Here is a 229,942-nt window from a genome sequence, read left to right on the forward strand (position 1 = left end):
GGGGACTCGGCCCGCGCCAACGCGACCTGCGCCGCGATCCCGTTCGCCAACACCGGCCGCTTCCGGCCCCTCCCGCCACCACTCGAGCCCTCACTGGCCGGGTTCGCCGGGGAGGGCTCTTCCAGCGAGGCCCGGCGGGCGTTGTCCCGCGCTTGGCGCCACCCGTCGAAGTCACCGGCATCCGAACACGCCCTGCCGTGCTCACGCCACCCATCAGCGATCTGCTCCTGCGAGGCCACGAACCCCACCGTGACCCGCACCTGCGCCGCCGCGACCGCAGACTTCAGCCGTTCTAGCGCCGACAGCTGCTCGACCCTCTCGGCGTCATCGACCTTCTCATCGAGGCGAGCCAGGGCTGCGACCAGGGAGTCAAGCTCCCCGGTCGTCACCCCACTCGCACTATCGATCATGTGTTCGATTCTACCTGATTTGGTCACTCAACACCAGAGAGGAGACCGCGAATACGTCTGCAAATATTCGTGTTTCAATGCCCGATGCCAAAAATCCTCAGCCCACTGTCGCCGGAGCCCACGCCTTGAAGGCAGTCAGCAGCGCCTCCACCCCCAGGCGCAGGGTGGGTTCCATGACGGGCGCGTAGAACGGCGAGTGGTTGCTCGGCAGGTCCCGAACCACCTCGAGCAGTTCGGCCACCCCGTTGGCGTCTGCGAAGAGGGCGGGGTCTGCGCCGCCGAGGAACCAGAACGCGCACGGAACGCCCGCGCTCTCGGCGAGCACACCGACGTCCTCGCTGCCCGTCATGGTGCCCGGGTCGACGACCCGGTCAGCGCCGAGCCACGCCTGAAACGCCGCCCGGGTGCGGTCGACGGCATCGGCGCCGTTCATTCGCGTCGGGAAGTAGTCGGTGTGGTCGACCGTGGCAGGAGGCGCAACAGGGGCAGCCGCTTCGGCCTGAGCAATGCGCGTGATCGCGGCAAGGGTGCGGGCGCGCACGTTCGGGTAGTAGCTGCGCACGTTGAGTCGCAGCTCGGCCTCGTCGGGAATGATGTTGTTGTTCGTTCCGCCCGTGATCATGCCGACGGCTACGACGGCGGTCTCGGTGCCGCCCGTCTCCCGCGAGGCTCGTTGGCGCCGTTACGCGCACGAGAACCCACCATCGCGAGGCTCGGGCCCGCCACAATGAGGCATGTGCAACTACTGCGGATGCCGTGACATCACCGTCGTCGGCCGCTTCATGACCGAGCACGAGCACATCATCAACCACCTCGGTGTGCTCAGAGACTCTCTGCACGACGACGAACGCCGACGCGCGGCGACCGTGACCCTCGGCGAACACCTGCTACCGCATACCGGTTCGGAGGAGGTCGGCCTCTTCACCGTGCTAGCCCGTGACGAGGTGTTCACCGACCACATCGCCCGGCTGTGCGGCGAGCACCAGCTCATCGAGTCGTTGCTCAGGCAGATCTCAGCCGGTCAGCTCGATGTCTATCCCGAGCTGGAGAAGGTGCTGCGCGACCACATGGACCGTGAGGACAACGGCCTGTTCCCCGCGGCGGCCATCCACCTCGGCGGCCCCGAGTGGGACGAGGTCGATGACCTGACCCCCGCCGCCCTCAGCACCCAGCGCGAGGCCCGCTGACCTCTCACCGGGTCAGCCGGTCTCGCTGCGCAGCATCCGTTCGACCGCCGCGGCGGCGACCACCACGTCGCTCCATGCCTCCCCGACGCCCTTGAACAGACGTGGCCTTCCGGATGCCGGGCGCACCGCTCCGCGCACCAGCTCGGCCAGGTCGCCGGTGATGGCGACCGCCTCGGGCACCCCGTCGGCCACTGCGAGCAGGATGTCGCCGGCCTGGCTCAGCGCCGACTGACGGGTCTCCACGACGACCGTCGCGCTGGCCACCAGCGCGCTGTCGACCTCGCGGGCAGCCGGGTCGTGCGAGCCGATGGCAGTGACGCACGCCTCGGGGCGCAACAGACCTGAGTCGAACAGTGGCGCCACCGCGCTGGTGCAGCAGGCGACGACGTCGACGCCGGCCACATCAGCAGGGGTGCCGGCCCGAGCGCGCAGACCCAGCGCCTCGACCTGACCGACCACGTCGGCAACCACCGCTGCCCGACGCCCGACCACCACGACTTCGCGGAGCGGCCGCACCTCGTTGATAGCGCCGACGTGGGCCAGCGCCTGCGGGCCCGTGCCGAAGACGAGCAGTGAGTCGGCGGCATCCGGCGCAAGGTGCTTGACCGCCAGGGCCGACAGCCCGGCCGTGCGACGTAGGGTGAGCGTGGCGGCCTCGAGGAGGGCCCGCGGTCGCAGGGTGTCACCGTCGAACACGATGTGGACCCCCTGGATGCGAGCCAGCCCGCGGGCGGAGTTGCCGGGCGCGACCGACACGACCTTGACGCCGACGTCGGCTCCGACCTCGCCGGGCATGAGGATCAACTGGCCCGAACCGACCGACGTGAACGACCGCGGAGGCGTGTTGCCCGGCGCCGCCCCCGAGGCCAGCGCGGCCTCCAGGGAGTCGATCACCACCGCCCAGCTCAGCATCTGCTCGAGCTGCGGGCCGTCGATGAACGGCAGTTCCATCGCGCACTCCTTCGTCGTCGGGACGGGGCGGTCAACACGCCGCACCGACTTGCTCCCCCAACCTCGTTCGCGATCATGGGGCTGCTAGGTTCGTCACGCGATCTTAAGTGACAGAAGGTGACTCATCGTGGATGACCCGACGGGTCCGACCCTGCAGCTGACGCCCGACGAGCAGTCGATGCTCGACGGCGAACAAGGCGACGGCATCGCCATGGCCATGCGCGTCGTGGTGGGTCTGGCCCGCGTGCACGAGGCGCCCCGGCTCGTCAAGATCGAGTCGGCCCACATCGACGGCTGCCTCTTCCACGGGCAGTCGGGGCTCGACTTCGCTTCTCGGCTGGTCGATCTCGGGGCCACGGTGCGGGTGCCGACCACCCTCAACGTCGGGTCGATCGACCTGCTGCACCCTGGCACCGTGCGCAACCAGACCCCGGCTGAGCAGGAGGTCAGCATCGGTGGCCGAGCACTCATGGAGGCCTACCTGGCCATGGGTGCCCGAGCGACGTGGACCTGCGCGCCCTACCAGCTCGACGCCCGCCCCGGCCTCGGGGTGAACGTCGCATGGGCCGAGTCGAACGCCATCGCCTTCTGCAACTCGGTGCTCGGCGCCCGCACCGACCGCTACGGCGACTTTCTCGACATTTGTGCCGCCATCACCGGGCGGGCCCCCTTTGCCGGGTTGCACACCGACGAGGCGCGGCTGGGCGACGTGCTGGTCGACGTCACCGCCATTCCCGACCGTGTGCTGCGCGGCGACCTCGCCGGCCCCCTGCTCGGGTACCTCGTCGGGTCTCGGGTCGGCACGTCCAACCCCGTTCTCATCGGGATGCCCTCAGAGACCAGTGAGGACACCCTCAAGGCCTTCGGCGCAGCGGCTGCCTCCTCGGGCGGCGTGGCGATGTTCCACGTCGTCGGCGTCACCCCCGAGGCCGCCACCGTCGACATCGCCTTCGGTGGCCGATCACCCACCGAGACGATCACGCTCACAAGTGACGACCTCGTACAGGCGCGGCGCGAGCTGACGACGGCATCCGACGGGCGCCTCGACGTCGTGAGCGTCGGCACGCCGCACGCGTCCATCGATGAGATCGCCCACCTGGCAGCACTACTCGAAGACGGCCCCGAGATGGCGTCGGGCGTCGACTTCTACGTCTCCACCGGGCGCTCGGTCTGGGCGCTGGCCCAGCAGCGCGGCCACCGGGACGTTCTCGAGGCTTACGGTATCCGTGTCGTCACCGACACGTGCACCTACGTCACGTCGATCCTGCGACCTCAGGCCCAGGTCGCGATGACCAACAGCGGCAAGTGGGCCCACTACGCACCCGGCAACCTCGGCGTCGACGTCGTGATGGCCAGCCTGCGTGAGTGCGTCGAATCCGCCCGCGCCGGAAGGGTGGTCATCGATGACGACGAGCTCCGCTGACGCGGCATCCCGGATGCCGCTGAGTGCGGTGCCGCTGCACGCCGGCCACGCGTCGGGCACCGTGCTGCACCTCGACACGCCTTTGTCGTTCTGGGGCGGCACCGACCATCACGGCACGATCATCGACGCGCACCACCCCCAGCGGGGGCAGTCGGTCACGGGCAGGGTGCTCGTCATGCGCGCAGGGCGCGGGTCGAGCTCGAGCTCGTACGTGCTGGCCGAACAGCTACGGCAGCAGTGCGGCCCAGCCGCCATCGTGCTGGCCGAGCGTGACGCCATCGTCGTGCTGGGCGCCATCGTGGCCCGTGAGCTCTACGGGTCGGACATGCCGGTCGCCCTGGTCACCGCCGAAGAGCTCGCCGAACTGCCCACGGGGCTCGCCGTCACCGTCGACTGTTCCACCGACCACGGGTCGGTCACACTGCCTGACTGACCACTCGACCAGAGGGGCAGCGTCGTCAGGCGTTGCGCCCGGCCCAGGTCGAGCGGATGTGGCCGATGTGGCGGCTCATGACCTCACGCATGCCGTCACCGTCGCGGCGCAGCGCAGCGTCGACCATCTCTTCGTGCTCCTGCGACATCTGGGCCAGCACACCCGCCGCGGCGAGCGACTCGAGTCCGAACAGGCGTGACCGCAGCCGCAGGTCGTGCACGACGGACACAACGCGCGGGTTGCCGTGCAGGGCGAGGAACCTGCTGTGAAACTCGTTGTCGACCTCGGTGTAGGTGAGCAGGTCGCCGGAGGCCGCCGCCTTGGTGATCTCGATCGCCAGTGGCCGCAATCGCTCGACCTCGATCGCCAGCGTCTCGTCGCACTCCTCGGCGACCATGCCCATGACCGGCACCTCGATGAGGCCGCGTAGCTCGGCGATGGAGTCGAGCTCCTTGTCGTCGAGCTCGGTGACGCGGAACCCCTTGTTGCGCACCACCGTGACCAAGCCCTCGCTGACGAGGTCGAGCATCGCCTCGCGCACCGGGGTCGCCGAGACGCCGAAGCGGGCCGCGAGCTTGGGGGCCGAATAGACCTGACCGGGTTTCATGGCGCCCGTGATGAGCAGGGCCCGCAACGCGTCGGCCACCTGCTGACGCAGGTTCGCCTGGTTGTCGAAGCTGGGCAGCGTAAGCGCGTCCTCGGCCGCCGTCGGTGTCGTGGTCATGGGCTCCCCTGTCGAATGGACACGGCCATCATCTCAGGACAAACCCGGGCACGAGCACGTCGCGCGGGTCGACGGTGAAGTGACTGCGACCGAAGCGGTGCGCCGTGCCGGTGACCTCGACGACGACGGCGTGGTGGCCATCGGCAGTCGTTGTCACACCCTGGCTCACGGCCCGTGCGTGGAAGCGACTGCCGACGATGGAGTCGTGCACGAGCAGCTCGCCCTCCTTGAGCCGGCCCTGCGACATGAGCTGGGCCACGCGGGCGGCGGTTCCCGAACCGCAGGGTGACCGGTCTACCTCCCCGTCGGAGAAGATGGTGACGTTGCGCTGGTGGAGTGCCCCCTCGCTGCCGAGGCCCTCCACCGGGGCGGCTGCGACGGCATCGCCGGGGTCGACGTCTTCGGTGAAGATGATGCCGTAGACACCAGACAGCCGAGGGTCATTGGGATGCTCGGCGGCCCCGGCTGCGTTGAGATCGTTGCGAATCCGGCGTCCGGTGCGGATCAGGTCGGTCAGGTCGTCGGGGTGCACCCTGAGGCCGACCGCCGAAGCCGGCACGACGGCATACATGGCACCACCGAAGGCGATGTCACACGTCACGGCGCCACGGTCGGTGCCCACGTCGACGCCTGTTGCGTGCACCCAGCTGGGCACGTTGACGAACGACACGCTGGTGATCGCTCCGGCGTCGAAGGCCACGCGAGCCGTGACCCGCCCGGAGGGCACGTCGATACGAACGTCGCGGATGCCGTCGGGCTGGCTGGGCACGAGCCCGGTCTCCACCGCCCACACCCCGAGGGCGATGGTGCCGTGACCGCACGCGGTCGAGAAGCCGTCCTTGTGCCAGAACAGCACCCCGAGGTCGGCACCCTCGTCGTCGGGTTCGGTGACGAAGCCGCCGTACATGTCGGCGTGGCCGCGTGGCTCGCTGCACAGCAGGGCCCGCGCGAACTGCACCGACTCGCTGGCCATGGCCTTGACCCGCTTGTCGGCCACACCATGCCCCTCGAGGGCCACTGCACCGGGCGCGACGATCCGGAACGGCTCGCCGCCGGTGTGGTAGTCGTCGGTCTCGAACAGGATCCGGTCGTCACTTCCCAAGGTAGGCCTCCACCACCCGCGGGTCGGCGCGCAGCTGCTCGGCCGGTGCCTCGATGGTGACCACGCCGGAGTCGATGACGTAACCACGGGTGGCCACCCGCAGGGCAGACCGGGCGTTCTGCTCGATGAGCAGCACCGAGGTGCCCTGCTCTCGGATGTCCCTCACGACGTCCATGACCTGGGCCACCATGAGCGGCGCCAGCCCCATCGACGGCTCGTCGAGCATGAGCAGCTTCGGGCCCGACACCATGGCCCGGCCGATGGCGAGCATCTGCTGCTCGCCGCCCGAGAGGGTGCCGCCCTGCTGCGAGCGCCGTTCGGCGAGCCGTGGCAGCAGCGAGTAGACCTGCTTGATGCGCTGGTTGATCACCGAGGTGTCGCTCACGGCGTAGCCCCCGATCTGCAGGTTCTCGTGAACCGTCAGCCGCGAGAAGATCCGTCGCCCCTCGGGCACGTGGATGATGCCCATCTCGACAAGGTCCCAGGGCTTGGCGTTGGTCACGTCCTTGCCGAACGCGGTGATCGTTCCCGAGGTAACGCGAACGACCCCCGAGATGGCTCCGACCGTGGTCGACTTTCCGGCGCCGTTGTTGCCGAGCAGCGACACCGTCTCACCGTCACCGACCGTCAGCGACAGGCCCCTGAGCGCCTCGACCTTGCCGTAGCTGACGACGAGGTCGCGAACCTCGAGCACGTTGCTCATGCCTGCTCTCCCTCGGTCCGGCCGAAGATCTGGTCGTCGCTCTGGTGGGCGATCTTCTCGGCCTCTTCTTCGACGTCGTCGCCGGCGCCCAGGTAGGCCTCGATGACGGCCGGGTTGCTGCGGATCTGGGTCGGGGTGCCGTCAGCGATCTCCCTGCCGTAGTTGAGCACGACGATGCGCTCGGAGACCTGCATGACCAGGCCCATGTCGTGCTCGATGAGCACGACCGCTGTGCCGAGGTCGCTGATGCGGCGCAGCAGGTCTAGCAGCTGCTCCTTCTCGTTGTGGTTCAGCCCGGCTGCGGGCTCGTCGAGAAGCAGCATCCGCGGCTCGCGGGCGAGTGCGCGAGCGATCTCGACCCGGCGTTGCTCACCGTAGGGCAGGTTGCGAACCTCGTTGTACCGATTGCCCCGGGAGCCCACGAAGTCGAGCCAGCGGTTCGCCTCGTCGGTCGCCTCCTGCTCGCTGCGGTGGTAGCGGGGAGTGTGCAGGATCGCGTCGAAGGCGTTCTGCTTGATGCGCACGTGCATCCCGGCACGTACGTTGTCGAGCACGCTCAGCTCGCCGAACAGCCTGAGGTTCTGGAAGGTCCGGGCCACGCCCATCGCGGCGATCCGGGCCGGGCGCTTGCCGGTGATGTCGACGCCACCGAGCCGCACGTGGCCACCCGAGGGCTTGTAGAAGCCGGTGATGCAGTTGAAGGCGCTCGTCTTGCCCGCCCCGTTGGGGCCGATGACCGACAGCACCTCACCCTCGTTGACGCCGAAGCTCAGACCGTCGACAGCAGTCACCCCGCCGAAGGCGACGGTCATGGCCTCGACCTCGAGCAGCCGTGGCGCGTTCTCACCGGGCGCTTCCCGGATGCCGACCGGTGCGGTCACGGGATCACCTCCGGCTCGTCCTCGACCACACGTTTCCTACGGGCCTTCGCCGGCTTCTCGCCCACCCGGTGCGGCCAGATGCCCTGCGGGCGGAAGATCATCACGACGATGAGCAGCACCCCGAAGACGAGGTAGCGCCAGTTCTCGGCGCCGCGCAGCAGCTCGGGGAGCAGCGCGATGACGATGGCGCCGACCACGACCCCCGGGGTCGAGCCCATGCCACCGAGCACGACCGCCATGAGGATGAGGGCCGAGTAGAGGAAGTTGAAGCTCGGGGGCGAGATGGCGGTCTGGTGCACGGCGAAGAGCACGCCGGCCAGGCCCCCGAAGATCGCACCGGTGACGTAGGCCGCGAACTTCACCTGGTAGGTATGGATGCCCATCGCCTCGGCTGCGTCCTCGTCCTCGCGAACGAAGCGCCAGGCGCGGCCCAGCCGGCCGCGCCCGAGGCGGGCCGAGGCGAGCACCGCCAGGCCGACGACGACCGTCACGACCCAGTACGTCGCGATGTCGGCCCGTAGCCCGAAGTCCCCGAAGTCGGGGATGCCGAACACTCCGTTCGGGCCGCCGGTGAAGTCGAGGTTGTTGGCGGTGATGCGCACGATCTCGCCGAAGCCGAGCGTCACGATCGCGAGGTAGTCACTGCGCAACCGGAGAGTCGGGCCACCGATGAGCACCCCGCCGATGACGGCGGCCACGACCACGAACGGGATCGTCGCGATGACGGGCCAGCCGAACGTGGTCGTCAGCACCCCGGCGGTGTAGGCCCCGATGGCGAAGAAGGCTGCGTAGCCGAGGTCGAGCAGCCCGCAGTAGCCGACCACGATGTTGAGGCCGACGGCCAGCATGACGAAGATGAGGGCATCGGTCGAGATCCGGATGGTGTAGGCCGAGGAGTTGATGAACGGCAGGGCGATGGCCAGCACGACCACCACCAGACCGAACAACGGGTGGCTGATCAGTCGGCTGAGCGGGTTGACCGTCGAGGCCTTGCCCGGTGCCAGTCCCGAGCCGGCGAGGGCCACCTTCGTGTCGCCGCGGTCGTCGACGGCGTTGACGAAACCGGACGCGTCAGCGGCATCCGGCCTGCTGCGGTTGGCTGAGCTGTTGCTGGGCCGCTCTGGGCGGCTGCCGTCATCGATACTCATCAGACACGCTCCGTCACTCGTTCGCCGAGCAGGCCCGTGGGTCTGACCGTGAGGAACAGGATGAGGAAGCCGAAGGCGAACACGTCGCGCCACTCGCTGCCGAGCCAGGCGGTGCCGAACGACTCGAGCAGGCCGAGCACGATCGCGCCGAGCACGGCGCCACGCAGGTTGCCGATGCCCCCGATGACGGCCGCCGTGAAGGCCTTGAGCCCGATGATGAAGCCCATCAAGAAGTCGATCTTGCCGTAGTAGGCCCCCGACATGACGCCGGCGGCTCCGGCCAGCGCCGAGCCGATGAAGAAGGTTCGGGTGATGACGCTGTCGACGTTGATGCCCATCAGCAGGCAGGCCTTGGGGTCTTGCGAGATCGCGCGCATCGCCCGCCCCGACCGGGTGCGCCGCACCGCCTGGTCGAGCCCGATCATCAGTGCGACCGCGATCAGCATCATCGCGAGCTGCGCGTAGGTCAGGCGTGCGCCGAAGATCGTGAACGCCTCGTTGCCGAGCCGAACGGGGTACACCCGCGGGTTGGGGCCGAACGAGACGGCGATGCCGTACTCCAGGGCAAAGCTCGCTCCCACTGCGGTGATGAGCACCGAGAGTCGGGGTGCGCCACGCAGCGGGCGGTAGGCGACCCGTTCGAGGATGAGGCCGACGGTGCCGGTGAGCACCATCGCGATGAGCATGATGACGACCAGCACAGCGATCGAGGCCTGGCCGCCGATGACGCCGGCCCCGATCGTCAGCAGGGTGTAGCCCGAGAAGGCACCCAGCATGTAGATGTCACCGTGGGCGAAGTTGAGCAGCTTGATGATGCCGTAGACCATCGAGTAGCCGAGGGCCACCAGTCCGTAGAACGAACCGACGAACAGTCCGTTGAGGATCAGCTGCAAGAGGTACTCGAAGTCCATCGCACTCCTGATTTCGAACTGGTTTTCAGGCTCGTCCGGGCGGTGTCAGGCTGTTCGAACTGCGTGCAGCAGCACGGATGCCGGTCAGCACGCCGCGGCTCCCGGGGCCGTTCGCCCCGGGAGCCGGTCGGTCAGTTGTTGAGCGCGAAGTCGTCACCCTTGACGACGAGGATGTCGAACCCGCCGTTGGTGAGGGTGTGCTCGGGCGTGAACTTCAGCGATCCGCTGAAGATCTTGAAGCCGTCGATCTTCTCGAGGGCGGCGATGACGTCCTTGCCGTTGGTGTTACCCGCGTTCTTGATGGCCTCGGCGGCCACCCGCACCGCGTCGTACGACTGCGTCGAGTAGGGGCCGGGGTCGGCGTTGAAGGCCTTCTTGTAGCTGGCGATCCACGTCTCGCCGCCCGGAATGGTCTGCGGCGTCTGGGTCATCGTGGCCAGCACGCCCTGGGCGTTGTCCTTGCCGGCGATGGTGACCAGCTGCTTGTCGACCGAGCCGTCGGCGACCATGATCTTGCCCTTGTACCCGGCGGCGCGCAGCTGCTTGATGATCAGGCCGCCCTCCTGGTAGTAGCCGGTCCAGTAGACGATGTCGGGGTTGGCCCGCAGGATCGCGGTGACCGCCGCCGAGTAGTCCTGCTCGCCCGCGGTGACCGACTGCTGGTTGACGACCTTGGTGCTCTGGCCCTCGAGATCCTTCGCCGTTCGGGTGGTGATGTCCTTCGAGTACGACGTGTTGTCATCGACCAGCGCGGCGGCCTTGAGCCCGGCCGACTTCATGAAGTCAGCGGCGGCCTGGGCCTGCTGGGCGCCGGTGCCGTTGAGCAGGAAGACGTTCGGCAGCTTGTCCTTGATCAGGTCGGTCGAGTTGGCCGCCGGAATGATCATCGGGATGTTGGCCTTGCCGAAGATCGACAACGTCGGAAGGGTGGCCGAGGAGCAGTAGCCACCCACCGACACGGAGATCCCGGCCGTCACGAGCTTGGCCGCGGCCGCGGCCGCGGTCTTCGGGTCGCAGCCCTCGTCTTCGGCCACGAGCTTGAGCTGGCGGCCGAGCACTCCACCCGACGCGTTGAGCTCGTTGATGGCGAGCTGGGCCCCGTTCTTCATGTAGGGCCCGATCGCGGCGCTGCTGCCGCTGAGCGGCGTGACCATGCCCAGCAGGATGTCGCCGGTGGTCGCGGCCGCGCCACCTTGCGAGTCACTGGTCAACCCTCCGCCGCCACACGACGCGAGCGCGAGCGCCACCCCGACTGCGGTGACCCCCAAACCGATCCGAGTCTTGCCGATCATGCGATTCTCCGCTCTCGACCGCCGATGGCGTCCGTTGTCGAAATGGGCATTTTGACATGTGACATTGCACTAACCCTAGAACCAACCGCAGCGGCACGACGGCGACACGGCCCGCTGATACCAAACCGTGATCGGCCGGCACCACCCCAAGTCGAGTGGCCAGTTCCATACGGGTCTGCCTGTACGAAAGTGGCCACTCGACGGGAGAAGTCAGTCGAGTGGCCAGTTCCGTACCGAACCCACCGTACGAAAGTGGCCACTCGACGGTGGGGGGTTCGTCGGAGGGGGTGGAGGGTCAGAGCTCGAAGCCGGTGGGGAAGGGGTCGGTCGGGTCGAGCAGGTAGTTCGCGGTGCCGGTGATCCAGGCGCGACCCGTGACGCTGGGCACGATGGCGCGGCGGTCGCCGACCGTGGTCTCGCGCAGGATGCGGGCCGAGAACTGGCTCCCGATGAACGACTCGTTGACGATCTCCTGGCCCACCTCGATCTGGCCGCGGGCGTGCAGCACCGCCAGCCGGGCGCTCGTTCCGGTGCCGCAGGGCGAACGGTCGAACCACCCGGGGTGGATCGCCATCGCGTGCCGACCGTGCTCTGGGGTGGAGTCGGGCGCTTCGAGGTAGACGTGGTGGCAGACGTCGATCTCGGGCTGCTCAGGATGCACCACGGGGTTCTGCTCGTTGATCGCGTCCATGACCGCCAGGCCGGCGTCGAGCAGGCGCGCGCGGGCCTGCCGGTCGAAGGGCAGACCGAGGTCGGCGAGCTTGACGAACGCGTAGAAGTTGCCGCCGTAGGCGATGTCGTAGCGAACCTTGCCAAAGCCGGGAACGACTACCACCTGGTCGAGCCTGTGCGCGTAGCTCGGCACGTTCTCGAGCGTCACCGACGTGGCCTGCCCGTCGGTGACCTGCACGCGGGCGATCACCAGGCCGGCCGGGGTGTCGAGGCGCACCACCGTCTCGGGCTCGGTGACCGGCACCATCCCGGTCTCGACGAGCACCGTTGCCACGCCGATGGTTCCGTGCCCGCACATGGGCAGGCAGCCCGACACCTCGATGTACAGCACGCCCCAGTCGGCGTCGGGCCGGGTCGGCGGCTGGAGGATCGCGCCCGACATCGACGCGTGACCGCGCGGCTCGCACATGAGCAGCGTTCGCAGGTCGTCGCGCTCGGCCATGAAACGTAACCGGCGCTCGGCCATGGTGGCACCCGGCAGCACGCCGACCCCGCCGGTGATGACGCGGGTCGGCATGCCCTCCGTGTGGGAGTCGACGGCTGAGTAGACGACGGAAGAACGCATTGCGGTCAGTCGATGCCCGCGTCGATGAGGTTCTGGGTGGCCGTGCGAACGACCTTCTCGGTCTCGGCCGTCAACGGCTGCCGCGGCGGGCGGCATCCGCCACCGTTGCGACCGATCATGTCTTGACCGAGCTTGATGGCTTGGACGAACTCGGTCTTGGAGTCCCATCGCAGCACCGGGTGCAGCTGGCGGTAGAGCGGTAGCGCCGTCTCGACGTCGCGGGCGACCGACGCGCGGAAGAGCTCGATGCAGGCCTTGGGGAAGACTTGCGGGTAACCCGAGACCCAACCCTTCGCGCCGGCGAGCGCCACCTCCAGCACGGTGTCGTCGGTACCGATCATGAGGTCGAGGTCGGGCGCGAGCTCGGAGATCTCGTAGCAGCGGCGAACGTCGCCCGAGAACTCCTTGACCCCGACGATGAACCCCTCGGCGTGCAGCTTGGCCAGCAGCGGGGGCGTGAGGTCGACCTTGGTGTCGATGGGGTTGTTGTAGGCCGTGACCGGTAGGCCGGCGCCGGCCACCAGCTCGAAGTGCTCGAGCACCGAGCGCTCGTCGGCGCGGTAGGCGTTCGGCGGCAAACCCATGACGGCCTGAGCCCCGAGGTCGCGGGCCACCTCGGCGTGACGCTTCGACTCGCGCCCGCTGTAGGCGCCGACGCCGGGCATGACGACGAAACCGTCGGGAGCGGCCTCGATCGCGGTCTTCACGACCTCGTCGCGCTCCTCCCACGACAGCGACTGGTACTCCCCCAGCGAGCCGTTCGGCGCCACGCCGTCGAGCCCCTGCTCGGCGAGCCAGGCCACGTTCTCTCGGTAGGCGCCGAAGTCGACCTCGCCCTCGCGGTCGAACTGCAGGCTGGTCGCCACCAGGATGCCGTGCCACGGTTTGCGATCGGTGTCTGCCATTGCTGCTCCTGAGGGTTTCGCGCGATGAGTCGCTGAGAATGTGGGGAAGGACACCGGCGGTGGTGCCGGGTGGAATGAGGTCACTCTAGGGCTTCAGCACTCTCAGTGCAATATTACATTGCATCGTGCTGATCGTCGGTCTGGGCCAGAGCACCCAGCGGCATGGGAGCGCCGATCAGCCGTTCGTCTGGCTCGCCCGGCGCACCCGCACTGAGCAGCGCCGCCGCGTAGCCGCAGACGCGCCCCTGGCACCAGCCCATCCCGGTGCGGGTCAGCTGCTTGACCTGACGGGCATCGGTGGCACCAGCCTCGATCGCCGCCCGCACGGCGCCGAAGCGCACCTCCTCGCAGCGGCACACGATGGTCTCGTCGGTCAGCGCGTCGACCCAACCGACCGGCACCGGGTGGGCCGAGATGATGGCGTCGGCGAAGGCGCCCAGCCGCACCGCCGCGACCCCATCCGGGCCGGGTGCAGGGTGGGATGCCGGGTCGGCGCCCGTCAGGTCGTGGGCCACCCCCCGCGCCGCGAGGCGACCCTCGACGAGCGCGAGCGCGGCGCCGCCGACGCCGCAGGTCTCACCGGCCGCGTAGACCCGCGGCCGGCTGCTGCGGTGGAGCCGGTCGACCTCGACGACCGGAGTGCCGCCCCTGTCGCGCGTCAGGCGCAAACCCAGGGTCACGGCGATGTCGAGCTGAGGGGTGAAGCCCCAGCCGACGCCCACGGCGTCGACGGTGTGGCGTTCGGCCGAACCCTCGACCGGGCGACCGTCGCGCCCGACCCGGGCCACCGAGACCGCCTCGACCCGATCGGTGCCGTGGGCGGCCACGATCATCCGCCTGGGGCGTAACGGAACCCGGTGACGCAGCAGGGTCGCGGCGTACCCGGCCCCCTCGCCGAGCTTGCCGACGTTGCGGGCCACGGCCCGCGACTCGCGCAGCCACCTCACGGGGTGGTTGGCCTCGAAGACACCCACGACGGTGCTGCCTCGGGCGGCCAGCGCGGCCGCGACCGGAAGCAGGAACGGGCCGGTGCCCCCGATGGCCACGCGGCGACCGGCGGCCACGTCGCCGGCCTTGAGCAGGGCCTGTAGGCCGCCGACGGTCATGACGCCAGGCAGGTCCCAGCCCGGGAAGGGCAGTGCGCGGTCGAAGGCGCCGGTGGCGATCACGAGGGCCCGACCGGTGATCGTGCTGGTGCTCTCGTCGCCCGGCCGACCGCTGCGGTCGACCACGTGAACGGCGAAGCCACCCTCTGCCACCGGCCCCGGGTCGTTCGCCGTGACCGACCACACGTGGTGCGCGAACCGCGTCGCCAGCCGCCCCGAGGCCGCTCCACGATCGAGCGCATCGCGCAACCGGTGGAAGGTGGCGAGGTCGTGGTGCAGGCCGGCCCGGCGTGGGGCCGGCTCACCGGGGTGGGGTGTTGGAACCGGGGCGGGCTGGCGCCAGTACTGGCCACCCGCCCCGTGCCCGGCGTCGACCAGCCCGACCGTGAGCGACGTCTCGGCGAGCAGCGTGGCCACGCAGGCCATCCCGGCAGGCCCTGCCCCGATGACGACCACGTCGTGGTCGGCACCCGAGGGCGTCAGGTCAGGTGTCGTCATGACCGGTTCCTTCCTGGGTGAGCGCTGTCATGCCGTCTCGGGCCACCACGAGGCACGCTCGCTGGTTGGCGTGGCCGTCGACGGTCAACAGGCAGTCGAAGCACACGCCGATGCCACAGAACAGTCCGCGCGGGCGACCCTCGAGCCGGGTGGTGCGCCAGGCGGTCGTTCCCGCCGCGACGAGAGCCGCGCCGAGCGTCTGGCCGGGGCGGAACGGCACACGTCGGCCATCGAAATCGAAGCTGGTGTCGAACTCGCTCACAGGGCTGGCACCTGCTCGGCCACCGACTCGGACGCCGACTCGGACGCCGACTCGGCGCCGACGAAACGGTCGGGCAGCAGGGCCGCGAACTCGGCGCCCGGCTCTGACTTACGCGCGCCGGTGAGGTAGTCGGTGATGAGTCGCCCGGTGCCCGTGGCGAGCCCGATGCCGGCGCCTTCGTGGCCGCAGGCATGCAGCACCCCCGGTGCGCGGGGGTCAGGTCCGATCACCGGTAGGTGGTCGGGGCAGTAGGGCCGAAACCCGCGGTAGACCCGCAGCAGGTTGACGTCGGCGAGGAAGGGGAAGATCGCGATGGCCTGCCGGGCCAGCGTCTCGACGACGTCCACCCGCAGGCTGGTGTCGAACCCCACACGCTCACGGCTGGCACCGATGAGCACCGTTCCGCCGTGGGTGCCCTCGACGACGCACGAGGTCTCGAGCCCCTCCCCCGACGACTCCACGTTCTCGACGTAGTCGGCCGTGTAGACCTTGTGCCGCACCATCGGGGGCAGCGGCTCGGTGACGAGCACGAACCCGCGACGTGGCAGCACGGGTATCGGCCCGCCGAGACGCTCGCCGACGACGCCGCCCCAGGTGCCGGCGGCGTTCACGACGGCATCCGCCTCGATGACCTCGCCCGACGTGGTGCGGATGCCGCTCACCGCACCGTTCGTGTCGGTCAGCGCCCCGGCCACCTCGAGCCCACAGCGGAACTGCGCTCCTCGCTGCTGCGCCAGCACCAGCATGCGGGAGGCTGCGAGCACCGGCTGCACCTGCATGTCCTCGGGGTAGTGCATGGCTCCGGGCAGGCTCGGTGACAGGTGCGGCTCGAGCACGAGGGGGTCCTCGACCTCCAACGCCATGACACCGGCAGCGCGCTGCCGGTCGGCAAACGAGATCAGCGAACCCAGCCCCTGGTGGGTCGTGGCGACGACGACGCCGCCCTTCTCCTCGAGCTCGATCGACTCGCGCCCGACGAGGTCACCGACCTCGAGCCAGGTGCGCCGGCTGAGCTGGGCGAGCGCCATCTCGGCCCCGGGCGCCTTGTCCGAGAGCAGGATGTTGCCCTCGCCGCGGCTGGTCGTGCCCGCGCCGACGGGCAGCCGGTCGACGACGACGACCTCGATGCCCTCGCGGGTCAGAGCCTCGGCGCAGGCGGTACCGACGATGCCGGCGCCCACGACGATGACCTTCACGAGAGCCTCCTGTGCATAGTGTGTAATGTTACACAGCACCGAACTTCGGTGCGCTCGTACCCAGGGAGAGCCGTCATGCCACTCACCGGACACTCGATCATCGCAGGGCAGCCGACGCCCGGAAGTGACGGCACGTTCCGCGCGGTCGACCCTGCCACCGCCGGCGAGATCGGCCCGGAGGTCACCGCCCTCACCCAGACTCAGCTCACTGACGCGACCAAGGCTGCAGCACAGGCCTTTCCGCAGTTCCGGGCCACCAGCCCCGACGAGCGCGCTACGTTCCTCGAGGCCATCGCCGACGAGATCGAGAGCCTCGGTGACGAGCTGGTCGACACCGCTCACCTCGAGTCGGGTCTGCCCCTCGCCCGCCTGCAGGGCGAGCGTGGGCGCACCTGCGGCCAGCTGCGGATGTTCGCGCAGGTCGTGCGGGCCGGCGACCACCTCGGCGTTCGCATCGACCCTGCCCTGCCCGATCGCACGCCCCTGGCCCGACCCGATCTGCGTCAGCGAATGATCGCGCTGGGGCCGGTTGCCGTCTTCGGGGCCAGCAACTTTCCGCTCGCGTTCTCCACGGCCGGGGGCGACACGGCCTCCGCCCTCGCCGCGGGCTGCCCCGTGGTCGTCAAGGCGCACAACGCCCACCCCGGCACGGCCGAGCTCGTCGGGCGCGCGATCACGGTGGCCGCCGACCGCACCGGGATGCCGGCCGGTGTCTTCTCGCTCGTCTTCGGCCTCGGCAACGAGATCGGCGCCGCCCTCGTAAGTGACCCGGCCATCGCGGCCGTCGGCTTCACCGGTTCGCGGGCCGGCGGTCTCGCCCTCGTGGCGGCTGCCGCCGCCCGGCCCGCCCCCATCCCCGTCTACGCCGAGATGTCGTCGGTCAACCCGGTGGTGGTGCTGCCGGGCTCGATCGAGGGCGACCGTGCCCGTGAGCTGGCGACGGCCTTCGTGGGGTCGTTGACGCTCGGCTCGGGCCAGTTCTGCACCAACCCCGGCCTGCTCTTCCTCCCCGCCGGCGAAGCGGGAGACCGTTTCGTCGACGGGGTCGAGGCCGCCGTGCGCCAGACCACCGGGCAGACCATGTTGACCGGCGGCATCCACGATCATTTCGAGGCCGGCACCGAACGCCTCGGCACCGCCGGCGCCGTGACCACCGTCGCCGTCGGAAGCGAGGGTGAGGGCCAGAACGCCCCCGCTCCGGTGGTGTTCTCTACCGAGATCGCCCAGTTCGTCGGCGACGACAGCCTGGCCGCCGAGGTGTTCGGAGCGGCCGGTCTCATCGTGCGCTACGAGGAGATCGCCTCTCTCGCAGCGGCGCTCGGTCGACTGGAGGGGCAGCTCACGGCCACGCTGCACGGCACCGAGAGCGACCACGACGCCGCCCGGACGCTCTTGGCGGTGCTGGAGACACGGGCCGGGCGGGTGCTCTGGGGTGGCTGGCCCACCGGCGTCGAGGTGTCCCACGCCATGGTGCACGGCGGTCCGTTCCCGGCGACCTCCGACTCGCGCACGACCTCGGTGGGCACGCTCGCCATCGAACGCTTCCAGCGGCCGGTCTGCTACCAGGACCTCCCCGAAGACCTGCTGCCCGAGGCCCTGCGCGACGACAACCCTTGGGGCCTGGTGCGCCGCCTCGACGGCGCCCTCCAGCTACCGGCGTCGAGCTAGCCCGACGGCGGCGGGCCGGGTTCGGATCATGCCGAACCCGGCCCGTCACCCTCAGAGCCGGGCGGCCAGACGGTGGTAGGCGGCGCTCCACCGCAGCTGCTGCCGCAGGATCTGCGGCGTGGTCGACGCACCGATCTCGACCAGCTCGATCTGGGTCATCTCGGCGAAGTCGCGGAACTCCTCAAGCCCCACCGCTGTGCTCAGCACGGTGTGGTGCGGGGCACCCGCCAGCAGCCACGACTCGGCCGACATGCTGAGGCTCGGCTTCGGCTTCCAGACCGCGCACGCGACCGGCAGTAGGGGAAGCTGCTCGTCGGGTTCGACGACATCGATCTCGTTCAGGGTCAGGCGGAACCGGTCACCGAGGTCGCTCATGCCCACCACGACGCCGGCACCCGGTGCCGCAGTGAAGCGCAGCCGCACCGGGTCGTCGCGATCACCGATCGCCAGAGGGTGCACCTCGAGGGAGGGCTGCGCGCCGGCGATGCTCGGGCAGACCTCGAGCATGTGCGCGCCGAGCACCTTCTCCTCCCCCGGCACGAGGTGGTAGGTGTAGTCCTCCATGAAGCTGGTGCCGCCGGCGCGGTCACCGGCCATCACCTTGGTGGCCCGCAACAGCAAGGAGGTCTTCCAGTCGCCCTCACCGCCGAAGCCGTAGCCATCGGCCATGAGTCGCTGGACCGCCAGCCCGGGCAGCTGGCGCAGCCCACCGAGATCCTCGAAGTTGCTCGTGAAGGCCCGGAAGCCGCCCTCCACCAGAAAGGCCCGCAGCCCGGCCTCGATGCGCGCACCATCGCGCAGCGACTCGTGACGGTCGCCGCCGGGTAGCAGCTCAGGCGCGACCCGGTAGGTGTCGGCGTACTCGGAGACCAGCGCGTCGACGTCGGAGTCGGCGACCGCGTCGACGACCGCCACGAGGTCGTTGACCCCGTAGGTGTTGACGGACACACCGAACCGCAGCTGGGCCTCGACCTTGTCGCCCTCGGTGACTGCAACGTCGCGCATGTTGTCGCCGAACCTGGCGAGGCGCAGGGTGCGCAGCGCGTTCACCCCGGCAGCGGCGCGGGCCCAGCAGGCGACCCGCTCCCTCACCTCGGGGTTGCCCACGTGCCCGGCGACCACCTTGCGCGCCACCGACAACCGCGCCCCGAGAAAGCCGAACTCCCGGTCACCGTGGGCGGCCTGGTTGAGATTCATGAAGTCCATGTCGATGCTCGACCACGGCAGGGCCACCCCCGCCTGCGTGTGCAGATGGAGCAGCGGCTTGCGCAGGGCGTCCAGCCCGGTGATCCACATCTTGGCCGGCGAGAAGGTGTGCATCCAGGTGATGACCCCGAGGCAGTTCGGGTCGGCGTTGGCCTCGAGCATGGTCGCGTGGATGGCCGGGGCGTCGGCCAGGACCGGCTTCCACACCACCTGCGCCGGGATGTCACCCTGGCCGCCCAGCAGGTCGGCGATCACCTGCGACTGCTCCGCCACCTGGCGCAGCGTCTCCGCGCCGTACAGCCGCTGGCTTCCGGTCAGGAACCAGATCTGCGGGGTCGGGGTCGTTGTGGGGGTCGTTGGAGGTGTCGGCAAGGTCATCTCTGTGCTCCTCGAGGTTCGGCTCTCATGGTTTCACCGTTGGCCGTAGTGGCCCTGGTAGCGCGCATGGAGTGCGTCGATGTCGGCCGGGTCGATGGGCCGCGGCTCGCCCAGCTGGCGAGCGAGGTGAACCGTGCGAGCGGCGTCTTCGCACAGCACCGCCGCCTTGACCGCCGCCGCCGCCGTGGCCCCGATCGTGAACACGCCGTGGTTGCTCATGAGAACGGCGGGCGACGTGCTGCCCGAAAGCGTCTCGACGATGCCCCGACCGATGGAGTCGTCGCCGATACGGGCGAACGGGCCGACCGGAACCGGCCCACCGAACTCGTCGGCCATCATGGTCAGCACGCACGGGATCGGCTCGCCGCGCGCCGCCCACGCCGTGGCGTACGTCGAATGCGTGTGCACCACCCCGCCCACGTGCGGCAGGTGGCGGAACACGTAGGCCGACGCTTCGGTGTCGGACGACGGCGAGAGATCACCGTCGACGACGCGCCCGTGCAGGTCACAGAGCACCATCGACTCGGGGGTGAGCTCTTCGTAGGCGACGCCCGACGGCTTGATCACCATCAGGTCGTGGCCGGGCACGCGCGCCGAGACGTTTCCCGACGTCCACGCCACGAGCGACCAGCGCATCAGCTCGGCGTGCAGGGCGCACACCTGGGCCCGAAGCTGCGTGACAGCGGCCGCCACGTCGGAGCCGACGGTCATGACGTCTCCCCCTCAGGCGCGACCCCGGCCCGGCCCTTGATAGCGGTGCGCCGGATGGCCTTGAGTCGCTTCATGGCAGCGTTGCCCCCTCTTCCGAAGTAGTCGTGCAGCGTCCGGTACTCGGCGTAGAGCCCGTCGTAGGCCACCGACCGGGCCTGGTCGGGCACGTAGACGTCTGTATCCACCCGGCCCATGGCGTCGGCCGCCGCGGCGATGCTCGGGTAGGCCCCGGCGGCCACGGCGGCGTGCATGGCCGAACCGAGCGCGGGGCCCTGCTGCGACCCGATGACCGACAGTGGCAGCCCCGTGACGTCGGCATAGATCTGCATCAGCAGCGCGTTCCGAGTCAGCCCGCCCGCGACGATGAGCGCGGTGACGGGCACGCCGGATGCCGTGAACGTCTCGAGGATCACCCGGGTGCCGAAGGCCGTCGCCTCGAGCAGCGCCCGGTAGACGTCCTCGGGCCGGGTGGCCAGGGTCTGGCCCAGCACGAGACCCGACAGCTCGTGGTCGACGAGCACCGACCGGTTGCCCGAGTGCCAGTCGAGTGCGACGAGCCCGTGCTCACCGACGGCCTGGCGCGACGCGAGCGCCGTGAGGTGTTCGTGAACCGACCGGTCGGCCTGCTCGGCGGCCCGGACGTACTCGGGGGGCACGGAGGTGCGGGCGAACCATCCGAAGATGTCGCCGACACCCGACTGACCGGCTTCGTAGCCCCACAGGCCGGGCACGATACCGCCGTCGACGACGCCGCACATGCCGGGCACCTCACGCAGCACGTCGCTGCTCATCACATGACACGTCGACGTGCCCATGATCGCCACCATCTGACCGGGCGCGGTGGCCCGGGCGGCGGGGGCGGTGACGTGCGCATCGACGTTGCCGACTGCAACGGTGATGCCAGCCCGCAGACCGGTCCACCCCGCGGCCTCCTCGGTCAGCCCACCGGCCGGCGCGCCGAGCTCACCGATCGGCTGGTCGAGCTTGTCGGTCGCGAAGTCGGCGAAGCCCGGGTTCAGTGCCCCGAGGAAGTCGGCGGAGGGGTAGGCGCCGTCCTGCCGAATCCCCTTGTAGCCGGCGGTGCAGGCGTTGCGCACGTACGTTCCGCAGAGCTGCCAGACGATCCAGTCGGCGGCCTCCACCCACCGTTCCGTGGCGGCGTAGACCTCCGGATCGTCCTCCAACATCTGTAGGGCCTTGGCGAACTCCCACTCCGAGCTGATCAGGCCGCCGTAGCGAGGCAGCCACCACTCCGACCGTTCCGCGGCGAGCGTGTTGATGCGATCGGCCTGCCCCTGGGCGGCGTGGTGGCGCCAGAGCTTGACGTAGGCGTGTGGCCGGTCGGTGAACTGAGCAAGCTCGCTGAGCGGTATCCCCTCGTTCGTCGTGGGGAGCACCGTGCAGGCCGTGAAGTCGGTGGCGATACCGATGACGTCAGCAGGGTCGACGCCCGCCTCGGCGATGGCGCCCGGCACCGCGTGACGCAGCACGTCGCGATAGTCGTCCGGCACCTGCAGAGCCCACTCCGTCGGGAGGTCGGTGCCGCCCGGGAGCCGGCTTACAAGCACCCCGTGCCGGTACTCGTGGACGCTCGAGCCCAGCTCTGCCCCGTCGCTCACTCGCACGACCAGCGCTCGACCCGACAACGTACCGAAGTCGACGCCCACGACGTAGGCGGGCTGCTCACTGGTTGGGGTGGGCTCAGTGGTTCTGGTCGCTTCACGGGCAGTCATGGGCGGACACCTCTCGAGACAGGCCCGCTGCTCGCGCGGACGACGAGCTCGGGGTCGATGAGTCGCGGACGGGGCTCAGGGCCACCGCGGATCGCGGCAGTCAGAGACTCGATGGCTCGTTGCCCGACCGCTCGGAAGTCCTGCCGCACCGTCGACAGTGGGGGGATCAGGAACGCCGCCTCGGGGATATCGTCGAACCCGACGACGCTCACGTCTTCCGGAACGCGAACACCTTCCTGGTGCAGGGCCTGCAGCACACCGACGGCCATCTGGTCGTTGGCCGCGAAGACCGCCGTGGCGCGCCCCCTGACGGTGATCAGCCGGCCGGCTCGATACCCACTGGCGGCGCTCCAGTCTCCTGCGAAGACCTCGCCGTTCGTCACCCCTGCGTGCTCGAGCTCGAGTCGCCAGCCGTCGCGTCGCGCCTTGGCCTCGGCCCACTCGAGCGGGCCAGTCACGTGGGCGATCTCGGTGTGGCCGAGGTCGAGCAGGTGACGCGTCGCGGCTCGCGCGCCGGCGACCTGGTCGACTCCCACCGTGCGCCGCGACCCGCTGAGGTCACCCTCGACGAGCACGACCGGGGGCCCACCCGCGCGCGAACGCACGACGTCGAGGGCATCGTCGTGCACGGCGATGACGACGATTCCCTCCACCGCCAACCGGGCCAGCTGCTCTACGGCAGAGTCGAACTCGACGCGACGTACCGACGACAGCACGAGCGAGCTCGCGAGGTAGCCCGCTTCGCGGGCCGCCATCTCGAGCGCCCGCTGGATGCTCGCCGGCCCGAACTGGCCGGTGTCGGTGGTGATGATCCCGAGCGTGCCCGACCGACCCCTCACCAGGTTGCGGGCCGCTGGGTTCGGGTGGTAGTCGAGTCTCGCGATCGCCTGCTCGACGCGTTCGCGCGTCTCGGGGCGGATGCCGTCGGCCCGGTTTACCACCCGAGAGACCGTCTGGTGCGACACCCCGGCGAGCTCGGCGACATCCTTGAGCCTCGCCGCGCGGCGGCGCTCCACCGTGAGCGCTTCCCTCACGCCCGCCCCGGCGGCTGGCGCCGGCCCTCGCTCAGGCTCCACTGGCGGCGGCGAGGTGTCGCTGGGCCCAGCGCTCGATACCCGCGGCATCGATGGGCAGCGCGTCCGAGAGCACCTCGGCACCCGTGGGCGTGACGAGCAGGTCGTCCTCGAGCCGAACACCGATGCCGCGCAGCTCGGGGGGAACTGTCTCGTCGTGAGCGTGGAAGTAGAGCCCCGGCTCGACCGTCATCACCATGCCGGGTTCGAGCCGGGCCCCTTGGTAGCGGTCGTGGTCGGAGGAGAGGCAGTCGTGCACGTCGAGGCCGAGGTGGTGCCCGATACCGCAGACGAGGTAGCGCCGGTGCTGCTGCCCCTGAGGTGAGAGCGCCTCGTCGACGGACACCCCGAGCAGGCCCATGTCGTTCAGCCCGCTCGCGACCACCTCCATGGAGGCGAAGTGGAAATCGGAGTACTGAACGCCCGGGCGAACCTGGTCCATCCCGGCCCGATGGGCCCGCTCGACGATGTCGTGGACCTCGCGCTGCACCGGCGAGAACGAGCCCGACGGCGGCACGGTGCGGGTGACGTCGGCGGTGTAGAGGCTGGTGGCCTCGACGCCCATGTCGAGCAGCAACGGGGAGTCGGCGAGCACCGGTCCGTCGCACCGCACCCAGTGCAGGGTCGGGGCGTGGGGGCCCGAACCGACGATGCTCGCGTAGCCCGGCCCGTTGCCGAACGTGCGGGCGTGCCGGTCGAAGGTGCCCTGCAGCCAGCGCTCCCCGAGCCCGTCGACCGCGGCAGGCACCTCGGCCATGACGGCCGCGAACCCGGTCACCGTGTGGTCGACCGCCTGGCGCAGCTGCCCGATCTCCCAGTCGTCCTTGACCATCCGCAGGTCTGACAGTCGGCTCGACAGGCTGCCGTCGACCTCGAGCCCGTGGGTGGCGACCCAGGCGCTCGGCGTGGTGGGCGTGGTCAGCGCCCCCCGGCAGCCGTCGAGCGTGGCGGGAAGCTCGGTGACGTTCTTCACCCCGACCGAGAGGGCCTCGGCCCAGTCACGCAGGCCCGGAGAGGCTCCCACCCACAGCTCGCCGTGCAGCGCGCTTCCGAAGAAGTCGGGCTCGCCCGGCCCCGCCGGTGCGGGCAGGAACAGGGTGGCGTCGTGGCGCGACCCGGAGGCGCGCAGCACGAGCACCGCGCCCTCGACCTGGCAGCCGGTGAGCCAGACGAAGTCGCTGTCGGCCCGGAAACCGTAGGCGGCATCCCCGTTGCGTCTCGGCGCCTCGCCGGAGCAGACGACGAGGTCGTGGCCCGTGAGCCGCTCGCTGAGCCGGCTACGGTGCTGTTCGGCTGCGGCCGCGGCACCCAAAGGCAGCGACGGCTCGATGCGCCTGCTCCCCCACCCGTGGGCGATCGCGTCGGTGAAGCCCCTGGCCTCGCCCGGTCGCACCGGCTTGGTGTCGGCGTAGGGAGGGCGAACCCGTTGTGGCTCAACGACACCCGTCTCGCGCGCTGGGGTGTCAGCAGCGACCTGCGGGACTGCGGCGGGGTCGGTCGCGGTGTTCAGCATGGGCTGCTCCTCAGTCGTCGTCGTCACTCCACTGGTCTTCATCGGCGTTCGCCCCCGCGATCGCGCACCATCTCGCGCAGCCGGGTGAGCACGCGGCCACTGGCGATGCCGTCATGCTCGAACTCGTTGGTGACCCAGGCCTGCGACGAACCCAGCCGCCCCAGCGTGTCGAGCTGGAGGTGGGCGTCGACGAACATGTCGTCAAAGTACACGGCGGCGGCAAGCGGGACCTCGCTCGAGGCCAGCCGCTCGAGGTCGTACAGCGGGCTCCATTCGGGCCGCCGGGCCAGCTCGTTCACAGCAGCGGCGAAGGGGCGCAGCAGCCGCACCTCGTCGAACATCCACGGGAAGGCCATCTCGCCGGTGAACAGCAACGGCCTTCGCCCCGGGTCGAACTCGGCTCGCCGGTCGCGCTCGCGTTGGGCCGCCCACCCTGTCGGGCCGTTGGCGCCGTCGCCGTAGATCGACTCCTGGAGCGACCAGAAGAGCGGGTTCGACGCCGACGACGAACGCGCCAGACAGTCGGCGAGGAAAGCCTCCGACAGCCGGCCGGGCCGGGTGAACGCCTTCTCCAGCAACCAGTGCAGCCGCTCGATACCGGGCTTCATGCCGAGGTCGATGCCGAGCGACTGGAACCGGTGCACGGTCAGCAGGTCGCCGTCGGGCAGGCGCACGTCGCCGTCGGCGAGGCGGTCGGCGACCGCCGACACCAGCGCGACGTCCTGGGGGTACCGGCGGTAGAGCTCGGCCGTCTTGGTCGCCACCCGGTCGAAGGTGCGGCGGTACACCTCGTCGGCGCTCGCGGGGGTTCCCGGGATGCCGCCCGCGACGTAGCACGCCGAGAGTCCCTCGGGGGCGTGCGAGAGGTAGGTGAGCGTGATCCAGCCGCCGAAGCTCTGCGCGAAGGTCGCCCAGCGACGCCCGCCGTAGATCTCGTGCCGCACCAGCTCGAGGTCGCGCACGATCGAGTCGGCTCGGAAGTTCGCGAGGTGGTCGGCCTCCTCCTGCGCCGTGGTGAACGCCCCCAGGTCAGCGCCCTCGAGGGGGGTGCTCCGGCCCGTTCCACGCTGGTCGACGAGCACGACCCGGTAGGTCTGCAGTGCCTCGTCGACCCACCCGCTGCGGTCGACCGGGCGGGGCCCGGACCCGCCGGGGCCGCCCTGCAGAAAGGTCAGCAGCGGCAGGTCATCGTCTCGCTTGTCGGGGTCGACGAGCTCGCGCACGAAGAGCTCGAGCTGTTCGCCGTCGGGCGAGTCCCACCGCAGCGGTGCGCCGATCACCTGTTCACGCACGCGGATGCCGGGAAGGTTGTACTCGATCGTCGTGGACACTGGCGTCACCTCTCGATGCTCTGGGCGGCCAGGGCCGCTCGTTCGGCGGCCCGCTCGCGTCGCGCCGTCTCCCACTCCGGTCGGATGCGGGGAACCGCGCTGAGCAGCGCGCGGGTGTACTCGTGCTGAGGGTTGTCGAAGACGGCGTCGCGATCGCCTTCCTCGACAATGCGGCCAGCACTCATGACGGCCACCCGCGTCGCGATCTGGCGGACCACCGCCAGGTCGTGGGCGATGAAGAGATAGCTGAAGCCCTCTTCCGCCTGCAGCCGACGCAGCAGGTTGATCACCTGCGCCTGCACCGAGACGTCGAGCGCCGAGACCGCCTCGTCACAGATGACGAGCCGCGGGGCCACGGCCAACGCGCGGGCGATCCCGATGCGTTGGGCCTGACCGCCCGAGAACTGCGCCGGGAACCGCTCCCACTGCATCGGGTCGAGGCCGACCCGCTCCATCAGGTTCTGGGTGAAGGCGCGGGAGCCGCCCGGTGGCTTTCGGCCCTGGTAGCGCAGCGGCGCCGTGATGATGCGCTCGACGGTGTGCCGCGGGTTCAGCGACGAGAAGGGGTCTTGGAAGACGACCTGCACCTCGCTGCGGAAGTCGTGCAGGTCTCGGCCGTTCAACGTGGTCACGTCGTGGCCGTCGAAGCGCACCGAGCCCGACGTCGCGTCGATGAGGCGAGCCACCAGCCGGGCGGTCGTCGACTTGCCCGACCCCGACTCACCGACCAGGGCCACGGTCTCGCCCGCCTCGACCCGCAGGCTCACGTCGTCGACCGCCCGGAAGGTCTCGGGCCTCGCGATGAGCCCGCCCGTGCCGGCGACCGCGAACTCCTTCACGAGGTGGTCGGCTTCGAGCAGGGCCGAAGAGCTCGGGGCGCTCATGTCGCTTCTCCTGCCCGGCCCGGCGTGCGCAGGGCCGCGATGTCGTCGTCGATCCGGGGAACCGCATCGAGCAGGTCCCGGGTGTACGCGTGCTGGGGGTCGCTGAAGACCGCCTCGACCGGCCCTCGCTCGACGCACTCGCCGTAGCGCATGACGACGATGTGGTCGGTGATCTCGCTGACCACGGCGAGGTCGTGGGTGATCAGGATCAGCCCGCTGCCCGTCTCGCGGCGGATCTCTTCGAGCAGCTCGAGAATCTGCGCCTGCACCGTGACGTCGAGGGCGGTGGTCGGCTCGTCGGCGATGAGCAGCTCCGGCTCGGTCGAGAGGGCCATCGCGATCATCACCCGTTGGCGCATCCCGCCCGAGAACTGGTGCGGGTAGTCGTCGACCCGCCTAGCGGCATCCTTGATGTGCACCCGCTCCATCGCCTCGATCGACACCTGACGGGCCTGGCGGCGCGAGACCCCCTTGCGGTGCGAGCGGTAGGCCTCCTGGATCTGGGCGCCGACCGTGTAGTAGGGGTTGAGCGATGACAGTGGGTCTTGGAAGATCATCGCGATGCGATCGCCTCGCACCCTGCGCAGCGCCGACTCCGACATGGTCGTCAGCTCGTCACCGGCGAAGCGGATGCTGCCGGAGCGGCGGGCCTTTCCCGGCAGCAGGCCCATGATCGCGAGGCTGGTCAACGACTTGCCGGAGCCCGACTCACCGACGATGCCGAGCGCTCCCCCCTTCTCGAGGGTGAGGTCGAGGTGCGAGACGACGTCGGTGTGCCCGGTCGCGGTGGGGAACGAGACGGTGAGGTCGCTGACCTCCAGCAGGTTCTGCGCCGGCCCGTTCATGTTCCCACCCGCACTCTCGGGTCGATGACGGTATAGACGAGGTCGACGACCACGTTGCCGATGACCACGAAGAACGCGGCCAACAGGGTGACCCCCATGATGACGGGTTGGTCGTTCTTCGCGATGGAGTCGGCCGCCAGCTTGCCGACCCCGTTGAGGCCGAAGACGGTCTCGGTGATGAGCGCCCCACCGAGCAGGCCGGCGAAGTCCATACCGAACACGGTCACCACGGGGGTGAGCGCCGGGCGCAGGGCGTGGCGACGCCAGACCAGCCGGGGGGCCAGACCCTTGGCTCTCGCGGTGCGCAGGAAGTTCTCCTGCAGGGTGTCGATGACGTTGGCGCGGGTCAGCCGGGTGTATGCGGCCGCATAGCCGACCGCGAGCACGATCCACGGCATGACGAAGTTGAGGAACCACTGGACGGGGTCGTCGCTGAAGGGGACGGCCTGCGGAAAGGGCAGCCACTGCAGCCGCACCACCAGCACGTACTGCAGCACGAGCGCCAGCACGTAGTTGGGAATCGACATGCCACCGAGCGTCAGGCCGGTGAGTGTCTTGTCGACCCAGGTGCCTTCGCGCACCGCGCTCAGCAGGCCCGCCGACACCCCACCGAGCAGCCACAGCACGGCAGCACCGATGGCGACGGTCGCCGAGACGGGGAGGCGCTGCAGCATCATGTCGGTGACCGGCTGGCTGGACTGGAAGGAGTAGCCGAGGCACGGGGCCGAGCACTGCACAGCCGAGACTCCGTCACCGTAGGAGCGCCCGACGAAGATCCCCTTGAGAAAGGTCAAGAACTGTGACCAGAACGGCTGGTCGAGGCCGAGGTTGTCGCGGATCTGGTCGATGCGCTCGGGCGTGCACGTCTTGCCGCAGATCTGTACGGCCGGGTCGGGAGAGAACAGGAAGAACACGGCGTAGGTGAACAGGCAGACGAGCAGAAGGATGCCGGCCATGGCGGCGACGCGGTTGACGAGATACCTGGCCATCAGCGCGCCTCTCCGGAGTCGATGACCGCACGCACCCGGTCGCCCAACACGGTGAACGACATGACGAGCAGGAACAGGAACAGGCCAGGGATCGCGAAGTACATCGGGTCGACCGAGTACCAGGTGACCGAGCTTGCGATCATCTGCCCCCACGAGGGCTGCGGCGGGATCACGCCGACACCGAGGAAGGAGAGCCCCGCCTCGGTGCCGATGTACCCAGGCACGGCCAGCGTGACCATGACGATGATCGTCGACCGCAGGTTGGGCAGGATCTCGCGGAAGACGATGGCGGTTCCCGAGGCACCCGAGGCCCGGGCGGCCTCGACGAACTCGCGCTGGGCGGTCGACATGGCCTGACCTCGCACGATCCGGGCGAGGTAAGGCCAGCCGAACACCGAGATGACGACGACCAGGAGGGTGGAGCGGTTGCCGGCCGGGAGGGCCGAGAGCACGGCGATCATGAAGATCAGCGCCGGAAAGGCCATCAGGAAGTCCATCACCCGGGAGATCAGCTGGTCGGTGCGGCCGCCGAAGTAGCCGGCGAGCAGACCAAATGTGACACCGAGAAGCGTGGTCAGGGTGGTGGCCGCGAGGGCTATCGTCATCGACACCCGCGCGCCGTAGACGATGCGGGCGAAGACATCACGGCCGCTGCCCGGCTCGACCCCGAACCAGTGCGTGCTGCTGATGCCACCCCACGGCCCGAGCGGCACCCCGCCGAGGTTGGGGTCGATGGCCGACTGGTCGAACTCGAGCGGGCCCCACCCGCTCACCGAGACGATGAGGGGGGCGAAGACGGCCATCAGGATGATCAGAACGATGTAGCTCAGGGCGAGCATCGCCCCGACATCGCGGCGGAGCACCCGAAGGACGCGCCCCCTGGAGGGCGTCCCCGACCCGAGAGCCGCTGCCTGCGCAGACTCGGCTCCCGAGCCCCCGGCTCGCTCGAGCTCGGTGAACGGCGAGGTCATGGTGACCTACTTCTTGTTCGGGTCCCGAAGGCCCACCAGCACGTAGTCGATGCCTCCAGCCGCGGCGCCGGGTGAGGCGAAGAGGCCGGTGACGTTGCTACCGGGCAGGTAGACGTACTGCGCCACGTTGAGGGGCACCACCGGCGCCAGCTTCATGATCTGCTCGTCGAGGTCGCCCCACGCCGTGTTGGCGGCGTCGATGTCGGTCATGGCACCGATCTCGTCGATGCGCTTGTTGACCGCGGGGTCATCGAGCTGTGAGAGGTTGCTGTTGCCCTTCGGGAGGATGTTGCGCCCGTCGAAGAGCGGCGGGATGAAGGTGGCCGCCGACGACGACCAGTCGGGGCACCAACCGGTGATGGCCGCGTCGTGCTGCTGGGTCGGCGTGCCGATCGTCTCGTAGTACTTGGAGGCGTCGATCGGGTTGAGGTTGACCGTGATACCGATCTTCTTCAGCGACTCCTGCACGGCCTCCGACTGCTTCTGGGCCACGGGCAGCGTGCGCTGGTCGAGCTCCATCGAGAAGCCGTTCGCCTGACCCGCGTCGGCCAGCAGCTTCTTGGCAGCAGCGACGTCACCGGTGTTGCCGGTGCTGGGGTAGAGGTCGAAGTCCTTGTGGCCGGCCACGGTCGTCGGAACGATCGTGGAGGTGAGCGTGGCCAGCTGGGTGCCGCCGGTGGCGTTCTGGACGGCCGTCTTGTCGATGGCGAGGTTGATGGCCTGGCGAACCCTGACGTCGTCGAGCGGTTTCTTCGTCGTGTTCAGCCCCATGTAGGTGGTGCAGATACCAGGCATGGTCAGCGTGCGGCCCTTCAGCTGCGGGGTCTGCAGCCGCGGCAGGGTGGAGGCCTGGATCGTTCCGGAGATGGCGTCGACGTCGCTGCCCTGCCCGGCGAGGAGTCGTTCGTCGATGGTGGCTGGGTCGATGCCGATGTTGAACTGCCAGCCGTCGGGCATGGCGGTGCGCACGTCGTCGGTGCTCTGGTCCCAGTTCGGGTTTCGCTCGAGCTTGACGATGCTGCCCGGTGTGAAGGTCGCCAGCTTGTAGGGGCCCGACGCGACCACCTTGTTGATGAACTCGTCACCGGCGCCGCTGCCCTGCGGGAACGGCACCATGTTCACCTGAGCGACGACGGCGTCGAACTCCGGGAAGGGCTTCTTCAGGTGGAAGACGATCGTCGACTCGTCGGGGGTCTCGATCGTGGAGAGCTCACCCGACTTGTACGGCCCCTGGTAGCTCTTGGGCGCGTCGATGACCTGCTTCGCGTACGGCGAGCCGATGCCGATCTGGGGGTCCCAGCTGCGTTCGATGCCGAACTTGACCGTGGCCGCGGTGATCGCGGAGCCGTCGTCGAACTTCAGCCCCTTCTTGAGGGTGTACGTCCAGGTCAGACCATCGGCGGATGGCTTCCCGAGCGAGGTGGCGAGGTCGGGAACGATGGCGTTGGGGTCTTTGGCGTTGCCCGGCGCCGACGTGGTGAGTGTGCGGTAGATGAGCCGGTAGAAGTTGTTGACGCCACCGTCGAAGCCGCGGGCCGGGTCGAGGTAGGAGAAGTCGGTGTTCTGCAGCACCTGGACCGTTCCCCCCTTGGTCGGGGTGGCGGTGAACGACGTACCGCTCTGGCCGCCGGTGGCGTTCGTCGGAGTGTTGGACGAGCCGCCCGAACACGCGCTGAGGCCGAGGGCCGTTGCGGCGCTGAGAGCCACGGTGAGTGCGAAGCGTCGGTTCATGATGACCTTTCGAGGGGGTGGTGGATCGACAGGTTCTGAGTTCACTTCTGGCGCAGCCAGACCCGCATCGGGCCGGGTTCACGGTTGCCCCACTGGAAGTAGGGCACGAGCGGCATCCGCTGCACCGCTGCGGCAGCGTCGCTCGCGTCGATACTGACGGCCACCGCGTCGAGGTCGGGGTAGAGCGCACTCGACGCCGGTGCGCGGGTCTCGACGAGCGCGTCGACGCCACCGGTCAGGCCGGGCCGACCCGTGAAGACGCCGTCATCGGCCCGCTCGTGCGACTCCACGCCGACCAGAACGAGGTCATCGACCGCGCCGGGGGCGTCCTGCTGCTCGGCGCAGTAGACGAGCGGTCCGCGCAGAACGGCGGCCGCGCCCCGGGTCGCATCGACGTAGGGGTGCGAAGTGACCATCCGCGCCTCCAGCGGCAACCGCAGGCTCAGCGCCTCGCCGACGCTCCACTGCCGCGTGACCAGCACCCAGCCCTTTTCGAACCTGGCCTTGGCCGGTTCACCCTCGACCGTGAGATCGAGGCCGGCGGCAGCGCCGGCCCAGCCCGGAACCCGCAGGCGCAGCGTGACGGGTCGGTCGACGGTTCGCGTCACGGTCACGGCAACAAGGCCGTCGAAGGGGTAACCCGTGGCGACGTCGACGTCAAGGGCCTGCGACGCGATCCGGCAGGACGCGTAGAGGGCGAGGGTGAGTGAGCTTTCGTCGGCGACCGCCACGTGGTCCTGCAGCTGCGCCATCCACCGCACGAGGTTCGGCGGGCAGCAGGCACAGCCGAACCACCCGCGCCGCAGCTCCGCTCCACCGGTCTCGGCCCCCGACCGTTGCTCGTGGTCGGGTCGGCGCTGAAGCGGGTTGTCGTAGAAGAAGGCCTTGCCGTTGTTGGCGAGACCCACGGCGTAGGCGTTGTAGAGGATGCGCTCGTACGCGTCGAGAACGTCGGCGCGCCCCGTCGTGACGAAGAGCCGCCAGCCCCACTGCATGGCGCCGATGGCGGCGCAGGTCTCGGCGTAGGCGCGCTCGGACGGCAGCTCGTAGCGGTCGCCGAACGCCTCGTCGGAGTGACGGGCTCCGAGACCGCCCGTGAGGTAGGACTTCGTCGCGACCATGTCGTCCCACAGGTACTCGAGGTGCTCGAGCAGCTCTGCGTCTTCGGTCTCTCGGGCGACGTCGGTGGCCCCCGCAGCGAGGTAGACCATCCGCACCGCATGCCCCGTGACGGAGTCGAGCTCGCGCAGCGGGACGGCATCCTGGAAGTACTCGGGAGGAAAGACGGAATGGGTCAGCGCGCCCGTCCCCCGCCGGTCGATGAACAGCTGGGCCTGCCGAAGGTAGACCGGGTCGCCGGTCTCGCGGTGCAGCTCGACCAGCGCCATCTCCACCTCGGGGTGCCCACCGTAGAGCGCCTCGCCGTCGTCGCCGTAGCGGCACACCACGAGGTCGGCGAACCGGCACGCCACCCCCAGCAGACGGGCGTCACCGAGCTGCCGCGAGGCCGCCACTGCGGCCTGCACGAGGTGGCCGAGGTTGTACATCTCGTGGCTCCACGCGAGATCGGCCCATTGTTCTCGGAGGGGCGGAATGCCCTGGAACGCCGTGCCGAGGTAGCCGTCGGGGGCCTGTGCGCGGCTGATGAGGTCGACCGCCTCCTCGTAGAAGTCGACGAGGGATGCCGCAACCGGCTCGCTTTCGGTGTCGGGCCGCGCGAGCTCGTAGACCAGTCCCTCGAGCGTCTTGTAGACGTCGGTGTCGAGGAAGGGGTAGGCGCCGGCGTACGGAACCTCGGGGTTCTCAACGATACGGCGGAAGTTCGCGAGGTTGCCCGCGTGGCGCAACTGCTCCACGACGTGCGGGAGGGTGGATCGGAGGTTGCGGTGCTGCCAGTGCGCCAGCAACCCGTCGCGAAGGTGGACGTCCGGCGCTCCGAGCGCGCCCCCGAGCGGGCCGGTGATGGCCGTCGCCGACGACCTGGGGGCGCATGGACGCTCGACGGAGGTGGGGCTCGAGACGTTGCCCCAGGCCGAGTCCTTGGCTGCTTGGCCGCTCATCGTCCCCCACTCTGTGTTACGTAACATGTCACATGACTTCGATCGCCACAGTGAACCACATCGGCTACGGCAGGGGAAGGGCGAATGTTAACGCTCACATAACGGTCCGTGGGTTGCCCGGTGCGGACGAGCAGTCATCGTGCGACGTCTGATCGGCTGCGTTCCGAAAGCCGCCACCGGAGCCCCCGAGGCGCACAGACCCCCTGAGAACCCGCGACCTACGAACCACTGGTGCACTGCTGTCTGCACGGTCTGCGCCCGCTCTGTGTCGGCGTAGACACAGGGTCTTGTCCCTGGCCTGAAGGGGCAGTTGTGATCAGCCTCTGGAGTCGCCGATACCGCTCAGCATCGGCAACACCGTCAGGCCCATCGAGATCCCCGTCATCGTCCTGCTGCTGCGATCTAGCGCCGGCCGGTCGACGGCCACGGCAGCCGACTCCGCCTCGCCGCCCACCGCCCCAGGTGGCTGACGATGACGCAGAGTGTCGGCCTCAGCCGAGGTGACCGCGCACCGACGCGTGCCCCTTGAGCAGGTTGCGGGCGATCGTGCGACGCTGGATCTCGTCGGTGCCCTCGTAGATGCGTAGCAGCCGCAGCTCGCGGTACCACCGCTCGATCGGCAGCTCACGGGTGTAGCCCATTCCGCCGTGCATCTGCAGCACGCGGTCGACGATCTCGTTGGCCTTGACGCCGCCGTACAGCTTGGCCATCGACTGCGACTGACGCGAGTCGATGCCGTTGTCGACCTGCCACGCGGCGGCCAGCACCAGCCAGCGCAGCGCCTCGATCTCGGTCGCCGAGTCGGCCACCATCCACTGGATCGCCTGTCGCTCGGCGATGGGCAGCCCGAAGGTCTTGCGGTTGCGGGCCCACTCCATGCCCATCTCGACGAGCCGCTCACAGGCGCCGAGCGCGTTGGCCGGCAGCATGTAACGGCCCTTGCCGATCCACTGCATGGCGAGGTCGAAGCCGTGCCCCTCCTCGCCGAGGATCGCCGAGTGCGGCACCCGCACGTCCTCGAACGAGAGGGCGGCCGGGCCCCACTCCCCCATGGTGTCGATGGGGCTGCTGGTCCAGCCCATGTCGCGGTCGACGAGGAAGCAGGTGACGCCGCCGTCGGCGCCCTTCTCCCGATCGGTCACCGCAAAGACCATGACGAAGTCGGCCTCGTTGCCGCCGGTGATGAACGTCTTCTCGCCGTTGATGACCCACTCGTCGCCCTCGCGGCGAGCAGTGTTGCGGATCGCGCGCGCGTCCGACCCGGCACCCGGCTCGGTGATGGCGAAGCACGAACGCTTCTCGCCGCTGATCGTCGGCAGGAGGTAGCGCTCCTGCTGCTCCTCGGTGGCGCTGAAGAGGATGTTGTCGGCGTCGCCCGCGAAGCGGAACGGCACGAAGGTGCGGCCGAGCTCGGCCTGGATGAGCGAGGTCATCACGGCGCCGAGCCCCATGCCGCCGTGGCTCTCGGGCGTCTGGATGCCGAAGAAGCCGGCCGCCTTCGCCTTGTTCTGCAGGGCCTTGAGCTCGTCGTGGGTGATGCCGGGCTCGTGGTTGCGTTCGCGGGTCAGCACCTGCTGCTCGAGCGGCATCAGCTCTTTGGTGACGAAGGTGCGCACCCAGTCTCGGATGTCCTTCTCTTCAGGGCTCAGGTTGAGGTCCATGTCAGTTCTTCTCTCTCTCAGCGTGTTTCAACGTTTGGTGACGTCAGCGATGTCAACTGGCCGACGTGTGACGGCGGATCTCGGCCTTGGCGAGGGCGTTCTTGTGCACCTCGTCGGGTCCGTCGGCGAAGCGAAGGGTGCGGATGCCGGCAAAGGCGAGGGCCAGCTCGTGGTCCTGGCTCAGGCCTGCCGCTCCGTGGGTCTGGATCGCCTTGTCGAGGATCCACTCGACCGTCTTCGGGGTGACGATCTTGATCGCCTGGATCTCGCTGTGCGCGCCCTTGTTGCCGACCGTGTCCATCAGCCAGGCCGTTTTGAGCACCAGCAGCCGCAGCTGCTCGATGCGCACCCGTGACTCGGCGATCCAGTCACGCACGACCCCCTGCTCGGCGATCGGCCGACCGAAGGCCACCCGCTCGGAGGCTCGGCGACACATCGCCTCGATGGCCACCTCGGCCAACCCGATCGAGCGCATGCAGTGGTGAATCCGGCCGGGGCCGAGGCGCGCCTGGGCAATGGCGAAGCCGCCACCCTCCTCGCCGATGAGGTTGCTCGCGGGCACCCGTACGTCGGTGAACCGCAGCTCGGCGTGGCCACCGTGGTCGTGGTCGTCGTAGCCGAAGACCTCCATGCCGCGCACCATCTCGACTCCGGGGGTGTCGCGGGGCACGAGCACCATCGACTGCTGGCGGTGCCGATCGGCCTGCGGGTCGGTCTTGCCCATCACAATGAAGATGGCGCACTCGGGGTTCATCGCCCCGGTGATCCACCACTTGCGACCGTTGATGACGTAGTCGTCGCCGTCCCGCTCGATGCGCAGGGCGATGTTCGTCGCGTCGCTGCTCGCGACGTCAGGCTCGGTCATGGCGAACGCCGAGCGGATCTCGCCGCGCAGCAGCGGCGCAAGCCACTGCTGCTGCTGCTCTTCGGTGCCGAACTGGGCCAGCACCTCCATGTTGCCGGTGTCGGGCGCAGAGCAGTTGAGGGCGGCCGGCGCGAGCCGGATCGAACGGCCGGTGATCTCGGCGAGCGGCGCGTACTGCAGGTTCGAGAGACCAGCGCCGTGCTCACCGGGCAGGAAGGCGTTCCAGAGGCCGAGCTCCCTTGCCTCTGAACGCAGCTCGTGCAGCACCGGCACAGTGCTCCACGCCCATCGGTCGTCGAGCGCTGTCACCTGCTCGTCGAAGGCCGGTAGCGCTGGGTCGACCCGGTCGTTGAGGAACCCGGTCAGGGTGTCGATGCGACCCTGTGTCTCGGGGTCGAAGGCGAAGTCCATTCAGCTCTCCTTGACTGCTCGCAGGCCAGCCGTGACGAGCGGAACGGTGGCCTCGCCGATGGTGGCGAAGCCCGACCCGACCGTCTGGCCCTGGGTGTAGCGGTAGTGGATGCCCTCGAGGATGACCGCCAGCTTGAAGTAAGCCAGCCCGAGGTGGAACGAGAGATGGCTGAGGTCGCGACCGCTGGCGGCGGCGTACCGCTTGCGAAGCTCGGGGCCGCTGATGAAGCCGGGGCTGCGTGCGACGTCACTCACCGCGACGCTGTCCATCATCAACGGGAGCGTCTGGTAGGCCTCGAGCAGCGCGACGTCCGTGAGCGGGTCGCCCAGCGTGGCCATCTCCCAGTCGAGCACGGCGGCGATCTGGTCGTCGTCGCTGACGAGCAGATTGTCGAGCCGGAAGTCGCCGTGCACGATCGTCGGGGCCCCTTGCGCCGGTACGGCGCCCGCGAGCCGCTCGTGCAGCTCGTCGATACCGGGCAGGTCGCGGCTGCGGGAGGCGTCGAGCTGGCTCTTCCACCGCCGCACCTGCCGCTCGAGAAAGCCGTCTGGCCGCCCGAAGTCGGAGAGTCCGACGGATGCCGGGTCGACCGAGTGCAGTGCCACCAGGGTGTCGACCATGCGTTCGCTGATCGCACGCACCCGTTCGGCTCCGACGGGCGCCAGCTGTGCCGCGAACCGGTAAGGCGTGCCGGCCACGAGCTCCATGACGTAGAACGGAGCCCCGATGACCTCGTCGGTCGGGCACACGGCGTACGTCTCGGGAACGGGCACCGCGGTGTCGTGCAGCGCCGTGATGACCCGATGCTCGCGCACCATGTCGTGCGCGGTCGCGAGCACATGACCGAGCGGAGGGCGTCGCACGATGACCGAGCCCGTCCCGTCGCCCACCTCGTAGGTGAGGTTCGACTTTCCACCCGCGATGACACGCCCGCTCAGCGACTCACCCAGCAGGCCCGGCGCCTCGTGGCTTAGAAAGGCAGAAAGACTGCCGAGGTCGAGGCCGGGAGGGTTGCCGGATGCCGCATCGTCAGCTCGTCCGACATCGGCAGTGTCACCGTCGGGATCGTCTGTCACGTCAGTCCTTCGGCCCACCGGCGACGTAGATGACCTGCCCCGAGACGAAGCTCGCGTCTTCACGCACGAGGAAGGCCACGGTGGCGGCGATGTCGTCGGGCTGACCGGCGCGACCGACCGGGATGTCCTTGGCGACAGCTTCGATGAACGTCTCGAAGCTGACCCCCATCCGCTCGGCGGTGGACCGTGTCATGTCGGTGGCGATGAATCCCGGCGCGATGGCGTTCGCGGTGACGCCGAACTTTCCGAGCTCGATGGCGAGAGTCTTGGTGAAGCCCTGCATCCCGGCCTTGGCGGCGGAGTAGTTGGCCTGGCCGCGGTTGCCGAGCGCCGAGGTCGAGCTGAGGTTGACGATGCGCCCCCACTTGGCGTCGATCATGTGCTTCTGGGCCGCGCGGGTCATCAGGAACGAGCCGCGAAGGTGCACGTTCATCACGGCATCCCAGTCGTCGACGCTCATCTTGAACAGCATGTTGTCGCGGATGATGCCGGCGTTGTTGATGAGCACCGTCGGCGCGCCCAGCTCGGCGGCCACCCGCTCGACGGCAGCCTGAACGGCGGCCTCGTCAGAGACGTCGACGCCGACCGCGAGACCCGTGCCGCCGGCATCCTCGATCTCGGACACGATGGTGGCGCAGGCTGACTCGTCGAGGTCGAGCACGGCCACCGCGAACCCGTCGGCCGACAGTCGCCTCGCCACGGCGGCACCGATACCGCGGGCGCCTCCGGTGACGATGGCGGTGCGGGGAGTGGTCGGCTGCTCGGTCATTCGGTCTCCTGTGGTGTCGGGGTGGGCGTGCTGCTGTTGGTGGTGATGATGGCGGTCTGTCGTTCCATTCGTTGCTGGAGCTTGTTCATGCCGATCACCCAGTCGTCGGGGCGACTGGCACGGAAGGCGTGATACTCGCGCACCTGGGGGTGCGGCAGGATCAGCAGCTCCTCGCCGGCGAGGGCCTGCCACACCGCGTCCGCCACCGTCTCGGCCGAGAGGGCGCCGTCGCGAACGAGCATCTCCTGCAGCGGGCCGGCCTGCTCGAGCATCCGGGTGTCGACGCCCTGAGGGCAGAGAGCCTGCACGACGATGCCGCGGTGGCGGTAGGTCGCGCTCAGCCACTCGGCGAAGGCGACCGCGGCGTGCTTGCTGACGGCATACGGTGCGTCGCCGAGCATGGTCAGCAGCCCGGCGGCCGAGGCGGTGACGACGAGCCGGCCGCCGCCACGCTCCAGCCACTGTGGCACGAGCACACGGGCAGCCCGCACGTGCGCCATCACGTTCACGTCGATGACGCGTGCCCACTCGTCGTCGCTCGTCTCGAGGCCCTTCAGCACTCCGATGCCGGCGTTGGCGAAGAAGACGTCGACGGGGCCGTAGTGCTCGCCGGCGGCATCGACGAGGGCCCGGATGCCGGCCTCGTTCGAGGTGTCACCCGGCACGGCCACCGCTCCGATCTCGGTAGCCACGGCGGTGAGCAGGTCGGCGTCGAGATCGCCGATCACGACGTGCCACCCCTCCACAGCGAGCCGCGTGGCGATGGCGCGTCCGATACCCCGGGCGGCCCCGGTGACGACGGCGACGTCGGCCATGACACTCCTCGAAGATCGGTGACTAAGCGCTTGCTTACCTTCTCGCCCCAGCCTGCCGTAGTCAAGCGACTGGCCACGCGGCGGGGGTCGTTCCCGCCGGTACCGCGCGCCCCCCAGCTCGGATCCGCAAATGTGCGGCTGTCGGCCCCAGCGGCAAGGATCGAGGTATGCGCCTCACCGATCTCGTCGACACCGCCCACACGGTCGCCGCCACCTCGTCGCGCACCGCCAAGGTCGAGGCCTTGGCGCAGTGCCTGCGGCGAGCGGCCGACGACGGCCCAGCGACCGTCGAGGTTGTGGCCTCGCACCTGTCGGGCGTGCTGCCTCAGCGGCGCATCGGCGTCAGCTGGCGCGGGCTGCAGAACCTGCCCGAGCCCTCGCCTGAGCCGAGCCTCACCGTCGAGCAGGTCGACGCCGCGGCCACCACCATCGCCGCGATCGCCGGTTCGGGCTCGAGCGCCACCCGGTCGGATGCCGTTCGCGACCTCTTCGCCGCCGCCACCGCCGACGAGCAGACCTGGCTGCGCGGCCTCATCACCGGCGAGACCCGGCAGGGCGCCGGCGACGGCGTCATGCTCCAGGCCATCGCCAAGGCGGCCGACGTGCCCGACGCCGCGGTGCGCCGCGCGGTGATGCTGGCCGGCTTCACCGGGCCGGTGGCCCGGGCCGCGCTCGAGGGTGGTGCCGAGGCCCTGGCCGCCGTCACCCTCGAGGTCGGGCGACCGCTGCGACCCATGCTCGCCGGTTCGGCGCCCGACGTGGCCGCGGCGTTGGCCACCCTCGAGGGTGAGGTGGTGCTCGAGGCCAAGCTCGACGGCATCCGGCTGCAGGCACACGTCGACCACGGGTCGGTGCGCCTGTTCACCCGCTCGCTCGATGAGGTGACCGACCGGCTGCCCGAGATCGTCGAGGTGCTGGCCGACCTCGACGTCGAGACCGTGGTGCTCGACGGCGAGGTGATCGCGCTGCGCCCCGACGGGCGACCCGAGCCGTTCCAGGTCACCGGCGCCCGCACCGCGAGCAGCCAGAGCCCCGAAAGCCTGCGCGAGAAGGTGCCGCTGACGCCCTTCTTCTTCGACCTGCTCCACCTCAACGGCGACGACCTGCTCGACGAGCCCGCCGAGAACCATTGGCAGCGGCTCGCTGAGACCGTCCCGCCCGCGTGGCTGGTGCCGCGGCTGCGCACCGACGACCCGACCCTGGCCCAGCAGTTCTTCGACGACCTCGTCGGGGCTGGGCACGAGGGCGTCGTCGTGAAGGCCCCCGCCCTGCCGTATGCCGCCGGCCGGCGCGGGCCGGGATGGGTCAAGGTCAAGCCGCGGCACACCCTCGACCTCGTCGTGCTCGCCGTTGAATGGGGCAGCGGGCGCCGCAAGGGCTGGCTGTCGAACATCCACCTCGGCGCACGCGATGCCGATACTGGCGAGCTCGTCATGCTCGGCAAGACCTTCAAGGGGATGACCGACGAGATGCTGGCCTGGCAGACCGAGCGGTTCCAGGCCCTGCGGGCCGGTGACGACGCCGGCTGGGTCGTGCCGCTGCGGCCCGAGCAGGTCGTCGAGATCGCCTTCGACGGGGTGCAGAAGTCGACCCGCTACCCCGGCGGAATGGCCCTACGGTTTGCCCGCGTGCTGCGCTACCGAGACGACAAGCCGGTGGCCGAGATCGACACGGTGCAGACCGTGCGCGACCTGGCCGGGTGGTGACCGAGCAGCCCACCACCCTGACCAGGTGCTGTGCCCGACCCCCGCGACCCGACCCGTGATCCCAGAACCGCGAGCCCGCTACTTGAGATGTTCGGCGCCAGGGGCGTTTGTGGGAACGGTGGAGTGGACGGCGTATGGATTCGTCTCGATGGTCACCGTGAAGCTCTTTTCGTTGACAGTTATCAGATAGCTCACTCGGGACAGAACGTCGAAGACCAGCACCCCGCCCGCCGCCAAAGGCAGCCTGACGCGTGCACCGAGGGCCGTGGCAACGAGATCAACCGGACAACCGGTCGCAGCGGACCGCCGAATGAAATGCTCCACTCCCTTGTTCTGGGTATTAAGGTTCACTCGGCTGGGAGCCAGCATGATTCCCATTTTCAACTCCCCACCGAACCCCGGCCCAATCAGGTGCGCGCGGTGGAATCCTTGGACCTTGCTCGACCAATCCGCCGCGAGTTGGAGCGGCATGGTCTTCGCCTTGAGGATCTTGCCGGGGGTCGGCAGGCTGCGCTCTTTACCAGCCCCCGGGAGGCCTCGCCAGAAGCCATCTTTCACACTGCCCGTCGCCACGACCTGGATGGTGTCGATGGTCACGCCCGTGGAATCGGTAACCGTTTTGCCGTAGGTCAGTTTCGCAGTGAAGTTACTGCTGTGCACCCGCAGCACCTCGCTGACCCTTGCGATCTCGGCTCGCATCTTCTCCAAGCGGAACAGCCCTTCGATAGGGTCTTTGCCCATCTTCGCCGACAGGCTCTGATAGGCCGATTCCATCCTCTTGACGGCGGCGGTGATCTTGGGCGCCTTGGTATTCTCGATGGCCTGGCCGTCGATGGTCACACCGCGTTCGAGCTCGCCCAGCACCGCGAGCTTCATCGTGGAGAGGGAGTTCAGCTGCTTCTTTCTTCCATCCGAAGTACCTAGGTCGGGCCTCTCGGTGATGAGCTCAGCCGCCTGGACCACTCGCTTCACAGCAGGCCCGAAACCGCTCGCTTGGGTGGAGTCTCGCCTCCTCTTGAACACCCCTTCCACGGCGGCCCGACCCGCTGGGCCCATGCCGGCCCGTTCCAGGGTGGCCAGGGCGGCCGCCAGCTCGGCATGCATCGCCGCCGGACTGAGGGCAGAGGCCCCACGCCACGGCTTGCTCTTGGCCAGACCAACCAGCTCGAGAAGCAGTTCGTCGGCTTTGCTCTTGGAGGCCTCTGCCTCCTTGACGCGAGCCGGGTCCGCCTTATCACCCGCAAGTCGCTTGACGGCCGCGAGATAGGCGTTCACGTTGGCCGCGAACTGGGCATCCAGCGCTGCAGCGGCGGGAACCTTCTTGCTGAGCTTCCCGGGCTCCGAAGAGGCAACGTACAGCTGGGCCGGTTTGGAGCGGGTGCTGTACATGCTGTGCGACTCGCCATCCACCTCGAAGGTGCGGCGAAAGGTGACCCCTAACATTCTGTCGCGCAGGGCCTGCGCTTTCCCCTTCCCCCACGCAACACCCTTGGCCACCACGGCGCCCGCCTTGGCCTTGCCCTTCGCCCATGCACCCGTGACCTTGTTGGCCACACCCGTGAACTTCTTCCCGAAGGCGACAGCCTTGCCGACGACCCAGTCGATGACCTTAGTGATGGGTTTCTGGATGGTCTCGATGATCTTCTTGATCTTGTCTGCGATGCCGCCGAGCCCCAGCAACGAGGCGAGGAAACCGATGAGCAGCGGCACCATCTTGCCGAGGGTGGCCTCGATCTTGGCCGCCACCGCTCCCACCCCACCGGTCGCGACCGACGCGACCGAGTCAATCACCGCGTCAACGAACTCCCCGAGCTGCGAAGCCTTTTCGACGAAGAACATGACAACGTCGTAGATGACCTTGCAGGCCTTGATGAACGCCCCGGCGGGGTTGAGCATCGAGATCAGCCACGTGATGCCGGCCTTGATGATCTGGCTGGAGACCATCTCCTCGACCTGCTCCATCACCATCGTCTTGACGTCGCCGACCTTTTCCAGCACCCACCTCCACACGCCGCCCAAACCCTCGGAGACGATGACCTTGACGATGTCGAGCCCTCTCTCGACGAAGTCCATGGCCGGGGCGCCGATCTTGGCGACGATCCGCGCCCGCACCCGCCCCCAGGTGGCCCCGACGACTGACAGCACGAGCTTGACGACGCCCTTGAGGTCAAAGGCCTCCGGTAGCTCGACCCCGCCTTCGGACAGCGCCCCGAACAGCCACTCCTGCAGGCCCTTCTTGAGGTGGTCGAGAACGTTGGTGCCGAAGTTGACGATGCCGGTCTTGACCGCGTTGACGAAGTTGTGAAGAAAGCCGATCGGGTCCTTGATGATCTGGCCGACCGCCGCAGCGGCACGGGCCAGCACGCCGAGCAGCATGTCCTTGAGCTTGAGGATCGTCTGAACGACGTCGGTGATCGCCCCGATCGCCTTGTCGACCAGGCCCTTGTTCTCGGCCTGCAGGGCCTCGATGCGGTCGTCCAGGCCGTGGCGCGAGTCGACGTACTTCGTCGCGAGCGTGTCCACGACGGCGTCCTGCTTGGCGGCTACGTCCGACTCGAGATTGCCGAACTGCGCAGCTACCGTGTCTGCTGCCTCGGCCCCGACCTTCTTGAGGTCGTTGGGCAGCGCCTTCACATACGCCCCGATCTCGGCCTGCCCGGCCGCGATCCGCTGCTTCGCCGCACCGAGTTCGGCCCCCACGATGTCGGCGGCTTGCGAGATCACCCGGTCCATCTCCTTGAGGTAGACCTCCCGGCCCGCCTCGAAGAACTCGTTGACCGCAGACGGCATCCCGGTGAGCTTGTCCTTGAGCCACCGGTAGCCGCCCAGACAGCCGCCGTACCGGTCACGCTTGTAGGCCGACATCTTCGTCTCGACGAAGGCCTCGAACATCGCCTTGGCCCGGGCCTCGCCCGCTTCGAACGCCTGGTCGACCTTGGGGTCGATGCCATCGAGGGTCTTTCTCACCGCGGTCTCGGTGGCGGTGTAGATCGACTGCACCCTGGCCGACACCTCAGCCCGCTTGGCCTCATCCTGCGCCTTCGTCGCAGCCTTGCTCCCCGTCACCTGGGCCAGGGTCGACGTCTTGCTCGTCTGGATGCCGTGGACTGCGGCTTTCGACGTGCCATCAGCGTCGGTACGGGCCGCCGCCAGCGTCGCCGCCTCAGCCTGGCGGAACTGTGCCGGCCCGGTGTCGGCGTGGGCCGCCGCCTCGTGCTTGGCGGCCAAGGCACCCGTGAACTCAGCCTCGTTCGACGTGGCCAGCTGGGCCTCGGACACGTCGGCGCCGGCGAGCACGTTCACGGCCTGGTGCTTGCCCGCTTCGAAGTTGAGCTGGTCGGGCGGAGCCGGTTTCGGCGCGGCGCCAGCGGCGGGGATGGCGGCGGGCCGACCAGGGTCCTCCGCCTGGAGGGCCCCCACCGGTCTCGCGACCGCCTTCGAGGTGTCTGGCGTGGCCGCGGTCGCGGTCTCGATGGCCTCGGCCGACTGCTGCTTGTTGCCGGCGACCAGGCCTTTGACCTCACCCTTGACCTGCCCTGCCTTGCCCGATGCCCTGTACTCGTCCGCCTCCTCGAGGTTCTTCGGCGCCTTGGCCTCGATGGCCGCCTTCACGGCCGCGATGAAGGCCCTCTTGTCGAAGGTGCCGGCCGGTTGGCCCTCCATGGTGTCGACCTTGGCCGCCTTGGCCTGACTGTCGATGTCATCACTCGGCGCCAGAGCGGCAGACTGAGCCTCCTGCGCCTTGCTGGCGGCGGTGGGGTGTGACCGCTTGACCGCCGCGAACGAACGGACGCCACCGGTGACTGCGGCGAAGGCGGAATCCTGCTCGGGACGCAGGGGCTGTGGTGGGGTGGGCGGGGCCAGCACGTCGACGGTGCCGGTGGACGCCGTCGGGGTGCCTGCAGTCGCCGACGATGCCGACCCCCCGACCCCATGGGCGCCGCCCTCCTTGCCACCCTTGACAGGGTGCTTCAGCAGGGCGCCCTTGGCCAGGGGCGAGCTCGGGCGGGCCGGCTTGGGTGGGGGCACCGGTTTCTTCGCGGCAACGGTCGAGGGGCCGAACCCGGTCTTGGTCACCGTGAGCGCCGACGCGGGCGGCTTGCGGTCTGCACCGTCGATGTCGACGGCAACGCCGACCTCCTTGGCGGCCGTAAGCCCCCGTTCCAGGGTGTCGAGGTCAGGTTGACCGCTACGGGCCTGCAGCAGGGCAGCGTCGATCTCGGAGACCCGCTCGCCTCCGCCGGGCCGAGCTCTCGCAGCCAGCAGCGCGGTCACTGCGGCGTTGCCGACACTTCTCTGCAGGGCGATGAGCGACAGCGGCGCCGACCCAGCACCCGAAGTCGCGCGCCGAGACGTCAGCGGCTCCTCCGCGGCGTAGGCACGTCGACGGGCCTCGCGAAGGTCAGCCGTCAGTGTGGCGCCCATGGTCCTCCTCCCGCTGCCCATCGCCTTCTCCACTATCCCGGGTGGAGCCGCTTCGCGGACCGGCCAGGAGGCTGCCCGTTGGGGCATGTCGTGCTGCCCGTTCGTACAGGCGTGGGCAAGCGACGGCGGCTCCTGTTGCCGACTCGGGGACATGTAGGTAAGTTCCGACCACACGGTGGAATGCGTTACTTCTTCACAAAATGCCTGGAGGCGCCATGTCCATGTCCGATCTCTCACGCCGTACTGTGCTCGCCGGAGGTACGGCGGCCCTGGCCGCCGGTGCCGCGACCGGCACGGCTCACGCCGACCCGGTCGATGCTGCCAGCGTTGGCACGCAGGCACGCGATAGGGCACGTGGCGAACACAGCTGGGTGATGTCGACACTTCGCCAGATGACGTTGAAGGAGAAGGTCGGTCAACTCTTCATCCAGAACGTGTACGGATCCGACGCCACGACGCCCGATGACCGCAACCTCCCGCTCTACGGCGTGGCCAGCCCGGCCGAGGTCGTGCGCAAGTACCACCTCGGCGGCGTCATCTACTTCGCCTGGACCGACAGCGTGCAGAACCCGGCGCAGATCGTCGACCTCTCGAACGGCCTGCAGCGGGCGGCCCTCACCCAGCGCGGCACGGTGCGAGTCCCTCTGCAGATCGCCACCGACCAGGAGCAGGGCGTGGTCACCCGCATCGGCCCGCCCGCCACGCAGTTCCCCGGGTCGATGGCACTCGGTGCCGGCGGCAGCAGTGCCGACGCCCGCACCGCGGCCGCCATCACCGGTCGTGAGCTGCTCGCGATGGGCGTCAACACCGACTTCGCACCGGTCTGCGACGTCAACGTCAACGCGCTCAACCCGGTCATCGGAACGCGCTCGTTCTCATCGCACCCCGACCTCGCGGCACGCCTCGTGGCCGCGCAGGTCGCCGGCTATCAGCGTGACGGCGGCATCTCCTCCTCCGCCAAGCACTTTCCAGGCCACGGCGACACCGCGACCGACAGCCACGTGGCCTTCCCGGTCATCACGCACACCCGTGAGCAGTGGGAGCAGATCGACGCTCCCCCGTTCCGGGCGGCGATCCGCGAGCAGATCGACATGATCATGACGGCGCATCTCTCGTTCCCGGCCCTCGACGACTCCGGCGACCCTGCCACCCTGAGCCACGCCATCCTGACCGGTGTGCTCCGCGAGGAGCTGGGCTTCACGGGCGTCATCGTCACCGACTCGCTCGCCATGCAGGGCGTCCGCGACCTCTACGGCGACGCCGAGGTGGCCGTGCGCGCGCTGCTGGCTGGAGCCGACCAGCTGCTGATGACGCCGGCGATGGACGACGCGTATGCCGCCGTGCTCGCGGCCGTTCGCAGCGGGCGCCTCAAACGACGCGATCTCGACGCGAAGGTCGGGCGGGTGCTGCGCCTGAAGTACCGCCGCGGCGTGGTGAAGCACCCCTACGCCAACCCGAAGCGCCTCGACCGGGTGGTCGGTACCGACCGGCACCTCGCAGCGGCCGGATCCATCACCGACCGCACCACGACCCTCGTCAAGAACGACGCGTCGGTGCTGCCCCTCGCGGTCGACGGCGCGAAGGTGCTCGTCACAGGCTACGGCGCGACCACCACGGCCACTCTCGCCGCCGCCCTCGGCACGAAGGGCGCCACCGTGCAGACCCTCGTGACCGGCACGTCACCGACCGACGCCCAGGTGGCGGATGCCGTGGCAGCGAGCGCAGCGAGCGACAGCGTGGTCGTGACCACGATGAAGGCGTGGGACACCAGCGTCACCGACCCCACAGGTGGGCAGCAGAAGCTCGTGAACGCCCTGCTCGCCACCGGGCGCCCCGTCGTCGTGGTGGCCGTTCGAGACCCGTACGACATCGCCTACTTCACCGACGCCCCCACCTATCTCGCGACCTACTCCTACAGCCCGGTGGCCATCGAGGCCGTGGCCCGGGTGATCACCGGCGAGGTGGCACCGACGGCGAAGCTGCCGGTCGACATCCCGGTGGCGGGAGCGCCCACCGAGGTGCTCTACCCGTTCGGACACGGCCTCACCTACTGACCCGGCCCGAGCCGACCTGAACCACCTCGACTCAGCCCGCCACGATCGGAGACCCAGCCATGACCTCTCTCAACCGCCGTCAGCTGCTCACGGCCGGAGCCGCCGGTGCGGTAACGGTCGGGGTGGCCACTACGACGACCGGTTCGGCCATGGCCGACGAGCGCCCTCACGGGCCGCCCGCCGGTCGAGTCACCACCGGGGCCGAGCGCGCAGCGGCATCCGGCTGGTCGGTGCTGCGCGGCCAGAAGGTCGGTGTCATCACGAACCCGACCGGCATCCTGACCAACCTGCGAACCATCGTCGACGAGATGCACGAGGCGAACGCGGTCGACATCGTCGGCGTCTTCGGCCCCGAGCACGGCTTCCGCGGCACGGCGCAGGCAGGCAGCTCAGAGGGCACGCACACCGACCCGCGCACGGGCATCACGGTCTACGACGCGTACGGCGCCGATGCCACCAGGATGACCGAGCTGTTCCGCACGGCCGGAGTCGAGACGGTCGTCTTCGACATCCAGGATGTCGGTGCGCGCTTCTACACCTACGTCTGGACGATGTACACGGCGATGCGTGCCGCCGTTGCGGTCGGTGCCCGCTTCGTCGTGCTCGACCGCCCCAACCCGACCGGCGGATCGGCCCGCGGGCCGATGATGACGACGCCCTACACCTCCGGAGTGGGGGCCAAGGAGATCGTGCAGGCGCACGGCATGACCGTCGGCGAGCTGGCTCGCTACTTCGCCGGCGAGTTTCTGCTCGCCGACGCGGGAGCCCGGTTGCGGCAGCTGTCTGTCGTCGAGGTGAAGGGGTGGTCACGCGAGACGACGTATGCCGCCACCGGGCTGCCGTGGGTGATGCCCAGCCCGAACATGCCCACTCCCGACACCGCCCTCGTCTACCCGGGCACGGGCATGTTCGAGGGCACCAACCTCTCGGAGGGGCGGGGCACCACGAGACCCTTCGAGCTGATCGGAGCGCCCTTCGTCGACTACCGATGGGCCGAACGCCTGGCGGCCCTCGACCTGCCCGGTGTCGCCTTTCGCGAGACCTACTTCACCCCGACCTTCAGCAAACACGTGGGACTCGTCTGTGGCGGCGTGCAGCTGCACGTGACGAAGCCGAGCCGGTTCGACCCGATGCGCGCCGCGGTCGAGATGCTGGTGGCCGCGAAGGCGCTCTACCCCGACTTCGACTGGCGCTATGACACCTACGACCCCCAGCGGCCCTACTGGATCGACAAGCTGACCGGCTCGACCCGCCTGCGCACCCAGATCTCGGCGGGCGCCCCGGCCGACGAGGTCATCGGGGCATGGCGACGCGAGCTGGCCGCCTTCAACGCTCGCCGCCGCCCGTACCTGCTCTACCGCGGCCGTGGCGCCTGAGCCCCGGGTGAGCGACCTCTGTGACGGGCCCGACGGTCGTGAGGTCTCAGACGCCCTCGCCGGTTCGCCCCAGCCACCAGGTGGGCCACGTAGGCGACCGCCAGCCGGGTTTGCCTCGCCGCGAACCGTGCTCACTGACGTGCACCCATCGCAGGTCGGCCTCGACCCGGTGCCCATCGCGGCCGCGGTGGCGCAGGTGCACTCAGCCGAGGAGGCAACCGTTGACGCGCCTGCGCTGTTCGCGGGAGCCGTGGGGGTGCTGGGCCACGACGGCCACATCGTTGCCCGCGACGCCAGCGGTTGGGCGCTGCGTTGGAGTGACGCGACCACCGAGCTGACGCGCGACCAGTGGGTGCCCGTGCGCACTGACACCCTCTTCGACCTCGCCTCGGTGTCGAAGCTGTTCACCTCGATCGCGGTCGTGCAGCTCGTCGAGGAGGGCACGGTGGGGCTGGACCAGCCGGCCGCCACCTATCTGCCCGAGTTCGCCGCCTCGGGCAAGCAGTCGGTGACCGTGCGCGAGCTGCTGACCCACACGTCCGGCCTCACCTCGTGGCTGCCACTGTGGAGCAGCCACCCCGACCAGGTCGCTCGCATCCAGGCCGTCATGGAACAACCGCTGTCGAACTCCCCGGGCTCCACCTACCTCTACAGCGATCTCAACCTGATCACCCTCGGGGTCATGGTCGAACGGCTCCGAGATGCACCGCTCGACGTCGTGGTGCACGACCACATCACGGCCCCTCTCGGCATGGTCGACACCGGGTACAACCCCACCGAGCGGCACCACGCTGCCGCCACCGAGTTCCAGACCGCTCCCCCTCGCGGCATGGTTCGCGGGGAGGTGCACGACGAGAACGCCTGGGCGCTCGGCGGTGTGGCCGGTCACGCCGGAGTGTTCTCGACGACCGACGACCTCGCCGTGCTGGCCCAGAGCCTGCTCAACGGCGGAACGTACGGCGGACACCGCATTCTGCGCCGAGACACTGTCGCATCGCTCGTCAGCGACGCCAACTCCCGGTTTCCTGATGATGCCCACGGCCTCGGGCTCGAGCTCGACCAACCGTGGTACATGGGCGCCCTGTCGGGCCCGCGCACCGCAGGGCACACCGGCTACACCGGCACCTCGATCGTCATCGACTTCGCGTCTCACTCCTTCGCCATCCTACTGACGAACCGCGTGCACCCCTCTCGTTCATGGGGGTCGACGAATGGGGTCCGTCGCGACTGGGCGAACGGCCTGGCCGCGGCGCTGCCCCACAGCCACATCCCGGGCTCCGGCGACCTGCTCGACGACGAACGGCAGCCGGGTTCGCCGACGGCACGGGGACGGGCCGCCATCGAAGCGAAGCCGTAGCGTGGGGCCATGCTCGAGTCCTCCGACGGTGCCCTCGTGGTGACTGCCGCACCGGCGATCCCGCTGCTCGTGCGGCTGCGCGGCATCCGGCCCTCGCTGTCGCCCGCGGAAGACCGGGTTGCCGAGGTCGTGCTTGCCGATGCGAGGCGGGCCGCCGGGTTCACGATCAGCGAGCTGGCTGCGGCCGCCGACACGTCCGAGACCACCGTGCTGCGTTTCTGCCGACGCCTCGACCTGCCCGGCTACCCCCGGCTGCGGCTCGCCCTGGCTGAGGAGTCGGCCCATCCCCGCAGTGCGGCGCGTGACGGCAGCGACATCAGCGCCACCGACACCATCGGCGACATCATCGCCAAGGTGGCCTTCACCAACGCGAGCGCGGTCGAGGAGACAGCCCAACAGCTTGACCGAACGTCGCTGGCCGACGCCGCCTCGGCTGTGGCCAGGGCCGGCCGTGTCGACATCTACGGCATCGGGGCCAGCGCCGTCGTCGGCACCGACCTGCAACAGAAGCTGCACCGCATCGGGGTGGTCGCCTTTGCCTGGAACGACCCCCACCTGTCCCTGACGAGCGCGACCCTGCTCGGGCGCGGTGACGTCGCGCTCGGCATCTCGCATTCGGGCACGACCGCCGAGACGATCGAGTCGCTGGCCGTCGCTCGCTCGACGGGGGCCACGACCGTTGCGATCACGAACTTCCCGCTGTCTCGGCTCGCGGTCGAGGCCAACCTGCTGCTCACCACCGCGGCGCGAGAGACCAGCCTGCGGTCGGGCGCCACGGCCAGCCGCATCGCCGCCCTCACCGTCGTCGACTGTCTCTACATCGCGGTGGCCCAACGCAACCTGAAGCGGGCCCGCAAAGCCGTGTCCGACACCCGCGAGGCCGTCGCCGGCCACCACCTGGGCGGCTGACGTGTCTGCGGGTGCCGGCGCGGGTGAGAACGTGACAGCGCGACCAACGCGACGACCGAAGGAGCAGCCCTGGTGACCACCGAGAGCGGTACCGGTATCAGCATCGAGGTGAACGTCGAGGCCCCCACCGAGGAGCGACACCCGGGCACGACGTCGATCGACACCTACAGCTCGCTCGATGTGCTGTTGGCCCTCAACGACGAGGACGCGACCGTGGCCGGCGCCGTGCGAGAGGTTCTGCCCGAGCTGAGCCGCCTCGTCGACCGGGCCGTCGACTCGCTGCGGGCAGGGGGCGCAGTGCACTACTTCGGGGCCGGCACCTCGGGCCGGCTCGCCGTGCTGGATGCGGCTGAGCTGCGACCCACGTTCAATGTTCCCGCCGGCCTGTTCGTGGCCCACCATGCCGGCGGTGCCGAAGCGCTGGTCAACGCCGTCGAGAACGTGGAGGACGACGCCGGCCAGGGGGCTGCAGAGGCGAGCAGCCTTCAGCCGGGCGACATCGCGATCGGGCTCACGGCATCCGGTCGCACTCCCTTCGTGGCGGGTGCGTTGCAGCGGGCTCGCGAGCGCGGGGCCGTCACCGCCCTCGTCACGGCGAACCCGGGAGCCACTCTGGCTGGGCTCGCCGACCACCTGCTCGCGGTGCGCACCGGCCCGGAGGCACTGACCGGCTCCACCCGGCTCAAGGCGGGCACGGCACAGAAGCTGGTGCTCAACGCCTTCTCGACCGCCGTGATGATCCGGCTCGGTCGCACCTGGAGCAACCTCATGGTCGACGTCGTCTCGACGAACGCCAAGCTGAGGGGGCGCGTGCTGCGCATCCTGCGCGAGGCCACCGGCGCGGGTGAGGTTGAGGCGAGGCGTGCTCTCGATGCCGCGAACGGTGAGCTCAAGCCGGCGCTGCTGTCGATGCTCGCCGGGGTCGAGGTCGCCGCGGCCCGCCTGGCCATCGACGAGCACCACGGGTCGGTCGCAGCGGCATTGTCGGGGCTGTCGGGGCTGTCAGGGCTGGGTGGGGCCCAGTGGCCATCAGCTCACAAGGCGCCCGGCGGGCGAGGCGTCAGCGCAGGGGGTTGAACGGGGCCAGCTGCGACGGCGCGGTGCCCGTGACCATCTGCTCGGCGAGCAGGCGGCCGGTGACCGGGCCGAGGGTGATGCCCCACATGCCGTGGCCACCCGCGACGAAGACCCGCGAGCTGCGGGTGGCGCCGATGAGCGGCAGGCCGTCGACGGTGCAGGGGCGAGAACCGACCCACTCGTCTTGCCGGTGGTCGAGGTCGGCGCCCTGCAGCAGCGGGCGGGCCGAGTCGACGATGGCCTCGATGCGGCGCTGGTCGAGCTTGGCACCCGGCTTGCGAAACTCCATCATGCCGGCCACGCGAAGCCGGTCGCCGACGGGCGTGCAGGCCACCCGGGCGGCCGGGAAGTAGACCGGGCCGTTGGGGAGGTCGTCGACGGCGACGCTGAAGCTGTAGCCGCGACCGGCCTGGACGACGCGCTTGACGCCGAACTCACGGGCGAGCTTGCCGAGCCAGGCGCCGGTGGCGACGACGACCTGGTCGTAGGTCTCGTCGGCGCCGGTGTCGGTCGACACGACCACGCCGGAGCCGATGTCGCGCAGACCGGTGACGGCGCCGCCGGTGACGATCTTCCCGCCCCGCGCGATGACGGAGTCGGCGAGCGCGTTGACGTAGACGCCGGGGTTGATGAACCGCTGGCCGTGCAGCACGATCGCCGCGCCGATGCTCTCGGAGAGCGCCGGCTCGATGGCGCGAGCCTCGTCGCCGGTGAGCACGTCGAAGGCGATGTCGCCACCGGAGGCGTGGATGTGCTCGATCTCCTCGAGCAGCGTCTGACGCTCGGCGGCGGTGCGGTAGGCGGCGGTGAACGACTTCGCCTCATAGGTCTCGGCGTCGACGCCACCGTCGCGCAGCAGGTCGAAGCTGGCCAGCGACAGGTCGTTGACGGGCACGAGCGAACCCATCGCGCGCTTCCACGCCTTCATCGTGCTGTGCCGGGTGAAGCCGGTCACGAACTTGAGGAAGTCGGGGTTGGCGCTCGGTGGCACGTAGACGGGCGAGCTCGGGCTCAGCACCGCGCGCAGGCCGTACTTGAGCACGGCGGGCTCGGGCAGCGGAGTGGCGATGCCCGGTGTCAGCCAGCCCGCGTTGCCCCACGACGCCCCGGCGGCCACGCCGTCACGGTCGATGACGGTCACCTCGACACCGCGCTCCTGCAGGAACCAGGCCGTCGCGAGCCCGACCATGCCCGCGCCGACGACGGCGACGCGCTGGGGGGCCGGGTGACCGGAGGGGGTGACAGCTGACATGGGTGGCTCGACCTTCTTCTGCGACGGGGGCATGCTCTGTTACCTCCATGGTGGCCCAGCTCAGACCCTCACCCCTGTTGCTGCTCAGACAAAGAATTCTCTGTGTCTTGTTCTCTGAGCACAAGCAGGCGCATCATGGTCTGATGCCGTCGACCCGTGCCACAGCGAGCCCCCCTACCCAAGCCGCGGTCCCCCGCGGGCTCGCCGTGACCGACGTCGTCGGCGCCCTCGGGGGTGGTCTGCTGCGCATCGTCGTGGCGGGGGTGGGCCCCGAGGTCGACGACCTCACCCTGGCCGAACCGGGCGCCGGGGTGTTCGGTCAGGCGGGCGACCTCCTGCTCGGGGTCGGCATCGAGTCGCCCGAGGCCGCGAGCGCACTCCTCGAGGCGGCCGCCAGGGTCGGTAGCGGTGCCGTCGTGCTGCGCCGGGCGACTGCTCGCCAGCGCCCGGTCCGGGCGACGGCCAGGCGGCTTCGGATCACTCTCGTCGAGCTCGCCGACCATGCGTCGTGGGCTCACATGGTGTGGCTGCTCCGGGGCGTGTTCGACCAGGCTGCGACCGGCTCTGCCCTGGTGTCGGATGGACCGGTCCACGACGAGCTCTTCTCGCTCGCCGACGCGTGCGCGGCTCTCGTCGACGCTCCGGTCACCATCGAAGACACCGCGTCTCGGGTGCTGGCCCACTCGACGCGTCAGGACGTCGCCGACCCGATCCGGCTCTCGACGATCGTCGGGCGCAAGGTGCCGGATGCCGTGCTCACCAGCCTTCGCGGTCGCGGCGTCTTCCGTCGGTTGGCCCGCTCCGACGAGCCGGTCTACGTGCCCGCAGACGGTGACCTCAAGCCACGACTCGTGATCCCGGTGCGGGCCGGCAACGAGTGGCTCGGGTCGATCTGGATCGTCGTCGAGGCCCGACCCGACCCCGCCGTGGTGCGGTCGCTTCGCCAGACGGCATCCGTCGTGGCCCTGCACCTGCTGCGTCTGCGGTCGCAGACCGAGCTCTCTCGGCGGGTGGCGGCCGACCGGCTGCGCGCCGCCCTCACCGGTCAGGTCGAAGGGGTCGAGGCGTGGCTGCCGGCCGGCCCCTGGCGGGTCGTCGTGCTGGATGGTGGACCGGCCGCAGCCTCGATGACCACGCCGGCCGACTCACCGGGCGACGGGGTCGAGACGCGCGTCGACCTGTGGGAGTCGGCCGCCCGGCGTCGCTCGTGGCGTCAGCCGCTGCTCGCCGTGCACGACGGCCTGGTGCTGGCTCTCGTCACCGACTCCACCAGCGCGACGACGACGCCCGGAACGTGGGGGTGGCTGCAGGCCGTCGTCGAGGAGGTGACCGCGGCAACCACCGCAGGGCAGGCTCCAGCCACGGCCAGCGCCGGCGCCCCCGCCGGGCGCCCTGTCGAGCTGGACCGGTCACGTCGAGAAGCCCTCGAGGTGCACCACCTGCGCGAGTCGGGGCGGGTGACGGGAACGGCGCGCACTCTCGAGCAGGCCTGGGCCCCGATCACCGCAGCCCGCTGCGTGGCGGCCTTGCGGGTCGATGAGCTCATCGGGCCGGTGCGGCAGATCGCTGCCCACGACACGGCCCACGACACCGCCTACGCCCAGACCATCGCGGCCTGGCTCGACCATCCGGGCGACCCGCGCTCGGCGGCGGCCGGCATCCATGTGCACCCCAACACTCTGCGGTACCGACTGCAACGGTTGGGCGAGATCGTCGAGCTCGACCTGCACGATCCGGAGACTCGGCTGGCCGTGCGCCTACAGCTGCGCGCGCTGGGGCACTAGAAGGGGCACGAAAGGGCACGAGCCGACAACACAACATGCGAGAAGGGCGCCCCCAAGCGCCCTTCTCGCAGATACTGCTGCGCCGAGGTAGGTTCTACTGCCCCCCGGCAAGGAGAGCACGAACCTCGTTCTCTCGGTATCGCCGGTGTCCGCCGAGGGTTCTGATCGAAGTCAGCTTCCCTGCCTTGGCCCACCGGGTCACCGTCTTCGGGTCGACACGGAAGAGCGCCGCCACCTCGGCAGGAGTCAGCAACTTCTCCGTCTCGGGTCGATCCTGAGTCATTGTCAATTTCCCCACCGCCCTGTCACATGTGCTGCGACACGCAAGGCCTCCGGAAGGGGAGACCAGTAAACAAATAGTAAAGTCCGGCGCTCGTTCCTGAGGGCAAACCGTTGAAAACTCTCATACGGACGGCGTGTCGCACCCCGTTGTGGGCCTCGGATCCGCCACCACCGCAAGATCTGGACATCATCCGCGTGCACAACTGCCGCCCGGCTCATGTAGCGTGAGGCCCACGAGATCACACACATTCCCGGGGCCGCTACGCGGAAATCGAAGAGCCTATGGTTCTTCGAAGAGCGATGCCGCGCCGGCACGACGCACGAGGGGGTCACGCCATGGGGCGCGGCCGAGCCAAAGCCAAGCAGACCAAGGTCGCACGGCAGCTCAAGTACTACACACCTGATACGGACTTGAGCGCGTTGGAGCGAGAGCTTCACAACCCGTCGAACGGTCCGTTGATCACGCCGCCACCGCGTGACCGTGACAGCAGCACGTCGCGGTCGGTCGATGACGACGAGTACGACGAATACGGAAAGTGGGCCTCGGGCGAGCGGTGAGCTCGCCCTGACCCACACCGCTCTCCCCGTGCGCCGAGTGCTCCCACTCGGTCGGTGGTACCCGTTGCGCTGATCAGCGTTCGGGATGCTCGCCGACGACCTGCACCGAACCGCCCGCGACGCCCTTGGCGCCCTGGACGATCTCGGTGTCGGTCGCCACGAGGCGTTCGTCGTGAGCGCGCTGCACGGTGGTGACCTCGCCCAGCAGCCAGGCCGGGATGCCGTGCGCCCCCGCGAGCTCGACGGCACGCTCGGCCTGTTCGGCCGGCAGCACGACGACGAAGCCGATGCCCTGGTTCAACGTGCGCTCGAGGTCGCTGCGGGGCACCCGCCCGAGTTCGGCCACCGCGGCAAAGACCGCGGGCGGTGACCAGGTCGAGCGGTCGAGCCGCGCGAAGGTTCCCGACGGGAGCACGCGAGCCAGGTTGGCCGCCAGCCCTCCCCCGGTCACGTGGCTGAGAGCGTGCACCTCAACGCCCGGGGTGGCGATCAAGTCGAGCAGCGGCCGGGTGTAGAGACGGGTCGGTTCAAGCAGCTCCTCACCGAGGCTGCGTCCGAAGTCGTCGACGTGGCGGTCGAGCGACCAGCCCGCGCTGGCGACCACCCGCCGCACCAGGCTGTAGCCGTTGCTGTGCAGCCCGCTGCTGGCGAGGGCGACCACGACGTCACCGTCGGCCACTCGCTGCGGACCGAGCATGGCGGCATACTCGACGACACCGGTGGCGGCACCGGCCACGTCGTACTCGTCGGGCTCGAGCAGCCCGGGATGCTCGGCCGTCTCACCGCCCACGAGCGCCACCCCGACCTCCTCGCACGCTCTGGCGATGCCTCCGACGATGGCGGCGATGCGCTCTGGCACGACCTTGCCGGTGGCGATGTAGTCGGTCATGAAGAGCGGTTCGGCCCCACAGACGACGATGTCGTCGACGACCATGCCGACCAGGTCGAAGCCGATCGTGTCGTGTTTGTCGAGGGCCTGCGCGATGGCGACCTTGGTGCCGACGCCGTCGGTGGAGGTGGCCAGCACGGGGCGGGTCATCCGGGCGAGCGCACTGGCGTCGAAGAGACCGGCGAAGCCGCCCAGGCCCCCGATGACCTCCGGACGGGTGGCCCGGCGCACCGACGCCTTCATCAGCTCGACCGCCTTGTCACCGGCCTCGACGTCGACCCCGGCAGTGGCATAGGTGATCGGCTGGTTCGTCACGTCACAACCCTACCGGCGCCCCACCCTCACCCCCGATTCGAGGTATTCCGCGACCGCATCTGCTCGCTGAATACCTCGAACCGTTTATGCACACCCCCAGGAGCGAAATGCCCCTGTCCACACTCGCCACTCTGACACTGCCCCAGGCAGCGGCATCCGTCCGAGGCTGGCTCGATGACTGGACCTGAACGGCGTCAACTCGCCGGCACGGCAGCCTCGACGACGGACGGTGTGCTCTCGAGAGAGTCACTGGCCCGGTTGGGCCTGTCGTACGTCGACGTCCGCACCGAGATCCGAGCCGGTCGCTGGCGCTGCCACGGCCTGCAGACGGTGGCGGTCCACAACGGCCCCCTGGGAGTCGAGGCCAACCGATGGCGGGCCATCTGGGAAACCGGCATCGGAGTCGCCGTCATCGACGGGGTCACCGCTCTCCAGGTGGCCGGCCTGCGACACTACGACGACGAGGTCATCCACGTTTCCGTCGTGCACACGGCATCCGTGAAGAAGCTGTCAGGCACCCACCTGCACAAGGTGATCCGACGCCTGCCCGACGAGCTTTATCTCAGCGGTATCCCGCGCACGCGGCCAGCCGTTGCCGCGCTCCGAGCGGCGTTCTGGGCCCGAACCGATCGGCAGGCGGCCCTCATTCTGCTCATGGTCGTTCAGCAGCGGCTCGCCACCCCGCTGCAGCTGCTCGAGGTCTCAGGACAGCTGCGCGGCCGAAAGCGGCGACGTTTCGTCAGGACGGTCATCGCTGATGCCATCGACGGGGTTCAGTCGCTGGGTGAACTCAACTTCGCCCGACTGTGTCGAGCACGCAGGCTACCCGAGCCCGTGCGGCAGAAGGTTCGACGTGGCCCCCGAGGGCGCGTCTACCTCGACGTGCGCTGGAGCGAGTCGCGGTTGGTGGTGGAGATCGACGGCTCCCAGCATCGTGAGGCGCTGAACGTCAGCGCTGACAACCTGAGTCGCAACGAGGTGACCCTCCGGAACGACCGGGTGCTTCGCATCGACCTCATCGGGCTCCGCCTGCACGAGAACGAGTTCATGGACCAGGTAGAGCGCGGCATCCGCACTCATTCGAGGTGACCGACGACCACATGCGGTCGCCGAATACCTCGAACCGAAGGGAAGGGTCGGGACTTAGGGGTGGTCGAGGGCTCCCGCGCCGCCGGTACCGACGCCGGTCGTGACGCCGTCGACGTCGACCGACCGGTCGTGGCCGGTGCGCACGGTCAGGGGCAGGGTCTCGAGCAGGTGCTTGCCCATCTGACCGTCCTCGGGAAGCTCGATCGGGTAGCTGCCGGTGAAGCACGCCGAGCAGAGCCGGTCGGCGCCCTGGTTCGTGGCCTCGATCATGCCGGCCTCGGAGATGTAGCCGAGCGAGTCGGCGCCGATCGAGGCCCGGATCTCCTCGACCCCCAGGCCGTTCGCGACGAGCTCGGCCCGGGTCGCGAAGTCGATGCCGTAGAAGCACGGCCACTTCACGGGCGGGCTGCTGATGCGCACGTGGATCTCGGCGGCCCCGGCCTCGCGCAGCATCCGGATCTGCGCGCGCTGCGTGTTGCCTCGCACGATCGAGTCGTCGACCACCACGAGCCGCTTGCCGCGGATCGTGTGCTCGAGCGCGTTGAGCTTGAGCCGGATGCCGAGCTGCCGCAGCGTCTGGGAGGGCTGGATGAAGGTGCGCCCGACGTAGGCGTTCTTGACGAAACCCTGCCCGAACGGGATGCCGGACTCCTGCGAGTAGCCCACCGCCGCGGGCACGCCCGACTCGGGGACCCCGATGACGAGGTCGGCATCGACGGGGTGCTCACGGGCCAGCACCGCCCCCATCTCGACGCGCGCCTCGTGCACGACACGGCCACCGATGACGGCGTCCGGGCGGGCCAGGTAGACGTACTCGAAGACGCAGCCCTTGGGCTGGGGCTCGGCGAACTGGTGGGTGCGCAACCCGTTCTCGTCGATGACGATGAGCTCGCCCGGCTCGACCTCGCGGATCACCGCGGCGCCGATCGTCTGTAGCGCGGCCGTCTCGGAGGCGACGACCCAGCCGCGTTCGAGGCGCCCGAGGGCCAGTGGTCGCACGCCCCACGGGTCGCGGGCGGCGTACAGGGTGTTCTCGTCCATGAAGACGAAGGAGAAGGCGCCACGCAGCTTCGGGAACAGCTCGAGCGCGGCCTGCTCGGGCGTCTTGTCGGGGTCGGCGGAGAGCAGCGTCGTGACCAGCGCCGTGTCGGAGGTGTTGCCGCGGGCCAGCTCGCCGGTGACCCGGGTGCCGCCGAAGTGCTCGTCGACGAGGGCCTTGAGCTCGGCCGTGTTGGTCAGGTTGCCGTTGTGGGCGAGCGCCAGGGTGCCGTGCTCGCTGCCGCCGAGGGTGGGCTGCGCGTTCTCCCACGTCGAGCCGCCGGTGGTGGAGTAGCGCGTGTGCCCGATCGCCAGGTGCCCCCGCAGCGAGCTCAGCGCCCGCTCGTTGAACACCTGCGACACCAGGCCCATGTCCTTGTAGACGAGGATCTTCTCGCCGTCTCCGGTGGCGATGCCCGCCGACTCCTGACCGCGGTGCTGCAACGCGTACAGCCCGAAGTAGGTCAGCTTCGCGACCTCCTCACCGGGGGCCCAGACACCGAAGACACCGCAGGCGTCCTGGGGGCCCTTCTCGCCGGGAAGGAGGTCATGGTTCAGTCGGCCGTCGCCAGGTAGCACGCTGTGAGTCTCCCACACGAACCCGTGGGGGGCCGACGTGTGCACGGCCGCTCACGGCATCCGAGCCCGGCATCCGAGCGCTCGCGGCTCACCCGAGCGGAAACTCGGCCAGCACCTCGTAGCGGGGTCGCCGCCCACGACTCTCACCCAGGTGCGACTCGATGAGGCTGACGTGCTCGGCGCGCCACTGCGGCCCCCGGTAGGGATCGAGGGCACGGATCCACCGGGTCGCCTCGGTCAGGTGACCGAACCGGGCCAGGGTCAGGTGGGGCCGGAAGCGGGTGCCGTCAGGGGTGGCCCCCACCGAGCTGCACGCCGTGCGGATGCCGCTCGCCACCGTGTCGAGGTCGCCCTCGACGGTCTCGACACCGGCCCAGAGCACGCGCGCTGCGTACGGGTTGGGGAAGGCGCCGGCGCCGGCCACCCGCAGCAGCTGCGGCTCGCGGCGACCGGCCGAGGCAGCGATAGCCTCGGTGAGCTCGTCAAAGCGACGATCGTTCACCGCCCCGAGAAAAGCGAGCGTGACGTGCCACTGGTCGCGGCCGGCCCACCGCAGGTCGGGGCCCGCCTCGACGCGTGGCTCGAGGTGCTCGGCGAGGTGTTCGACGACATCGTCGGGAGGCACGACGGCTACGAAGAGGCGCATCAGGTCTGCACCGCTCCTCCCGACGCGAGCAACGCGTCGACGTCGGTGATGCCCCACGCCTCGAGGGCGGCCCGGGTGTCGGCTCCGGCCCGCAGCGGTGGCGGGGAGCTCAGGGCGCCCGGTGTGCGCGAGAACCGCGGCGCGGGGGCGGGTTGCACGACGCCGTGGTGCTCGACATAGGTGCCACGGGCCGCGAGGTGCGAGTGCTCGGGGGCCTCGGCGTACGACAGCACGGGTGACACGCACGCGTCGGTGCCTTCGAAAAGAGCGGTCCAGTCGTCACGCGTGCGTCCACTGAAGGCCTCGGCCAACAGCCGGCGAAGCAGCGGCCACTGCCGCGGGTCGAGGTGGTCGGCCGGGGCGCGGTCGGCGATCTCGAGCCGGTCGACCATCTCGGCATAGAACATCGTCTCGAGGGGGCCGACGGCCATCCAGCCCCCGTCGGCCGTCTCGTAGACGTCGTAGAAGGGGGCGCCGGTGTCGAACAGGTTCGTACCGCGGGCCTGCGACCAGAGCCCGGCCGAGACGAGGCCGGTGAGCATCGTGGAGAGGTGGGCCGTGCCGTCGACGATCGCGGCGTCGACGACCTGCCCCTCGCCGCTTGAGCGCGCCTCGAGCAGGGCGGCGAGCACCCCGGCGACCAGGTAGAGCGCCCCACCCCCGAAGTCGCCGACCAGGTTGAGTGGCACCTGCGGCGGGCCACCCGCGCGCCCGATGGCGCTCAGCGCACCGGTGATGGCGAGATAGGTGATGTCGTGACCGGCCGACTGCGACAGCGGCCCGTGCTGGCCCCATCCAGTCATCCGCCCGTACACAAGTCGCGGATTGGCGGTTAGGCACTCGTCGGGACCGAGCCCCAGCCGTTCGGCCACCCCGGGCCGAAAGCCCTCGATGAGCACGTCGGCTCGGGCGATGAGCGCCTGGGCCGTGGCGATTCCCTCAGGGTGCTTGAGGTCGAGCGCCACCGACGGCCGACCTCGACGCAGGAGGTCGACCTCGGGCGGCATCGGCACGGGAAGGCCGGTCGTGCCCGGTCGGTCGATGCGCACGACGTCGGCGCCCAGGTCGGCCAACAGCATCGCGGCGAAGGGGCCCGGCCCGAGACCGGCGAGCTCGACCACCCGAACCCCACGCAGTGGGCCCTGCCGGAGGGCCTCGGTACCTGGTGACGTCACCAGCTCAGCGTATCGACGCCCATCCATCGTCGGTCAGCGGCGAGGGCCCTGGTATCGGTTCAGCGAGACCACGATTTAGCGAGACCACGGTTCAGCGAGACCACTGAGGGCACGAGCTCAGCGACGTGACTCGCTCCGGCGCCCCGACCAGTCGAGCGTGATGCCGAGCAGGGCGGCGAGCGCCAGCCCGAACATGGCCCCGAGGGCCCCGAGGTAGAGGGCTGCGCTCGTCTCGGAGTATCCCTGCGCCTCGTCGCCGAGAACGCTGACGATCACCCCGATGACGATGCCGATGATGGCTCCGCCGATCAGAAGACGCTTGAAGTTGGGGACTCGGGGCAGGTCACGACTCACATACCCATCGTAAGCGATGTGAGCGGAATGAGTCCGTCGAGGTGGGCGCGCTGCCCACTGGCCCGCACCCGGGCGTCGGCCACCGCCTGCTCCCACGCGAGCTGGCCGGTGACCAGCTCGAGCCACGTAACGGCATCCGTCTCGATGACGTTGGGCGGTGTGCCACGGGTGTGCACCGGCCCCTCGATGCACTGCACGGCCCCGTACGGCGGCACCCGCACCTCGACGGTTCGCCCCGGCGCCGTGGTGGCCAGCTCCTCGAGGGTGAAGCGGACCGCGGTGCCGGTGGTGGACCGGTCGGCCGCCCAGGCGGCGGCCCGGCACGCCTCGAGGGCGGCGAGCCCGTCGGCGACCGGCGTGCGTCTGCGAGGCGGCATCCCGCCAGGTTAGCCGGGCAGGTGGCACGCAGAGCGCACTCGTCGGCCCGCACGGTTCGGTCAGCGGCTGCGCCACCTCGGCAGCACATCGCTGACCACGCTGTCGAGCACCGCCCGACTGCCCGCGAACGGACCGTCGGGTCGCGGCCAGGGGACGATCACGTCGGTGAAGCCGAGCCCGGCGGCCCGCCCGACGGCATCCTCGAAGGCCCCCACACTGCTGAGCGCGTAGGTGGGGGCCGAGTCGAGGTTGAGGTAGCGGGCGAAGACGTGGTCCGGCTGCCGCTCGGCGCCGGCAGCTTGAAGCGCATCGGTCATCGCGTCGCCGAGGCCGCCGATGAGCTGCCACCAGTCGGCGTCGGTTTCGGCTCGGCCGCCGACGGTCAGCCAGGCGTCGCCCCGCTCAGCGGCGAGCCGGATCGACTTCGGGCCGTTGGCGGCGATGATGAGCGGCACTCGTGGGGCGCCCGTAGTGCCGCGAACCGGGCCAGGAAGGGTACGCACGTCTCGGGCGGCGTAGAAGCGTCCGTCGTGGTCGACGTGGTCGCTCGAGAGCAGCCGGTCGAGCAGGTCGGTGAACTCGTGAAACCGGGCGACGCGGTCTTTGAGCGAGAGGTCATCGCCCATGACCCGCGCGTCGAGGTCGCCCCCGGTGCCGATGCCGAGCAGGAAGCGGCCATCCGAGATGTCGTCCAGTGCGAGCACCTCGCGCATGAACTGCACGGGGTGGTGGTTGTTCGGTGACGACACGAAGGTTCCGAGCTGCATCCGATCGGTGACCGCAGCCGCCGCCACCAGGGTCGGGACAGCCGCGAACCAAGGAGATTCAGGAAGCCCACCCCACGTGATGTGATCGAAGGTCCAGCCGTGGTCGAACCCCATGGCCTCGGCCTCACGCCAGATCGGGCCAGCCACCGACCACGTGTGCTCGGGCAGGATCGTCACTCCGAATCGCATGGTGTCGACCGTAGCCTGTTCCTGTGACACGCAACTGGGACGCAGGGGCCGTGCTCGCCGCCTCCAACGAATGGGTGTGGGTGCCCGAGGCAGCGCCGGTCGTTCGCACCGACGAGTACCTCGTCGTGGCCTACCCGGAGTGGTTCCTGCAGACGGCCGTGGCCCGGGTGTTCGGCTCTGAGCGGGATGCCGCCGAGCTCGTCGACGAGATCGGCCGGGCCGCGCTGAGCCTGGGTCGCGAGCAGCTGTGGTGGCGCCTGTCGGACCAGACCCGACCGGGCGGCCTCGAGGCCGAGCTGGTCGCTCGGGGGGCGGTGCTGACCGAACGCACGGACGTGCTGGCCCTCCCGCTCGAGCACCGCTGGCCCGACATCCGGGTCCCTGACGACGTCTCGGTGCGCCGGGTGCTGGATGAGCAGACCTTGCGTGACGTCTACGTCGTCGAACACGACGCCTTCGGCAGCCACGAGCCGACGACGGACCAGATCGCCGACGGCCTGAGCGAGCTGGCGGTCGGCCGCGTCGACGACTCGGTCGGGCGGTTCGTGGCGTACATCGAGGGCGCGCCCGCCGGAGCGGGCGGGGGGGGAGTCGTCGACGGGGTGTGCCGCCTCTGGGGCGGGTGCACGCACACGTCGTGGCGAGGTCGAGGCGCCTACCGCGCGGTGCTCGAGGCGCGTCTGACCACGGCCGCAGCGGCGGGGGCGACCCTCGGGCTCACCCACGGGCTCGTCGAAACGTCGTCACCGATCCTGCGCCTGCTCGGCTTCCAGCGCTACGGCGAGGAACGGGTGCTCCGCACCGACACCGCAGGGCAGGGGCTCGCGTGACCGACCGCATCCGGTTCGACCGCGACGACCGAGGCGGTGTCACCGTCGTCATGGATGGCTCGCCGCAGTCGCACGTGCAGCAGAGCGACCCCACCCTGCTCGTCTTCGAGTACGTGCAGCACCTTGCCCTCGCCCTCGACGCACTACCCGCCGGGCCGCTCGGCGTCACCCACGTCGGTGGGGCCGGGCTCACCCTGCCGCGCTACGTCGAGGCGACGAGGCCGGGCTCGACCCAGATCGTGCTCGAACCCGACGCCGAGCTGACCGCATTGGTGCGCAAGGAGATTCCCCTCCCTCGTCGTCACCGCATCAGGGTTCGAGAGGTTGACGGCCGGTCCGGCGTGGCCGCCCTCGCCGGTTCGTCCGCCGACGTCGTCGTCACCGACGCCTACGCCGATGGGCGGGTTCCGGCGGAACTGAGCTCAGCGGCCTACGTGCTCGATGTCGCTCGGGTACTGCGCAACGATGGCCTCGCGCTCTGGAACCTTGCCGACGAACCCGGGATGCATTACGTATCAAGGGTGCTCGCGACCGTGCGGCTCAGCCTGCCGCACGTGGCGCTGATCGCCACCCACGAGGTGCTCAAGAGCAAGCGGTTCGGCAACTCCGTCGTGGTCGCCAGCCGGCAGCCCCTCCCGCTGGAGCGGCTGCGTCGCGATGTGGCCCGGGCTCACCTCCCGACCGGGATCCGAGAGGGAACGGCGCTCGAGCGGCTCGCCGCCGGGGCGAAGCCCTTCGTCGACGACGCGGCCCGAAGCCCCGTGCCACCGGATGCCGGCCGCTGGCGGGTGCGCTGAGGGGCGTGGCCACCGGTCACGCCGTTCAGACCTGACTCAGACCCAGGAGCTGCGGCCGCCGGACCAGTCTCGGGGGCTGGAACCGTAGCCGCCTCTCGAGCTGGGGCCGCGTGAGCCGAGGTAGCTGCCGACGACGGCCGCACCGAGATCGTCGAGCTCGGGGGCCACGACGCGCCCGTCGACCCGGTGCGCGAGCTGGTCGATGAAACGGGCCAGCCCGGGGTCGTCGCCGAGGCGGAAGAACGAGACCTTGGCCCCGAGGCGGTGCGACGCGTCGAGCTCACGGATCGTGTGGGCGATGGTCAGCGGGTGCGGCGGGTAGTCGAACCAGGTCTCGCCGTCGGGCTCGAGGTGGGAGGTCGGCTCGCCGTCGGTGACGATGAGCAGCACGGGCTGGGCGTTGGGATGCTTGCGGAAGTGCCGGTTGGCGAGCAGCAGGGCGTGGTGAAGGTTGGTGCCCTTCTCGTACTGCGCGTCGAGAGCGGTCAGCTCCTCGATGTCCATGACCTGGGCGTTGCGCCCGAAGCCGATCAGCTGCAGGTGGTCGCCGCGGAAGCGCGATCGGATCAGGTGGTGAAGAGCCAAAGCGGTGCGTTTCATCGGCACCCACCGGCCGTCCATCGCCATCGAGAACGAGGTGTCGGCCAGCAGCGCGACAGCGGCCTGGGTGCGCGCCTCGGTCTCGGTGACCTCGACGTCGCGGATGTTCAGCCGCACCCCACGGGCGGCGCTCCCCCCTTCACCCACGGTGCGCAGCACGGCATTGGTCACGGTGCGCGTGACGTCCCACGGTTCGGTGTCGCCGAACGCCCACTCCCGGGTGACTCCGCTGAGCTCGCCGGCAGCACCGGCCTGGCGCTGGTCGCGCTGGCCGGCTCGACCCGACAGCCGCTCGGCCACGTCTTTGAGCAGCGCCTTGCCGAGCTGACGCATGGCCTTCGGCGAGAGCTTGAGCTGGCCGTCGGAGCTGCGCTTCAGCAGCCCGCTCTGACGCAGAGCCTTCTCGAGCGCGGCCAGGGTGCGGGCGTCGACGGCCGCCTCGTCGCCGAGCTGACGCGCCAGCTTGTCGAGGTCGACATCGTCCATCCGAGCCCCGTCGTAGCTCTGCGAGAGCTGGTCGGCGAGCTGGTCGAGATCGGCGAGGTCTTGCAGCACACCCGTGCCGTCGCCCAGGCCGAGGCCCTGTTCACCTTCGAACGACTCGCCCGACCCCCAGTCCTCACCGGGCCGCAGTGCCTGCAGGTTGTCGTCGAGCTGGCCCAGCGACTGCATCAGGTCGGGCGAGCCGAAGGCCTGCTGCGCCAAGGCGTCGAGCTCGTCGCGTTGCTCCTGCGTCATCGAGTTGCGCATCCGTTGGGCGGCAGCGGCTCGGGCCGCCAGCGAGTCGAGCAGCTCGTCGATGTTCTGGGGCTGGTCCGGAAAGAAGTCCCCATGCTTGTTCATGAAGTCAGCGAACTGCTCGTCGGTGGGCTCACCGAGCCGGTGCGCCTCCAGCAGTGCGTTGAGGTCTTTCAGCATCTCGTTGACGGCGGCTCGGTCGGCGTCAGTGGCGTTCTCGAGCGCCTGCTTCATGCCGGCGAACCTCTGGTCGAGCATCTCGCGCCCGAGCAGGTCCTTGATCTGCTCGTAGTCGGCGCGGGCCTGCGACGAGCGCCACGGGTAGTCGCCGAGCTCGCTCACGGCCGCGGCCGTCGAGGCTGGCAGGTTCTCGATGCGCATCTCGGCGAAACGCGCGTCGTCGTCGAGGTCGCGGGCCAGCTGCTTGCGCTCCTCGAGCACCGCGCGGTCGAGCAGCTCACGCACCTGCTGCATCGTGCCGTCGAGGTTGTGCTTCTGCAGCAGCTCGCGTCGCCGTTCGGCCACCCGTCGGGCCAGGTCGTCGAGACCCTGCTGGTTCATCGCGCCCCGGCGCAGGAACTCGCGCATGGCGCGCTCGGGTGAGCTGCCCGCCATCACGTCCTCGCCGATGGCATCGAGAGCCTCGGCGAGATCGACCGGTGGCGCCAGTGGGTCGGGGCCGCCGTCGTACCGGCCGTAGCGGGTGTTCACGCGACTCGTCATCCGTAGACCGTCTCGCCGCCGCTACTCTCCTTGCTCACCTTTCGAGCGAGGTAGAGACCTTCGAGGGCCAGCTCGATGGCGTTGGCGCGCTCTCCGTCGTTCTCGGCGCCGAGTCGCTCGCAGACGTCGTCGTAGAGCTCGGACTCTCCCAGCACCGGCAGGCCGGTGAGGAAGTCGATGGCCCCCACCTGGGCGCCGGTCGAGACCATGGCGCCACCCTCGATCGCTTGGACGAGCAGGGCGAAGTCGATACCGCGGAAGTGCTGACGCACCGTCTCGGCCGTCGCCGTGCGCAGCAGGTGGGTGAGCACCTCCTTCTCGCGGCCTTCCTCGCCGGTCTCGAACTCGACCTTGCCGCCGAGCACCTCGATGACGGTCTCGAGGTCGACGACCCGCGCCACCGCCTGCTCCTCGCCCTGAACCGTGGCCCGGTGGAGAGCGGCGGCCGCAACGGTCTCGGCGGCGGCGATCGAGAAGCGGGCGCTGACTCCCGAGCGCTGGTCGACGGCACTGGCCCCGCGCAGGTTTCGGGTGAACCGCGCGATGATCTCGACGAGCGAGTCGGGCACCTGCGCCACCAGCGCCGCCTCCTGCCGGATCACGGCGACCTCGTCTTCGAGGGCCACGGGGTAGTGCGTACGGATCTCGGCGCCGAACCGGTCCTTGAGGGGCGTGATGATGCGGCCGCGGTTGGTGTAGTCCTCCGGGTTGGCACTCGCGACGACGAGCACGTCGAGCGGCAGCCGCAGCACGTACCCACGGATCTGGATGTCGCGCTCCTCCATCACGTTGAGCATCGCGACCTGGATGCGTTCGGCGAGGTCGGGCAGCTCGTTGATGGCGACGATGCCACGGTGCGAGCGCGGGATGAGACCGAAGTGGATCGTCTCGGGGTCACCGAGTGAACGGCCCTCGGCCACCTTCATCGGGTCGACGTCACCGATGAGGTCGGCCACGCTGGTGTCGGGGGTGGCGAGCTTCTCGGCGTACCGCTCGTCGCGGTGGCGCCACTCGACGGGGAGGGTGTCGCCCAGCTCGAAGGCTCGACGGCGGGATGCCGCCGTGATCGGCTCGTAGGGGTGCTCGCCGAGCTCACTGCCCGCGATCACGGGCGTCCATTCGTCGAGCAGCCCGACGAGAGTGCGCAGCAGCCGGGTCTTGCCCTGACCGCGCTCACCGAGCAGCACGACGTCGTGCCCGGCGATGACGGCCCGCTCGAGCTGCGGCACGACGTCGTCGGCGAACCCGTGCAGGCCCGGCCACGGGTCGCGCCCGGCGCGTAGGGCGTCGAGAAGGTTGTCGCGTAGCTCTTGCTTGAGGGTCTTCTGCTGGTGGCCGGACGCGCGAAGCGCTCCGACCGTGGTCATCATCGGGGCGTCGGTCACCCCTTCACGCTACGTCGCGCTCCCCACCCCGTCGAGGGGACCACCCAGCTGGCCACTCGACCAGCCAACCCACGTCGAGTGGTCACTTTCGTACACACCCACCCGTACGGAAGTGGCCACTCGACTGGGCTCCACGTCGAGTGGTCACCTTCGTACACACCCACCAGTACGAAAGTGGCCACTCGACTGGGGTCAGGCGTCGAAGACGGCTGGCAACGTGAAGCGATGCGCGGTCTGCAGCTCGGCGACCGATACCGCGAAGTGGGGGGCGATCGTGAGGGCGCGACCACCCGTCGCGCCGATGCGCACACACGGCACCTCGCCCACCAGGGCCTGGAACGCGGCCGCCTGGCCGGCCGGAACGGAGACCAGCACGCGAGCCACTGACTCGGAGAAGAGCGCTGCGAAGGCGTCGAGCCCCTCGCCCACCTGATCGAGCCCGTCGACGGTCACTCCGACGCCGTGGCGCATCACCGCTTCGGCCAGGGCAATGGCCAGGCCGCCGTCGGAGAGGTCGTGAGCCGACTCGAGCACGCCCGCGTTCGCTGCCGCGACCAGCACGGCGCCGAGCGCCTGCTCGGCGGCGAGATCGACCTTCGGCGGCTGCCCGCCCAGGTGTTTATGGATGACGTGCGCCCACTCCGAGCCGCCGAGCTCGTCGCGGGTCGTCCCGAGCAGGAAGACGTGCGAGCCCTCCGTACGAAAGCCCGAGCCGGTGCGACGTGACACGTCGGCCATCACGCCGAGCACCCCGATGACCGGAGTCGGGTGGATCGCGGCGGCGCCGGTCTGGTTGTAGAAGCTGACGTTGCCGCCGGTGACAGGAATACCGAGCACCTTGCAGCCCTCGGCGATTCCGCGGATCGCCTCGCGGAACTGCCACATCACGCCGGGGTCCTCTGGCGACCCGAAGTTGAGGCAGTCGGTGACCGCGAGGGGGGCGGCGCCAGACGTCGCGACGTTGCGGTAGGCCTCGGAGAGGGCCAGCTGCGCGCCGGCGTAGGGGTCGAGCTTGGCGAAGCGGCTGTTGCAGTCGGTCGCGATGGCGACGCCCAGCCCGGTCTCCTCGTCGACCCGGACCACCCCGGCATCGTCGGGCTGCGACAGCGCGGTGTTGCCCATCACGTAGCGGTCGTACTGGTCGGTGACCCACGAGCGGTCGCACAGGTTCGGCGAGCCGAGCATCGTCAGCAGCTGCGCCCGGATCTCGTCGCCCGAGGCCGGCCGAGCCAGGGTGTCGGGGGCATCGGCCGCCAGCGCGTCGAGATAGCCAGGGCGCTCGAGCGGGCGGTGGTAGGTGGGGCCGTCGTGAGCGACCGAGCGAGGGGGCACGTCGACGATGACGTCTCCGTGCCAGGTGATGACGAGGTTGTCTCCTTCGGTGACCTCGCCGACGACGGTCGCCTCGACGTCCCACCGGTCGGTGATCGCCATGAACTCGTCGAGCTTGGCCGGCTCGACAACCGCCATCATCCGTTCCTGCGACTCAGACATCAGGATCTCGTGCGGCTGCAGGCTCGCGTCACGCAGCGGCACGAGGTCGAGCTCGACCTTCATGCCGCCATCGCCGTTGGAGGCGAGCTCGCTGGTGGCACAGGAGAGCCCGGCACCGCCGAGGTCCTGGATGCCGTCGACGACGTGAGCGGCATACAGGTCGAGGCAGCACTCGATGAGCACCTTCTCGGCGAACGGGTCGCCCACCTGCACCGCTGGTCGTTTGGTCGGCCCGCCGGCACTGAACGTCTCGGACGCGAGCACGGAGACGCCGCCGATACCGTCGCCACCCGTCTTCGCACCGAAGAGGATCACCTTGTTGCCGGCCCCCGACGCCTTGGCGAGGTGGATGTCCTCGATGCGCATCGCACCGACGCACAGGGCGTTGACGAGCGGATTGCCTTGGTAGCAGTTGTCGAACACGACCTCACCGCCGATGTTGGGCAGGCCGAGGCAGTTACCGTAGCCGCCGACGCCGGCGACCACGCCGGGCAGCACACGCTGGGTGTCGGGGTGGTAGAGGTTGCCGAACCGCAGGGAGTCCATGACCGCGATGGGTCGAGCCCCCATCGACATGATGTCGCGCACGATGCCGCCCACGCCGGTGGCGGCGCCCTGGTAGGGCTCGACGTAGCTGGGGTGGTTGTGCGACTCGACCTTGAAGGTGACGGCCCAACCGTCACCGATGTCAACGACGCCGGCGTTCTCGCCGATGCCGACCAACAGCTTCTCGCGCATCTCGTCGGTGGTGTTCTCGGCCCACAGCGCGAAGTGCACCTTGCTCGACTTGTACGAGCAGTGCTCGCTCCACATCACGGAGTACATGGCAAGCTCGGCGATGGTCGGCCGACGCCCGATGATCTCGCGGATGGTCGCGTACTCGTCGCTCTTCAGGCCGAGCTCGGCCCACGGCTGGTCGACGTCGGGGGTGGCGACGGCGTTTTCGACGGTGTCGAGGCCGGCCGGCACTTCGGCCCCGGCTTCACTGACAACCCCCTCGATCGCGTCGCTCTGAGTGTGCGTCTGGGTGTCGCTCATGCGTTCGCTGCGCTCTCGAGGGTCGTCGTGAGGATCGAGGTGAAGAAGCCCCGCCCGTCGAGGCTCGGGCCGTAGCCCGTCTCGACCGCGTGCTCGGGGTGCGGCATCAGGCCGACGACGTTGCCTCGCTCGTTGGTGATGCCGGCGATGTTGCGGTACGACCCGTTGGGCCCGCGCCCATCGGCGTCGGTGACGTAACGGAAGGCCACTCGGCCCTCGCCCTCCAGACGGTCAAGGGTGTTCTCGTCGGCCACGAAAGCACCCTCGCCGTTCTTGAGCACGATGGTGATCTGCTGCCCGGGGGCGAAGTCGGAGGTCCAGGCCGTGGCGGCGTTCTCGACGACGAGACGCTGGTCGACACAGTTGAACTTGCGGTGGTCGTTGCGCACCAGGGCTCCCGGCAGCAGCTGGCTCTCGGCGAGCACCTGGAACCCGTTGCAGATACCGAGCACCGGCAGCCCGCCCCGGGCCGCGGGAACAAGCACGTCCATGACTGGGGCGAAGCGGGCAATCGCTCCGGCCCGCAGGTAGTCGCCGTACGAGAAGCCCCCGGGGAGGATGACGGCATCGACGCCGTGCAGGTCGGCATCGCCGTGCCACAACGAGACCGCCTCGCCGCCGCACTGACGAACCGCGCGCAGGGCGTCTCGGTCATCGAGCGAGCCGGGGAAGGTGACAACCCCGACCTTCACTGCGCGTCGCCCTGGCCGTCTGCGCGCTCGGTGCCTTCGGTGTCGTGGGCGGCATCCAGGGTGTGCACCGATACGACGTCCTCGATGACCGGGTTGCTGAGCAGGGTCTCGGCCGCCTCACGGGCGGCGGACAGGTGTGCGTCGGTGACCTCGCCATCAACTGTCAGCACGAAGCGTTTGCCTTGCCGAACGTCGGTGAACCCGTGCAGGCCGAGCCTGGGCAGTGCCCCTCCGACGGCCTGGCCCTGCGGGTCGAGGATCTCTGGCTTGAGCATGACGTCGACGACGATGCTTCCCATCAGTGCTGTGCTCCTGGCTGCCGCGTGGTGCTCGTTTATCGGTCAGATGCCCTGGCCTATGCCCTGGTCAAGACGGTCGCAGTCTATCCGGCCTCATCAGCCTGCTGGTCAACTTCGCCCGGATGCCGGTGGGCTCAGAACGGCTCTACCGACCGTTCGAGCCGTGCAGGAGCTCTTCGATGGAGAGCACGAACACCAGGGGTCACCGCCCGAGCCGGTTGAGGGCTTCGCGATACCGCCGGCCACGATGCCGACGCGTCGGGATCGATTCCACCGTCGCTGCGTAAGGTGGTGGCACAAGAACGTACCGCCACCAGGAGGTGCCAGATGTCCTTCGAGATCGCGTCGTTGTCTGCCTTGGAGATCCTTGACTCGAGGTCGAGGCCGACGCTGTCGGTCACGGTCGAGCTGGCGGGCGGCCCTAAGGTGAGCGCGGGAGTCCCGTCTGGGGCCTCGACCGGCACCCGGGAGGCGGTCGAGCTGCGAGACGGCGACCCGGCCCGGTTCAGTGGCGCCGGGGTGTCCAAAGCCGTGGGCAACGTCAACGGTGAGATCGCCCAGCACCTGCTCGGTCGGTCCTTGGACTCACTCGTCGAGGCCGACGAAGCGATGCAGGCGCTCGACGGCACCCCGAACAAGGCGCGCCTCGGCGCGAACGCGATCGTCGGCGTCTCGATGGCCCTGGCCCGCGCGCTCGCCGCGGCCGACGGCCAACCGTTGCACGCCTGGCTCCCGGGGTTCGGGCAGCCGGCCCGGTTGCCGGTGCCGTGTTTCAACGTCCTCAACGGCGGCGTCCACGCCCCGAACCCGCTGGACTTCCAGGAGTTCATGGTCTGCCCGCTCGGGGCACCCTCGATGGCCGAGGCGGTGCGCTCGGGCGCCGAGGTCTACGCCGCGCTGCGGAAACGGCTCGTCGCCGGCGGCCACGCCACCGGCCTGGGCGACGAAGGTGGCTTCGCCCCCGACCTCACCGAGCCCGAGGACGTGCTGGCCATGATCGTGGCCGCCATCGAAGACGCCGGGTACACGCCCGGCACCACCGGCGTGGCCATCGCCCTGGACCCGGCCGCGTCGGAGTTCCGCCAGCACGACGGCACCTACCGGGTGGCCGGCCAGTCTTTGTCCAGCACCGACCTGGTCGAGCGGTACGCCGCCATGGTGGCCGCCTACCCGATCTGGAGCATCGAGGACGGTCTCGGCGAGAGCGACCACTCCGGCTGGCAGCAGCTGACCGCTCGCCTCGGCGACCAGATCCAGCTCGTGGGCGACGACAACTTCTGCACCAACCCGGCGATCATCGCCGAGGCCATCTCCGACGGGATAGCCAACGCCGCCCTGATCAAGCTCAACCAGATCGGCACCGTCAGCGAAACCCTGGAGGCGATGGCCGTCTGCCATCGCGCCGGGTACGCCCAGATGGTCTCCCACCGGTCGGGCGAGACTCCCGACACCTTCATTGCCGACCTTGCGGTCGCCACCGGATGCGGGCAGATCAAGACCGGGGCCCCGGCGCGCGGCGAGCGGGTCGCCAAGTACAACCGGCTCATCGAGATCGCAGTGGCCCGGCCCGACCTCCCCTTCGGCCGACCCTGACCGACGTCGTGCCCGGGCAGTGCTGCATGGGGGCGACGTGTGACCACCATCGCGGATTCGGCGGACCGGTGAGATGAGACCCGCTGTCGTGTTGGTGTCCGGCGCACCAGGGTCCGGAAAGACCACCCTGGCAGGGCCGCTCAGCCGACAGCTCGGCCTGCCGCTGATCGCCAAGGACGTCATCAAGGAGCGTCTGACCGCGGCCCTCCCCCAACCCTCGCCGGGTGGTCCTGACCCGCTCACCTGGTCACGAACTGTCGGAAGGGCCGCCATGGAGGTCATGTGGGCGCTCGCCGGCCAGCCCGTGCCGGTGATGCTCGAGGCCAACTTCCGCCCGCGCAGCAACATCGAGCGTGAGCAGCTGCTCGCATTGGACCGGCCCATCATCGAGGTCTACTGCCAGTGCCCGCCCGGTCTGGCCGCCGAGCGGTACGCCCTGCGGGCGACGACCGGCAGGCGCGACTCACGGACGCACGTGGTCACCGCGCTCACTGGCGAGATACTCGCCGAGTTCGACACGCCGATGGGCGTGGGTGAGCTCGTGACCGTCGACACCTCCGGCCCCGTCGACGTCGGCCGGGTGGCCAGCCAGGTGCGCGCCCTGCTGGCCCCTGTCGCCGGCTGACCCGTTACGACAGCGGCCTGCCGCGCGTACGAAAGTGGCCACTCGACTGGGTGGCCCGGTCGAGTGGCCAGTTGCGTACGCGATGTTGGTGGGTACGGGGCCCATCGCCGTGGGGCAAACGGGTCAGAAGGTCTCACCGGTGAACAGCTCGAAGACCTCGACATACTTCGCCCGGGTCTCGGCCACGACCTGCTCCGGCAACGGCGGTGGCGCCTCCCCGCTCGAGCGCGACCAGCCCGACTCAGGCGAGGTCAACCAGTTGCGCACGAACTGCTTGTCGTACGAGGGCTGCACGCGACCCGGCCGCCAGGCCGCAGCCGGCCAGAAGCGTGACGAGTCGGGCGTCAACACCTCGTCGGCGAGCACCAGCCCACCACGGGCGTCGCGGTCGCCCGGGCCCAGGCCGAACTCCACCTTGGTGTCGGCGATGAGGATGCCGCGCTCGGCCGCGAGCTCGTTGCCGCGCGCGAGAATGGCGCAGGTGAGCTCGGACACCTCGGCGGCGAGGTCAGCACCGATCTCGGCGTCGACCTGCTCAGGCGTCATCGGCTGGTCGTGCTCGCCGAGGGGGGCCTTCGTCGACGGCGTGAAGATCGGCTCCGCCAGGCGAGACCCGTCGGTCAGACCCTCGGGCAGGGGGATGCCGCTCACGGTGCCCTTCTCGACGTACTCCTCGAGACCTCCCCCGGTCAGGTAGGCCCGGGCAACCGCCTCGACCTTGAGCATCTCGAGACGCCGCACCAGCACCGCCCGCCCCGACACGGCATCCGGCACGTCGGTCGACACGACGTGGTTGGGCACCAGGTCGGCAAGCTGGTCGAACCACCACAGCGACAGCCGCGTGAGCACGACGCCCTTGTCGGGGATGGGGGTGTCGAGCACCCAGTCGTAGGCCGAGATGCGGTCGGAGGCCACGAGCAGGAGGCGATCGTCGACGGGTCGACCCGTGGGGCCGAGGGGCGCGTACAGGTCGCGCACCTTGCCCGAGTAGAGGTGCTCGTAGCCCGGCAGCTGTGCGGCGGTCATGACAGTCCTTCCACGACGATCTCGCCCCGCTCGGCGCGGCTGGCGATGTCACTGCGATGGTGCGAGCCCGGCAGGTCGATCAGCGCGACCGCCCGATAGGCCGTCTTCCGCGCCTTGGCGAGCGTGCTGCCGACGGCGACCACGTCGAGCACGCGCCCGCCCGACGAGACGAGTGAGCCGCCGTCGTCACGCCTCGTGCCGGCGTGCAGCACGACGACGTTCGGCACCTCAGCCGCCGCGTCGAGCCCGGTGACGGGGTCGCCCGTTCGGGGTGCGTCGGGATAGCCCTGCGAGGCGACGACCACCACGACGGCTCGGTCTGCAGACCAGCGCAGCGGCCCGAAGGCCGCCAAGCCGGCCGTCGCGGTGGCCAGCAGCAGCTGGCCGAACGGCGACTCGAGCCGCGCGAGACAGGCCTGCCCGTCGGGGTCACCGAACCGCACGTTGAACTCGATGACCCTCGGGCCGCGTCGCGTCAGAGCGAGCCCGACGTAGAGCACCCCCACGAAGGGGATGCCGCGTCGGCGCATCTCATCGACCGTCGGCTGGGCGATGCGGGCCACCACCTCGTCGGCGAGGCCGGCGGGGGCCCACTCGAGAGGTGAGTAGGCACCCATGCCGCCGGTGTTGGGTCCGCGGTCGTCATCGCCGACCCGTTTGAAGTCCTGAGCCGGCGAGAGTGCGACCACGGTCTCGCCGTCGGAGAGGCAGAAGACCGACACCTCCGGCCCGTCGAGAAACTCCTCGACCACCAGCCGCCCTCCCGGCTTGGCCAGACAACGGTCGGCGTGGGCGAGCGCCTCGTCGCGGGAGTCGGTGACCACGACCCCCTTGCCGGCGGCGAGGCCGTCGTCCTTGACGACGTGGGGGGCGCCCAGCGCGTCGAGCGCTGCTTCGACCTCATCGAGGCTCGTGCAGACGTGAGCGAGGGCGGTCGGCACGTCGGCCGAGGCCATGACCTCCTTGGCGAACGACTTGCTGCCCTCGAGCTGCGCCGCAGCAGCCGATGGGCCGAGCACGGCCACCCCCGCCGCGCGGCAGGCGTCGGCGACCCCGGCGACGAGCGGCGCCTCAGGGCCGACGACCACGAGGTCGACCTGGTGGTGGCGGGCCAGGAGCACCACGGCCTCACCGTCGAGAATGTCGATCGGCACACAGAGCGCCGTCGCGTCGATGCCGGGGTTGCCGGGAGCCGCGACCACGGCGTCGACCTCGGGGTCGGCTGCCAAGGCCATCACGATCGCGTGCTCACGCGCGCCGGAACCGAGGACGAGAACCTTCACGGCGCCCACCCTATGGGCTGACCGGGCCAGCCGGGCCGCCCAAACCAGCCTTCTGCAGTTCAGCAGCGTCGGTGGCGCTCAGCGGTCGGGCCAGGGGTGACCGGCGCTGCAGCGCTGCGGCGCCGGTGAGCCCACCGAGCGTCACTGACCCCGGTCGGCGTCGCCGGCATCCGACAGCCGGGCCAGCAGGCGGGAGCGCACCATCGGCCACTCGTCGACCAGGATCGAGTGCACGGCCGAGTCACGCCACGACCCGTCGGCGCGACGGCTGTCGCGGCGGGTCACGCCCTCGAGGCTGGCCCCCAGCTTGAGGATGGCCGCCCGCGACCGGGCGTTGACCACGTCGGTCTGGATCTTGACGCGCCCGAACCCGCACGACCCGAAGGCGTGGGCGAGCAGCAGCAGCTTCGTCTCCGGGTTGACCGCGGTGCCCCACCAGCGTGAGCCGTACATCGTCCAGCCGAGATGCACGTGCTGACGAACCACATCGACGTCACCGAGCGAGGTCGACCCGACGACGGTGCCGGCCGCCCCGAGCGCGGAGTCGGCGACCAGACGAACCGTGTAGGCCGTGCGGCCGGAACTCGCGGCCGCGACAGAGCTCGCCACGAACGCTTCGGTGTCGGCTATCGACCGGTGCGGCTCCGACATCCGGTACCCCTCCGCGTAGCAGCGCGGGTCGGCGTAGACGGCAAGCAGCCCAGCGGCATCCGAATGGCTCATCCGGTCGAGGCGAACGGTGCGTCCGATGAGTGGCGCTCCAGTCGGCGGGACGCAGTCAGGAACAGGCATGAAGTGAGACTAGACTCGATGGTTCCCGCGCCACCCCTCGATCGTTTTGGATGTCAGTGAGCTCTTCGAACGCCGTGACCCGTCCGCTGGGCTCCGAGATCCCCGCACCGGGTGGCCAGCCTGACGTCGTCGCAGACCAGATCGCCCTCGAGCAGGAGCACGTCGACCGGGTGCACCGTGAGCTCGAGAAGGCCGGCCTGCGGGCCGACGTGGTGCAGGCGGAGGGTCTCGCCCGCGGTCGCATCGTCAAGTCGGGCGAGGTGGGCTACGAGGAGGCGGCTGGGCTCTTCGAGCGAGACGCCTTGATGTTCCATGCCGCCAAGCGGCGCAGCGCGCTCGACACGCAGTACGAGGGGCTCGTGTTCGGTCGCCTCGACATCGACCACAGGATGCCGGCGCACCCGCACGCACCCGGCGCCGCCGAGTCGACGGCCTCGGCCCACGGCCGCGCCAACGACAGCGTCCACGGTGGTCACAGCCCCTCCGAGGCCGGCGCTGCCGAGGCAGACGAGCCCAGCACCGACGCCCGAGAGGTGCGCTACATCGGCCGCCTCGGGGTGCGCGACGACGACTACGAGCCGCTCGTCATCGACTGGCGGGCCCCCGCGGCCGCCCCGTTCTACCAGGCCACCCCCACGCAGCCGATGGGCGTGCTGCGCCGACGCGTGCTGCGTAGCAAGGGCGCCGTCGTGATCGGTGTCGAGGACGACCTGATGGTGCCCGAGGCCCCCGACGACCTCGTGATCGTCGGCGACGGCGCCCTCATGGCGGCCCTCACCCGCAGCCGCGGGGCCCGCATGCGCGACATCGTCGCCACCATCCAGGCGCATCAGGACCAGGCGATCCGGGCCAGCGCCCGCGGCATCACCGAGATCACCGGCGGCCCCGGCACCGGCAAGACCGTCGTGGCCCTGCACCGGGCCGCCTTCCTGCTGTACTCCGACCGGCGCCGTTTCGAGTCGGGCGGGATCCTCGTGCTCGGCCCGTCGGGGGCCTACACCGCCTACATCGAGCGGGTGCTGCCCTCGCTCGGCGAGGAGAGCGTGACCCTGCGCGCACTCGGCGACGTGGTGGACGCCATGCACGCCGAACGCTTCGACCCACCCGCGGTCGCGCGGCTCAAGGGCTCGACCCGCGTTCGCGACCTGCTCAGCGCGGCCTCACGCGGACGCGTGCCCGACGGCCCGAGCGAGTTCCGGGCCATGGTCACCGGGCGGGCGGTGCGTCTCGACTCCCGGGCGCTCGACCGGGTGCGCGCCCAGGTGCTGCGTCAGCACCAGCGCAACCAGGCCATGCCGGCCGCACGAGCGGCCCTCGGCGAGGCGGCCTGGGCTGCGGTCAGCAGTTTCGGCTCGGCCGGAGACCGCGACGCCAAGGTCGAGTTCATCGACAAGTGGGAGGACCACCGCGACGTCGAGGCCTTCATGCGGGCGTGGTGGCCGCAGGTCGACCCCCGCGAGGTGCTGCTGTGGCTGGCCGACCCCGAGGTGGTGCACCGACACGCCCGAGGGCGGATGTCACCCGAAGACGTGCGAGCCATGGCGGCCTCCTTCGCGGTGGCTCTCGACACCGGAACCTGGTCGGTCGCCGACGTCGCCCTGGTCGACGACCTGGCGGCCCGCGTCGGGCCGGTCCAGGATGCGGAACAGGAGGAGCGTGGCTTCTATGAGATCGAGGAGCTCGACGACCTCACCTCCTACGGTGTCACCGAGGTGCAGCCCGTGTCGGGGCCACAACGGTCCGAGCGTGCTGCGGCTGGGCCGCTCGACCCCCGCGAGCGGCTGCTGGCCGGACGCATCGGCCGACCCGACGACTACGCGCACGTGCTGGTCGACGAGGCCCAGGACCTCTCCCCCATGCAGTGGCGCATGGTAGGGCGCCGAGGCCGCCATGCGTCGTGGACGGTCGTGGGCGATGCCGCCCAAGCCTCCTGGCCCGATGTGGTCGAGGCGGGCGCGGCCCGTGACGAGGCCTTCGGCACCCAGGCACGCCAGGCCTTCCACATGCAGACCAACTATCGCAACGCCCGCGAGATCTTCGACTACGCGGCGTCGGTCGTGCGCCGTGAGGTGCCCGACGCCGACATCCCCGACGCAGTGCGAGAGACCGGGATCGACCCCGTCGAGGGGCCGCTGGGGCCGGATCCGCTGTCGTCGGTTCGCGCGGCCGTCGGCGCTCTGCTGGGCCAGGTCGACGGTTCGATCGCGGTCGTCACCCCCCACCTGTACGCCGGCCGGCTCGCCAGTCTCGACGGTTCGGAGGGCGGCCGGGTGCACGTCGTCGACCCGATGTCGACCAAGGGTCTGGAGTACGACGCGACCGTGGTCATCGACCCCGCAGAGATCACTCGGGAGTCTCCCGGAGGCATTCGCGTGCTTTATGTGGTTTTGACCCGAGCCGCTCACAGAATGACGATACTTTCCTGATTCGCGGCCACCTGACCGGAGTTTCTCCGCCGCTGCCTGACCGACGACGCTGTCTGTGAGGCACTTCGGGGGCTTGAACTGACCTGTGGCTGAACTTTGAGAGCGCCGAAGGTAAAGAGTTGTTCAAGTAATCTGCGAACGGTCGACGCGACAGAGACCTCGGTGGATGATGTATACAACGTCGATGGTGAGCGTATGAACACCCTCCCCGCCGGTCTCTCCCCCCGAGACCACGTCGACGTTCGGCGCAGTCCCGCCCCCCCGCAGTGGACTCGCTCCGGGCGGGGGACGAGGTGCATCCCCCCTACACCTCGCCCCCCGCCCGCCCATCACCGCAGCACGACGGCTCGGCCTCCGGTAGTCGCCCCGGGCGGCCCCCGTCGGCAGCGCGTCGCTCAGCCGCCGAGCAGCGAGCGCACCCGCTCGGCCCCCACGGCCAGCAGCAGAGTCGGCAGCCGTGGCCCGGTGTCGGTACCGATGAGCAGGCGGTAGACGAGCACGAAGAAGGCCCGCTGGGCCGCCGACAGCTCGGGATCACGCACTTTGGCGTCGGGGTCGATCCCCCGCTGGATCTTGGGAACGGCATACGCCAGGTGCGTCAGACCGTCGAGCGACCAGTGCTCGTCGAGCATGTCGACGAGCAGCCGCAGTGCCTCGCGCTGGGCATCGTCGAGCGAGCCGAGCAGAACGGCATCCGGCTCCGTGCGCACGATCGTGCGCTCATCGGCCGGCACGTACCCGAGCACCCACCGTTCGGCGCAGTCGAGGCGCGGCCGCAGGTCATCGGTCGAAGCGACCGGGTTGGCCGGATCGAGCTCGCCGAGGATGCGCACGGTCTGAGCCTCGTCGCCCTGGGTCACGTCGATCACCGACGCGATGGTGCGAAACGGCAGGGGCCTCGGTGTGGTCGGCAGCAGCGCGGATGCCGTTGACGTGGCCCTCAGGTGGGCCGCCCGGTCGGCGGCCTGCGCCGAGCCGTCAGCCACCTTGCGGCTCAGCGCGTCCCACTCGTCGTAGAGCCGCTGCAGCTCGGGGCCGAACGCGATGTCGAAGCTCTGGTTCGGTCGGCGGCGGGCGTAGAGCCACCGCAGCACGGTCGGCTCCATCACCTCGAGCGCATCGGTCGGGATCGGGACCCCACCCTTGCTCGAGCTCATCTTGGCCATGCCCGCGATGCCCACGAAGGCGTACATCGGCCCGACCGGTCGCTCCCAGCCGAAGATCGGGGCGAGGTCCTTGCCGACGACGAAGCTGCTGCCCGGGCTCTGGTGGTCAACGCCCGACGGCTCGAACAGGACGTGTTCGTGCGCCCAGCGCATCGGCCAGTCGACCTTCCACACCAGCTTGCCGTTGGTGAAGGTGTCGAGGTTGACCTGCTCGGTGTGGCCGCACTTCGTGCAGGTGTAGGTGAGGTCGTGGGTGTCGTCGTCGTAGGCCGTGACCGTCGTGTTGTCGGTGCCGCACACCGTGCAGAACGGCTTGAAGGGGTAGTAGCCGCCTCCACCCGCGCCGCTGCCGCCGCTGCCGCTGCTGCCGCCGCTGCCGTCGTCGTCGGTGGCAGCGCCGGAGCCGCGTTCGGCCTCGGTCTGCGCCTGCGCCTGCTCCTCGGTGAGGGCCTTGCCCTGCTTGGCGCTCGCATTGACCCGCCGGCCCTTGCCGGTCGACTTCTGTCGAGCCGCCTCGACGGCTTCCAAGGTGCGGTACTGGTCAAGAACCTTGTCGATGGCGAACCGGTCGCGCATCGCCTGCAGCACCTGCTCGCGGTAGACGCCGGCGCGGTACTGCTCGGTCTGGCTGATCTCGCGCACCTCGATGCCGGTGGCAGCCATCGCCTCGAGCAGCGGGGCCTTGAAGTGCTCGGACCAGCTGGCGTGCGGGGAGCCCGCGGGCGCGGGCACCGAGGTCAGCGGCATCCCGATGTAGGCCTCCCACGACTCGTCGACCCCGTCGATCCCCTTCGGCACCTTGCGGAAGCGGTCGAAGTCGTCCCAGCTGAGCAGGTGCTCGCAGTCGATGCCGCGACGCTTGATCTCGTCGGCGACGAGGTGCGGGGTGATCAGCTCACGGAAGTTGCCCAGGTGGATGGGGCCCGAGGGGCTGATGCCCGAGGCGCAGACAATCGTCTCGTCGAGGCCGCGGTGGCTCGCCTCGGCGAGCACCTCGTCGGCCAGACGCGACACCCAGTCGAGAGGCGCTTCGGGCTGGGCCCGTTCGGTCTGCTCAGGCTGCTCGATCTGCTCAGGCTGCTCAGTCATCGGTCGGTGTTCCGTCCCAGCGGGAACCGCTCGATGATCTCGTCACGGCCGGGGCCGACTCCGATGGCCGAGACTCGGGCACCGATGAGCTCCTCGACACGCAGCACGTACGCCTGTGCGTTGGCGGGCAGCTCGTCGAAGCGGCGGCAGGTGCTGATGTCCTCCCACCAGCCCGGCATGTCCTCGTAGATCGGCTGGGCGTGGTGGAAGTCGCTCTGGCCGAGCGGCATCTCGTCGTGACGGACCCCGTCGACGTCGTAGGCGACACAGATCGGCACGGTATCGAGGCCGGTGAGCACGTCGAGCTTGGTGATGACGAAGTCGGTGACCCCGTTGATGCGGGTGGCGTAGCGGCCGATCACGACATCGAGCCAGCCGCAGCGGCGCGGGCGGCCGGTGGTGGTGCCGAACTCGGCCCCGGTCTTGCGCAGGAACTCGCCGCTGTCGTCGTGCAGCTCGGTCGGGAACGGGCCCTCGCCGACGCGGGTCGTGTACGCCTTGAGGATCGCGATTACCGAGTCGATGCGGGTCGGGGGCACGCCCGAACCGGTGCAGGCACCGGCCGAGACCGCGTTGCTCGAGGTGACGAACGGGTAGGTGCCGTGGTCGACGTCGAGCAGGGTGGCCTGGCCCGCCTCGAACAGCACGGTGTCGCCGCGGTCGAGGGCCCGGCTCAGCTCGAGCGAGGTGTCGCGCATCATCGGCCGCAGCCGCTCGGCGTACTGCAGCAGCTCGCCCACGACCTCGTCGACCTCGATGGCCCGCCGGTTGTAGATCTTGACCAGCACCTGGTTCTTGAAGTCGAGCGTGGCCTCGACCTTCTGGCGCAGGATGCCCTCGTCGTAGAGGTCCTGCACCCGGATGCCGACGCGGTTCATCTTGTCGGCATAGGTCGGGCCGATGCCGCGGCCGGTGGTGCCGATGCGGCGCTTGCCGAGAAACCGCTCGGTCACCTTGTCGAGGGTGCGGTGGTAGTCGGCGATGAGGTGCGCGTTCGAGCTGACGATCAGCTTGCTGGTGTCGACCCCGCGCGCCTCGAGGCCGTCGATCTCCTCGAACAGCACCCCGAGGTCGATGACAACCCCGTTGCCGATGACGGGCACGCAGTTCGGGCTGAGGATGCCGGAGGGCAGCAGGTGCAGCGCGTACTTCTCGCGCTTGCCGTTCTTCTCGATGACGACGGTGTGGCCGGCGTTGTTGCCGCCGTTGAACTTCACGACGTAGTCGACACCGCTGCCGAGCAGGTCGGTCGCCTTGCCCTTGCCCTCGTCGCCCCACTGCGCTCCCACGAGCACGATTGCCGGCATCAGTTCGCCTTCCGGTTGCCTGGTCTGACCATCGGCAAGGTTAACGGTTCCCCGGCCGGGCACCCGACGCTGTCCGCGTGCTCAGCTGCCCTCGGCCGGCCGATCACGCTTGAGATCAGGGCCCCAGGTTCGAGCCCTCGACATTTCAAGGGGACGAACCGCGAACGACAGTCTGACCAACTTTCCGTCGGTGGGTCACCGCGCTCGCCCCAGGGCCTCGTCGATGAGGGTGCCGACCCGGGCCGGGTCGTGCAGATCGGCCCAGGTGAGCCGCACGACCTCCCAGCCCAGGGACCGGATGCGGTCTTCGCGCCGCTTCTCGTCCCACAGGTGCTGCTGCGACGCGTACTTGACCCAACCGTCGAACTCGACGAACACGCGGGTCCCAACGATGCCGAAGTCTGCTCGGAAGCCGCGGCCGACCGGAGTCCAGGGCGCGGTGCCGGGCACGACGAACTGCGGAACGATCTGGTGGCCGAGCAGTCGCAGCACGTACGCCGTGAACGTCTCGCCCGGGGACTCATGACGAGCGTCCATGAGAGTCAGCGCCGCCCGAGCCCGACCGAGACCAGGGCGCTGGCCGATCACCGTGACCGCGAGCTGCAGTTCTTGAGCGGTCACGAGCCGACGCGCGAGCGCGGCGTCGGCCGGAACCAGAAAGGAGCAGGGCGTCGTCAGCCCCGCGAGAGCGATGGCCACTGCCGGGTGGACCGTGCGCTGGTCTGTCGGGGGGAACCGAGCTGCCTCGGGGCGCCACAGGGCTCGGCCGACGACGAGATCAGCCTTGGTGTGCTCCTTCCGCCCGGGCGCCAGCAGCATGAGGTGCGCCACCGACCAGTCAGGTTCTAAGCACGGCAGACCCAGCGTCGACAGCGCCGAGATGCCACTCGCGACGGCCCGACCGTCGTACTGCTCGAGCAACGCCGAGACCCGGAGCCGGTGCCGGTCGGCCACGTCGACCGTCTGACGCACCGAGAACCAGCCGTGATGCAGACGATGGCAGGCCCCGTCGCGCAGGAGCCTACGTAGCTCGGCCTGGTCGACACCGGCATCCCGGGCCCCGACAGTGGGAAGACGTCAGCACGGGCGATCAGGGCAAGGTCCATGAGCCGACTCTTGACCCGGGCCGGCTCGGCCACGGCATTCCGCGCGGCGCCTGTGGACGGTCGGCCCGGCATCCGGCGGGTGTGGAAAAGGGCTCAGGCGCATGACCGTGGTTCGCTACCCCGACATTTCAGGGGAACGAACCACGGTCGGTGGGTCCAGCACCAGCCGGTACGCGTTCAGGGGCTCAGAGGCCGAGCTCGCGGGCCGCCTCGATGCTCGAGTCGCGCAGGAACGCGGCGCAGCGCGCTTCCTCGTCGCTCTCGCCGATGGCGCGGGCCGCCCGGGCCAGCGCCGCCAGCGAGCGTAGAAAACCACGGTTGGGCTCGTGCGACCACGGCACCGGCCCCTGACCCCGCCAGCCCGCCTTGCGCAGCGAGTCGAGGGAGCGGTGGTAGCCGGTGCGGGCGTAGGCGTAGGCCTCGACGTCACGGCCACCATCAGCGAGCGCGTCCTCGGCCAGCACCGCCCACGCGAGCGAGCTCGACGGGAAGGCCGCTGCGACCTGCGCGGGGTCGATACCGGCATCCAGCTTCTCGGCGGCCGGGTCAGCAGGAAGCCGCGTCTCGGGAATGCCCAGCAGGTTGTCGGTCACTGGTGGGTGCCCGACGAACGCAAGGCGGTGCAGGCCTCGACCACGCGCTGGGCCATGGCCTCCTCGGCGGCCTTGCCCCACGCGCGGGGGTCGTACAGCTTCTTGTTGCCGACCTCGCCGTCGACCTTGAGCACGCCCTCGTAGTTCGAGATCATCCAACCGGCCACCGAACGGGTGAAGGCGTACTGGGTGTCGGTGTCGACGTTCATCTTGATGACGCCGTTGTCGACCGCCTCGGAGATCTCCTCGGGCAGCGAGCCTGAGCCGCCGTGGAAGACGAGGTCGAAAGGCCGCGCGTCGTCAGACAGACCGAGCTGCTTGGCCGCGGCCTGCTGGGCCTTGAGCAGGATCTCGGGGCGCAGCTTGACGTTGCCCGGCTTATAGACGCCGTGCACGTTGCCGAAGGTCAGGGCGGTGAGGTAGCGGCCGTTCTCGCCGGAGCCGAGGGCCTTGATCGTGGCGATCGCGTCGTCGGGGGTCGAGTAGAGCTGGTCGCCACCACCACCCTCAACACCGTCCTCCTCGCCGCCGACGACGCCCACCTCGATCTCGAGGATGATGTGGGCGGCCTTGGCCTGAGCGAGCAGCTCTTCGGCGATCTGCAGGTTCTCATCGAGCGGCACGGCCGAGCCGTCCCACATGTGCGACTGGAACCAGGGGTTGCCGCCGGCCTTGACCCGTTCGAGCGAGGCGGCCAGCAACGGGCGAACGAAGCCGTCGAGCTTGTTCTTCGGGCAGTGGTCGGTGTGGAGCGCGATGTTGACCGGGTAGTTCTTGGCCACCTGCTCGGCGAAGGCAGCGAAGGCCAGCGAGCCGCTCACCATGTTCTTGATGCTGTGGCCCGAGAAGTAGTCGGCGCCGCCGGTCGAGACCTGGATGATGCCGTCGGAGCCCGCGTCGGCGAAGCCCTTGATGGCCGCGTTGAGGGTCTGGCTCGAGCTGACGTTGATGGCCGGGTACGCGAACGAGTCCTTCTTCGCGCGGTCGAGCATCTCGGCGTAGACCTCGGGTGTGGCGATGGGCATTGCGTCTCTCCTGAACGTCGGACCAGCGGTTCTCGGTTGCCCAGAATCCTGCCACGGATGCCGCAGGGCCGGCATCGAGCGTCCGCGCACCGGAGCCCTCCCCGGCGGCCGTCATCTCCCCTTCCGACGTTGCGCGACGCGTCGAAAAGAATCTGCGGCCGCGATGACAACCCTTTGCGGGCCCCCAGGGTCTTGATCTGCAATGACGGCAAACCGGCCGACAGAGCAGCATCCGGTAGCGAATCCGCTTCCGGCACAGGGGCCCTCATCGCCACTACGTGACCTAGGCCCGTACTCACCAGGGGAGACGATCATGTTCAAGAACCTTCGCCGAATCGCCACCGTCGCCGCGCTCGGCGTCACGCCGGTCATCGTCAGCACGTCTGCCGCTGACGCCGGCGGCGCCTCCGAGAACTACTACGTGAAGCGGGCCGATACCACGTGGGTCGACCGCGGCCCGGTCACCGCACTGTTCGCCGGGAACGTGCACCGAGGCGTGATCTCGACCGCCGACGATGTGTCGACCCCCGGGTTCGACTACCTCGACGGCCGCATCGAGGCCTGGTCGTGCCCCTCCGGCGCGACCGTGCCTCAGCTCTACAGCCACGGCGAGCCGGAGGCCCCAGCGACTGAGTGCCTCTATCGGGGCGCCCGCGAGCTCTCCTTCCGCGGCGCCAAGGTCACCTACGCGAAGAACCTGACGTCGGCCCACATCACGGGAACCGCCACCGCGCAGGACGTCACGGGGGTTCGACCCTCGGTTCGTCTGCCCGTGAACATCACCCTCACGGCCGTGGGTCGGGCCGACACCGATGTGTCGCTCGACCGTTTCGTCGACGAGGACGGCACCAAGGTCACTCACCGTTCCACGATGGTCATGCGCACCGCCACGGTCTCGGGAAGCGTCGGCCCCATCCTCCTCGGCGACGAGCCCAGCGACGTCACCGAGTCCGGCCTCTCATCGCAGCAGGACTTGTTCCGACGCTCCTGAGCCACCTAGGGACTGAACGCGGTGTTCGTTCTCGAACTCACTGTTGCACCGGTGAGTTCGAGAACGAACGCTGCGTTCAGCGACTGGGGTCGAAGACGTAGGGGGTCGTGGTGGCGACCCGATGCAGTCCGAGGCGACGCAGGATCGGTTCGGAGTCGGGCGAGGCGTCGATCCGCACAAAGTCGTTGCCGCGCTCCAGCCCCAGCGCGGCTCGGTGGGCGAGCGTGGCCCGGTAGAGACCGCGACCGCGCCAGGCCTCGAGGGTGGAGCCGCCCCACAGCCCGGTGAAGGGGCTGTCGTCGTACTCCCCCCGCGCGGCGCAGAGCACCGGCCCCTCCCGCGACTGCTCCACCACCACGACATCCATCGTGTCGCGTCGGGTCAGCCACTCGGGCATGAGTGACTCGGTCACCCAGCTCTGCTGCTGACCCCACACCGACTCCTGCAGGGTTCTGATGCGCACGAAGTCGCTGGGATCGTCGGCCGGTCTCACCACGACGCCGTCGGGCAGCGCGACCTGCAGCTCGGCCAGCGGGCCCGCTTCTCCGATGATCAGCGCCTCGTCTTCCTCGGCGACGAAGCCCGCCCTGAGGAGACGCTCGCCCAGGTCGTTCGGCTCGTCGTAGTCGTAGGTCTTCCATTCGACGCGCTGCCCACGGGCCGCGAAGAAGTCGCGCTGGTTCGCGATCACGGCGTCGAAGGATGCCGGGTCGTCGCCGAGCCCGTCGGGGCTCTCGATCATCGCGAAGTGACCGGGCGCTTCGAGGTCGTAGTGGCGCCGGATGCGACCGTCGAGCTCGACCGGACGGTCGCTCGTGCCCGTGACGACCGGAGCACGGGTGCGGTCATGGTAGATCTGAAGCAGCTCGTCGGGGGTCGCCACGAGACGACTCAGACGACGACGAGGTCGTGGGGGCGCAGGTTGAACGACTCCACTCCCCCGGCCGTGACCGCGACGATGTCTTCGATGCGGGCGCCCCAGCGCCCCGGCAGGTAGACACCCGGCTCGATGCTGAAGGTCATCCCCTCCTCGAGGGGCAGGTCGTTGCCCGACACGATGTAGGGCTCTTCGTGCACGTCCAGCCCGATGCCGTGACCGGTGCGGTGGATGAAGTAGTCGGCGAGACCCGCCTGTTCGAGCACCGAGCGCGCGGCGGCGTCGACCGCCTCGCACGTCACGCCGGGCATCACTGCGTCGAACGCGGCCTGCTGCGCCGCCTTCAGCGCGGCGTAGGTCAGCTTGATCTCGGAGCTCGGCTCGCCGATGGCGTAGGTGCGCGTGCTGTCGGAGTTGTACCCCGAGGCAAGGGGCCCACCGATGTCGACGACCACGACGTCTCCAGGTTGGATGACCCGGTCGCTGACGGAGTGATGCGGGCTCGCGCCGTTGGGCCCCGACCCGACGATGACGAACTCCGCCAGCTCGTGGCCCTCCTCGACGATGGCCCGGGCGATGTCGACGGCCAGCTCGGCCTCGGTGCGGCTGGGCCGCAGCATCTCGGTGACGCGTTCGTGAACCCGGTCGATGGCCTGCCCGGCCCGTCGCAGCTGGTCGAGCTCGACGGCATCCTTGCGCATGCGCAGCTCGCGAATGATCGGCCCGGCGAGCACCGGCTCGGTGGCACCGGAGTCGCGCAGCGCCAGCAGGTGCATCGCGGGTGTCATGTCAGAGACCGCCACGCGCTCAAGGGGCAGTCCAGCGAGCGAGAGCCGGTAGGGGTCTTCGCCGTCGACCCAGGTGCGCACCTCGATGCCGATCTCGGCGAACGGCACCTGCTCCAGACCGGCGAACTCGAGCGCCGGCGAGACGAACACGATCGGCGTGTCGGACGCCGAGGGCACCACGAGCGCCGTCAGCCGCTCGAAGGAGGTACCGCCGACCCCGATCAGGTACCGCAGGTCCGAACCGGTGGTGACCACGACGGCGCCGACGTCGGCCGCCTCGGCCGCAGCTCGAAGCCGGCCCAGCCGTGAGCTGATCGTGGTGACGTCGAGGCCTGGCACGTTGACTCCCATGGGCGTCAGCGTAGGGGTCAGCGTGAGAGTCAGCGTAGGCGCCAGCACCGACCCAGCCGTCGAGCGCTCGGACAGAGGGTCCACCAGCGGGGCTCGCCGGCCCAGCGGCATCTCCCCCGCGCGGTGGAGCCGGATGCTCATCCGCCCGCCTAGGCTCTGGCCATGAGCACCGGATCGCGCCAGCGCTTCGAGCGCGTGCAGTCCTGGTTCGGGGCCGACACCGACTGGGAACGCCGGCCGAGCGACTCCGCGCGCACGCTTCGGGTCGACCTGCTCATCGCCGGCGTCCTGCTCGTGTCGGGGCTGCTGGGGATCGAGGTGCTGCGCAGCCTCGACAACCTGGGGAAGCTGCCAGGCCCGGTGTGGCTGCCGCACCTGGCCGTCGTCGTCGGCACGGTCCCGCTCGTCTGGCGGCGCCGCTACCCGATCGCCGTGATGGCGGGGCTGTCTTTGCACTTCCTCGTCGTCGGCCTCACGCTGCCCATCGTCGCGTCGTCGTTCGCGATGCAGGTCGTCTACTTCTTCGCGATCTTCACGGGAGTCGCCTGGGCGCGGAACCGGCAGGCGATGCTGCTCGTCGCCGGCGGCGTCGTCGTCGTCATGTTCGCCTGGCTCACCTGGCAGTACGCGGTCGGCTCGGGCCTCGAGAGCGTGCTGAGCGACAACGGCAAACCTCTTCCCGTGCAGGGGCTCTTCAGCCCCCTCACGGCCTATGTCGTCTACTCCCTGATCATCAACGTCTTCTATTTCGGGGGTGCGGTCGTCGGCGGACAGGCCGCGTGGAGGGCCGCCCTACACCGGGCCCACCTCGCCGAGCAGGCGGCCACCATCGAGGCCCAGACCCTCGACCTTCAGCGCCAGGCCGTCGTCGAGGAGCGCCTGCGCATCGCCCGCGAGCTGCACGACGTCGTGGCCCACCACGTGTCGGTCATCGGCATCCAGGCGGCCGCCGCCCGACGCGTCATGGGTCGCGACGTCGCCACCGCCGAGAAGTCGCTGCGCTCGATCGAGTCGTCGTCACGCGACGCGGTGACCCAGATGCGGGGTCTGCTCGGCACGCTGCGTTCCGGCGACGCCGCCGAGAGGGAGCCGCGGGCGCCCGAACCGACCCTCTCCGACGTGCCGACGCTCGTGGGAGAGACGGAGTCACCCGGGTTGCACGCGCAGATCCGTGTGGTCGAGGACCGCCCGGGCGCCGTGGAGTCGGTGCCCTCCCCCATCGGGCTCTCGCTCTACCGCACTGTGCAGGAGGCCCTGGCCAACGTGCGACGCCACTCCACGGCGAGCAGCGCCACGGTCTTCGTGCGGGTCGACCGCCGCGGTGAGAGCGGGTTTCGGCACGGGTACGCCGAGGTCGAGGTGATCGACACGGGCCGTCCACGAGCAGGTACGTCGGGAACCGGCTTGGGCTTGCTGGGTGTTCGCGAACGCCTCGCGACCCACGGCGGGGTCAGCGAGATCGGGCCCCGCGCCACCGGTGGCTACCGGGTCAGGGTGCGGATGCCGCTGCCGGAGGAGCCGTCGTGAAGCGCGGGCGAGTCTCGAACGCCGGGTTCATGAGCGAACACGTCGGTGTACCACCGCGTTCGACCTCGAACGAGTCGTTCGCGGGGGAAGGGTGAGGCCGATCAGGGTGCTGCTCGCCGACGACCAGCAGCTCGTGCGGTCGGGCTTCTCGCTCATCCTGTCGGTCGAGACCGACCTCGAGGTGGTGGGCGAGGCCGCCAACGGTGCCGAGGCAGTGCAGCTGGCCCGCGACCTGCGACCTGACATCGTGCTGATGGACGTGCAGATGCCGGTCATGGACGGCATCGAGGCGACCACGCACATCGTGCAGGCCGGCCTTTCGAAGGTCATCATCCTCACCACGTTCGAGCGTGACGACTACGTCTTCGCCGGGCTCTCGGCCGGGGCGAGCGGCTTCCTGCTGAAGAACGCCGACGCAGACCACCTCATCGAGGCCGTGCGCACGGTGGCCGGCGGCTACGCCCTGCTCGCGCCCGAGGTCACCCGGCGGGTCATCGCCCAGATGACCGGTGGGGCCCGAGCCACAGCGGTGCCGGACGGCCCGAGCGGCCACCAGCTCACCGGCATCCCGGATGCCGCTGAGGCCGTGGGCGACGACGGCCGCCTCGACTCGCTGACGCCACGCGAGCGGGAGGTGCTCGGGCTGGTCGGCCGCGGGATGTCGAACGCCGAGATCGCCAAGGCGCTGTTTCTCGGCGAGGCCACCGTCAAGACCCACCTGTCGAACGTGTTCAGCAAGCTGCACCTGCGCGACCGGGTGCAGGCGGTGGTGCTCGCCTACGAGTCGGGGCTCATCCTCGCGGGGGAGAACGGATCTCCCCCCGGCGACTGATCCTCACCGCCGCGGCCGTTCCTATCGTGGAGACATGAGCCAAGACACCAGCACGGCAACGGGCGCCGGCCCACGATCCGGGGCCAGTCACCGACACGACAGTCAGACCGACGACATCGAGGTGCGCGCACTGTCGCGGCAGTTCGGCGAGATCCGCGCCGTCGACGACGTGAGCTTCACCGTCAAGGGCGGCGAGCTTACCGGGTTCGTCGGAGGCAACGGCGCCGGCAAGACGACGACGATGCGCATGATCATGGGTGTGCTGTCGATCTCGGCCGGCGACGTGCTCTGGCGGGGCCGGCCGATCACTGCGCTCGACCGTCGTGGCTTCGGCTACATGCCCGAGGAACGTGGCCTCTACCCCGACCAGGCCGTGCTCGACCAGCTCGTCTACCTCGGCCGGCTCCGCGGCATCGGCACGGCCGCCGCGAAGGCGTCGGTGACCGACCACCTCGAGCGGCTGGGTCTCGCCGAGCGGGCCAAGGACAAGGTGCAGACCCTCTCGCTGGGCAACCAGCAGCGCGTGCAGATCATCGCGGCGCTGATGGGCCGGCCCCAGGCCCTCGTGCTCGACGAGCCGTTCAGCGGGCTCGACCCGCAGGCCGTCGACAGCATGGCCGACCTGCTGCGCGAGCACACCTCACGCGGGGTGCCCGTGCTGTTCAGCTCGCACCAGCTCGACCTCGTCGAGCGGCTGTGCGAGCGGCTCGTGGTGCTGTCCAGGGGCACGGTGGTGGCGGCCGGTACGGCTGACGAGCTGCGCACCCAGACCGTGGTGCGTCACCGGCTCGTGCTCTCGGGCGACGCCGGCTGGGTGCGCGATGCCCCCGGCATCCACACCGTCGACGTCGACGGCGGGGCCGTGCTGCTCGAGGTGCTCGACCAGGGCGCCGACCACCGGCTGCTCTCCGAGGCCCTGCGCCGCGGAGACGTGCTCGAGTTCGCCCCCCAGCGCCCGTCGCTGTCCGAGATCTACCGTGAGGTGACCAAATGACCACCACCGTGAACCGCCCAGACCAGCCAGGCCACGCCTCTCGGAGCAACGATGCGGGCCGGCCCTGGCTGATCGTGGCCGGCCGCGAGATCGTCGTGCGCCTGACCAACAAGTCGTTCATCGTCTCGACCCTCGTCACGCTCGTGTTCATCGCCGGCTTCGGGGGCTTCTCGGCCTGGCAGAGCGGTCGCTCGTCGACGACGACGGTGGCGGTGACGGGGGCCGCCGCCACCCAGCTCGTCGAGCAGGGGTCGGCCGCCGCCACGAAGGCCGACGACAAGGTCTCGATCAAGCCTCAGGCCGTGGCCGACGACGCGGCGGCGAAGGCGGCCCTCACCTCGGGCAGCGCCGACGCCTGGCTGCACCAGCAGAACGACGGTTGGGTGCTGACGGCCAAGGACGCTCCCGACAGCGCGGTCGAGGCCGCCATCGGCGCGGCGGTGCGAACCCAAGCCCTGTCGACGAACGCCGCGGCCGCCGGAACCACCACGGCCGCCATCGAGAAGGGAACGGTGCTCACGACCGACCGCCTCGACGGGCAGCAGGACGACTCGCTGTTCATCAAGCTCGCGAGTCTGGCGTTCTCGCTGCTCTTCTTCATGGCGGCCATCCTCTTCGGCCAGCAGATCGCGGCGAGCGTCGTCGAGGAGAAGCAGTCGAGGCTCGTCGAGATCATCGCCACGGCGATCCCCCTGCGGGCCCTGCTGGCCGGCAAGGTGCTCGGCAACTCGGTGATCGCCTTCGGCCAGGTGGTGCTCTATGGCGCCGTCGGCCTTGTGGCCGTGGCGTTCACCGACTACTCGCGGCTGCTGCCGAGCCTGTCGGCGGCGGTGATCTGGTTCGTGGTGTTCTTCGCGGTCGGCTTCTTCGCCCTGGCCTGCCTGTACGCCGTCGCCGGGGCCCTCGCCTCGCGCACCGAAGACCTGCAGAGCACCACCGCACCGATGACCATGGTGCTCGGAGTCGTCTACGTCGTCGGCTTCACCGTGACGGGAACCGCCCTCAAGGTGGTCTCGTTCATCCCGATCGTGTCGGTCGTGGCGATGCCGGGCCGCATCCTCTCGGGTGATGCCGCCTGGTGGGAGCCGGTCTTGGCGCTGCTGGTGATGGCCGGGTTCGCCGCCGTGACCGTGCTGGTCGGCGAGAAGATCTACCGCCGGTCGCTCATGCAGACCCGCGGCAAGATGTCGTGGCGCGAGGGCCTGAAGTCGGCCGACGCCTGACCCGACCTCAGCGGTCTGATCCGCAACACACCGACCAATCGACAACTCACCGGGTAACTACTCGGTGAGTTGTCGATTGCTCGGTGTGTTGCGTGGTGTTGGGCGGAGGTCAGGCGAGTCGGGCTGCGAGGGATGGGACCGGCTGGGGCGGCGGGGGGCCGACGTAGCGCGCACTCGGACGAATCATCTTCGGGTCGCGACTCTGTTCGACGATGTTCGCCGTCCAGCCCGCCACCCGGGCCACGCAGAAGGTCGGGGTGAACATGCTCGGGTCGATGCCGGCCAGCTTCATCACGACGCCGGCGTAGTACTCCACGTTGGCGAACAGCTCGCGGCCCGGCTTCAGCTCGGCGAGGGTGCGTTCGAAGACCGCCTCGACCCCGACGGCCAGGTCGACGAGGGGGTCGTCGTAACCCAGGGCAGTGCGCCGCAGCATCTCCGATCGCGGGTCCTTGGTGCGGTAGACCGCATGGCCGAAGCCCATCACCCGGTCGCCCCGCTCGATCTTGTCGCGCACGTACGCCTCGGCCCGGTCGAGCGACCCGATCTCGTCAAGGGCCTGCAGGGCCCGGCTGGGCGCGCCGCCGTGCTTGGGCCCCGAGAAGCTGCCGATGGCGCCGACGAGGCAGGCGGCCAGGTCAGCGCCGGTCGAGGCGATGACCCGGGCCGTGAAGGTCGAGGCGTTGAAGCCGTGGTCCATCGTCGACACGAGGTACTGCTCGACGGCGCGGAGGTCGTGCGCGTTCGGGCGTGCGCCGGTCAGCATGCGCAGGTAGTCGTCGACGTGGCCGAGAGTGGGGTCGGCCTCAATGGGCTCCTGGCCCTGCCGGATGCGGTGGGCGGCCGCGAGGATCGTCGGCGTCACCGCAGCGGAGGCCATCGCCGCCTCCGCGATCTCGTCGGGGTCGGCGTCGAACAGCGGGCGCAGCCGCCGGATACCGCCCCAGAGCGAGAGGGCGGTGCGCACGATGGTCAACGCGTCGTCGGTGGTCGCACAGATCGCCGGAAGCAGGGCAGCGAGGCCGTCGGGCATCGGCCGCAGTGACCCGACCTTTTCGCGGAAGCGCACGAGCTGCTCGGCATCTGGCAGGTTGCCGTGCAGCAACAGGTGCCACGCCTCCTCGAAGCCGACCGCCTCGGCCAGGTCGATCGCCGAGTACTGCCGGTAGTGGTAGAAACCCTCACTTCCGCGCACGTCGCCGAGCTCGGTCTCGGTGACGACGACGCCGGCGAGCCCGGCGGGGACCATGACGGCCAGCTGGTCGGTGCTTCTCATGACTTGCTCCTTCTGCTCGGTCAGGCCACTCTGAGACCAGTTGATCAACATCGTCAATGTTGATCAGATCAACGGTTGACCCGATCAACCCGGGCGAAGAGGAGTGCGATGAGCAACGACGCCGGCCGGTGGATCACGACGACGGAGGCGGCCCAGCGTCTCGGGGTGAAGCGCGCCACGCTCTACGCCTACGTCAGCCGGGGCCAGCTGCGCAGCGAGCGCCGGCCGGGCCAGCAGGAGAGCCTTTTCGACCGGGGTGAGATCGACGCTCTCGCCTCGTCTGCGCGGCCGGCCGGCGCCCCCCAGCCCGTGCTGCGTTTTCGCAGTATCGCCACCGCGGTCAGCGCCCAACGCGACGGCGACCTGCTCTACCGCGGTGTGCCGCTCACCCAGGTGGCCACCCTCGGCCTCGAACGCGCTGCCGCGCTCGTCATGGGCGACGAGGATGCCGCCCCCAGCGACCTACCTGGGGTGAACCCGGCTGTGGCGCAGGCCATTGCGAGCCTCAACCTCGAACGTCGAATGCCGGTTGCCGTGCAGGCCCTCGCCTCGGCCGACCCGTTCGGCCCTGACACCGACCCGGAGCGCATCCGCTCGACAGCGCTCGCCCTGGTGCCCCGAGCCGTCGCGCTGCTCGGTGGTTCGGGCGCTGACGGGCCGGGCGACCCGACCTCGCCCCCCACCAGCTCGCTGACCCGAGTCACCATGCAGGCGTTGGGCGGTCGCGCGGGGACACCCGCCGAGCTGGAGGTGCTGCGGGTCACGCTCATCGCGCTGCTCGACCACGGTTTGACGGCTTCGACCGTGGCGGCCAGAGTCGCCGCCTCGACCCGCGCTGGTGTGCACGACTGCCTCTGCGCGGCCTACGCCGCCATGGCCGGCCCGCTGCACGGGGCCGCGCCGGTCGCGGCGCACGGCCTGCTCGGCTCCGAGGGGTCAGCGAAGGAGTCGGTGGCGGAGGCGTTCCGACGACACGGCGACGTGCCCGGGTTCGGGCACTTCCTCTACCCCGAGGGCGATCCCCGGTCCGACCTCGTGCTCGACGCGCTCGCCGACCTGCCTGGTACGGCGCGGTTGCGACGTCGGGTGGCGCGGGTGGCCGCCGTCGTGCTCGACCGCACGGGGCGGCATCCGAACATCGACCTGGCCGGGGCGGCGGTGCTGCACGCCCTGGGGCTGCCGCCCGCCGCCGGCGAGGTCTTCTTCCAGATCGCCCGCAGCTTCGGTGTGGCCGCACACGTCATCGAGGAGTACGCCGAGCAACCGCTGCGTTGGCGTGGGCGAGAAGCCGTCGGCTGACCGTCGCTACGGGCGCTGGTCGAACACGTGCCGGCGCACCCAGGCGTGCATGGCGATGGCGGCCGCGGCGCCGGCGTTGATCGAGCGGGTCGAGCCGAACTGCTCGATGTGCAGCACCGCCTCGCAGTGCGCCCGCATCGGCTCCGAGAGGCCCGGCCCTTCCTGCCCGAAGACGAGCACGCACGCCCGGGGCAGGTCGAACGTCTCGAGCGCCACCGAGCCCGGCAGGTTGTCGACCCCGAAGACGGCCAGGCCCTCGGCGTGCGCCCACGTGGCGAGTGCGGCGGCATCCGCGTGATGGTGCTCGTGCTGGTAACGGTCGGTCACCATCGCGCCGCGGCGGTTCCACCGGCGCTTGCCGACGATGTGGAACGCAGCGGCGTTGAAGGCGTTGGCCGTTCGGATCACCGACCCGATGTTGAAGTCGTGACCCCAGTTCTCGACGGCCACATGGAACTCGTGCCGCCGGGCGTCGAGGTCGGCCACGATCGCGTCGTGGAGCCAGTAGCGATAGCCGTCGACGACGTTGCGCCGGTCGCCCTCACGCAGCAGTTCGGGGTCGAGCCGGTCGTCGGTGGGCCACTCCCCCGCCCAGGGCCCCACCCCGACGTCAGGGGGCCGCTTGTCCGGCGGCGCGGTCACGAGGCGAGCCGCGACAGGAACTGCCTCGTGCGCTCCTGCTGGGGGTCGCCCAGCACCTCGGCGGGTGGGCCGGCCTCGAGGATGCGGCCGGCGTCGAGAAAGCACACCGTGTCGGCGACGTTGCGCGCGAACCCCATCTCGTGGGTCGAGAGAATCATCGTCATGCCCTCGGCGCGCAGGTCGCGCAGCAGGTCGAGCACCTCGCCGACGAGCTCTGGGTCAAGGGCGCTGGTCACCTCGTCGAGCAACAACAGCTCGGGCGAGTTGACCATGGCGCGCGCGATCGCGACGCGTTGCTGCTGCCCGCCCGAAAGGTCGTCGGGTCGGGCCCTGGCCTTGTCGGCCAGGCCGACCCGGTCGAGCATCGTCATCGACCGGCTCTCGGCCTCGGCGCGGGCGACCTTGTGCACCCGGCGCGGGGCGAGCGTCACGTTGTCGAGCACGCTGAGGTGCGGGAAGAGGTTGTAGGCCTGGAAGACGATGCCCATGCGAGACCGCACCTGGTCGGCGTCGACCCGCGGGTCGGCGATGTCGCGCCCGGCCAGCTCGATGACACCGTCGTCGACCTGCTCGAGCAGGTTGATGCAGCGCAGCAGGGTCGACTTGCCCGAGCCGGAGGCGCCGATGAGGGCCACACACTGCCCCGGTTCGATGTCGAGGCTCACGTCGTCGAGCACGACGTTGGCACCGAACGACTTGCGCAGGCCGCGCACCGACAGCAGCGCGGTGGGGGTGGTGGGCAGGCTCACAGGGTGCCCCCTGCGCCGTGCCAGCCCTGCTTCTTGGCGATGTGGTCGGTCAGGCGCGCAGTCGGGATGGTGAGACAGATGAACAGCACCCCCGCCACGACGTAGGGCGTGTAGTTGAAGTCGGATGCCGTCTCGATGCGGGCCGCCTGGATGGCGTCGGTCACGCCGAGCACCGAGATCAGGCCGGAGTCCTTCTGCAGCGAGACGAAGTCGTTCATCAGCGGCGGCATGACCCGCCGCACCGCTTGGGGCAGCACGACATGGCGCAGCGTCTGGCCGTGCGAGAGGCCCAGGGCCCGCGAGGCCGCCCGCTGCGACGGGTGCACCGACTCGATGCCGGCCCGGAACACCTCCGCCACGTAGGCCGAGTACGAGAGCACGATCGCGACACCGCCCCAGAAGGCCAGGCTGATGGTCACTCCGGGAAGCCGCAGGGCCGGCACCCCCAGACCGAGCAACAGCAGGAGCAGCAGCAGGGGCAGCCCACGGAAGAGGTCGACGTAGGCCGTGGCCAGCAGACGCAGAGGGAAGAAGATCGGGCCGCGCAACGTGCGCATGATCGCCAGGGTCAGACCCAGCACCACGATCGCCACACCACAGATGAGCATGATGCGGATGTTGAGCCAGAGGCCCTTCAGCACCACCGGGAAGGAGTCGACCGCCTTGTCCCAGCTGAAGAAGGTGGTCTGCACCCGCGGCCACCCGGCCGAGCGGGTCACCAGCCAGATGACGAGGCCGCCGACGACGAGGGTGCTGATCGCCGAGATGAAGGCCGACCGCTTGGTGCGGGACTGGCGGAAGGCCCGGCGGTCGAGCTCGGTCTGCGACGGCGACCAGGGCGGCTCCGACGGCTCGGCGCGATGACTGGACGGGCCCAGCGGCATCCCGGATGGTGAGGTCACCGATGGCTCACTTCAGCTCGGGGGCGCCCGCGTTGGCGAGGTACTCCTGCTGCAGCTTGTCGAGGGTTCCGTCGCTGCGCAGGGCGTCGATCGCCTTGCTGACGCAGGGGGTCAGGGCCGAGCCCTTGTCGAGCACGGCACCGAACTGCTCGGGCGTGCCGGTCGCGGGAAGCTGACCGACGATCACGCCGTCGTCGAGCTGGGCGGCGACCATGTAGAACGCGGTCGGCACGTCGACGACGATGCCGTCGATCTGCTTGTTCTTCAGGGCCTGCACGGCGAGGTCGTTGGTGTCGAAGACCTTGGGGTCGTTGCTCGGCTGGATCTGGTTCTTGATGGCGTCGTAGGAGGTGGTGCCGACCTGGGCGGCCAGGTTGGCCTCCTTGAGCTCTGCGACCGTCGTCTTGCCGTCGAGGGGGCTGCCCTTGTAGGTGACGACCGCCTGGCGCACGTCGTAGTAGCCCGAGCTGAAGTCGACGGCGTTCTTACGCTCGGGGCTGATCGAGATCTGGTTGATGTCGAAGTCGAAGGTCTTGGCCGCCGGAGAGATGGCCGTGTTGAAGGGCACGACCACCCAGGTCACGTCGGCCTTGGCGAAGCCCATCTTCTCGGCGGCGGCGAAGGCGACGGCCGACTCGTAGCCCTTGCCGTTGCTGGGGTCGTCCTTGCTGAACCAGGGCTCGTAGGCCGGCTTGTCGGTGCCGACGGTCAGCTTGCCGCTCGTCACGAGCGGCAGGGAGGCCTTGGCACACGCGTCGGCCGGGGCTCCGGAGCCGGTCCCGGCGCCGTTCTCGGTGGCCGCGAGCGTCGGCCCGGCCGGCGTGGTGGACCCGCAGGCGCCCAAGGTGGCGAACGCGGCGACAGACACTGCCGCGAGCGCGAGACGGGGTCGGTTCATGACAGGCTCCTGCGGTTTCGGATGGTCGGTCTGTTGGCAGGGCGACGAGCAGGCGCGAACCACCTGGGCGCCTCCCTGTCACCCTGGCGACCGGGACGACGAGCCGAGTCTACGAGCGAACCGGCTGCCGTCGGCACGGGTCCGGGATGCGAACGACGCGGCATCCGAAACGGAGCCGGCGCTGGTGGGCGCCGGGGAGGAGGGCCACGCTTGGCCGCCGCAACGTCACCGTCGCTACCCCTAAACCACGGCTCAGCGTCGCGCTCCTTCCCGACTCCCTACGACATACTGGGGTGAATGGGGCGAAGAGCCAAGGCCCCACGCCGTTTCGAGACCCAACCGATGCACGAGGCCCCTCCACGGGCCACGGGCAGCACGGCTCTCAGCCAGGATTCAGGTGATCTCCACGCGAGCACCTACCCTTGCTGCATGCACGCACTCGGAGCTGTCGCCACCCTCGGCCCTGACTGGATGGACCCCACCTACCTGCTGGCACAGTACGGCGACGCCTTCTTCTGGCTCGCCATCGTCATCGTGTTCATCGAGTGCGGGCTGCTCTTCCCGATCCTGCCGGGTGACTCGCTGCTGTTCGCGGTCGGGCTGTTCATCGCCACCGGTCAGGTGCACGTCAACCTCGGGGTGGCCATCCTCGCTCTGTGCGCAGCCGCCCTTCTCGGCAACGTCGTGGGCTACGAGATCGGCCGAGCGGTCGGCACTCCGCTCTACCGACGCGACGGGCGCATCCTCAAGAAGAAGTACTTCGACGAGACGACCGTCTTCTTCGACAAGCACGGCAACAAGGCGCTGGTCATCGGGCGCTTCGTGCCGATCGTGCGCACCTTCATCACCGTCGTCGCCGGGGTCAGCCGCATGGAACGCCGGCGCTTCTTCACCTGGAGCGCCGTGGGCGCCGTGCTGTGGGCGGCCGGACTGACGCTGGTGGGCTACTTCCTCGGGAAGTCCTTCCCCGGGCTGCAGGACAAGCTCGAGGTCGTGATCCTGCTCATCGTGGCCGTGTCGGTGCTGCCGATGCTGTTCGAGTACCTGAAGCACCGCCGAGCCGCGCAGAAGATCGCCGTCGAGGTGGGCGACGCAGCGGGCGACATCGCCGAGCGCCCGACCGGCGCCGACACCACCTCGCACTGACGCCCAGCGGCATCCAGGATGCCGCTGGGCGCAGGTGCGGGCGGGAGTCAGGGGTTCGGGGTGGTGCGGTCTGAGGTCGGGTCGGGCGCGCCGGCGCCAGGAGCCTGGGCCTGCGGCAACGCTTCGGGAGCGCCTCCCGGGGCCGTCGAAGCACCACCCACGGCGCCCGGCTGCGTCGAGGGTGCGACCTGCGGCGCGCCGCCGGCCGGGCCGTTGCCACCGAAGGAGATGTTCGGCACCACGGCCTCGACCGCCGACGTCTCGAAGTACTCGGCCTTGTGCACCCCGGCGATGCCGGCCACGAGGTTGGAGGGCACCGACTCGACCTTGGTGTTGAGCTCGCGCACGAGCGCGTTGTAGTAGCGCCGTGAGCTGGCGATGCGGTCTTCGGTGCTGGTCAGCTCGTTCTGCAGGGCGAGGAAGCCCTGGTTCGCCTTGAGGTCGGGGTAGGCCTCGGCCACGGCCATGAGGCGCCCGAGGGCCTGGCTCAGCTGGCCCTCGGCCTGCGCTGCCGCCGCCGGTGTGCCGCCACCGTTCATGGCTGCCGACCGGGCCTGCATGACCTCTTCGAGAGTGCCGCGCTCGTGAGAGGCGTAGCCCTTGACGGTCTCGACGAGGTTCGGGATGAGGTCGTGGCGACGCTTCAGCTCGACGTCGATCTGCCGCCAGCCCTCCTCGACCCGGTTCTTCAGGCCGATGAGGCCGTTGTACATGACGACGCCACCGATGCCGAGCAGCACCACGAGGCCAAGCAGGATCCAGACGATGATCACAGGTTCTCCCCTGTACGAGCGGTCAAGTGCCTTGATCGTAGACCCAGGCACCACTGACGAAGGTCGGCTACCGACCGCACCTGCGACGCCCGCCGACACCGTCGCGTTCCGTGCGGATGCGGCTCACCTGGCCGGGGGCAGGGCGATGTGACCGGCGCTCGGCGCGGTCCACCCGCGGGCCGTTCGGACCACCTCAGCCCAGACCCAGCTCGTCGAGCGAGTAGACGTAGCGGTACTCCACCCCTTCCGCCTCGATCCGGGCCCCCGCTCCGGTGGCTCGGTCGGCCATCGTGGCCACCGCGACCGGTGTCGCGCCGTCGTCGCGCACGGCGGCCACGGCATCGAGCGGCGAGGCCCCTGTCGTCGTGGTGTCCTCGACCACGAGCACCCGCCGGCCCGTGATCGACGGGCCCTCGATGCGCTGCTGGAGGCCGTGCGCCTTGCCGGCCTTGCGAACGACGAACGCGTCGAGCCGCTCGCCGGCGGCGGCGGCGGCGTGCAGCATGGCGGTCGCGACCGGGTCGGCCCCGAGGGTGAGACCGCCGACGGCGGAGTAGGTGAGGTCCTTGGTGAGCTCGCGCATGACGATGCCGACCAGCGGCGCGGCCTCGCCGTCGAGGGAGATGCGGCGCAGATCGACGTAGTAGTCGGCCTCGCGGCCCGAGCTGAGGGTGACAAGCCCGTGCACGATCGCCTTCTCCCTGATGATCTCGAGCAGGCGGGCACGAGCGGCGGCGACCTCGGGGGCCGGGTTCGGTGCGTTCACGCCCCAGATCGTATATTCCGATCCATGGGCAACCTGGTGCTGGCGCTCGCCGTCACGTTGCTCTACCGGTCGTCGGTGCGACGCGAGCCGCGCCGGCTGCGACTGGGTGTGTACCTCGTGGCCGTGGTCTGGCTGCTCTTCGGCGCCACCACGAACCTCATCGACGCGCTGCTGCCGCAGGGCGCCCTGGGGCCACTCGTCGTGCTGGCGCCACTGCCGCTGTCGGTGCTGGTGCTGGCCGCCTTTGTCGTCGCCGACGGCCTCACGTTGATGCGCCACAGGGGCCGGAACGGCAGAGAACTGCTCGCGTTGCTCATCGGCCTCGTGCTGGTGGCCCTGCCCGTGGGCGGGGTGCTGCTTGCCCGGTCGCACGTCGGCGTGCAGACCGGTCTCGCCGCACTCGCTTTCCTCGTCTCGTTCTACCTCGGACTCGCGTTCCTGTCGTTCCTCGCGTACGTCGTGAGCTACGGCCGCAGTCGGCCGCGGGCCGACCCTGCCGCTGTCGTCGTGCTGGGCACCAAACTGGTGCGCGGTCGTATCACTCGACTGCTCGAGGGCCGGCTCGACAAGGGCATCGACGAGTGGCACCGCCAGGTCGTTCTGGGCCACCGCCCGCTGCTCGTGCCCTCAGGTGGCCCGGGCCCCGACGAGGCCCGGTCGGAGGGTGCCGCGATGGCCGACTATCTCGTGGAGCGTGGCGTACCGGCCGCCGACGTCATTGCTGAGACGGCGGCCCGCACGACGGAGGAGAACCTCTCACTCTCGCGTCAGGTGGCCGTCGCGAGCGGCCGCGAGGGACACCTGACGCTCGTGACGAGCGGCTACCACGTGGCCCGCACCTCGCTGTTGGCGCGCCGGGCCGGCCTGGATGCCGACGTCATCGGGTCGAGCACCGGCGGCCGCTTTCCCCCTCGCGCCGTCCTTCGCGAGTTCGTCACGGTGCTGACCTTTCACCCGTGGCTGCACGTCGTGCTGCTGGGGCCCGCCGTCGCGCTCTCGGTGCTGCTGGCTCGTTCGATCTAGTGGAACCGGTGTTCGCGACGACCGATACGGGCGGGCGTCATCGCGAGCGGCGCGGGCCCGGTCTGCGCACCGAGCGCAGCTGACGCCGCAGCAGCGAGCGAGGCACCACCCGCAGCAGCCCGACCGCGGCCTTGTACTGCAGGCTCGGCACCGAGACCACCCTGCCCCGCTCGACGTCGGCGAGGCAGTCGGCCACGAGCCGCTGGGTATCGAGCCAGAGGAAGCCCGGGCCGGGGGTCGACAGACCGGCGCGCTGTTGGAACTCGGTCGTCACGTAGCCCGGGCAGAGCGCGGTGACCTGCACCCCGGTGCCCGCGAGCTCGGCCGACAGACCCTCGCTGAACACCGTGACGTACGACTTCGCGGCCGAGTAGGTTCCCATCGCCAGGAAGCCCGCGACCGACGAGACGTTGACGATCGTGCCCTGACCCCGGGGGCTCATGGCCCGCGCCGCCGCGTGAGAGAGCACCAGCACCGCCCGGGCCAGCACGTCGAACAACGCTTCCTCGACCGCCACGTCGTTGTCGACGAAGCGGCCTTTGAGCCCGTACCCGGCGTTGTTGACGATCAGGTCGACCGGGCGCGCGTGGTCGGCGACCCGGTCGGCCACGGTCTGCAGCTGGTCCCGGTTCGACAGGTCGGCCCGCAGCACCTCGACCTCGACGCGGTGGTCGGCCCGCAGCTGCTGCGCCACCGACGCGAGACGCGCCTCGTCACGAGCGACGATCACGAGATCGTGCCCCCGAGAGGCGAGCTGGACGGCGAACTCGTGCCCGATGCCCGAGGTGGCGCCGGTGATCAGGGAGGTTGGCATCTGCCCACCCTAGGCAGGGGTGGATGCCGTCCCGTCGCCGCCCGTCGCCGCGCGGTCCGCACCCGTCGCCACCCGTCGCCGCCCGTCGGCGCGCGCGTCTAGGGTGGCGTGCGTGAGTGAGCCAGCCCAGTCCACCCGTATCGCCACGTGGAACGTCAACAGCATCCGATCTCGCATCGACCGGGTGACGGCCTGGCTCGAACGGGCCGACGTCGACGTGCTCGCGATCCAGGAGACCAAGGCCCGCGACACGCAGTTCCCCTTCGACCGCTTCCGCGACCTCGGCTACGAGGTGGCCCACCACGGCCTCAACCAGTGGAACGGGGTCGCCGTGGTCTCCAGGGTCGGCCTCGACGACGTGCAGGTCGGTTTCGAGGGGATGCCGGGCTGGGGCGACCCCGTCGCGGCCGAGGCCCGGGCGATCAGCGCGGTCTGTCGCGGCATCCGCATCTGGTCGCTCTACGTGCCCAACGGGCGCTCCCTCGACGACCCGCACCTGCAGTACAAGCTGTCGTGGCTGGCCGCCCTGGCCACCGCGGGTCGCGGCTGGCTCGCGGCCGACCCCGGCGCCGAGGTCGCACTGCTCGGCGACTGGAACGTGGCGCCGACCGACGCCGATGTGTGGAGCGTGCCGTTCTTCGAGGGAAGAACACACGTCTCCCCCGATGAGCGGGCCGCCTTCGAGGCCGTCGTGGATGCCGGCTTCGTCGACGTCGTGCGGCCGCACGCCTCCGAGCCCGGCACCTTCACCTACTGGGACTACACCCAGCTGCGGTTCCAGAAGCGGCAGGGCATGCGTATCGACTTCGCGCTCTGCTCCCCCGCCCTGGCGGGCCGGGTCGTCGGCGCCGCCATCGACCGCGAGGAGCGCAAGGGCAAGGGCGCGTCTGACCACGCACCGGTCGTGTTCGAGGTCGGCTGACCCACGGTCTCCGGTGGGCGCACAGCCGACACCGGGGTAGCCACCAGCGCGGTCCCAGCCGCGCGCTCTAGCGTCGCCGGGTGAGAGCCCGTCAGCCCAGCATCACCCACGCCTTCACGCTGCTCGCTGCCTTTCTGGCGACTGCCCTCGTGCTGGGAGTGCTGGCCGCCGGCCTCTTCCTCCCCGGAGCGGCAGCCGTGGGCGCTCTGACCCAGTCGGGCGACAGCACCTTCGACTCGTTGCCCAACAGCTTCACCGTCAACCCGCTCTCGGAGGGATCGCGCATCCTGGCCGCCGACGGGTCGCTCATCGCCATGCCTCAGGACCAGAACCGTCGCATCGTCTCGCTGAGCCAGGTCGCACCCGTCATGCGCCAGGCCCAGGTCGCGATCGAGGACGACCGCTTCTACCAGCACGGCCCGATCGACCCCCAGGGTCTGGCCCGGGCCGCGCTCGAGGACCTTCGCACCGGATCCGCGACGCAGGGCGGGTCGACCCTGACCCAGCAGTTCGTCAAGATGAGCCTGCAGGAGCAGGCGCTGGCCAGCGGTGACACCACTGCCGCCCAGGCGGCCACCACCAAGTCTGTGCTGCGCAAGATCGTCGAGCTGCGGTACGCCGTGGCGCTCGGTCGTGAGTGGACCAAGGACCAGATTCTGCAGGGCTACCTCAACCTCGCCTACTACGGAGACCAGGCCTACGGCGTCGAAGCGGCGTCGCTGCACTACTTCGGCGTGCACGCCGCCGCCCTCAACCTCACGGAGGCCGCCACCCTCGCCGGACTCGTTCAGAGCCCGAGCCTCACCGACCCGGTTCACTACCCCGCCGCAGCGACCGCGCGACGCAACGTCGTTCTCGACCGGATGCACCAGCTGGGAATCATCACCAACGCCGCGCTGAAGACCGCCAAGGCCCGCCCCATGGCCGCCGACCTGCACGTCACCAACCCCACGAACACGTGCGCCGCGTCGAAATACCCCTACTTCTGCACCTTCGTCATTCGGTGGCTCGAGGAACAACCGGCCCTCGGAGCGACCGTGGCGACCCGGAAGGCCCGCATCTACTCGGGCGGACTCACGATCCACACCACTCTGGACCCACAGGTGCAGCAGAACGTGGACCGGTCGATCCGCGACGTCGCCCCCGACCACAACCACCTGGGCGTTGCCGCGGCGGCCTACGTGACCGAGCCAGGCACCGGCAAGGTGCTCGCCTTCGGCCAGAACACCAGCTTCGGGCTGACGGCCGGCTCGGGCGGCACCGCCGTCGACTACGCCCTCGACCAGCGCTACGGCGGGTCCGGAGGGTTTCAGTTCGGCTCGACCGCCAAGGCCTTCTCCCTCGTGACCGCGATGGACCAGGGGCTCGGCACCGACGCCACCGTCACCGGCATCGGGGCCACCCCGCAGCACGCGGCCACCTACACCCCGAGCGACTTCCCGCAGCCCTGCGGGCTCTCCCGCAACTGGGACGTGCTCAACGACGAGGCCTGGGGCGGCGGGACGATCTCGTTGAAGACGGCCACCGCGAAGTCGACCAACACGGCCTTTGTGGCGCTGGCCAAGCAGATCGGGGTCTGCGCCATCCGCGACACCATGGTGGCCTTCGGCATCCACGCCTCCAACGGCGCTCCACTGGGCACCTACCCGCCTCAGATCATCCTCGGCGCGCAGGAGGTCTCACCCCAGACGATGGCCAACGCCTACGCCGGCCTGGCCGCTGACGGCACCCTGTGCCAGACCTACCCCGTGACCGACATCAGCGCCCACGGCAAGAGCATCTGGGCCCCGAAGCCGTCCTGCAAACAGGTGGCCGACCCCTCCGCCGTGTCCCAGGCGACCCAGTACCTCGAGTACAACATGACGCACGGTTCCGGCCAGCTCAACCAGCTGCCCGGCCGGGAGTCGGCCGGCAAGACGGGCACGTCGAACGGCAACTCGCAGTCGTGGTTCGTGGGCTACACCCCGGGGCTGACCACTGCGGTCTGGGTCGGCAACCCCACCGATGCGACGAGGCCGATGTTCAACGTCTCGATGCAGGGCAAGTCATGCACGGCGATGACCGGTGCCTGCTTCGCGGCTCCGATCTGGCGAAAGATCATGGAGCGCACCCTGTCGGGAACCCCGGCCCAAGCGATGCCCTGACGCGACACGGGCACATCAGGGGGTGGACGGCCCCGTCTTGGCGTCAGAGCGACACGACGACCGGCTCGGACCCCGGGGCGTCCCGCCTGGAACCGAGAGTGAGTGCGACCAGGCCGCCGAGCAGGGCCGCGACGGCGCCCCCGAGAAACACCGTCTGCACCTGCACGACGCCCGCGCCGAGCAGTGCGTCGGTGTCGAGCGGGTTGGGCAGTCGGCGCACGGCGTCGAAGTAGCGGTTCAGCCCCACGGCCGTGAGCAGCGCCAGACCGACGACCATGCCGACCATCCGGGCCACCACCACCAGCGAGCTCGCCACTCCGTGCGCGTGCGAGGGTGAGTCTGCGAGCACGGCGTTGTTGACCGGCGCCAGGGCCAGACCCACGCCGAGCCCGACCGCGACGAGCACGACGGTCGTCGACACGGCGTCGTCGAAGGAGGTCAGACCCCACCGCGACATGGCGACCATTCCCACCCCGGCGATGACCAACCCGCCTCCGGCCACGAGACCGTCGCCCAGGTGCCGAAGGGCCCAGCCGCCCACGACCGCCCCGACGGGCACCGCGAGCAGAAAGCGCACCAGCACGAGCGCCGCGCCGGTCTCGTCGTAGTCGTCGGTGAGGCGCGCGAGCAGCGGCACGTCGACGATGACGGCGACGAGCGCGGCTCCGACGAGAAGGCTCACGACCAGGGCCCGGATGCCGCGTCCGTGCAGCACGCCCCGGGGCACCAGCGGGTCGGCCGCCTTCGCGTGCCACCACACCGCCGCCACCAGGGCGACCAGGCCCAGCGGCAGCAGGGCGTAGCCGAGGGGCCCCACGACCTCCTTCTCGGGGTCGGACGACGCGAACGTGAGCACGAGGGCGCCGAGCACCACGGCGATGAGCCCAGCGCCTACGAGGTCGAGGCGCCGCAGCAGGGCCCACCAGCGCGAAGCGGTGACCACGGCCAGCAGGGCGAGCGCCACCAGTGCGGTCACCCCGATCGGGGTGAGCACCCTCGACGCACCGACGAAGGGCACGAACGGCTCACCCAGGGTCACGTCGGTGACAAGCCGGGTGGGGGCGGCGAGGGCCAGCCCACCAAGGGCGAGGCCCGCCACGGCCAGCACCCAGGCGATGGCGGTCGCGGACCGTGATCGTGGGCGCCCGGTCGGGGCCACGGTAGGGACGGCTCGGCTGCCGAGCACGCGGATGACGGCGTACAGCACGATGCCCGCAGCGACGTTGGCCCAGAAGATCGCCCGCCAGCCCGACCACGCGAGGATGACGGCGCCCAGCACCGGGCCGAGCACCGAGCCGAGCTCTTGCACCGCCCCGACCACACCGAGGGGCGTGCCGCGTCGCTCCGGTGGCCAGCGGTCGGCCACGAGGGCGAGGGTGGCCGGCACGAGTCCACCGCCGCCGACGCCCTGCAGCACCCGTCCGGTGACCAGCACCGGCATCTCGACGGCGAGGGCTGTGATGCCCGACCCGATCACGAACACCACGAGACAGCCCAGCAGCACCCGGTGCCGCGGCAGCAGGTCGGCGAGCCGGCCGATGAGGGGCAGTACGGCGATGTAGCCGAGCAGGAAACCCGAGATGATCGGCGTGGCCTCCTGCAGCGCGTCGATGCCGATGCCGACCCCCGACATCATGTCGGTGAGCGCGAGCACGACCACGTAGGTGTCGGCGGCCGCCAACGCGACGGCCGCGGAGGCGGCCGCGAGCAGGGCCAGACGATCCCCTCCCCCGGTCGTCAGCCCGCCGGCCGGCGCCTGGACGGCGGGCTGCGGAGAGCTCACGCTCAGGGCTTCTCGATGGTGACCGGCTCGCCGTACTTGTCGAGCACCAGCGTGTAGGTCGCGGCGGTGCCCGCCCCGAAGAACGGGCCCTTGAGCACGACCTGGCGCAGCTGGCCGTCGTCGGTGAGGCCGTAGGTGGCCGCGAACGTGCCGTTGCGGTCGCCGATGCCGAGCAGGTCGACGACGTTCGCTCCGGGAACGGTGCCGCTGATCGTCGAGAGCACCTCGCTGCCGAGGCGCACCGGCTGGCCCTTGGTCGGGTTCGAGGTGGCGGTGAGCAGGGTGGTCAGACCCTTGTCGGTGGAGAAGAGCATGGCCGGGTCGGGTAGGCCGAACGTCTTGGGGTCGATCTTGTTCATCCCGGGAATGAGGGGCAGCTTGGCGTAGACCTCGCCGTTCAGCGAGATCACCTCGGCATCGGCTTCGATGCCGCGAAGCCGCACCTTGAAGGTGCCCTTGAAGGCCGGCGGGTGCTGGCCGACCCCCTCCGCCGAGACGATGCCGTCGGCCCCGTCGGGCACGTCGGCACTCGTGAGTGTCAGGTGGAAAGAGGTCGCCGCGTCGGCCTTCGCCTTGGCCCCCGCCAGGCGCTGGGCGGGGCTGATCTCGGTCGACTGGCTCGGCGAGGGGGTGTCCGCCTCGCTCGAGCAGGCGCTGACGCCGACGAGGCACAGGGCCGCCAGGGTGGTCGAGACGATGCTCTTCGGCAGACGCATGGTCGTCAGGCTAACCGAGGTCGACACCGACATCGCTATGCTCGCCGAACGCTCACCCCGTCGGACGGGGGCCTCAGACGAGGGGGCTCTGTCCGTTCGTACACGAAGGAGGCCGGCCATGATCCTGCTCGGTATCGTCGTTCTGCTGGTCGGCGTCGGCGCCGGAGCGGTCACCTATCTGGCCACCGCGGGTCGCGACGGCACCATCGCCGTCGAGGCCCTCGGGTTCACTCGCACGGCCAGCGCGATCGAGCTGGCCGCCTACGGCCTCGCCGCCGCGCTCGTCTTCTGTATCGGCTGGGCGCTGATCTCCGCGGGGTTGCGCCGGCGTGGCCGCGTCAAGCGCGACGAGCGTGAACGCGCGCGCATCGACGAGCTCGAGCGCCGGGCCAGTGCTGATCGCGCCGAGAGCGAGCGTCGCTTCGAGGAGGCAGGGCGCCGAGACGAGGACCTGCGCCGCCGCGACGACGACCTCGGTCGCCGTGAGAAGGAGGTGTCGCTGCGCCACGACCGCCTCGACGTCCGTGAGCAGCAGGTCGCCAGCGCAGAACAAGCCCTGGCGCACCGCCGGCAGGAGTTCGAGGAGCAGCTGAGGCCCTCGGTGGCCGACGTCGTCGCGGGTCGGGCCCAGGGCAGCGTGCACGACGGCACCGCAGAGTGGGTCGGCCCCGCCCCGGTGCCCACCGTGTCAGCCGAGACCCGTGAGATCAGCACCACGGCCTCGCCGGATGCCGTCACCGAGGAGATGCCCCGCACGAGCGGTGAACACCGCTCGTGACGGCCCACGCGGCCTACGTGTTCGACCTCGACGGCGTGGTTCGCGACTTCGGAGCAGGCAGCGTTGACGGCGGCATAGAGACGGAGCTCGGCCTCCCGGCGGGCAGCGTCGCCGCGACCGCGTTCCGCGATGACCTGGTCGGGCCCACCATCACCGGTCTCCAGAGCTTCGAGCAGTGGTTTGCGGCCATCTGTTCCGAGCTCGAGCAGGTCGCGGCGGATCCCGGTCGGGTGCGCTCAGCGATGCAGCGGTGGCGCGCGCACCGCGGCACACCGATCCCCCAGACGGTCGCGCGGCTGACGTCGTTGCGCGCCGAAGGGCGGCGGACCTACGCGTTCACCAACGGCACCGACCACGTGCCGGCCGAGCTCGACCTGCTCGGTGTCAGCGAGCTGTTCGACGCCGTGCTCAACAGTGCAGACTTCGGGGTGGCCAAACCCGACCCCAGGGCGTACGCGGCCGCGCACCGCACGATCGAGCGGGGCCTCGGGCGGATCATGGCCGCTCATGAGGTGTGGTTCACCGACGACCAGGTGGCCAACGTCGAAGCCGCTCGCGACTTCGGTTGGCACGCAGAGCTCTTCGTTCGACCGACGAGCATCCGGCGAAACCCTAGCTGACCCTGCTGGCCTGGGCGGTGCCGAGCGTCGGCACGACCTCTCCGGAGGAGAGCGCCCCCACGACTGCGACGGCGGGGTATCGACCGGCGTCGGCCGCGATCTGCGGCACCTCGGCGGCGGTCAGCACCGCGATGGGCCCCTTGCGCTCCACGGTGGCGGCGCCGATTCGCACCGTCAGCGCGATCTCGCCTCCGCTGTTGTCACGGGCCGTGGCCCCGGCGACCACGAACACCCGGTCGGCCGCAGACTTCGGCGGGCCCACCGTCTTGAGGAAGGTGCCCCCGGCCCAGCCCCCGTTCGCCACCCCCGGTGGGATGGCCCCCAGGCTCTGCCGGGCGCCTCGTTGCCCGGGTGGGCCGAACACGGCCAGCACCGTCGAGCCGGGCTGCGGTCCGCCGTAGGTGGCCTCGCGCAGCACCATGACGTTGCCGCGGTCGCCCGCCGATGCCTGGCCGATGATGTCGAGCAGGGTCGAGGTGCTGCCTGGCTCTGGCTGGCCAGAGTCACGGGCGACCGCGCCGGCCAGCAGACCCACGGCTCCCGGCGTGTCGAGCTGCTCCTCGAGCTCGCGCTCCTCCTCGGCGATGACGACGGTTCGCGCGGCAGGGCTGCCGCCTCCCGGCTCGCGAGAGTCGGTCCAGGCGTACGTCGACCGCGATCGCGACCCCGTCATGACGAACGGCAGCTTCTCGGTTGTCTCGCCGCCGATCTTCGCCTTGATGAGACCGGCCGGGTCGAACACCGGGGTGCTCACCGGGATCTTCACGTGCCGACCAGCATCATCGACGTGCAGCACCGTGCCGAAGAAGCCATCCGCCATCAACCAATGGCCGGCCCCGGCCGGCACCGCCATCGACTGTCTGGGGATGTCTCCGCTCAGCACGACGCGGGGGCCGGAACGTCCTCTGTCGCGGATGACGGCGTACCGGCCACTCGTGAGCAGGGTGACGTAGGGGTCACCGTCGAACGACGCGGCGTACGCGGCACAGACCTCGGAGGGCAGCTCTTCCTCGGCCTTGCGGACGTCCACGTCCTCGTCGTCGCGGACGTCGCTGATGTGCTCACGCCAGGCGTCGAGCGACCGCTGGAGCAGGTCGCTGTCACCCGCGAGGCTGCCGCCGCGCGGGCCGAAGTCGGAACACGCCCTTGATGAGCTGCTCGTGGTGAGCTTCGGGTCGTCGTCGCCCGCACGCACCTTCCACGTGATGCCGCCGGCGGCCAACACCACGACAAGCCCACCGATGATCCACCAACGCCGTGACATGCGGCCCCCTGACCGGTTGTGCGATTGGGCCACATCGTAAGTGCTGGGCTGGGCCGCATCGGTCCCCCATCTCCGGCCACGGCTTACGCTGGGGCCGTGAGTGCCGAACCCGCCCGGCGAAAGCCGCGCCACGACAGCGTGACCCGTGAGATCGCCGCGACCCCTGAAGCGATCTTCGACGTGCTGTCCGACCCCAGCCGGCACCCCCGGCTCGACGACTCGGGCATGGTGCTGGCCAGCGTCGACGCCGAGGTGGTCACGGCATCCGGCCAGGTGTTTCGCATGGAGATGACGATGGGTGGGGTCAACCGCTACCAGACCGACAACCGCGTGTTCGTCTTCGAGCCCGGGCGCGCGATCGGTTGGAGCGTGGCCGAAGCAGGCGCCGAACCACTGGGCTGGACCTGGCGCTTCGACCTCGAGCCTTCTGCCACCGGGACACTCGTCACGCAGACCTACGACTGGTCACAGGTGACCGACACCGAGACTCTGCAGATGATCCCCTTCCCCGCTGTCCCTCGCGAGGCCCGGCTCGAGACCCTCGCCCTGCTCGCCGAGCTGGTCGAGACCCCCTGACCCGGCTGGGTCAGGCCAGAGTGAGGGTCTGACCGGTCTCGTCGAGGTCGACGGCAACCGTGCTGCCGTCGCGCACCTCGCCGGCGAGCAGCGCCCGGGCCAGCCGGTCGCCGATCTCGCGCTGCACCAGTCGCCGTAGCGGACGCGCACCGTAGGCGGGGTCGTAGCCGGTGGCCGCGAGCCAGCCGCGAGCGGCATCCGACACCTCGAGGCTGATGCGCCGGTCGCCGAGACGGGTCGCGAACTGGCGCACCTGCAGGTCGACGATGTGCGCGAGCTCGTCGCGAGTCAGGGCGTCGAAGACGACGACCTCGTCGAGCCGGTTGAGGAACTCGGGCTTGAACGTCGCGCGCACCAGCCCCAGAACCGACTCGTGGGCGGCCTCCGGCGTCAGGGTCGGGTCGGTGAGGAACTGCGAGCCGAGGTTGGAGGTGAGCACGAGGATGACGTTGCGGAAGTCGACGGTGCGACCCTGCCCGTCGGTGAGACGGCCGTCGTCGAGCACCTGAAGCAGGATGTCGAACGTCTCGGGGTGGGCCTTCTCGACCTCGTCGAGCAGCACCACCGAGTAGGGCCGGCGCCGCACGGCCTCGGTGAGCTGCCCGCCCTCCTCGTAGCCGACGTAGCCGGGAGGGGCGCCGATCAGGCGCGCCACCGAGTGCCGCTCGCTGTACTCCGACATGTCGATGCGCACCATGGCGCGCTCGTCGTCGAACAGGAAGTCGGCCAGGGCCTTGGCCAGCTCGGTCTTGCCGACACCGGTCGGGCCGAGGAAGAGGAACGACCCGGTCGGGCGGTCGGGGTCGCTGACGCCCGCGCGGGTGCGGCGAACGGCATCCGACACGGCTCGCACCGCGGCGGTCTGGCCGATGAGGCGCGCGCCGATGTGCTGCTCCATGTGCAGCAGCTTCTCGGTCTCGCCCTCGAGCAGGCGACCCGCGGGGATGCCGGTCCAGGCCGAGATGACGTCGGCGATGTCGTCGCTGCCGACCTCCTCCTTGACCATCGGCTCATCGTCGTTCGAGGGGGATGCCGCTTCGCTCTCCTGGGCGGCCGCGAGCTGCTTCTCCAGCGCAGGGATGTCGCCGTACTTGATCTTCGAGGCGCCTGCCAGGTCGCCGTCACGCTGCAGTCGGTCGGCCTGGGCGCGGAGATCGTCGATCTGGGCCTTGAGGTCACCGACGGCGTTGAGGCCGGCCTTCTCGGCCTCCCATCGCGCGTTGAGCGCGGCCAGCTCTTCGGAGCGGTCGGCGAGGTCCTTGCGCAGCCGTTCAAGACGGTCGCGCGAGGCCGCATCGGTCTCGTTCTCGAGCGCGAACTCCTCCATCTTGAGGCGGTCTACTGCGCGGCGCAGCTCGTCGATCTCGACCGGGCTGGAGTCGATCTCCATGCGCAGCCGGGAGGCGGCCTCGTCGATGAGGTCGATGGCCTTGTCGGGCAGCTGGCGCCCGGAGATGAACCGGTCGCTGAGCGTGGCCGCAGCCACCAGGGCCGCGTCGGAGATCGTCACCTTGTGGTGGGCCTCGTAGCGCTCCTTGAGCCCGCGCAGGATGGCGATGGTGTCTTCGACGGAGGGCTCACCGACGAAGACCTGCTGGAAGCGCCGTTCGAGAGCGGCATCCTTCTCGATGTGCTTGCGGTACTCATCGAGCGTGGTGGCGCCGACGAGGCGCAGCTCACCGCGGGCGAGCATGGGCTTGAGCATGTTGCCGGCGTCCATGGCACCCTCGCTGGCGCCCGCTCCGACGACGGTGTGGATCTCGTCGATGAAGGTGACGACCTGGCCGTCGCTGTTCTTGATCTCCTCGAGCACGGCCTTGAGGCGCTCCTCGAACTCGCCGCGGTACTTGGCGCCGGCGATCATCGCGCCGAGGTCGAGGCTGATCAGGGTCTTGCCGCGCAGGCTCTCGGGCACGTCGCCTTCGACCATGCGCTGGGCGAGCCCCTCGACGACGGCGGTCTTGCCGACTCCGGGGTCACCGATGAGCACGGGGTTGTTCTTGGTGCGGCGGCTGAGCACCTGCACGACCCGGCGGATCTCGGCGTCGCGACCGATGACGGGGTCGAGGCGGCCCTCGCGGGCCTGCTCGGTGAGGTCGGTGCCGTACTTCGCGAGCGCCTCGAAGGTGCCTTCGGGGTTGGCGGAGGTGACCGGGCGACCGCCACGCAGGCCCGGTATCGCCGCCTCGATGGCGTCGGCGTCGAGACCGAAACGGCCGGTGCGCGCCATCGCGAGCAGCAGGTGGTCGGTCGAGACGTACGAGTCGCCCATGGCGGTCATGTACTGCTGCGCCTGGGTCACCGCCGCCAGGCCGGCGCGTGACAGCGCCGGCTGCTCGGCCCCGGTCACCTGGGGCAGGCTGGCCATGGCTGACTCGGCGGCCTTGGTGGCCGCCTCGACCGAGGACCCGGCGGCGGTGAGCAGCGCCGGGGTGGTCGTGCCGCTCTGGGCGGCGAGCGCCAGCAACAGGTGGGCGGGCTCGATGTTGGGGTGGTGCTTGCCGGCGGCGGTCGTCGCGGCCTGGGCAAAGGCCTCCTGGGCCCGGGTGGTCAGCTGCAGGTCCATGAGCGCCTGATGCCTTTCTGTCGGCGTAACGGGGTCATTAGCGGCAACCCGATCAAGGTTGAGTCTATTCCGCTCAAGTCTGTGATGGCCAGCGCCCGAACCCCCACCACGCGCACTACCTGCCATGGCCGCTTGTGTCACCCCCGAAGACCTCGTCGCGCGCCTGCACGCCAGCCACGATGGGCACGTCCGGAGCACGACGCCTCGGACAGCGGGCGGCTCACCCAGCGCCCACAGACAGGAACAACCCACCAGCACCAACCGAAGGAGAACACCCATGAGCACCACAGCTATCGCCCCGGCGACGCGCCAGCGCGCCACCGCCGGGGCCACCCTCATGTCCGTCCTGCTGGTCGCCGTCGTCGCGGGTCAGGCCGTGGGTCCGATGCTGGTGCGCACGCTGCGCATCGACGGGGGCACCGCCGAGAAGATCGCGCGCGCCGTCGACTTCCTCGGCTCGGTCCCGTGGTGGGCCCTGCTCATCATCGGTGGCGGCGTCGCCGGTACCCTGCTTCGCCTCGTCATCCGTTACGGGTGGCGCTACGCGGCGGCGTGGTGACCACCAGCCACCGCGCTTCGCCAAGACGAGACTGACGTGAAGAAGGGGTGCCGCAGATGGCGTCAATGACCTACCTGGCTGAGAACCACCTCTTGCGGACGGTGCGCCGATACGGAATCGACGTCCCTCTGCGGCACCGCTTCTTCACCCTATCCGCGGCCGGCGTCTTCGTCGTCGCCGCCGTCATCGGTACCTGCGCCGGCCTGCTGTCGGGGCTACCCGAGGACGGGCAGGTCGCCCGAGACACACTCCTGCTGACCGCCCCGGTCGCCTGGGCGCTGGTCGTCGCCCTCAGCTCACCGGGACGCACCCTGCGCACCGCCCTGGACTCCTCGCGCGGCTGGGCGCTGATCGCCACCACCTCGGCCACCCCGCGCGAGTTCGCCTACGGTCGCTACGTCCTGCCCGAGCTGGCCAAGACCCTGATCGCCAGCGGCGCAGTGGCCGGCGGCCTGTGGGGCATGGTCGTGGTCAACAGCACCAGCCTTCCGGATGCCGTTGGGCTGGCCGCCGTGGCCAGCGTCGGGATCGCTCTCGGCGTAGGTGTGCGAGCCGCCCTCGTCGTCGCCGGCCCGGCGCGACGCCTCGCCAGGATGTCGCCTCGGTTCACGCGCGCACTGCTGGCCACGGTCGCAGGCATCACGGTCGCCGCCTACGTGCTGGTCGATGTCTCACTTCTGCTGGCCGGTCTGACCCTCGGGGTCGGCGTCGTGCTGTCCGCCGCCGTCGCCGCCCATGGCCACCGTCGGCTGGCCGGCGTCGAGTGGACCGACGTATCGGAGGTCTCGTTGCGCAACAAGACGGTGCGACACGAGGCACCAGCCCTGCCGAACCGTCGCTCTCGGGCGATCCTCGCCGTCGACCTGCGCCGCCTGCTTCGATCGGGAGACACCCGGCTGAGACCGGTCGTCAACTACATCGGGCTGCTCGTCGTGCTCGCCATCGGTGCCGTGGCCTACGCCCTCTTCGGCGGCACGGTGGTGCTTCCGCCCGACCTGCCTCGTGGCGAGCTGACGGCAGGGGTCTGCGCCTTCGCGGGCTACGCCGCGAGCCTGGCCGCCGCCAGCGTGCTGGCCATGGACGCCGACCGCCATGCGTACACGCTCTGGTCACTCATCCCCGGCGCCACGCGCGCCGTGGCCATGATGCGCGCGGCTGTCGGGTCCCTCATCGTGGCAGGCTGCGGGCTCGCCGCGATCGCGGCCGCGTCCGCCGCCCTCAGCCTGGGGCGCCGCGACCTCGGGCTCGCGCTCGTCGCCGTCTTCGCGATGGCCGCGCTGTCCCCGGTCATCGAGCTGGCCGGCTCGCTGCGTTGGCCCGAGCTCGACTGGGTCGACGCGACCGAGATCGGCACGTCTTCAGGGCCCCGTTACGTGCTCGGTTTCACCGTCGGCATCCCCGTCGCCGGAGCGCTCGCCATCGCCCGGACCACCGACTTCGTCCCGACGAGCGCCCAGCTGGCCCTGGCCTTCCTGGCGTTGCCGCTCCTGGCTCCCATCGTTGCCGCCACCATCATGTCCCCGGTCACCCGGGCCGTCACGAGGAGATCGCATGCTTGAGATCCGCGCCGACATCGGCTTTCCCGGGCACGTCGTGCTCACGGGGGTCGACACCGTCGTCTCGCCCGGTGAGGGAGTACTCCTCGTCGGCCGAAACGGGTCAGGCAAGACCACCTTGTTGCGCACCGTCGCCGGCGTGCTCGCTCCCTCTCGGGGTGCGGTGCTGGTCAACTCCGAGCCGGCGAGCCGTCAGAGCACGAGACGACACCTCGGGCTGGTTCCCGACCCCCCGCCCCTCTACGAGGAGCTGACTCCCTGGGAGCACCTCGAGCTGGTGCGACGGCTGTGGCGAGGCGACGTCGTCACCACCTCTCGGGTCGAGCAGGTCATTGGGCTGCTCGACCTCGACTCCCACCTGCACCAACGCTGTGACACGCTCTCGCTCGGCTGGCGCAAGAGGGTCGCCGTGGCCATCGCGCTGCTGCACGAACCGCACCTGCTCCTGCTCGACGAGCCCTTCAACGGGCTCGACCGGCGCGCGACCCGCCAGGTGCGCCGTGTGCTGCGGCAACACCTGGCGGCGGGCGGCAGCTTCATCGCCTCGATCCACCAGCCCGAGCTGCTCGACGATGTCGCGACCAGGGTGCTTGCCGTGCAGAACGGCACCGTGCTCTACGACGGTGACATCTCGGGCTGGGACCCGGAGTGGCTCGACGCCGAGCTCGACGACGAGGACGGCTGGGATGACGACGAGGACGACGAGGACGAGGACGAGGACGAGCTGGAAGGCGAGGGCCCCGACGTTCAGCCGATGCTGGCCAGCAGCGCCGGGCGGGAACGGCGCCGATGACCACCCCGTCAGTGGTGCTCGCCGCCGCGACCCAGCGGCCGCGACGTCGCGACGTGCTGGCAGTGGCGGCCTGCGTCCTGGTGCAGATCGCCGTCATGACGACGTTCGCGCTCCTCCCGCGCGAGCGAGCCGGCGTTCCGCTCGACCTCGCCCCGATCGGCTTTGCCGAGATGTTCGTCCACAACGGCTCGGTCTTCCTCCTGTGGCTCGCCGGCGGCCTGACCCTGGGCCTCGTCTCGCTCGGCCTCGCAGGTCTCTCGTCGGCCGCCTCGGGCCTGAGCATCGGAGCGGCGTTCGAGCGCAACGGCGCCGAGACCTTCACCCACCTCGGCCACGCCGTCTTCGAGCTGCCGGCGCTGGCCATCGCTCTCTGGCTCAGCCTTCGCCCTCTCGCCTGGGCCGCCCAGTCCCTCCGGTCCGGTACCGACCACGGTGGCCGAGACCGGCCGCCGCTGGTGGGCTTCCTCAGGGGCCTCGCCTGGTGGCTGCCGATCGCCGCAATTCTGCTGGCTGCGGCTGCTGTCTGGGAGACCGCGACACCCTTCCTGCCAGAGCCCACCCCATGACCGCCGGCCAGGACAGCACCACCCCGAAACGGCCACCGACGCCACCGCCACCGCCGCACGATCCCAGCCGCAAGGAGCCAACCATGACCCAGCCCACACGCCCACTCGCAGCCGGCGCCGGGGACGGCCGAGTCCGGTCGGTGCGACCGCCTCGGAACTGGACCGCCGGGTCTCGCACTGCCGAGACCCGACCAGCTCGCGGCGCGTTGAACCGGCGACCCCGTGTCGCCTATGTGCTCGCCGTCGCACTGTTCGCCGCAGCGTTCACACCCAGTGCCGTCACCTCGGTCACCGGCGGTTCCGGCTCGGTGCCGTTGACCGTGCTCTGTGGGCTGGGGCTCGCCTTCTTCGGCGTCGTGTCCGGGGTCATCGGCTCCCTCATCCTCGACGTGCTGCTTATGCTCGCGGTGCGGGTCGCCGGGGCTGACGCAACGCTGCGGCAGGCATCAGGGCGGGTCGACGCGGCGCTCCTCCCCCTCGCCGTCGGGGTCGTCGCGGCAGCAGCCTTCGTGCTCGTCCAGGGAGCTGCTGTCGCCTTCGCCTCGCCGGTGGTGTCGGTGATCATGGCCGCGGCGGTGGCTGCGCATGGCATCGCCCTGTACCTCGGCCTGCCGCCGGTGCTCGGCCGGTCCGTCGGTCGGCGCGTGGTGGCGGTGGCCTGCTACGCGGTGGTTCCGGCCGGAGTCATCAGCGCCGCCCAGGCCCTGGGCGGGGGCTCGTGAACCGGCCGGCCGCCACGATCGTCAGCAGTCACGGGATGCCGTCGCCGGCCGCCACCGACCACCCGGCGTTCGGGGCGCCCTCGATGCTCAGCCTTCGTGACGTCACGGTCGAGGTGCTGGGCCGCACCGTGCTCACCTCGGTATCGCTGGACGCCCGGGCGGGCGAGCTGCTCCTGCTGGCGGGTCGCAACGGCGCAGGCAAGACGACCTTGCTGCACGCGGCCCTCGACCTGCTGCGACCGACGTCGGGGCAGGCCTACCGAGCACAACCGCATCCGCCGCAGGACCCGGGGCGCCAAAAAGAAGGCCGACCCGACAGCCGGCTGAGCATCGGGGTCAGCTTCGACACTCCGGCCATGCTCCCGCGCAGCACCGCTCGCGAGGTCATCGACCTCATGGCCGAGTACCGAGGGCTGCCAGGTGCCGAGCCCACGAGCGATCCGGCGCTGCGCCTGCTGGTCGGCGACATCCTCGATGTCCGCTGCAACCGAATGTCGCACGGCATGCGTCAACGGGTGTCGCTCGCTGCGGCCCTTCAAGGCGACCCCGACCTCGTGGTGCTCGACGAGCCCTACAACGGCCTCGACCCCTCGTCCATGGCTGTGCTGAGCAGGCTGCTCCGTCGGGCGGCCGACCGTGGCGCGGCAGTGGTGGTGTCGTCTCACTACCTGGCCGAGCTGGCGCCGGTCGCAGACCACCACGTGGTTCTCGAGGCAGGCCGGGTCGTGCTCGACTCCGACCTCATGGCGCCTGACGCCAGACAGCGGCACACCCTCGTCGTCGGCGACCGGGGGGTCGCGGTCACCGTGCTTCGCCAGCGCGGCGTCGAGGTCGACACGGCCGACGGTCGCCTCGACGTGTGGGTGAGCGACCGGGGCGAGCTAGCCACGGCCCTACGTCACCTCGTCGCCGCCGGAGTCGACCTGTACGCCGTGATGCCCGGCCGCCCCGCCACCGAGGAGCTGGTCAGCCGTCTGCTCACGCCCGACCTCGACGAGGTGACGTCATGACCAACGTCATCGCTCTCGAGCTGCGTCGTCTCACTTCACGCCGCTCGACGGGTCTCGTGGCGCTCGCCACCGTCGTCGGGGTGGTGCTGTTCGGCTTCGTGCTGCTCGGGGCGATCGCTTCGCTGGTCGAGACCGATGCCGGAATGGACGCCTCCACCCGTAGCGAGATCAGCACCCGGGTGGCCCAGCTCGCGCCGCAGCATCTTCCGACGATCCTCGCCGACGTCACGGTTCAGCTCGCCCCCTCGCTGGGCCTCCTCGCCGGCACCATCGTGGCCTCGGCCGACCTGAGGCTGGGGCTCATCCGGCTGTTCGTCGCCGGGGGCATCTCCCGCACGTCCCTCCTGGCGGGTAAGCACGTCGTCGCCGGCTGCCTCGCTTGCGGCCTGGCTCTGGTCTCGCTCGTCACGGCCGGCGCGTGCTCGCTCGTCGCGGCTGCCGGGTCGCCGTGGACAGCACCGGCGACCGCAAGCGTGCTGGCGGTTCTCGGTGTGGTGGTCGTGGTCTGGTGCACCTTCGCGGCCGCGGGCCTCGCCCTCACGGTGGCGGCTCGGTCAGGGGTGGCCGGATTCGTCGCGGCAGTGGCGGTCTTCGTGACCGGCGGCGGTCTGGCAGCGGCAGCGAGCGCAGACGGCTGGGTCGGCACGGCGTTCGCCCTGCTGCCGACCGGGCTCGCCGAGACGGCGGTGCGCGCAGCCGCCGCAGGCACGGGTGCCTGGCTTCCGGTGCTGGGGCTGTGTGTCTGGATGGCCGGGGCGGTGGCGGCGAGCCTGGCGCTCGGCCGCCGCATGTCACTGCGTTGAGCCGACCCCGAAACCTAGGATGACCAGATGAACAGTGAGCAGATCGCTGTCGAGATCACCAACGTGGTGTTCGGCGAGCGGCCGTTCGTCTCCGGTTACGACCGTGCGCACGTCGATGACTTTCTTGATGCGCTGCGCGCGGCCGTGGTCGGGAACGCGTCGGTCGACGACGTGCGCGCGATGGTCGACGAGGCGCGCTTCTCGACCCGCCGGGGAGCCTACGACCAGTCGGAGGTCGACGCCTTCCTCGATCGGGTGGTGGGGCTGTACGCCGGCGTCGCCCCCACCCCGTCGCCGCCCGTGCGACCTGGCGACCCCGGCGTGGGCACCCCTCGCGCCCGGCTCGACGCGCCTTCAGGCTCCGCCCTGATCGCGCCTCGCCCGGGTCTGTTGACCCGTCTCGGCAACAAGCTGCGAGGTTGAGGCCCTCAGGGCTACAGGGTCATAAGTCACCGGGTCACCAGCGTCGATGATCACCGGAGGACTGGCTCATCTCGACCCGCTCGGGTCGGGGTCGTACCACCCACCGTGAGCGGCAGCGGTTTCGCGGAAGCGATCGGCGAGGGTGTCGTCGTCACGGGTGATGACGTGCACCGCCCACTCGTGGTCGTCGGCGTCGTCTTCACCCGCGAGCGCCTCACGCAGCACCCGAACCTCGGTGAAGCCGTCGCGCATCAGCTCGTCGGCCACGTCGTCTGCGGCGTCCCGGTCGGGCAGTACCAGCAGGTGTTCTTGGTGCACACGACCGACCTTAGAAGGAGGCTGCGGCCATGGCATCTTGGGCAGGTACGCTCCAGACGTGCCTGCGCCCGCTGACCTGCTCACTCTCGGTGACGCACCCTTCATCCGGCTGACGACCTTTCGCAGGTCGGGTGAGCCGGTGGGAACCACCGTGTGGGTGGCTCGCGACGGCGACTCGCTCGTCGTCTTCACGCCGGTCGGTGCGGGCAAGCTCAAGCGGCTGCGGCACACGAAACGGGTGCAGCTGGTGCCGAGCTCACGTCGCGGCGTGGTTGCCGACGACGCGCAGTCGGTGGAGGCGATGGCCGAGATCGACTCCAGCGAGAGCACGCTGCGGCACGTCAGCGCCCTGCTCAACAAGAAGTACGGCGTTGAGTACAAGCTCGTGATGCTCGTGGAGAAGGTGTTCTCGCGTGGCTCGCGCGAGCGCGACGTCATCCGCATCACGACGGGCTGAGCAGCCCCCGCCCCGGCCCACGATGCTTCAGCTGGTCGTGGTGGCCATCGCCGGCACGATGACGCCCGCCACGATGGCCGACTGCACGTCGCTGATGGCCTTGGCCACCGCATCGCCGCCCCAACCGCCGTCGGCGATCTGCCGTGCTCGTTCCTTGCGCTGCCTCTTGTTCATCTCGGGAACCAGCTTGGGCAGCAGGCCGGTTGCCGCGATGACCGCGACGAGACCCGACGTACGCGGGTCGGGCTGGTTCGAGCCGGTGAGCGCCCCGCGGATGGCCTCGACACGTCCCGAGCGCGCGCTCGTGAGCTGGACACGACGCGTGGTCGGGAACACCCCCATCAGCCTGTCCTCGTGCGAGCGCACCAGGCCGTCACTCTCGAGTCGGTTCCAGGTGGCATCGCGCAGGTCTCCGGCCCGGTCCTTGAAGCTCTCGGCGCCACCGATGCGCGCGACCGCCTTCTTCGGGGTGAACCCATCGGCGCGGGCCAGCAGTGGTACGAGCTCGGGGGCCACATCGGCCCCGCTCGAGCGCAGCCGCGCCTCCTTGCCGTCGCACTCGAGGGCCAGCGCCTCCTGCAGGTTCAGCTCGAGCAGGGCCGCCCCTGCAAGGCCGGCCTTGAGGTGTCCTTCGGGGATCAGCCTCTTGCCGGATGCCGGGTCGTGGGCCAGCAGCAACAGCTCGGCGTGAAGCGGGAGCGAGGACGTGCTGAACATGGCGGTGCCTCCGGGTCTTCGTCTCTGCGTTGGGTGGGCGGACGAGCTGTCTGCTCACTGACGACGCTACGAACGAACGGCCGCGGTCGGATCCCCCACCGGAGTGAGTTTCGCCAATCAACGGTGTCCCCCGCGAGGTGGAGGTCTGACGCTGCCGGCGGCAAGGGCCTGCGCCCGTCTGCGCAGGTAGACCACAGCTCCGCGGGAGACCGTTCTAGGAGCGGGTTCCGGGGCGCCAGACCACGAGCGACTGCGAGGAGAGCGGTCTCGGCGGGCGCTCGCCCGGTCGCACCGTGACCACCTCGCCCCGACGGCCCACCGCGAAGACGCGAGTGCCAGAAGCGAGGGCGGCGTGAGCGGCATCCAGCTCGGCGCCGAGCTCGTCGACGCGTGAACGCAACGCCAACACATGGTTCTCGAGGTCGAGGATGCGCTGAATGCCGGCGAGCGACACGCCTTCCTGCGACAGCCGTTGCACCTCGCGCAGCAACGCCACGTCACGACCGCTGTAGCGCCGGCCGCCGCCGCGGGTGCGCGACGGCGAGACCAGCCCCAGGCGGTCGTACTGTCGCAGCGTCTGGGCGTGCATGCCGGCCAGCTCGGCCGCCACGGAGATGACGAAGACCGGGGTGTCGTCGTCGTGGGCCATCGTCATCACCTTCCTCGCGGTTGCGCTGCTGGTTCCACAGGTCTTCGGATTCCGCTCAGGTGCGGGCGCGCTCGAACAGGTCGGCCCGCGGATCGTGGCCGTCTTCGGCCGCGGCCATCTTCTCGACGGCCTCGCGAGCCTCGTCGGTGAGGCGCTGCGGCACCACGACCTGAACGCGGGCCAGCAGGTCGCCGGTCGACTCTCCACGCTTCACGCCACGGCCCTTGACCCGAAGCACGCGCCCACTCGGGGTGCCGGGGGCGATCTTGACCTTGACCGAGGACCCGTCGAGGGTGGGGACCGCGACGGTGGCACCGAGGGCAGCCTCGGCGAAGGTCACCGGCAGGTCGACGGTGAGGTTGTCACGATCGCGGCCGAAGACCGGGTGCTTGTCGACCGACACCGTGAGGATGAGGTCGCCCGGCTTGCTGCCCGGGTCGCCCTGCCGACCCTTGCCGCGCAGTCGGATCTTCTGACCGTCCTTGACCCCAGCGGGGATTCGCGCCGTGATCCGCCCGAGGTCGGGTGAGCTCAGGGTGACGGTCGAGCCCTCGACCGCGTCACGGAACGGGATGCTGGTGCTCGCCGACACGTCGGCGCCGGCGCGGGGCCCGGCCGTGGAGCCGAAACCACCGAAGCCACCGCCGCCCCTGCCGCCGTAGCCCTGGGCGCCGCCGCCGAACATCTGGCTGAGCAGGTCGTCGATGTCGGGCTGGCCACCGCCGCCGCCTGCGCCGAACGGTGCGTGTTGGCCGCCCGCGCCACTCTGCCCGAAGGCGGAGAAGATGTCTTCGAAGCCGGCACCGCCACCACCGGGGCCGCCTGCGGTGAACCGGGCGCCGCCGCCGGACATGGCGCGGATGGCGTCGTACTCCTTGCGCTGCTCGGGGTCAGAGAGCACGGCATACGCCTCGCCGACCTCCTTGAAACGCTCCTCGGCCTTGGCGTCACCGACGTTGTGGTCAGGGTGCATCGTGCGGGCGCGCTTGCGGTAGGTCTTCTTGATGGTCGCGGCGTCGGCGTCGTGCGCGACACCGAGAATCGCGTAGAAGTCCTTCTCGAACCAGTCCTGGCTAGCCAACTCGTCGCACCTCCTGGGCCGTCATCGTGTGGTCGGTCTCATCATGCTGGATGCCGCCGGGCTGCGTGTGCAGCCCGGCGGCCGGTCGTTCAGCTGGGGTCGGCAACCGATACCCGCGCCGCACGAACGAGGCGTTCGCCGATGCGGTAACCCGGCTGGAGCACCTGCACGACCGTGGTGCTGGTCGCGCCGTCGGGCAGCTCGGCCTCGATGTGCATGAGGGCCTCGTGCACGTTGGGGTCGAACTCCTGACCTGCCTCGCCGAGTCGTTCCACGCCGTAACGGCCCAGGATCGACTCGAGCTTGTCGGCGATCGCGGCGAAGGGGCCACTCGCGAGGTCACCGGCCTGACGGGCCATGTGGATGTCGTCGAGCACCGGCAGCAGCGACTCCACGACACCGCCGACAGCAGTGGCCCGGATGACGTCGCGGTCGCGGTCGACCCGCTTCTTGTAGTTGACGTACTCGGCCTGGAGGCGCTGCAGGTCGGCCAGCAGTGAGGCCGCCATCGTGTCCTCCTGGGCGAGGGCGTCAGCCTCGGCCGGCTTGCGCGCAGAGTCGGCCTCGTGGTCGAACTCGTCGCTGCCACCGGGCTCCGCCGAGGCACCGGCGCCACCCTCGTAGTAGCTGTGTCGCCCGGCCTTCTGATCGCTTCCCTGACCGGTGGCCCCGGCCGGGGTGCCGGCAGCGTGGCTGCCGGCACCCTCGGTCGGCGATGGTGGCCCACCCGCCTGGTCGGCGCCCACGTCAGGCATCGAGCCAGTCGTCACGGGAACCTCCCAGGTGGCGTCGTCGTGCGTGCCTTCGGCGGGCGTCACTTGGCGTCCTTGCCCTCGTCGTCGTCGATGACCTCGGCGTCGACGACATCGTCGTCGGCGTTGTCTGAGCCGGCGGAGTCGGCGGGGCCGTCAGACTGCTGCCCCTCGAAGCCGCTCGCTCCGTCACCGGCAGCCGCGGAAGCCTGGTCAGAGGCGTACACGGCCTGACCCATGGCCTGCGACTTCGTGTTGAGGTCTTCGATCTTGGCCTTGAGGTCGTCGGCGCTGGTCTCGACTCCGTCGGCGATCGCGGCCTTGAGGTCGGCGAGCGACTCCTCGACCGGCGTCTTGACGTCGGCCGGGATCTTCTCGCCCGACTCGCTGAGGAAGCTCTCGGTCGAGAAGACGAGCTGCTCGGCCTGGTTCTTCAGCTCGGCCTCCTCGCGGCGCTTCGCGTCCTCCTCGGCGTGGGCCTCGGCGTCCTTGACCATCTTGTCGATCTCGTCCTTGCTCAGGGCCGAGCCGCCGGTGATCGTCATCTTCTGCTCCTTGCCAGTTCCCTGGTCCTTGGCGGAGACGTTGACGATGCCGTTGGCGTCGATGTCGAAGGTGACCTCGATCTTCGGCACTCCGCGGCGGGCCGGCGCGATGCCGGTCAGCTCGAAGGTGCCGAGCGACTTGTTGTGCTGGGCGATCTCGCGCTCACCCTGGAAGACCTGGATGAGAACAGACGGCTGGTTGTCGTCGGCGGTCGAGAAGATCTCGGAGCGCTTCGTGGGGATCGCGGTGTTGCGTTCGATGAGCTTGGTCATCAGCCCACCCTTGGTCTCGATGCCGAGCGACAGAGGGGTGACGTCGATGAGCAGCACGTCCTTGCGCTCACCCTTCAGCACGCCGGCCTGCAGGCTCGCGCCCATGGCGACGACCTCGTCGGGGTTGACGCCCTTGTTGGGCTCCTGCCCGCCGGTCAGCTCCTTGACGAGGCTGGTCACGGCCGGCATCCGGGTGGAGCCGCCGACGAGCACGACGTGGTCGATCTCGGCGACCTTGATGCCCGCGTCGGCGATGACCTTGTTGAAGGGGGCCTTGCACCGGTCGAGCAGCGCCTTGGTCATCTGTTCGAACTGCGCCCGGGTGAGGTTCTCATCGAGGTGGATCGGGCCGTCTGGGGTCATCGAGATGTACTGCGCCGAGATGTTCGTGGAGGTCGCGGTCGACAGCTCCTTCTTGGCGCGCTCAGCCTCGTCGCGCAGGCGCTGCATCGCGATCTTGTCCTTCGACAGGTCCTGACCGGTCTTGTTCTTGACCTGGGTGATGAGGTGCTTCATCACGAGGTCGTCCCAGTCGTCGCCGCCGAGGGCGTTGTCACCGTTGGTGGCCCGCACCTGGATCGTGGCGAAACCGTCGTCGGGGTCTTTGCCCACCTCGAGCAGTGACACGTCGAACGTGCCGCCACCAAGGTCGAAGACGAGGATGAGCTCGTCCTCCTTGCCCTTGTCGAGGCCGTAGGCGAGCGCGGCCGCGGTGGGCTCGTTGACGATGCGCAGCACGTTGAGTCCGGCGATCTCACCGGCCTCCTTGGTGGCCTGGCGCTCGGCGTCGTCGAAGTACGCGGGAACGGTGATGACGGCATCCGTCACGGCCTCGCCCAGGTAGCTCTCGGCGTCACGCTTCAGCTTCTGCAGGATGCGCGCGCTGATCTCCTGTGCGGTGTAGGTCTTTCCGTCGATCTCCGGCGACTTCCAGCTCGTGCCCATGTGGCGCTTGACCGAGCGGATGGTGCGGTCGACGTTGGTGACGGCCTGGCGCTTGGCGACCTCGCCGACCAGCACCTCACCGCTCTTGCTGAACGCGACGACGGACGGCGTGGTGCGGCCGCCCTCGGCGTTCGAGATGATCGTCGGCTCGCCGCCCTCGAGGACGGAGACAGCCGAGTTGGTGGTTCCGAGGTCGATTCCGACCGCACGTGCCATGGGTGACTCCTTGTGATTGATGGTGGCCGGATGCCGCTGGGCCGCCTCCGTGGAGGCCGCCCGGTGGGTTGCCGACCGGGTTCTCTGGTGAAGATCTGGTTTCCCGCTCAATCTGCCTCGTGGCTTCACACTTGTCAAAGCCACGCTCCCAAATCTTGCGTTCACTAGGCTCAACTCTGGGTCGGTGTGGGTTTGTTCCCACCTTCCAGGACCTTCCGAGAAACAGCGTCGTTGTGGGTTCTCGTGCAAGTTGTCATTGTCTCGCTTTATCTAGAGCCATTGCCGTGGTGTCTGTGATGTAGGGGACGTACGGGGTGGAGCCGGACCTGCTCCGGTCGACGGAGCTGCGGTACTGCAGGGCTGAAGACGACGAGGTAGTGCCCCCGTCGCCGAGGCCGACACTGCCTTGGCCCAGAGGTGGCCGGTGCGGGAGTTTGCTTGGCATCCTCATCAGGGCAACTACCCGGGCTGGTTGTGGACGGCGACGACGGGCTCCTTCGTGGGGTACGAGAGCCTGCTGGAGCGTGACAGGGTTCTGCTGGCGGACTTCGACCCGGCGGTGGTCGGGATCGTGAGCCAACCGTTTTGGATCAGCGGCCGGGACGAGGCGTGCGGTGAGGTGCGGCGCCGCCACGCGCCGGACTACCTGCTCAGCCTGCGCGACGGGTGCCACGTGGTGGTCGGCGTGAAGCCGGCCGCGGACGACGAAGCAAGGCCTCCGTTCATTCCCGCTCGACGGCAAGACAGCGCGGATCGCGGCAGATCCGTAAACGCTTCGCGCTGATGATCGGGCGTCCGCCTTCAAGGCGGTTGATAGCCGGACGTTGTGGCGAGGTCATTGGGTGCTCTGCACGGTCGCTTCGCCGCCGCAGGAGGGCGATATGTCGAGCAGCCGACGGCCTGGCATCGCCGCCGCGGCCCCATCATCCGCAGCAAGGTCCCCGGTCGTCATGGTCATCCTGGTCAACCAATCCCGTCCGTGCGGGAGGAAAGAACTACATCATCGCTGTCTCATCCGATCGTGGCGCACAGCGCCGTGCCGAGCACCTGCCAGATCGGCCATCATGAGTCATGACGTCTGGCTCTAGGGATCGCTGGATTGGAGCGATCCCTTACTTCCCGAGTAACTCGCGCCTGTGGATCCGCGGACCTGCGGGAGCGTTAAAGCCTAATGCTGCCCGACCGCTCGGCGTCGTGCTGTGGGTCGCCATCGGCCTGCTGATCGGCGCGCTATTGACGCTCACCTGCTGGTCCATCCTCCGGTTGGCTGGGGTCGTGTGACGGATGAATCACGCGCGGATCGCGGCATGATCGGTAGACGTCTCACTCTTGTGAGCGCTGTGTCGCCTGACCCCCCGGCACGCCGGGCTCCAGAGGAGGCCGGCGAGAGCGGTGTCACGGAGAGGCGTTGCCTGGGGCTCGAACGATGGTCTGGGTTCCGCCGCTGCCGTTCACCTTCACGGGGCCGGTGAACCGGCCCGCTTTCGAGGTGATCAGGAACGGACGCCGCCCCGCTTGTGCGGGTCCGTAGGTGGTCACGGCCGCGTCGGGTGGCGTGGTGATCGCGGTGACGGTGGTCGTGTCGTCGCCGGTCACCCATCCGAAGATCTTGTCGTGCTGAGCCAGCTCTGGGTCGTACACCGCGGGTCGGCCCAGCAGCCGCACCACGCCAGTGACGTCGGTTGGTCGGCCTTCACCGTTCGTGACGGCCAGGCCGATCTGGGTGTCGCTGGACCAGCTGATCCACTGGTCTCCGCCGGGTTCGGTCAAAACGACGGTCACCAGATCGGTGCGCGTGGTGTTGAGCAGGATGGCCCGTATCCCCTCCTTCTGAGGGGGCGCGCCCTCGAGCCACGTGAGTCCGACGATCTGCGAGGGGTCGAACGCGTCGATGGTCTGGACGAAGACGTAGTCCTGTCGCTGAGGCCCGTAGACAAGGGTCTTCAGCGACTCGCTGCTCGCAGCGCCGCGCACCAGATCTGGAGCCGTGGCGACCCCAGTGATGGAGGAGTGGTCACTGCCGGTGTTGACGTAGCCGAGCACGAGTCCCGGGATGCCGCTCTCGGCAGGGAACAGAAGGCTGGCCTGGCCGACTCCGAGCCGGTCGGACTCTCGGGTCAGGGTCTTCACGGTCTTGCCGGCCTTCTTCACCGTCCAGGTCTCGACCACCCTGCTGCTGCCCGCGCCACCCTTGACCAGCAACCGGGTGCCGTACCCCGATGCTGTGCCGTCCCCCGTTTCTTGCGTCACCTCGGCGGCCTCGTCGATCGGCCCGGCCAGACTGATCACCGTCGAGGTGGGGTTGGGGGACGCGGGCAGGGCGCGGTTGAAGCCCTGGCCGCTGACCTGTACCGCCACGACGGCGGCGAGGGCGAGCGCGACGACTCCGGCGCCGGCAGTGGCCACGCGGCGGCGGCGCACCAGGCGATGCCCCTGGGAGAGCACGGCGGCCTCGTCGAAGCCCAGGCCACTCATGGTCGCCGCCTCGGTCAAAGCGGCGCGAACGTCGGTTTCGGCTGTGTTGGTCATCGGTGGCTCCCTTCTCGTGGTTCGGTCTTCTCGGCGGCGCCATCTCGGCTAACGGTCGGTAGGTCATCATCTGGCGGGGTGGGCAGAGCCCGTCGTACGGCGGCGAGCCCTCTCGAGGCGGCGCTCTTGACGGCGCCGACCGAGATACCGAGGGCGTCGGCGGTCGCCTGTTCCGTCAGGTCGGTGTAGTAGCGCAGCACGACGATCTTGCGTTGCTGCTCGGGCAGGTCCTTCAACAGGCGAACGACGAGGTCGCGGTTGTCGACCGTGACCGTGGCGTCGCGGGCCACACCCGGCCCGGCTTCGGGCAGGTTGTCGGTCGTGACTTCCTTGCGGGTCGAGCGCCAGGTGTCGGTGCGCTGGTTGACCAGCACCTTCCGGGCGTAGGCCAGGGCCTCGCCGGGATGGACCCTCGGCCAGGCCACGTAGGTCTTGACCAGGGCGGCCTGGGTCAGCTCCTGCGCCCGGTTGTGGTCACCGGTCAGCAGCCACGCCGTGCGCAAGAGCGCCGGCCCGGCTTCATTCATGAAGGTGGCGAACTGGGCATCGCGCTGCTTCGTGCGGCTGCTCACCGTGGCCCCCTGGTGGATGCGGTCATACTTGGTCTACGGAGCAGGTTGCCGAAAGGTTGCCTCGGCCACCGGCACGCTGCGCAACACGCCCAAAGAGCCAACCACTGGGCAACCACACTGTGGCGTCAGCGCGAGTTCATGGACGGCCTGCGCGAACCTGTGTTGGTGAACGGTCCAAACGAGGCTCATGACAAACTGCCGCCTGCCGCCGACGATGTCTAGTCAACGTAACAGTTGAAAACCACGTGCCCACGGCGCAGCATCCTCCGGCTCGTTGGCTGCACGCGGGCCGTGGACATCGAAAGCCCAGCTCTCCCCTCGCCGGGGCCACAGACTCAGGGTCATCCTTCTACTCGATACGTATCGAGAGCACTCCGGCTCGGTGGCCTCCGAGCGAGACGACAAGACGCACCCCACCAGCAAGAGCACGACGGGTTCAGTCGCACGGACGTCCGCTCATCAAGCATGTCCGGAAACACGTGCCTGCTGAGGATCCGGACAAGTTAGTGGGACGACAGCCGTCCCGGCATCTTGTCGCGTTGCAGGTCAGGGGCTCGCTCCTGTGACAGGTCGGGCGGGAACCTACAGTCGTGATGGCGACCCCCGGGTCGGGCCGGAGCGATCTCGGTGACCCTTCGGGCCAGATCGAGGTCCTGCTGGGTCACCCATTCGACGACGTGTTCGGTACCACTGGTTTGGTGAAGAGTCCGCCGGCCGGCCGTCACGTCATCCACCTGACCCGTACGACCCAGAAGGAAACCTGACATGCCCCGTGTTCGCATCGACCTGTTCTGCTCGCTCGACGGCTACACCTCGACCGGCCAGACCCCGGAGAGCCCGATGGGCGCGGACTGGGGGCGTCTGACCTCGGCCTACGCCGCGACCCGCACGTTTCACCAGCGCGTCTTCGGCGACACCAGCGGCGCCGGTACGACCGGCATCGACGACTCCTACGCCGCCGCGCACTTCGAAGGCATCGGCGCCGAGATCATGGGCGCGGCCATGTTCGGCCTGCACACGTTTCCTGATGATCCGCAGTGGAAGGGCTGGTGGGGTGACCAGCCGCCGTATGGCACCCCGGTGTACGTCCTGACCCACACCGCCCCGCGTCCGTCGATCCCGATGCAGGGCGGAACGACGTTCCACTTCCGCAGCGCCGCGATCAAGGACGTGCTCGCCGAGGCGACCGAGGCTGCCGGCGGCCTGGACGTGCGCGTCGGCGGTGGGGTCAGCACCGCGCGTGACTTCTTGCGCGCCGGCCTGGTCGACCACCTGCACGTCATGATCGCGCCGATCCTGCTCGGCCGGGGCAACCGGCTGTGGGACGACCTGCGCGGACTCGAGCTCACCCATCGGGTAACGACGGAAGTGGGCGAGAGCGGCACGACCCACGTCGCCTTCACGCGCCAGGGCCTACCACGCTGTGCGTGTGGCACCTCTCAACGTCTGAAGGTGCCAACCGCACAACCCGCTGTGCGGTCGACACCTGTGGCGGTCAGCAGGTGTCAGACGCACCAGGACGTCGGGCTACCATCCGCGGGTGAGTGATCAGCCAGGTGAGACCGAGAAGGGTCCTGGCCAGCGACGCCGTCGTGAGGTGCTTTCCTTGTCCTGGCTGGCCGACGAGGCCGCCGCTCTCGACGCAGCCCTCAGCGACGCAGCGAAGTGATCTCGGCGGCAAGCCGTAACTCGTTGTCGTCAGGAACCGTCGATCGCCTTGCCCTTGGCCGTTGGCCGTTGGCCGTTGGCCGTTGGCCGTTGTTGCGCCTTCGCACTACTGTCGAAGAACGGCCAGTGGCAACCCAGCTGCCTGACCCCATGCCCACCCATTTCCGGCCCGTCGAGGGGACAGGTGAGATCCCACGTGGTCAGGCGTCAGCTGCCCAAGCCCAACGAGGTCTTCGAGCTCGTGCAGTTCAAGAGACCTGAGCTCAACCTCAAGAAGCGCCGCCTCGATGCCGCCTTGACGACCTACGACCTGCGCCGGGTGGCGAAGCGTCGCACCCCGCGGGCCGCCTTCGACTACACCGACGGTGCCGCCGAGGCCGAGCTGTCGATGCGCCGCTCCCGACAGGCCTTCGAAGACATCGAGTGGCACCCCGACATCCTCACGCCTGCCCCCCACGTCGACGCCTCCACCACCATCCTCGGCGCCCCCAGCGCCCTGCCCTTCGGCATCGCCCCCACCGGTTTCACCCGCCTGATGCACACCGAGGGCGAGGTCGCCGGCGCAGGAGCCGCAGGCCGGGCCGGCATCCCCTTCACCTTGTCCACCCTGGGCACGACGTCGATCGAAGACGTCAAAGCCGCCAACCCGCACGGCCGCAACTGGTTCCAGCTCTACGTCATGCGCGATCGCCAGATCTCCTACGACCTCGTCAACCGCGCCGCCGCCGCCGGCTTCGACACCCTCATGTTCACCGTCGACGCTCCTGTGGCCGGCTACCGCATCCGCGACGTGCGAAACGGTTTCTCCATCCCGCCTTCGCTCACCCTGCGCACCGTCGTAGACGCCCTTCCCCGCCCCTGGTGGTGGATCGACTTCCTCACCACTCCCAAGCTGGAGTTCGCCTCACTCTCGGCCACCGGCGGCACCGTGGGCGAGCTGCTCAACTCCGCGATGGACCCCACCATCTCGTACGACGACCTGCGCATCGTGCGGGAGATGTGGCCCGGCAAGATCGTCGTCAAGGGCGTGCAGACCGTCGCGGATGCCGTCAAGCTCATCGACCAGGGCGTCGACGGCATCGTGCTGTCCAACCACGGCGGACGCCAGCTCGACCGCGCGCCCGTCCCCTTCCAGCTGCTCCCCCAGGTGGTGCGCGAGGTCGGCCACCACGCCACGGTCATGGTCGACACCGGCATCATGAACGGCGCCGACATCGTCGCCGCCGTCGCCCTGGGGGCCAAGTTCACTCTCGTCGGACGCGCCTACCTCTACGGCCTCATGGCCGGCGGCCAAGAGGGCGTCGAACGCATGATCGCCATCCTGCGCACCGAGATCCACCGCACCATGGCCCTGCTCGGCGTCTCCACCCTCGACGAGCTCCAACCCCGCCACGTCACGCAGCTCAGCCGAACCACACCGCTGTCACCCGCCACCGCCATGCACCGCGACAGCAGCTGACCGGCCGGTTCGCGCCCTACCCTTGGTGGCGTGACGAACGAGGGCGACGAGGTTCTCGACGGCGGCAACATGGGGCCGGTTCTGCGCCGCGGAGACACGGTGGTGCGCCAGGCAGGCGAGTGGACCCCCGCTGTTCACCGGCTGCTGAGGCACCTCGACGCAGCCGGCATCCGCGGTGTGCCAGGCGTGCTCACGAGCACGAACCCGAAGCAGGAAGTGCTCACCTTTCTCGACGGCGACGTGCCCGGCTACCCGATGCCGGCCTGGGTCTGGAACGAGGCGTCCCTCCGGTCGGCCGGGAGCCTGCTGCGTCAGATGCACGATGCCACGACCGAGTGCCCGCCGCAGGGACCGTGGCGTTCCCCGGTGCACGAGCCCGCGGAGGTGATCTGCCACAACGACTTTGCGCCCTACAACCTGGTCTTCCGGGGCTCTGAGGTCGTCGGCGTGATCGACTGGGACTACGCCTCCCCCGGGCCCAGGGTCTGGGACCTCGCCTACCTCGCCTACCGCCTGGTGCCCCTCAGCTCGGGCGACCACGCCGACGGTTTCACCGAACGGGAGAGACAGCTGCGGCTGGACCTGCTGATGGACGCCTACGGCACGCGGTTCGAACCGGCACCGTTCCGGCGCGTGGTGCGCAACCGACTGACCGAGCTCGCCGAGCTCAGCGACGAGATGGCAGCTGCGCTGTCGAAGCCGGAGCTGGCCGAACACGCGATGTTCTACCGCGCCGACGCCCGCGAGCTCTGAGGCGGCCAGGCCCGCCCGACCGAGCCAGCCAGCCAGCCAGCCAGCCCAGCCCCTGGCGACGTCAAGCGAACCGACGCGTCAGGAGCCGCCCGCGAGCGTGCCCGCGAAGATCTGCCACGCCAGGGCCGACTTGGCCACGAAGCTGAGAATGATGTAGAGCCGTTCGCCCACCAGGTAGTCACGGAACCTGCCGACCGGCTTGTACTGCAGCACCTGCACCACGGCGAAGACGTTGAACAGCAGAAAGAGCGAGACGATGATCGCGTAGACGAACCCGGGCGCCGACACGTCGGAGGTCGAACCGGGAGCCAGGACGTAGATCAGCACCGCGACCCAGGGCACGGCCCCGGCCAGGCAACCGAAGACGAACGGCAGCCAGCCACCGTCACCCGGCTGGTGAAACTTCTCCTGCAGCCAGCCGAAGAGGATCATCGAGGCGTTCACCCCGAAGAGGGCGACGAGGGCGGCGATGTCGCTGATGCCAAGGAGCAGCGCGATGATCACGATCATCAGCGAGCTCGACAACGAGTACTCCACCCACCGGAACGTGTTGTGGTGCTGCGCGAGCCCTCTCCGGTAGCGCTCGAACGTCTGAGGTGCGCTGACGATCAGGTGAAACAGCGACGACAAGAACAGGAACAGCGCGATGGCCGTCGCGACCGGAAGGTCGAACACCGTCACCTGTTCGCCGGGCGTTCCCGGCGGGCCGGCGAGGTAGGTGCCGGTCACCGGCAACGTGAACCCGTTGGACAGCACGAGTACCGCCACGCCGCTCACGAAGTGCAGCAGAGCCGCGCCCAGGTTGAGCCGTCGCAGCGACGTCGCACGGTCATCGGGGATGTCGGTCTGTTGGGCTGATGTGCTGCTGGCGTTCGCCGGAGACATGTCGGGCCTTTCGTTCGCAATGGTGCGCCGTCGACAGCGACCAGCGGCATTCTCTGATGGGGCTGCGCGCTTTCTGCCAGCCTACGTTCGGGGCGTCCGCCGTGCAGCCGACCCCGCCACGCTGGGTCGAACGCACGGTGGCAGCATGGGTGCTCCGACTGGGTGGGCGTGACCAGAGGCGACCGACGAACGGGTACGAGGCGAACATGTGGCAGAAGCGTGAAGACACGATCGTGCACGAGGCAGAGCCCTACAACGCCGAGCCGTCGCGGGCCGCGCTTGCCGTGGCGATGATCACCCCCATCGACACCTTCTACAGTCGTAACCACGGCTCGGTACCGACCGTCGACCCAGACGGGTGGCGACTGCGCGTCGATGGGCTCGTCGAGCGCCCACTCCAGATCGACCTCGCCCGCCTCAAGGCGGAGTTCGAGCCGCGCGAGGTGGTGGCGACGCTTCAGTGCGCCGGTGCTCGACGCGCTGACCTCGTCGCGATCCGGGACATTCCCGGTGAGGCGCCCTGGGGGCCGTGTGCCACCTCGACCGCCCGCTGGACCGGGGTCTCCCTGGGTGACGTGCTCGCCGCGGCAGGACTGCAGGATGCCGCTGAGCACCTTGCGTTCGAGGCACCCGACCTCTCACGCCACGCCGATGCCGCGCAGCCCTACGGCAGCTCGATCACGCGCCGCAAGGCCACCAGCCCGGAGGTGCTGCTCGCCTGGGGCATGAACGGCGAGTCGTTGCCGGCGGTGCACGGGGGCCCGGTCAGGGTGGTGGTCCCTGGCTGGATCGGCGCCCGCAGCGTCAAGTGGGTCGAACGGGTCACCGCTCGCCGTGACCCGTCGCCGAACTACTTCCAGCAGACGGCCTACCGGTTGCTGCCGGCCGACGCCGACCCCGAGAGCGCCGACCTCCACGCGATGCCCATGCTCAGCTCGGTGGCCCTCAACTCCGACGTGCTCGTGCCGTCGCCGGGCAGCACAGTGTCCGCAGGCCGCGTCGACGTCAGCGGTTACGCCTACGCCGGCGACGACCGGGCGGTCGTTCGGGTCGACGTCTCCCTCGACCACGGGCAGACCTGGCGGCAGGCCGAGCTCGAGCAGGATGCCGGAGACTGGGCCTGGTGCCGTTGGCACACCACGGTCGATGCCGAGCCGGGAGCCCTGACCATCACGGTTCGCGCCTGGGACTCCACCGGAGCGGCGCAACCGGACTCTGCTGCAGGCCTGTGGAACCCGAAGGGCTACATCAACAACGCCTGGAGCCACACCACCATCGACGTCGCCGCCCGCTGAGGCGAGGGGGGCCGCATCCCCGTCAGGGATCGACGGTCATCGACACTGCGAGGGCCTCGCGCACCTCGTCGAGGTGGTAGCGCATGGCGTCCTCGGCCTCAACGGCCGAACCTCGCGCGATCGCGGCCGCGATGGTGCGGTGCTCCGCCGCCGACGCCGTGCGGCGGTTGCGCTGCACGTTGAGCATCCCCGACTGGCCGCCGAGGGCCGAGGCGATCGTCGCCAGCACGTCGGCAAAGACCGGGTTGCCGGAGGCCTGGGCGATGGTCACGTGGAAGGAGGCGTCGAGGCGGGTCCAGATGATCTCGTCGGCCTCCTCGGCCATCCGCTCGACGAGACCCTGGAGGGTCTCGAGCTGGCTCTTGGTACGCCGCAGCGCCGCCAGCCCGGCGGCCGGGACCTCGATGCCGGGCCGGGCCTCCATCAGGTGAGCCGACGAATACCCTTCGAACATCAGGTCGGACGCGTGGGTACCCACGACGAACGTGCCCTTCCCGCCGCGGGTGACGGTCAGACCGAGGGCTTCGCAGGAGCGCAGCACCTCGCGCACGACGCTGCGGCTCACGGAGTACCTGGTGGCCAGGGCCGCCTCTGACGGCAACCGCTCTCCGACGTGGATGACGCCGGAGTCGATGGCGTCGCGCAAGTCGCTCAACATGTAGTCGACAGCACTCATCCGCCGGCCCAGCACCGGGCCAGAAGCCCATCCGTCTGTCGGTTTCATGGGAGCTCACGCTCTGATCTCTCGGTGGCCACTCGCCCAGGAGGGGGGTACTCGGCCTCTCGGCAGTATCACCGACGGGGCGCCCCAGCGCCAGAACCTGGGCCTCCCTCTTGCCAAAGGGTGCTTCGACCGCAATCATTCGTTGTTGACCTAATCCGACATGTCTGACAACCCGACAGGCTTCAACGCAGCCGGCTCGCCGAGGCCCCCCGCGTGGAGGTTCATGAGGTTCCCCATCCATTCGCCGACGCGAGGGTAGACCGATGACCGACACCACCACCACAGAGACACCGCACCACAACCTCGACGCCGAGCAGGTCGGCTACCAGCAGACCCTCAGCCGCCGGCACGTGCAGATGATCGCCATCGGCGGTGCCATCGGCACCGGCCTCTTCCTCGGTTCGGCGTCGCGCCTCAACAGCACCGGCCCCGCTCTGCTGCTCAGCTACGCCTTCGTCGGCGTCATCGCCTACCTGCTGATGCGGGCCCTCGGCGAGCTCGTGCTCCACCGGCCGACCTCCGGCGCCTTCGTGTCGTACATGCGAGAGTTCTTCGGCGAACGGGCCGCCTACATCACGGGCTGGATGTACTGGCTCAACTGGGCGTTGACCGGTATCGCAGAGCTGTCTGCCGTGGGCCTCTACGTGCAGTTCTGGTATCCGCTCATGCCGACCTGGGCCACCGTGCTCATCGCGCTGGCCGTCGTGCTCGTCATCAACCTCCTGTCGGCGCGTGCCTTCGGTGAGTTCGAGTTCTGGGCCGCCATCGCCAAGGTCGGGGCCATCATCGTGTTCCTCTGCGTGGGCATCGTCGTCGTGGTCTTCGGGATCAGCATCGGCACGCACCAGGCAGGCTTCAGCAACCTCTGGAGCAACCCGGGCGGATTCTGGCCGGCGAGTGGCGACTACAACTGGTACGGCCCGATCCTGGTGATGTCTGGTGTCGTCTTCGCCTACGCCGCCATCGAGATGGTCGGCGTCGCGGCCGGTGAGATGCAGGACTCCGAGACCGAGGTGCCCAAGGCCGTCAACGCCGTCATCTTCCGCATCGCCGTCTTCTACTGCGGCTCGATCCTGCTGCTCGTCTGCATGCTGCCGACGACGGAGTACAAGGGCGGCATCAGCCCCTTCGTCACCGTCTTCGAGCGCATGGGGCTGAACTGGATGGGCAACATCATCCAGGTGGTGCTCATCATCGCCGCCATGTCGAGCCTCAACTCGGGGCTCTACTCCACCGGGCGGGTGCTGCGCAGCCTCGGAGTCTCCAAGCAGGCGCCGGCGTTCACCCTCAAGATGAGCAAGTCCGGCGTGCCGTGGGCCGGCATCGTCATGACCTCCGTGATCTACGTGTTGGGCGCCCTGCTGAACGCCCTCGACCCGGGAGCGTTCGAGACCGCTCTGGAGGCGGCCGCGATCGGCGTCGTCTTCACCTGGGCGACGATCTTCCTGTGCCAGCTGCGTCTGCGATCGCTGGTCAACCGGGGGGTCATCCGCCAGAGCAAGTTCCAGATGCCCGGGCACCCGTACACCAGCATCGCCGGTCTCGTCTTTCTGTTGCTCGTGCTCGTCGGCATGACCATCTCGGGCTGGCAGTCGTCGCCGTACTTCTGGCACAAGACGAACTTCCTCGTCGTCGTCATCGGCATCCCCATCATCGCCGTCTTTCTGGCCATCGGCTGGTTCGTGGTCAAGCCGAAGGTCGTGGCCAACACCGGCAACCGGCTGAAGGCGGTCTGGTCGAACGACGGCCCCACGACCTACGGCGAACCCGGCGCCGGTGGGCGAGACGACCGGGGCGACCGTGACACCGACCCGAGTGTCGTCTAGGCCCCGGGCACGACTCGAGAGGATGACCATGCGCACACTACGTCCGACGGCCCTCTGCGTCTCAGCAGCCCTCGCCACCGCCTTGCTCGCCGCCTGCTCGTCGGGCACCCCGGCGACGTCGGTCACGGCCGGTGACGCGGCCAACGCCAAGCTCACGATCGGCATCTCCTTCGACCAGCCCGGTCTGGGCCTGAAGACCGGCAACACCTACAGCGGTTTCGACGTCGACACTGCCATCTTCGTCGCCAAGGAGCTGGGCGTGGACTCGGACGCCATAGCGTGGCGCGAGGCCGACCCTGCCGACCGTGAGAACCTACTGATCAACGGTGACGTCGACCTGGTGTTCTCGACCTACTCGATCACCCCCGAGCGCGAGAAGAAGGTGTCGTTCGCCGGCCCGTACTTCACGGCGCAACAGGACCTGCTGATCCGCCGCAACGACGTGTCGATCACCGGGCCCGACACGCTCGACGGCAAGAAGCTCTGTTCGGTCACCGGAACGACATCGGCCGAGCTGATCACCAAGAAGTACCTCGGCAAGATCAATCTCCTGCCGCTCAGCAAGTTCTCCGACTGTGTGACTGCGCTGGCGAACGGCAACGTCGACGCCGTGACCACCGACGACGTGATCCTCGCCGGCTTCGCCGCCCAGCCCCAGTACAAGGGCCTGCTCAAGGTGGTCGGCCAGGGGTTCTCCACCGAGAACTACGGTGTCGGGATCAAGAAGGGCGACACGGCGATGGTCAGCAAGGTCAACGCCGCCCTCAAGAAGTACATCGACGACGGGTCGTGGAAGGCGGCGCTGGAGTCGACCGTCGGGCCCTCCGGCTACCGGATCCCGGCCCCGCCCACACCCGGCAGCTGAGCGGGCCCCACGTGATCGGAACGGCGTGGGGCCGCATGACACGATGACGGGCGTGGACACCCGCGAGCTCGAGGGCTTCCTTGCCCAGCACGCCCCCTTCGACTCTCTCGACGCCAAGATGCTCAGATCGGTGGCGACGGCAGCGACCGTGATCACGTTTCCGCGCGGTGAACAGATCCTCGATGCCTTCACCGACCCCACCAACGCGGTCTTCATCATCCTCAGCGGTCGGGTCGACATCTGGAACGACGCCGACCGCCTCCGGGAGGCCGCCGACGAGTCGCTCAGCGCGGGAGAGCTGTTCGGCTTCTCGGCCATGCTGACCGAGCGATCGGTGGGTCCGCGGGCCGTCGCCGCCACCCCCGTCACCATCGCCCGGGTGCCAGCCGCAGCCGTGGCTCCCGTCTTCGCCTCGCGACCGGGGGCACGGTTCCTCGCGGAGACCCTCCTGTCGACCAGGCATCAGGCGCTGGCCGCCCCGGCCTACAGCTCCGTGGAGGAGCTCATCACCACGGCGCCCCTCACGGTCGAGCCGACCACGCCCGTGTCGGAGGTGGCTCGGCTGATGACCGAGCGAGACTCGCGCTACGCCGTGGTTCCCGGGCCCGATCACACCTTCGGGATGGTCACCGACTCGATCCTGCGGCGGCGGGTGCTCGTCGAAGGCCTGCCGCCGGCCACCCCCGCCCGAGAGATCATGCAGCCGGCAACCGCCACCGCCGTGGTGGGCGAGTCCGCCCAAGAGGCCCAGATCACCCTGCTCGACCACGGCAGCGACTTCCTCGTCGTGACCGACCGCGCGGGCGAGCTGCGCGGCGTCGTCGCTCCGCGCGACTTCGCCGTCTCACCCTCCACCGCCGGGGTGGCCCTCAACGAGCAGCTGCGTCGGGCGGGCACCGCCGAGGAGCTCGACACCCTGGCGCGGCAGGCGCCCAAGATGCTGGCCGACGTGCTCGGTCGGGGGCTGCCCTCCGGACGGGTCATCGCGGTGTACTCGTCCATCGTCGACACCATCGTGCGCCGGGCGATCCAGCTGACCTTCCAGCGGCATCCCGACCTGTCGACCGAGGCCTTCACCTGGCTCGCTCTCGGCAGCAACGGACGCCGCGAGGCCGTGCTCAGCTCGGACGTCGACTCTGCAGTGGCGTTCGTCGACGGCACTCCCCCTGACGAGATCACCCGCTACCGCGCCGTGTTCGCCGAGGTCGACGAGATGCTCGTCGGCGCGGGGCTGATGAGCGACGACCACGGGGCATCCGCGCGGCGCACGTTGTTCGCCCGCACCAACGCCGACTGGCGTGCTCAGGCCACCCGGTGGCTGGCCGCACCGACCGATGGCAACGGGGCCATGATGACCTCGCTGCTCGTCGACGGACGCCCGGTTCACGGCGACACCGGCCTGCCGGAGGTGGCCAGGGTCTTCAGCGACCTGCGCCGGCATCCGGGCACGATGCGGTTGCTGCTGCAGGAGTCGTTGTCGAGCCGGGCTCGGCTGCACTCCATGCGGCAGGTGCTCTCGAGGCGCAACGACACCTTCGACGTCAAGACCTACGCCCTCGTGCCCGTCGTCAACATCGGTCGCTGGGCCGCCCTCAGCGTGGGGTCCGCGGCGCTGCCCACGACGGAGCGGCTGAGGGTCGCGGCCGGGTCGGCGATGCTGCCGCGCTCGCAGGCGAGCACCCTCATCGAGGTTTTCGAGACACTTCAACGTCTGCGGCTGCGCTACCAGCTGCTGCAGATCCGTGAAGGCATCCGGCCCTCGGACGTACTGGTGCTCGACCGCCTCTCCGCCATCGACCGCACGGTCATCGCCCAGGCGGTGCGGGAGGTCTCGAGCATCCAGCGCCGCATGGCCAACGTCTCGAACTACGTGCCGACCGCCGACTGGTCGTCCACCGACGGCCTCTGACCACCGCCCGTCGCACGAGACTGCAGACAGGTCGAGCAGAGCGTTGCGGCGCACCGGGATGCCGTTGACCCGCTGACGCCGTTCCCGCTGCGGATGCGTAGGGTCGGCTCATGACTCAGCCCCACGTGACGACCGTCGACGCCGGACCACGGGCCGTCTCCCGCCGGGTGACGGTGCACGCCCCAGCCGCCGAGCTCTTTGCCGTGGCTGCGAACCCGCACCGCCACCCTGAGCTCGACGGCTCGGGCACGGTGCGCGACACGCCGGTGAAGGGGCCGGAGGTGCTGAGCGAAGGCGCCCGTTTCAGTGTCGGCATGAAGCAGTACGGGGTGCCGTACTCGATCACCTCGACCGTCACCGAGTTCGACGACGGTCGGGTGGTGGCTTGGCGTCACCCGATGGGCCACACCTGGCGGTGGGAGTTCCAGGAGGTCTCTCCCGGCCTGACCGAGGTCACCGAGACGTTCGACTACTCCGGCTCCCGCTCGCCGAGGCTGCTCGAGATCTTCAAACAGCCCCAGGCCAACGCGGAGGGCATCACCTCGACCCTGCAGAAGCTGGCCGAGCGCCACGCCTGACGCGCCTCGTCAGCGCAGCAGCGAACGAACCCAGGCGGCATCCGGGTTGGTGCGCGTCTGCTCACCGAAGATGACCGTGGGGGTCGTGTGGTCGCCCCCGTTGACCGAGCGCACCACGACGCGGGCCTGCTCGTCGAGCGAGCTGTCGACCCACGACGCCCGTCGACCGGCCACACCGAGCTTCAGCCTCAGCAGGATGCAGTAGGTGCACCCCGGCTTCCAGAAGATGACCGGCGACTCCCCCTGCGCGGCCCGGCGCCGGGCCTCCCCCAGGTCGGCGCTGCTCGGGAAGAACGTCGGGCTGAGCGCCCACGCGTACGTGAGCAGCAGCCCACCGGCGGCCACGCCGACGAGCGGGTTCGAAGCGACCAGCTGACCGACGAGAAACACCACGCCGGCCAGGGCCACGAGCACAGACGGCCACCAGCGACCGATCATCCGTGTCATTGACCCCATGCTAGGCCGCCCGTCGGACTGCTCGCCCAGGGGCCGACCAACCGACGCCACAGACAGGGCTCAGCGCGGGTGGGTAGGTTCAGACCATGGCTGGAACTCAGGACCGCACCCAAGACCAGGAGCAGGCTGACGCCTTCGTCTCCTTCGGAGTCACCGGCGACCTCGCTCGCAAGATGACGTTCGTGGCGCTCTATCGGCTCGAACGCGCCGGCCGGCTCGACTGCCCCATCGTCGGGGTGGCGGCCAACGACTGGTCCGACGACGACCTGCGGCAACACGCCCGTGACGCCGTGACCGCAGCCGTCGGCGACGAGCCCGTCGACTCCGATGCTCTCGAACGGCTCGCGGCCCGGATGTGTTACGTCGGAGGGGACTTCGCCGACCCCGGCACGTACCAGCGGCTTTCGGACGCCCTGGGTCAGGCCAAGAACCCGGTTTTCTACCTCGAGATCCCACCCTCGCTCTTCGAGATGGCGATCAAGGGCCTCTCGGATGCCGGCCTCACCGCCAACGCGCGGGTCGTCGTCGAGAAGCCGTTCGGGCACGACCTCGAGTCAGCCCAAGCGCTCAACAGCTCACTTCGGGCCATGCTGCGCGAGTCGCAGCTCTACCGCATCGACCACTTCCTGGGGAAGCTGTCGGTGCAGCAGATCCTCCGTCTACGGTTCGCCAACACCATGCTGGAACCAGTGTGGAACCGCGACCACATCGAGTCGGTACAGATCACGATGGCCGAAGACTTCGACGTGGCCGACCGAGGGTCGTTCTACGACAAGGTCGGTGCCCTGCGCGACGTCGTGCAGAACCACCTGTTGCAGGTGCTGTCGATGGTCGTCATGGAGCCGCCTGCCCGTGGCGGGCTCGACGCCCTTTCCGACCGCAAGCGTGACGTGTTCGCGGCCATGCCCACCGCCCGGCCGGGTGACTACGTGCGAGGACAGTACGACGGATACCAGTCCACCGACGGGGTGGCCGACGACTCGACCACCGAGACCTACATCGCCCTGCGCCTCAGCATCGAGAACTGGCGCTGGTCGGGAGTGCCCATTCTCATCCGCGCCGGCAAGTCGCTGCCGGTCGATGTGACCGAGGTTCGGCTCGTGCTCAAGCCGCCGCCACCGCTCGGTTTCACCGACGACGACGGGGTGCTCGACCCGAACCAGATCGTGCTGCGGATCGACCCGAGCGCCGGGGTGCGCTTCATGCTGCAGACTCAGGAACCCACGAGCGACTCGCTGCGCACGGTCGACCTCGACGTCGACCTCGGCGGAGACGACGTGCCGACCCCGTACGAAGAGCTGCTGCACGCCGCGATCATGGGTGACGCGACCCTGTTCACCCGCGAGGACGTCGTCGAGGAGACCTGGCGCGTGCTGGAGCCGTTGCTCGACCTGGCCTCGGCCCCCGAGACGTACGCCCCCGGTTCGTGGGGCCCGTCTGCTGCCGACGCCCTGGCGAAGGACGTCGGTGGCTGGCACGACCCCTGGCTCGCGTAGCCCTTGCGGTTCAGCCGCGGCCTCCGACGATGCGCGCCGTGCCCACGGTCGTGAGGGTGGGGCGGGCCTCGTCGGCGCTGCTGCTGCTGCTGGTCGTGGTGGTGGTGGTGGTGGTCGTGGTGGTGGTGCTGGTGTCGCCGGCGCTCGAGCCGTCGCGCACCTCACCGCCTCGCCAGACGATCGACAGGTCGGCCCCGTCGACGCTCAGCTCGGCAAAGCAGTTGTCGAACCAGGGGCCGCCCGTGACCGCCCAGGGGTAGGCCGGATCGGGGACGCGCTTGGACCGGCGCGCCCATGCGTTCATCGGTCGCACCAGGCCTTTGGCCAGGCCCGACACCATGACCCGCAACGCGATCGGCATCGGGTTGCGGATCGGTGAACACACCGCCTGGGCGATCATCGACACCGCGCCGTGGCGGGCCGCGGCGTCGATGACCTGCGCGACGTAGGAGTTGTGCACGTCACCGGAGAGGAACACGACCGTCTGCGGCGGGGCGCCCCGGTTGCCCCGGGCGACGTCCATGACGATGTCGAACACCGACTCGAAGCCGTCGTCGAAGGCTGCCCAGTGCTCGAGGTCGAGCACCTGCCGCGACTTCTCAGCGACCTTGGCGACGACGCCCGCCGTAGGCTCCCTCGGCCGCCGCCTCGTCGATGGCCCCGAGGTCGTGCAGTCCCGGCGGCAGCAGGAACGGCAGCGACGTGCCGATGAGCAGGTGGTCGAGCTCGCCGGTGAGCTGGTCGTCGAGCCAGGCCGTCTCGTCGGGGTCGAGCATCGACCGGCGGTCGGGCTCGAGCACGCGGGCGGCACGAGAGTCGACCACCACCAGGCGGCTGTCGCCGAGGTCGCGGCGGTAGCTCCAGCGGTACACCTCGGGATGCCGGTCGACCCGCTCGACGAGGCCGAACACGGCATCGGTCAGGTCGAGCTCTTCGTCGCCGTCGTGGGTCAGCACGGCGGCGTAGACGAGGTCTCGGGCCAGCTCGGACGGCGAGAGGTTGCCGATGTGCTGATACACCCAGTACGACGCGAGGCCCCCCATGAGCCGCTCGTGCCACCACTGCGTTCGGTTGATCTCCTCGTGCCAGCTCCACGAGGTGTTCCAGTCGTCGCGGATGTCGTGGTCGTCGAAGATCATGCAGCTGGGCAGGGTCGAGAGCAGCCACCGGTTGGCGGGGTCGTTCCAGGCGAGCTGGTAGAGGTGCGCGTACTCCTCGTAGTCCCTGATCTCGACCCCGGGCGGCTCGTCGATGTCACGGCGGCTCGCGATGAACTCACGCATCGCGTCGGGGGTCAGGTCGGCGTACACCTGGTCACCGAGGAGGGCCATCAGGTCAGGCCACTGCTCCTGCTGGTCGGCCAGGGCCAGGGCCAGGGTTCGCAGCGCGTCGACCCCGTTGGTCTTGTTGGCGGCGGCGTCATGGGGTTCGGCCACTCGGCAGGAGCCGAACGCCAGCCGCAGCGGGCGCGACCGGTCGAGCGTGCGGATGGCCGGCGCCGGAAACGGGCTGTCGGACGGTGGCCATACCGAGGTGTCGTCGATGCGCACCCCGTAGTCGTGGACCGCGCCCGCCTCGAGGCCGTCGACGACCACGAGGGCGAAGTGGTGCCCCTTGACGACAAAGGTGGGCGAGCTCCACTCGCGACCGTCGGCCTCCACGGTGACCGTGGCCGCAGCGGCCGTCTCGACCCACACCGTTGCGTCGGTCTCACCGATGTAGCGCAACATCGGGCCCAGTACGAGTGGGTCCAGGGAGGATGCGGGCATCGGCGACACGCCCCTGTCATCACCGATCGGGTCGGAGACGTCGCCGAAGGCCCTCTCGTGCTAGCCCACTCAGTCGGACAGCTGCTGCTCGAGGAAGTCGATCGTGCGCTGCCAGGCGTCGGCGGCCACCTCAGGGTGGTGGGTCTGCGCGTTGGTGTCGTTGAAGAAGGCGTGGCCCACGCCGTCGTAGACGTGCGAGGTGAAGTCGGCGCCGGCACTCGTCATCCGGGCCTCGAGCTCGGGCCGTGCGTCGGTGATGCCGTGGTCATCGGCTCCGTACAGCGCCAGCACCGGGCAGGCCAGGTCGGCCGGGTCGCCGGTGTCGGGGAAGCCACCGTAGAAGACCACGGCGGCTTTGAGACGGGGCTCGGCCAGCGCGAGGGCGAAGCTGTAGGAGCCCCCGAAGCAGAAGCCCACGACGGCCACGTCGTCATCGACTCCCTCCTGCTCGAGCAACAGGTCAACCACTGAGCGCAGGGCCGGCACAGCCCACGCGGCGAAGTCTGGAGCGCGGGCGGCGTTCATGGTGTCGCGCAGCCGCGGCTGGGCCGCCGACCGCTGTGCCTCGTCGCCGGCGAACATCAGCTGCTGCAGCTCACTGCCGACCTCCGGGGTCAGGCCGATGTGTCCGAGCAGGTCGGGGGCGATGGCGATGTAGCCCAACGCCGCGAAGCGGTCGGTCACGTCGATGATGTGATCGGTGAGGCCCCAGATCTCCTGCATGACGACGACTGCACCCCGCACCTCGCCGAGCGGGTCGGCGCGGTAGGCGGTCAGCTCGTGCTGCGGAAGCTCGATCAGGGTGCCCATCCCCCAGTCCTACCAGCCGGACCTCGAACCGTGACCACGGGGCCGGGCATACCGACGTCCCAGCCGGGTCGTAGTCTCGCCGGCTCGAACTGCGACAGCGCTGGCCTCACCGGCCGACAGGGGCGCCCGTCGGCTCGCGTTCGACCGTGACGCTCGGCTGGCCCGGTGTCGGCGTACCCGCGTGCGATCGGTCGGGCGGCGGCAGCTGGGCGGCCAGCAGCACGAGCACCGGCACCAGCAGCATCGCCCCACCGGGGGGCACCGCCGTGCCCGAGTCGTTGAGCAGGAAGCCGAGCAGCCAGACGAGCGCGACGGCCCGCAGCGCGGGTGCGAGCAGGGGGATGGCCTGGATGCTCGGACGCAGCTGCCGCGGCCATCGCGACCGCGGTCGCAACGCCACCCACAGGAGCAGCAGCAGGGGCAGAGGTGCGAGCAGGGTGAGGGGCGAGGAGGTCAGGAAGGTCACGTTGGCCTGCCAGATGCGGTTCAGGCTGGCAAGCACCTTGCCGTCGTCGAGACGGGCTACGAAGTCACCCAGGTGGGTGCGACTCTCGGGGCCGCGGAGGTAGTCGAGCACCGCCAGGGCTATCACGACGACGCTGGTGCCGAACACGACGGCGACGGCCCGTACCACCGTCACGCGCCGCCCCACGGCGCTGAGGGCAAGGTAGGCGAAGGCGGGCACCAGCGCGGCCGGGCCTCCACCATCCGCGCCCCAGCGCGGGAAGCCGTCGATGAGCACGGCCACACCGCCGATCACCACGACGGTGGCGGCCGCCAGTTTGGAGACCTGGCCCCTCCCGCGCGAAAGCGGGCTGCTGACCAGCGCCGCGAGGGCGAGGGAGGCCGTGGCGAACAGCCCGAAGGCCACGTTGCCCATGCCCGAGTAGCGACTGCCGTAGAGCGGTTGCAGGCCCAGCATCGACAGAAACTGCAGATCACTGCCGTGCGAGACGTCGAGGCCGATCACGACGGCGGTGAGCAGACAGAGCACGGCCGCAGACCCGCCCGTCAGGCGTCGCCAGGGGCCGACGAGGGCGACCACTGCGAACAGGAGCGAGATGGCGACCACCCCGACGGCCAGCTGCAGCCGGGGGTGCCCGCCGCGCCACCAGGGCAGGACGTTGACGACGAAGGTCGACATGGGCATGGCGACGGCGGTGGCGCTGACGAGCGCGACCCAGCGGCGAACCCACCTACGGGCCGGGCTCGCGGGTTCGAGGTCGCGAACCCGCAGCCAGATCAGTGCACCGATGGCCCAGCCGGCGACGACCAGGGCGAAGAAGGCGGGCAGGAACACGGGTACGAGCTGGTGCTGCTGGCCGAGTGCGTCGGTGATCTCGGTCGTTCGAACCACCGGCGCGGTCGGGCTGCCCGAGGGTTGGACGAGGGGAAGGCGACCCTCCGGGAGCCGCGGCGCCTTGGAACCGGCGCGCTGAAACACGAGGGCGGAGAGGTCGGTCAGCGTGATGACCCCCCGCTGACCCGTCGAGACCGACGAGAGCAGACCGTGGGAGACCCCGGGCCCCGCGATGACCACGGCGTGCAGCTGCTCGGGACCACCCTCGTCGGAAAGGCCCGCAACCACGAGCGTGGTGCGAGCGGGCAGCCGAGGGGTCAGCCACCGTAGGTAGGCGTCGTCGGGGCCGGCCAGGCTGATGAAGGTGACCGGACAGACGGTGACGTCGACGCGTCGAGGGTCGGAGACGTAGTGGCTGACGACCCCGTCGGTGTTCGCTGCGCCGAGCGCCGCGTCGGGGCCGGCAGCGGCGATGCACTGCCCTGCTGAGGCCAGAACGGTTCCGAGACGACCGATGTCGGCCGGTTGCGCGCGTCCGAGCGTCGTTCGCCGCCACGTGGCCCAGGGCGCGATGGTCGCAGTGGTGGCGACCGTCGCCACGGTCGTGGTCTCGCTGGCCACGACCGGGGTCGGAGCAGGAGGACACGGGGCCGGCGACTGCCCCGGAGGTGTCTCCCCGACGATGGTGCCGATGGACGTGCGGACGCCGGCCGAGAGGGTGAGCCACGACTGCAGGGAGCAGGAGTGCTGAGTCAGGCTGCGTGTGGCGAGTGCACCGACGGCGCCCTTGCGAGCCAGCTTCCAGAGGGTCGACCCGCGGGTGTCGGGAGTGTCGGCGTAGGTCAGGGACGGCATCGACACGACCACGAGTGGGCCGGGCTGGGAGATGTCGACCAGGGCCGGCCGGGTCTGCACGGCCGACCAGGCCAGCGCGGATCCGACGCAAGCCAGCACCGTGACCACGGCGAGGAGGAGCCAGCGTCGGAGCATCACATCAGCCTAGGTGTCGACGGGCCGACGCCTCGACAGGCGCCACGAAGACGACACGACAGACACCACGGACACCACGACGGCCCGGCCCGAGATGGGGGCGTGGTCCGCGCTGATCCGGCCGCGTCCCCTCGTCCCAGATCCGGGCAGCTGCCCGGATCGACCGGCGTGTCAGTCGCGTTCGATGACGGTGGTGAGCACGTCGGTCACGCCCGGACGGCGAGGCGTCGACGAGAAGCCGAACCCGCAGGGAGGGTCGACGGGGGCGAGCGATCCGAGGTCGAGGTCGTCGAAGCGTCCGACGAGCCCCGTGACGGCGTGCAGGTCGGTGGCGCCGTAGAACTCCTGCCGTCCGGTCAGGGCCGTGCCGCGAGTGCGTACTCCGCGCATCACGACGCGGGCGACGGGGTCGATGGCGGTAGCCCCTGCGGGACTGGCCGCGACGCGGGTGGGAACGAGCCGCAGCAGTCGGCCGAGCGGCATCCGCCCCCCGACTCCGATGTGCAGGTCGAGTGACGTCGACGCCACCTGCCACTCCCCCGGCGGACCCCCGACCACGATCGGCTCGATGCGCACCTCGTCGAACTCGTACGTGGCGCAGATGAACTCGGCCACCCCTTCGGTGGGCGCGATCAGCACCCGGTGACCGTGAGCCGTCTCGACCATCGCGTCGGCGAACGACCCGAGGTGGCTGTCGGCCCAACGGCCGACGACGACGCGCACCCCGCTCGTCGACCCGACCCCGGCGATCTGGCCCCGGAAGCACCACCGCTGCGTCACCGGCATCCCCTCATGGTCCGAGCGTAGGCGAGCGATGCGGGAAGGCGAGTCGTGTGCAACTCTGGAGACCATGACGAAACCCCTCCTTCAGGTGATCATCGGCAGCACCCGGCCGGGCCGGGTCGGCATCCACGTCGCCGACTGGTTCGTCGAGGCGGCTCGGGCCAACGGATCCTTCGAGGTCGAGGTGCTCGACCTCGCCGAGATCGACCTCCCCCTGTTCGACGAGCCGTACCACCCCGCGATGCACCAGTACACACAGCCACACACCCACGCCTGGAGCGAGGCGGTCTCTCGCGGAGATGCGGTCGTCTTCGTCATGCCCGAGTACAACTGGGGGTCAACCCGGCCCTCAAGAACGCCATCGACTACCTGAACCGCGAGTGGGCCTACAAGGCCGTCGCCACGGTGAGCTACGGCGGGGTGGCCGCCGGCCTGCGGGCCGCCACCGCCCTGAAGTCGAACGTGCTGCCCCTGCGGATGATCCCGATCCTGGAGGCGATCAGCATCCCGTTCGTCAGCAGCTTCGTCGTCGACGGAGCCTTCGTGCCCAACGACGTGCTGCGCGAGTCGGTCGACCCGTTGCTGGCCGAGCTGCTCAAGGTGACGGAGGCGACCGCGGTGCTGCGCGCCTAGCCGACGTCGTCTGAGTGCGGCTCCCGTTGGGCCGTCGGATGCCGCTCCGCTCGTGACGACGCAAGGTCACTGCACGCGGTTCACCGACTTCTCGAGCCCGGCGATGATCTTGGAGTAGTCGGCCGTGGGGCTGCCGCCCAGCACCGCACCCCAGGCGGGCACCAGCTCGACACCGTAACGATGCCCGAAGCCGTCCGGCGTGTCGTGGGCCACGGGCATGTCGCTGGTCAGCTGCCAGAACGTGGCGAACGGAATCCACGTCACGTCGGGGTTGACGTCGTGGCCACGCGGCTCGCGCAGCCAGTCGGGCTGGGCCCCGAGCAGGTCGGGGTTCCACCAGACGACGGGGTCGGACGGGTGCTGGGCGTAGACGAACCTCGGGAAGTCCCAGACGCCGTAAGGGCGCCCGTAGTAGTCGGTCGTCAGCTGCGTGCCACTCGTGGCGAACCGGATGTGCCTCCCGTCGTCGACGACCGGCGCGATCTCGGGCGATCCGGGGTTTCGCCTCGACGTGAGGCTCGTCCAGAGCGGGGTGAAGCTCGGGGTGCCGGCCCACACGCCGCCTTGCGCGCGGGCCATCATGTCGTCGGCGTCGGTGAACGCCGCCTGACCTCCGTATGACCCCAGCGACTCTCCCCCCACGACCAACAGCGGCCGCTCCCCGGCCGGTTGCCGGCTCCATGCCACGTACACAGCGTCGAAGAGCGCTTTGCCCGCCTCGCTCGGTGTCTCGCGGTCGGTGAGAAACTGAGCCGCACTCGGGAGGTAGGAGTACTGCATCGCCGCGATCGCGCTGTCGCCGTTGCTGAGGTACTCGAGCGCCTGGGCCTGGTAGTCGTCGACCCAGCCGGTGCCGGTCGTGGTGAACACGGCCAGCACCCGACGCTGGAACGCCCCGGTGCGTTCGAGCTCGGCGACCACCGACGCAGAGACCTCGCCCAGGCTGCGCTCGTCGGGACGCCCGGCATAGACCCGGATCGGGTCGCTGGCCCGCCGGCCGGTCGCCGCGCCGATCTCGGCCGACGTGGGTGCGCTCGTGACGAACATCTGCCCCTCGTAGCCGAGGCTGGCGTAGGGCACGACCGAGCCGGGGCCACCCGAAAGCAACGGCGAGGTCGGCGCGGCGCGGCCCGAGGGGTTGTCGGCGTTGACGCGGGCAGCCGAGGCCGCGAAGGCCTGCATGGCGCGGCGGAAGATGACGCTGTCGGAGACCCAGGCCGCTCCGGTGATGACCACCACGACAGCGACTGCGGTCGCCACCGTCTTCGGGAGCACGTGGCCCACCACATCGGCCAGACCCCTGCGCAGCGCCCGCAGCCCGCGGGCGACGCCGAGCAGCGCAACCGCGATCACGGTGGCGAGGGCCAGGGCGCCGGCCCAGCCGACCGGGCTGAGCGGCTCGAGGTGCACCACGGCGGCGGTGCGGGCCTGCGAGCGCACGTTGGAGACCGTCACCGCGAGCACCGCGAGCGCGACGACGACGGGCACGGCGACCCGCAGCCAGCGCGCCGCCTGCTCGCTGAGAAACACCTTCAGGCCGACGAACCGGGCGAGGTGGTGGGCCGCCCAGAAGACCAGGAGCCCCAGGGCGTAGCCGGCTGCGGCGCAGAGCCCACTGACCATGCCCTGGTAGTACCAGGTTCGGGGCAGCAGGCTCGGTGACATCGAGATCACGAAGTAGCCGGCCGCGAAGAACAGGCCGGTGCGCGACAGGTGCCACCACGGGCGCCGACTCGGCAGCAGCGACGACATCTCCGGCATCCCTCGAGACTAGGTGCCGGGCCGCCTCGCCCGCCTCGGGGTTCTCACGGGTCGGCCTCGGGGATCACCCTGAACGGCGCCCGACCCGGTGACCGGGGAGGATGGCCCCATGACGAGCGACGAGCGGATCACCGACTACGAGCGGGTCGGCCTCACCTTCGAGGTGACCGACTCCGGCCCCGTGAGCGGCAGGCCGGTCGTGCTGCTGCACGGCTTCCCGACCGACCGCACGAGCTGGCGACACATCGAACCGCTCCTGCACGAGGCGGGCTGTCGAACCTTCGCGCCCGACCAGCGGGGGTACAGCCCGCGGGCGAGCCCGCGGGGGCGGGCTGAGTACCGCCTGGAAGAGCTGGTCGCGGACGCCCTGACCCTCGTCGACCTGGCCGGAACCGCGGGCAGTGACGGTACGGGCGTCATGGGCGGCACTGGCGGCACGGGCCACGCCGAGCCGGTGCACCTGGTCGGGCATGACTGGGGAGGCGCCGTGGCCTGGCTGGTGGCCGGCAACCACCCCGAACGGATCGCGTCGGTCACCGTGCTCTCGACCCCGCATCCGGCCGCCCTGTCGCGAGCCCTCAAGACCCGCGACCAGCTGCGACGGTCGTGGTACATGGGCGCCTTCCAGCTGCCGTGGCTGCCCGAGCGGGCGGTGGCCGCCCGGTTCAGACAGCTGATGGTGGGCGGGGGCCTGCCGGCCGAGGACGTCGAGCGGTATGCCGCTCACCTGGCCCGCCCCGAAGCCCTCACCGGGCCGATCAACTGGTACCGCGCGGCTAGGTCGTCTCACGTTCGAGCCCATCGGGTGACCGTGCCGAGCACCTACGTCTGGGGCAACCGCGACTTCGCCCTTGGGCCGCTCGCAGCGCAGCTGACCCGTGAGCACGTCACGGGGCCCTACGAGTTCGTCGAGCTCACGGCCGGCCACTGGTTGCCCGAGAAGCGGCCCGAGGAGTGCGCCGCCGCGATCGTGTCCCGCGTGCGCTCGGCCGACTGACCGGCATCCGGCAGGATCCGCCCCCCACCCCACCCCGTCGAGTGGCCACTTCCGTACGCACGAACCGGTACGGAAGTGGCCTCTCGAGCTGGTCGGGCTGGTCGTGCTGGTCGTGCTGGTCGTGCTGGTCGGTCAGTTGTAGCGGGTGTAGTTGTAGAGCGACCAGGCGTCGTCGTCGAAGTACGGCGAGAGCATGATCGTCGGACCGGCGATGCGGTCGATGCGGCTGTTCACCCCGTTGAGGTAGCCCCAGTCACCGTTGTACGAGTTCAGCCAGCCGCCACCGCTGCTCCCCCGCGTCATGTCGCAAGGGATCTTGACGGTCTGGCTCCAGAAGAAGACCGCATCCCACTCGGGTGAGGTCCAACCCTGACAGCGCATCAGGTTGCCGCCGTCGAAGGGTGTCTCGGCCGGGTAGCCGAACGCGTAGTCGTAGGTGCTCTTCCCGCGGTTGACCGTGATGCCCTGCCCACCGAAGTAGTCGGCGATGTGCCAACCGAAGTTGGTGTTCATCGTGGCCACCCCGATGTCCTGGCTGAAGTCGGAGCTCCCGGTCCAGGCGCTACGCGACGAGAGGTAGGCCGCGCCCCACGTGCCGTACGGGCTGGGGTTGCTCAGGTCGTCGTCGTACGCCGGCACGAAGGCCCAGTTGCTGTGCCAGCTACCGCCCGAGCCCTCGTTGACGCAGTGCCCGGCCGTCCAGACCGAGTCCTTGCCCTCGGAGTTGACGATGGTGCCCGAGCACACGTAGTTGCGACCGTCAGACTTGGTGAAGAACACCTTGCCCGCCGTGTATGCCGTCGGTGAGTAGTACGGAAGGTTCGGGTTGTAGGCCGCCGTGACCCCCTTGCCGGATGCCGTGAAGACCTTGCTCTTCGCTCCGGCGACCTTGCGCAGCGGTCCGTCGTTGGTGACGGGCCGCATGCCCTTCTGACGCGCGAGCTGCTGCGACGTGCTCCAGGCGCCCGCCTTCGCACTGAGGTCGCCCGAGCTCGCCACGGGCACCGCGGCCCGCATCCGGGCCGGCGTCCAGTAGGCCTCGAGGGCCTGGTTGTCGGTCGCGGCTACGCCGAACCTCGCCGTTCCAGCGGTCTTGGCGGCCGGCGTGACCGTCGGCCGGCTGGAGGAGTTCGTCGCCCCCTTGGCCGTCTTCGCGCCGCCCGCGGATGCGGCCGCGTCACCGGAGGTCGGAGCGGCGGCCGCCGCTCCGATCGAGAGACTGGCCGCAGCCAGCATGCCGACCCCGACGGTCAACGACTTTGCGCTCAACTTCGTGAGTGTGCCCATGACAGGCCGTTCCTTCCCCTGACTCGGGTGCAGGCTGCACCCGATCCTGACCAAGCAGAGGGCCGCCCGTGACGGGTGATACCCGGTCGCCGGGAAGAGAGCCGGCCCCGAGGGAGTTGCACCGACGTGAAGATCGACATCTGGACCGACATCGTGTGCCCGTTCTGCTACCTGGGACGGGGCTATCTCGAGACCGCCATCGCGGGCTTCGAGCACCGCGACGAGGTCGAGCTCACGTGGCACAGCTTCGAGCTCGACCGCAACGCAGAGGCCGTCTCCCAGCAGGGCCTCATCGACATGGTGGCCACGAAGTACGGCGCCAGCCGCGAGCAGACGGTAGCCCAGCACGAGTCGATGGCCACCGCCGCCCGTGAGATCGGCCTCGAGTTCAACTGGGAGGCCGCCCGGCCCGGCAACACCTTCGACGCTCACCGGCTGGTGCACCTCGCCGCCGAGCGGGGCCTCGACGGGGCCGCCCACGAGCGTCTGATGCAGGCCTACTTCGCCGAAGGCCGCCCGATCGGCGACCGCGAGACGCTCGCTGACCTGGCCGCCGAGATCGGGCTCGACCGCGACGAGGTAGTGGCCATGCTGGAGTCAGACGACTACGGCAACCACGTGCGCAGCGACCAGGCCACGGCCACCATGCTGGGCATCACCGGCGTGCCCTTCTTCGTGTTCGACCGCAAGTACGGCGTGTCGGGGGCGCAACCGGTCGACGTGCTGACCCAGGCGTTGGAGACGGCCTGGTCTACTCGTCACGAGCGGCCCGAGCCGGTCGCGGCCTCCGCCGGCTGCGGTGGCGGCTGTGGGTCGAACGGCTGCGGCGGCGCCTGCTCCAGCTGACAAGCGGCTTCGACCCGTGCTCGACAGCACCCGCACGCGGCTCGGGACCCCTACGGTGAGGTGGCATGGCCCACCCGATCATGTTCGACGTCGACGACCCGTACCTGGCCCGGCTGCGGGCGATCTGTCTCGCCCTCCCCGAGGCGGACGAGAAGGTGGCCCACGGGCGCCCGACCTTCTTCACCAAGAAGGTGTTCGCCTACTACGGCGGCACGGTCAAAGGCGACCACGACCCCGAGCCCTACGGGCGGTCGCTGCTCTTCTGCCCCGACCCTGACGACCGCCCCGCCCTGGTCGAGGACGACCGGTTCTTCGAACCGGCCTACCTCGGGCCGTACGGCTGGCTCGGCCTGAACTTCCGCCCGGCGGGGAGCGTCGCCCAGGTCGACTGGACCGAGGTGGCCGAGCTCGTCGACGCCTCGTATCGGCGCACCGCCCCCGCCCGCCTGGTCCGGGCCCTCGATGGCTGAGGCCCCAGCATCCGGCCCACCAGAAGACTCCTTCGGGTGGCGGTCGTCACACAGTCAGGATCGCCACCCGGTTCGCCTCGACTGGGGACCCGACGCCGCCCTCGCCCTGGCACGCTACGCCGTCGAGAGGGGTGGCAGCGTCTACGCGGTGGTGGTCGACGTGCTGAGCTTCACCACGAGTGTCTCCGTCGCTGCAGATGCCGGCCTTCCCGTGCTGCCCTTCCGATGGGGCCACGACCGAGCGCGTGAGTTCGCCGACGAGCGTTCAGCAGTGTTGGCCCAGCCTCGTTCGCACACGAGTGCCGGACGGGTCAGCCTGTCTCCGAGGTCGATTCGAGACACGAAGGCCCGAAGCGCGATCGTGCTGCCCTCCCCCAACGGATCGACCATTGCCGAGAAGCTGGGCGAATGCGGGGCAGTCGTCGTCGCCGGCGCGTTGCGCAACCGGGCGGCAGTGGCGCAGTGGCTCAGCCGGCGACTCATTGCGCATGTCGCCGAGTCGGGGGGCCATCAGACCGTGGTGCTGCTCGTACCGGCCGGCGAGCGGTGGCCCGACGGCTCGTTGCGACCCGCCGTCGAGGACCTCTGGGGTGCCGGCGGCGTGGCGGCGGCGATCCTCGAACGCCTCGAGGTCGCGCTCGGGGACGACCCGGCATCCGGCCTGCTGAGCCCGGAGGCGCACGCGGCCCGGCTCGCCTACGACGGGGTGCGGGATCGACTGCCGGCGTCGCTGGCGGAGTGCGCGAGCGGGCGCGAGCTCGTCGAGTCGGGCTGGTCCGACGACGTGGCCATCGCGGGCGAGCTCGACTCCAGCCTCAGCGTTCCGGTGCTGGTCGACGGCGCCTTTCGGTCCGGGACGTCACTGTCCGATCGCCGACCAGAAGGCTGACGCCACCTTCGAGGGTCGGCCGGTGCGCTGCTCCGACCAGTCGGCCGACGACATCAGTGCGGTGACCGCGTTGACGCCCAGCCAACGCAGGGGCTCGGGCTCCCACAGTGGTGACGAACGCCCCGCCCAGGGCAGCCCGGCCAGGTCGTCGGGGTCGTCGTCGCGGATCATCGCGGCGAGGGTGCGACCGGCCAGGGCCGAGGTGGCGACGCCGTCGCCCACGTAGCCTCCGGCGAAGCCGAGCCCAGTGCGCCGGTCGTGCCGCACGGAGGGGAACCAGTCGCGTGGCACCCCGAGGTTGCCACCCCACGCGTGGGTGAAGCGAACCCCGGCGAGTGCCGGAAAGAGCTCGACGAGGATCTGGCGCAGCTTCGCGTGCACCTTGGGGTCGCGGTCGAAGTCAGACGAGACCCGGGATGCGAAGTGATACGGAGCGCCTCTGCCGCCAAAGGCGATTCGCCCATCACGGGTGCGCTGACCGTAGATCGTCAGATGTCGGTTGTCGGCGAACGTCGTGCGCTTGTCGAGCCCGACGGCGGCGAGCAGCTCGGGGCCGAGGGGCTCGGTGGCCGTCATGAGCGAGTAGACCGGAGCGATGGCGCGCCGACGCCCGGCGACCAACGGGGTGTAGCCCTCGGTCGCCAGCACCACGTGCTCAGCTCGGGCAGTGCCCTCTGGGGTGGTGACCCGGCCGGGGCTGACGTCGAGCGCATGCGATCGTTCGTAGATCACCCCGCCGCGGCGCTCCACGGCACGCGCCAGGCCGCGCACGAGGCGAGCCGGGTGGATGGCCGCACAGTGAGGAGTGAACGCCCCGCCGACCGCCCCCGCCACCGAGGCGATCTCGGCCACCTCGGCCGGGCCGAGCAACCGATGGTGTTCGTCGCCGAAGCCCCAGGCGGCGTACTCGGCGACCTCCTCGCGCTCGCGCTCGAGCTGGGCGGTGTTGCGCGCGACCGAGAGATACCCACCCTGGTCGAAGTGGCAGTCGATGCCCTCGCGCTCGGCGATGCGGCCCACCTCGGAGACGGTGTCGTGCAGCTGCTGTTGCAGCCGCACGGCGCCGCCGCGCCCTCCCTCGGCCGCCAACCGGCGCAGGGAGGTCGGAAAAAGTGCCGAGCACCACCCGCCGTTACGACCCGAGGCCCCGAAACCGGCGATCTCCGCCTCGATCACCGCGACGCGGATGGCGGGATCGGCGGCGAGCAGGTGGTAGGCGGTCCACAGCCCGGTGTAGCCGGCCCCGACGATGGCGACGTCTACATCGAGGTCGCCCGACAGGCGAGGTCGAGGCGTGAGGTCGTCGTCGACGGTCTCGTGCCACAGGCTGAGGCCGCGGTATCCGGTGTTGGGCATGGGCTGAGTATGCCGCTACTGGAGTCGTGGCGCGAAGACGGTTCTGGCCACTGATCCTCACCAAAACCAGCACTCCACCTACTGGATCCGAAGGTCGGCGCCACGAACGCCCTCTTCCGGTCACCGCAAAAAGGGGGCAGGATGCCGGTCATGACCACCGTCGACCGTGCCCGTCTCACCCGGCTGCTGGAACGCGAGCGCACCACGTTCGCCGCCGCCCGGCCACGGTCGGAGGAGCTGGCCCACCGCGCTCGTCAGCACATGCCCGCCGGCGTGCCGATGAGCTGGATGGCCAAGTGGCCGGGGCCCTTCCCCGTCTTCGTCGACCGGGCGGCCGGCGCCCACTTCACCTGCGTCGACGGCATCGACCACATCGACTTCTGTCTCGGAGACACCGGCGCGATGATGGGCCACAGCCCGGCAGCGACGGTGGCCGCCGTCGAGCGTCAGCTGACGCGCGGCATCACGACGATGTTGCCCACCGAGGACGCCATCGCGGTCTCCGCGGGGTTGGCCGAGCGCTTCGGCCTGCCCTACTGGCAGTTCACCCTGACCGCCACCGACGCGAACCGCCACGTGATCCGCTACGCCCGCCACCTCACCGGCCGCCCGAAGATCGTCGTGCACGACTACTGCTACCACGGGTCGGTCGACGAGGCCTTCGCGACGATGTCCGACGACGGCCGCACCATCGACCGCAGGGGCAACATCGGCGCGCCGGTCGACACCTCCGAGACGACGCGCGTCGTGCCCTTCAACGATCTCGAGGCGCTCGAGGCCGCCCTGGCGCACGGCGACGTCGCGGCGGTGCTGGTCGAGCCGGCCCTGACCAACATCGGCATCGTGCTGCCCGAGCCGGGGTACAACGAGGCGGTTCGCGAGCTGGCGACCCGCCACGGCGCTCTGCTCATCAACGACGAGACGCACACCATCTGCGCCGGCCCATCGGGCTACACCGGGCAGCTCGGGCTCGAACCCGACTTTCTCGTGATCGGCAAGTCGATCGGGGGCGGCGTGCCCTGCGGCACGTTCGGGTTCAGTCACGAGGTGGCCGAGCGCATCGCCCGTTCAGTCGAGCTGGAGGACATCGACGTGGGCGGCATCGGCGGCACCCTGGCCGGCAACGGCCTCTCGATGGCGGCCATGAGGGCCACCCTCGACGGCGTGCTGACACCCTCGGCCTACGAGCACATGGTGCCGCTGGCCGACGCGTGGGCCGACGGGGTTCAGGCCGGCATCGACGCGGCCGGCGCCGACTGGTGCGTGACCCGGCTGGGCGCCCGGGCCGAGTACACCTTCTCGAAGCAGCCGCCGCGCACCGGTCGCGAGGCGGCCGATTCAGACGACTTCGAGCTGCAGCAGCTGCTCCACCTCTACGCCCTGGGCCGGGGCATCCTGCTGACCCCGTTCCACAACATGGCGCTGATGTGCCCCGACACCACCCGAGCCGATGTCGACGCGCACACTGCGATGTTCGCCGAGTGCGTCGCCGAGCTCTTTGCCGACTCCTGACCAGTCACGTCACCGGTCACGTCACCGGTCACGTCACGAGCGAGGGTCGCCCGAAGCGGGTCGCCACCCCCTCCGAGAAGAGGGCACGCAACGGTTCACCCGTCGGTTGGGCCCCACTCGCACCCAGCAGGTCGTCGCGCAGGTCGAGCACCTCCGCCGCGCGCAGCGGCCACGGCCCGTGCTCGTTCGGCACCCACACCGTGCGGCCGGCCACTTTCGTGTGCGCGCCCCATCGTGCGGTCAGCCACGTCTCGAGCGGTGTGGGCGTGACAGGGCCACCGACGCGTACCGACAGCACGCTGCGAAGGCCACGGTCCGGCATCCGACGTCGGCTCGTATAGGTCACCACGTCGCCTTCGCGGCGCACCGACAGCCGCGCCCACGTGTACGGGATTCCCAGCCCGATGCGGGCCGCCGGAACGACGAGCAGCCGCTGCGTCTCGAGCGAGCGGAACAGCACCCCGTGCCGGCCCGCGTCGTCGACGGAGTAGAGGCGGATGTTCGTCTCGAGAAAGCTGCCGAGCCACGGGATGCGCGGCGACGGCGCTCGCCCGAGCCGGATGCCGTCCATGACGAAGGGCACGAGCGCGACGTAGGTGCGGCCGTCGGCGAAGACGTCGGGCCGTGTGCCGGTCGGGAACAGGTGCGCCACCGAGCTCGGTTCCACCGGCCAGTGCACGAACGTGACGTCTCGCCACATCTGGTCGAAGACGACCGGCCGACGCAGCGGTGGCGGCAGCACCGGGTAGCCGGTGAGGAACGACTCGGCCTCCGACGCAGAACCCACCCGCCCATCGTCACACGGCCACGCGAACGGCGGCCAGGGGGGTGAGCCGCCCGACGTTAACCTGTCGGTCGTCAGGTTCCACCCAGGCGAGGACCCATCCGGAGGACCCACCGTGAGCGACGAAGCCCCCACCACCGCCCCGTCTGCGACCGTGGTGCCGCGGCGCAAGAGCATCAAGCTCGGCATCGTCGGTGCCGGTGCGGTCGGCTCGACGCTGGCCTACGCAGCCCTGATGCGTGGTGCCGCCCAGACCGTGGCCCTCTACGACGTCAACCGGGCCAAGGTCGAGGCGGAGGCGCTCGATCTCGGGCACGGCATCCAGTTCGTGCCCATGGCGCGCGTGCAGGGGTCCGACGACATCGCCGTGCTGGCCGACTCCGACGTCGTCGTCTTCACCGCCGGCGCCAAGCAGAAGCCGGGCCAGACGCGACTCGACCTCGCCGAGTCGACCATCGGCATCGTGCGTCAGCTCATGCCACGGCTGGTCGAGACCGCACCGGATGCCGTGCACGTGATGGTCACCAACCCGGTCGACGTCGTGACCTTCGCCGCGCTGTCGATCTCCGGCCTGCCACCCGAGCGGCTCTTCGGCTCGGGCACGGTGCTCGACTCGTCGAGGCTGCGCTTCGTGCTGGCCCAGCGAACCGCGGTGGCCGCCCAGAACATTCATGCGTACGTCGTGGGTGAGCACGGCGACTCCGAGATCGCCGTCTGGTCGTCGGCGATGATCGGCTCGGTTCCGCTGCTGGAGTGGAAGGGCCCCGACGGCAGCCCCCTCTTCGACGCCCCGGCCCTGGCCGAGATCGCCACTGACGTGGTTCAGTCCGCCTACCGCGTCATCGCCGGCAAGGGCGCCACCAACTACGCCATCGGGCTGGCGGCCGTGCGAGTGCTCGAAGCCATCGTCAACGACGAGCGGCGCATCCTGCCCGTGTCCTCCCTTCTCGAGGGCTATCGCGACCTCCGAGACGTCTGCCTCTCGGTGCCGGCCGTGGTGCACGCCGGTGGCGTCGGCGACCGCATCGAGGTGCCGATGACCGAGCTCGAGCTGGACGGTCTGCGAGCCTCGGCCCAGGCCGTGCGGGCGACCGCTCGACGTTTCGGCTTCTGAGCCCACCCGGCCCTCGTCGTAGAGTCAGACCGACGACAGGAGACTGATGCAGCACGTTCGACCAGGCGAGACCCGACCGAACCAGCCAAGGCGACGCCCCCACATCCTGGTCGCCGCGTTCGCCGGCGCCGTCGTCGGTTCGGCCGCGCTGGCGGCCTGCGGCTCCCCTTCCCCCGACAGCCCGACGGGCAGCCCAGCGCCCGCCGCCGCCCCGACCCGGCTGCGCGCAGCGTTCGACCTGGAGGCGCACCGGGGTGGAGCAGCCCTCACGACGGAGAACAGCCTGGCGGCCTACAGCCGAGCCCTCGACATCGGCGTCTCCACCCTCGAGCTCGACGTGCAGGTGACGAAGGACCTGCACGTCATCGTCTCGCACGACACCCGCGTGAACGAGGCCAACTGCCGTGACACGTCACCGGCCTTCGCGGGCGACCCGCTCTACCCCTACGCGGGAAAGCCGTGGCGCCTGCTGACCCTCGCCGAGGTCAAGACCCTGCAGTGCGGCTACCAGGTCGACAAGGCCTTCCCGAAGCAGAACGCCGTCGTGGCTCCGATACCCGAGCTCGCCGATGTGTTCGCCCTGCTGAAGAAGCGCGGGGCCGATAACGTGTCGGCCAACGTCGAGATCAAGAGCCGGGCCGACGACCTCGAGGTCACCGTGCCACGAGACGTCTACGCTCAACGCACCTGGGCGGTCGTCACTGCGGCGGGGATGAGTGACCGCGTCACGATCCAGTCGTTCGACTGGGAGAGCCTGAAGCAGGTACACGCCATCGCCCCCCGGGCCCGGCTCGTCGCCCTCAGCGCACCCGACTATCTGCAGGTCGGGTCACCGGGCGCCTCGCCCTGGCTCGGCGGGGTCGATGTCGACGATGTCGGAGGCAGCCTCGTGCGGGCGGCGAAGACCATCGACGGGGTGGTCGCCGTGTCCCCCGATTTCACCTTCCCGGTCGACGCCGCCATGGTGGCCCAGGCGCACGCAGCTGGTCTCACGGTCATTCCCTGGACCGTCGACGACGCGGGCGACATGTCACGCCTGATCGACCTCGGCGTCGACGGCATCATCACGAACCACCCCGACGACCTGCGAAAGGTTCTGCAGCAGAAGGGCATCGCCGTACCGAAGCCCCACCCCGCGGGCTGACCGGCCGAGGGGGATGATGAGGGGGTGACACCGTCGACCGCTTCCCAGGCCGGGTCGGCCGCTGTGAGCGGGCGGTCCACCTACCACCACGGTGACCTGCGCCGCGCGCTGCTCGACGCGGGTCTCGACCTCGCCCGCGAGGGTGGGCCGGATGCCGTGGTGCTGCGTGAGGCGACACGGCGGGTCGGGGTCTCGGCCAACGCGGCCTACCGCCACTTCGCCGACCGCGGTGCGCTGCTCGACGAGGTCGTCTCGCGGGCCCAGTCGCTCGCGGCCGACGTCATCGCCGCCGAGATCGAGGCTGCTGGAGGCGGTACAGACGTGGGGCCGCGCGCCCGGGCCCGCTTCCGTGCGGTCGGCATCGGCTACCTGAGGTTCGCGATGAGCGAGCCGGGCCTGTTCCGCACCGCCTTCGCCGTGCCCACCGACCTGAGCAGGTCGGCATCATCAGAGGCCGCCGGGGCCTGTGGTCGCACGCCGTTCCAGCTGCTGGGCGACATGCTCGACGAGATGCTCGAGGCGGGCGTGCTCCCGCCCGACGAACGACCCGGCGCCGAGATCCTGGCGTGGTCGGCCGTGCACGGTCTGGCCATGCTGGCCCTCGAAGGGCCGCTGCGCGACCTGCCGGCCGGCTTCGTCGAGGAGATGGCACCACGTCTGGTGCGCATGGTCGACCTGGGCCTGGGGGTGAGGCTCACCGACGCGACCGGCTCCTAGGCTGGCCCGGTGACCTCCGAGCCCTTGCCCTTCGCCCTCGACCCGTCGACCCCGGCCTTCTACCGCCGCGTCGGGGCCGACCTGTTCGAGCCCACCCTGCAGGCCCAGGGCGCCTGGCGGGTCGACGAGCAGCACATGGCTCCCGTGAGCGGCATCCTCGTGCACGCCATCGACGCCCACGAACGGCGCGACGGCCTCCAGCTGGCACGGGTCAACTTCGATATTCTCGGCTTCATCCCCGCCCGGCCGACCCGGGTGGCGGTGCGCACGTCGAGGCCCGGCCGCACCATCGAGCTGGTCGAGGCCACGCTGTCGGTCGACGACCGGGCCGTGGTGCGAGCCCAGGCCTGGCGGCTGGCGGCGCACGACAGCTCGCCCGTGGCCGGCGTCGAGCTCGACCCCATGCCCGGTCCGGACGCCTTCGAGCCATGGGCTGGCAGCGCCACGTGGGCCGGTGGCTACATCGCCGGCCTCGAGATCCGCTCCGACCCCGCCGCGCGGCCAGGTCGCGCGCGGGCGTGGATCCGCACCGACAACGCCCTCGTCGACGATGAGCCCTGCTCGCCCACCGCTGACCTCGTTCGGCTCGTCGACACGGCCAACGGCATCGCCGTGCGGGCCTCTCCGCTGGAGTGGATGTTCCCGAACGTCGACCTCGCCATCCACCTGTTCCGGGAGCCGGTGCCAGGGCCGCACGGCTGGGTCGGCTTCGACACCCGCGTGACCATGGGCGCCACCGGCCTCGGGCTCACGTCGACCACGCTCCACGACGAGCAGGGCCCGGTCGGCCGGGCCGAACAGATCCTGACCGTGCGCCGCCTCGGCTGACATGACGCCACCCTGCGCAAGCGCGATCAAGCGACCGCGAGGCCGGGGCTACAGGCTGAGCTCGTGAGCATCGCCACCGACACCTTCGCGGCCTGGCTTGGCGTGCTCGTCGAGACCATCGACGAGCCCGGTCTGACCGGTGACGAGGTCGCGGCGCGGCTCCACCTGTCGCGGTTCCATCTCGACCGGGTCGTCAGCGGAGTGGCCGGCGAGGCGCCGAGCACCCTGCGCCGCCGGGTGCTGCTCGAACGAGCTGCCTTCCGGCTGGCGACCGGCCGGCGCACCGTGCTCGACGTCGCCGTCGAGGCCGGCTACGGCTCCAACGAGGCCTTCACCCGGGCCTTCCGCCGCGCCTACGGCGTCTCGCCCAGCCAGTGGCGCTCCCGCCCGGGAACGCTGCGGATCGAGTCGGTCAACGACATCCACTTCCACCCGCCGAGCAGCATCCGCCTGCCGGCCCAGCGAAAGGTTTCTGTCATGGATCTCATCCAGCGCATGGTCGAGCACCACATCTGGCTCACCGGCGAGCTCATCGAGTGCGCCACACCGCTCACCGAAGCCCAGCTCGACGAGCCGATCGTCATCAACGTCGACGACGACCCCGACCCGTCGACGCTGCGTCGCATCATCAGCCGCCTCGTCGGTCAGATGGCGATGTGGAACGCCTCGATGGCGAGCGAGGGATACGACTTCGCGGTCGAACAGGGCGAGTCGCTGACCTCGGCCCGCCGCCGCCTGGCCGAGGCCGCCCCGGTGTTTCTCGGGCACGTGCGTGAGGCCATCGAGCAGGGCCGGCTCGACGACGTGTTCGTCGACGCGTCGTGCGACCCGCCGTACACGTGCAGCTACGGCGCCATGATCGCCCACGTGCTGACCTTCGCGGCCCACCGTCGCACCCTGGCCGTGCTCGCCCTCGACAAGCACCGCATCACCCGGCTCGGGTGGGGCGACCCGATCAGCTACCTCGACGCCGCCCCCACCCCCCACTAGCCTCCCCCAACCCAGGCAGGGGAGAGACCGGGTCGGGGCTACTCGATGGTGGCGGAGACGTCGGCGCTCAGCATGATGGTGCGGCTCACGGTGCAGAACTCCTCGTGGCTGCGACGCACCAGGCTGGGCAGGATCTTTCGGGCTGCGTCGCCACTCTCGCCCTCCGGGAAACGCACCCGGAAGGTGATCTCGATGTCGTTCAGGTGGTTGCCGTTCTCGTCCTTGACCTTGTCGGCGCTCACCTCGATCTCGAAGCTCTCGGGCTCGGCCCGACGGCTCGTCACCGTGTCGACGTCGACCGCGGTGCAGCCGGCGACCCCGGCGAGCAGCAGCTCGACCGGCGACAGCTCGTCGGTGCCCGAGCTCGTCGTGATGGAGCCGCCACGCCCGTTGCGCACGGTGTAGCGCCCCACGCTGTCGCGGGTCAGGGTCACGCTTCGCTCGTCTCTGACGTGCTGCTGCTCTTCGCTCATGCCGCCAGCCTCGCAGATCACCGGCATCCGGCATCCGGCATCGTGGCGAGACCGTCACTGCCAGGCGTCGGCCAGCAGCTCGAAGGTGCGCAGCCGCGCGTCGTGGTCGTAGGCGCCACAGGTCACGACGACCTCGTCGACGCCGGTGGCGGCGGTGAACTCCTCGAGCCGGTCACGCACCTGGTCGGGGGTGCCCACGAACGAGACCCTGATCATGTCTGACACCATCGCCCGCTCGTTCGGCGTCCAGGTGGCCATCAGGCTGGCCACGTCGCCGTCGGGCTTCGCCAGGCCTGTGCGCCGGCCGGTGATGATGCCGTGGAAGCGGCTGAGCACGCTGGTGAAGAGTCGCTCGGCCTCCTCGGCGGTGTCGGCGACCATGACGTTGGCCGCGGCCATCGTGCGCGGGGCATCGAGGCCGCTCGTCGAGGTGGAGGGCTGGAAGCGGGTGCGGTACACCTCGAGAGCGCTCATCAGGGCCGCGGGGGCGAAGTGCGAGGCGAACGAGTAGGGCAGGCCCAGGGCGGCCGCCACCTGGGCGCCACCGTGGCTCGAGCCGAGGATCCAGACCGGCACGTTGGTGCCCTCACCCGGGAACGCCCGCACCTTGGCCTCGGGGTCAGGTTCGCCCAGGAAGCCGATCAGCTCCTCCACCTCGCCGGCGAAGTTCATCGCGGCGGCGTCGTTGCGACGCAGGGCGCGGGAGGTGAGCGGGTCGGTTCCCGGCGCCCGCCCCAGCCCGAGGTCGATGCGGTCGCCATGGATGGTCGCCAGGGTGCCGAACTGCTCGGCCACGACGTAGGGCGCGTGGTTGGGCAGCATGATGCCGCCGGCTCCCACCCGGATCGTCTGGGTCTGGTCGGCGACGTGCCCGATCAGAACCGCCGTCGAGCTCGAGGCCACGCCCCGCATGTTGTGGTGCTCTGCCATCCAGTACCGCTGGTAGCCCCACTGCTCGGCGTGCCGGGCGATGTCGACCGTCGACTCGATGGCCTCGGCCGCGGTGCCGTGCTCCACCACGGGAACGAGGTCGAGGATGTTCAGGCGGGCGCGCGTTGATGGAGTCACGACTCCGACAACCCGCCGCCCCGGTCGAGGTATTCCGCCGCGCTCGGGCGCGGCCGCATACCTCGACCGGGGCTGACATCGGTGGTCAGGGCAGCTTCAGCTGGGCGATCTGGTCGGTGTAGTCAGGGCAGAACGCTCGGATGCCGGCCGCCATCAGGGCCTTGGTGCGCAGGGCGTCGCCGGAGTTGCCGAGCAGTCGGTTCTGGTCGTCGACCGCGAGCTGGCGCAGCTGGATGCCACCGTTCTTCAGCGCCCAGCACGTCGTGGTGCCCGACTCGAGGTCGTCGTCGAGGCTGGCCGCTGTGATCGACGCCCCTTGCCGGTTGGCGTCGAGCACGAAGTCGGCCTGTTCGGCCGTGATGTCGGGCTTGGCCGCTGCGATGTCGGGGGGCAGGTCGTGCAGGTTCACTGCGCTGCTGCACCCCGACAGCCCTACGAGCGCCAAGGCGGTGAGGGCCGCCGCCGCGAAACCGGAAAAGCCAAGGCGCCGCACGACGACCGGGCCGTCGCGATGCTGCGCCGTGCTGGGCCACGGCGGACCACCTCGACTGCGGCGGGCAGTGACTGGCAGCGACACGGGGATCTCCATCGCTACTCTGAACGCGTGACGGAGCCCGATCATCCCCCGGCGTCGCCCGAGGTCGCCGACAGGCTGCCCGGTGAGCGGTTCTCCCTCGCCACCGAGGCGCCCCTGGCGCGCGGGGCGCTGGCCGTGTCGATGGTCGGCGTCGTGTTCGGGTTCGTCTTCCTGCCCCAGCTGCTGGCGCTGGCGCTCGCGGGCCTGTCGCTGGCCCGGGGCGAGCGAGCCGGTCGGCGCTACGCCGTGCTCGCCATCGTGCTCAGCCTCGTCTTCACCATCGTCTGGGGCATCGCCCTCGGGCTGCTGGTCAACTGGTGGGCCAGGAACCACATTGGCTAGTCGCACGAGCAGTCGCGCCGGCCTGCCCCTCGTCGGCCCTCAGGATCATCTCGCGGATGGCGCTGCCGCCACCAGGTGGGCTCGGTCACGGCCGCCGGTCTTCTGGTACCGGCTCCTCCACAGCCCCGTGGCCAACAGCAGGCCCCACACCAGGAACAGCGGGTCCCACAGAAAGGCGTGACCCACCAGGGCAGCAGTGTCCATGGTCGGACCTGCCGCGACCACCCCGGTGAGGGCGGCGAGCGCCGCGACGACGTTGACCGCTCCGTACGCCACCAACACTCCGGCGCCGGCCCACGACAGTCCGCGCCAGAGGCGAGGCGCCGGGAGCCGACCTCGCTCGTTCGCCAAGGGCACGAACGCGCCGGCCAGCTTGACCGCGAAGATCACCAGGAGCAGCACCAGCACCTGCATCGGGGCCTTCCGCTGCCAGTCGGCCGCCCACCCACCGAGCGTCGAGACGAGCGCGGTTCCGCCCAGGGCCCAGTAGAGGCTGGGTAGAGCGTGCGCGACGCCGGCCACAGCGGCCGCGACGAACCAGCGGTGAGCATCTTGGTTGGGAGCCATGCCCCTACCGTGGTCGCCCATCAGGCCGGCAGCCATCGGGGATGTCCCTGTCTCAACCCTGAGCGTGCCCCATCTCACCCCGACCCTCATCAGGCAGGCGCTCGGGCCAAGCTACTGCGAGTAGGTCGAGAGGAACTTCTCGAGCCTTCCCACGGCGTCCTCGAGCTCGCCGACGCGGGGCAGGAACACGAGCCTCAGGTGGTCGGGGGTGGGCCAGTTGAAGCCGGTGCCCTGCACGACGAGCAGCTTCTGGTCACGGAGCAGGTCGAGCGCGAACCGTTCGTCGTCGTGGATGGCGTGCACCTTGGGGTCGAGGCGCGGGAAGAGGTAGAGGGCCCCCTCGGGCTTGGTGCACGACACGCCGGGAATCTGGTTCAGCAGCTCCCACGCGACGTTGCGCTGCTCGAGCAGCCGGCCGCCGGGCAGGATGAGCTCGTTGATCGACTGGTACCCGCCGAGTGCGACCTGGATGGCGTGCTGCGCCGGTACGTTCGCGCACAGCCGCATGTTGGCGAGCACGTCGAGACCCTCGATGTAGTTGCGCGCATGCTCCTTCGGACCCGACAGCACCAGCCAGCCGGAGCGGAACCCGGCCACCCGATAGGCCTTCGACAGGCCGTTGAAGGTCAGGCAGAGCAGGTCGGGAGCGAGCGCCGCGACCGAGGTGTGAACGGCATCCTCGTACAGGATCTTGTCGTAGATCTCGTCGGCCATCAGGATCAGCTCATGCCGGCGGGCCAGCTCGGCGATCGCCGCGAGCACCTCGCGGGGGTAGACGGCACCGGTCGGGTTGTTGGGGTTGATCACCACGATCGCCTTCGTGCGCTCGGTGATCTTGCTCTCGAGGTCGGCGAGATCAGGGGCCCATCCGGCCTGCTCGTCACACACGTAGTGAACCGGCCGGCCACCGGCCAGGCTCGTCGCCGCTGTCCACAACGGGTAGTCGGGCGCCGGCAGCAGCACCTCGTCACCGTCGTTGAGCAACCCCTGCATGGCCATGACGATCAGCTCGCTGACGCCGTTGCCGAGGTAGATGTCTTCGACGTTCACGGGCGGGAAGTCGCGAACCTCGTAGTGCTGCTTGATCGCTCGTCTCGCCGAGAGGATGCCCTTGCTGTCGCTGTAGCCCTGCGCCGTCGGCAGCTCCTGGATGACGTCGACGAGGATGTCCTCCGGCGCCTCGAAGCCGAACGGCGCCGGGTTGCCGATGTTGAGCTTGATGATGCGATGACCCTCGTCCTCGAGGCGGCGGGCCTCGGCCATGACAGGCCCACGGATCTCGTAACAGACATCCTGCAGCTTGCGTGACTGGGTGACCGGGCGCATACCGACCAGAGTGTCACCCGCGGATGCCGATCGCCGCGCCGTTCTCGCCATGTGGCCAGCGGCGTGGCCCGACCTCAGTGGCCCGACCTCAGTGACCCGATCTCAGTGACCCGCCGTCCCGATCCGCTGTGCCCCGGCCGTTCGCTGGGCGTGGCGGCCGACCGTGACGGACAGAGACAGCGCCACGACCAGCGCAACGATCGGCAGGATCTGGTCCCAGCCGTACGCCGTCGCGAAGCTCGTGGACGCGATGATCAGAGCCATCACCACGGCCTGGACCAGGAAGACCACCGCCCAGACGATGGTGACGTGGAACATGCTGCGGCGAAAGCCCGGGTAGACGACCCACATCCGGTCGAACACGGCCATCCCCTCGCGAGTGCCGTCGCTCCCGTAGCGCTGGACGAAGTAGAACATCACCGGACGCGCCATCAGCACGCACGACGCTGCGCACACCACACCGACCGCCGCCGTGGTCGCACAGTCCTTGTAGAGCAGCACTCGGGGATCGGTGCTGCCCACGAGGGCCACCACCACCGACAATGCCGTGAAGGCGAAGATCGCCGCAGACGCCCCGCTGAACTTTCGAGACCGCACCCACACCACCGCGGCCCCCAGCACGGGCGCGACGCTGCCGGCCAGGTAGGCCTGGACGTCGTCGCCACCGCCTGCCTTGGCCAGCTGGAAGAGCCCGATGGCCCCGCCCACCTCCAGAGCGGTGAGAGCGACGTTGAAGACGACCCCCTTCCTCGCTGGGTGCACGGCCAACGTGCGTGCGATCTCGTCGTGATCGGACTGGTCGATGTCACTGCGCCTCGTCTCGGTTGCGCGGCCGGCTCGTCTGCGCAGGCTGCCGACACTCACGACAGAGGGCTCGGCGTCGGTCGTACTGAGCGGACCGTGACCGCGAGGTGGCAGGTGAGCTCGTCGGGGCCGGCGGTGCGCCAGTCCGCGATCATGATCTGTCGTGGCGGCGAGGTCACGGTCGCGCCCTTGGAGACGACGAACTCCTCGAGAACGTCGAGGGCGTCCATCGTCGCGCTCCCTCTGGTCTGGGCCATGGTCAACGCGACGAAGGCCTCCTCATGGGCTGGTTCGACGCGAGCCTGAACATCGTCCAGCAGGGCAGACTGCCGTTGCGCCATGGCCAGGTCTCCCATCGGACGCACCATCTCGACCGGGCCGTCGCTGTCGTGGCTGACCTCGGCGTAGTACACGACGTAGGGACAGCCATCCACCCCGGTCAGACCGGGGCCCGCGCTACTCATGGCGCCGAGCAGGGCGCCGAGGGTGGGCCCCAGCTCGTCGATATGGGCCCGCCGCACCGCGCTGAGCACCGCTCGCTCCGGAACGGCCCGCTGCTGCACCTCGAAAGTCTGGTTGGTCATGGAGACGCTCTCCTTCTGGTCGTCGATGAGGAGGCAGAGGTAGCGGGCCAGCTCGGCCCGCTCACTGGCAGCGCGGGCATCTGTTACGGCGTGTGACCGGATGCTGGCCACGGCCTGCCGGGGCGTCTGGTCGATGACCTCGGCGATCAGCGCCAAGGGCATCTCCAGCCTCCGCAGCAGGCCTACCGTGCGGGCCCGGGCGACCTGCGTCGGTGCGTACCAGCGGTACCCCGTCGCAGCGTCCACCTGGGCGGGCCGCAGCAGACCGAGGCGGTCGTAGAGCCTCAGCGCCTTCGGCGAGAGCCGGCAGGCGGCCGAGAACTCCCCGATCGTGAGCAACCTCGCAGCCACGTCTGCACCCCTTCTCAACCCTCCTCAGCGGGCTCACTGTCCGCCGATGACGAGTCTCCCCCCTCCCCCAGGGTCAGGGTCAAAGGTCAACTCGATATCACGAGGACGGGCGCCATCGTCAGCGCAGGAAGCAACCAACGGTGCTCGCCGCGCTGGAGGCGGTGAGCGAGAGCGGCAGAGCCGAGCGGCTCGTCGCGATGATCGAGACCGACAGCTCGTGGCCGGCCACGGTCTTGGTCAGGGCGCCCAGCGCAGGCGGGGTCGGGTCGACCTCCTGCCACCCATGCTGCAGGAGGTAGCCGACGATCTCGGCGGCGGCGGGGCCGTCGGTGTCGGGGTAGGTGCGTGTGACCAGGCCGGCTTCGCGGTCTCGGCACGGCGGGATCTCGCTGTGCCGCTGCGGCGTCAGGCTGCGGTCCATGATGTCGATCCCGGCGCTCAGGGCCTCGAAGGCGACCAGGTCGTCGGCGTGCGCCCGGGAGGTCCAGGCCCAGCCGCCGAAGACGAGCAGAGCCAGCAGCACCGTCACGAAGAACCCGCCGAGCCGCCACGCGCGACGGCGGCCCCCCTGGCCGACCCCTCGGTTCGGGTCGGGCCCCGGAGCCTCGTCGACGAAGCCGGAACTGCTCACCGGCACAGTGTGGACCAGTGCGGTCGTCGTTGTCAGCGAGCGGCTCGCGCCATCAGCGCGCTGACCGGCATCCGCCCTCCGATCAGGTGAGCCCCGGTCAGCCGACCGTGACGGGTTCGTCGCCCCAGGCCAGCAGTCTCCAGTCGCCCTCGAGCCCACCCTCGAGAGTCACCACCAGGGTGTTGTCGAGGGCCCGACCGGTGAACCAGTCGGGGGGCATCCCCAGGGCGGCCGCGCACCACACGCGCATGGCGGCTCCATGGCTGACCGCGAGCGCGGAGGCGTTGACGTCACGGGCGTGCACATCGGCCACGATGCGGTGCAGCGCTTCGGTATAGCGAGTCATGAACTCCACCCCGCTCTCGCCACCGGGGATGCGCTCGTCGGGGTTGCCCCCCCACCGACCCACCGCCTCGACGAACGGCATCCAGTCGGTCGTCATCTCCCAGTCGCCCGCCTGGATCTCGCGCAGACCGCCGAGGGTGACGACCTCCTGGCCCAGATGGTCGGCGAGCGGGGCTGCGGTCTGCTGCGCGCGCACCAGATCAGAGCTGTAGACGGCGGTGAGGTCTTCGCGTCGCATCTTCTCGGCCAGTGCCGTCGCCTGCTGTCGGCCCAGGTCGGTGAGGTCTCGGCCGGGCACGGCGGTGTCGAGAAGCCGCCCGACGTTGGCCGAGGTCTGGCCGTGACGCGTCAGGTAGAGCCGCACGTCAGTCGTCCGCCTTGACCGTGACGCCCGTGAGGCACTCGACACCCTTGGTGCGGCCGGTGAAGAAGTTCTTGGCCGCCACCGGGGCAGAACCACCGGCCGGCACCGTCACCACGATCTCCTTGCCGCCGACCTCGCTGCCGTCGGCCGTGGCCGTGATGAAGACCCCGACGGTGAAGGCATGCTCGGTCGTGTCGGTGTTCTCGACCCGGCCCGTGAAGCTCCAGGCCTCACCCGTTGCGGTACAGGCCTGGCTGACCAGGGCCTGGGAGGCGTCGAAGAGGCCACCGCTGCTCGGCGCCGAGGGGTCGACGATGTCGGGGGTGCTCGTGTCGGGCCGAAGCGTGGGTTGCAGCGCGACGCTCACGGTCGCGTCCACTCCGTCGCCGGAGTCGGAGGGCGACGGCTGGCCGCAGCCGGAGAGGGTGGCGACGGTGACCGTCGACAACGTCAGGGCGGCGAGTCGCAACCCGTACCGGGCGACGGATCGTCGGTGAGGCGTCTGGCGCAAGCGAATGGCCCCCTTGGGCGGCATGGTCGGTGGACGGTGTGAACGGCACCGGCGGTCGTTCGCCCATTGTGCCCCCGCGCACCATCACGTCCGAGCCGGGACACGCTGGTCGCCCACCAGCGCGACTGCCCTCCGTCAGCCGACGAGGAGTCGAGCGCCGACCCCGGCCACCACGATGAGCAGACCGGCGAGCAGGACGAGGGTGTCGGGCAGTCGCCACGGAGCCGGGCCGGCCCAGGTGCGACGACGGGCCTCAGCGAAGCCGCGCGCGTCCATCGCCAACGACAGCACCGCGGCCTGCCCCAGGGCCCCTACGAGCAACCCGCCCGTGACCACGACGGCTTCGCGGCCTCGGGCGAGTACGCCCCGATCGGCCCGGATGCCGCGAACGCGACGGGTCGTCATGAGCTCGCCCCAGAGCGTGTCGAACGACTGGAGCCGCTGCAGGGCGGCGGTGGCGGCCACGACCGGGCGCGCCGGCATCCGTAACCGTTGGGCCAGGTGGTCACCCAGCGGTTCGGGGTCGATGAAGCCGACGACGAAGGCCGACGGCACCACCAGGCACAGCACTCGCAGTGCGGCGCTCGAGGCGATCTCCAGGTCGCGACCCCCCAGCAGCCAGGACGACCAGGCCACCCCGAAGACGGCCAGGCCCGCCGGAGCAAGGCGTCGGGCCAGCGAGCGCGCCCGTCCCCGTGGCCGACGGCCGGTGCCCACGGCGAGGAGCCCGACCAGACCCAGCAGCACCTCGACCGACAGCACGACCAGCCCCTGGCGCCAGGTGTCGAGCAGGGCCGGCAGGGGTAGCACGCACAGCGCCGCCGCCAGCAGGGCGAGGGGCCCGGCCCGCGCGACGAGCGACCGACGCTCGGGCTCGGGCTGCTGCTCGGAGCAGGCCGGCCGGGTGAGAGCCACCGTGCGGTCGGCTCGTTCGACCACGCCCTCGTCGTGGGTCGTCACGACGACTCCGGCCCCCTCGCGTCGAGCAGCGTCGATGAGACCGGACACCGCCGACCACGTGAGCCGGTCCTGACCTACGGTGGGTTCGTCGGCAAGCAGGAGTGCGGGCGAGTGCACCACGGCCGACGCCAGCGCGAGCCGTCGTTGTTCACCTCCGGAGAGCTGACGGGGGTCGACACCAGCGAGGTGGGCGAGCCCCAGCGCGCCGAGCAGCTCGTCAGCCCGTCGGCCGGATGCCGTCTCGTCCTGCCCCAACGCGCGCGGGGTCAGCAGGATGTCGTCGCGGACGGTCGGCCCGACCAGGGAGGTGGCAGCTCGTTGCGGCACCCAGGCCACGACCCGGGCGATCTCGCGGGAGCGCCACTGGGCAGGGGGCTCGGCTGAGGCAGCGGCTGCCGGCTTCGAAGGCAGCAGTGGCTCGGCGAAGCCGACCGAGCCCGACGCCGGTGCCACGAGCCCACCCACTGCGGCCATCAACGACGACTTACCGGCGCCACTGGGCCCGACCAGCGCCACCACCTCCCCCGCACGAACGTCGAGGTCTGCGTCGCGCACCGCCACGGTCGCCCGTACCGTCGAGCCGAGGCGGCTGCCCGAATGTTCGACGGTGACCGCCCGTGCCCGTGCCACCACACCCCCAGGTGCGACGCGTCCGGAGGTTGTTCCGGTCACCGGGGTCAGCTCGACGGCGAGGGGCTCCGGCTCCGGCAGCCCGGGAACCCAGATCCCCTGCGCCGCAAGGTCACTGCCGTGCTCGGCCAGAATCGCAGCGGGCGGCCCGTCGGCGACGATCACGCCGGAGGCGTCGAGCACCACGAGGCGGTCGACGTGCTCGACCCAGCCCGCCAGCCGATGCTCGACCACGACAAGGGTCAGTCCCCGCCGGTCGCACACGTCGGCCACGACCTCGCGCACAGAGCGAGCGTTGACGGCATCCAGCATCGCCGTGGGTTCGTCGAGCAACAGCACGCGCGGCTCCATCACCAGCGCACCGGCGAGGGCCAACCGCTGTGACTCGCCGCCGCTGAGGGTCTCGGGTGAGCTGTCGCTCGTCATCGTCAGCCCGACCTCGGCGAGCGCGGACCGCACGGCCGGGCCCATCTCGGCGCGTGGCACCGACGTGTTCTCGAGGCCGAAGGCCACGTCACGCCCGATGGTGGAGGCGACGACGCCTGCGCCGGGGTCCTGGAGCACGAGCCCGACCGAGCCGGGTGAGCGTTGCGGTGGCTCCCCATCGACCGTCACCTCACCCGAGAGCTCGCCGGAGTCGGCGGTGAGCAGCAGCCCGGCGATCCCCCGCAGCAGAGTCGACTTGCCCGACCCGCTCGGCCCGGCGAGCAGCACGCGCTCACCGGGCTCGATGGTGAGGCTCAGACGGTCGAGCACCGGCTGGCTGCGCCCGTAGGGGCGCCAGCGCAGCTCGTCGACGCGCACGCGCGCCCCACAGGCGAGGCTCCTGCGGGCCGGGTTCACCTCGGGCCGGGGGTGGTTCGCCACTGCGTGCTCTGTCGCCTGCTCGAGGGCCCGGTCACACGGCCTGTCGTTCACGCACCTCCTGGCCAGGCGGGAACGGGTTCAGGGCTCCGGCCGAGGCCAGCAACCGCGTGAGGCCGACGGCGAGCAGGGAACCGAAGATCGCGACACTGCCACCGAGCAGGAACAGGTAGGCGATGCGGTAGCCGAAGCCCCAGTCCTGCCAGTACGAGTACCACTCGTAGACGGCCTCGAACGCGCCGCCGAGAAAGCCTCCCACGAACAGGGGCACCCAGCGAAAGGAGAGGTAGCCGAACAGCGCGAACCCGAGCTCGACTCCCAGGCCCTGAACGATGCCCGAGACCAAGGTCGTCAGGCCCCACTGGGTGCCCACGAGGGCAGAGACCATGGCGGCGAGCAGCTCGGTGAACAGGGCCGCTCCGGGGCGGCGGATGACGAGCATTCCCACGATGCCGGCCACGAGCCAGGGCCAGGCGAACAGGGCGCCCAACGGCGGGAAGCCCGCCGAGACAACACCCGAGGGGGCTGCGTAGATCAGCCCCCAGGCCCAGTAGGCGATGCCGAACGCGACGCCGAGAAAAGCACAGGTCAGCAGGTCGATGGTGCGCCAGCGCGTCAGGGGTCCTGACGCGGTGATGTTCTTCATGAGTGGTCTCCCGGGTCCGATGGCTGGATTCCGGGGGAAGGCTGCCGTGATCGGCAGGCGCGTTCGCGCCGCCGAGTGGCTGCCTCGAGAAATACCGACTTCCTTCGCCGGTGCTAACCGGAGCAGGTTCGAGGGTCTGCGGCTCGCCGATGTTCGGCGGTGCACTCTCAGCGCTGTAGGGCGCTCCCCTGTCGTGATGGGTCGTTCTTGTGAAGTTGTGTCTTGCCGTTGTGGAGGTGACTTTACCCCGTGGCCGTGAAAGATTCACTGCATGGGTTCGAAGGATGAGAAGGCCGACCAGCAGACACCGGCCGACGAGGTGCGTCATTCACCGATGGGCGGTCTCATCTGGAAGGCCCTCAGCATCGCCGCGACGGTAGGGGCCACCAAGCTCGCCACCGACGCCGCCCAGAGAGGGTGGAAGTTCGCGACCGGCAAGCCGGTGCCGGTGGCGGGTGACTACGAGCAGGAACGCACCCGCGACGTCATCGCGTTCACCGCGCTCTCCGCCATGCTGGTGACCGGCGCGCGCATCGCCGCCGAGCGCAAGGCCGCGGAGTACTACCGCCACTCGACGGGGCATCTGCCGAAGGCCCTCACCGACGTCAAACCCAGCAAGGCCGAGAAGAAGGCTGCGAAGAAGCTCAAGAAGGCGCAGGCCAAGCTCTCCTGACCTTCCGAGACGGGGCGCTCCTACGGCGCTGAACGTGACGAGGCCCTTTTCGGATACCGGTCAGCGCTCGCCGATGGTCACCAGGCCGGTCTCGTAGGCCAGCACGACCATCTGCACCCGGTCGCGCAGGCCGAGCTTGGCCAGGATGCGCCCGATGTGCGTCTTGACTGTCGCCTCGGCCACGAAGAAGCTCGCAGCGATCTCGCGGTTGTTCAGCCCCTGGCCCACGGCCTCGAGCACCTCGAGCTCGCGCTCGGTGAGCACGTCGAGGCGGGATCGGTCAGCCGTTCTCCCGGATGCCGTCAGCACCGGGAGGAAGCGGTCGAGCAACCGTCGCGTCGGGCCGGGCGCGACCACGGCGTCGCCCGTGTGCACTGCCCGGATCGCCGCCAGCAGCTCACTGGGCCCGGCATCCTTCAGCAGGAAGCCGGCGGCTCCGGCCTGTAGTGCTGCGAAGACGTACTCGTCGAGGTCGAACGTGGTCAGCACCAGCACCTTCGGCGTCGGTGGACCGCCCGACAGAATGCGGCGCGTGGCCTCGATGCCGTCGAGGCGCGGCATCCGGATGTCCATCAGCACCACGTCGACCGCCCGGCCACGCAGGGCGTCGATTGCAGCCTGACCGTCGGCGCACTCGGCCACGACGTCGATGCCGGGCTCGGCGTCGAGCACCATGCGGAAGCCGGCGCGTACCAGCGCCTGGTCGTCGACGAGCAGCACCCGAACCGGGCTCGAGGTTCGGCTCGTGTCGCTGACGGTGTCGGTCATCTCTGCTTCTCCTCGCTCAAGGGCAGGGTGGCCAGCACCTCGAAGCCACCCGCGGGCCCCGGGCCCGCAGTCAGCTGCCCCGAGTGCACGGCGACCCGTTCGCGCATTCCGTGCAGCCCGTGGCCACGGTGGTCATCGACGGATACCGCGCCGAACCCATTGTCACGCACTGTGATTCGCAACACCTCCGGTGTGACCTCGACCTCGACCGCTGCTCGGGCGCCAGGGCCGGCGTGCTTGATCACGTTCGTCAATGACTCCTGCACGACTCGGTAGGCGGCGACATCGACACCGACCGGCAGCGCCTGAGGGGCGCCGCTCATCGCCAGCGTGACGGGCACCCCCGCGGCACGAACCCGGCCGACGAGCTCGTCGAGGTGCTCGAGGCCACCCGTCGGCGCCAGTTCGGCGCCCGATGTTGGGTCACGCAGCACGCCGACGAGCCGCCGCGTCTCGCCCAGGGCGTCGCGGGCGGTAGCACCGATGGTCTTGAGTGCGCCCACGGTCAAGGCCCGGGTGTCGTCAGTGCGATGCTCAGCGGCGTAGGCCGCCCCGTCAGCCTGCACGACAATCACCGACAACGCATGGGCCACGACATCGTGCATCTCGCGGGCAATCGACGCCCGCTCGTTCTGCACCGCGATCTGCAGCTCGTTCTCCTGCTCCCGTTCGATGCGCTCCGCCCGCTCCTGCAGGTCGGCCAGACGTTGCAGGCGGTTGCGCTTGAGGTCGCCGAGGGTCCAGGCCGACAGGGCGAGCCCCGCGCAGGCCACGAACACGAACGCGAGGTCGGCAGCCTGAGAGCCGAAGCCGTAGGCGCCGGTGGCAGTGCCGGGGAACGCGCCGGTGAAGCGGAACGCGCCGACGAGCGCACCGATCCCCGCCACGACCAGGCCGGCCATGCGGGCCCCCCGGCGGCGCTCGTAGGTGGCCAGCGAGTAGAGCGCCACCAAGAACGCCAGATCGGTGGCCAGCACGGTGTCGGCTGGAATCACTCGCAGCGCCATTGCCACGGTGACGGCCCCGAAAGCCACCGCGGGTCGCGTGCGGCGAACCACCAGCGCCAGGTACAGCAGTCCGAGCAGCGCCCAGGCTCCGTCCGCCCCGGGTCGGAACTCGAGCAGGTGCATCAGCGCGAAGCCCACCGCGATAGGAACATCGAGCAACAGCGGCCGGCGCTGCCACCAGTCGTAGACGGTCCCCTCGCTCACTCGGCGAGCCTACGGCGCACGGTCGCGTTCGGCGTCATACCGCGGTCGCAGGCGACGCTCATCCCTCCGCTCCCGATCCCACGGCTCGGGGCGGCCAGATCGAGTGGTGATGGTCACGGCCCGGGTTCGGGGGGCCCGGTGGCGAAGGTGGTGCGCCAGTGTTGCCAGGTGTGCCACGTGACGCCGGTGTCGGTGATGGTCGCGGTGAGGTGCTTGTCGTGGACGTAGATGTGGTGTCGCCGGCACAACAGCGCCAGGTTGCCGAGACAGGTGGTTCCGCCGTCGATCCAATGCCGCACGTGGTGGGCGTCGGTCCATTGAGCGGGGGTGGAGCACCCCGGGAACGAGCAGCCACCGTCGCGGAGCCAGAGCGCGGTGCGCATGGCCCGGGTGACGAGGCGTTCCTCCCGACCGACGTCCAACGGTTGGGAGTCGGAGCCGAGCACGACGGGGATGATCGTCGCGTCGCACGCCAGCCGGCGCACGATGGCCGCGCTGAGCACGTCACCACTCAGACACGACCCGCTCCCGCCCTTGCCGGTCGCACCGCTCTGGCCCGCCGCACCGCTTTGGCGATCCGCGCCGTTCTGGCCGCCGCGGTTGGCCCAGTCGGGTGGGCAGCCGGAGGCTACGTATTCGCGTAGGGCCTCGAAGTTGATGGTGACCACGATCTTCGCCTTGTCCATGCTCGGGGCCTGACCGGGCGCGGTGACGCCGCGGGCGACGAGGTCGAGCAGGGCGTCCATCCGGCGCTGGTGCGGTGGTCTGGGGTCGTCCTCGATCCGCACCCCGTCACTGTCGGTGAGGGGGCGGGGTGCACTGAGGGGGTCGATGGCGGCTTTGAGGGTCGCGGCGCCTTCGGGGTCGAGGGTGCCGCTCATCCCGACCATCCCGGCCGCGTTCGGGCCGGTGAACCACAAACCCCGGCCGTCGCGGCGTTTCTGGTCGTGCTCCTCAGCATCCTTCGGGGGCCGGACCTGGTCAGACAGCTCACGGGCGAGCTTCGCGAGCTGTTCCCACCGCAACCCGGGTGCTTCCTCGGTCAGGTGGGTGACGGCCTGGCCGAGGTCGTCGGGGTCAGCGATGGGCTTGAGGCGGGTGTGGAAGTCGATGACCTGCGCCGCCTTACCCACCGTCACCCGCCCGCCCGTGCTGGTGGTGTCGCCGGAGGTTCCGCCGATGACCGCCTCATGCAACTGGGTCCAGCGGGGTTCGTTGAACGCGTCCCCACACGTGACGACCGCCTTCGCAGCGCTGGCGGTCAGAGTGGGGTCGACCGTGCGCAACCAGTCGACCCGACACAACCCGCCCGGGGAAGCCACCCCACGGGCCTCGAGCTGAGTGACCAAGCGCACGAGGTTGACCTCTTTGTGGTGCTGGATCGCGCCGAGCTGGGTCACCGACTCGAGCAGGTCGGCCTCGCTCATCCGGGCCGGTTCCATCTGAGGCCGGTCCAGGCTCGCGGCCGCGAACGCGAACCCCGACGCGTACGCGCCGGACACGTTTGACCAGTTCGCCCAGTGCACCGTCAACGGCGCCGGGAACTCCCGTACCGGCCGCTCCTCCCCGGGCGAACCCGACGTGGCGGCAGCTGGCGAGGTCGCGTCGGCGGCACCAGGTGCGGGCCCTGCGGCATCCGGGATGGGGGTGGACCAGAACCCGGCGCCCGCGGTTCCGCCAGTTCGACGCTGGCTCGACTCGAGGTCGGCCAGCTGCTGCCGGAGTCTCTCGAGAAGCGAACCCTTGGTGTTCATAACTCAAACCCTAGAGGCCACCACCGACACTGCCCCGCCACCGAAACCGATTGACTATGAACGAAACTGGCCACTCGACGGGGTGAGTCTCGCTCGGCTGGTGCGCGGTCGGCACCTGCCCAGCTCCAGAGGTGCCAACCGCACGCTGGGCTGTGCGTCTGGCACCTCTGAGCCCTCGAAGGTGCCAACCGCGCAGTACGAAAGTGGCCACTCGACTGAGAGAGTCCGAGGGTGGGGGTCAGAGGTCGAGGGCGCGCGCGATCGGCACGCCGGCGCGGTAGGCCAGGTGCAGATGGCTCGGTGCATCGAGAACCGTCAGCTCGGCCGGCTGCCCATGAGCAACGCGTCGGTCGAGTCCGAGCGACCGGGCCGACCCGGCGGTCGCGGCGTAGAGCGCTTCGGCCGGGGTCATGCCCATCTCACGGACCGCGAGCGCGATGGCGAACGGCATCGACGACGAGTAGCAGGTGCCCGGGTTGCAGTCGGAGGCGATCGCGACGTCGACGCCCGCATCGATGAGGCGACGGGCGTCGGGGTAGGGCGAGCGGGTCGAGAACTCGACGCCGGGCAGCAGCGTGGCCACCGTGGTGCCGCGCGCGGCCACGAGCGCCTCGATGTCGTCATCGCTGAGGTAGGTGCAGTGGTCAACACTGCGAGCCCCCAGCTCACACGCAAGAGCCACCCCCGGCCCCGGTGCAAGCTGGTTGCCGTGCACCCGCAGAGCGAGGCCGGCGCGGCGACCGGCCTCCAGCACCGTGCGCGCCTCATCTCCGTCGAACGCGTGGGCCGAAGCCGGCTCGCAGAACACGTCGATGCTCTCAGCCAGAGCCGGGCCGCCGCCGGCAATCACGGCATCGAGCATCGGCCCGACGACGAGGTCGACATAGGCCCCCCGGTCGGCGGCATACTCGCGGGGCACGACGTGAGCCCCCAGAAACGTGGTGTGCGAGGTGAACTCGCGGGCGATACGCAGGGCCCGCAGCTCGTCGTCGACCGTCAGGCCGTAGCCGGTCTTGATCTCGAGGGTGGTGGTGCCCTGCGCCCGCATCTCGGCGACCCGTGCAGCAACGAGTGCACGCAGGTCGTCGTCGGAGGCCGCCCGGGTGGCGCCCACCGAGACCGCGATACCCCCACCGTCGTAGGGCGTTCCCGTCATGCGGGCGGCGAACTCGGCCGAGCGGTCGCCGGCGAAGACGAGGTGGGTGTGGCTGTCGACGAAGCCGGGAATGACGGCCCGACCACCCAGGTCGCGCCGCCTGTCAGCCGGCGGTGCCTGCGTGCTGGGGCCAACCCACACGACGGTCCCTTCGAGCACGACCACCGCCGCGTCGCGGATGATGCCCACCAACCGGTCGCCGGGGTCAGCGCAACCATCGCCCCGGGCCGGGTCGTTCGTCGTGAGCTCGCTGATGCCGGTGAGGAGCAGGCTCGTCGACGTCACGATGACCCGCCGATCACGCGGCTGATCGAGTGGCCGAGCAGCCGGCCCACGTCGCCGATGCGGTGCTGTCCGCCCATGACGACCACCTCGCCCCCGACCACCACGGTCGACACGTCGGAGGCGACGCCCGAGTAGATGATCTGCTCGGGTAGTGAGCCGGCGGTGTTCACCGTGTCGGTACGCACGGTGATGAAGTCGGCCAGCGCCCCCTTGGAGAGGTGCCCGCCGTCGGCCCAGCCCAGTGCCCGGTAGCCGTTGAACGATGCCGCCATCAGCAGGTCGTTGGCTGCGAAGCGGTCCCGCTCGTTCGTCACCAGCCGCTCGTGCATCTCGAGCCCGCGCAGCTCTTCGAAAGGGTCGATGATGACGTGCTGGTCAGAGCCGAGCGAGAGGGGTGTGCCCGCGTCGAACAGGGCTCGGGCAGGGCCGATCCCGTCGGCGAGGTCACGCTCGGTGGTCGGGCAGAAGCAGGCTCCGGTACCGCTGCTCCCGAGGCGTTCGATGTCGCTGTCGGTCAGGTGGGTCGCGTGCACGGCGGTCAGCCGATTCGCGAGCGCACCAGCCTCGTCGAGCAGCTCAGTAGGTGTGCGGCCGTAGAACATCTGGCAGGCGAGGTTCTCACCGTGTTGTTCAGACAGATGCACGTGCAGGGGCAGGCCGGCTGACGCCTCGACGACGCGCGGGAGGTCGTCGCGTCGAACCGCCCGAACGGAGTGGATGGCGGCACCCAGGCGCACCGTCGAGGTCTCGGCACGCTGAGCGGCCATCCGCTGGGCCCAGGCGTCGACACTGCCGTCACTGAACCGGCGCTGCCCCGGGTGCAGGGGCACGTGGCCGCTGCCGTTGAGCCCGCCTTCGAGGTAGCACGTGTCGAGCAGCGTCAGCCGGATGCCGGCCTCGTCGGCGGCGTGCCGCAGGGCAAGGCTCATGGCGTTGGGGTCACCGTACGGTTTGCCTCCGGGCCGATGGTGCACGTAGTGGAACTCACCGACGACGGTCATACCGGCCAGCACCATCTCGGCGAAGACGGCTCGGGCCAGGTCGAAGTAGGTGTCGGGGTTCAGCTCTGCCGCAACGGCATACATCTCCTCGCGCCAGCTCCAGAAGTTTCCGCCGCCACCGTTGGCCCTGCCTCGCAAGGCCCGATGGAAGGCGTGACTGTGCGTATTGGCCATGCCGGGCAGGGTCACCCCGGCCAGACGTACGTCGTCGGGTTCGGCGTCGACCCCCGACTGCACTTCGCGCAGCACACCGTCAGAGGTCACCAGACGAACTCTCCGCGCGAAGCCGCCTGTCAACCAGGCGGACTCGCACCAGAACGTGGTCACTGACCGCTGCCGTTCGTGCGATCGGTAGGGCGTGAGACCAGTTCGGCGACAACCGAGGTGAGTGCCATGACCCCATCGTGGCAGTCACGCCGCTCGGCGTGCTCGGCGGGAGAGTGCGAGATGCCGGTGGGGTTTCGCACGTAAAGCATGGCGGAGGGCACCCCGTGCGTGGCGAGCACTCCGGCGTCGTGTCCGGCTCCGGTGCCGAGCAGCGGGGCACCGGGCAGGATGCCGCGCAGCCGGCTCACCAGCGCCGCGTCGAAAGCGGTGGTGGGGGTCCACGACTCCTCGGTCGCCTCGACTCCCAGCGAATCGGAATCGGCGAGAACCCCGCTGACCGTCGCACGCACGGCATCCTCGTCGGCGCCTCGGGCATCGAGCCAGGCCGTGACGTGGCTGGAGATGGCGTTGACCCCACCCGGCTCCACCCGCACCTTCCCGACCGTCGCGACGCACCCGAGAACGGTGGCCTGCTGCCGCGCTGACTGCACCACGGTGGCGAGCCCGAGCATCGCGTCGCGGCGGTCGTCGAGGCGGGTCGTACCGGCGTGGTTGGCCTCCCCCGGAATGTCGAGGCGCCACCTGCCGTGGGGCCAGATGTCGGTGCCGATGGCGACGGCGCGGGCCGGGTCGTCGAGGTCGTCGACCCCATCGGCAGCAAGGGCCAGGGCTTTGCCCTGCTCGACGTGCAGCTCGACGAAGCAGGCGATCCGGTTCACGGCCTCGTCGTCGGGCCCCATCGACTCAGGGTCACGGCCCGCTGCGGTCCAGGCCTGCGCCATAGAGATGCCGTCGGCGTCGGTCAGCGAACGCGCCCGGTCAGCCGTGAGGGCGCCCGTGATGATACGAGAGCCCGCGCAGGCGACCCCGAAGCGAGCCCCCTCCTCGTCGACGAAGTTGACCACTCCCAGCGGCACCGCCGGGGTGATCCCGCGTTGGCGAAGGGTGTCGATCGTGGCGAGGGCACTGACGACGCCGAGCGGCCCGTCGAAGGCACCCCCGTCGGGTACCGAGTCGAGGTGCGAGCCGATCACCACGCCCGGCTGGGCATCGGGGTCACCCCACCAGGCCCACTGGTTGCCGGCTCGGTCTTCGGTCAGGGCGAGCCCGCGCGCCGCGCACTCGCCCGCGAACCACTCGCGAAGGTCGTGGTCGGTGCGGGTCCAGGCGAAACGTCGGTAGCCGCCCGTCGCCGGCTCACGGCCCACCGACGCGAGGTCAGACCACATCCGGTCGAAGCTGACCGACATGTCGCTCACCACCCCTCCAGAACTAGTCTCGTGTCATGTCTGACGATGTCACCGACCGGCCGGAGCGGCACGACAAACCGTCGACACCGGCCATCGAGGCGGCCCGGGCCGCCGGAGTCGACTTCGAGGTGACCCGGCACGGCCGCGTGTCGAGCCTCGCCGAGGCGGCGGCCGCTCGGGGCATCGAGCCTCGCGACCTGGTCAAGACCCTCGTCGTGCGCCGCGCCGAGCACGACCACGTGTTCGTGCTCGTTCCCGGCGACCGCACCTTCTCGTGGCCAAAAGTGCGGTCGTTGCTCGGCTCGAACCGCATCTCGATGCCCGACGCCCAAGTCGCCCTGGCGGTCACGGGCTACGAGCGGGGCACCATCACGCCGTTCGGGTCGCGGCAGGCTCTGCCGATGATCGCCGACCAGCAGCTGGTCGGCCGGCGCATCTCCATCGGGGGTGGTGGTCACGGCGTCGGCCTCACGGTGAACGGCGACGACGTGATCAGGCTCTTCGGTGCCACGGTGGCCGACATCTCCGACGAACAGGTGCGGCGCCCCTGAACGACCACCGCCCGACACCACAACTCACCTCCGGGGCAGACTGGGCCCATGGCCCGACCCGACCTGCCCACCAAGCCGTGCGCCCGCTGCGGACGCACCATCACCTGGCGCAAGGCGTGGGAGCGCGACTGGCCCTCGGTGCGCTGGTGCTCGGCCGGATGCCGCAGCCGCGGGGTCACCGACGTCGACCGGCAGCTCGAGGCCAGCCTCGAGTCGCTGCTCGACGCCCGGGCCCGTAGCTCGTCGGTCTGCCCCTCCGAGGCCGCCCGGGCCGTCAGCAAGGCGGTCGGAGCCGACGACTGGAACGAGCTGATGGAGCCGGCCCGAAACGCCGCCCGACGCCTCGTGGCCGCCGGGCGGGCCGAGATCACCCAGGGCGGGCAGGTCATCGAACCCAGTAAGTTCAAGGGGCCGATCCGAGTGCGACGCCCGCGCTGAACCGCACGGCCGGCCGAGAGCCGGCACCGCGGCATCCGTCTGGCCAGGGCTCTCACCCCTCCTGCATCGGCACACGCACCCCGCGCTCGTGAGCGACCCGGTCGGCGATGTCGTAGCCGGCGTCGACGTGCCGGATGACGCCCATGCCGGGGTCGTTGGTCAGCACTCGGGCGAGCTTCTGCGCCGCGAGGTCGGTGCCGTCGGCGAGAGAGACCTGCCCGGCGTGCAGGCTGCGGCCGATGCCGACCCCGCCCCCGTGGTGGATCGAGACCCAGGTGGCGCCCGAGCTGGTGTTGACGAGGGCGTTGAGCAGCGGCCAGTCGGCGATGGCGTCGGAGCCGTCGGCCATCGACTCGGTCTCGCGGTAGGGGCTCGCGACCGAGCCGCTGTCGAGGTGGTCACGACCGATCACGACAGGCGCCGAGAGCTCGCCCGTGCGCACCATCTCGTTGAACTTCAGGCCGGCCTTGTCGCGCTCGCCGTAACCGAGCCAGCAGATGCGAGCAGGCAAGCCCTGGAAGGCGACCCGCTCTTGAGCACCCCGAATCCACTTGTGCAGACGGTCGTTGTCAGGGAACAGCTCGAGCACGGCCTTGTCGGTGGCGGCGATGTCCTTCGGGTCACCCGAGAGGGCCGCCCAGCGGAACGGGCCCTTGCCTTCACAGAACAGCGGGCGGATGTAGGCGGGCACGAACCCCGGGAACTCGAACGCTCGCCCGTAGCCGCCCTGGCGGGCCTCGTCGCGGATGGAGTTGCCGTAGTCGAACACCTCGGCGCCGGCGTCCTGGAACTCGACCATGGCCTTGACCTGCTTGGCCATCGAGGCGCGGGCCCGGTCGGTGAACTCCTCGGGCTTCTTCTCGGCGAGCTCGGACCAGTCGGCCAGGTCGACGCCCTCGGGCAGGTAGCTGAGCGGGTCGTGGGCCGAGGTCTGGTCGGTCACGATGTCGATCTCGACGCCGCGGCGCAGCAGCTCGGGGAAGACCTCAGCGGCGTTGCCGACGACACCCACCGACCAGCCACGGCGCTCCCGCTTGGCGGCGAGGGCCTTGTCGATCGCGTCGTCGAGGTCGTCGGCCACCTCGTCGAGGTAGCGGTGCTCGACGCGGCGGTGCAGGCGGGCCGGATCGACGTCGACGACGAGGCAGGCACCCTCGTTCATGGTGACAGCCAACGGCTGGGCCCCGCCCATCCCGCCGCAGCCCCCGGTGAGGGTGAGGGTGCCGGCCAGGGTGCCACCGAACTTCTTCTCGGCCACCGCGGCGAAGGTCTCGTAGGTGCCCTGCAGGATGCCTTGGGTGCCGATGTAGATCCATGACCCGGCCGTCATCTGGCCGTACATGGTCAGGCCCATGTGCTCGAGCCGGCGGAACTCGGGCCAGGTGGCCCAGTCGCCGACGAGGTTGCTGTTGGCGATGAGCACGCGGGGGGCCCACTCGTGCGTCTGCATGACGCCGACCGGGCGCCCCGACTGCACGAGCATCGTCTCGTCCTGCTTCAAGGTGGTGAGCGTGCGCACCATGGCGTCGAAGCTCTTCCAGTCACGCGCCGCGCGACCGGTACCCCCGTAGACCACGAGGTCGTCGGGTCGCTCGGCGTTCTCGGGGTCGAGGTTGTTCATCAACATCCGCAGCGGGGCCTCGGTAGACCACGACTGTGCAGTCAGCGTCGTGCCCCGTGGGGCGCGAACCGGTCGTGCACCTTCCATGTCAGTTCCCTTCTCGTGCGTTGCAAATCGTGAGGATGCCGTTCAGTCGTGGCCACTCGAACGGAACAGCGTGGCGACCGTGGCCGGCGGGAGTCATCGCAGGGGGCCGGTGACGGTCTCGACAGCGGCGAGCGCTCGGCCCGACGCCACCAGCTCGACGGCGGCCTCGATCTCGGGGGCGAGAAAGCGGTCGGTGCCGACCCCGTCGACCTCGCGCCGCAGCTCGGCGATGACCGCAGCGCTGGCGGCCGCAGGCTGCAGCGGTGCCCGCATCTCGATGCCCCGAGCGGCGGTCAAGAGCTCGACGGCCAGCACCCGGGTCAGTCCGTCGACCGAGCGGCGCAGCTTGCGAGCGCCCGACCACCCCATCGAGACGTGGTCCTCCTGCATCGCCGAGCTCGGGATCGAGTCGACGGATGCGGGCACCGCCAGGCGCTTCATCTCGGAGACGATCGCCGCCTGGGTGTACTGGGCGATCATGTGACCGCTGTCGACCCCCGGGTCGTCGGCGAGAAAGGCGTTGAGGCCGTGGTTGCGTGCCTTGTCGAGAAAGCGGTCGGTGCGACGCTCGCTCATCGACGCGAGGTCGGCGGCGACGATGGCGAGGAAGTCCAGCACGTAGGCGACCGGTGCACCGTGGAAGTTACCGTTCGACTCGACCCGGCCGTCCTTCGTGACAACGGGGTTGTCGACGGCCGAGGCCAGCTCGTACCCCGCGACCCGGGCCGCGTGCTCAACGGTGTCGCGGGCGCCGCCGGCGACCTGGGGCGCGCACCGCAGCGAGTAGGCGTCCTGCACCCGGGTGCAGCCTTCGTCGCGGTGTGAGGCCCGGATCGGGCTGCCCTTCATGACCGCCCGAATGTTGGCGGCCGAGAGGGCTTGTCCCTGCTGGGGCCTCAGCTCGTGCAGGTCGGCCGCGAACACGGCATCGGTGCCCATCAGCCCCTCGACGCTCATGGCGGCGGTGATGTCGGCCACCTTGAGCAGCATCCGCAGGTCGGTGATCGCCAGCGCGAGCATGCCGAGCATGCCGTCGGTGCCGTTGATGAGCGCCAGCCCCTCCTTCTCGGCGAGCACGACCGGCTCGATCCCCTGGTCGCGCAGTGCGCTCGCCGCATCGGTCAGGGTGCCGTCTGCGAGCCGCACCGGGCCCTCCCCCATGACCGCGAGGGCGCAGTGCGCCAGCGGGGCGAGGTCGCCCGAGCAGCCGAGCGAGCCGTACTCGTGCACGACCGGGGTGATGCCGGCGCTGAGCACCGCCGCGTAGGCCCGGGCCGTCTCGAGGCGGATGCCGGTGCGCCCGGTGGCCAAGGTCGACAGGCGCAGCAGCATCAACGCCCGAACCACCTCTCGCTCGACCTCCGGGCCGCTTCCGGCCGCATGCGAGCGCACCAGGGATCTCTGCAGCTGGGCCCGGAGGGCGACGGGGATGTGCCGGGTGGCCAGAGCGCCGAAGCCGGTGGAGACGCCGTAGTGCGGGGCTGGGTCAGACGCGAGCGACTCGATGATGTCGCGACTTCGGGTGATCTCGGCTTCGGACTCGGGGCTGAGAACGACGGTCGCGCCGTGTCGCGCGACGGAGACGACGTCCTCGATGGACAGCGGTCCGAGCCCGACGGTGACGGTGTGTGCGGTCATGAACTCATCGAACCCCTTCCCCGGTGGCGCGTCACCGGGGGAAGGGGCATAGTTGTCTCAGATGTGAGACGTTGGACTCGGCGGGAGGAACCAGCATGTCGAACGCACCCGCGGCCGGGCAGGCCCTAGACGTGCTCGAGCACCTCTCTCGCCACGCCGAACCCGTGCCGGCTGCCTCCATCGCCCGCGACCTCGGCCTACCCCGTTCGACGGCCTACCACCTGCTCTCGGTGCTCCAGGCCCGCGGTTACGTCACCCACTACGTCGACGAGCGTCGCTTCGGTCTCGGCCAAGCCGCTTACGAGCTGGGGTCGGCCTACCAGCGTCAAGCACCCCTTGCGCGCCTCGCCCGGGGCACGATGCGCCGTCTGGTCGACCAGTGCGGCCGCAACGCCCACTTCGCCACCCTCGACGGGCGCGACGTCATCTACCTCCTGGAGGAGCGCGCCCCGGGGCAGCCGATGCTCGTCACCGACGTCGGGGTGCGCCTGCCCGCACACCTGACCGCCAGCGGTCTGGCCATGCTCGCCGGCCTGCCGGCCAGCCAGGTGCGAGCCCTCTACCCCGACCGGGCCTCGTTCACCCAGCGTCACGAGCGCGGGCCGCAGTCTCTCAGCGAGCTACGCGGCGTGCTGACCCGCACCCGCGCCGACGGCTACGCCCGTGAGGACGGCACGGTGACGCCCGAGCTCTCGTCGATCGCGGTGGCCGTCACCGACCGAACCGGGCGGTCACCGGCCGCCATCGCGGTGACCTTCCGTTCGCGCGAGGACACCGACGAGCACGTCGCCGCCCTGGTGGCGCACACCAGGGCGGCTGCCCACGACGTCGCGCGACGGCTCCGGCCCAGCCCGGTGAAAAAGACCGCACCCTGAGTTGGGCCGTTCTTCTAGGGTCTCTGCATGGACCTTCATCTCGTCGGGGGCGGCTGGGACGACGACCTCGCGCGAACGCTCTACGGCGGGTTCGTCGAGGCGGCCGCCCGTCGTGCCGGTGGGCGGCCCCGCCTGCTGCTGGTGCTCATGGGGACCGATGACGAGTCGCTCGCCTACCACGAGAAGTTCGTCGCGACCCTGGGCCTCGTCGGCGGGCACGACCTGGTCGTGGAGCGCGTGGCCGAGGGCTCACCCTTCGACCTCACGACCCTCGCCGGTGTCGACGGGCTCTTCGTCGGCGGCGGGCCGACCCCCGAGTACCACGCGTCGCTGGCTCCGGCCTACCCGCGCATCCGTGAGCTTGTCGAAGCCGGGATGCCGTACGCAGGCTTCTCGGCCGGAGCGGCCATCGCGGCCACGCACGCCATCGTCGGGGGCTGGCGCATCGACGGGGTGCCCGTGTGTCCGGAAGACAGCAACGAAGAGCTGGAGCCGGTCACGGTGGTGCCGGGTATCGGCCTCGTCGACGGCGCCGTCGACGTGCATGCCGCCCAGTGGGGCAACCTTTCGCGTCTGGTCGCGGCCGTCGAGGCCGGCCTCGCTCCGGGAGGGTTCGCGATCGACGAGTGCACCGCCCTGGTGCCCGGTGACGCGGTAGTCGGCCGGGGTTGCGTCTGGCGCGTCGACCGGAGCGAGCCCGACCGGGCCAGCAGCGGGGTCGAGGTTCACCGGGTCAGGGCCGGTCAATAGGCTCGTCGCATGCGAGCCATCACCCTTCCGCAGTTCGGCGATGCCGACTCCCTCGTGCCGGACGACGTTCCCGCCCCCACCCCCGGCGCCGGTGAGGTGCTCATCGACGTCGTGGCCGCGGGCGTCAACCGGGCCGACATCAACCAGCGGCAGGGCTCCTACCCCCCACCTCCCGGCGCATCCGAGCTGCTCGGGCTCGAGGTGAGCGGCCGGATCGCCGCCCTGGGCGACGGAGTGGAGGGCTGGAGCGTCGGCGACGAGGTGTGCGCGCTGCTCGACGGAGGTGGCTACGCCGCCCAGGCCGTGGCTCCTGCGAACCAGCTCCTCCCCGTGCCGACGGGCGTGCCGCTGGTCGATGCCGCGGCGCTGCCGGAGGTCGTCTGCACCGTGTGGTCGAACGTGTTCCTCGTGGCCAACATCCAGCCCGGGCAGGTGCTGCTCGTGCACGGGGGCAGCTCGGGCATCGGCACGATGGCGATCCAGCTCGCGAAGGCGGTCGGGGCCCACGTCGCGGTGACGGCCGGCAGCCAGGAGAAGCTCGACTTCTGCCGCGAGCTCGGCGCCGACCACCTCGTCAACTACCGCGAGGAAGACTTCGTCGAGCGGGTGCGCGAGCTGACGAACGGCCATGGCGCCGACGTCATCCTCGACAACATGGGCGCCAAGTACCTCGCCCGCAACGTCGACCTGCTCGCCACGAACGGCCGGCTGGTGACGATCGGGCTGATGGGTGGCCGCAAGGGCGAGCTCGATCTCGGCACGTTGCTGGCCAAGCGGGGCGCCGTGATCGCCACCGGGCTGCGTTCCCGGCCGTCCACCGAGAAGGCCGCCATCGTGGCCGCCGTGCGCGAACACGTCTGGCCACTCATCGAGGCCGGTCAGGTGCGCCCGATCGTGCACTCACGGCATCCCCTGGAGGATGCCGCTGCCGCCCATCGCGAGATGGAGGCCTCGGGCCACATCGGCAAGATCCTGCTCACGATCTGACGAGCAGGGCGTAGCCACGTAGGTGCTCGTCGGCAGGTTCGACCAGCACGACTGCGGCCGCTCCCTTCAGGGCCGCCCCCAGGTCGAGGCGGTGGGGTCTACCGTCACACGACACCCCTCGCCTCGCCAGCACCTGGCTCTGGTCGGGTGCGCCGAGAACCGAGTAGGTGCTCGTAGTGACGAGCAGTGTCGCGTTGGTGACGCCGTCCACCCCCACACACCTGACCTCAGCGACGAGGCGAACCGGGGCGCTGGAGGCTCCGGAGTCGACCTCACTCTCGGACGCGGTGGAGTGCTGGCTCAACACCGTTCGGGCCACCTCCTTCGGCCGGCGCGTCGGAGCCGCCAGCCGGGCGTCGTCGGGCCCTCCCACAGACGTGATGGTCGCGTCATCGGTCGCGGCAGCCGTGACCCCAACGGTGGTCATCGACGGGCTGGGGGTCGACGGCTGGATGCGGCTGGGGGCCAGAACCGTGCTCGACGCACCGGTCGTGCAGGCAGCGAGCAGTGTGGAACCGGCCGCGATGGCGGCGGCCGCGAGGCAGCTCGTCACCATGGGTGGGTGAGCCCGCGTCGTCATTCTGGCGATCGTAGTGACGTCTTTCGTCGCCGGGTGGGCAGAGCACCGGGGCCCGCGACCGTGAGGCAGGATGGAACGCATGACCCCGGACGCGAACCAGCCAGCCGAAGACCGTCGCATCGTCGTCGTCACCCAGGACGGCATGGGGGTCGCCGACCCGGCGGACAACGACCCCGGTTCGAGCGACACCGAGTCTGACCACGAGAGCGGGCGCGAACGGGGCAGACGCGAGCAGACCAACCCGGCCGACCTCGTCGAGGAGCCGGCGAAGGTCATGCGTATCGGGTCGATGATCAAGCAGCTGCTCGAGGAGGTGCGGAACGCCCCGCTCGACGAGGCCGGGCGACGTCGTCTCGCCGACATCCACCACCGTTCGCTCGAGGAGCTCAAGGACGGGCTGGCTCCCGAGCTGGTGCACGAGCTCGACCGCATCGCCCTCCCGTTCAGTGACGCCTCCCCCAGTGACGCCGAGCTGCGCATTGCTCACGCCCAGCTCGTCGGCTGGCTCGAGGGCCTCTTCCACGGCATCCAGACCGCTCTCGTTGCCCAGCAGATGGCGGCTCAGCAGCAGCTTCAGCAGATGCGGGCTCTGCCACCCGGGCGCACTCCCGAGGGCGCGTCGTACGGCATCCCGCCGGGCCTGCATCCTGACGGCGGACCCATGCCGGGTGAGAGCGGCCCGACCGGTCAGTACCTCTGAGCGACCGGTTCACAGCCACGAGGACCGTTCGCGATCGGATGGGGCGACCGCCGCGTTCCACTGCCGGAACGGGGTCTCCAGCCGGTAGCGGAAGTCGGGCTGGCGCAACAGCACGACCGGCTGGGCGTTGTTCGGGTTCTCCAGCGACTCGAAGTACTCGACACTCCAGTGGAACCAGCGCATGCAGAACAGCCGCATCGTCAGGCCGTGGGTGACGATCACGACGTTGCGCGCGCTCCGGGAGGTCTCGAAGATGCGGAACAGCGACTCGAGGAAGCTCGAGACCCGGTCGTAGACGTCGGAGCCAGACTCACCGTGCGTGAACCGGTAGTAGAAGTGCCCGTAGCGGTCGCGCTGCGCCTTCTGCACGGCGATGTCGGCCGGGTCCTGGAAGTTGGCCCAGTCCTGCTCGCGCAGGCGAGGCTCGACCCGCACGTCATCCGCAGAGATCGACAGGTCGAGCGCCTCGAGGGTCTGGCGCGCCCGTAGGTACGGCGAGCAGTGCACGTCGACGCTCTCGTCGGCGACGATCGACCGGAGCCGCGCGCCGGTGGCCGCGGCTTGTTCGAATCCCTTGGTGGTCAGGGCGATTCGGTGATCAGGCACGCGTTCGTAGAGGGAGTCGTCGACGTTTCCCTGCGACTCCCCGTGGCGCACGAGGATGATCCGATGGGGTCGGTGCTCCAGCGCCACGCCCGGTCAGCTGCTCAGGTCAGGGAACTGCTCGATGCGCCACTCGAGCTCGGGTTGGGCCGCACCGCTGCCGTCGAGGTCGACCTCACGACCGCGCAGCTCGACCCGGCGGATCTTGCCCGAGATCGTCTTCGGCAGGTCGTAGAACTCGATGCGACGCACGCGCTGCCACGGGGCGAGGCGCGCCCGGGCGTGAGCCAGGATCGAGTGGGCCACCTCGGCATCCGGCAGGTGTCCGGGGGCCAGGGCGATGTAGGCCTTCGGGATCGCGAGGCGCACCGGGTCGGGAGAGGGAACGACGGCTGCCTCCGCCACCGCCGGGTGTTCGATGAGCACCGACTCGACCTCGAAGGGGCTGATCTTGTAGTCGCTCGCCTTGAACACGTCGTCGGTGCGCCCGACGTAGGTGATGTAGCCGTCGGCGTCGACCGAGGCCACGTCGCCCGTGTGGTAGAAACCGCCGGCCATCGCGTCGGCGTTGCGCTGCTCGTCGCCTTGGTAGCCGGTCATCAACAGGGTGGGGGATGCCGTCAGGTCGAGGCAGATCTCGCCCTCGATCACCGTCTCACTGCCGTGCTCTCCCCCGGCGTCGCCCTGGGCGTCGGCGAGCGCGACCCGCTCGTTCGTGATCGGGTCGACGAGCACGACCGGGCACCCGGGTAGCGGGCGTCCCATCGAACCCGGTTTCAGCGGCGAGCCGACCGTGTTGCCGACGATGGCCGTCGTCTCGGTCTGGCCGTAGCCGTCACGCACGTGCAGCCCCCAGGCCTGGTGCACCCTCGCGATGACCTCAGGGTTGAGCGGCTCACCTGCGGCCACAATCTCGCGGAGCGTGCCGGGGCCCCCGCTGAGGTCGGCGTTGATGAGCATCCGCCACACCGTGGGGGGCGCGCACAGGGAGGTGACCTGATGCTCGGTCAGCACCCGCAGCAGCGCAGCCGGGTCGAACCGCGTGAAGTTGTAGATGAAGATGGTCGACTCGGCGATCCACGGCGCGAAGAAGCACGACCAGGCGTGCTTGGCCCACCCCGGGCTCGAGATGTTGAGGTGCACGTCGCCCGGCTGCAGACCGATCCAGTACATCGTCGTCAGGTGCCCGCAGGGGTAGCTCTGCTGCGTGTGCTCGACGAGCTTGGGGCGGCTGGTCGTTCCCGAGGTGAAGTAGAGCAGCAGCCGGTCGTCGGGTGCGGTCTCTGGATGCGGCGCCGGGCCGACCGTCAGCCCGTATGCGTCGTGCAGGTCGAGCCAACGCGGTTGCGCGTCATTGTGTTGATCGTCGCCGGCCCCGACCCCGAGCCCTGCGTCAGCCCCCGTCGGCACCGCGATCCGGAGGTAGTCGCCCGGCACGTCGTCGAACTTGTGCGTCTCACGCGAGTCGGCAATGACGGCGCGGGCGCCGCCACGATGGAGGCGGTCGACGAGGTCGCCCGGCCCGGCTGCCGTGGTCGTGGGCATGAGCACCGCACCCAGCTTCATCACCCCGAGCATGGTGTCCCACAGCTCGACCTGGTTGCCGAGCATGAGCAGCACCGCGTCGCCACGTCGAACGCCCAGGCCCGCAAGCCAGGCCGCCACCTGGTCGGAGCGACGGCTCATGAGGTCGAACGAGATCGTGGTGACCTTCTCGTCGGGCGAGCCACCCTGATCGATGATCGTGAGGGCGGCACGGTCGTTGCCGCGGGCGATGGCGTCGAACCAGTCGACCGCCCAGTTGAACCGGGGCCCGACAGCGGGGAACTCGAACTCGCTGACGGCCCGTTCGTGCTGGCCCCGCAGCTCGAGCAGCTGGTCACGGGCGGCACGGAAGGCGGTCGTGGCGCTGGAGGCATCAGTCATGACCCTGACCCTGCCACGCACTCGGCCGACGTCAAGAGCAGACCGGGGCGAGCGGCATCCGGCAGGAGGTCTTCAGGGGTTGTCGAGGCGCTCTCAGCTCTCGTCGGAGCCACGACGCGCCCGGGGCCGGCGCTCCTCGGCGAGCTCAGGCCGGTCACGGCGGCCGTCGGGGTCGCGGGTGGTGAAGCTCTCTGGTGCGTCGGGGCCGTCTTCTCCAGCGCCGGCCGACGAACCCAGGTGGCCGCGACGGCGCAGGTCGTCCTCGTCGATGAGCCGGTTGATCAGCTGCTGCACGTCGTTGCTGTTGGGAATGTTGGCGAAGTCCTCGTCGGGGCTGTCGCCGGCCGACTCGACGTGAAGGGAGCCGGCGTTGATGATGCGGTCGAGCAGCGTCTGCTGGAAGCTCACGTCGGTGATCTTCGAGAGCGTGATGTCTTTGCCCGACTTGCTGACGATGCCGCGCCGCACCATCACGCGGTGGCTGGTCACGACGTAGTGGGTGGTGCGCCAACGCAGGAAGGGCACCACCACCAACCACACCGCCAGCACGAGCAGCACCACCACCGCGATGAGCTGGATGCGGTTGCCCGTGCTGTCGTCGGGCGTCACGACGGCGACCAAGATGGCCGCGGCGGCCAGCAGCACCCCGACGATCGTCGGTAGCGCCACGGTCAGCCAGTGCGGGTGGATGCTGCGCTCGACGCGCTCACCCTTGGCCAGCACGTTCTCGGGAAACCCCACTGCGAACTCCTCGTCGGTCGATGGCTCGACTCTGCTCGGCACCGTCGCGACGAAGCGTCACAGGCGCAGTCAGATCCTAGAAGGTTCCTGTGGCCGTTTCAGGTGGCGCGCGGGATCCGGTGGTTCTACGTTGCTGGTTGGGCAGGGCCGGCGGGCCGGGCTCCCCCTCGCACGAAGGAGTGTGTCGTGAAGACCATCGATCCCCACCGTCGCAGCCTGCTCACGATGGGCCTCGCCGCGCTCACGGCTACCGGGCTCGGGCTGACGCTCGGCCCTGCGGCCGTGGCATCGTCCGGCACCGGCTACGTCGCCCTGGGTGACAGCTACTCCTCGGGTACCGGCACCCGTGCGTACATCGCTGACGGCACCTCCTGCCAGCGCTCGACCTACGCCTACCCGGCGATCGACGCGGCGTCGCTCGGTCTGTCCCTGACCTTCCGAGCCTGCTCGGGGGCCACCGTGGCCGACGTGACCAACACTCAGCTGTCCGCCCTGACGGTCGACACGGGCTACGTGACGATCTCGGTCGGTGGCAACGACGCCGGCTTCTCGAGCGTGCTCACCACGTGCGCCCTGCCCAGCTGGCTGAGCAACTGCAACAGGGCCGTCGACCAGGCCCAGGCCACCATCAACACCATCGTGCCCGGGCGTCTGTCGAGCCTGTACAGCGCCATCCGGGCCCGGGCCCCCCACGCGAAGGTCATCGTGGTTGGCTACCCCCGCATCTTCAACGGCGCCGACTGCAACGCCCTGACCTGGTTCTCGCGGTCAGAGGAGTCGCGGCTCAACACGACCGCCGACCTGCTCAACGGGCGCACGGCGTCGGCTGCGGCGGCGGCGGGCTTCACCTTCGTCAACCCCACCTCGGCGTTCACCGGTCATGCGGTGTGTGACCGGGTCGAGTGGCTCAACGGACTGTCGTACCCGGTCACCGAGAGCTACCACCCCAACCGCACCGGCCACGCGAACGGCCTTGTTCCGCTGACGCAACCGGTCTTCGGGCTGCCGGTGGCGCTCGGCAGGGCCTCCGCGGCCGCCGAGGCCCGGTCGTCTGCTCGGTCACTGGCCCGCGACGCGAGGCGCTGGGCCGCGGCCGACCGCACGGTGACCCCCAAGCCGTTCGTGGCTCCCGACCTGACGACGCCCCGGGCCAAGGCCGCTGCCCGTGCCGCCGGCGTCGACCTCTCGAGCCGCGCCAGCATCGACCGCGCCGACCGGGCGTTCCAGGCGAAGCAGGATGCCGCCTGGGCCAAGACCCGCTGACCCACCAACCCACCAACCCACCAACCCAGTCGAGTGGCCACTTTCGTACACCCGCATCGGTACGGAACTGGCCACTCGACCGCTTGGGCGCGTACGGAACTGGCCACTCGACCGGGTGAGCGCGTACGGAACTGGCCACTCGACTGGGGTTTGTAGGGTGAGAGCGTGCGCTACGACGACGTGATCATCGGTGGAGGCCACAACGGGCTCACCGCCGCCGCCTACCTCTCGCGAGCCGGGCGAAGGGTGCTGCTGCTCGAGCGGTCGGCCGATGTGGGCGGCGCCGCCGTCTCGGCCCGAGCCTTCGAAGGTGTCGACGCCCTGCTGTCGCGCTACTCCTACCTCGTGTCGTTGCTGCCACGCCAGATCCTGACCGACCTCGACCTCGACCTGCGGCTCATCCGGCGGCGCTACTCCTCGTACACGCCACTGCCCGGGTCACCCGAACGAGGCCTGTTGGTCGACCACGGCGACGAGCCCGCCACCGCAGCGGCGTTCCGGAACCTGACCGGTGGCGACGATGCCTACGCGGGCTGGTGCGACTTCTACGCGCGGATGGGCTCGCTGGCCGAGCGGGTCTTCCCGACCGTGCTCGAGCCGTTGCGCTCTCGGGAGGCTGTGCGCGACCTGGTCGGCGACGACGCGCTGTTCGACGCCCTGACGACCCAGCCCGTCGACACGCTGATCGGCCGGGTCACCGACGACGACACCGTGCGCGGCATCATCGCCACCGACGCCCTCATCGGCACCTTCGCGTCGCTGTCGGGCACCGACCTGCGAGCCAACGTGTGCCTGCTCTACCACCTCATCGGCGGCGGCACCGGAGACTGGGACGTACCGGTCGGCGGCATGGGCGCCCTCACCCGATCCCTGGCCGCCGCGGCATCCGCGAGTGGCGCCACCATCGAGACGGGCGCCGAGGTCACCTCGGTCGACCCGTCGACAGGCGAGGTCCGGTGGCTCGGCGGCCACGTGACGGGCGCCAACCTGCTGTTCGGGTGCGCACCCGAGGTGGCGAACCGCCTGCTCTCGGCGGCCGGCGCCGACCCCATCGACACCGAGCCCGACGTCGAGGGAGCCCAGCTCAAGGTCAACATGCTGCTGCGCCGCCTGCCTCGCCTGCGCGATGAGACGGTCGACCCTAGGGCCGCGTTCGCCGGCACCTTTCACGTGAACGAGGGCCACGACCAGCTCGAAGCCGCGTATGCCGCTGCGTTCGCCGGGCACCTGCCCGAGCTTCCCCCGTGCGAGATCTACTGTCACACGCTGAGCGACCGCTCCATCCTCAGCCCCGAGCTGGCGGCCTCCGAGGCCCAGACCCTGACCCTCTTCGGCCTGCACTTCCCGGCCCGGCTGTTCCGCGCCGACAACGAGGCGGCCACCAAGCAGGCGCTGGCCGCCACCCTGCGCTCTCTCGACTCGGTGCTCGCCGAGCCGATCGAGAGCGTGCTCGCCCTCGATGCGAACGGAAACCCGTGCATCGAGGTGAAGAGCCCAGTCGACCTCGAGCAGTCGGTCGGCCTGCCCGGCGGCAACATCTTCCACCGAACCCTGCAGTGGCCGTGGGCCGAGGCCGGCTCCGACGTGGGCACCTGGGGTGTCGAGACGCGGCACGCCAACGTGCTGCTCGCGGGCGCCGGCGCCCGCCGCGGGGGCGGGGTGAGCGGCATCCCCGGTCACAACGCGGCCCGCGCCGTGCTGCAGGGCTGACCCCGACCCTCCCGACCTCTGACCGGCGCCCCGTCGCGTTCCCGACAACACACCGGTTAGAGGTCAGGCCCGCCAGACGCCCGAGCTGCCCCGACGGTGGCTCACCATCAGGTGGGTGTCGACGATGCCCACCGCCTCCATCAGTGCGTACATCGTGGTCGGTCCGACGAAGGCAAAGCCCTTCTTGCGCAATGCCTTCGAGAGGGCGACCGACTCCTGCGACGAGGTCGGCACGTCGGCGTAGGTCTGGGGGCGAGGAGTGTCGCTCGGCCGGAACGCCCAGACGAAGTCGACGAGCCCGCCCTCGTCGCGCAGGGCGAGGGTGGCCCGGGCGTTGGTGATCGCGGCTCGAATCTTGCCGCGATGGCGCACGATGCCGGCGTCACCGAGCAGGCGTTCCACGTCGCGCTCGTCGAAGGTCGCCACGAGCTCGGCATCGAAGCCGGCGAAGGCCGCGCGAAAGGCCGGGCGCTTGCGCAGGATGGTGACCCACGACAACCCGGACTGGAAGCCCTCGAGGCAGATGCGCTCGTAGAGGCCCGTTTCGTCGCGTACCGGCATCCCCCACTCGTTGTCGTAGTAGTCGCGCAGCAGCTCGTCGGTGGCCGCCCACTGCGGTCGCGTCAGGCCGTCGTCACCCGTCACCGTCATGGCTCGACCCTAGAACCCTGCGACAATGCGACATGCCCCAGACCGACCCGCCGCGCGGTGACCACGACTCGATCGGTCGTCGCGACCTGGCTCACTGGGACACACGGCTCGGGCGATGGCTCGTGTCCCTGGTGACGGGGGTCGTTCGCGCCCTGCGCCCCACGGTTGGTCGGGCCGCCTCGTGGTCGTCGGCCAACGTCGCGTTCGTCGTGTTCAGTGTGATCGCCCTCGTGGTCATCGCCCTGCTCGTCGACGGCGCTCAGGAGGTCTACGAGGGCGTGGTCGGTGGAAACGGGCTGACCACTGTCGACCGGCCGGTGCTCGACGCGATGGTCTCCGTGCGCAACCCCACGCTTGACGGTGTGATGACCGCCTTCACGAACATCGGAGGCCCCGTCGGGATGCCGCTGCTCGCCACGGTCGTCGTCGTCGTCATGACCGTGCGTCGCCGACGGTGGACGCCGGTGGTCGTCACCGCCATCGCGGCGGCGGGTTCGCTGGTGATGACGGTCGTCGGGAAGGACCTCGTCGGCCGGGCCCGGCCACCGGCCGCCCTGGCCGTTCCCCCGCTCGAGATCTCGCCCTCGTTCCCCAGCGGTCACACGCTCAACGCGACCGTGCTGACCACCGTCGTCGTCTACCTGGTGCTGATCCAGACCACCGCCGTGTGGCAGCGAGTCACCTCGGTCGTGGTCGGCCTGAGCTTTGTCGTCACCATGGGCCTCAGCCGGGTCTACCTGGGGCACCACTGGCTTACGGACGTGGTCGCCGGCTGGGCCATCGGGTTCGCGTGGGCACTGGCGGTGGTCACCGCCCACCGTCTCTGGCTCACGCTGCGCGACGAGGGTCGCGACACGGCTCGGTAACCCGAGCACCAGAGCTTGGCCCCTTCAGGTTCACTGACTGCCGCGAGTCGACCGACGTCGGCTTCAGAGCTGCCTCAGCTCGCCCTGATCGCAGGAGTATCGGACGGCCAGGCTGCCGGCGGGAGGCAGGCTCACCGGGTGCGTCGCGGTCAGACCGAGGCCGCGGCGAAGAGAGGTACGAATGGTCAGGGGGTGAGGGTTGCTGTTCATGCCTCCAGCGTCGAACCGGCTCCTGTGCGGTGTTTGTGACAACACGTAGCCATGACCGTGGCTGAATCTGCCTTCACCACAGGTCAGTCGACCTCAGAGGTTGAGTGCCCTCTCCACCGCCGACGCCACCGCAGTGGGCCCGCTCGCGCCGGAGCGGTCTGACTCATCGCGCAGCCCGGCGATGACGCCGGAGCGGTCGTCGTCGCTGCGGTTCTGGCTCAGCTTGGCCTTGGCCTCGATCCTCGCGATGGTCATCTCGATGCCGACGACAGCCTTCAGCTGCCCGGCCACGTACTTCTCAGGCGCGTCGCTCACGGCCCAGGGGGTGGCCCGCTTGCCCTCATGACGCTCGGTGAGGCGGGTCACCGCGGTGCGCACCCAGTCGACGTCGTCGTGGATGGTGACCGGGCCCCTGAGATGCACCGCGGAGTAGTTCCAGGTGGGCACCACCCGGCCGTGCTCGGCCTTGCTGGCGTACCAGCTGGGTGAGACGTAGGCATCGGGTCCGGCGACCACGAACAAGGCGTCCGCCCCGTCTACGATGCGCCGCCAGTGGTCGTTCGCCCGGGCGAGATGAGCCACCACCCGGTCGCGCCCTTCGACGCTGTCGAGCAGGATCGGCAGGAGGGTGACGTCGGGCACCCCGTCGGCACCGACGGTCACGAGCTGGGCTACCGGGTGGGCCTGGAGGAAGGCGCCCACCTCAGGTTCGGGCATGACGTTGAATCGGGGAACGTACATGGCCCCGATGCTCCCACCTCCCCAGGGGGGCCATGAGTTAGCCTGTGTCGCCGGGATGCCGCACGACCCGGTAGGGGCCGCGCTCCACCACCATCTGGCCGGGGCCGGTCTTCAGCACCGTAGTGAAGGCGTGAACTGCCCCGGGTCTGCGCAGACCGCCCAAGCGGTATCCTCACCGTCACGGCGGTGGCGATCAGGCCGGAGGCGACGCGGCACCCGAGAACACGGCATCCGAGAACACGGCATCCGACAACACCGCCGAGACGGCGATGGGCACCGATCGTGGCGGGCCGCGCTCGTCGAGGTGAGCGCGGTGCTGCTCATCGTTGCGATCGCTGTGGCGATCGGGTGGGCCCGGTTCGTCGGCCGCCGACCGGCGGACCGGCTCCAGTCCCTCAACCAGTGAACGAAAGTGGCCACTCGACCAGGTCTGGAGTCGAGTGACCACGGTGCCCGCTGCGCGGGGGTTTCAGTGGTGGCGCTGCGGCACGCGTGGTGCCGACGACCAGGGTCGGGGTGCCCCCTCGTGGGGTGCCACTTCAGAGGGATCGCCGTGACGGGCCCGGCCGGCGTCGGCGCTCGAGAATTTTGCCACGGCGGGATCGAGACGCTCGGCGATTCGCCTCAGCACCAGGGCCGTTCGGCGGCGTCGCCGAGGCCGGGCCGGTCGACCCAGACCGCTCGCGCGAGCCTCGCGTGCGTGCTGGGAGCGGACGCGTTCGACGATGAGCTCGCGGGCGAGCACTTCGTGGGGGCTGAGGCTGACCGGCGGCTCCGCGGCGTTCACGACAGGCTGCCTTTGGCCCGGGCGACGCGGATGTCGCCACTGCCCGAGTGAACCGTGAGGCGGGTCTGGGACTCAGACCCCTCCGGACCGTCTGCCTCGTCGAGGTCGACCTTGACGTCACCGGTGACGGTGTTGAGGTCGAGGTAGGCGGCGACCCCGATCGCCACCGCGATTGAGATGTCGCCGGTGCCGGTCTTGGCCCGCACCGTGCCACCACACACGGCGCCCAGCTTGACGTCACCGGTGCCGGTGATCAGGAGTAGGTCGTCTGACGAGGCGCCGACGCCGATGTCGCCCGAACCGCTCTTGGCCTTGACCTCACCGTCGGCTCGGCGCAGCTGAATGTCGCCGCTGCCCGCGATCAGGTCGACATCCTCGCCGGCCGACTCGAGCGTGATGTCACCTGAACCGGTCTTGGCGTTCACCCCTCCCCGCACGGCTCGGGCGGTGATGTCGCCCGAACCCGACTTGAGCTCGGCCGCGTCGACGTCCTCGAAGGTGAGGTCGCCCGAACCGCTGGCCGCCTCGACACGGGCCAGCAGACCGCGGGCCGTCACGTCGCCCGAACCGGTCTTGACGTCGATCGAGCTGCCGACCGGAAGCTCGACCTCGACATCGATCGAGCCCCGTCGGCCGAAGCCGAACCCGCTCTCGTGGCCCCGAGGTTCCAGCACGACGATGTCGTCGTCACCGCGGGCCTCCACGGTGAAGCGCTCTGCGAGGTCGGCGCCGTCACCGTCGCGGGGGATGAGGCGCACCAGCGTGTCGGACCGCTCGCTCGCGATCAGGGTGACGTCGCCTCGCCGCACCTCGACCCGCAAGGTGATCGGACCGCTGTTGTCGAACTGCCTCTCAAAACTGTTCATGTCAGTCTTCCTTCGTCGCTCGTACGGGTGTGTCGTGCCGGTCGGTTGCCGATGGTGGTGCCGGGGGTAGGGGTCAACGGACCCAGCCCTGCACGCGCTTGTTCGAGGAGCGGTTGCGACCGGGTGCACCTGGCCCGAGCCTGGCGCCGACGTTGATGGTCAGCCCACCCACGGTCGCCGCCCGCACCGCGTTCACCAGCCAGGTGTTGAGCGACTGCCCACGGCCCGAGGCCAGCTCTTCCGCCTTGGCCTTCAGCACCTCCGGGAGGCGCAGCGTGATGCGGGCGGTCTCCTCGCCCTCCTCGCCCTGCGACATCACCCTGGTGTCACTTTCGGGGATCGCCGTCGTGTCATCGGGTGCCGCCGGCGACGGGCCGGCGCCGACGACCACGAACACCGGCTCCCGACCCTGCAGACGCACCTCGACCGACCAGCCGTCGAGCTCGTTGGTGATCTCGGCTGCAGCGTGCGAGAGGGCGTCCATCAGGGCCAGGCGCGTCGAGGAGTCGATCGCATAGGCCATCCGGTCGGCGGCCTGTTCCATCTCCGGACCCATCGCCCTGGCCGCCTGGGCGAGATCCCGACGCAGTGCGTCGACGTGCTCTGTGATGTCCATAGACACCACAATGACACCGCAGTGACATCACGTCAACACCATAACGACCATATCTCTGATCGGATGCCGTCCGGCCCGCGGGACAGCATCCGCGGCAGGCCGTTGGCCGGTTCTTCACCGACCGTTCCAGCAGCCCCTGCACGAACCACAGGGATTCGGTCGACAATGGTGGTGCGCCGACCGACGGCCTTGTCACGAAGGAGAACCGATGAGCTCGAGGGCCCGACCCGTGAACGTGCCTGCGGCCGACCCGTCGACGGGCCCGTCGCCCGACGAGTCGCTCGCCGACTCGGCGGCCAGGGCAGACGACGAGCGCGCGAAGCAGTCGGCCCAGCCCACGATGCGCGCCGGCGGTCGGTTCCCGCCCCTGCGCCGGATGGGGGCCGACTCCGAGTCGATCATCGCCGCCGTCGGCGCCTCCACGAACTTCCGCGACGGACGGTTCCACTCCCCCGAGCCGACGCACCGGCCCGACAAGGCGCAGGCGCTCCAGATCGCCACCGCGGCCTGGCGTCACCGTGGGCGCGGACAGCCCGCTGGTGAGGTGCCGATCGTGGCCGCCCAACCGGCCGTGATCCCCGGTGAGCTGGCGGTGACCTGGTACGGCCACGCGACCACGGTGGTCGAGATCGACGGTGCGCGCCTGCTGCTCGACCCCGTCTTCGGCGACCGGGTCTCACCCGTCGGGCTCACGGGCCCCCGCCGCCTCCACCCCGCGCCGGGCCGCATCGAGGACCTCCCGTCTCTCGACGCGGTGCTGATCTCGCACGACCACTACGACCACCTCGACGAGCCCTCGATCGCCCGTCTCGAAACCAGCCACCGCCCGCTCTACGTCGTGCCGCTGGGCGTCGACGCACACCTGCTCGCCTGGGGTGTGCCTCGCGAGCGCGTCACGGCTCTCGACTGGTACGACGAGGTCGAGGTGCACGGCATCCGGCTGACGTGCACGCCGGCCCGGCACAACTCCGGCCGTGGCTTCACCGAAGCCCAGACCTTGTGGGCCGGGTGGGCGATGCAGGGCCCGGCGCACTCCGCGTACTTCGCCGGAGACTCCGGCCCCTCCGGGTGCTTCGCCGAGATCGGTCAACGGCTCGGGCCGTTCGACCTGACCATCATCCCCGTGGGCGCCTACGACCGCTTCTGGCCCGATATCCACGTGACCCCGGCCGAGGCCCTCGATGCGCACATCGCAGTCAACACCCCGGCGGATGCCGTGCACCACACCAGGCACGCCACGGCACCCGACGAAGACGACGAGAACGACGATGACGACGCCCTCGACCCGGCCGGCCGTTCGGTGCTGCTGCCGGTGCACTGGGCCACCTTCAACCTGGCCCTGCACTGGTGGTCAGAGCCAGTGCGCTGGCTGCGCCGGTTGGCCGGGCCCGCCGGCATCCCCGTCGTCTATCCCAGGGTCGGAGCCCGCGTCGACCTCACGGCGGGCACGTCGGCCCAGGTCGCGGGCCGCCATGCCACCCCGTGGTGGCAGGAGTGCGCAGCAGACGGCGACCACGACTGAGGGGTCAGCGCTCCTAGGTGGTGACTGGCCCCCGTGATGAATGCCGCTCCCATCCACCCCACCCCACCTCCAGTCCCCTCCCGCCAGGTGAACGCAGCGTTCGCTCTCGAACACCGTGCTGTAACGGTGAGTTCGAGAACGAACACTACGTTCAGCTGGTGCGCGGGGCGGGCAGCAGCAGGGAGAAGGTGGTGTTGCCTGGCGTGCTCACGAGCTCGACGCGGCCGCCGTGCGCCTTCGCCACGGCGGAGACGATCGACAGGCCGAGACCCGTGCTGCCACCGTTGCGGTTGCGGGCGTCATCACCACGGGCGAAGCGTTCGAACACGTTGCCCTGCAGAGCGATCGGCACGCCAGGGCCGTCGTCGTGGACCGCGATACGGACCCAGTCGCCCTCGTGGCGTACCGAGGTCGTGACCGCCGTGAACTTCGGCGTGTGGGCGCGGGCGTTGCCGAGCAGGTTGGCCACGATCTGGTGCAGCCGGGCATCGTCACCGCGCACCTCGACCGGTTCGGGCGGCAGGTCGAGGCCCCACCGATGGTCGGGTGCCGCGGCGTGCGCGTCGCTGACCGCGTTGATGACGAGCATCGACAGGTCGACCGTTCCGTCGGCGAGGGGGCGACCGGCATCCAGTCGGGCCAGCAGCAGCAGGTCTTCGACGAGGGAGGACATCCGGTCGGCTTCGGACTCGATGCGTGCCATCGCATGCGTCACCGAGGGGGGCACGACATCAGGCTCACGCTTCGACAGCTCGGCATAGCCCTTGATGGACGCCAGCGGTGTGCGCAGCTCGTGGGACGCGTCGGCCACGAACTGGCGCACCCGCTGCTCACTCTGGTGGCGCGCGTTGAGAGCGCTGTCGACGTGGTCGAGCATCTCGTTGAACGCGGCTCCGACCTGGCCGACCTCGGTGCGGGTGTCGGTGTCGGCCGGCGCCACGCGCTCGGCGAGCGCGACCTGACCGCTGTCGAGCGGCATCCTCGACACCCTGGTCGCGGTACCCGCCACGCGCCGCAACGGCTCGAGGTTGCGCCGCACGATCCAGGTGCCGAGGGCGCCGACTAGCACGATGCCCAGGCCCACCCCCGACACGGCGATGAGCACCATTCGACCGACCGTGGCATCGGTCGGCGCGGTGGCGAGCCCCACCACCTGGGTGCCCGTGGCCACGGGGTTGCGGTTGCCGTCGACGAAGGTCACCCGGGCCGCCATCAGCCGGTAGCGGCCCACGTCACCGCCGAGGTCGACCGTCTTGGCGTCCGAGCCGACGCCGGCAGCCTGAATCTTGGCCAGCTGCGCCGGGCTCAGCACGATGTTGCCGTGCGTCGACGAGACGAACCCGGCATTGGCGGTCGAGGTCAGCTGAGCGACCAGGCGGTCGGCGCCCGGGCCCCTCGGTCCGTCGTCGTCCTGCCTGGGTGCACCGGGCCGGTTGTTGCTGATCAGGGAGGCGCGCAGCTGGTCGTCGACCTGGCCGTTCAGCTGCCGGCCGAGGGCGACCACGGTGAAGGCTCCGGTGGCAAGGCTCAGCACGGTGAACAGGGCGAGCATCGAGGCGACGAGCTTGGCCCGCAGGGTCCAGGCCGACCACGACTGGACTCGCGCCAGAACGCTCACGTGCTCGGCGACGGGCGACCTGCCTCCCCGACCGGTCGGGGAGCTGGCTCCAGGCGCTTCGGCGGCTTCCGTGGACAGGTCCACGTGATCCGGTCCCGCGGGTACGACCGGTGCGCGAGCCGGAGCACCCGCGGCTGCGCGGTCCGGCAGGTCGGCGGGCACGGGCGGGTCACTGCGAGGGCGATCGGTTCTGCCCAGCGGGTGGGGAGCTTCAGGGATGCCGATCTGCCCCGTCGGGTCAGACTGCGGGCTTGAGGACATACCCGGCGCCTCGCATCGTATGGATCATCGGGTCGCGGCCGGCGTCGATCTTCTTGCGCAGGTAGGAGATGTAGAGCTCGACCACGTTGGCCTGACCGCCGAAGTCGTAGTTCCAGACCCGGTCGAGGATCTGGGCCTTCGACAGCACCCGCCGCGGGTTCCGCATGAGGTAACGCAGCAGCTCGAACTCGGTCGCCGTGAGGTGCACCTCGGTACCGGCCCGCATGACCTCGTGGCTGTCCTCGTCGAGGGTGAGGTCACCGACGACGAGCATCGAGTCGGACGACGAGACCGCCACCGTCGTGCGTCGCATCAGCGCGCGCACCCGGGCCACGACCTCCTCGAGCGAGAAGGGTTTGGTCACGTAGTCGTCACCACCCGCGGTCAGGCCCGAGACCCGGTCTTCAACGGCATCCTTGGCGGTGAGAAACAGCACGGGAACGCTGTCGTTGTCGGCGCGCATGCGGCGCAGCACCTCGAGCCCGTCGAAGTCGGGGAGCATCATGTCGAGCACGACCGCGTCGGGGTCGAAGTCGCGGGCCACTCGAACGGCCTCCATTCCGGTGCCCGCCGAGCGCACCTCCCACCCCTCGTAGCGCAGGGCCATGCCGAGCAGCTCGGTGAGGTTGGGCTCGTCGTCGACGACCAGCACCCGCACCGGCGACCCGTCGAGACGCTGCAGATGGGCGGCAGTGGCCTTCGACTTCTCGTTCATGGCACCAGTCAACCTGTGTGGTCTGTGTGAGCGCCACCATCTTGCTGTGTGAACTCTGTGGATGCCCTGTTGCGCGGTCCCCAGCCGTCCACCGGTGCGGCGGTGGCCCTGCCAGTCGGGTCGACCGGTGCTGACACCGGGCAGCTGGGCGGCGGTCGAGCGGGCTGGGCTCCACCACGGAACGGCACGACACACGGCGGGAGCCCGGGGCCGGCCGGCCGACGGCACCGGGCCAGGGCTCCAGCTCCGACCCGGGCGTGCTGGACACCTGAGCCCTGCGTCGCAGCCGGCCGTCTCGAGCCCAAGGCAAGCCTCGCCTTCGATGACACCGGCCGGGCCGGCTGTCACGATCAGAGTCGCACCCACTGATCGGAGTCGCACGCATGTCTGACACCCGGGCCGGGGACGCCCGCGACGAGATCGAGGCCGCCACCGACCGTACGGCCTCCCGGCAGTCGGGCGAGCCGCACGACTCCACGATGACGAGTCGGCTCAACTGGCTACGGGCCGGCGTGCTCGGGGCCAACGACGGCATCGTCTCCACGGCGGGTGTCGTCGTCGGGTTCGCCGGGGCGACCAGCAACCGGGGGGCGATCATCCTCGCCGGCATCGCGGCGCTGGCCGCCGGCGCCCTGTCGATGGCGGCGGGTGAGTACGTCTCGGTCAGCACCCAGCGCGACTCCGAACGTGCGCTCATCAAGCTCGAGCGTCAAGAGCTGCACGACGACCCCGACGGCGAGCTGGCCGAGCTGGCCGAGATGTACGAGCACAAGGGCCTCAGTCGCGACCTCGCGCGCCAGGTGGCCGTCGAGCTGACCGCGAAGGACCCCCTCTCGGCGCACGCCGACATCGAGCTCGGCATCGATCCCGACGACCTGACCAACCCGTGGGCCGCGGCCGGCGCCTCGATGGGAGCCTTCATCGTGGGGGCGCTGCTTCCGCTGCTGACCATCACCTTCGCCCCGGAGCACCTGCGCACCATGGTCACCTTCACGGCGGTCGCGTTGGCCCTGGTGCTGACCGGATGGGCCAGCGCTCGCCTCGGCCGCAGTCCGGTGCCACGCGCCATCGCCCGCAACGTGGTCGGCGGCCTGCTCGCCATGGTCATCACGTATGTCATCGGAGCCGTGGTCGGCCTCAACCTGGCATGACGACCTTCCGGCTCTGGTGCATGAACACCCTCCTCGCCTGTACGCTGTGTTCAGGACCGCACCCGTGCCCACGCCGAGTCGGCGACGAGCCACGACCATCGCCAGGAGCGAAACGGTCGGGCATCAGGCCCCAGCCCCTTGGCGCAAACCTGAGTGGGCAGCACCTGAGGCACTGGCCAGGTCCAGCACGAACCGGTACGACCGGCCTGCGTCTCGTGGGCCGTTTCGTGGGGAACCCGGCTCGTTGGTCCAACGCCTCGTCATCAGGAGGAGCATGTCGCCCAATGTCCGTCGCCGGACGTCCGGTCGCCCCGGCGGCCGCGTTGTCCTGACGCGCCCTGACGACCCCGCGCCGATCATTCCGATCCTGGCCCGCCGGGTACGCGAGATCGAGGCGAAGGTCGGACGTGGCCCGATGAGCCCCTCGAACCGCACGAAGTTCCAGGTGATCGCCCTGCTCGTGCGCTCGGAACGCGCCCGCATCAAGGGTGACCCCGAGATCCCGTCGGGGGCTCGAACCGAGCTGCTCAAGCGTCTTGACGGAATCGCGACCATCCTGGCCCAAGTGACCTCTCGTGACACGAGTCTGCTGACCCTGCTCGACGGCAAGACCCCCGGCCCGGCCGCTCAACGGTTGCGGCTCGACTGGCTGCTCGAGTCGGGCGCCGAGCTGGCTCCCGAGGACATGGTCATCGTCGCTCCGGCGCCTCCCGCTCCGGTCATCCCCGCCGGGGTCACCACGACGCAGGCGCCGGTTCCCGCATCCGTCTCCTCGCGCGTGATGTCCAACCCCTTCCTCGCGCCCGACCTCGGGCGGGCCCTGCAGCACGAGCGCCTTCCGGGGCGCCTCGCCGGGTGGGACCTGATGGACCCGCTCTACCGCGCCTTCGAGGAGGGCGCCGGTGGCGGGTCCGCCACGATGGACCTGCCGCCCGCGCCCACCATCGACCGCATCTCGCCGCAGGGTTCGACCCTGATGGTGCACCAGGCCCGCTTCCTCGAGGAGGTGCGGCTGGGGCATCGAACCTTCCTGCTCGCCGACGAGCCCGGGCTGGGCAAGACGGCCCAGTCGGTGCTGGCTGCCTCCGTGGCGGGGGCCTACCCGATGCTGGCCGTGGTGCCGAACGTCGTGAAGATCAACTGGGCCCGTGAGGTGCAGCGCTGGACGCCGCAGCGCCGCGTCGCGGTCATCCACGGAGACGGCCGCGACGTCGACGCCTTCGCCGACGTCTTCGTGGTGAACTACGAGATCCTCGACCGGCACTTCGCCTGGCTCTCGAGCCTCGGGCTGCGGTCGATGGTGGTCGACGAGGCGCACTTCATCAAGAACCTCAAGTCGCAACGGTCGCAGCAGGTGCTGGCCCTCGCCGACCGTCTTCGTGACCTCACGCCCGGCGGCAACCCGCTGCTGATGGCCCTCACCGGCACACCGCTGATCAACGACGTCAAGGACTTCCAGGCCATCTGGACCTTCCTCGGGTGGGTGCGCAACAACAAGCCCACCTCCGAGCTCATCGGTCGTCTCGAGGAGACCGGGCTCACGCCGTCAGACCGGGCCTTCTACCGCGAGGCGCGCTCGGCTGTCGTCGACATGGGCATCGTGCGACGGCGCAAGGTCGACGTCGCCAAGGACCTGCCCGAGAAGCGCGTCGCAGACATCCCCGTCGAGCTCGACGACGACCTCGGCCGTTCCGTGCGCCAGGCCGAACGGGCCTTGGGTCAGCGGCTGCTGGTCAAGTACCGCGCGTTCCTCACCGAGCACAACGCCGCCGAGATCCCCGGTGAGCCCGACGAGGCGCTGATGCGTCGCGTGGCCGCGGCCGAGCTGAAGTCCTCCTCGGCGAAGAACGGCACCGAGAACGTCTTCTCGCTCGTGCGCCGCATCGGTCAGGCCAAGGCCTCCCTCGCGTCCGACTACGCCATCCAGCTCTCTCACTCGGTCGGCAAGGTGGTCTTCTTCGCGAAGCACATCGACGTCATGGACACCGCCGAGCGCAAGCTGGCGGATGCCGGTCTGCGCACCGTCTCTGTTCGCGGCGAGCAGACCTCGAAGCAGCGCCAGGTCGCCATCGACGCGTTCCAGAACGACCCGGAGGTCGCGGTCGCGGTGTGTTCGCTCACGGCCGCCGGAGTCGGCCTCAACCTGCACGCCGCCTCGAACGTGGTGCTCGCCGAGCTGTCGTGGACCGCCGCCGAGCAGGGCCAGGCGATCGACCGGGTGCACCGCATCGGCCAGGACGAACCGGTCACCGCGTGGCGCATTCTGGCCGCCGGCACGATCGACTCCAAGATCGCCGAGCTCATCGACGCCAAGCAGGGGCTCGCCGCCCGCGCTCTCGACGGGAGCGACGAGGAGGTCGCGTCGGGCGACACCCTCCAGCTCGAGGCGCTCGTCCAGCTGCTGCGCCAGGCCCTGGCCGACTGACCGACTGACCGACTGACCCCTGGTCATAGCGGGTCGCCGCGAACGATCGCCGACCACGAACGATCATGAGCGGTCAGGACCGAACCTGACCCGCCAGGGGGCTGAGGCGGGCCCACCTCACCCGAGCATAATGAGCAGTGCCTGACTGGGGTGCCGATTTCGAGAGGACTCAGATGCCGTCGATGCGCAGCACGGAGAGCATCTTCCTGCGACTCGAACGCGCCGGCTACCCGATGGACGTTGCCGGGATCTACGTGCTCGAGGCGGCCCCGGAAGGGCCGTTGCCCTTCGCCGACATTCGGGCGGTCTTCGCCCAACGGCTCTCCGGCTCGCCCATCGCCAACCGGGTGATCGCGCATGCCCCGCTGCGCATCGGCGAGGATCGCTGGTCGCAGGCAGACTCGGTCGACCTCGACGCGCACATGCACTACCGAGTGGTGCCGGCACCGGGCGACCAGAGTGCCCTGATGAACACCGTGCTGGACGTCACGAGCCAGCCGCTCGACCGCGGCCGGCCGCTCTGGGAGGCCTGGTACCTGACGGGGCTGGCCGATGGGCGGTCGGCGCTGGTGCTGCGCCTGCACCATGCGGTGATGGACGGCATGGGCATGATCGCGCTGCAGCAGCTGCTCTTCGACGTCGCTCCCTCCCCCGTCTGTCACGACCTCGAGCCGACGCCGATGGTCGGGCGGCCCCACCCCTCGTTGCTGCGACGGGCAGTGGTGGAGATACCCAGCCGCCTGGCGGCCAACACCGTCGCCACGAAGCGGCTTCTGGCCAGTGCCGCCGAACAGGTTGGCGTGCTTGCCCGGTCTCCGCGCCCGGCGCCCATTCGGCTGCCCGAGCTACCGGGCTACGTGCCCTCCCTGACCAACGCCCCGCCGTTGACGCTCTTCAACCAGCACGTCACCGATCCGCACAAGTCGATCGCGATCGTCAGCCTGCCCTTCGCCCAGGTGCAGGCGGTGCGGGTGGTGGTCCCTGGAACAACCATCAACGAGGTGCTGCTCGCGCTCGTGACCGGGAGCATGCGCGACTATCTGGCGGCGCACGACGACCTGCCTGACCGCCCCATCCGCACCACATGTCCCGTCAACGTGCGGGCCGCGGGTGACGACGGCCTGCCCGGCAACCACCTAACCACGATGTGGGTCGACCTGCCCGTACACCTGGACGACCCCGTAAAAAGGCTGGCCGCGGTGCGCGCGAGCTCGGCCGCGGCCAAGGCCGCCCTGCCCCGGTCTCGGGCCGAGTGGGACTCCCTCGCCGACGTCGGTGACCTGTTGCTGCCCGGCGTCGTCTCGGCCGCCATGGCCTTCGCCGGCACCAAGGCGTCGAGCCTGCTGCCGCCCACCCAGAACCTCACCGTCTCGACGCTGGCTGGGCCTCGTCAGCCGCTCTACCTGGCCACCCGCCGCATCGCCAACGTCTTCCTCCGCGGCATCGTGAGCCCGCCGGTTCACCTGTTCGTGGCCGCCATCACCTACGACCAGCACGTCGACATCAGTGTCACCACGGTGAGCCAGCTGTGCCCCGACCCACAGGCGCTGGTCGACGGCCTGGCGACCGAGCTCGACCGGCTCCTGGCCGCCGTTCCCTGACGGCTCTGCGGGCTCTGCGGGCTCTGCGGGTCTGACAGGGATGCCGGTCAGGCGGGCCGAACGGCGCTCAGGCAGAACAGCGGCCACGCCGGGTCGAGCCTGACGCGCCACTGCGGCGGAGCGGACTACGCCTGTCGGAGGCCTCGACGCGCATCCGACGTGACTCAGAGCTCGACGTGCAGGATGCTGAGCCCCACCCGCTCGCCCGTGGGCAGCTCGTGGGCCCGAGGCACCGTGCCGACCACCACGAAGCCGAGGCTCTCGTACAGCCCGATCGCTGGCCGGTTGGTCTCGACCACGGCGTTGAACTGCATTGCGGCGTAGCCCGACTCCCGCGCCCAGGCCAGTGAGTCGACGACCAAGGATCGGCCCACACCACGTCCGCGCGCCGCCCTCGTCACCATGTAGCTCGCCGTGGCCACGTGCGCACCCGGCCCTGGTCGGTTGCGACCCATCTTCGCGGTTCCCACCACCAGGTCATCGCCGACCACGGCCACGCTGGCTCGGCCACCCGGACCGTTGTCGAGCCAGATCTCGCGGGCGACCGTCTCGCTCAGGTCGGTCGGGAAGGGAAAGGTGTCGCCGGCTCGAACGACCTGCTCGATGATCGACCACACCTGCGCCCAGTCGGCCTCAGTCAGATCACGGACGACAACGGCATCCGGCTCACTCACGGCGCACCCTCCGTCGTCACCGCTCGGGCACGTTGGCGTCGAGCTCACCGAGCCACGTCGTCGCGCTGGCGTCAGACGGCATCCGCCAGTCTCCTCGGGGTGAGAGCGACCCGCCGGCCACCACCTTCGGCCCGTTCGGAAGGGCGGAGCGCTTGAACTGGTTGGCGAAGTAGCGGGTGATGAACACCTCGAGCCACTTGCGGATGGTGGGCAGGTCGTAGGCCGCGCGCTCGGCGTCGGGGTAGCCGGCGGGCCACTCCCCCACCTCGACGTCGCTCCAGGCGTGGTGGGCCAGGAAGGCGATCTTCGACGGGCGGTAGCCGCGGCGGAGCACGTGGAAGAGGGTGAAGTCCTGCAGCGAGTAGGGCCCGATACGGTCCTGCGTGCTCTGCGGCTTCTCACCCTCCTTCGCCGGCACCAGCTCGGGCGAGATCTCGGTGTCGAGGATCGACTCGAGCGTCTCGGCCACCGGCTCCTCGAACTGAGCCGATGAGATCACCCAGCGAATCAAGTGTTGTATCAACGTCTTCGGTACGCCGGCGTTGACGCCGTAGTGCGACATCTGGTCACCAACGCCGTAGGTGCACCAGCCGAGCGCCAGCTCGGAGAGGTCACCGGTGCCGAGCACGATGCCGCCCCGCTGGTTGGCGATGCGAAAGAGGTAGTCGGTGCGGATGCCGGCCTGCACGTTCTCGAAGGTGACGTCGTACACCTCCTCGCCGCGCCCGAAGGGGTGGTCCATCGCGGTCAGCATCTCGGTCGCCGCGGGCCGGATGTCGAGCTCTGCCCACGTCACGTCGAGCGATCCCATGAGCGAGATGGCGTTGTTCTTCGTGTGGTCGCTCGTGGCGAAGCCGGGCATGGTGAACGCGAGGATGTCGCTGCGAGGGCGACCGAGCCGGTCCATGGCCTTGGCCGCCACGATGAGGGCGTGGGTGCTGTCGAGGCCACCGCTGACCCCGATGACGATCTTGGGCCGGCCGATGGCCGTCAGGCGCTGCTCGAGCCCGGAGACCTGGATGTTGTAGGCCTCGTAGCAGTCGAGGGCGAGACGCTGCTCGTCGTCGGGCACGAACGGGAAGCGGTCGACCTTGCGCAGCAGCCCGATGTCGTCGGTGGGCGGGTCGAGCCGCACATCGACGGTGCGGAATTCGCTCGTGCGGGTCGCGTGGGTGCGACGGTTGTCATCGAAGGTGCCCTGACGCTGACGCTCCTGACGCAGCAGGTCGAGGTCGATGTCGGCGATCGAGGTGCGGTCTCCCTCGGGAAACCGCTCGGTCTCGGCGAGCAGGGCACCGTTCTCGTAGATCATCGTCTGGCCGTCCCACGAGAGGTCGGTCGAGCTCTCACCCTCGCCGGCCGCGGCGTAGAGATAGGCGGCCAGGCACCGCATCGAGGCCGTGCGGCAGAGCAGGTGACGGTCCTCGGCCTTCGACACGGTGATCGGGCTGCCCGAGACGTTGGCCAGCACGGTGGCTCCGGCGAGGGCCGCCTCGTGGCTGGGTGGGATCGGCACCCAGAGGTCTTCGCACACCTCGACGTGGAGCACGAGGCCCGGCACGTCGACGGCGCGGAAGAGCAGGTCGGGCCCGAACGGCACCCACTGGCCGGCCACCTCGATGTCGAGGCCCCGTTGGTCGTCGCCCGGCGCGAAGTGTCGCCGTTCGTAGAACTCGCGGTAGGTGGGCAGGTACGACTTCGGGGCGACCCCGATGATGCCGCCGCCCTGAATCACGACAGCGCAGTTGTACAGCCGGTTGCCCCGGGCCAGTGGAGCCCCGACGACGAAGATCGGGCGCAGGTCGGCAGTCGCCTCGCAGATGCGGGCCAGAGCCTCGTCGACAGCGTCGAGCAGGGGGTCCTGCAACAGCAGGTCGTCGATGGCGTAGCCCGACAGTCCGAGCTCGGGAAAGACGGCGACGGCCACCCCGTCGTCGTGCAGGTCGCGCACCCTGGCGATGACGGTGTCGGCGTTGCGCTGCGGGTCGGCGATGGCGAGCGGCACCGTGCAGGCCGCGACCCGGGCGAACCCGTGGCGGTACGAGCTCCAGAAGTCCATGACCACAGTCAAGCGGATGCCGGCCTGTTGTCGCGCGCCGGGCCGCAGATACTACACTTCGTAGGAGAAGGCCGCCGACGGCTAACGGGGCCGTCCTCCCGAAAGGTGACGACGATGTCTGCGAGTGAAGAACCGACCCATGAGATGCACCCGGAAGAGAGCTGGGAGTTTCTGCGCGGCCATGAGTTCGGCCGGATCGCCTTCCATCTGCTCGACGAGGTGCACATCGTTCCGATCAACTACGTCGTCGAGGGCGAGCGGTTGATCTTTCGCACCTCTGAGGGCAGCAAGCTGCTCGGACTGAAGATGAACGCCGACGTGGCCTTCGAGACCGACGAGATCACCGACGAGGTTGCCACCAGCGTCGTGCTGCGCGGCCAGGCCCGCGAGCTGACCGGCGACGCCGGCAGACTCGTCGAGCAGCTCCCCCTGCGACCATGGGTCGACACGCCGAAGATGCGCATCATCGCCATCGAGAAGATCGAGGTCACTGGCCGCCGGTTCGACCTCGCCCGCCCGTGGCTGCGAGCCCGGGTCGACTGACGCCGACTTCATCGCGATCGCAGGAGGGTCGATCCAGTGGCCACCACGGTGCGTCTCCCTCGCGCGTTCGGCACCTCCGAAGACGGGCAGGTGCCAGACGCGCAGGCTGTTGCGCGTCTGGCACCTCTGAGCGCTGGCAGGTGCCAGACGCGCATCCGCCGGCCGCCCAGCGGCATCCGATCTGTCACCCGGGCGTGCTTGCCGATCAGACGTCGACGGCTCCGCCGCGCAGCTGCCGGGCGATGTCGCGCATCATGGCCACGAACACGATGACCCAGGCAGTCAGGGCCACCCAGATCCAGCCGGCCCCGATGGCCTCGAGGATCGGCAGGTGGTCGGCCCGCCCGAGGTACGTGCTGGCCACGGCGTACATCCCGAGCGGGAAGACGATGCTCCACAGCGCAGGCGAGTAGCTCAGCGGTACGCGCTTGAACACGTGCCGCCACAGGCCCGCTGCCACCAGCACCGGGATCAGCCAGGTCGCGAAGCACCAGAAGACGACCGACATGCCGGCGATCAGCGCCCTGGTCGCATCGACCATCGGCGCGGTCTGCATCTCCACGATGCGCGCGCCGGCCAGCACCGTGATCGCCACCGCCCCCATGGCCACCCAGTAGGGCGGGTCGAGCTGCACCGGCTCGAGGCGGTAGAGCATCAGACGCAACGACACGAAGACGCCGACCGCCGCGTACAGAAACACCCCGACCGACCACGAGAAGACCGCGATGATGGCCAGCCCGATACGCCCGTTGGTGACCACCACCTCGAGGCTCGACGCAGCGATGGCGACCGACTGGCTGGCGACGACCCAGATGAACCAGGTGCCGTTGGCGCTCGCCAGCACCGGCCGCTCGGAATGCCCCAGCACGGCGCTCCACGGCACGACGTAGCCCAGCACGAACCAGCACAGCCCCGCCACGACGAGCAGCACACCCGTCGCGGCGTGCCAGCCCTGCTCACCGGCGCGCACGCCGAGCACGTTGGTGCCGGCCACGAAGGTGAAGAACCCGAACGCGCGTTTGGGGTCGGTGAAGTCGGAGCGCATGTCGTGATGGAAGGCGACCAACCGCCAGGCGTTCAACACCACGAGCACCACGTAGCTGACCACTCCTGCCACGAACAGCACTGCCGAGACTGCTCTGAAGCCACCGAGGTCGAGCCCGAGCGAGATGATGCCGGAGCCCATGACGAGCGCGAAATAGCCGGGGGTCAGCCCCTGCACCCCGGCCGCAACCCGCCCGTTTCGGTCGAGGTATCCCGCGGCTCCACCACCCGTGGTGAGCTGTGCGCTGTGACGACCCGCGTCAGCGGACGGCATCACGAGCCCCGACGAAGGCTGCTACGCAGGCCCGTACGTCAGCCTCGGAGTGAGCCGCCGAGAGCTGCACCCGGATGCGGGCCTTGCCCCGGGGTACCACCGGGAAGCTGAACGCGATCACGTAGACACCGTGAGCAAGCATGTGGTCGGCGATCGCCGCGGCGAGGCGCGCGCCGTCGTCGCCGGGGAACATGACCGGCCGGATCGGGTGGGTGCCGGGCAACAGCTCGAAACCCGCCTCGGTCATGAGGTGGTGGAACAGCTCAGTGTTGGCCTTGAGGGTCTCGCGCTTCTCGGCCGACCCCTCCACCAGTGCGAGGGCCGCCATCGACCCGGCTGCCACTGCCGGCGCCACGGAGTTGGAGAAGAGGTAGGGCCGCGAGCGCTGCCGCAGCAGGTCGACGACCTCGCGGTGCGAGCTGACGTACCCCCCCGAGGCCCCACCGAGCGCCTTGCCGAGCGTGCCGGTGATGATGTCGACGCGGTCCATCACGCCGAACAGCTCGGGGGTGCCGCGCCCGCCGTCGCCGACGAAGCCGACCGCGTGGGAGTCGTCGACGAGAACCATGGCACCGAACTCGTCTGCGAGGTCGCAGATCTCATCCAACGGGGCGTAGGAGCCGTCCATCGAGAACACGCCGTCGGTCACCACCACCATCCGCTTCGCGTCGGCGGCCCGCGCGGCGGTCAGCTGGTCGCGCAGGTCGGCCATGTCACGGTTGCGGTAGCGGAATCGCTTCGCCTTCGACAGCCGAACCCCGTCGATGATCGACGCGTGGTTGAGCTCGTCGCTGATGATCGCGTCGTCAGGGCCGAACAACACCTCGAACACGCCACCGTTGGCGTCGAAGCACGACGAGTAGAGAATCGTCGCCTCCATGCCGAGAAAGTCAGAGATCTTCTCTTCCAGCGCCGTGTGCAGGGTCTGGGTGCCGCAGATGAAGCGGACCGATGCCATGCCGAAGCCCCACTCGTCGAGCGCCGACTTCGCCGCTGCCACGACCGATGGCTCGTTGGCCAGCCCCAGGTAGTTGTTGGCGCAGAAGTTCAGGGCGTCAGCCTTGCGGGTCGTGACGTGCGCCGACTGGGGTGAGGTGAGCTCGCGCTCGTTCTTGTAGAGACCGGCATCCTCGATCTGCTGCAGCGTGGCGGCGATCTCGTCCTTGACTGAGCCGTACATCGGTGTCCTCACTGGGGTCGGTTGGGGTCCACTGCCAATGTATGCCGCTCAGACCCGGTCAACGACCGACGCTGCAACGGCCGTACGTCATGCCGCCAACGAATCGGCGCCCGTGCACGCCCCACTAGAGTTTTCTCGTGAGCGGTCTGATGTTGACGGTGGTGCTGGTGCTGGGGGTCATCTTGCTCACCCCCGTGGCCGACAAGGTGCGGGTGCCCCAGCCCGTGCTGCTGACCATCTTCGGGTTGGCGCTGGCCCTCGCGTCACCGTCGACGACCTTCTCGCTCGACCCCGCCCTCATCCTGCCGCTCGTGCTGCCGCCGCTGCTGTTCGCCGCCACCCAGCGCACGACGGTGAACGAGTTCCGCGAGCACGCGTCGGCCGTCTTCGTGCTGGCGGTCGGGCTCACCGTGGCCACCGTCGCCGTCGTCGCCGTCGTCGCCCACGCGGCCGGGCTCCCCTGGACGGTCGCCTGGGTGCTCGGGGCCATGGTCTCGCCACCCGACCCGGTCGCGGCCACGGCGGTGGCCCGGCGGCTGCGACTGCCGCACCGGCTGGTCACCATCCTCGAGGGCGAGGGGATGTTCAACGACGCCACCGCCCTCGTCGCCTACAAGGTCGCCATCATCGCGGCCGTCACCGGTGACATCACCGCCGTCGACGTGGGGCTGGAGCTCGTCGAGGCGCTCGTGCTCGGCGTAGCCATCGGACTGGCCCTGGGCTACGTCACCCGGCTGTTGCTGGCTCGTATCCACGACGGCTACGCCGAGACCACGTTGACGGTTCTGGTGCCTTTCGGGGCCTACGTCGGGGCCGAGCACGTCAACGGTTCGGGAGTGCTGGCCGTGCTCGTGCTCGGCCTCTACCTGCGCACCTTCGGGCACGAGGCCACCACATCGGGTGGCTGGCTGCTCGGGCGGGCCGTGTGGTCGTACGCCGACTTCCTCATCACCAGCCTCGTCTTCGCGCTGCTCGGCTTCGAGCTCGTATCGGTCATTCGCTCGACGGCGGTGACGATGCAGACCGTCTGGCTAGCGCTGCTCGTCGTCGCCACGCTCGTGGTGTTCCGCGCGGCGTGGATCTTTCCCGCCGCCTCGTTGGGCCGGTTCCGCGCAAGGCGTCGGGACAGGCCGGTGCCGAGCAACTGGCGCGAGTCGGCCGTGGTGTCGTGGGCCGGGATGCGCGGCGTCGTCACGGTGGCCACCGCGCTCGCCCTGCCCACGGTCGTCGAGACCGGTGGCCCCCTGCCCAACCGAAACGAGATCGTCGCGGTCGCGTTGGCGTGCGTGCTGTTGACCCTGGTGGTGCAGGGCCTGACCCTCGGCCCGCTCACCCGGCTGCTCGGGGTGGGCAGCGACGCCGATGAGGCCAAGGAGGTCTCGGCCCTGCGGCTGCGTGCGACCGAGGCGGCGCTCGCGCAGATTCGCGAAGAGGTCGGCGCGAGCGGCACCGACGACGACGTGCAGCAGGCGGCGATGGCCCAGTACGAGGGCTACCTCGCCGCTCAGCAGCGGATGGACCAGGCCCGCGAAGGTGGCGGCAGCGAGCAGACGGAGCAACCCGGCCGGGCCCTCGAGTCGTTGCTCAGCCGGGCCAGCGACGTCGAGCGACAGCTCGTGCTGCGCGAGCGTCGTCGCGGCGAGGTGTCGGCCGGCGCCGCCGACGAGGTGCTGCGCGACATCGAGAACCGGGCACTGCGCGACTTCTCCTGACCCTGACCGACGACGGTCAGGCCGATGACTGGCGCCACAGGGACGCGCCCACAAACGACTCGCCGGGCACCGGGGAGCCTTGCAACCCTCACCCTCTGGGATGCCGGGTCTTCTCAGCCAGCGCCTCTAGCCTCGTGACCGTGTTGTCGATCACCCTCAGCTGGGTCGGTGTCGCCGTGCTGGTGGTGCTCGTTCTCGGCTACGCGTCGAGCATCAGCCGCCGGTCGCCGTCGGCCGTCGGCGATCCGGCCCTGGCCGCCGAGCTGGGCCGGCTGTGCTCTCGGCGGACTCGACGCCTGGCCGCGAGCGTTGTCGACCTGGGCGACCACCCGTCGACACGGTCAGCCTTCGTGCGCTGCGACGCCGCCACCCGGTTCGAGATCGGCTCTGTCACAAAGGCGCTCACCGGGTTGCTGCTGGCCGACGCGCTCGAACGTGGCGAGGTCACCCTCCAGACCCAGGTCGGCGAGGTGATCGCGAAGGCCCACGGCACGCCGTTGGGTGGGGTGACACTGCTGGAGCTGTGCACGCACACGTCGGGCCTACCACGGCTGGCTCTCCGGCCGATGACGCTTCTTCGCGTGCCGCTCCACGGCCTGTTGGGGCTCGACCCCTACCGCGGCACGTCGCCGACGAGCCTGCTGTCGGCCGCCGCACGCCAACACCTGCGCCGCCGGGGGCACTACCGCTACTCCAACCTCGGGGCAGCGGTGCTCGGTCAGGTCGTGGCCACAGTCGCAGGCCGCGACTTCAGCGAGGTGTTGCGCGAGCGGCTGCTCGATCCCCTCAGCCTGGGCGGCGCAGGTGTCTCGACTCCGGACCAGCACGCAGACTGGGGCTGGTCGCCCCTCGGCGTGCCTTTCATGCCGTGGGTCATGGGCGGCTACGCACCGGCCGGAGGCGTCTTCGCGACCCTCGACGACCTGACCGCCCTGGCCCAGGGGTTGCTCGACGAGTCTTCCCCAGGGCAGTCGGCGTTGGCGCCCCTGCACGACATCGGCGCAGGCCGGCAGATCGGCCTGTTCTGGATGACCGACACCGTCGCGGGAACCGGCCGCCAGATGGTCTGGCACAACGGCGCCACCGGCGGCTACTCGGCCTTCTTCGCGCTGTTCCCCCAGGCTCGGCGAGCGGTGGTCGTGGTGGCCAACACCTCTGGGCGCAAGGAGACGGAGCGCGTCGCGACCGCCTTGGCCCGCTGGCTCGCCCGTAGTCGCCAAGACCTCTGAGGCCTTCTCATCTGTAGCCGGCACAGTCGGGGTCCTTCGGCCCTGTTCGGCCGTCAGGCCTCTGCCTCACGATGAGGTCATGGGCGGAGACGACCAGCGGCGCGCTGATCGCCGGCCTCGTCGCAGGGGCTGGGTTCTTCCGCTCGCGCTGATCGTGATCACCTTCGGGGTTCCGTCGATGCGTGGCGGTGCGGTCGTCGGCTCCGAGCAGGTCACCGAGCTTATCCAGAGCGTGCTGATGCAGCCGTGGTCGGAGTCCGTTCCGATCCTGATGCCCGTCGCCAAGCTGGCGCTTCTCGTGGTGGCGGTCATGGGCATCACCGGTAAGGGCCCGTACGCCAAGGTCTTGCTCGCGTACTACGCAGCCAACCTCGGAGTGGTGGCACTCTTCCAGAACACCGCCACGCTGCCGGAGGGCGTGGCGGTCATCGTAGGCAACCTGCTGGCGCAGCTCGTGGTCGCGGCCGTGTGCCTGCTGGGGATTCGCGGCACGTCGGACACCGCCTCGCTGCGACGCGAGCGGCTGTGGATGTTGCCACTCATGCTGTGGGCCTGGCTCTACCCATTCGCGCTGCAGGGCAACACCATCGTTCCCGGCGGTTGGACCGGCCTGTTCGTGAACAGCGCCGGCGTGACGTACTGCATGGTCACTCCCGTGATCGCGGGCACGATGGCCCTGCGACCTGCGGCGTACGGCAGAACCACCAGAGTCGTCGTCGGTTGGCTCGGGCTCATCTTCGGCCTGCTCAACCTGCTCACCTGGTTCGTGGTCAGACCCGCCAGCTGGTGGATGGGGACGCTGCACGTGCCGCTCCTGGTCATCACGGCCGTGCTGACGATCACCTCGTGGCGTGAGTCTCGTGAGAGTTCCGGAGTCGGAGTCGGAGTCGGAGAAGGAGTCGCGGACGGTGCGCACGCGCGCGCGTCCGAGACCTGAGCCCAGGGTCGGACCCAGGCGTGCCCACGAAGGAGAACCGTCCCGACGCTTGCGCCACACCCGATCGGTAGCGTCATTGCCCACGACGGCATCGGCCTCGGTTGCCCGCCGAGACCACTGCGAGGGCGCTACCCGGTGTTAGCCACCGAGGGTTCTGGGCAGGATCATCAGGTAGACCGGTTCGGCGGAAGCGGGCAGCCAAGCGGGTCGAGACCGGCCCACCTCGACCCAGCCTCGAGCCAGGTAGAGGTGACGCGGCTCGCGGTGCTCAGCCACCACGTCGAGCACCGGCGCCCCACCGTCAGCGAGAGCCTGGTCGGTGGCCCGCTGGAGCAGCGCCGAGCCGATACCCCGGCGAGCGAGGCGACGGTCGGCGAACAACACACTGACACAGCGCAGAGCGGCGACCGGCACGCCGTGAGCGGTAGCCCACACCTGCCCGAGCTCGTCGTCGTCGGCCACCGACTGGATCGCGACGTGGCCGACGACGACCCCGTGCAGCTCGGCCACCCACGACGCGAGCTCACCCGGGCGGCGAATGAAGTCCTCTGGCGCCCGATCTGACGGCCAGTGGAACGGGTAGTGCGTCTCGGGCTGCTGGCGGACGAGGATCTCGACCAGGGCCGGCACGTCGGCATCACGGCGGCGTCGGGTCGACAGGTCAGGCACCTGCCGAGTGTAGGAGCCGGCGTTCTCTGCGCCGCGCCCGCGTCGCATGAGCCCGTCGACCGGCCGGCCGATGCGGTTACGGTCGAAGCATGAGATCGGCCGACACCCACAGCCAGAGCCCTGCCGACATCGTCTTCTCCGGCGGCCCGATCATGACGATGGACGCGGCGGGGTCCCGCCCGGAGGCCGTGGCCGTACGCGCCGGCCGCCTGGTGGCGGTCGGGTCGCTCGATGAGGTGAACGCCCTCGTGGGCAACAACACCGAGCAGGTCGACCTCGAGGGGCGAACGCTGTTGCCCGGGCTCATCGACCCGCACATGCACTCCGCCATGGTTCAGCTGGCCGACTGGGTCGACGTGAGCCCGATGGCCACGCCGACGGCCGACGCTGTCTACACCGCCCTGCGTGACGCCACCGCCACGAGCACCGGTTGGGTGCTGGCCCAGCAGTTCGACCCGAGCATCACCGAGGGCCACCCCCGCCTTGACCGCGAGACCCTCGACCGCCTCGTGCCCGACCGGCCCCTGCTCGTGCTGGAGAGCAACGGCCACATCGCCTGGGTCAACTCCGCGGCGCTGCACCGGGCCGGTGTCGACCGTGACACGCCCGACCCACCGGCCGGTCGCTACAGCCGAGACGCGCGCGGCGAGCTGACCGGGCGGCTCGAGGAGTCGCCGGCCGTGCGGGCCTTCACCATCGGGTTCCCCCTCGTCACCGGCGACGCGCTCGTGGGCCGCATCCGTGACCTGCTGTGGAGCGCGGCCGGCAAGGGAGCGACGCTGCTGCACGACTGCGGCATCGGGTCGATCGACGGGGTCACCGACCTCGACGGTCTGCGCCGCGCCGTCGACGGCGACTCTCCGGTGCGGTACCGGGGCATGCTCGTCTCGAGCGAGTACGACGCCTGGGCCCAGCTCAGCCTGCGCCCCGGGTTCGGCGACGACCGGTTCCGGGTCGACGGGATCAAGGCGTGGTCAGACGGGTCGAACCAAGCCGGCACCGGGTTCCAGCGCGAGCCCTACCTCGGCACCGACTCCTGCGGGTCGCTGAACTACTCCCCCGACGAGCTGGCCGAGGTCGTGCTCCGCGCGCACCGCGACGGGTGGCAGATCGGCGTGCACGCCAACGGCGACGCCGCCATCGACGTCACCATCGATGCGTACGAGCGTGCCCTGACTGAGGCTCCGCGTGACGACCACCGGCACCGCATCGAGCACTGCAGCATGCTGCACCCCGAGCAGATCGCGCGGATGGCGGCGCTCGGGCTCTCCCCCTCGTTCCTCATCGGTCACGTTCGCTGGTGGGGCACGGCGTTCCGCGACCGGCTCCTAGGCCCGGAGCGTTCGGCGCTCTACGACCCGTGCGCCTCGGCCCTACGGGCCGGGCTGCGCATCTCGTTGCACAGCGACTGGAACGTCACCCCGTTGGAGCCGCTGCGCTACGTCGAGGATGCCGTCACGCGGGCCATGGCCGAGAACGGCGAGGTGCTGAACGCCGACGAGCGTATCAACGTCGAGGCAGCACTGCGGGCCGTCACCATCGACGCCGCGTGGCAGTGCCGAGCCGACGACGTGACCGGCTCGATCGAGGTCGGAAAGTACGCCGATCTCGTTCTGCTCGAGAGCAACCCGGCTACGATCGACCCGATGACGATCTCGGGCATCGCCGTCTCCGAGACACGTCTCGCGGGCGAGGTGCGCTACTCGCGGTGAGACCGATGTGGTGCAGGGCCATGGCCCTCGAGGGCGAGAGCCCAACACCACGCGTAGCCCTCGCCCCCGAGCCGGTGGCGGATGCCGCGCTCACGCAGGCCGCCAAGCCGAGCGGGACACTCATGCGTCGCCTGATCCATCAGCACCACAGCGGAAGCGAGAACAGCATGCCCCTGTACCAAGCCGTATCCGTCATCGGGTCGGTTCTGTTGCTGGCCGCCTACGCCGGCCTGCAGACCGGACGTCTCAACCCCAGCACGTCCTACCCCTACCAGCTGTGCAACCTCGGCGGCGCCATCTGCCTGGCCTACTCGGTCATCCAGCCCTTCAACTCTGGGGTGTTCCTCACCGAGGTCTGCTGGAGCCTGTTCAGCATCGTGGGACTGGTCAAGCTCCTGCGCATGCGTGACGCCAGACGTGCGACCGCAGAACTTGACCCGCCGGAGGAAGGGGCTCGGCCAGCCGGCTGACCATCCCCTTCTTCACCCGGATGCCGGGTCGTCGAGAAAAGCACGGGTGAGCGCCGCCAGCTCGCGGGCCGAGTCGGTGTTGACCAGTGCGCCCGCCCCGGGGATGACCTCGAGCCGGGCATCGGGCAGCTCGGCCGCGAGGGCCTTGGCCGCCACGACGCCGGGCTTGTCCTTCGACCCGGCCACGACGAGGACCGGCACGGTCACCTGACGCAACGACTCGCGGCCGTCGAAACCCTTGAGAGCATCGAGTACGGCCAGCATCCGCGGGCGGGACACGCCGGCATCCACGAGCTTGCTCTCGGGCACCACCCGCATGGCCAGCTTCTGGAGCCGGATGGCCCCGTTCGAGGGCCGCACCAGCGCCCCGCCCACCACGAGGCGACCGACCAGCTCGGGGCGTTCCACCGCCAGGCGGAGGGCGACGCTGGCCCCGATCGACACGCCGAGGAAGTCGGCCTGACGGATGCCCTGCAGCTCGAGGTCGTTCGCGACCCCGTGCGCGGCGGTGGCGAGGTCGAAGCCGACGGGGTCACCCGGCTTCAGGCCCCGCATCCAGGGCGCGTTCATCGACCGGCCGGGGCCGAAGGCGGAGACGAAGTCCTGCCAGGCGATGGGTGACTGGCCCAGCCCGTGCAGCAGCACAAGCGGTCGACGCGGCGGGGGTGGTGAAGGGTTTTCGCCCTCCTGGGGGCGAAAACCCTTCACGTCATCGTCAGAACGGGGGCGGTTCGGCATCGGGGCTCCTCTCAGCTCCAGTCGAGGATGACCTTGCCGCACTGACCCGACCGGGCGGTGGCGAAGGCCTCCTCCCACTGCTCGGCCGGGAAACGGTGCGTGATGACCTGGGTGACCGCGTCGCGCAGCGGCGCCGAGGTGGCGATCATCTGCGACATGGCGTACCAGGTGTCGTACATCTCGCGACCGTAGATGCCCTTGAGGGTGAGCATGTGGGTGATCACCTTGCCCCAGTCGAGCTGGTAGCCCTGGTGCGGCAGGCCGAGCAGCGCGATCCGGCCGCCGTGGTTCATGTTGTCGATGAGGTCGGTGACGGCAGGGGCGGCCCCCGACATCTCGAGGGCGATGTCGAAGCCCTCCTGCATCCCCAGGTGGCGCTGAGCGTCGGCCAGCGACTCCCGCGTCACGTTGACCGTGAGGTCGGCGCCGGCGCGTTCGGCGAGCGCGAGGCGGTAGTCGCTGGCGTCGGACACGACGACGTAGCGCGCACCGGCGTGCCGGGCGATGGCCGCGGCCATGACCCCGATGGGCCCGGCGCCGGTGATCACGACGTCCTCGCCGACCATCGGCCACTGCAGCGCGGTGTGCGTGGCGTTGCCGAGCGGGTCGAAGACGGCGCCGAGGTCGGGGTCGAGGTCGCGCGGCTGCACCCAGACGTTGGATGCCGGTAGCGCCACGTAGTCGGCGAAGGCGCCGTCGCGGTTGACGCCGATGCCCCGAGTGCGGATGCAGAGGTGGCGCCGGCCGGCGCGGCAGTTGCGGCAGCGGCCGCACACGATGTGGCCCTCGCCCGAGGCGCGGTCACCGATCTCGATGCCCGTGACGTCGACCCCCAGCTCGACGACCTCGCCGTAGAACTCGTGGCCGATCACCATCGGCGGCGACACGGTGGCGGCCGCCCAGTCGTCCCACTCCTGCAGGTGCAGGTCGGTGCCGCACAGGCCGGCACGCAGCACACGCAGCACGACGTCGGCAGGCCCGCATCGCGGTCTCGGTCGGTCGACGAGCTCGAGTCCGGGGCCCGCGGTCAGCTTGGTGAGGGCACGCACGAGAGTCCTTCCGCAAGACATGACGGAGGGTCCGTCGCCTGAGAGTCTGCCACTCCGGCCGGGCCGGCCGGTGGGGGCACAATGGCGGTGTGACGGAGAACGTGGTCGACAGCCCTCGGGTGGTCGGCGCCCTGTCCCGGATGCGGGCGTGCGGTGAGCGGGTCACACCTGCCCGACGCGCTGTGCTGCGGGTCGTCGACCTCGCCGACCGTGCCGACGAGCACCTCACGGCCGAGGTCATCGGCGCCCGGGTCGCCGAGCTGGCGCCGAGCGTTCACCGGGCCACGGTCTACCGCACCCTCACCTCGCTGACCGAGGCCGGCTTCCTCTCGCAGGTGCACCTTGGAGGAGCGTCGACGATCTACCACCTGGAGGAGCCCAGGGCGACCGCCGCGGCCGACCGGGCTGCCGCATCCGGCCCGGGCACGGAGGGGTCGTGCGGCACGGGCCACGCTCACGTGCGATGCGTCTCGTGTGGTCGGGTGCTCGATGTTCCCCCGACCGCCTTCGACTCCCTGACCGCCCGACTCCTCGACGGCATCGGCTTCGCTCTGGACCCAGGCCGCACCGCACTGCTCGGCACCTGTCGAGACTGTCGGGCCGACGCCGGCTGAACCCCGGCTCGTCGCGGCCGGAGGTCAGCCGGCGGGGTTGAGGGCGCGCAAGGTGTCGCGGATGTCGATCCAACCGACCGGCTGGTCACCCTGGGCGGCGAGCACCGGGATGGCGCTGATCCCGCTACCGTCGAGCGCCTCGATGGCCTGGTCGAGCTGGTCGTCCTCCCGCAGCGTCACCGGCAGCTCGACCAGCAGCGCAGCCGGGTCGATGTCATGCTGACCGTCGGCCAGCGCCTCCGCCACGGCCCGAGCCGTCACCACCCCGATGTACCGCCCCTGTGCGTCAGCCAGCGGCAGCACGCCGTAGCGGGCCCCGCCGAGCAGGTTGGCCGTCTCGCGCAGGGTCGTGTCAGAGCTGATCACGGTCGGCACCGGCCGCATCACCTCGCGCACCGCGATGAGGCTCGCGGCGGCGCTGCTGGCCGGTTCCGACAGGTCGATGCCCCGTCGGCTCAGCTTGAGGGTGTAGATCGAGTCGGGCGTCAGGCGGTGGCTGAGCAGGGTGGCCAGCACGACGGCGATCATGATCGGCAGGATGATCGAGTACTCCCCCGTCAGCTCGAACATGATGATGACGCCGGTGATCGGGGCCCGGGCCGCGCCGCCGAACACCGCCCCCATCCCGATCAGGCCGTAGGCCCCGATCGGGCCGGCGATGCCGGGCACCACCGACTGGGCGACAAGGCCGAAGGCGGCCCCGAGCATGGCGCCGATGAACAGGCTGGGGGCGAAGACGCCTCCGGAGCCGCCGATGCCGATCGTGAGAGAGGTGGCCAGCGTCTTGCCGACGAGCAGCACGATGAGGAAGCCGATGGCGTAGGTGCCGTCGATGGCGTGGCCGAGCACGGGGTAGCCGACCCCGTACATCTGTGGCAGCACGAGCAGCAGCAGCCCGAGCAGGAGGCCGCCGACGGCGGGGCGCAGCCATTCCGGTCCGCGCCAGACGGCGTCGCAGACGTCCTCGATGAAGTAGAGCACCTTGGTGAAGCCGACGCCCACGGCGCCGGCGATCAGGCCGAGCAGAGCGAAGAGCAGGTACTCCGACGGGTGCTCGACCGTGAACGGGGGCAGCTGCAGGAACGGCGTGTCACCGAGGATCGCGCGGCCGATGACCGAGGCGGTCACCGACGAGAGCACGACCATGCCGAACGACTGGGTCGTGAAGTCGGCGAGAATCAGCTCCATCGCGAAGAAGACCCCGGCGAGCGGGGCGTTGAAGGTCGCCGCGATGCCGCCGGCCGCTCCGCAGGCCACCAGCACCCGCATCCGCGGCGTCGGCAGGCGCACGATGCGACCAACCGTCGAGCCGAGCGCCGACCCGATCTGCACGATCGGCCCCTCCCGACCGACCGAACCTCCGCCGCCGATGCAAAGGGCCGATGCCAGCGCCTTGACCGCGGCAACCTGAGGCTTGATCCGCCCGCCCCGGCGTGCGACGGCGTACATGACCTCAGGCACGCCGTGGCCGCGGGCCTCCCGGGCGAAGAAGTAGACGAGGGGG

At 70.0% G+C, this 229,942-nt stretch carries 210 protein-coding genes, 3 pseudogenes and 1 riboswitch (1 of these 214 cut by a window edge); of the genes and pseudogenes, 84 read left to right on the forward strand and 129 right to left on the reverse strand.

From position 1 onward, the window contains the following. Together BA895_RS16295 and BA895_RS16300 are read right to left on the reverse strand one after the other, a co-directional pair. Positions 1-410: pseudogene (locus tag BA895_RS16295) on the reverse strand (hypothetical protein); the annotation flags it as partial. A gap of 97 nt (positions 411-507) precedes the next feature. Beyond that, positions 508-1,032 carry a peptidase dimerization domain-containing protein gene (locus tag BA895_RS16300; RefSeq protein ID WP_070192949.1) on the reverse strand — a complete coding sequence of 175 codons (525 nt, stop codon included), beginning with the start codon at positions 1,030-1,032 and terminating at the stop codon, positions 508-510. A 112-nt stretch (positions 1,033-1,144) separates the two neighbouring features. On the opposite strand from BA895_RS16300, the gene BA895_RS16305 reads away from it, so the two are divergent. Then, positions 1,145-1,597, forward strand: a complete 453-nt coding sequence (locus tag BA895_RS16305; protein WP_070192950.1) for a hemerythrin domain-containing protein — start codon at positions 1,145-1,147, stop codon at positions 1,595-1,597. 12 nt (positions 1,598-1,609) lie between these two features. On the opposite strand, the gene BA895_RS16310 is transcribed toward BA895_RS16305, so the two are convergent. Beyond that, the gene (locus BA895_RS16310; RefSeq protein WP_070192951.1) at positions 1,610-2,548 is read right to left on the reverse strand and encodes an ornithine cyclodeaminase family protein; all 939 of its coding nucleotides are present in this window, start codon (positions 2,546-2,548) and stop codon (positions 1,610-1,612) included. A 127-nt stretch (positions 2,549-2,675) separates the two neighbouring features. Between BA895_RS16310 and BA895_RS16315 the strand changes: the two genes are divergently transcribed. Further along, positions 2,676-3,971: an aconitase X catalytic domain-containing protein gene (locus BA895_RS16315; RefSeq protein ID WP_254666514.1), complete on the forward strand. Its 1,296-nt coding sequence runs from the start codon at positions 2,676-2,678 to the stop codon at positions 3,969-3,971. Further along, positions 3,952-4,404, forward strand: coding sequence for an aconitase X swivel domain-containing protein (locus tag BA895_RS16320; protein WP_254666515.1), 453 nt, complete (start codon positions 3,952-3,954; stop codon positions 4,402-4,404). The genes BA895_RS16315 and BA895_RS16320 overlap by 20 nt, the downstream gene beginning before the upstream one ends. A gap of 25 nt (positions 4,405-4,429) precedes the next feature. On the opposite strand, the gene BA895_RS16325 is transcribed toward BA895_RS16320, so the two are convergent. The 12 genes from BA895_RS16325 to BA895_RS16380 form a co-directional block, all read right to left on the reverse strand. Next, entirely contained in the window at positions 4,430-5,128 is a 699-nt protein-coding gene (locus BA895_RS16325; protein ID WP_070192953.1) for a GntR family transcriptional regulator, read from the reverse strand. A gap of 28 nt (positions 5,129-5,156) precedes the next feature. Next, entirely contained in the window at positions 5,157-6,230 is a 1,074-nt protein-coding gene (locus BA895_RS16330; protein WP_070192954.1) for a proline racemase family protein, read from the reverse strand. Next, entirely contained in the window at positions 6,220-6,933 is a 714-nt protein-coding gene (locus BA895_RS16335) for an ABC transporter ATP-binding protein (protein WP_070192955.1), read from the reverse strand. Before BA895_RS16335 ends, BA895_RS16330 begins: the two co-directional genes overlap by 11 nt. Beyond that, a complete protein-coding gene (locus BA895_RS16340) occupies positions 6,930-7,814 on the reverse strand; it encodes an ABC transporter ATP-binding protein (RefSeq protein ID WP_254666516.1) in 885 nt (294 codons plus the stop codon). Before BA895_RS16340 ends, BA895_RS16335 begins: the two co-directional genes overlap by 4 nt. Further along, on the reverse strand, positions 7,811-8,962 hold the full coding sequence (locus BA895_RS16345; protein WP_070192956.1) for a branched-chain amino acid ABC transporter permease: 1,152 nt from the start codon (positions 8,960-8,962) through the stop codon (positions 7,811-7,813). The genes BA895_RS16340 and BA895_RS16345 overlap by 4 nt, the downstream gene beginning before the upstream one ends. Further along, a complete protein-coding gene (locus BA895_RS16350; protein WP_070192957.1) occupies positions 8,962-9,873 on the reverse strand; it encodes a branched-chain amino acid ABC transporter permease in 912 nt (303 codons plus the stop codon). Before BA895_RS16350 ends, BA895_RS16345 begins: the two co-directional genes overlap by 1 nt. A gap of 131 nt (positions 9,874-10,004) precedes the next feature. Further along, entirely contained in the window at positions 10,005-11,165 is a 1,161-nt protein-coding gene (locus BA895_RS16355) for a branched-chain amino acid ABC transporter substrate-binding protein (protein ID WP_070192958.1), read from the reverse strand. Positions 11,166-11,460: 295 nt separating this feature from the next. Further along, the gene (locus BA895_RS16360) at positions 11,461-12,462 is read right to left on the reverse strand and encodes a proline racemase family protein (protein ID WP_070192959.1); all 1,002 of its coding nucleotides are present in this window, start codon (positions 12,460-12,462) and stop codon (positions 11,461-11,463) included. A gap of 5 nt (positions 12,463-12,467) precedes the next feature. Further along, positions 12,468-13,367 carry a dihydrodipicolinate synthase family protein gene (locus tag BA895_RS16365; RefSeq protein WP_070192960.1) on the reverse strand — a complete coding sequence of 300 codons (900 nt, stop codon included), beginning with the start codon at positions 13,365-13,367 and terminating at the stop codon, positions 12,468-12,470. Between the two features lie 113 nt (positions 13,368-13,480). After that, complete coding sequence (locus BA895_RS16370; RefSeq protein ID WP_070192961.1) at positions 13,481-14,971, reverse strand: NAD(P)/FAD-dependent oxidoreductase; 1,491 nt, start codon at positions 14,969-14,971, stop codon at positions 13,481-13,483. Beyond that, positions 14,958-15,233 (reverse strand): (2Fe-2S)-binding protein, encoded by a 276-nt coding sequence (locus BA895_RS16375; protein WP_070192962.1) that lies wholly within the window; start codon positions 15,231-15,233, stop codon positions 14,958-14,960. The genes BA895_RS16370 and BA895_RS16375 overlap by 14 nt, the downstream gene beginning before the upstream one ends. Further along, entirely contained in the window at positions 15,230-16,429 is a 1,200-nt protein-coding gene (locus BA895_RS16380; RefSeq protein WP_070192963.1) for an FAD-binding oxidoreductase, read from the reverse strand. Before BA895_RS16380 ends, BA895_RS16375 begins: the two co-directional genes overlap by 4 nt. Before the next feature lie 75 nt (positions 16,430-16,504). On the opposite strand from BA895_RS16380, the gene BA895_RS16385 reads away from it, so the two are divergent. Further along, the gene (locus tag BA895_RS16385; protein ID WP_070192964.1) at positions 16,505-18,097 is read left to right on the forward strand and encodes an aldehyde dehydrogenase (NADP(+)); all 1,593 of its coding nucleotides are present in this window, start codon (positions 16,505-16,507) and stop codon (positions 18,095-18,097) included. Positions 18,098-18,148: 51 nt separating this feature from the next. Here BA895_RS16385 and araA read toward each other — a convergent pair whose 3' ends face one another. The 17 genes from araA to BA895_RS16470 form a co-directional block, all read right to left on the reverse strand. Further along, entirely contained in the window at positions 18,149-19,681 is a 1,533-nt protein-coding gene (gene araA, locus BA895_RS16390; protein ID WP_070192965.1) for an L-arabinose isomerase, read from the reverse strand. Positions 19,682-19,714: 33 nt separating this feature from the next. Beyond that, the gene (locus BA895_RS16395) at positions 19,715-20,392 is read right to left on the reverse strand and encodes an L-ribulose-5-phosphate 4-epimerase (RefSeq protein ID WP_070192966.1); all 678 of its coding nucleotides are present in this window, start codon (positions 20,390-20,392) and stop codon (positions 19,715-19,717) included. Beyond that, positions 20,389-22,125, reverse strand: coding sequence for a ribulokinase (gene araB, locus BA895_RS16400; RefSeq protein WP_070192967.1), 1,737 nt, complete (start codon positions 22,123-22,125; stop codon positions 20,389-20,391). Before araB ends, BA895_RS16395 begins: the two co-directional genes overlap by 4 nt. Continuing rightward, positions 22,122-23,159 carry a LacI family DNA-binding transcriptional regulator gene (locus BA895_RS16405; RefSeq protein WP_254666517.1) on the reverse strand — a complete coding sequence of 346 codons (1,038 nt, stop codon included), beginning with the start codon at positions 23,157-23,159 and terminating at the stop codon, positions 22,122-22,124. Before BA895_RS16405 ends, araB begins: the two co-directional genes overlap by 4 nt. Positions 23,160-23,190: 31 nt before the next feature. Next, a complete protein-coding gene (locus BA895_RS16410; RefSeq protein ID WP_083283497.1) occupies positions 23,191-24,711 on the reverse strand; it encodes an aminopeptidase P family protein in 1,521 nt (506 codons plus the stop codon). 38 nt (positions 24,712-24,749) lie between these two features. Continuing rightward, positions 24,750-26,042: an alpha/beta fold hydrolase gene (locus tag BA895_RS16415; protein WP_371327729.1), complete on the reverse strand. Its 1,293-nt coding sequence runs from the start codon at positions 26,040-26,042 to the stop codon at positions 24,750-24,752. 5 nt (positions 26,043-26,047) lie between these two features. Further along, the gene (locus tag BA895_RS16420) at positions 26,048-26,926 is read right to left on the reverse strand and encodes an ATP-binding cassette domain-containing protein (RefSeq protein ID WP_070192970.1); all 879 of its coding nucleotides are present in this window, start codon (positions 26,924-26,926) and stop codon (positions 26,048-26,050) included. Then, positions 26,923-27,771: an ABC transporter ATP-binding protein gene (locus BA895_RS16425; RefSeq protein WP_070192971.1), complete on the reverse strand. Its 849-nt coding sequence runs from the start codon at positions 27,769-27,771 to the stop codon at positions 26,923-26,925. Before BA895_RS16425 ends, BA895_RS16420 begins: the two co-directional genes overlap by 4 nt. Beyond that, positions 27,768-28,760, reverse strand: a complete 993-nt coding sequence (locus tag BA895_RS16430; protein ID WP_070192972.1) for an ABC transporter permease — start codon at positions 28,758-28,760, stop codon at positions 27,768-27,770. Before BA895_RS16430 ends, BA895_RS16425 begins: the two co-directional genes overlap by 4 nt. Then, positions 28,760-29,731: an ABC transporter permease gene (locus tag BA895_RS16435; RefSeq protein ID WP_070192973.1), complete on the reverse strand. Its 972-nt coding sequence runs from the start codon at positions 29,729-29,731 to the stop codon at positions 28,760-28,762. The genes BA895_RS16430 and BA895_RS16435 overlap by 1 nt, the downstream gene beginning before the upstream one ends. A gap of 6 nt (positions 29,732-29,737) precedes the next feature. Further along, the gene (locus BA895_RS16440; protein ID WP_070192974.1) at positions 29,738-31,462 is read right to left on the reverse strand and encodes an ABC transporter substrate-binding protein; all 1,725 of its coding nucleotides are present in this window, start codon (positions 31,460-31,462) and stop codon (positions 29,738-29,740) included. Positions 31,463-31,503: 41 nt separating this feature from the next. Beyond that, a complete protein-coding gene (locus BA895_RS16445; protein ID WP_083283458.1) occupies positions 31,504-33,522 on the reverse strand; it encodes a glycoside hydrolase family 127 protein in 2,019 nt (672 codons plus the stop codon). A gap of 491 nt (positions 33,523-34,013) precedes the next feature. Then, positions 34,014-35,183 (reverse strand): acyl-CoA dehydrogenase family protein, encoded by a 1,170-nt coding sequence (locus tag BA895_RS16450; protein ID WP_070192975.1) that lies wholly within the window; start codon positions 35,181-35,183, stop codon positions 34,014-34,016. Positions 35,184-35,235: 52 nt separating this feature from the next. Continuing rightward, a complete protein-coding gene (locus tag BA895_RS16455) occupies positions 35,236-36,459 on the reverse strand; it encodes an acyl-CoA dehydrogenase family protein (RefSeq protein ID WP_070192976.1) in 1,224 nt (407 codons plus the stop codon). Continuing rightward, on the reverse strand, positions 36,460-37,536 hold the full coding sequence (locus BA895_RS16460) for a phosphotransferase family protein (protein ID WP_070192977.1): 1,077 nt from the start codon (positions 37,534-37,536) through the stop codon (positions 36,460-36,462). Between the two features lies 1 nt (position 37,537). After that, the gene (gene fabG / locus BA895_RS16465; protein ID WP_070192978.1) at positions 37,538-38,305 is read right to left on the reverse strand and encodes a 3-oxoacyl-ACP reductase FabG; all 768 of its coding nucleotides are present in this window, start codon (positions 38,303-38,305) and stop codon (positions 37,538-37,540) included. Beyond that, positions 38,302-39,120 (reverse strand): SDR family oxidoreductase, encoded by an 819-nt coding sequence (locus tag BA895_RS16470; RefSeq protein WP_070192979.1) that lies wholly within the window; start codon positions 39,118-39,120, stop codon positions 38,302-38,304. Before BA895_RS16470 ends, fabG begins: the two co-directional genes overlap by 4 nt. A 167-nt stretch (positions 39,121-39,287) precedes the next feature. Here BA895_RS16470 and BA895_RS16475 point away from each other — a divergent pair, with 167 nt between their 5' ends. Beyond that, positions 39,288-40,826: an ATP-dependent DNA ligase gene (locus tag BA895_RS16475; RefSeq protein ID WP_070192980.1), complete on the forward strand. Its 1,539-nt coding sequence runs from the start codon at positions 39,288-39,290 to the stop codon at positions 40,824-40,826. 78 nt (positions 40,827-40,904) lie between these two features. On the opposite strand, the gene BA895_RS16480 is transcribed toward BA895_RS16475, so the two are convergent. Next, positions 40,905-45,251, reverse strand: a complete 4,347-nt coding sequence (locus BA895_RS16480; protein ID WP_070192981.1) for a polymorphic toxin type 4 domain-containing protein — start codon at positions 45,249-45,251, stop codon at positions 40,905-40,907. 392 nt (positions 45,252-45,643) lie between these two features. On the opposite strand from BA895_RS16480, the gene BA895_RS16485 reads away from it, so the two are divergent. The 5 genes from BA895_RS16485 to BA895_RS16505 all read left to right on the forward strand — a co-directional run bounded on the left by BA895_RS16485 (position 45,644) and on the right by BA895_RS16505 (position 52,024). Beyond that, positions 45,644-47,305: a glycoside hydrolase family 3 protein gene (locus tag BA895_RS16485; protein WP_254666518.1), complete on the forward strand. Its 1,662-nt coding sequence runs from the start codon at positions 45,644-45,646 to the stop codon at positions 47,303-47,305. Positions 47,306-47,364: 59 nt separating this feature from the next. Then, positions 47,365-48,681 (forward strand): exo-beta-N-acetylmuramidase NamZ domain-containing protein, encoded by a 1,317-nt coding sequence (locus tag BA895_RS16490; RefSeq protein WP_070192983.1) that lies wholly within the window; start codon positions 47,365-47,367, stop codon positions 48,679-48,681. A gap of 139 nt (positions 48,682-48,820) precedes the next feature. After that, positions 48,821-50,038 (forward strand): serine hydrolase, encoded by a 1,218-nt coding sequence (locus tag BA895_RS16495; RefSeq protein ID WP_254666519.1) that lies wholly within the window; start codon positions 48,821-48,823, stop codon positions 50,036-50,038. Between the two features lie 9 nt (positions 50,039-50,047). Then, positions 50,048-50,947, forward strand: a complete 900-nt coding sequence (locus tag BA895_RS16500) for a MurR/RpiR family transcriptional regulator (RefSeq protein WP_070192984.1) — start codon at positions 50,048-50,050, stop codon at positions 50,945-50,947. A 72-nt stretch (positions 50,948-51,019) separates the two neighbouring features. Beyond that, positions 51,020-52,024, forward strand: coding sequence for an N-acetylmuramic acid 6-phosphate etherase (locus BA895_RS16505; protein ID WP_254666520.1), 1,005 nt, complete (start codon positions 51,020-51,022; stop codon positions 52,022-52,024). On the opposite strand, the gene BA895_RS16510 is transcribed toward BA895_RS16505, so the two are convergent. Further along, on the reverse strand, positions 52,008-53,276 hold the full coding sequence (locus BA895_RS16510; RefSeq protein ID WP_070193191.1) for an FAD-binding oxidoreductase: 1,269 nt from the start codon (positions 53,274-53,276) through the stop codon (positions 52,008-52,010). The two genes, BA895_RS16505 and BA895_RS16510, sit on opposite strands and share 17 nt — an antisense overlap. A gap of 143 nt (positions 53,277-53,419) precedes the next feature. On the opposite strand from BA895_RS16510, the gene BA895_RS16515 reads away from it, so the two are divergent. Next, positions 53,420-55,060: a CdaR family transcriptional regulator gene (locus BA895_RS16515; RefSeq protein WP_070192985.1), complete on the forward strand. Its 1,641-nt coding sequence runs from the start codon at positions 53,420-53,422 to the stop codon at positions 55,058-55,060. A 94-nt stretch (positions 55,061-55,154) separates the two neighbouring features. Here the strand turns inward: BA895_RS16515 and BA895_RS16520 are convergent, their stop codons facing one another. Then, a complete protein-coding gene (locus BA895_RS16520; RefSeq protein WP_070192986.1) occupies positions 55,155-55,343 on the reverse strand; it encodes a BldC family transcriptional regulator in 189 nt (62 codons plus the stop codon). 335 nt (positions 55,344-55,678) lie between these two features. Between BA895_RS16520 and BA895_RS16525 the strand changes: the two genes are divergently transcribed. Then, positions 55,679-55,900, forward strand: a complete 222-nt coding sequence (locus tag BA895_RS16525; RefSeq protein WP_070192987.1) for a DUF3073 domain-containing protein — start codon at positions 55,679-55,681, stop codon at positions 55,898-55,900. Between the two features lie 73 nt (positions 55,901-55,973). Here the strand turns inward: BA895_RS16525 and purM are convergent, their stop codons facing one another. Further along, a complete protein-coding gene (gene purM / locus BA895_RS16530) occupies positions 55,974-57,104 on the reverse strand; it encodes a phosphoribosylformylglycinamidine cyclo-ligase (protein WP_070192988.1) in 1,131 nt (376 codons plus the stop codon). Between the two features lie 174 nt (positions 57,105-57,278). Between purM and BA895_RS16535 the strand changes: the two genes are divergently transcribed. Next, positions 57,279-58,193, forward strand: coding sequence for a hypothetical protein (locus BA895_RS16535; protein ID WP_070192989.1), 915 nt, complete (start codon positions 57,279-57,281; stop codon positions 58,191-58,193). A 54-nt stretch (positions 58,194-58,247) separates the two neighbouring features. Here the strand turns inward: BA895_RS16535 and purF are convergent, their stop codons facing one another. The 6 genes from purF to BA895_RS16565 all read right to left on the reverse strand — a co-directional run bounded on the left by purF (position 58,248) and on the right by BA895_RS16565 (position 63,319). Then, a complete protein-coding gene (gene purF / locus BA895_RS16540; protein WP_070193192.1) occupies positions 58,248-59,810 on the reverse strand; it encodes an amidophosphoribosyltransferase in 1,563 nt (520 codons plus the stop codon). 88 nt (positions 59,811-59,898) lie between these two features. Next, positions 59,899-60,456, reverse strand: a complete 558-nt coding sequence (gene thpR, locus BA895_RS16545; protein WP_070192990.1) for an RNA 2',3'-cyclic phosphodiesterase — start codon at positions 60,454-60,456, stop codon at positions 59,899-59,901. Beyond that, a complete protein-coding gene (locus tag BA895_RS16550) occupies positions 60,456-61,631 on the reverse strand; it encodes a CaiB/BaiF CoA-transferase family protein (RefSeq protein ID WP_254666521.1) in 1,176 nt (391 codons plus the stop codon). Before BA895_RS16550 ends, thpR begins: the two co-directional genes overlap by 1 nt. 117 nt (positions 61,632-61,748) lie before the next feature. After that, entirely contained in the window at positions 61,749-61,985 is a 237-nt protein-coding gene (locus tag BA895_RS16555; RefSeq protein ID WP_070192992.1) for a hypothetical protein, read from the reverse strand. Continuing rightward, entirely contained in the window at positions 61,982-62,362 is a 381-nt protein-coding gene (locus BA895_RS16560; protein ID WP_070192993.1) for a sterol carrier family protein, read from the reverse strand. The genes BA895_RS16555 and BA895_RS16560 overlap by 4 nt, the downstream gene beginning before the upstream one ends. Before the next feature lie 60 nt (positions 62,363-62,422). Continuing rightward, positions 62,423-63,319 carry an LLM class flavin-dependent oxidoreductase gene (locus BA895_RS16565; protein WP_070193193.1) on the reverse strand — a complete coding sequence of 299 codons (897 nt, stop codon included), beginning with the start codon at positions 63,317-63,319 and terminating at the stop codon, positions 62,423-62,425. Positions 63,320-63,342: 23 nt separating this feature from the next. On the opposite strand from BA895_RS16565, the gene BA895_RS16570 reads away from it, so the two are divergent. Together BA895_RS16570 and BA895_RS16575 are read left to right on the forward strand one after the other, a co-directional pair. Next, a complete protein-coding gene (locus tag BA895_RS16570) occupies positions 63,343-64,149 on the forward strand; it encodes a hypothetical protein (RefSeq protein ID WP_070192994.1) in 807 nt (268 codons plus the stop codon). After that, on the forward strand, positions 64,146-64,946 hold the full coding sequence (locus BA895_RS16575) for a spermidine synthase (protein ID WP_371327730.1): 801 nt from the start codon (positions 64,146-64,148) through the stop codon (positions 64,944-64,946). Before BA895_RS16570 ends, BA895_RS16575 begins: the two co-directional genes overlap by 4 nt. A 36-nt stretch (positions 64,947-64,982) precedes the next feature. Here BA895_RS16575 and BA895_RS16580 read toward each other — a convergent pair whose 3' ends face one another. The 5 genes from BA895_RS16580 to purS form a co-directional block, all read right to left on the reverse strand. Then, positions 64,983-67,007 carry a VWA domain-containing protein gene (locus BA895_RS16580; RefSeq protein ID WP_070192995.1) on the reverse strand — a complete coding sequence of 675 codons (2,025 nt, stop codon included), beginning with the start codon at positions 67,005-67,007 and terminating at the stop codon, positions 64,983-64,985. After that, entirely contained in the window at positions 67,004-68,377 is a 1,374-nt protein-coding gene (locus BA895_RS16585) for a magnesium chelatase (RefSeq protein WP_371327735.1), read from the reverse strand. Before BA895_RS16585 ends, BA895_RS16580 begins: the two co-directional genes overlap by 4 nt. Before the next feature lie 207 nt (positions 68,378-68,584). After that, entirely contained in the window at positions 68,585-70,924 is a 2,340-nt protein-coding gene (gene purL, locus BA895_RS16590) for a phosphoribosylformylglycinamidine synthase subunit PurL (protein ID WP_083283460.1), read from the reverse strand. Next, positions 70,921-71,616 (reverse strand): phosphoribosylformylglycinamidine synthase subunit PurQ, encoded by a 696-nt coding sequence (gene purQ / locus BA895_RS16595; protein ID WP_070192997.1) that lies wholly within the window; start codon positions 71,614-71,616, stop codon positions 70,921-70,923. Before purQ ends, purL begins: the two co-directional genes overlap by 4 nt. Next, positions 71,613-71,915: a phosphoribosylformylglycinamidine synthase subunit PurS gene (gene purS, locus BA895_RS16600; RefSeq protein ID WP_070192998.1), complete on the reverse strand. Its 303-nt coding sequence runs from the start codon at positions 71,913-71,915 to the stop codon at positions 71,613-71,615. Before purS ends, purQ begins: the two co-directional genes overlap by 4 nt. Before the next feature lie 327 nt (positions 71,916-72,242). On the opposite strand from purS, the gene eno reads away from it, so the two are divergent. Next, the gene (gene eno, locus BA895_RS16605; RefSeq protein ID WP_070192999.1) at positions 72,243-73,508 is read left to right on the forward strand and encodes a phosphopyruvate hydratase; all 1,266 of its coding nucleotides are present in this window, start codon (positions 72,243-72,245) and stop codon (positions 73,506-73,508) included. Positions 73,509-73,581: 73 nt separating this feature from the next. Continuing rightward, complete coding sequence (locus tag BA895_RS16610) at positions 73,582-74,133, forward strand: AAA family ATPase (RefSeq protein ID WP_070193000.1); 552 nt, start codon at positions 73,582-73,584, stop codon at positions 74,131-74,133. Positions 74,134-74,256: 123 nt separating this feature from the next. On the opposite strand, the gene BA895_RS16615 is transcribed toward BA895_RS16610, so the two are convergent. The 3 genes from BA895_RS16615 to BA895_RS16625 all read right to left on the reverse strand — a co-directional run bounded on the left by BA895_RS16615 (position 74,257) and on the right by BA895_RS16625 (position 77,234). Next, on the reverse strand, positions 74,257-75,159 hold the full coding sequence (locus tag BA895_RS16615) for a phosphoribosylaminoimidazolesuccinocarboxamide synthase (RefSeq protein WP_070193001.1): 903 nt from the start codon (positions 75,157-75,159) through the stop codon (positions 74,257-74,259). After that, positions 75,156-76,442: a phosphoribosylamine--glycine ligase gene (gene purD / locus BA895_RS16620; protein ID WP_070193196.1), complete on the reverse strand. Its 1,287-nt coding sequence runs from the start codon at positions 76,440-76,442 to the stop codon at positions 75,156-75,158. The genes BA895_RS16615 and purD overlap by 4 nt, the downstream gene beginning before the upstream one ends. 141 nt (positions 76,443-76,583) lie before the next feature. After that, the gene (locus BA895_RS16625; RefSeq protein WP_070193002.1) at positions 76,584-77,234 is read right to left on the reverse strand and encodes a GNAT family N-acetyltransferase; all 651 of its coding nucleotides are present in this window, start codon (positions 77,232-77,234) and stop codon (positions 76,584-76,586) included. A 50-nt stretch (positions 77,235-77,284) separates the two neighbouring features. Between BA895_RS16625 and BA895_RS16630 the strand changes: the two genes are divergently transcribed. After that, positions 77,285-79,660, forward strand: a complete 2,376-nt coding sequence (locus tag BA895_RS16630) for a UvrD-helicase domain-containing protein (RefSeq protein WP_083283461.1) — start codon at positions 77,285-77,287, stop codon at positions 79,658-79,660. Positions 79,661-80,055: 395 nt separating this feature from the next. Here the strand turns inward: BA895_RS16630 and lysS are convergent, their stop codons facing one another. From lysS to fbaA, 5 genes are all read right to left on the reverse strand, one after another. Continuing rightward, the gene (gene lysS, locus BA895_RS16635) at positions 80,056-81,915 is read right to left on the reverse strand and encodes a lysine--tRNA ligase (protein WP_083283462.1); all 1,860 of its coding nucleotides are present in this window, start codon (positions 81,913-81,915) and stop codon (positions 80,056-80,058) included. After that, positions 81,912-83,222 (reverse strand): adenylosuccinate synthase, encoded by a 1,311-nt coding sequence (locus BA895_RS16640; protein ID WP_070193003.1) that lies wholly within the window; start codon positions 83,220-83,222, stop codon positions 81,912-81,914. The genes lysS and BA895_RS16640 overlap by 4 nt, the downstream gene beginning before the upstream one ends. A gap of 195 nt (positions 83,223-83,417) precedes the next feature. Then, a complete protein-coding gene (locus BA895_RS16645; protein WP_070193004.1) occupies positions 83,418-84,194 on the reverse strand; it encodes an endonuclease domain-containing protein in 777 nt (258 codons plus the stop codon). Positions 84,195-84,513: 319 nt separating this feature from the next. Beyond that, on the reverse strand, positions 84,514-84,921 hold the full coding sequence (locus BA895_RS16650; protein WP_070193005.1) for a DUF3151 domain-containing protein: 408 nt from the start codon (positions 84,919-84,921) through the stop codon (positions 84,514-84,516). Beyond that, complete coding sequence (fbaA, locus tag BA895_RS16655; protein WP_070193006.1) at positions 84,918-85,946, reverse strand: class II fructose-bisphosphate aldolase; 1,029 nt, start codon at positions 85,944-85,946, stop codon at positions 84,918-84,920. Before fbaA ends, BA895_RS16650 begins: the two co-directional genes overlap by 4 nt. A gap of 313 nt (positions 85,947-86,259) precedes the next feature. Between fbaA and BA895_RS16660 the strand changes: the two genes are divergently transcribed. Continuing rightward, entirely contained in the window at positions 86,260-86,937 is a 678-nt protein-coding gene (locus BA895_RS16660) for a hypothetical protein (RefSeq protein ID WP_070193007.1), read from the forward strand. A 76-nt stretch (positions 86,938-87,013) separates the two neighbouring features. Here the strand turns inward: BA895_RS16660 and BA895_RS16665 are convergent, their stop codons facing one another. Together BA895_RS16665 and BA895_RS16670 are read right to left on the reverse strand one after the other, a co-directional pair. After that, complete coding sequence (locus tag BA895_RS16665; RefSeq protein ID WP_083283463.1) at positions 87,014-87,820, reverse strand: GNAT family N-acetyltransferase; 807 nt, start codon at positions 87,818-87,820, stop codon at positions 87,014-87,016. A gap of 8 nt (positions 87,821-87,828) precedes the next feature. Then, on the reverse strand, positions 87,829-88,953 hold the full coding sequence (locus tag BA895_RS16670) for a Xaa-Pro peptidase family protein (RefSeq protein ID WP_083283501.1): 1,125 nt from the start codon (positions 88,951-88,953) through the stop codon (positions 87,829-87,831). A gap of 162 nt (positions 88,954-89,115) precedes the next feature. On the opposite strand from BA895_RS16670, the gene BA895_RS16675 reads away from it, so the two are divergent. The 4 genes from BA895_RS16675 (at position 89,116) to BA895_RS16690 (ending at position 93,529) form a co-directional block, all read left to right on the forward strand. Next, a complete protein-coding gene (locus BA895_RS16675) occupies positions 89,116-90,480 on the forward strand; it encodes a sensor histidine kinase (RefSeq protein WP_070193008.1) in 1,365 nt (454 codons plus the stop codon). Between the two features lie 91 nt (positions 90,481-90,571). Next, positions 90,572-91,312, forward strand: coding sequence for a response regulator transcription factor (locus tag BA895_RS16680; RefSeq protein ID WP_070193009.1), 741 nt, complete (start codon positions 90,572-90,574; stop codon positions 91,310-91,312). A 34-nt stretch (positions 91,313-91,346) separates the two neighbouring features. Continuing rightward, entirely contained in the window at positions 91,347-92,306 is a 960-nt protein-coding gene (locus tag BA895_RS16685; protein WP_083283464.1) for an ABC transporter ATP-binding protein, read from the forward strand. Beyond that, positions 92,303-93,529 (forward strand): ABC transporter permease, encoded by a 1,227-nt coding sequence (locus tag BA895_RS16690; protein WP_083283465.1) that lies wholly within the window; start codon positions 92,303-92,305, stop codon positions 93,527-93,529. The genes BA895_RS16685 and BA895_RS16690 overlap by 4 nt, the downstream gene beginning before the upstream one ends. Positions 93,530-93,638: 109 nt before the next feature. Here the strand turns inward: BA895_RS16690 and BA895_RS16695 are convergent, their stop codons facing one another. Next, the gene (locus BA895_RS16695; RefSeq protein WP_070193203.1) at positions 93,639-94,805 is read right to left on the reverse strand and encodes a citrate/2-methylcitrate synthase; all 1,167 of its coding nucleotides are present in this window, start codon (positions 94,803-94,805) and stop codon (positions 93,639-93,641) included. Between the two features lie 108 nt (positions 94,806-94,913). On the opposite strand from BA895_RS16695, the gene BA895_RS16700 reads away from it, so the two are divergent. Further along, on the forward strand, positions 94,914-96,104 hold the full coding sequence (locus BA895_RS16700; RefSeq protein ID WP_070193010.1) for a citrate/2-methylcitrate synthase: 1,191 nt from the start codon (positions 94,914-94,916) through the stop codon (positions 96,102-96,104). Between the two features lie 6 nt (positions 96,105-96,110). Here the strand turns inward: BA895_RS16700 and BA895_RS16705 are convergent, their stop codons facing one another. The 4 genes from BA895_RS16705 to BA895_RS16720 are packed head-to-tail and all read right to left on the reverse strand — an operon-like array spanning position 96,111 to position 99,295. After that, entirely contained in the window at positions 96,111-96,746 is a 636-nt protein-coding gene (locus tag BA895_RS16705; RefSeq protein ID WP_070193011.1) for a TrmH family RNA methyltransferase, read from the reverse strand. Then, complete coding sequence (locus BA895_RS16710; protein WP_305778072.1) at positions 96,743-97,495, reverse strand: amino acid ABC transporter ATP-binding protein; 753 nt, start codon at positions 97,493-97,495, stop codon at positions 96,743-96,745. The genes BA895_RS16705 and BA895_RS16710 overlap by 4 nt, the downstream gene beginning before the upstream one ends. Beyond that, positions 97,492-98,397, reverse strand: a complete 906-nt coding sequence (locus tag BA895_RS16715; RefSeq protein WP_371327731.1) for an amino acid ABC transporter permease — start codon at positions 98,395-98,397, stop codon at positions 97,492-97,494. Before BA895_RS16715 ends, BA895_RS16710 begins: the two co-directional genes overlap by 4 nt. Before the next feature lie 7 nt (positions 98,398-98,404). Then, complete coding sequence (locus tag BA895_RS16720) at positions 98,405-99,295, reverse strand: ABC transporter substrate-binding protein (protein WP_070193013.1); 891 nt, start codon at positions 99,293-99,295, stop codon at positions 98,405-98,407. Positions 99,296-99,724: 429 nt separating this feature from the next. Here BA895_RS16720 and BA895_RS16725 point away from each other — a divergent pair, with 429 nt between their 5' ends. Then, on the forward strand, positions 99,725-100,441 hold the full coding sequence (locus BA895_RS16725) for a DedA family protein (protein WP_070193014.1): 717 nt from the start codon (positions 99,725-99,727) through the stop codon (positions 100,439-100,441). A gap of 47 nt (positions 100,442-100,488) precedes the next feature. Here BA895_RS16725 and BA895_RS16730 read toward each other — a convergent pair whose 3' ends face one another. Together BA895_RS16730 and BA895_RS16735 are read right to left on the reverse strand one after the other, a co-directional pair. Next, positions 100,489-101,214, reverse strand: a complete 726-nt coding sequence (locus BA895_RS16730) for a LemA family protein (RefSeq protein WP_070193015.1) — start codon at positions 101,212-101,214, stop codon at positions 100,489-100,491. Positions 101,215-101,407: 193 nt separating this feature from the next. Further along, entirely contained in the window at positions 101,408-101,989 is a 582-nt protein-coding gene (locus BA895_RS16735; RefSeq protein WP_371327736.1) for an orotate phosphoribosyltransferase, read from the reverse strand. Between the two features lie 15 nt (positions 101,990-102,004). Here BA895_RS16735 and BA895_RS16740 point away from each other — a divergent pair, with 15 nt between their 5' ends. Continuing rightward, a complete protein-coding gene (locus tag BA895_RS16740; protein WP_070193017.1) occupies positions 102,005-103,003 on the forward strand; it encodes a YdcF family protein in 999 nt (332 codons plus the stop codon). A gap of 37 nt (positions 103,004-103,040) precedes the next feature. Here BA895_RS16740 and BA895_RS16745 read toward each other — a convergent pair whose 3' ends face one another. Continuing rightward, positions 103,041-103,817 carry an SDR family oxidoreductase gene (locus BA895_RS16745; protein WP_070193018.1) on the reverse strand — a complete coding sequence of 259 codons (777 nt, stop codon included), beginning with the start codon at positions 103,815-103,817 and terminating at the stop codon, positions 103,041-103,043. 112 nt (positions 103,818-103,929) lie between these two features. Here BA895_RS16745 and BA895_RS16750 point away from each other — a divergent pair, with 112 nt between their 5' ends. Both BA895_RS16750 and BA895_RS16755 read left to right on the forward strand, forming a co-directional pair. Further along, on the forward strand, positions 103,930-104,739 hold the full coding sequence (locus BA895_RS16750) for an exodeoxyribonuclease III (protein ID WP_070193019.1): 810 nt from the start codon (positions 103,930-103,932) through the stop codon (positions 104,737-104,739). A gap of 80 nt (positions 104,740-104,819) precedes the next feature. Then, positions 104,820-106,883, forward strand: a complete 2,064-nt coding sequence (locus BA895_RS16755) for a transglycosylase domain-containing protein (protein WP_070193020.1) — start codon at positions 104,820-104,822, stop codon at positions 106,881-106,883. A 43-nt stretch (positions 106,884-106,926) separates the two neighbouring features. Here BA895_RS16755 and BA895_RS16760 read toward each other — a convergent pair whose 3' ends face one another. Next, positions 106,927-108,666, reverse strand: coding sequence for an MFS transporter (locus BA895_RS16760; protein ID WP_371327732.1), 1,740 nt, complete (start codon positions 108,664-108,666; stop codon positions 106,927-106,929). Positions 108,667-108,668: 2 nt separating this feature from the next. Next, positions 108,669-109,382, reverse strand: a complete 714-nt coding sequence (locus tag BA895_RS16765) for an LppX_LprAFG lipoprotein (RefSeq protein WP_070193206.1) — start codon at positions 109,380-109,382, stop codon at positions 108,669-108,671. A 118-nt stretch (positions 109,383-109,500) separates the two neighbouring features. Between BA895_RS16765 and BA895_RS16770 the strand changes: the two genes are divergently transcribed. Beyond that, complete coding sequence (locus BA895_RS16770) at positions 109,501-110,160, forward strand: hypothetical protein (protein WP_070193021.1); 660 nt, start codon at positions 109,501-109,503, stop codon at positions 110,158-110,160. Then, entirely contained in the window at positions 110,157-110,780 is a 624-nt protein-coding gene (locus BA895_RS16775) for an HAD family hydrolase (RefSeq protein ID WP_070193022.1), read from the forward strand. Before BA895_RS16770 ends, BA895_RS16775 begins: the two co-directional genes overlap by 4 nt. Here the strand turns inward: BA895_RS16775 and BA895_RS16780 are convergent. Then, positions 110,773-112,044: a hypothetical protein gene (locus tag BA895_RS16780; RefSeq protein ID WP_070193023.1), complete on the reverse strand. Its 1,272-nt coding sequence runs from the start codon at positions 112,042-112,044 to the stop codon at positions 110,773-110,775. The two genes, BA895_RS16775 and BA895_RS16780, sit on opposite strands and share 8 nt — an antisense overlap. A 96-nt stretch (positions 112,045-112,140) precedes the next feature. Between BA895_RS16780 and BA895_RS16785 the strand changes: the two genes are divergently transcribed. Beyond that, positions 112,141-112,620 carry an SRPBCC family protein gene (locus BA895_RS16785; RefSeq protein ID WP_070193024.1) on the forward strand — a complete coding sequence of 160 codons (480 nt, stop codon included), beginning with the start codon at positions 112,141-112,143 and terminating at the stop codon, positions 112,618-112,620. 10 nt (positions 112,621-112,630) lie between these two features. Here the strand turns inward: BA895_RS16785 and clpB are convergent, their stop codons facing one another. After that, complete coding sequence (gene clpB / locus BA895_RS16790) at positions 112,631-115,186, reverse strand: ATP-dependent chaperone ClpB (protein ID WP_070193025.1); 2,556 nt, start codon at positions 115,184-115,186, stop codon at positions 112,631-112,633. A gap of 277 nt (positions 115,187-115,463) precedes the next feature. Between clpB and BA895_RS16795 the strand changes: the two genes are divergently transcribed. The 8 genes from BA895_RS16795 (at position 115,464) to BA895_RS16830 (ending at position 121,618) form a co-directional block, all read left to right on the forward strand. Continuing rightward, the gene (locus BA895_RS16795) at positions 115,464-115,745 is read left to right on the forward strand and encodes a hypothetical protein (RefSeq protein WP_070193026.1); all 282 of its coding nucleotides are present in this window, start codon (positions 115,464-115,466) and stop codon (positions 115,743-115,745) included. Positions 115,746-115,810: 65 nt separating this feature from the next. Continuing rightward, positions 115,811-117,304 (forward strand): hypothetical protein, encoded by a 1,494-nt coding sequence (locus tag BA895_RS16800; protein ID WP_070193027.1) that lies wholly within the window; start codon positions 115,811-115,813, stop codon positions 117,302-117,304. Beyond that, entirely contained in the window at positions 117,297-118,094 is a 798-nt protein-coding gene (locus tag BA895_RS16805) for an ABC transporter ATP-binding protein (protein ID WP_070193028.1), read from the forward strand. The genes BA895_RS16800 and BA895_RS16805 overlap by 8 nt, the downstream gene beginning before the upstream one ends. After that, positions 118,091-118,660: a stage II sporulation protein M gene (locus BA895_RS16810; RefSeq protein ID WP_070193029.1), complete on the forward strand. Its 570-nt coding sequence runs from the start codon at positions 118,091-118,093 to the stop codon at positions 118,658-118,660. Before BA895_RS16805 ends, BA895_RS16810 begins: the two co-directional genes overlap by 4 nt. Before the next feature lie 83 nt (positions 118,661-118,743). Further along, the gene (locus tag BA895_RS16815; protein ID WP_139142727.1) at positions 118,744-119,382 is read left to right on the forward strand and encodes a hypothetical protein; all 639 of its coding nucleotides are present in this window, start codon (positions 118,744-118,746) and stop codon (positions 119,380-119,382) included. Continuing rightward, positions 119,379-120,392 (forward strand): ABC transporter ATP-binding protein, encoded by a 1,014-nt coding sequence (locus BA895_RS16820; protein WP_070193031.1) that lies wholly within the window; start codon positions 119,379-119,381, stop codon positions 120,390-120,392. Before BA895_RS16815 ends, BA895_RS16820 begins: the two co-directional genes overlap by 4 nt. After that, complete coding sequence (locus BA895_RS16825) at positions 120,389-121,195, forward strand: hypothetical protein (RefSeq protein WP_070193032.1); 807 nt, start codon at positions 120,389-120,391, stop codon at positions 121,193-121,195. The genes BA895_RS16820 and BA895_RS16825 overlap by 4 nt, the downstream gene beginning before the upstream one ends. A gap of 27 nt (positions 121,196-121,222) precedes the next feature. Next, a complete protein-coding gene (locus BA895_RS16830; RefSeq protein WP_070193033.1) occupies positions 121,223-121,618 on the forward strand; it encodes a DivIVA domain-containing protein in 396 nt (131 codons plus the stop codon). A 66-nt stretch (positions 121,619-121,684) separates the two neighbouring features. Here the strand turns inward: BA895_RS16830 and BA895_RS16835 are convergent, their stop codons facing one another. Beyond that, entirely contained in the window at positions 121,685-121,936 is a 252-nt protein-coding gene (locus BA895_RS16835) for a hypothetical protein (protein ID WP_254666522.1), read from the reverse strand. Between the two features lie 58 nt (positions 121,937-121,994). Between BA895_RS16835 and BA895_RS16840 the strand changes: the two genes are divergently transcribed. Next, a complete protein-coding gene (locus BA895_RS16840; RefSeq protein WP_254666523.1) occupies positions 121,995-122,393 on the forward strand; it encodes a PPOX class F420-dependent oxidoreductase in 399 nt (132 codons plus the stop codon). Between the two features lie 27 nt (positions 122,394-122,420). Here BA895_RS16840 and BA895_RS16845 read toward each other — a convergent pair whose 3' ends face one another. The 5 genes from BA895_RS16845 to dnaK form a co-directional block, all read right to left on the reverse strand. Further along, entirely contained in the window at positions 122,421-123,110 is a 690-nt protein-coding gene (locus BA895_RS16845) for a GPP34 family phosphoprotein (RefSeq protein ID WP_070193035.1), read from the reverse strand. A gap of 214 nt (positions 123,111-123,324) precedes the next feature. Then, positions 123,325-123,765, reverse strand: a complete 441-nt coding sequence (locus BA895_RS16850; RefSeq protein ID WP_070193036.1) for a heat shock protein transcriptional repressor HspR — start codon at positions 123,763-123,765, stop codon at positions 123,325-123,327. 49 nt (positions 123,766-123,814) lie between these two features. After that, a complete protein-coding gene (locus tag BA895_RS16855) occupies positions 123,815-124,840 on the reverse strand; it encodes a DnaJ C-terminal domain-containing protein (protein WP_070193037.1) in 1,026 nt (341 codons plus the stop codon). Between the two features lie 89 nt (positions 124,841-124,929). After that, the gene (locus BA895_RS16860) at positions 124,930-125,658 is read right to left on the reverse strand and encodes a nucleotide exchange factor GrpE (RefSeq protein WP_254666525.1); all 729 of its coding nucleotides are present in this window, start codon (positions 125,656-125,658) and stop codon (positions 124,930-124,932) included. Beyond that, the gene (dnaK, locus tag BA895_RS16865) at positions 125,655-127,571 is read right to left on the reverse strand and encodes a molecular chaperone DnaK (protein ID WP_070193038.1); all 1,917 of its coding nucleotides are present in this window, start codon (positions 127,569-127,571) and stop codon (positions 125,655-125,657) included. The genes BA895_RS16860 and dnaK overlap by 4 nt, the downstream gene beginning before the upstream one ends. 406 nt (positions 127,572-127,977) lie before the next feature. On the opposite strand from dnaK, the gene BA895_RS16870 reads away from it, so the two are divergent. Then, a complete protein-coding gene (locus BA895_RS16870) occupies positions 127,978-128,355 on the forward strand; it encodes a TnsA-like heteromeric transposase endonuclease subunit (RefSeq protein WP_083283467.1) in 378 nt (125 codons plus the stop codon). A gap of 611 nt (positions 128,356-128,966) precedes the next feature. On the opposite strand, the gene BA895_RS16875 is transcribed toward BA895_RS16870, so the two are convergent. Next, positions 128,967-130,100: a hypothetical protein gene (locus BA895_RS16875; protein WP_070193040.1), complete on the reverse strand. Its 1,134-nt coding sequence runs from the start codon at positions 130,098-130,100 to the stop codon at positions 128,967-128,969. Then, positions 130,097-130,672, reverse strand: a complete 576-nt coding sequence (locus BA895_RS16880; protein ID WP_070193041.1) for a SigE family RNA polymerase sigma factor — start codon at positions 130,670-130,672, stop codon at positions 130,097-130,099. The genes BA895_RS16875 and BA895_RS16880 overlap by 4 nt, the downstream gene beginning before the upstream one ends. A 765-nt stretch (positions 130,673-131,437) precedes the next feature. Here BA895_RS16880 and BA895_RS16885 point away from each other — a divergent pair. The 4 genes and pseudogenes from BA895_RS16885 to BA895_RS16895 all read left to right on the forward strand — a co-directional run. Then, positions 131,438-132,079, forward strand: a pseudogene (locus tag BA895_RS16885) (dihydrofolate reductase family protein); the annotation flags it as partial. Between the two features lie 133 nt (positions 132,080-132,212). After that, entirely contained in the window at positions 132,213-132,341 is a 129-nt protein-coding gene (locus tag BA895_RS24745; protein ID WP_256388457.1) for a hypothetical protein, read from the forward strand. Between the two features lie 195 nt (positions 132,342-132,536). Next, complete coding sequence (locus BA895_RS16890; protein ID WP_070193042.1) at positions 132,537-133,799, forward strand: alpha-hydroxy acid oxidase; 1,263 nt, start codon at positions 132,537-132,539, stop codon at positions 133,797-133,799. 30 nt (positions 133,800-133,829) lie between these two features. After that, the gene (locus BA895_RS16895; RefSeq protein ID WP_254666526.1) at positions 133,830-134,552 is read left to right on the forward strand and encodes a phosphotransferase enzyme family protein; all 723 of its coding nucleotides are present in this window, start codon (positions 133,830-133,832) and stop codon (positions 134,550-134,552) included. 78 nt (positions 134,553-134,630) lie between these two features. Here the strand turns inward: BA895_RS16895 and heR are convergent, their stop codons facing one another. After that, a complete protein-coding gene (gene heR / locus BA895_RS16900; RefSeq protein WP_070193043.1) occupies positions 134,631-135,437 on the reverse strand; it encodes a heliorhodopsin HeR in 807 nt (268 codons plus the stop codon). Between the two features lie 206 nt (positions 135,438-135,643). Here heR and BA895_RS16905 point away from each other — a divergent pair, with 206 nt between their 5' ends. After that, positions 135,644-136,732: a sulfite oxidase gene (locus tag BA895_RS16905; protein WP_070193210.1), complete on the forward strand. Its 1,089-nt coding sequence runs from the start codon at positions 135,644-135,646 to the stop codon at positions 136,730-136,732. A 22-nt stretch (positions 136,733-136,754) separates the two neighbouring features. Here BA895_RS16905 and BA895_RS16910 read toward each other — a convergent pair whose 3' ends face one another. Continuing rightward, positions 136,755-137,456, reverse strand: a complete 702-nt coding sequence (locus tag BA895_RS16910; protein ID WP_070193044.1) for a FadR/GntR family transcriptional regulator — start codon at positions 137,454-137,456, stop codon at positions 136,755-136,757. Between the two features lie 263 nt (positions 137,457-137,719). Here BA895_RS16910 and BA895_RS16915 point away from each other — a divergent pair, with 263 nt between their 5' ends. From BA895_RS16915 to BA895_RS16930, 4 genes are all read left to right on the forward strand, one after another. Beyond that, positions 137,720-139,282, forward strand: coding sequence for an amino acid permease (locus tag BA895_RS16915; protein WP_070193045.1), 1,563 nt, complete (start codon positions 137,720-137,722; stop codon positions 139,280-139,282). Between the two features lie 28 nt (positions 139,283-139,310). After that, positions 139,311-140,147, forward strand: coding sequence for a glutamate ABC transporter substrate-binding protein (locus tag BA895_RS16920; RefSeq protein WP_070193211.1), 837 nt, complete (start codon positions 139,311-139,313; stop codon positions 140,145-140,147). A 52-nt stretch (positions 140,148-140,199) separates the two neighbouring features. Then, complete coding sequence (locus tag BA895_RS16925; protein WP_175442357.1) at positions 140,200-142,056, forward strand: putative nucleotidyltransferase substrate binding domain-containing protein; 1,857 nt, start codon at positions 140,200-140,202, stop codon at positions 142,054-142,056. 110 nt (positions 142,057-142,166) lie between these two features. Continuing rightward, positions 142,167-142,634, forward strand: coding sequence for an SRPBCC family protein (locus tag BA895_RS16930; RefSeq protein WP_070193046.1), 468 nt, complete (start codon positions 142,167-142,169; stop codon positions 142,632-142,634). 9 nt (positions 142,635-142,643) lie between these two features. On the opposite strand, the gene BA895_RS16935 is transcribed toward BA895_RS16930, so the two are convergent. After that, positions 142,644-143,081 carry a hypothetical protein gene (locus BA895_RS16935; protein WP_217493935.1) on the reverse strand — a complete coding sequence of 146 codons (438 nt, stop codon included), beginning with the start codon at positions 143,079-143,081 and terminating at the stop codon, positions 142,644-142,646. A 95-nt stretch (positions 143,082-143,176) separates the two neighbouring features. Between BA895_RS16935 and zwf the strand changes: the two genes are divergently transcribed. Beyond that, positions 143,177-144,586 carry a glucose-6-phosphate dehydrogenase gene (gene zwf / locus BA895_RS16940; protein ID WP_070193048.1) on the forward strand — a complete coding sequence of 470 codons (1,410 nt, stop codon included), beginning with the start codon at positions 143,177-143,179 and terminating at the stop codon, positions 144,584-144,586. 10 nt (positions 144,587-144,596) lie between these two features. Here zwf and BA895_RS24580 read toward each other — a convergent pair whose 3' ends face one another. The 5 genes from BA895_RS24580 to BA895_RS16965 all read right to left on the reverse strand — a co-directional run bounded on the left by BA895_RS24580 (position 144,597) and on the right by BA895_RS16965 (position 150,241). After that, the gene (locus tag BA895_RS24580; protein WP_070193049.1) at positions 144,597-145,172 is read right to left on the reverse strand and encodes a hypothetical protein; all 576 of its coding nucleotides are present in this window, start codon (positions 145,170-145,172) and stop codon (positions 144,597-144,599) included. Positions 145,173-145,185: 13 nt separating this feature from the next. Further along, positions 145,186-146,355, reverse strand: coding sequence for an alkaline phosphatase D family protein (locus BA895_RS23225; protein WP_254666527.1), 1,170 nt, complete (start codon positions 146,353-146,355; stop codon positions 145,186-145,188). Between the two features lie 69 nt (positions 146,356-146,424). Next, positions 146,425-147,165: a dienelactone hydrolase family protein gene (locus BA895_RS16955; protein ID WP_070193051.1), complete on the reverse strand. Its 741-nt coding sequence runs from the start codon at positions 147,163-147,165 to the stop codon at positions 146,425-146,427. A gap of 106 nt (positions 147,166-147,271) precedes the next feature. Then, positions 147,272-149,455 carry a hypothetical protein gene (locus BA895_RS16960; protein ID WP_070193052.1) on the reverse strand — a complete coding sequence of 728 codons (2,184 nt, stop codon included), beginning with the start codon at positions 149,453-149,455 and terminating at the stop codon, positions 147,272-147,274. A 171-nt stretch (positions 149,456-149,626) separates the two neighbouring features. Then, complete coding sequence (locus BA895_RS16965; RefSeq protein WP_070193053.1) at positions 149,627-150,241, reverse strand: hypothetical protein; 615 nt, start codon at positions 150,239-150,241, stop codon at positions 149,627-149,629. A 64-nt stretch (positions 150,242-150,305) separates the two neighbouring features. Here BA895_RS16965 and BA895_RS24585 point away from each other — a divergent pair. Continuing rightward, positions 150,306-150,871: pseudogene (locus tag BA895_RS24585) on the forward strand (NADPH-dependent FMN reductase). A gap of 66 nt (positions 150,872-150,937) precedes the next feature. Here BA895_RS24585 and BA895_RS16975 read toward each other — a convergent pair. Beyond that, a complete protein-coding gene (locus tag BA895_RS16975; protein WP_070193054.1) occupies positions 150,938-152,632 on the reverse strand; it encodes an alpha/beta-hydrolase family protein in 1,695 nt (564 codons plus the stop codon). 109 nt (positions 152,633-152,741) lie between these two features. Between BA895_RS16975 and BA895_RS16980 the strand changes: the two genes are divergently transcribed. Then, the gene (locus tag BA895_RS16980; protein ID WP_070193055.1) at positions 152,742-153,629 is read left to right on the forward strand and encodes an alpha/beta fold hydrolase; all 888 of its coding nucleotides are present in this window, start codon (positions 152,742-152,744) and stop codon (positions 153,627-153,629) included. A 132-nt stretch (positions 153,630-153,761) separates the two neighbouring features. Here the strand turns inward: BA895_RS16980 and BA895_RS16985 are convergent, their stop codons facing one another. Continuing rightward, positions 153,762-154,916, reverse strand: coding sequence for a serine protease (locus BA895_RS16985; protein ID WP_070193056.1), 1,155 nt, complete (start codon positions 154,914-154,916; stop codon positions 153,762-153,764). A 126-nt stretch (positions 154,917-155,042) separates the two neighbouring features. Between BA895_RS16985 and BA895_RS16990 the strand changes: the two genes are divergently transcribed. The 3 genes from BA895_RS16990 to BA895_RS17000 all read left to right on the forward strand — a co-directional run bounded on the left by BA895_RS16990 (position 155,043) and on the right by BA895_RS17000 (position 157,121). Next, a complete protein-coding gene (locus BA895_RS16990; RefSeq protein WP_070193057.1) occupies positions 155,043-155,762 on the forward strand; it encodes a DsbA family oxidoreductase in 720 nt (239 codons plus the stop codon). 65 nt (positions 155,763-155,827) lie between these two features. Beyond that, positions 155,828-156,232, forward strand: a complete 405-nt coding sequence (locus BA895_RS16995) for an MmcQ/YjbR family DNA-binding protein (protein ID WP_070193058.1) — start codon at positions 155,828-155,830, stop codon at positions 156,230-156,232. Continuing rightward, the gene (locus tag BA895_RS17000; RefSeq protein ID WP_070193059.1) at positions 156,225-157,121 is read left to right on the forward strand and encodes a 2-phosphosulfolactate phosphatase; all 897 of its coding nucleotides are present in this window, start codon (positions 156,225-156,227) and stop codon (positions 157,119-157,121) included. The genes BA895_RS16995 and BA895_RS17000 overlap by 8 nt, the downstream gene beginning before the upstream one ends. Here BA895_RS17000 and BA895_RS17005 read toward each other — a convergent pair. Continuing rightward, positions 157,092-158,477 carry an FAD-binding oxidoreductase gene (locus tag BA895_RS17005; protein WP_070193060.1) on the reverse strand — a complete coding sequence of 462 codons (1,386 nt, stop codon included), beginning with the start codon at positions 158,475-158,477 and terminating at the stop codon, positions 157,092-157,094. The two genes, BA895_RS17000 and BA895_RS17005, sit on opposite strands and share 30 nt — an antisense overlap. Before the next feature lie 150 nt (positions 158,478-158,627). On the opposite strand from BA895_RS17005, the gene BA895_RS17010 reads away from it, so the two are divergent. Continuing rightward, positions 158,628-159,989 carry an aspartate aminotransferase family protein gene (locus tag BA895_RS17010; protein WP_070193213.1) on the forward strand — a complete coding sequence of 454 codons (1,362 nt, stop codon included), beginning with the start codon at positions 158,628-158,630 and terminating at the stop codon, positions 159,987-159,989. A gap of 28 nt (positions 159,990-160,017) precedes the next feature. Here the strand turns inward: BA895_RS17010 and BA895_RS17015 are convergent, their stop codons facing one another. Then, complete coding sequence (locus BA895_RS17015; RefSeq protein ID WP_254666528.1) at positions 160,018-160,776, reverse strand: YqjF family protein; 759 nt, start codon at positions 160,774-160,776, stop codon at positions 160,018-160,020. Positions 160,777-160,888: 112 nt separating this feature from the next. Between BA895_RS17015 and BA895_RS17020 the strand changes: the two genes are divergently transcribed. The 5 genes from BA895_RS17020 to BA895_RS17040 all read left to right on the forward strand — a co-directional run bounded on the left by BA895_RS17020 (position 160,889) and on the right by BA895_RS17040 (position 165,566). Further along, complete coding sequence (locus BA895_RS17020) at positions 160,889-161,887, forward strand: L-lactate dehydrogenase (RefSeq protein WP_070193061.1); 999 nt, start codon at positions 160,889-160,891, stop codon at positions 161,885-161,887. Positions 161,888-161,933: 46 nt separating this feature from the next. Beyond that, complete coding sequence (locus BA895_RS17025) at positions 161,934-163,031, forward strand: glycerophosphodiester phosphodiesterase family protein (RefSeq protein ID WP_083283471.1); 1,098 nt, start codon at positions 161,934-161,936, stop codon at positions 163,029-163,031. Between the two features lie 24 nt (positions 163,032-163,055). Further along, a complete protein-coding gene (locus tag BA895_RS17030; RefSeq protein WP_070193062.1) occupies positions 163,056-163,748 on the forward strand; it encodes a TetR/AcrR family transcriptional regulator in 693 nt (230 codons plus the stop codon). Positions 163,749-163,757: 9 nt separating this feature from the next. After that, positions 163,758-164,576, forward strand: coding sequence for a thioesterase family protein (locus tag BA895_RS17035; protein WP_083283473.1), 819 nt, complete (start codon positions 163,758-163,760; stop codon positions 164,574-164,576). Positions 164,577-164,639: 63 nt separating this feature from the next. Next, the gene (locus BA895_RS17040) at positions 164,640-165,566 is read left to right on the forward strand and encodes a helix-turn-helix transcriptional regulator (protein ID WP_217493937.1); all 927 of its coding nucleotides are present in this window, start codon (positions 164,640-164,642) and stop codon (positions 165,564-165,566) included. Positions 165,567-165,604: 38 nt separating this feature from the next. Here BA895_RS17040 and BA895_RS17045 read toward each other — a convergent pair whose 3' ends face one another. The 3 genes from BA895_RS17045 to BA895_RS17055 all read right to left on the reverse strand — a co-directional run bounded on the left by BA895_RS17045 (position 165,605) and on the right by BA895_RS17055 (position 167,684). Next, complete coding sequence (locus tag BA895_RS17045; protein ID WP_070193218.1) at positions 165,605-166,039, reverse strand: OsmC family protein; 435 nt, start codon at positions 166,037-166,039, stop codon at positions 165,605-165,607. Positions 166,040-166,093: 54 nt separating this feature from the next. Further along, positions 166,094-167,107 carry an LLM class flavin-dependent oxidoreductase gene (locus tag BA895_RS17050; RefSeq protein ID WP_254666529.1) on the reverse strand — a complete coding sequence of 338 codons (1,014 nt, stop codon included), beginning with the start codon at positions 167,105-167,107 and terminating at the stop codon, positions 166,094-166,096. Between the two features lie 85 nt (positions 167,108-167,192). Then, positions 167,193-167,684, reverse strand: a complete 492-nt coding sequence (locus BA895_RS17055; RefSeq protein ID WP_139142728.1) for a DUF732 domain-containing protein — start codon at positions 167,682-167,684, stop codon at positions 167,193-167,195. Between the two features lie 27 nt (positions 167,685-167,711). Here BA895_RS17055 and BA895_RS17060 point away from each other — a divergent pair, with 27 nt between their 5' ends. Next, positions 167,712-168,026 (forward strand): hypothetical protein, encoded by a 315-nt coding sequence (locus BA895_RS17060; protein ID WP_070193064.1) that lies wholly within the window; start codon positions 167,712-167,714, stop codon positions 168,024-168,026. A gap of 45 nt (positions 168,027-168,071) precedes the next feature. Here BA895_RS17060 and BA895_RS17065 read toward each other — a convergent pair whose 3' ends face one another. The 9 genes from BA895_RS17065 to BA895_RS17105 all read right to left on the reverse strand — a co-directional run bounded on the left by BA895_RS17065 (position 168,072) and on the right by BA895_RS17105 (position 176,609). Then, entirely contained in the window at positions 168,072-168,593 is a 522-nt protein-coding gene (locus tag BA895_RS17065) for a DUF3995 domain-containing protein (RefSeq protein ID WP_070193220.1), read from the reverse strand. Between the two features lie 111 nt (positions 168,594-168,704). Then, a complete protein-coding gene (locus tag BA895_RS17070) occupies positions 168,705-169,919 on the reverse strand; it encodes a pyridoxal phosphate-dependent aminotransferase (RefSeq protein WP_070193065.1) in 1,215 nt (404 codons plus the stop codon). A 102-nt stretch (positions 169,920-170,021) separates the two neighbouring features. Continuing rightward, positions 170,022-170,783, reverse strand: a complete 762-nt coding sequence (locus BA895_RS17075) for a VC0807 family protein (RefSeq protein WP_070193066.1) — start codon at positions 170,781-170,783, stop codon at positions 170,022-170,024. Then, positions 170,780-171,658 (reverse strand): MerR family transcriptional regulator, encoded by an 879-nt coding sequence (locus tag BA895_RS17080; RefSeq protein WP_175442358.1) that lies wholly within the window; start codon positions 171,656-171,658, stop codon positions 170,780-170,782. Before BA895_RS17080 ends, BA895_RS17075 begins: the two co-directional genes overlap by 4 nt. A gap of 118 nt (positions 171,659-171,776) precedes the next feature. After that, on the reverse strand, positions 171,777-172,289 hold the full coding sequence (locus BA895_RS17085) for a hypothetical protein (RefSeq protein WP_139142729.1): 513 nt from the start codon (positions 172,287-172,289) through the stop codon (positions 171,777-171,779). 97 nt (positions 172,290-172,386) lie between these two features. Then, the gene (locus BA895_RS17090) at positions 172,387-172,998 is read right to left on the reverse strand and encodes a histidine phosphatase family protein (RefSeq protein WP_070193069.1); all 612 of its coding nucleotides are present in this window, start codon (positions 172,996-172,998) and stop codon (positions 172,387-172,389) included. Position 172,999: 1 nt separating this feature from the next. Then, positions 173,000-173,509, reverse strand: a complete 510-nt coding sequence (locus tag BA895_RS17095) for a hypothetical protein (RefSeq protein WP_139142730.1) — start codon at positions 173,507-173,509, stop codon at positions 173,000-173,002. A gap of 135 nt (positions 173,510-173,644) precedes the next feature. Further along, positions 173,645-176,017 carry an ATP-binding cassette domain-containing protein gene (locus tag BA895_RS17100; protein ID WP_254666530.1) on the reverse strand — a complete coding sequence of 791 codons (2,373 nt, stop codon included), beginning with the start codon at positions 176,015-176,017 and terminating at the stop codon, positions 173,645-173,647. After that, the gene (locus tag BA895_RS17105; protein ID WP_070193071.1) at positions 175,998-176,609 is read right to left on the reverse strand and encodes an ECF transporter S component; all 612 of its coding nucleotides are present in this window, start codon (positions 176,607-176,609) and stop codon (positions 175,998-176,000) included. The genes BA895_RS17100 and BA895_RS17105 overlap by 20 nt, the downstream gene beginning before the upstream one ends. An 82-nt stretch (positions 176,610-176,691) precedes the next feature. Further along, a riboswitch (TPP riboswitch) is annotated at positions 176,692-176,809 on the reverse strand. Positions 176,810-176,880: 71 nt separating this feature from the next. Here BA895_RS17105 and BA895_RS17110 point away from each other — a divergent pair. After that, entirely contained in the window at positions 176,881-177,282 is a 402-nt protein-coding gene (locus tag BA895_RS17110; RefSeq protein WP_070193072.1) for a DUF4235 domain-containing protein, read from the forward strand. Between the two features lie 60 nt (positions 177,283-177,342). Here BA895_RS17110 and BA895_RS17115 read toward each other — a convergent pair whose 3' ends face one another. The 6 genes from BA895_RS17115 to BA895_RS17140 form a co-directional block, all read right to left on the reverse strand. Then, positions 177,343-178,050 (reverse strand): response regulator transcription factor, encoded by a 708-nt coding sequence (locus BA895_RS17115; RefSeq protein ID WP_070193073.1) that lies wholly within the window; start codon positions 178,048-178,050, stop codon positions 177,343-177,345. Then, positions 178,047-179,261 carry a sensor histidine kinase gene (locus BA895_RS17120; RefSeq protein ID WP_070193074.1) on the reverse strand — a complete coding sequence of 405 codons (1,215 nt, stop codon included), beginning with the start codon at positions 179,259-179,261 and terminating at the stop codon, positions 178,047-178,049. The genes BA895_RS17115 and BA895_RS17120 overlap by 4 nt, the downstream gene beginning before the upstream one ends. A gap of 113 nt (positions 179,262-179,374) precedes the next feature. After that, positions 179,375-181,015 (reverse strand): HNH endonuclease signature motif containing protein, encoded by a 1,641-nt coding sequence (locus BA895_RS17125; protein ID WP_070193075.1) that lies wholly within the window; start codon positions 181,013-181,015, stop codon positions 179,375-179,377. Positions 181,016-181,253: 238 nt separating this feature from the next. After that, entirely contained in the window at positions 181,254-182,456 is a 1,203-nt protein-coding gene (gene hutI, locus BA895_RS17130) for an imidazolonepropionase (protein ID WP_139142731.1), read from the reverse strand. Further along, positions 182,453-183,724: a formimidoylglutamate deiminase gene (locus tag BA895_RS17135; RefSeq protein WP_371327737.1), complete on the reverse strand. Its 1,272-nt coding sequence runs from the start codon at positions 183,722-183,724 to the stop codon at positions 182,453-182,455. The genes hutI and BA895_RS17135 overlap by 4 nt, the downstream gene beginning before the upstream one ends. A 56-nt stretch (positions 183,725-183,780) precedes the next feature. Continuing rightward, complete coding sequence (locus tag BA895_RS17140; RefSeq protein WP_070193223.1) at positions 183,781-185,034, reverse strand: allantoate amidohydrolase; 1,254 nt, start codon at positions 185,032-185,034, stop codon at positions 183,781-183,783. 35 nt (positions 185,035-185,069) lie between these two features. On the opposite strand from BA895_RS17140, the gene BA895_RS17145 reads away from it, so the two are divergent. Together BA895_RS17145 and BA895_RS17150 are read left to right on the forward strand one after the other, a co-directional pair. Beyond that, positions 185,070-185,585 (forward strand): aminoacyl-tRNA deacylase, encoded by a 516-nt coding sequence (locus BA895_RS17145; RefSeq protein WP_070193077.1) that lies wholly within the window; start codon positions 185,070-185,072, stop codon positions 185,583-185,585. A gap of 48 nt (positions 185,586-185,633) precedes the next feature. Next, on the forward strand, positions 185,634-186,023 hold the full coding sequence (locus BA895_RS17150) for a DUF2256 and DUF3253 domain-containing protein (RefSeq protein WP_070193078.1): 390 nt from the start codon (positions 185,634-185,636) through the stop codon (positions 186,021-186,023). A 52-nt stretch (positions 186,024-186,075) separates the two neighbouring features. Here BA895_RS17150 and hutU read toward each other — a convergent pair whose 3' ends face one another. Both hutU and hutH read right to left on the reverse strand, forming a co-directional pair. Beyond that, positions 186,076-187,731 (reverse strand): urocanate hydratase, encoded by a 1,656-nt coding sequence (gene hutU, locus BA895_RS17155; RefSeq protein WP_070193079.1) that lies wholly within the window; start codon positions 187,729-187,731, stop codon positions 186,076-186,078. A gap of 93 nt (positions 187,732-187,824) precedes the next feature. Continuing rightward, entirely contained in the window at positions 187,825-189,369 is a 1,545-nt protein-coding gene (gene hutH, locus BA895_RS17160) for a histidine ammonia-lyase (RefSeq protein WP_070193080.1), read from the reverse strand. 95 nt (positions 189,370-189,464) lie between these two features. Between hutH and BA895_RS17165 the strand changes: the two genes are divergently transcribed. The 3 genes from BA895_RS17165 to BA895_RS17175 are packed head-to-tail and all read left to right on the forward strand — an operon-like array spanning position 189,465 to position 191,981. Beyond that, positions 189,465-190,244, forward strand: a complete 780-nt coding sequence (locus tag BA895_RS17165; protein ID WP_070193081.1) for an IclR family transcriptional regulator — start codon at positions 189,465-189,467, stop codon at positions 190,242-190,244. Positions 190,245-190,271: 27 nt separating this feature from the next. Further along, the gene (locus BA895_RS17170) at positions 190,272-190,994 is read left to right on the forward strand and encodes a Type 1 glutamine amidotransferase-like domain-containing protein (RefSeq protein ID WP_070193082.1); all 723 of its coding nucleotides are present in this window, start codon (positions 190,272-190,274) and stop codon (positions 190,992-190,994) included. Positions 190,995-191,003: 9 nt separating this feature from the next. After that, positions 191,004-191,981 (forward strand): NAD(P)H-quinone oxidoreductase, encoded by a 978-nt coding sequence (locus tag BA895_RS17175; protein ID WP_070193083.1) that lies wholly within the window; start codon positions 191,004-191,006, stop codon positions 191,979-191,981. Here the strand turns inward: BA895_RS17175 and BA895_RS17180 are convergent. Beyond that, on the reverse strand, positions 191,971-192,561 hold the full coding sequence (locus BA895_RS17180; RefSeq protein ID WP_139142732.1) for a hypothetical protein: 591 nt from the start codon (positions 192,559-192,561) through the stop codon (positions 191,971-191,973). The genes BA895_RS17175 and BA895_RS17180 overlap by 11 nt on opposite strands. Positions 192,562-192,640: 79 nt before the next feature. Here BA895_RS17180 and BA895_RS17185 point away from each other — a divergent pair, with 79 nt between their 5' ends. Beyond that, positions 192,641-193,261, forward strand: coding sequence for a proteasome activator (locus BA895_RS17185; RefSeq protein WP_070193085.1), 621 nt, complete (start codon positions 192,641-192,643; stop codon positions 193,259-193,261). Positions 193,262-193,270: 9 nt separating this feature from the next. Here BA895_RS17185 and BA895_RS17190 read toward each other — a convergent pair whose 3' ends face one another. The 3 genes from BA895_RS17190 to BA895_RS17200 form a co-directional block, all read right to left on the reverse strand. Beyond that, the gene (locus BA895_RS17190) at positions 193,271-193,954 is read right to left on the reverse strand and encodes a histidine phosphatase family protein (protein ID WP_070193086.1); all 684 of its coding nucleotides are present in this window, start codon (positions 193,952-193,954) and stop codon (positions 193,271-193,273) included. A 6-nt stretch (positions 193,955-193,960) separates the two neighbouring features. Continuing rightward, entirely contained in the window at positions 193,961-195,790 is a 1,830-nt protein-coding gene (locus BA895_RS17195; protein WP_070193087.1) for an AMP-binding protein, read from the reverse strand. A 93-nt stretch (positions 195,791-195,883) separates the two neighbouring features. Further along, complete coding sequence (locus BA895_RS17200) at positions 195,884-196,573, reverse strand: PH domain-containing protein (protein ID WP_254666532.1); 690 nt, start codon at positions 196,571-196,573, stop codon at positions 195,884-195,886. Positions 196,574-196,717: 144 nt separating this feature from the next. Here BA895_RS17200 and BA895_RS17205 point away from each other — a divergent pair, with 144 nt between their 5' ends. Both BA895_RS17205 and BA895_RS17210 read left to right on the forward strand, forming a co-directional pair. Then, positions 196,718-197,794 carry an SGNH/GDSL hydrolase family protein gene (locus BA895_RS17205; protein ID WP_070193088.1) on the forward strand — a complete coding sequence of 359 codons (1,077 nt, stop codon included), beginning with the start codon at positions 196,718-196,720 and terminating at the stop codon, positions 197,792-197,794. Between the two features lie 165 nt (positions 197,795-197,959). Next, a complete protein-coding gene (locus BA895_RS17210) occupies positions 197,960-199,504 on the forward strand; it encodes an NAD(P)/FAD-dependent oxidoreductase (protein ID WP_070193089.1) in 1,545 nt (514 codons plus the stop codon). A 63-nt stretch (positions 199,505-199,567) separates the two neighbouring features. Here the strand turns inward: BA895_RS17210 and BA895_RS17215 are convergent, their stop codons facing one another. Next, positions 199,568-200,155 (reverse strand): DNA-3-methyladenine glycosylase I, encoded by a 588-nt coding sequence (locus BA895_RS17215; RefSeq protein ID WP_070193090.1) that lies wholly within the window; start codon positions 200,153-200,155, stop codon positions 199,568-199,570. Between the two features lie 32 nt (positions 200,156-200,187). Between BA895_RS17215 and BA895_RS17220 the strand changes: the two genes are divergently transcribed. Then, positions 200,188-201,021, forward strand: coding sequence for a phosphatase PAP2 family protein (locus BA895_RS17220; protein WP_070193091.1), 834 nt, complete (start codon positions 200,188-200,190; stop codon positions 201,019-201,021). Positions 201,022-201,084: 63 nt separating this feature from the next. Here the strand turns inward: BA895_RS17220 and BA895_RS24025 are convergent, their stop codons facing one another. The 5 genes from BA895_RS24025 to BA895_RS17240 form a co-directional block, all read right to left on the reverse strand. Then, the gene (locus BA895_RS24025) at positions 201,085-201,231 is read right to left on the reverse strand and encodes a hypothetical protein (protein ID WP_175442359.1); all 147 of its coding nucleotides are present in this window, start codon (positions 201,229-201,231) and stop codon (positions 201,085-201,087) included. 93 nt (positions 201,232-201,324) lie between these two features. Then, a complete protein-coding gene (locus tag BA895_RS17225; protein WP_070193092.1) occupies positions 201,325-201,972 on the reverse strand; it encodes an FMN-binding negative transcriptional regulator in 648 nt (215 codons plus the stop codon). 193 nt (positions 201,973-202,165) lie between these two features. Then, a complete protein-coding gene (locus BA895_RS23660; protein ID WP_139142734.1) occupies positions 202,166-202,420 on the reverse strand; it encodes a hypothetical protein in 255 nt (84 codons plus the stop codon). Between the two features lie 335 nt (positions 202,421-202,755). Then, positions 202,756-203,625 carry a DUF4097 family beta strand repeat-containing protein gene (locus tag BA895_RS17235; protein ID WP_070193094.1) on the reverse strand — a complete coding sequence of 290 codons (870 nt, stop codon included), beginning with the start codon at positions 203,623-203,625 and terminating at the stop codon, positions 202,756-202,758. Positions 203,626-203,698: 73 nt separating this feature from the next. Next, positions 203,699-204,241 (reverse strand): hypothetical protein, encoded by a 543-nt coding sequence (locus BA895_RS17240; RefSeq protein WP_070193095.1) that lies wholly within the window; start codon positions 204,239-204,241, stop codon positions 203,699-203,701. 208 nt (positions 204,242-204,449) lie between these two features. Between BA895_RS17240 and BA895_RS17245 the strand changes: the two genes are divergently transcribed. Beyond that, complete coding sequence (locus tag BA895_RS17245; protein WP_139142735.1) at positions 204,450-205,763, forward strand: MBL fold metallo-hydrolase; 1,314 nt, start codon at positions 204,450-204,452, stop codon at positions 205,761-205,763. Between the two features lie 151 nt (positions 205,764-205,914). Here BA895_RS17245 and BA895_RS17250 read toward each other — a convergent pair whose 3' ends face one another. Together BA895_RS17250 and BA895_RS17255 are read right to left on the reverse strand one after the other, a co-directional pair. Next, a complete protein-coding gene (locus tag BA895_RS17250) occupies positions 205,915-207,381 on the reverse strand; it encodes a sensor histidine kinase (protein WP_371327733.1) in 1,467 nt (488 codons plus the stop codon). 238 nt (positions 207,382-207,619) lie between these two features. After that, a complete protein-coding gene (locus tag BA895_RS17255) occupies positions 207,620-208,357 on the reverse strand; it encodes a response regulator transcription factor (RefSeq protein WP_070193096.1) in 738 nt (245 codons plus the stop codon). 383 nt (positions 208,358-208,740) lie between these two features. Between BA895_RS17255 and BA895_RS17260 the strand changes: the two genes are divergently transcribed. The 3 genes from BA895_RS17260 to BA895_RS17270 all read left to right on the forward strand — a co-directional run bounded on the left by BA895_RS17260 (position 208,741) and on the right by BA895_RS17270 (position 213,534). After that, entirely contained in the window at positions 208,741-209,508 is a 768-nt protein-coding gene (locus BA895_RS17260; RefSeq protein WP_083283477.1) for a VIT family protein, read from the forward strand. Between the two features lie 274 nt (positions 209,509-209,782). Further along, positions 209,783-211,933 (forward strand): DEAD/DEAH box helicase, encoded by a 2,151-nt coding sequence (locus tag BA895_RS17265; RefSeq protein WP_070193097.1) that lies wholly within the window; start codon positions 209,783-209,785, stop codon positions 211,931-211,933. A gap of 182 nt (positions 211,934-212,115) precedes the next feature. Continuing rightward, positions 212,116-213,534 (forward strand): wax ester/triacylglycerol synthase domain-containing protein, encoded by a 1,419-nt coding sequence (locus BA895_RS17270; RefSeq protein ID WP_175442360.1) that lies wholly within the window; start codon positions 212,116-212,118, stop codon positions 213,532-213,534. Between the two features lie 164 nt (positions 213,535-213,698). Here BA895_RS17270 and BA895_RS17275 read toward each other — a convergent pair whose 3' ends face one another. Beyond that, positions 213,699-214,208 (reverse strand): GNAT family N-acetyltransferase, encoded by a 510-nt coding sequence (locus BA895_RS17275; protein WP_070193099.1) that lies wholly within the window; start codon positions 214,206-214,208, stop codon positions 213,699-213,701. Between the two features lie 16 nt (positions 214,209-214,224). After that, complete coding sequence (locus tag BA895_RS17280) at positions 214,225-216,267, reverse strand: NAD(+) synthase (RefSeq protein WP_070193100.1); 2,043 nt, start codon at positions 216,265-216,267, stop codon at positions 214,225-214,227. A gap of 114 nt (positions 216,268-216,381) precedes the next feature. Here BA895_RS17280 and BA895_RS17285 point away from each other — a divergent pair, with 114 nt between their 5' ends. Next, the gene (locus tag BA895_RS17285) at positions 216,382-216,810 is read left to right on the forward strand and encodes a pyridoxamine 5'-phosphate oxidase family protein (protein ID WP_070193101.1); all 429 of its coding nucleotides are present in this window, start codon (positions 216,382-216,384) and stop codon (positions 216,808-216,810) included. A gap of 205 nt (positions 216,811-217,015) precedes the next feature. Here the strand turns inward: BA895_RS17285 and BA895_RS17290 are convergent, their stop codons facing one another. Together BA895_RS17290 and BA895_RS17295 are read right to left on the reverse strand one after the other, a co-directional pair. After that, entirely contained in the window at positions 217,016-218,128 is a 1,113-nt protein-coding gene (locus BA895_RS17290; protein WP_083283478.1) for a tellurite resistance/C4-dicarboxylate transporter family protein, read from the reverse strand. Continuing rightward, positions 218,115-219,308, reverse strand: a complete 1,194-nt coding sequence (locus BA895_RS17295) for a glycine C-acetyltransferase (protein WP_070193102.1) — start codon at positions 219,306-219,308, stop codon at positions 218,115-218,117. Before BA895_RS17295 ends, BA895_RS17290 begins: the two co-directional genes overlap by 14 nt. 137 nt (positions 219,309-219,445) lie before the next feature. Here BA895_RS17295 and BA895_RS17300 point away from each other — a divergent pair, with 137 nt between their 5' ends. The 3 genes from BA895_RS17300 to BA895_RS17310 all read left to right on the forward strand — a co-directional run bounded on the left by BA895_RS17300 (position 219,446) and on the right by BA895_RS17310 (position 223,186). Further along, on the forward strand, positions 219,446-221,020 hold the full coding sequence (locus BA895_RS17300; RefSeq protein ID WP_139142736.1) for a Na+/H+ antiporter: 1,575 nt from the start codon (positions 219,446-219,448) through the stop codon (positions 221,018-221,020). A 140-nt stretch (positions 221,021-221,160) separates the two neighbouring features. Next, positions 221,161-222,249 carry a serine hydrolase gene (locus BA895_RS17305; protein ID WP_175442361.1) on the forward strand — a complete coding sequence of 363 codons (1,089 nt, stop codon included), beginning with the start codon at positions 221,161-221,163 and terminating at the stop codon, positions 222,247-222,249. A gap of 79 nt (positions 222,250-222,328) precedes the next feature. Continuing rightward, complete coding sequence (locus BA895_RS17310) at positions 222,329-223,186, forward strand: hypothetical protein (RefSeq protein ID WP_070193104.1); 858 nt, start codon at positions 222,329-222,331, stop codon at positions 223,184-223,186. 138 nt (positions 223,187-223,324) lie between these two features. Here BA895_RS17310 and BA895_RS17315 read toward each other — a convergent pair whose 3' ends face one another. Next, a complete protein-coding gene (locus BA895_RS17315; protein ID WP_175442362.1) occupies positions 223,325-223,855 on the reverse strand; it encodes a GNAT family N-acetyltransferase in 531 nt (176 codons plus the stop codon). An 89-nt stretch (positions 223,856-223,944) separates the two neighbouring features. Between BA895_RS17315 and BA895_RS17320 the strand changes: the two genes are divergently transcribed. Then, positions 223,945-225,567, forward strand: a complete 1,623-nt coding sequence (locus BA895_RS17320; protein ID WP_070193105.1) for an amidohydrolase — start codon at positions 223,945-223,947, stop codon at positions 225,565-225,567. 20 nt (positions 225,568-225,587) lie between these two features. Beyond that, complete coding sequence (locus tag BA895_RS24030; protein ID WP_175442363.1) at positions 225,588-226,037, forward strand: hypothetical protein; 450 nt, start codon at positions 225,588-225,590, stop codon at positions 226,035-226,037. A 12-nt stretch (positions 226,038-226,049) separates the two neighbouring features. Here BA895_RS24030 and BA895_RS17330 read toward each other — a convergent pair whose 3' ends face one another. Together BA895_RS17330 and tdh are read right to left on the reverse strand one after the other, a co-directional pair. Beyond that, a complete protein-coding gene (locus tag BA895_RS17330) occupies positions 226,050-226,775 on the reverse strand; it encodes an alpha/beta fold hydrolase (protein ID WP_254666533.1) in 726 nt (241 codons plus the stop codon). Between the two features lie 11 nt (positions 226,776-226,786). Then, a complete protein-coding gene (gene tdh, locus BA895_RS17335; protein WP_070193106.1) occupies positions 226,787-227,824 on the reverse strand; it encodes an L-threonine 3-dehydrogenase in 1,038 nt (345 codons plus the stop codon). A gap of 89 nt (positions 227,825-227,913) precedes the next feature. Between tdh and BA895_RS17340 the strand changes: the two genes are divergently transcribed. Next, on the forward strand, positions 227,914-228,438 hold the full coding sequence (locus BA895_RS17340) for a Fur family transcriptional regulator (RefSeq protein ID WP_254666534.1): 525 nt from the start codon (positions 227,914-227,916) through the stop codon (positions 228,436-228,438). A gap of 24 nt (positions 228,439-228,462) precedes the next feature. On the opposite strand, the gene BA895_RS17345 is transcribed toward BA895_RS17340, so the two are convergent. Then, a protein-coding gene (locus tag BA895_RS17345; protein WP_139142737.1) for a chloride channel protein crosses the window boundary here: on the reverse strand, positions 228,463-229,942 show its 3' portion. 308 nt of this gene lie beyond the right edge of the window; only the last 1,480 of its 1,788 coding nucleotides appear in the window; its start codon lies off the right edge, out of view; the stop codon is at positions 228,463-228,465.

This window comes from Humibacillus sp. DSM 29435 (assembly GCF_001758225.1).
In the GTDB taxonomy this organism is placed as follows: domain Bacteria; phylum Actinomycetota; class Actinomycetes; order Actinomycetales; family Dermatophilaceae; genus DSM-29435.

Coding starts and splice junctions, on each gene's coding strand:
- BA895_RS17185 (WP_070193085.1), top strand. CDS start 192,641: ATGACCCCGGACGCGAACCAGCCAGCCGAAGACCGTCGCATCGTCGTC.
- BA895_RS16920 (WP_070193211.1), top strand. CDS start 139,311: ATGCGCACACTACGTCCGACGGCCCTCTGCGTCTCAGCAGCCCTCGCC.
- BA895_RS17000 (WP_070193059.1), top strand. CDS start 156,225: ATGGCTGAGGCCCCAGCATCCGGCCCACCAGAAGACTCCTTCGGGTGG.
- BA895_RS16480 (WP_070192981.1), bottom strand. CDS start 45,251: ATGGGCGCCACACTGACGGCTGACCTTCGCGAGGCCCGTCGACGTGCC.
- BA895_RS17225 (WP_070193092.1), bottom strand. CDS start 201,972: ATGTACGTTCCCCGATTCAACGTCATGCCCGAACCTGAGGTGGGCGCC.
- BA895_RS16830 (WP_070193033.1), top strand. CDS start 121,223: ATGAACAGTGAGCAGATCGCTGTCGAGATCACCAACGTGGTGTTCGGC.
- BA895_RS17005 (WP_070193060.1), bottom strand. CDS start 158,477: ATGCCCAACACCGGATACCGCGGCCTCAGCCTGTGGCACGAGACCGTC.
- BA895_RS16385 (WP_070192964.1), top strand. CDS start 16,505: ATGCCACTCACCGGACACTCGATCATCGCAGGGCAGCCGACGCCCGGA.
- BA895_RS16825 (WP_070193032.1), top strand. CDS start 120,389: ATGACCAACGTCATCGCTCTCGAGCTGCGTCGTCTCACTTCACGCCGC.
- BA895_RS16355 (WP_070192958.1), bottom strand. CDS start 11,165: ATGATCGGCAAGACTCGGATCGGTTTGGGGGTCACCGCAGTCGGGGTG.
- BA895_RS16905 (WP_070193210.1), top strand. CDS start 135,644: ATGTGGCAGAAGCGTGAAGACACGATCGTGCACGAGGCAGAGCCCTAC.
- BA895_RS17195 (WP_070193087.1), bottom strand. CDS start 195,790: ATGACTGATGCCTCCAGCGCCACGACCGCCTTCCGTGCCGCCCGTGAC.
- BA895_RS24025 (WP_175442359.1), bottom strand. CDS start 201,231: ATGAACAGCAACCCTCACCCCCTGACCATTCGTACCTCTCTTCGCCGC.
- fbaA (WP_070193006.1), bottom strand. CDS start 85,946: ATGCCCATCGCCACACCCGAGGTCTACGCCGAGATGCTCGACCGCGCG.
- BA895_RS17175 (WP_070193083.1), top strand. CDS start 191,004: ATGCGAGCCATCACCCTTCCGCAGTTCGGCGATGCCGACTCCCTCGTG.
- BA895_RS17010 (WP_070193213.1), top strand. CDS start 158,628: ATGACCACCGTCGACCGTGCCCGTCTCACCCGGCTGCTGGAACGCGAG.
- BA895_RS16485 (WP_254666518.1), top strand. CDS start 45,644: ATGACGTTGAAGGAGAAGGTCGGTCAACTCTTCATCCAGAACGTGTAC.
- BA895_RS17140 (WP_070193223.1), bottom strand. CDS start 185,034: ATGTCGGTCAGCTTCGACCGGATGTGGTCTGACCTCGCGTCGGTGGGC.
- BA895_RS17070 (WP_070193065.1), bottom strand. CDS start 169,919: ATGCGCCCGGTCACCCAGTCACGCAAGCTGCAGGATGTCTGTTACGAG.
- BA895_RS16810 (WP_070193029.1), top strand. CDS start 118,091: ATGACCACCCCGTCAGTGGTGCTCGCCGCCGCGACCCAGCGGCCGCGA.
- BA895_RS16630 (WP_083283461.1), top strand. CDS start 77,285: ATGTCAGTGAGCTCTTCGAACGCCGTGACCCGTCCGCTGGGCTCCGAG.
- BA895_RS16565 (WP_070193193.1), bottom strand. CDS start 63,319: ATGCGATTCGGAGTGACGATCCTGCCCGAGCACACGTGGTCGGTGGCT.
- BA895_RS16955 (WP_070193051.1), bottom strand. CDS start 147,165: ATGGGCACCCTGATCGAGCTTCCGCAGCACGAGCTGACCGCCTACCGC.
- BA895_RS16975 (WP_070193054.1), bottom strand. CDS start 152,632: ATGCCGGAGATGTCGTCGCTGCTGCCGAGTCGGCGCCCGTGGTGGCAC.
- BA895_RS16585 (WP_371327735.1), bottom strand. CDS start 68,377: ATGATGACCACGGTCGGAGCGCTTCGCGCGTCCGGCCACCAGCAGAAG.
- BA895_RS16640 (WP_070193003.1), bottom strand. CDS start 83,222: ATGCCGGCAATCGTGCTCGTGGGAGCGCAGTGGGGCGACGAGGGCAAG.
- hutU (WP_070193079.1), bottom strand. CDS start 187,731: ATGGAAGGTGCACGACCGGTTCGCGCCCCACGGGGCACGACGCTGACT.
- BA895_RS16875 (WP_070193040.1), bottom strand. CDS start 130,100: ATGACCAACACAGCCGAAACCGACGTTCGCGCCGCTTTGACCGAGGCG.
- BA895_RS17240 (WP_070193095.1), bottom strand. CDS start 204,241: ATGGACATCACAGAGCACGTCGACGCACTGCGTCGGGATCTCGCCCAG.
- purL (WP_083283460.1), bottom strand. CDS start 70,924: ATGAGCGACACCCAGACGCACACTCAGAGCGACGCGATCGAGGGGGTT.
- BA895_RS17255 (WP_070193096.1), bottom strand. CDS start 208,357: ATGAACGAGAAGTCGAAGGCCACTGCCGCCCATCTGCAGCGTCTCGAC.
- BA895_RS16395 (WP_070192966.1), bottom strand. CDS start 20,392: ATGACCGTCGGCTCCGACGTGGCGGCCGCTGTCACGCAGCTTCGGGCC.
- BA895_RS17145 (WP_070193077.1), top strand. CDS start 185,070: ATGTCTGACGATGTCACCGACCGGCCGGAGCGGCACGACAAACCGTCG.
- BA895_RS16520 (WP_070192986.1), bottom strand. CDS start 55,343: ATGACTCAGGATCGACCCGAGACGGAGAAGTTGCTGACTCCTGCCGAG.
- BA895_RS16360 (WP_070192959.1), bottom strand. CDS start 12,462: ATGCGTTCTTCCGTCGTCTACTCAGCCGTCGACTCCCACACGGAGGGC.
- BA895_RS17105 (WP_070193071.1), bottom strand. CDS start 176,609: ATGAAGAACATCACCGCGTCAGGACCCCTGACGCGCTGGCGCACCATC.
- BA895_RS17220 (WP_070193091.1), top strand. CDS start 200,188: ATGCCCCAGACCGACCCGCCGCGCGGTGACCACGACTCGATCGGTCGT.
- BA895_RS17025 (WP_083283471.1), top strand. CDS start 161,934: ATGCAGCACGTTCGACCAGGCGAGACCCGACCGAACCAGCCAAGGCGA.
- BA895_RS17295 (WP_070193102.1), bottom strand. CDS start 219,308: ATGTACGGCTCAGTCAAGGACGAGATCGCCGCCACGCTGCAGCAGATC.
- BA895_RS17235 (WP_070193094.1), bottom strand. CDS start 203,625: ATGAACAGTTTTGAGAGGCAGTTCGACAACAGCGGTCCGATCACCTTG.
- BA895_RS16305 (WP_070192950.1), top strand. CDS start 1,145: ATGTGCAACTACTGCGGATGCCGTGACATCACCGTCGTCGGCCGCTTC.
- BA895_RS16910 (WP_070193044.1), bottom strand. CDS start 137,456: ATGAAACCGACAGACGGATGGGCTTCTGGCCCGGTGCTGGGCCGGCGG.
- BA895_RS16500 (WP_070192984.1), top strand. CDS start 50,048: ATGCTCGAGTCCTCCGACGGTGCCCTCGTGGTGACTGCCGCACCGGCG.
- BA895_RS16525 (WP_070192987.1), top strand. CDS start 55,679: ATGGGGCGCGGCCGAGCCAAAGCCAAGCAGACCAAGGTCGCACGGCAG.
- BA895_RS17245 (WP_139142735.1), top strand. CDS start 204,450: ATGAGCTCGAGGGCCCGACCCGTGAACGTGCCTGCGGCCGACCCGTCG.
- BA895_RS16560 (WP_070192993.1), bottom strand. CDS start 62,362: ATGCCGCCTCGCAGACGCACGCCGGTCGCCGACGGGCTCGCCGCCCTC.
- BA895_RS16450 (WP_070192975.1), bottom strand. CDS start 35,183: ATGGACCTCAACCTGAGCCCTGAAGAGAAGGACATCCGAGACTGGGTG.
- BA895_RS16320 (WP_254666515.1), top strand. CDS start 3,952: ATGACGACGAGCTCCGCTGACGCGGCATCCCGGATGCCGCTGAGTGCG.
- BA895_RS16365 (WP_070192960.1), bottom strand. CDS start 13,367: ATGGCAGACACCGATCGCAAACCGTGGCACGGCATCCTGGTGGCGACC.
- BA895_RS16660 (WP_070193007.1), top strand. CDS start 86,260: ATGTTCAAGAACCTTCGCCGAATCGCCACCGTCGCCGCGCTCGGCGTC.
- BA895_RS24030 (WP_175442363.1), top strand. CDS start 225,588: ATGGCCCTCGAGGGCGAGAGCCCAACACCACGCGTAGCCCTCGCCCCC.
- BA895_RS16350 (WP_070192957.1), bottom strand. CDS start 9,873: ATGGACTTCGAGTACCTCTTGCAGCTGATCCTCAACGGACTGTTCGTC.
- BA895_RS16745 (WP_070193018.1), bottom strand. CDS start 103,817: ATGCCAACCTCCCTGATCACCGGCGCCACCTCGGGCATCGGGCACGAG.
- araA (WP_070192965.1), bottom strand. CDS start 19,681: ATGACCTTGCCGACACCTCCAACGACCCCCACAACGACCCCGACCCCG.
- BA895_RS16325 (WP_070192953.1), bottom strand. CDS start 5,128: ATGACCACGACACCGACGGCGGCCGAGGACGCGCTTACGCTGCCCAGC.
- BA895_RS16795 (WP_070193026.1), top strand. CDS start 115,464: ATGAGCACCACAGCTATCGCCCCGGCGACGCGCCAGCGCGCCACCGCC.
- BA895_RS16695 (WP_070193203.1), bottom strand. CDS start 94,805: ATGAGAAGCACCGACCAGCTGGCCGTCATGGTCCCCGCCGGGCTCGCC.
- BA895_RS16815 (WP_139142727.1), top strand. CDS start 118,744: ATGACCCAGCCCACACGCCCACTCGCAGCCGGCGCCGGGGACGGCCGA.
- araB (WP_070192967.1), bottom strand. CDS start 22,125: ATGACTGCCCGTGAAGCGACCAGAACCACTGAGCCCACCCCAACCAGT.
- dnaK (WP_070193038.1), bottom strand. CDS start 127,571: ATGGCACGTGCGGTCGGAATCGACCTCGGAACCACCAACTCGGCTGTC.
- thpR (WP_070192990.1), bottom strand. CDS start 60,456: ATGCGCCTCTTCGTAGCCGTCGTGCCTCCCGACGATGTCGTCGAACAC.
- BA895_RS17310 (WP_070193104.1), top strand. CDS start 222,329: ATGGGCGGAGACGACCAGCGGCGCGCTGATCGCCGGCCTCGTCGCAGG.
- BA895_RS16440 (WP_070192974.1), bottom strand. CDS start 31,462: ATGAACCGACGCTTCGCACTCACCGTGGCTCTCAGCGCCGCAACGGCC.
- BA895_RS17150 (WP_070193078.1), top strand. CDS start 185,634: ATGGCCCGACCCGACCTGCCCACCAAGCCGTGCGCCCGCTGCGGACGC.
- BA895_RS16535 (WP_070192989.1), top strand. CDS start 57,279: ATGACTGGACCTGAACGGCGTCAACTCGCCGGCACGGCAGCCTCGACG.
- BA895_RS16445 (WP_083283458.1), bottom strand. CDS start 33,522: ATGAGCGGCCAAGCAGCCAAGGACTCGGCCTGGGGCAACGTCTCGAGC.
- BA895_RS17280 (WP_070193100.1), bottom strand. CDS start 216,267: ATGGACTTCTGGAGCTCGTACCGCCACGGGTTCGCCCGGGTCGCGGCC.
- BA895_RS16310 (WP_070192951.1), bottom strand. CDS start 2,548: ATGGAACTGCCGTTCATCGACGGCCCGCAGCTCGAGCAGATGCTGAGC.
- BA895_RS17170 (WP_070193082.1), top strand. CDS start 190,272: ATGGACCTTCATCTCGTCGGGGGCGGCTGGGACGACGACCTCGCGCGA.
- zwf (WP_070193048.1), top strand. CDS start 143,177: ATGGCTGGAACTCAGGACCGCACCCAAGACCAGGAGCAGGCTGACGCC.
- BA895_RS16960 (WP_070193052.1), bottom strand. CDS start 149,455: ATGCTCCGACGCTGGCTCCTCCTCGCCGTGGTCACGGTGCTGGCTTGC.
- BA895_RS16770 (WP_070193021.1), top strand. CDS start 109,501: ATGATCCTGCTCGGTATCGTCGTTCTGCTGGTCGGCGTCGGCGCCGGA.
- BA895_RS16420 (WP_070192970.1), bottom strand. CDS start 26,926: ATGAGCGCCCCGAGCTCTTCGGCCCTGCTCGAAGCCGACCACCTCGTG.
- BA895_RS16430 (WP_070192972.1), bottom strand. CDS start 28,760: ATGGCCAGGTATCTCGTCAACCGCGTCGCCGCCATGGCCGGCATCCTT.
- BA895_RS16980 (WP_070193055.1), top strand. CDS start 152,742: ATGACGAGCGACGAGCGGATCACCGACTACGAGCGGGTCGGCCTCACC.
- heR (WP_070193043.1), bottom strand. CDS start 135,437: ATGTCTCCGGCGAACGCCAGCAGCACATCAGCCCAACAGACCGACATC.
- BA895_RS16410 (WP_083283497.1), bottom strand. CDS start 24,711: ATGCTGAACACCGCGACCGACCCCGCCGCAGTCCCGCAGGTCGCTGCT.
- BA895_RS17285 (WP_070193101.1), top strand. CDS start 216,382: ATGTCTGCGAGTGAAGAACCGACCCATGAGATGCACCCGGAAGAGAGC.
- BA895_RS23225 (WP_254666527.1), bottom strand. CDS start 146,355: ATGCCCGCATCCTCCCTGGACCCACTCGTACTGGGCCCGATGTTGCGC.
- BA895_RS16490 (WP_070192983.1), top strand. CDS start 47,365: ATGACCTCTCTCAACCGCCGTCAGCTGCTCACGGCCGGAGCCGCCGGT.
- BA895_RS16515 (WP_070192985.1), top strand. CDS start 53,420: ATGCCGTCGACCCGTGCCACAGCGAGCCCCCCTACCCAAGCCGCGGTC.
- BA895_RS17260 (WP_083283477.1), top strand. CDS start 208,741: ATGTCTGACACCCGGGCCGGGGACGCCCGCGACGAGATCGAGGCCGCC.
- BA895_RS16510 (WP_070193191.1), bottom strand. CDS start 53,276: ATGTCAGCTGTCACCCCCTCCGGTCACCCGGCCCCCCAGCGCGTCGCC.
- BA895_RS17045 (WP_070193218.1), bottom strand. CDS start 166,039: ATGAGCGAAGAGCAGCAGCACGTCAGAGACGAGCGAAGCGTGACCCTG.
- BA895_RS16985 (WP_070193056.1), bottom strand. CDS start 154,916: ATGGGCACACTCACGAAGTTGAGCGCAAAGTCGTTGACCGTCGGGGTC.
- BA895_RS16435 (WP_070192973.1), bottom strand. CDS start 29,731: ATGACCTCGCCGTTCACCGAGCTCGAGCGAGCCGGGGGCTCGGGAGCC.
- BA895_RS16625 (WP_070193002.1), bottom strand. CDS start 77,234: ATGCCTGTTCCTGACTGCGTCCCGCCGACTGGAGCGCCACTCATCGGA.
- BA895_RS16610 (WP_070193000.1), top strand. CDS start 73,582: ATGAGACCCGCTGTCGTGTTGGTGTCCGGCGCACCAGGGTCCGGAAAG.
- BA895_RS17165 (WP_070193081.1), top strand. CDS start 189,465: ATGTCGAACGCACCCGCGGCCGGGCAGGCCCTAGACGTGCTCGAGCAC.
- BA895_RS16915 (WP_070193045.1), top strand. CDS start 137,720: ATGACCGACACCACCACCACAGAGACACCGCACCACAACCTCGACGCC.
- BA895_RS16800 (WP_070193027.1), top strand. CDS start 115,811: ATGACCTACCTGGCTGAGAACCACCTCTTGCGGACGGTGCGCCGATAC.
- BA895_RS16345 (WP_070192956.1), bottom strand. CDS start 8,962: ATGAGTATCGATGACGGCAGCCGCCCAGAGCGGCCCAGCAACAGCTCA.
- purS (WP_070192998.1), bottom strand. CDS start 71,915: ATGGGAAGCATCGTCGTCGACGTCATGCTCAAGCCAGAGATCCTCGAC.
- hutH (WP_070193080.1), bottom strand. CDS start 189,369: ATGACCGCACACACCGTCACCGTCGGGCTCGGACCGCTGTCCATCGAG.
- BA895_RS17110 (WP_070193072.1), top strand. CDS start 176,881: ATGGGTTCGAAGGATGAGAAGGCCGACCAGCAGACACCGGCCGACGAG.
- BA895_RS16935 (WP_217493935.1), bottom strand. CDS start 143,081: ATGACACGGATGATCGGTCGCTGGTGGCCGTCTGTGCTCGTGGCCCTG.
- BA895_RS16765 (WP_070193206.1), bottom strand. CDS start 109,382: ATGCGTCTGCCGAAGAGCATCGTCTCGACCACCCTGGCGGCCCTGTGC.
- BA895_RS17215 (WP_070193090.1), bottom strand. CDS start 200,155: ATGACGGTGACGGGTGACGACGGCCTGACGCGACCGCAGTGGGCGGCC.
- BA895_RS16670 (WP_083283501.1), bottom strand. CDS start 88,953: ATGGGAGTCAACGTGCCAGGCCTCGACGTCACCACGATCAGCTCACGG.
- BA895_RS16690 (WP_083283465.1), top strand. CDS start 92,303: ATGACCACCACCGTGAACCGCCCAGACCAGCCAGGCCACGCCTCTCGG.
- BA895_RS16455 (WP_070192976.1), bottom strand. CDS start 36,459: ATGGACTTCGCCTTCGACCCCGAGACACAGGGTCGCATCGACACCCTG.
- BA895_RS17125 (WP_070193075.1), bottom strand. CDS start 181,015: ATGAACACCAAGGGTTCGCTTCTCGAGAGACTCCGGCAGCAGCTGGCC.
- BA895_RS16780 (WP_070193023.1), bottom strand. CDS start 112,044: ATGTCACGGCGTTGGTGGATCATCGGTGGGCTTGTCGTGGTGTTGGCC.
- BA895_RS16850 (WP_070193036.1), bottom strand. CDS start 123,765: ATGACGATGGCCCACGACGACGACACCCCGGTCTTCGTCATCTCCGTG.
- lysS (WP_083283462.1), bottom strand. CDS start 81,915: ATGACTGAGCAGCCTGAGCAGATCGAGCAGCCTGAGCAGACCGAACGG.
- BA895_RS16965 (WP_070193053.1), bottom strand. CDS start 150,241: ATGCCGGTGACGCAGCGGTGGTGCTTCCGGGGCCAGATCGCCGGGGTC.
- BA895_RS17270 (WP_175442360.1), top strand. CDS start 212,116: ATGCGCAGCACGGAGAGCATCTTCCTGCGACTCGAACGCGCCGGCTAC.
- BA895_RS16425 (WP_070192971.1), bottom strand. CDS start 27,771: ATGAACGGGCCGGCGCAGAACCTGCTGGAGGTCAGCGACCTCACCGTC.
- BA895_RS16700 (WP_070193010.1), top strand. CDS start 94,914: ATGAGCAACGACGCCGGCCGGTGGATCACGACGACGGAGGCGGCCCAG.
- BA895_RS16580 (WP_070192995.1), bottom strand. CDS start 67,007: ATGACGAGTCGCGTGAACACCCGCTACGGCCGGTACGACGGCGGCCCC.
- BA895_RS16675 (WP_070193008.1), top strand. CDS start 89,116: ATGAGCACCGGATCGCGCCAGCGCTTCGAGCGCGTGCAGTCCTGGTTC.
- BA895_RS17180 (WP_139142732.1), bottom strand. CDS start 192,561: ATGACGACGCGGGCTCACCCACCCATGGTGACGAGCTGCCTCGCGGCC.
- BA895_RS16470 (WP_070192979.1), bottom strand. CDS start 39,120: ATGGCCGACGTCGCCGTCGTCACCGGGGCCGCCCGGGGTATCGGACGC.
- BA895_RS16335 (WP_070192955.1), bottom strand. CDS start 6,933: ATGAGCAACGTGCTCGAGGTTCGCGACCTCGTCGTCAGCTACGGCAAG.
- BA895_RS16805 (WP_070193028.1), top strand. CDS start 117,297: ATGCTTGAGATCCGCGCCGACATCGGCTTTCCCGGGCACGTCGTGCTC.
- BA895_RS16995 (WP_070193058.1), top strand. CDS start 155,828: ATGGCCCACCCGATCATGTTCGACGTCGACGACCCGTACCTGGCCCGG.
- BA895_RS16370 (WP_070192961.1), bottom strand. CDS start 14,971: ATGACGACACCTGACCTGACGCCCTCGGGTGCCGACCACGACGTGGTC.
- BA895_RS17290 (WP_083283478.1), bottom strand. CDS start 218,128: ATGCCGTCCGCTGACGCGGGTCGTCACAGCGCACAGCTCACCACGGGT.
- BA895_RS17265 (WP_070193097.1), top strand. CDS start 209,783: ATGTCGCCCAATGTCCGTCGCCGGACGTCCGGTCGCCCCGGCGGCCGC.
- BA895_RS17065 (WP_070193220.1), bottom strand. CDS start 168,593: ATGGCTCCCAACCAAGATGCTCACCGCTGGTTCGTCGCGGCCGCTGTG.
- BA895_RS17320 (WP_070193105.1), top strand. CDS start 223,945: ATGAGATCGGCCGACACCCACAGCCAGAGCCCTGCCGACATCGTCTTC.
- BA895_RS16930 (WP_070193046.1), top strand. CDS start 142,167: ATGACTCAGCCCCACGTGACGACCGTCGACGCCGGACCACGGGCCGTC.
- BA895_RS16725 (WP_070193014.1), top strand. CDS start 99,725: ATGCACGCACTCGGAGCTGTCGCCACCCTCGGCCCTGACTGGATGGAC.
- BA895_RS17115 (WP_070193073.1), bottom strand. CDS start 178,050: ATGACCGACACCGTCAGCGACACGAGCCGAACCTCGAGCCCGGTTCGG.
- clpB (WP_070193025.1), bottom strand. CDS start 115,186: ATGGACCTGCAGCTGACCACCCGGGCCCAGGAGGCCTTTGCCCAGGCC.
- BA895_RS17330 (WP_254666533.1), bottom strand. CDS start 226,775: ATGCCGAACCGCCCCCGTTCTGACGATGACGTGAAGGGTTTTCGCCCC.
- fabG (WP_070192978.1), bottom strand. CDS start 38,305: ATGACCGAGCAGCCGACCACTCCCCGCACCGCCATCGTCACCGGAGGC.
- BA895_RS16615 (WP_070193001.1), bottom strand. CDS start 75,159: ATGACCGCCGCACAGCTGCCGGGCTACGAGCACCTCTACTCGGGCAAG.
- BA895_RS16300 (WP_070192949.1), bottom strand. CDS start 1,032: ATGATCACGGGCGGAACGAACAACAACATCATTCCCGACGAGGCCGAG.
- BA895_RS16740 (WP_070193017.1), top strand. CDS start 102,005: ATGGGCAACCTGGTGCTGGCGCTCGCCGTCACGTTGCTCTACCGGTCG.
- BA895_RS16845 (WP_070193035.1), bottom strand. CDS start 123,110: ATGTTCAGCACGTCCTCGCTCCCGCTTCACGCCGAGCTGTTGCTGCTG.
- BA895_RS16685 (WP_083283464.1), top strand. CDS start 91,347: ATGAGCCAAGACACCAGCACGGCAACGGGCGCCGGCCCACGATCCGGG.
- eno (WP_070192999.1), top strand. CDS start 72,243: ATGTCCTTCGAGATCGCGTCGTTGTCTGCCTTGGAGATCCTTGACTCG.
- BA895_RS16720 (WP_070193013.1), bottom strand. CDS start 99,295: ATGAACCGACCCCGTCTCGCGCTCGCGGCAGTGTCTGTCGCCGCGTTC.
- BA895_RS16475 (WP_070192980.1), top strand. CDS start 39,288: ATGCGCCTCACCGATCTCGTCGACACCGCCCACACGGTCGCCGCCACC.